The sequence below is a fragment of the Streptomyces sp. NPDC087263 genome, assembly GCF_044744645.1.
GTDB lineage: Bacteria > Actinomycetota > Actinomycetes > Streptomycetales > Streptomycetaceae > Streptomyces.
In genome coordinates this window covers 115,344-344,885 of the sequence record NZ_JBIUYT010000002.1, presented here as the reverse complement: position 1 = coordinate 344,885, position 229,542 = coordinate 115,344, and the positions used below count along the sequence as shown (strand labels likewise).

At 69.9% G+C, this 229,542-nt stretch carries 201 protein-coding genes, 5 tRNA genes, 6 pseudogenes and 1 riboswitch (2 of these 213 running past the window's edge); of the genes and pseudogenes, 149 read left to right on the top strand and 63 right to left on the bottom strand.

Going from position 1 to position 229,542, the window contains the following annotated elements:
* Positions 1 to 599, bottom strand: the start of a protein-coding gene (locus ACIPC1_RS06790) for an ABC transporter ATP-binding protein (protein WP_402513933.1). It extends 1,201 nt beyond the left edge of the window; 599 of the gene's 1,800 nt are visible here — the first part of the coding sequence; it begins with the start codon at positions 597 to 599; the stop codon falls past the left edge of the window.
* 205 nt (positions 600 to 804) lie between these two features.
* Here ACIPC1_RS06790 and ACIPC1_RS06785 point away from each other — a divergent pair, with 205 nt between their 5' ends.
* From ACIPC1_RS06785 to ACIPC1_RS06770, 4 genes are read left to right on the top strand one after another with little or no spacing between them, the layout of a single operon-like run.
* Positions 805 to 1,719 (top strand): ABC transporter ATP-binding protein, encoded by a 915-nt coding sequence (locus ACIPC1_RS06785; RefSeq protein WP_402513930.1) that lies wholly within the window; start codon positions 805 to 807, stop codon positions 1,717 to 1,719.
* On the top strand, positions 1,716 to 2,465 hold the full coding sequence (locus ACIPC1_RS06780) for an ABC transporter permease (RefSeq protein WP_402513928.1): 750 nt from the start codon (positions 1,716 to 1,718) through the stop codon (positions 2,463 to 2,465). The genes ACIPC1_RS06785 and ACIPC1_RS06780 overlap by 4 nt, the downstream gene beginning before the upstream one ends.
* A gap of 22 nt (positions 2,466 to 2,487) precedes the next feature.
* Entirely contained in the window at positions 2,488 to 3,753 is a 1,266-nt protein-coding gene (locus ACIPC1_RS06775) for a sensor histidine kinase (RefSeq protein WP_402513926.1), read from the top strand.
* Positions 3,743 to 4,402 (top strand): response regulator, encoded by a 660-nt coding sequence (locus ACIPC1_RS06770; protein WP_402513924.1) that lies wholly within the window; start codon positions 3,743 to 3,745, stop codon positions 4,400 to 4,402. The genes ACIPC1_RS06775 and ACIPC1_RS06770 overlap by 11 nt, the downstream gene beginning before the upstream one ends.
* A gap of 51 nt (positions 4,403 to 4,453) precedes the next feature.
* Here the strand turns inward: ACIPC1_RS06770 and ACIPC1_RS06765 are convergent.
* Positions 4,454 to 5,275 (bottom strand): annotated as a pseudogene (locus tag ACIPC1_RS06765) (sulfatase); the annotation flags it as partial.
* A gap of 9 nt (positions 5,276 to 5,284) precedes the next feature.
* Entirely contained in the window at positions 5,285 to 7,540 is a 2,256-nt protein-coding gene (gene glgX, locus ACIPC1_RS06760; protein ID WP_402513922.1) for a glycogen debranching protein GlgX, read from the bottom strand.
* A 153-nt stretch (positions 7,541 to 7,693) separates the two neighbouring features.
* Between glgX and ACIPC1_RS06755 the strand changes: the two genes are divergently transcribed.
* From ACIPC1_RS06755 to ACIPC1_RS06730, 6 genes are all read left to right on the top strand, one after another.
* Positions 7,694 to 8,926, top strand: coding sequence for an Ig-like domain-containing protein (locus tag ACIPC1_RS06755; protein ID WP_402513921.1), 1,233 nt, complete (start codon positions 7,694 to 7,696; stop codon positions 8,924 to 8,926).
* A 176-nt stretch (positions 8,927 to 9,102) separates the two neighbouring features.
* Positions 9,103 to 10,353: an Ig-like domain-containing protein gene (locus tag ACIPC1_RS06750; protein WP_402513920.1), complete on the top strand. Its 1,251-nt coding sequence runs from the start codon at positions 9,103 to 9,105 to the stop codon at positions 10,351 to 10,353.
* Between the two features lie 79 nt (positions 10,354 to 10,432).
* Positions 10,433 to 11,200, top strand: coding sequence for an enoyl-CoA hydratase/isomerase family protein (locus ACIPC1_RS06745; RefSeq protein ID WP_402513917.1), 768 nt, complete (start codon positions 10,433 to 10,435; stop codon positions 11,198 to 11,200).
* Positions 11,201 to 11,450: 250 nt separating this feature from the next.
* Positions 11,451 to 12,059 carry an ATP-binding protein gene (locus tag ACIPC1_RS06740; RefSeq protein WP_402514826.1) on the top strand — a complete coding sequence of 203 codons (609 nt, stop codon included), beginning with the start codon at positions 11,451 to 11,453 and terminating at the stop codon, positions 12,057 to 12,059.
* A 254-nt stretch (positions 12,060 to 12,313) separates the two neighbouring features.
* Positions 12,314 to 13,183, top strand: coding sequence for a polysaccharide deacetylase family protein (locus tag ACIPC1_RS06735; protein WP_402513915.1), 870 nt, complete (start codon positions 12,314 to 12,316; stop codon positions 13,181 to 13,183).
* On the top strand, positions 13,183 to 14,367 hold the full coding sequence (locus ACIPC1_RS06730) for a YncE family protein (protein ID WP_402513912.1): 1,185 nt from the start codon (positions 13,183 to 13,185) through the stop codon (positions 14,365 to 14,367). The genes ACIPC1_RS06735 and ACIPC1_RS06730 overlap by 1 nt, the downstream gene beginning before the upstream one ends.
* Positions 14,368 to 14,418: 51 nt before the next feature.
* Here the strand turns inward: ACIPC1_RS06730 and ACIPC1_RS06725 are convergent, their stop codons facing one another.
* Positions 14,419 to 15,057 (bottom strand): GNAT family N-acetyltransferase, encoded by a 639-nt coding sequence (locus tag ACIPC1_RS06725; RefSeq protein WP_402513911.1) that lies wholly within the window; start codon positions 15,055 to 15,057, stop codon positions 14,419 to 14,421.
* Between the two features lie 57 nt (positions 15,058 to 15,114).
* On the opposite strand from ACIPC1_RS06725, the gene ACIPC1_RS06720 reads away from it, so the two are divergent.
* The 3 genes from ACIPC1_RS06720 (at position 15,115) to ACIPC1_RS06710 (ending at position 17,118) form a co-directional block, all read left to right on the top strand.
* Entirely contained in the window at positions 15,115 to 16,029 is a 915-nt protein-coding gene (locus ACIPC1_RS06720) for a MerR family transcriptional regulator (RefSeq protein ID WP_402513909.1), read from the top strand.
* Positions 16,030 to 16,077: 48 nt separating this feature from the next.
* Positions 16,078 to 16,290 carry an EF-hand domain-containing protein gene (locus ACIPC1_RS06715; protein ID WP_384384411.1) on the top strand — a complete coding sequence of 71 codons (213 nt, stop codon included), beginning with the start codon at positions 16,078 to 16,080 and terminating at the stop codon, positions 16,288 to 16,290.
* 165 nt (positions 16,291 to 16,455) lie between these two features.
* Entirely contained in the window at positions 16,456 to 17,118 is a 663-nt protein-coding gene (locus ACIPC1_RS06710; protein ID WP_402513906.1) for an NADPH-dependent F420 reductase, read from the top strand.
* A 79-nt stretch (positions 17,119 to 17,197) separates the two neighbouring features.
* Here the strand turns inward: ACIPC1_RS06710 and ACIPC1_RS06705 are convergent, their stop codons facing one another.
* Both ACIPC1_RS06705 and ACIPC1_RS06700 read right to left on the bottom strand, forming a co-directional pair.
* Positions 17,198 to 17,755, bottom strand: coding sequence for a glycoside hydrolase family 25 protein (locus ACIPC1_RS06705; protein WP_402513904.1), 558 nt, complete (start codon positions 17,753 to 17,755; stop codon positions 17,198 to 17,200).
* 127 nt (positions 17,756 to 17,882) lie between these two features.
* Complete coding sequence (locus ACIPC1_RS06700; RefSeq protein ID WP_402513902.1) at positions 17,883 to 18,458, bottom strand: ALF repeat-containing protein; 576 nt, start codon at positions 18,456 to 18,458, stop codon at positions 17,883 to 17,885.
* 155 nt (positions 18,459 to 18,613) lie between these two features.
* On the opposite strand from ACIPC1_RS06700, the pseudogene ACIPC1_RS06695 reads away from it, so the two are divergent.
* Together ACIPC1_RS06695 and ACIPC1_RS06690 are read left to right on the top strand one after the other, a co-directional pair.
* Positions 18,614 to 18,870: pseudogene (locus ACIPC1_RS06695) on the top strand (transcriptional regulator); the annotation flags it as partial.
* Between the two features lie 324 nt (positions 18,871 to 19,194).
* Positions 19,195 to 19,983, top strand: coding sequence for a hypothetical protein (locus ACIPC1_RS06690; RefSeq protein ID WP_402513899.1), 789 nt, complete (start codon positions 19,195 to 19,197; stop codon positions 19,981 to 19,983).
* A 352-nt stretch (positions 19,984 to 20,335) separates the two neighbouring features.
* On the opposite strand, the gene ACIPC1_RS06685 is transcribed toward ACIPC1_RS06690, so the two are convergent.
* Together ACIPC1_RS06685 and ACIPC1_RS06680 are read right to left on the bottom strand one after the other, a co-directional pair.
* Complete coding sequence (locus tag ACIPC1_RS06685) at positions 20,336 to 21,073, bottom strand: polysaccharide deacetylase family protein (protein ID WP_402513897.1); 738 nt, start codon at positions 21,071 to 21,073, stop codon at positions 20,336 to 20,338.
* Positions 21,070 to 22,476, bottom strand: a complete 1,407-nt coding sequence (locus ACIPC1_RS06680; protein WP_402513895.1) for a glycosyltransferase — start codon at positions 22,474 to 22,476, stop codon at positions 21,070 to 21,072. The genes ACIPC1_RS06685 and ACIPC1_RS06680 overlap by 4 nt, the downstream gene beginning before the upstream one ends.
* A gap of 166 nt (positions 22,477 to 22,642) precedes the next feature.
* Here ACIPC1_RS06680 and ACIPC1_RS06675 point away from each other — a divergent pair, with 166 nt between their 5' ends.
* Entirely contained in the window at positions 22,643 to 23,047 is a 405-nt protein-coding gene (locus ACIPC1_RS06675; protein ID WP_402513893.1) for a BlaI/MecI/CopY family transcriptional regulator, read from the top strand.
* Positions 23,048 to 23,051: 4 nt separating this feature from the next.
* Entirely contained in the window at positions 23,052 to 24,047 is a 996-nt protein-coding gene (locus tag ACIPC1_RS06670) for a M56 family metallopeptidase (protein ID WP_402513890.1), read from the top strand.
* A 213-nt stretch (positions 24,048 to 24,260) separates the two neighbouring features.
* Here ACIPC1_RS06670 and ACIPC1_RS06665 read toward each other — a convergent pair whose 3' ends face one another.
* On the bottom strand, positions 24,261 to 25,466 hold the full coding sequence (locus ACIPC1_RS06665) for an AbrB family transcriptional regulator (RefSeq protein WP_402513887.1): 1,206 nt from the start codon (positions 25,464 to 25,466) through the stop codon (positions 24,261 to 24,263).
* Positions 25,467 to 25,675: 209 nt separating this feature from the next.
* On the opposite strand from ACIPC1_RS06665, the gene ACIPC1_RS06660 reads away from it, so the two are divergent.
* Both ACIPC1_RS06660 and ACIPC1_RS06655 read left to right on the top strand, forming a co-directional pair.
* Complete coding sequence (locus ACIPC1_RS06660; RefSeq protein ID WP_402514824.1) at positions 25,676 to 26,353, top strand: response regulator transcription factor; 678 nt, start codon at positions 25,676 to 25,678, stop codon at positions 26,351 to 26,353.
* Entirely contained in the window at positions 26,350 to 27,819 is a 1,470-nt protein-coding gene (locus ACIPC1_RS06655; RefSeq protein ID WP_402513884.1) for a sensor histidine kinase, read from the top strand. The genes ACIPC1_RS06660 and ACIPC1_RS06655 overlap by 4 nt, the downstream gene beginning before the upstream one ends.
* 134 nt (positions 27,820 to 27,953) lie before the next feature.
* On the opposite strand, the gene ACIPC1_RS06650 is transcribed toward ACIPC1_RS06655, so the two are convergent.
* The 7 genes from ACIPC1_RS06650 to gcvT form a co-directional block, all read right to left on the bottom strand.
* Positions 27,954 to 28,382: a VOC family protein gene (locus ACIPC1_RS06650; protein ID WP_402513881.1), complete on the bottom strand. Its 429-nt coding sequence runs from the start codon at positions 28,380 to 28,382 to the stop codon at positions 27,954 to 27,956.
* A 13-nt stretch (positions 28,383 to 28,395) separates the two neighbouring features.
* Positions 28,396 to 29,667 carry an MFS transporter gene (locus ACIPC1_RS06645; protein WP_402513879.1) on the bottom strand — a complete coding sequence of 424 codons (1,272 nt, stop codon included), beginning with the start codon at positions 29,665 to 29,667 and terminating at the stop codon, positions 28,396 to 28,398.
* Positions 29,664 to 30,170, bottom strand: a complete 507-nt coding sequence (locus ACIPC1_RS06640; RefSeq protein ID WP_402513876.1) for a cupin domain-containing protein — start codon at positions 30,168 to 30,170, stop codon at positions 29,664 to 29,666. The genes ACIPC1_RS06645 and ACIPC1_RS06640 overlap by 4 nt, the downstream gene beginning before the upstream one ends.
* 287 nt (positions 30,171 to 30,457) lie before the next feature.
* Positions 30,458 to 31,825: an L-serine ammonia-lyase gene (locus tag ACIPC1_RS06635; RefSeq protein WP_402513874.1), complete on the bottom strand. Its 1,368-nt coding sequence runs from the start codon at positions 31,823 to 31,825 to the stop codon at positions 30,458 to 30,460.
* Between the two features lie 151 nt (positions 31,826 to 31,976).
* Positions 31,977 to 33,263 (bottom strand): serine hydroxymethyltransferase, encoded by a 1,287-nt coding sequence (glyA, locus tag ACIPC1_RS06630; RefSeq protein WP_402513872.1) that lies wholly within the window; start codon positions 33,261 to 33,263, stop codon positions 31,977 to 31,979.
* A 14-nt stretch (positions 33,264 to 33,277) separates the two neighbouring features.
* Entirely contained in the window at positions 33,278 to 33,655 is a 378-nt protein-coding gene (gene gcvH, locus ACIPC1_RS06625; protein WP_384384346.1) for a glycine cleavage system protein GcvH, read from the bottom strand.
* 175 nt (positions 33,656 to 33,830) lie between these two features.
* On the bottom strand, positions 33,831 to 34,949 hold the full coding sequence (gene gcvT / locus ACIPC1_RS06620) for a glycine cleavage system aminomethyltransferase GcvT (protein WP_402513869.1): 1,119 nt from the start codon (positions 34,947 to 34,949) through the stop codon (positions 33,831 to 33,833).
* A 147-nt stretch (positions 34,950 to 35,096) separates the two neighbouring features.
* A riboswitch (glycine riboswitch) is annotated at positions 35,097 to 35,193 on the bottom strand.
* 222 nt (positions 35,194 to 35,415) lie between these two features.
* Here gcvT and ACIPC1_RS06615 point away from each other — a divergent pair.
* The 10 genes from ACIPC1_RS06615 to ACIPC1_RS06570 all read left to right on the top strand — a co-directional run bounded on the left by ACIPC1_RS06615 (position 35,416) and on the right by ACIPC1_RS06570 (position 46,368).
* Positions 35,416 to 36,102 (top strand): AAA family ATPase, encoded by a 687-nt coding sequence (locus ACIPC1_RS06615; protein WP_402513867.1) that lies wholly within the window; start codon positions 35,416 to 35,418, stop codon positions 36,100 to 36,102.
* A 120-nt stretch (positions 36,103 to 36,222) separates the two neighbouring features.
* Positions 36,223 to 37,026 carry an enhanced serine sensitivity protein SseB gene (locus tag ACIPC1_RS06610; RefSeq protein WP_402513864.1) on the top strand — a complete coding sequence of 268 codons (804 nt, stop codon included), beginning with the start codon at positions 36,223 to 36,225 and terminating at the stop codon, positions 37,024 to 37,026.
* 160 nt (positions 37,027 to 37,186) lie between these two features.
* A complete protein-coding gene (locus tag ACIPC1_RS06605; RefSeq protein ID WP_384384335.1) occupies positions 37,187 to 37,981 on the top strand; it encodes an enhanced serine sensitivity protein SseB C-terminal domain-containing protein in 795 nt (264 codons plus the stop codon).
* Between the two features lie 448 nt (positions 37,982 to 38,429).
* Complete coding sequence (locus ACIPC1_RS06600) at positions 38,430 to 39,428, top strand: ABC transporter permease (RefSeq protein WP_402513860.1); 999 nt, start codon at positions 38,430 to 38,432, stop codon at positions 39,426 to 39,428.
* Positions 39,429 to 39,485: 57 nt separating this feature from the next.
* Positions 39,486 to 41,234, top strand: a complete 1,749-nt coding sequence (locus tag ACIPC1_RS06595) for an ABC transporter substrate-binding protein (protein WP_402513858.1) — start codon at positions 39,486 to 39,488, stop codon at positions 41,232 to 41,234.
* 68 nt (positions 41,235 to 41,302) lie between these two features.
* Positions 41,303 to 42,310: an ABC transporter permease gene (locus tag ACIPC1_RS06590; protein ID WP_384384326.1), complete on the top strand. Its 1,008-nt coding sequence runs from the start codon at positions 41,303 to 41,305 to the stop codon at positions 42,308 to 42,310.
* Positions 42,307 to 43,404: an ABC transporter ATP-binding protein gene (locus ACIPC1_RS06585; RefSeq protein ID WP_384384323.1), complete on the top strand. Its 1,098-nt coding sequence runs from the start codon at positions 42,307 to 42,309 to the stop codon at positions 43,402 to 43,404. Before ACIPC1_RS06590 ends, ACIPC1_RS06585 begins: the two co-directional genes overlap by 4 nt.
* Complete coding sequence (locus ACIPC1_RS06580) at positions 43,401 to 44,678, top strand: ABC transporter ATP-binding protein (protein ID WP_402513854.1); 1,278 nt, start codon at positions 43,401 to 43,403, stop codon at positions 44,676 to 44,678. Before ACIPC1_RS06585 ends, ACIPC1_RS06580 begins: the two co-directional genes overlap by 4 nt.
* Positions 44,679 to 44,754: 76 nt before the next feature.
* Positions 44,755 to 45,420 carry a trimeric intracellular cation channel family protein gene (locus ACIPC1_RS06575; RefSeq protein WP_402513851.1) on the top strand — a complete coding sequence of 222 codons (666 nt, stop codon included), beginning with the start codon at positions 44,755 to 44,757 and terminating at the stop codon, positions 45,418 to 45,420.
* A gap of 87 nt (positions 45,421 to 45,507) precedes the next feature.
* On the top strand, positions 45,508 to 46,368 hold the full coding sequence (locus ACIPC1_RS06570) for a thioesterase family protein (RefSeq protein WP_402513848.1): 861 nt from the start codon (positions 45,508 to 45,510) through the stop codon (positions 46,366 to 46,368).
* 783 nt (positions 46,369 to 47,151) lie between these two features.
* Here the strand turns inward: ACIPC1_RS06570 and ACIPC1_RS06565 are convergent.
* Positions 47,152 to 47,778, bottom strand: coding sequence for a TetR family transcriptional regulator (locus ACIPC1_RS06565; protein WP_402513846.1), 627 nt, complete (start codon positions 47,776 to 47,778; stop codon positions 47,152 to 47,154).
* A 124-nt stretch (positions 47,779 to 47,902) separates the two neighbouring features.
* Between ACIPC1_RS06565 and ACIPC1_RS06560 the strand changes: the two genes are divergently transcribed.
* The 3 genes from ACIPC1_RS06560 to ACIPC1_RS06550 all read left to right on the top strand — a co-directional run bounded on the left by ACIPC1_RS06560 (position 47,903) and on the right by ACIPC1_RS06550 (position 49,704).
* Entirely contained in the window at positions 47,903 to 48,070 is a 168-nt protein-coding gene (locus tag ACIPC1_RS06560) for a hypothetical protein (RefSeq protein ID WP_402513843.1), read from the top strand.
* 172 nt (positions 48,071 to 48,242) lie between these two features.
* The gene (locus ACIPC1_RS06555; RefSeq protein WP_402514822.1) at positions 48,243 to 48,455 is read left to right on the top strand and encodes a DUF4190 domain-containing protein; all 213 of its coding nucleotides are present in this window, start codon (positions 48,243 to 48,245) and stop codon (positions 48,453 to 48,455) included.
* 79 nt (positions 48,456 to 48,534) lie between these two features.
* Positions 48,535 to 49,704, top strand: a complete 1,170-nt coding sequence (locus ACIPC1_RS06550) for a cysteine desulfurase family protein (RefSeq protein ID WP_402513840.1) — start codon at positions 48,535 to 48,537, stop codon at positions 49,702 to 49,704.
* Here the strand turns inward: ACIPC1_RS06550 and ACIPC1_RS06545 are convergent.
* Positions 49,697 to 50,431, bottom strand: coding sequence for an N-acetylmuramoyl-L-alanine amidase (locus ACIPC1_RS06545; RefSeq protein WP_402513838.1), 735 nt, complete (start codon positions 50,429 to 50,431; stop codon positions 49,697 to 49,699). The genes ACIPC1_RS06550 and ACIPC1_RS06545 overlap by 8 nt on opposite strands.
* A 60-nt stretch (positions 50,432 to 50,491) precedes the next feature.
* Here ACIPC1_RS06545 and mnmA point away from each other — a divergent pair, with 60 nt between their 5' ends.
* A complete protein-coding gene (gene mnmA, locus ACIPC1_RS06540; protein ID WP_402513835.1) occupies positions 50,492 to 51,619 on the top strand; it encodes a tRNA 2-thiouridine(34) synthase MnmA in 1,128 nt (375 codons plus the stop codon).
* A 29-nt stretch (positions 51,620 to 51,648) separates the two neighbouring features.
* Here the strand turns inward: mnmA and ACIPC1_RS06535 are convergent, their stop codons facing one another.
* Both ACIPC1_RS06535 and ACIPC1_RS06530 read right to left on the bottom strand, forming a co-directional pair.
* The gene (locus ACIPC1_RS06535; RefSeq protein ID WP_402513833.1) at positions 51,649 to 52,440 is read right to left on the bottom strand and encodes an alpha/beta fold hydrolase; all 792 of its coding nucleotides are present in this window, start codon (positions 52,438 to 52,440) and stop codon (positions 51,649 to 51,651) included.
* A 37-nt stretch (positions 52,441 to 52,477) separates the two neighbouring features.
* On the bottom strand, positions 52,478 to 52,801 hold the full coding sequence (locus ACIPC1_RS06530; protein WP_402513829.1) for a DUF427 domain-containing protein: 324 nt from the start codon (positions 52,799 to 52,801) through the stop codon (positions 52,478 to 52,480).
* Positions 52,802 to 52,851: 50 nt separating this feature from the next.
* Between ACIPC1_RS06530 and ACIPC1_RS06525 the strand changes: the two genes are divergently transcribed.
* The 15 genes and pseudogenes from ACIPC1_RS06525 to ACIPC1_RS06455 all read left to right on the top strand — a co-directional run bounded on the left by ACIPC1_RS06525 (position 52,852) and on the right by ACIPC1_RS06455 (position 69,314).
* The gene (locus ACIPC1_RS06525) at positions 52,852 to 53,391 is read left to right on the top strand and encodes a TIGR00730 family Rossman fold protein (RefSeq protein WP_384384293.1); all 540 of its coding nucleotides are present in this window, start codon (positions 52,852 to 52,854) and stop codon (positions 53,389 to 53,391) included.
* Between the two features lie 16 nt (positions 53,392 to 53,407).
* Positions 53,408 to 54,097: an SDR family oxidoreductase gene (locus ACIPC1_RS06520; protein WP_402513826.1), complete on the top strand. Its 690-nt coding sequence runs from the start codon at positions 53,408 to 53,410 to the stop codon at positions 54,095 to 54,097.
* Between the two features lie 31 nt (positions 54,098 to 54,128).
* Positions 54,129 to 55,136, top strand: coding sequence for a methionine synthase (locus ACIPC1_RS06515; RefSeq protein ID WP_402513824.1), 1,008 nt, complete (start codon positions 54,129 to 54,131; stop codon positions 55,134 to 55,136).
* 15 nt (positions 55,137 to 55,151) lie between these two features.
* Positions 55,152 to 57,344, top strand: a complete 2,193-nt coding sequence (gene ligA / locus ACIPC1_RS06510) for an NAD-dependent DNA ligase LigA (protein WP_402513821.1) — start codon at positions 55,152 to 55,154, stop codon at positions 57,342 to 57,344.
* A gap of 261 nt (positions 57,345 to 57,605) precedes the next feature.
* Positions 57,606 to 59,822 (top strand): putative bifunctional diguanylate cyclase/phosphodiesterase, encoded by a 2,217-nt coding sequence (locus ACIPC1_RS06505; RefSeq protein ID WP_402513820.1) that lies wholly within the window; start codon positions 57,606 to 57,608, stop codon positions 59,820 to 59,822.
* 356 nt (positions 59,823 to 60,178) lie between these two features.
* On the top strand, positions 60,179 to 60,475 hold the full coding sequence (gatC, locus tag ACIPC1_RS06500) for an Asp-tRNA(Asn)/Glu-tRNA(Gln) amidotransferase subunit GatC (protein WP_037622623.1): 297 nt from the start codon (positions 60,179 to 60,181) through the stop codon (positions 60,473 to 60,475).
* A 5-nt stretch (positions 60,476 to 60,480) separates the two neighbouring features.
* Positions 60,481 to 61,986 carry an Asp-tRNA(Asn)/Glu-tRNA(Gln) amidotransferase subunit GatA gene (gatA, locus tag ACIPC1_RS06495; protein WP_402513818.1) on the top strand — a complete coding sequence of 502 codons (1,506 nt, stop codon included), beginning with the start codon at positions 60,481 to 60,483 and terminating at the stop codon, positions 61,984 to 61,986.
* A 5-nt stretch (positions 61,987 to 61,991) separates the two neighbouring features.
* Complete coding sequence (locus ACIPC1_RS06490; RefSeq protein WP_384384477.1) at positions 61,992 to 62,225, top strand: hypothetical protein; 234 nt, start codon at positions 61,992 to 61,994, stop codon at positions 62,223 to 62,225.
* A 16-nt stretch (positions 62,226 to 62,241) separates the two neighbouring features.
* On the top strand, positions 62,242 to 63,759 hold the full coding sequence (gatB, locus tag ACIPC1_RS06485; RefSeq protein ID WP_384384276.1) for an Asp-tRNA(Asn)/Glu-tRNA(Gln) amidotransferase subunit GatB: 1,518 nt from the start codon (positions 62,242 to 62,244) through the stop codon (positions 63,757 to 63,759).
* A gap of 103 nt (positions 63,760 to 63,862) precedes the next feature.
* A pseudogene (locus ACIPC1_RS06480) lies at positions 63,863 to 64,042 on the top strand (hypothetical protein); the annotation flags it as partial.
* The gene (locus ACIPC1_RS06475) at positions 64,020 to 64,586 is read left to right on the top strand and encodes a GNAT family N-acetyltransferase (RefSeq protein WP_402513817.1); all 567 of its coding nucleotides are present in this window, start codon (positions 64,020 to 64,022) and stop codon (positions 64,584 to 64,586) included. The pseudogene ACIPC1_RS06480 and the gene ACIPC1_RS06475, both read left to right, overlap by 23 nt.
* Positions 64,587 to 64,650: 64 nt before the next feature.
* Positions 64,651 to 65,259, top strand: a complete 609-nt coding sequence (locus tag ACIPC1_RS06470) for a hypothetical protein (protein ID WP_402513815.1) — start codon at positions 64,651 to 64,653, stop codon at positions 65,257 to 65,259.
* A 190-nt stretch (positions 65,260 to 65,449) separates the two neighbouring features.
* Entirely contained in the window at positions 65,450 to 65,644 is a 195-nt protein-coding gene (locus tag ACIPC1_RS06465) for a hypothetical protein (protein WP_402513812.1), read from the top strand.
* 350 nt (positions 65,645 to 65,994) lie between these two features.
* The gene (locus ACIPC1_RS06460; RefSeq protein WP_402513809.1) at positions 65,995 to 69,048 is read left to right on the top strand and encodes an AAA family ATPase; all 3,054 of its coding nucleotides are present in this window, start codon (positions 65,995 to 65,997) and stop codon (positions 69,046 to 69,048) included.
* 47 nt (positions 69,049 to 69,095) lie between these two features.
* Positions 69,096 to 69,314, top strand: coding sequence for a DUF6191 domain-containing protein (locus ACIPC1_RS06455; RefSeq protein ID WP_402514818.1), 219 nt, complete (start codon positions 69,096 to 69,098; stop codon positions 69,312 to 69,314).
* A 172-nt stretch (positions 69,315 to 69,486) separates the two neighbouring features.
* Here ACIPC1_RS06455 and ACIPC1_RS06450 read toward each other — a convergent pair whose 3' ends face one another.
* Positions 69,487 to 70,671 (bottom strand): PQQ-dependent sugar dehydrogenase, encoded by a 1,185-nt coding sequence (locus tag ACIPC1_RS06450; protein ID WP_402513807.1) that lies wholly within the window; start codon positions 70,669 to 70,671, stop codon positions 69,487 to 69,489.
* A 153-nt stretch (positions 70,672 to 70,824) separates the two neighbouring features.
* A complete protein-coding gene (locus ACIPC1_RS06445; protein WP_402513805.1) occupies positions 70,825 to 71,832 on the bottom strand; it encodes an aldo/keto reductase in 1,008 nt (335 codons plus the stop codon).
* Positions 71,833 to 71,908: 76 nt separating this feature from the next.
* On the opposite strand from ACIPC1_RS06445, the gene ACIPC1_RS06440 reads away from it, so the two are divergent.
* The 6 genes from ACIPC1_RS06440 to serA all read left to right on the top strand — a co-directional run bounded on the left by ACIPC1_RS06440 (position 71,909) and on the right by serA (position 81,915).
* A complete protein-coding gene (locus ACIPC1_RS06440; RefSeq protein WP_402513803.1) occupies positions 71,909 to 72,859 on the top strand; it encodes a 2-hydroxyacid dehydrogenase in 951 nt (316 codons plus the stop codon).
* Positions 72,860 to 73,295: 436 nt separating this feature from the next.
* Positions 73,296 to 76,259 carry a putative bifunctional diguanylate cyclase/phosphodiesterase gene (locus tag ACIPC1_RS06435; RefSeq protein WP_402513800.1) on the top strand — a complete coding sequence of 988 codons (2,964 nt, stop codon included), beginning with the start codon at positions 73,296 to 73,298 and terminating at the stop codon, positions 76,257 to 76,259.
* A 234-nt stretch (positions 76,260 to 76,493) separates the two neighbouring features.
* Complete coding sequence (locus ACIPC1_RS06430) at positions 76,494 to 78,347, top strand: acetolactate synthase large subunit (RefSeq protein WP_402513798.1); 1,854 nt, start codon at positions 76,494 to 76,496, stop codon at positions 78,345 to 78,347.
* A gap of 20 nt (positions 78,348 to 78,367) precedes the next feature.
* Positions 78,368 to 78,895, top strand: coding sequence for an acetolactate synthase small subunit (gene ilvN / locus ACIPC1_RS06425; RefSeq protein WP_384384248.1), 528 nt, complete (start codon positions 78,368 to 78,370; stop codon positions 78,893 to 78,895).
* 115 nt (positions 78,896 to 79,010) lie between these two features.
* The gene (ilvC, locus tag ACIPC1_RS06420; RefSeq protein WP_402513797.1) at positions 79,011 to 80,012 is read left to right on the top strand and encodes a ketol-acid reductoisomerase; all 1,002 of its coding nucleotides are present in this window, start codon (positions 79,011 to 79,013) and stop codon (positions 80,010 to 80,012) included.
* 304 nt (positions 80,013 to 80,316) lie between these two features.
* A complete protein-coding gene (gene serA / locus ACIPC1_RS06415; protein WP_384384242.1) occupies positions 80,317 to 81,915 on the top strand; it encodes a phosphoglycerate dehydrogenase in 1,599 nt (532 codons plus the stop codon).
* An 82-nt stretch (positions 81,916 to 81,997) separates the two neighbouring features.
* On the opposite strand, the gene ACIPC1_RS06410 is transcribed toward serA, so the two are convergent.
* Complete coding sequence (locus ACIPC1_RS06410) at positions 81,998 to 84,985, bottom strand: ATP-binding protein (RefSeq protein ID WP_402513796.1); 2,988 nt, start codon at positions 84,983 to 84,985, stop codon at positions 81,998 to 82,000.
* Between the two features lie 208 nt (positions 84,986 to 85,193).
* Positions 85,194 to 86,726, bottom strand: a complete 1,533-nt coding sequence (locus ACIPC1_RS06405) for an MFS transporter (protein ID WP_402513795.1) — start codon at positions 86,724 to 86,726, stop codon at positions 85,194 to 85,196.
* Between the two features lie 96 nt (positions 86,727 to 86,822).
* Here ACIPC1_RS06405 and ACIPC1_RS06400 point away from each other — a divergent pair, with 96 nt between their 5' ends.
* Positions 86,823 to 87,413, top strand: coding sequence for a TetR/AcrR family transcriptional regulator (locus ACIPC1_RS06400; RefSeq protein WP_402513792.1), 591 nt, complete (start codon positions 86,823 to 86,825; stop codon positions 87,411 to 87,413).
* A 56-nt stretch (positions 87,414 to 87,469) separates the two neighbouring features.
* Here ACIPC1_RS06400 and ACIPC1_RS06395 read toward each other — a convergent pair whose 3' ends face one another.
* The 4 genes from ACIPC1_RS06395 to ACIPC1_RS06380 are packed head-to-tail and all read right to left on the bottom strand — an operon-like array spanning position 87,470 to position 90,451.
* Complete coding sequence (locus tag ACIPC1_RS06395) at positions 87,470 to 88,435, bottom strand: aldo/keto reductase (protein ID WP_402513790.1); 966 nt, start codon at positions 88,433 to 88,435, stop codon at positions 87,470 to 87,472.
* Positions 88,432 to 89,307 (bottom strand): amidohydrolase family protein, encoded by an 876-nt coding sequence (locus tag ACIPC1_RS06390; RefSeq protein ID WP_402513788.1) that lies wholly within the window; start codon positions 89,305 to 89,307, stop codon positions 88,432 to 88,434. Before ACIPC1_RS06390 ends, ACIPC1_RS06395 begins: the two co-directional genes overlap by 4 nt.
* A gap of 53 nt (positions 89,308 to 89,360) precedes the next feature.
* A complete protein-coding gene (locus tag ACIPC1_RS06385; RefSeq protein ID WP_384389394.1) occupies positions 89,361 to 89,690 on the bottom strand; it encodes an L-rhamnose mutarotase in 330 nt (109 codons plus the stop codon).
* Positions 89,690 to 90,451, bottom strand: coding sequence for an SDR family NAD(P)-dependent oxidoreductase (locus ACIPC1_RS06380; RefSeq protein WP_384389280.1), 762 nt, complete (start codon positions 90,449 to 90,451; stop codon positions 89,690 to 89,692). Before ACIPC1_RS06380 ends, ACIPC1_RS06385 begins: the two co-directional genes overlap by 1 nt.
* 274 nt (positions 90,452 to 90,725) lie before the next feature.
* On the opposite strand from ACIPC1_RS06380, the gene ACIPC1_RS06375 reads away from it, so the two are divergent.
* The 8 genes from ACIPC1_RS06375 to ACIPC1_RS06340 all read left to right on the top strand — a co-directional run bounded on the left by ACIPC1_RS06375 (position 90,726) and on the right by ACIPC1_RS06340 (position 100,089).
* Positions 90,726 to 91,574 carry a FadR/GntR family transcriptional regulator gene (locus ACIPC1_RS06375; RefSeq protein ID WP_402514816.1) on the top strand — a complete coding sequence of 283 codons (849 nt, stop codon included), beginning with the start codon at positions 90,726 to 90,728 and terminating at the stop codon, positions 91,572 to 91,574.
* A 93-nt stretch (positions 91,575 to 91,667) separates the two neighbouring features.
* A complete protein-coding gene (locus ACIPC1_RS06370; RefSeq protein WP_402513786.1) occupies positions 91,668 to 95,012 on the top strand; it encodes a discoidin domain-containing protein in 3,345 nt (1,114 codons plus the stop codon).
* A 55-nt stretch (positions 95,013 to 95,067) separates the two neighbouring features.
* Positions 95,068 to 96,165 (top strand): enolase C-terminal domain-like protein, encoded by a 1,098-nt coding sequence (locus ACIPC1_RS06365; RefSeq protein ID WP_402513785.1) that lies wholly within the window; start codon positions 95,068 to 95,070, stop codon positions 96,163 to 96,165.
* A 94-nt stretch (positions 96,166 to 96,259) separates the two neighbouring features.
* The gene (locus tag ACIPC1_RS06360; RefSeq protein WP_402513784.1) at positions 96,260 to 97,687 is read left to right on the top strand and encodes an extracellular solute-binding protein; all 1,428 of its coding nucleotides are present in this window, start codon (positions 96,260 to 96,262) and stop codon (positions 97,685 to 97,687) included.
* The gene (locus ACIPC1_RS06355) at positions 97,684 to 98,616 is read left to right on the top strand and encodes a carbohydrate ABC transporter permease (protein ID WP_384389293.1); all 933 of its coding nucleotides are present in this window, start codon (positions 97,684 to 97,686) and stop codon (positions 98,614 to 98,616) included. The genes ACIPC1_RS06360 and ACIPC1_RS06355 overlap by 4 nt, the downstream gene beginning before the upstream one ends.
* Positions 98,613 to 99,530 carry a carbohydrate ABC transporter permease gene (locus tag ACIPC1_RS06350; protein ID WP_402513780.1) on the top strand — a complete coding sequence of 306 codons (918 nt, stop codon included), beginning with the start codon at positions 98,613 to 98,615 and terminating at the stop codon, positions 99,528 to 99,530. Before ACIPC1_RS06355 ends, ACIPC1_RS06350 begins: the two co-directional genes overlap by 4 nt.
* 23 nt (positions 99,531 to 99,553) lie before the next feature.
* Positions 99,554 to 99,814 carry a hypothetical protein gene (locus tag ACIPC1_RS06345; RefSeq protein WP_402513778.1) on the top strand — a complete coding sequence of 87 codons (261 nt, stop codon included), beginning with the start codon at positions 99,554 to 99,556 and terminating at the stop codon, positions 99,812 to 99,814.
* On the top strand, positions 99,778 to 100,089 hold the full coding sequence (locus ACIPC1_RS06340) for a hypothetical protein (RefSeq protein WP_402514814.1): 312 nt from the start codon (positions 99,778 to 99,780) through the stop codon (positions 100,087 to 100,089). The genes ACIPC1_RS06345 and ACIPC1_RS06340 overlap by 37 nt, the downstream gene beginning before the upstream one ends.
* Positions 100,090 to 100,246: 157 nt before the next feature.
* Here ACIPC1_RS06340 and ACIPC1_RS06335 read toward each other — a convergent pair whose 3' ends face one another.
* Positions 100,247 to 101,176, bottom strand: coding sequence for an AraC family transcriptional regulator (locus tag ACIPC1_RS06335; protein ID WP_384389302.1), 930 nt, complete (start codon positions 101,174 to 101,176; stop codon positions 100,247 to 100,249).
* A 100-nt stretch (positions 101,177 to 101,276) separates the two neighbouring features.
* On the opposite strand from ACIPC1_RS06335, the gene ACIPC1_RS06330 reads away from it, so the two are divergent.
* A complete protein-coding gene (locus ACIPC1_RS06330) occupies positions 101,277 to 102,191 on the top strand; it encodes an MBL fold metallo-hydrolase (RefSeq protein WP_402513775.1) in 915 nt (304 codons plus the stop codon).
* A gap of 125 nt (positions 102,192 to 102,316) precedes the next feature.
* On the opposite strand, the gene ACIPC1_RS06325 is transcribed toward ACIPC1_RS06330, so the two are convergent.
* Positions 102,317 to 103,504 (bottom strand): PucR family transcriptional regulator, encoded by a 1,188-nt coding sequence (locus ACIPC1_RS06325; RefSeq protein ID WP_402513774.1) that lies wholly within the window; start codon positions 103,502 to 103,504, stop codon positions 102,317 to 102,319.
* Positions 103,505 to 103,668: 164 nt separating this feature from the next.
* Between ACIPC1_RS06325 and ACIPC1_RS06320 the strand changes: the two genes are divergently transcribed.
* The 3 genes from ACIPC1_RS06320 to ACIPC1_RS06310 all read left to right on the top strand — a co-directional run bounded on the left by ACIPC1_RS06320 (position 103,669) and on the right by ACIPC1_RS06310 (position 106,879).
* Positions 103,669 to 104,595: a proline dehydrogenase family protein gene (locus tag ACIPC1_RS06320; protein ID WP_402513772.1), complete on the top strand. Its 927-nt coding sequence runs from the start codon at positions 103,669 to 103,671 to the stop codon at positions 104,593 to 104,595.
* Between the two features lie 31 nt (positions 104,596 to 104,626).
* Positions 104,627 to 106,258: an L-glutamate gamma-semialdehyde dehydrogenase gene (pruA, locus tag ACIPC1_RS06315; RefSeq protein WP_402513770.1), complete on the top strand. Its 1,632-nt coding sequence runs from the start codon at positions 104,627 to 104,629 to the stop codon at positions 106,256 to 106,258.
* 84 nt (positions 106,259 to 106,342) lie between these two features.
* A complete protein-coding gene (locus tag ACIPC1_RS06310) occupies positions 106,343 to 106,879 on the top strand; it encodes a GNAT family N-acetyltransferase (RefSeq protein WP_402513768.1) in 537 nt (178 codons plus the stop codon).
* Positions 106,880 to 106,886: 7 nt separating this feature from the next.
* Here the strand turns inward: ACIPC1_RS06310 and ACIPC1_RS06305 are convergent, their stop codons facing one another.
* Positions 106,887 to 107,879: an NADP-dependent oxidoreductase gene (locus ACIPC1_RS06305; protein ID WP_402513767.1), complete on the bottom strand. Its 993-nt coding sequence runs from the start codon at positions 107,877 to 107,879 to the stop codon at positions 106,887 to 106,889.
* Between the two features lie 101 nt (positions 107,880 to 107,980).
* On the opposite strand from ACIPC1_RS06305, the gene ACIPC1_RS06300 reads away from it, so the two are divergent.
* Both ACIPC1_RS06300 and ACIPC1_RS06295 read left to right on the top strand, forming a co-directional pair.
* Positions 107,981 to 108,880, top strand: a complete 900-nt coding sequence (locus ACIPC1_RS06300; RefSeq protein WP_402513764.1) for a LysR family transcriptional regulator — start codon at positions 107,981 to 107,983, stop codon at positions 108,878 to 108,880.
* Between the two features lie 271 nt (positions 108,881 to 109,151).
* Positions 109,152 to 109,295, top strand: coding sequence for a hypothetical protein (locus tag ACIPC1_RS06295; RefSeq protein ID WP_384389324.1), 144 nt, complete (start codon positions 109,152 to 109,154; stop codon positions 109,293 to 109,295).
* Positions 109,296 to 109,463: 168 nt separating this feature from the next.
* On the opposite strand, the gene ACIPC1_RS06290 is transcribed toward ACIPC1_RS06295, so the two are convergent.
* The gene (locus tag ACIPC1_RS06290; protein ID WP_402513761.1) at positions 109,464 to 111,059 is read right to left on the bottom strand and encodes a purple acid phosphatase family protein; all 1,596 of its coding nucleotides are present in this window, start codon (positions 111,057 to 111,059) and stop codon (positions 109,464 to 109,466) included.
* Between the two features lie 154 nt (positions 111,060 to 111,213).
* Here ACIPC1_RS06290 and ACIPC1_RS06285 point away from each other — a divergent pair, with 154 nt between their 5' ends.
* Positions 111,214 to 112,257 carry a 3-isopropylmalate dehydrogenase gene (locus ACIPC1_RS06285; protein WP_402513758.1) on the top strand — a complete coding sequence of 348 codons (1,044 nt, stop codon included), beginning with the start codon at positions 111,214 to 111,216 and terminating at the stop codon, positions 112,255 to 112,257.
* 268 nt (positions 112,258 to 112,525) lie between these two features.
* On the top strand, positions 112,526 to 113,614 hold the full coding sequence (locus tag ACIPC1_RS06280) for a branched-chain amino acid aminotransferase (protein WP_402513756.1): 1,089 nt from the start codon (positions 112,526 to 112,528) through the stop codon (positions 113,612 to 113,614).
* 110 nt (positions 113,615 to 113,724) lie between these two features.
* On the opposite strand, the gene ACIPC1_RS06275 is transcribed toward ACIPC1_RS06280, so the two are convergent.
* A complete protein-coding gene (locus tag ACIPC1_RS06275) occupies positions 113,725 to 115,158 on the bottom strand; it encodes a cytosine permease (protein ID WP_402513755.1) in 1,434 nt (477 codons plus the stop codon).
* A 116-nt stretch (positions 115,159 to 115,274) separates the two neighbouring features.
* Here ACIPC1_RS06275 and ureA point away from each other — a divergent pair, with 116 nt between their 5' ends.
* The 7 genes from ureA to cimA all read left to right on the top strand — a co-directional run bounded on the left by ureA (position 115,275) and on the right by cimA (position 124,695).
* Complete coding sequence (ureA, locus tag ACIPC1_RS06270; protein WP_402513753.1) at positions 115,275 to 115,967, top strand: urease subunit gamma; 693 nt, start codon at positions 115,275 to 115,277, stop codon at positions 115,965 to 115,967.
* Positions 115,964 to 117,634, top strand: a complete 1,671-nt coding sequence (locus ACIPC1_RS06265; protein ID WP_402513751.1) for an urease subunit alpha — start codon at positions 115,964 to 115,966, stop codon at positions 117,632 to 117,634. The genes ureA and ACIPC1_RS06265 overlap by 4 nt, the downstream gene beginning before the upstream one ends.
* Positions 117,635 to 117,645: 11 nt before the next feature.
* Positions 117,646 to 118,686 carry an agmatine/peptidylarginine deiminase gene (locus ACIPC1_RS06260; RefSeq protein WP_402513748.1) on the top strand — a complete coding sequence of 347 codons (1,041 nt, stop codon included), beginning with the start codon at positions 117,646 to 117,648 and terminating at the stop codon, positions 118,684 to 118,686.
* Between the two features lie 11 nt (positions 118,687 to 118,697).
* On the top strand, positions 118,698 to 119,297 hold the full coding sequence (locus ACIPC1_RS06255; RefSeq protein WP_384389347.1) for a TetR/AcrR family transcriptional regulator: 600 nt from the start codon (positions 118,698 to 118,700) through the stop codon (positions 119,295 to 119,297).
* A gap of 233 nt (positions 119,298 to 119,530) precedes the next feature.
* Positions 119,531 to 121,495, top strand: a complete 1,965-nt coding sequence (locus tag ACIPC1_RS06250) for a TolB family protein (protein ID WP_402513744.1) — start codon at positions 119,531 to 119,533, stop codon at positions 121,493 to 121,495.
* Positions 121,496 to 121,521: 26 nt separating this feature from the next.
* The gene (locus ACIPC1_RS06245) at positions 121,522 to 122,790 is read left to right on the top strand and encodes a hypothetical protein (RefSeq protein ID WP_402513743.1); all 1,269 of its coding nucleotides are present in this window, start codon (positions 121,522 to 121,524) and stop codon (positions 122,788 to 122,790) included.
* A 300-nt stretch (positions 122,791 to 123,090) separates the two neighbouring features.
* Positions 123,091 to 124,695, top strand: coding sequence for a citramalate synthase (cimA, locus tag ACIPC1_RS06240; protein ID WP_402513740.1), 1,605 nt, complete (start codon positions 123,091 to 123,093; stop codon positions 124,693 to 124,695).
* A gap of 143 nt (positions 124,696 to 124,838) precedes the next feature.
* On the opposite strand, the gene ACIPC1_RS06235 is transcribed toward cimA, so the two are convergent.
* The gene (locus tag ACIPC1_RS06235) at positions 124,839 to 126,743 is read right to left on the bottom strand and encodes a ricin-type beta-trefoil lectin domain protein (RefSeq protein ID WP_402513738.1); all 1,905 of its coding nucleotides are present in this window, start codon (positions 126,741 to 126,743) and stop codon (positions 124,839 to 124,841) included.
* 322 nt (positions 126,744 to 127,065) lie between these two features.
* Between ACIPC1_RS06235 and ACIPC1_RS06230 the strand changes: the two genes are divergently transcribed.
* The gene (locus ACIPC1_RS06230) at positions 127,066 to 130,086 is read left to right on the top strand and encodes a glycoside hydrolase family 3 protein (RefSeq protein WP_402513736.1); all 3,021 of its coding nucleotides are present in this window, start codon (positions 127,066 to 127,068) and stop codon (positions 130,084 to 130,086) included.
* Positions 130,087 to 130,379: 293 nt separating this feature from the next.
* Complete coding sequence (locus ACIPC1_RS06225; RefSeq protein WP_402513735.1) at positions 130,380 to 131,738, top strand: hypothetical protein; 1,359 nt, start codon at positions 130,380 to 130,382, stop codon at positions 131,736 to 131,738.
* Positions 131,739 to 131,800: 62 nt separating this feature from the next.
* Here the strand turns inward: ACIPC1_RS06225 and ACIPC1_RS06220 are convergent, their stop codons facing one another.
* Positions 131,801 to 132,628, bottom strand: a complete 828-nt coding sequence (locus tag ACIPC1_RS06220; RefSeq protein ID WP_402513734.1) for an NAD(P)H-binding protein — start codon at positions 132,626 to 132,628, stop codon at positions 131,801 to 131,803.
* A 153-nt stretch (positions 132,629 to 132,781) separates the two neighbouring features.
* Here ACIPC1_RS06220 and ACIPC1_RS06215 point away from each other — a divergent pair, with 153 nt between their 5' ends.
* Together ACIPC1_RS06215 and ACIPC1_RS06210 are read left to right on the top strand one after the other, a co-directional pair.
* Positions 132,782 to 133,147: a winged helix-turn-helix transcriptional regulator gene (locus ACIPC1_RS06215; RefSeq protein WP_402514811.1), complete on the top strand. Its 366-nt coding sequence runs from the start codon at positions 132,782 to 132,784 to the stop codon at positions 133,145 to 133,147.
* A 73-nt stretch (positions 133,148 to 133,220) separates the two neighbouring features.
* Complete coding sequence (locus ACIPC1_RS06210) at positions 133,221 to 133,652, top strand: group II truncated hemoglobin (protein WP_402513732.1); 432 nt, start codon at positions 133,221 to 133,223, stop codon at positions 133,650 to 133,652.
* 207 nt (positions 133,653 to 133,859) lie between these two features.
* Here the strand turns inward: ACIPC1_RS06210 and ACIPC1_RS06205 are convergent.
* The 3 genes and pseudogenes from ACIPC1_RS06205 to ACIPC1_RS06195 all read right to left on the bottom strand — a co-directional run.
* Positions 133,860 to 134,309: pseudogene (locus ACIPC1_RS06205) on the bottom strand (LuxR C-terminal-related transcriptional regulator); the annotation flags it as partial.
* 285 nt (positions 134,310 to 134,594) lie between these two features.
* Positions 134,595 to 134,843 (bottom strand): annotated as a pseudogene (locus ACIPC1_RS06200) (response regulator transcription factor); the annotation flags it as partial.
* On the bottom strand, positions 134,840 to 136,105 hold the full coding sequence (locus ACIPC1_RS06195; RefSeq protein ID WP_402513730.1) for a sensor histidine kinase: 1,266 nt from the start codon (positions 136,103 to 136,105) through the stop codon (positions 134,840 to 134,842). The gene ACIPC1_RS06195 and the pseudogene ACIPC1_RS06200, both read right to left, overlap by 4 nt.
* 159 nt (positions 136,106 to 136,264) lie before the next feature.
* Between ACIPC1_RS06195 and ACIPC1_RS06190 the strand changes: the two genes are divergently transcribed.
* The 3 genes from ACIPC1_RS06190 to ACIPC1_RS06180 are packed head-to-tail and all read left to right on the top strand — an operon-like array spanning position 136,265 to position 139,547.
* Complete coding sequence (locus ACIPC1_RS06190) at positions 136,265 to 137,200, top strand: ABC transporter ATP-binding protein (protein ID WP_402513729.1); 936 nt, start codon at positions 136,265 to 136,267, stop codon at positions 137,198 to 137,200.
* The gene (locus ACIPC1_RS06185) at positions 137,197 to 138,762 is read left to right on the top strand and encodes an ABC transporter permease subunit (RefSeq protein WP_402513727.1); all 1,566 of its coding nucleotides are present in this window, start codon (positions 137,197 to 137,199) and stop codon (positions 138,760 to 138,762) included. Before ACIPC1_RS06190 ends, ACIPC1_RS06185 begins: the two co-directional genes overlap by 4 nt.
* Positions 138,759 to 139,547 (top strand): ABC transporter permease, encoded by a 789-nt coding sequence (locus tag ACIPC1_RS06180; protein ID WP_402513725.1) that lies wholly within the window; start codon positions 138,759 to 138,761, stop codon positions 139,545 to 139,547. The genes ACIPC1_RS06185 and ACIPC1_RS06180 overlap by 4 nt, the downstream gene beginning before the upstream one ends.
* A 92-nt stretch (positions 139,548 to 139,639) precedes the next feature.
* Here ACIPC1_RS06180 and ACIPC1_RS06175 read toward each other — a convergent pair whose 3' ends face one another.
* Both ACIPC1_RS06175 and ACIPC1_RS06170 read right to left on the bottom strand, forming a co-directional pair.
* Entirely contained in the window at positions 139,640 to 140,134 is a 495-nt protein-coding gene (locus ACIPC1_RS06175) for an N-acetyltransferase (protein WP_402513722.1), read from the bottom strand.
* Positions 140,135 to 140,409: 275 nt separating this feature from the next.
* A complete protein-coding gene (locus tag ACIPC1_RS06170) occupies positions 140,410 to 141,024 on the bottom strand; it encodes a YceI family protein (RefSeq protein WP_402513720.1) in 615 nt (204 codons plus the stop codon).
* 469 nt (positions 141,025 to 141,493) lie between these two features.
* Here ACIPC1_RS06170 and ACIPC1_RS06165 point away from each other — a divergent pair, with 469 nt between their 5' ends.
* Together ACIPC1_RS06165 and ACIPC1_RS06160 are read left to right on the top strand one after the other, a co-directional pair.
* Complete coding sequence (locus ACIPC1_RS06165) at positions 141,494 to 143,092, top strand: acyl-CoA carboxylase subunit beta (RefSeq protein ID WP_402513718.1); 1,599 nt, start codon at positions 141,494 to 141,496, stop codon at positions 143,090 to 143,092.
* Positions 143,093 to 143,148: 56 nt separating this feature from the next.
* Positions 143,149 to 143,343 carry an acyl-CoA carboxylase subunit epsilon gene (locus ACIPC1_RS06160; protein WP_402513717.1) on the top strand — a complete coding sequence of 65 codons (195 nt, stop codon included), beginning with the start codon at positions 143,149 to 143,151 and terminating at the stop codon, positions 143,341 to 143,343.
* Between the two features lie 150 nt (positions 143,344 to 143,493).
* Here ACIPC1_RS06160 and ACIPC1_RS06155 read toward each other — a convergent pair whose 3' ends face one another.
* From ACIPC1_RS06155 to ACIPC1_RS06120, 8 genes are all read right to left on the bottom strand, one after another.
* Complete coding sequence (locus ACIPC1_RS06155) at positions 143,494 to 144,075, bottom strand: ATP/GTP-binding protein (protein WP_103554950.1); 582 nt, start codon at positions 144,073 to 144,075, stop codon at positions 143,494 to 143,496.
* Complete coding sequence (locus ACIPC1_RS06150; RefSeq protein WP_384379042.1) at positions 144,056 to 144,649, bottom strand: DUF742 domain-containing protein; 594 nt, start codon at positions 144,647 to 144,649, stop codon at positions 144,056 to 144,058. The genes ACIPC1_RS06155 and ACIPC1_RS06150 overlap by 20 nt, the downstream gene beginning before the upstream one ends.
* A 93-nt stretch (positions 144,650 to 144,742) precedes the next feature.
* Positions 144,743 to 145,156, bottom strand: a complete 414-nt coding sequence (locus ACIPC1_RS06145) for a roadblock/LC7 domain-containing protein (RefSeq protein WP_384379066.1) — start codon at positions 145,154 to 145,156, stop codon at positions 144,743 to 144,745.
* A 10-nt stretch (positions 145,157 to 145,166) separates the two neighbouring features.
* Positions 145,167 to 148,451, bottom strand: a complete 3,285-nt coding sequence (locus ACIPC1_RS06140; protein ID WP_402513715.1) for a nitrate- and nitrite sensing domain-containing protein — start codon at positions 148,449 to 148,451, stop codon at positions 145,167 to 145,169.
* 391 nt (positions 148,452 to 148,842) lie between these two features.
* On the bottom strand, positions 148,843 to 149,418 hold the full coding sequence (locus tag ACIPC1_RS06135; protein WP_028802395.1) for an ATP/GTP-binding protein: 576 nt from the start codon (positions 149,416 to 149,418) through the stop codon (positions 148,843 to 148,845).
* Positions 149,399 to 149,797: a DUF742 domain-containing protein gene (locus ACIPC1_RS06130; RefSeq protein WP_384379036.1), complete on the bottom strand. Its 399-nt coding sequence runs from the start codon at positions 149,795 to 149,797 to the stop codon at positions 149,399 to 149,401. The genes ACIPC1_RS06135 and ACIPC1_RS06130 overlap by 20 nt, the downstream gene beginning before the upstream one ends.
* 113 nt (positions 149,798 to 149,910) lie before the next feature.
* On the bottom strand, positions 149,911 to 150,324 hold the full coding sequence (locus ACIPC1_RS06125) for a roadblock/LC7 domain-containing protein (RefSeq protein WP_355761633.1): 414 nt from the start codon (positions 150,322 to 150,324) through the stop codon (positions 149,911 to 149,913).
* Between the two features lie 9 nt (positions 150,325 to 150,333).
* Positions 150,334 to 154,068: a nitrate- and nitrite sensing domain-containing protein gene (locus ACIPC1_RS06120; protein ID WP_402513713.1), complete on the bottom strand. Its 3,735-nt coding sequence runs from the start codon at positions 154,066 to 154,068 to the stop codon at positions 150,334 to 150,336.
* Positions 154,069 to 154,668: 600 nt separating this feature from the next.
* Between ACIPC1_RS06120 and ACIPC1_RS06115 the strand changes: the two genes are divergently transcribed.
* From ACIPC1_RS06115 to ACIPC1_RS06075, 9 genes are all read left to right on the top strand, one after another.
* Entirely contained in the window at positions 154,669 to 154,857 is a 189-nt protein-coding gene (locus tag ACIPC1_RS06115) for a hypothetical protein (RefSeq protein ID WP_402513712.1), read from the top strand.
* 142 nt (positions 154,858 to 154,999) lie between these two features.
* Complete coding sequence (locus tag ACIPC1_RS06110; RefSeq protein ID WP_402513710.1) at positions 155,000 to 155,788, top strand: fumarylacetoacetate hydrolase family protein; 789 nt, start codon at positions 155,000 to 155,002, stop codon at positions 155,786 to 155,788.
* On the top strand, positions 155,781 to 157,250 hold the full coding sequence (gltX, locus tag ACIPC1_RS06105; protein WP_402513708.1) for a glutamate--tRNA ligase: 1,470 nt from the start codon (positions 155,781 to 155,783) through the stop codon (positions 157,248 to 157,250). The genes ACIPC1_RS06110 and gltX overlap by 8 nt, the downstream gene beginning before the upstream one ends.
* A 90-nt stretch (positions 157,251 to 157,340) precedes the next feature.
* Complete coding sequence (locus ACIPC1_RS06100) at positions 157,341 to 158,075, top strand: HAD family hydrolase (protein ID WP_402513706.1); 735 nt, start codon at positions 157,341 to 157,343, stop codon at positions 158,073 to 158,075.
* A 92-nt stretch (positions 158,076 to 158,167) separates the two neighbouring features.
* Positions 158,168 to 158,239 (top strand) — tRNA-Gln (locus ACIPC1_RS06095).
* A 42-nt stretch (positions 158,240 to 158,281) separates the two neighbouring features.
* Positions 158,282 to 158,354, top strand: a tRNA-Glu gene (locus ACIPC1_RS06090).
* A 62-nt stretch (positions 158,355 to 158,416) separates the two neighbouring features.
* A tRNA-Glu gene (locus ACIPC1_RS06085) sits at positions 158,417 to 158,489 on the top strand.
* Positions 158,490 to 158,517: 28 nt separating this feature from the next.
* Positions 158,518 to 158,589: transfer RNA gene (locus tag ACIPC1_RS06080), tRNA-Gln, on the top strand.
* 20 nt (positions 158,590 to 158,609) lie between these two features.
* Positions 158,610 to 158,682 (top strand) — tRNA-Glu (locus ACIPC1_RS06075).
* A 118-nt stretch (positions 158,683 to 158,800) separates the two neighbouring features.
* Here the strand turns inward: ACIPC1_RS06075 and ACIPC1_RS06070 are convergent.
* Positions 158,801 to 159,445 (bottom strand): MerR family transcriptional regulator, encoded by a 645-nt coding sequence (locus ACIPC1_RS06070; RefSeq protein ID WP_402513703.1) that lies wholly within the window; start codon positions 159,443 to 159,445, stop codon positions 158,801 to 158,803.
* A 109-nt stretch (positions 159,446 to 159,554) separates the two neighbouring features.
* Here ACIPC1_RS06070 and ACIPC1_RS06065 point away from each other — a divergent pair, with 109 nt between their 5' ends.
* Complete coding sequence (locus ACIPC1_RS06065; protein WP_402513701.1) at positions 159,555 to 160,046, top strand: DUF4188 domain-containing protein; 492 nt, start codon at positions 159,555 to 159,557, stop codon at positions 160,044 to 160,046.
* A gap of 129 nt (positions 160,047 to 160,175) precedes the next feature.
* On the opposite strand, the gene ndgR is transcribed toward ACIPC1_RS06065, so the two are convergent.
* Positions 160,176 to 160,892, bottom strand: a complete 717-nt coding sequence (gene ndgR, locus ACIPC1_RS06060) for an IclR family transcriptional regulator NdgR (RefSeq protein WP_006383662.1) — start codon at positions 160,890 to 160,892, stop codon at positions 160,176 to 160,178.
* A gap of 189 nt (positions 160,893 to 161,081) precedes the next feature.
* Between ndgR and leuC the strand changes: the two genes are divergently transcribed.
* The 4 genes from leuC (at position 161,082) to ACIPC1_RS06040 (ending at position 164,452) form a co-directional block, all read left to right on the top strand.
* Positions 161,082 to 162,506, top strand: a complete 1,425-nt coding sequence (gene leuC / locus ACIPC1_RS06055) for a 3-isopropylmalate dehydratase large subunit (RefSeq protein WP_402513697.1) — start codon at positions 161,082 to 161,084, stop codon at positions 162,504 to 162,506.
* 6 nt (positions 162,507 to 162,512) lie between these two features.
* Complete coding sequence (leuD, locus tag ACIPC1_RS06050) at positions 162,513 to 163,106, top strand: 3-isopropylmalate dehydratase small subunit (RefSeq protein ID WP_402513695.1); 594 nt, start codon at positions 162,513 to 162,515, stop codon at positions 163,104 to 163,106.
* A gap of 323 nt (positions 163,107 to 163,429) precedes the next feature.
* A complete protein-coding gene (locus ACIPC1_RS06045) occupies positions 163,430 to 163,660 on the top strand; it encodes a hypothetical protein (RefSeq protein WP_388681833.1) in 231 nt (76 codons plus the stop codon).
* A gap of 138 nt (positions 163,661 to 163,798) precedes the next feature.
* Positions 163,799 to 164,452, top strand: a complete 654-nt coding sequence (locus ACIPC1_RS06040) for an HU family DNA-binding protein (RefSeq protein WP_402513692.1) — start codon at positions 163,799 to 163,801, stop codon at positions 164,450 to 164,452.
* A gap of 147 nt (positions 164,453 to 164,599) precedes the next feature.
* Here ACIPC1_RS06040 and ACIPC1_RS06035 read toward each other — a convergent pair whose 3' ends face one another.
* Both ACIPC1_RS06035 and cofC read right to left on the bottom strand, forming a co-directional pair.
* Positions 164,600 to 164,803, bottom strand: coding sequence for a hypothetical protein (locus tag ACIPC1_RS06035; RefSeq protein WP_402513689.1), 204 nt, complete (start codon positions 164,801 to 164,803; stop codon positions 164,600 to 164,602).
* Between the two features lie 71 nt (positions 164,804 to 164,874).
* Positions 164,875 to 165,522: a 2-phospho-L-lactate guanylyltransferase gene (cofC, locus tag ACIPC1_RS06030; protein WP_402513688.1), complete on the bottom strand. Its 648-nt coding sequence runs from the start codon at positions 165,520 to 165,522 to the stop codon at positions 164,875 to 164,877.
* 144 nt (positions 165,523 to 165,666) lie between these two features.
* Here cofC and ACIPC1_RS06025 point away from each other — a divergent pair, with 144 nt between their 5' ends.
* From ACIPC1_RS06025 to ACIPC1_RS06015, 3 genes are read left to right on the top strand one after another with little or no spacing between them, the layout of a single operon-like run.
* Positions 165,667 to 166,518, top strand: a complete 852-nt coding sequence (locus ACIPC1_RS06025; protein WP_402513686.1) for a lysophospholipid acyltransferase family protein — start codon at positions 165,667 to 165,669, stop codon at positions 166,516 to 166,518.
* Positions 166,515 to 167,525, top strand: coding sequence for an NAD(P)H-dependent glycerol-3-phosphate dehydrogenase (locus tag ACIPC1_RS06020; protein ID WP_402513683.1), 1,011 nt, complete (start codon positions 166,515 to 166,517; stop codon positions 167,523 to 167,525). Before ACIPC1_RS06025 ends, ACIPC1_RS06020 begins: the two co-directional genes overlap by 4 nt.
* 58 nt (positions 167,526 to 167,583) lie before the next feature.
* Complete coding sequence (locus tag ACIPC1_RS06015) at positions 167,584 to 168,741, top strand: D-alanine--D-alanine ligase family protein (protein ID WP_402513680.1); 1,158 nt, start codon at positions 167,584 to 167,586, stop codon at positions 168,739 to 168,741.
* Between the two features lie 24 nt (positions 168,742 to 168,765).
* On the opposite strand, the gene ACIPC1_RS06010 is transcribed toward ACIPC1_RS06015, so the two are convergent.
* Positions 168,766 to 169,257, bottom strand: coding sequence for a DUF3515 domain-containing protein (locus tag ACIPC1_RS06010; protein WP_402513678.1), 492 nt, complete (start codon positions 169,255 to 169,257; stop codon positions 168,766 to 168,768).
* Positions 169,258 to 169,277: 20 nt separating this feature from the next.
* The gene (locus ACIPC1_RS06005; protein ID WP_003997603.1) at positions 169,278 to 169,511 is read right to left on the bottom strand and encodes an Lrp/AsnC family transcriptional regulator; all 234 of its coding nucleotides are present in this window, start codon (positions 169,509 to 169,511) and stop codon (positions 169,278 to 169,280) included.
* A gap of 272 nt (positions 169,512 to 169,783) precedes the next feature.
* On the opposite strand from ACIPC1_RS06005, the gene ACIPC1_RS06000 reads away from it, so the two are divergent.
* The gene (locus ACIPC1_RS06000; RefSeq protein WP_385731374.1) at positions 169,784 to 170,749 is read left to right on the top strand and encodes a thiamine-phosphate kinase; all 966 of its coding nucleotides are present in this window, start codon (positions 169,784 to 169,786) and stop codon (positions 170,747 to 170,749) included.
* Complete coding sequence (gene thiD, locus ACIPC1_RS05995) at positions 170,746 to 171,543, top strand: bifunctional hydroxymethylpyrimidine kinase/phosphomethylpyrimidine kinase (RefSeq protein WP_402513676.1); 798 nt, start codon at positions 170,746 to 170,748, stop codon at positions 171,541 to 171,543. Before ACIPC1_RS06000 ends, thiD begins: the two co-directional genes overlap by 4 nt.
* A gap of 147 nt (positions 171,544 to 171,690) precedes the next feature.
* On the opposite strand, the gene rpmB is transcribed toward thiD, so the two are convergent.
* Positions 171,691 to 171,876 (bottom strand): 50S ribosomal protein L28, encoded by a 186-nt coding sequence (rpmB, locus tag ACIPC1_RS05990; protein ID WP_266474652.1) that lies wholly within the window; start codon positions 171,874 to 171,876, stop codon positions 171,691 to 171,693.
* 258 nt (positions 171,877 to 172,134) lie between these two features.
* Between rpmB and ACIPC1_RS05985 the strand changes: the two genes are divergently transcribed.
* Positions 172,135 to 173,889, top strand: coding sequence for a DAK2 domain-containing protein (locus tag ACIPC1_RS05985; RefSeq protein WP_402513673.1), 1,755 nt, complete (start codon positions 172,135 to 172,137; stop codon positions 173,887 to 173,889).
* A 156-nt stretch (positions 173,890 to 174,045) separates the two neighbouring features.
* On the opposite strand, the gene ACIPC1_RS05980 is transcribed toward ACIPC1_RS05985, so the two are convergent.
* Entirely contained in the window at positions 174,046 to 177,009 is a 2,964-nt protein-coding gene (locus ACIPC1_RS05980; RefSeq protein ID WP_402513671.1) for a tetratricopeptide repeat protein, read from the bottom strand.
* Positions 177,006 to 178,844: an HSP90 family protein gene (locus ACIPC1_RS05975; RefSeq protein WP_402513670.1), complete on the bottom strand. Its 1,839-nt coding sequence runs from the start codon at positions 178,842 to 178,844 to the stop codon at positions 177,006 to 177,008. Before ACIPC1_RS05975 ends, ACIPC1_RS05980 begins: the two co-directional genes overlap by 4 nt.
* Before the next feature lie 163 nt (positions 178,845 to 179,007).
* On the opposite strand from ACIPC1_RS05975, the gene recG reads away from it, so the two are divergent.
* The 8 genes from recG to mutM all read left to right on the top strand — a co-directional run bounded on the left by recG (position 179,008) and on the right by mutM (position 186,593).
* On the top strand, positions 179,008 to 181,230 hold the full coding sequence (gene recG, locus ACIPC1_RS05970; RefSeq protein ID WP_402513669.1) for an ATP-dependent DNA helicase RecG: 2,223 nt from the start codon (positions 179,008 to 179,010) through the stop codon (positions 181,228 to 181,230).
* Between the two features lie 205 nt (positions 181,231 to 181,435).
* Positions 181,436 to 182,023, top strand: coding sequence for a 16S rRNA (guanine(966)-N(2))-methyltransferase RsmD (rsmD, locus tag ACIPC1_RS05965; protein WP_384378965.1), 588 nt, complete (start codon positions 181,436 to 181,438; stop codon positions 182,021 to 182,023).
* Between the two features lie 26 nt (positions 182,024 to 182,049).
* A complete protein-coding gene (gene coaD, locus ACIPC1_RS05960; RefSeq protein WP_384379060.1) occupies positions 182,050 to 182,529 on the top strand; it encodes a pantetheine-phosphate adenylyltransferase in 480 nt (159 codons plus the stop codon).
* Between the two features lie 135 nt (positions 182,530 to 182,664).
* Positions 182,665 to 183,747: an ATP synthase F0 subunit B gene (locus ACIPC1_RS05955; protein ID WP_402513666.1), complete on the top strand. Its 1,083-nt coding sequence runs from the start codon at positions 182,665 to 182,667 to the stop codon at positions 183,745 to 183,747.
* A gap of 126 nt (positions 183,748 to 183,873) precedes the next feature.
* A complete protein-coding gene (locus ACIPC1_RS05950) occupies positions 183,874 to 184,527 on the top strand; it encodes a YceD family protein (protein ID WP_402513665.1) in 654 nt (217 codons plus the stop codon).
* A 2-nt stretch (positions 184,528 to 184,529) separates the two neighbouring features.
* Positions 184,530 to 184,703 (top strand): 50S ribosomal protein L32, encoded by a 174-nt coding sequence (gene rpmF, locus ACIPC1_RS05945; RefSeq protein ID WP_402513663.1) that lies wholly within the window; start codon positions 184,530 to 184,532, stop codon positions 184,701 to 184,703.
* Between the two features lie 19 nt (positions 184,704 to 184,722).
* Positions 184,723 to 185,613, top strand: a complete 891-nt coding sequence (gene rnc, locus ACIPC1_RS05940; protein ID WP_402513660.1) for a ribonuclease III — start codon at positions 184,723 to 184,725, stop codon at positions 185,611 to 185,613.
* Positions 185,614 to 185,732: 119 nt separating this feature from the next.
* Positions 185,733 to 186,593, top strand: a complete 861-nt coding sequence (mutM, locus tag ACIPC1_RS05935) for a bifunctional DNA-formamidopyrimidine glycosylase/DNA-(apurinic or apyrimidinic site) lyase (RefSeq protein ID WP_402513659.1) — start codon at positions 185,733 to 185,735, stop codon at positions 186,591 to 186,593.
* Positions 186,594 to 186,616: 23 nt separating this feature from the next.
* Here mutM and ACIPC1_RS05930 read toward each other — a convergent pair whose 3' ends face one another.
* On the bottom strand, positions 186,617 to 187,030 hold the full coding sequence (locus ACIPC1_RS05930; protein ID WP_402513657.1) for a winged helix-turn-helix transcriptional regulator: 414 nt from the start codon (positions 187,028 to 187,030) through the stop codon (positions 186,617 to 186,619).
* Positions 187,031 to 187,133: 103 nt separating this feature from the next.
* Positions 187,134 to 188,093 carry a CAP domain-containing protein gene (locus tag ACIPC1_RS05925; RefSeq protein WP_402513654.1) on the bottom strand — a complete coding sequence of 320 codons (960 nt, stop codon included), beginning with the start codon at positions 188,091 to 188,093 and terminating at the stop codon, positions 187,134 to 187,136.
* A gap of 143 nt (positions 188,094 to 188,236) precedes the next feature.
* Here ACIPC1_RS05925 and ACIPC1_RS05920 point away from each other — a divergent pair, with 143 nt between their 5' ends.
* The 4 genes from ACIPC1_RS05920 to ACIPC1_RS05905 all read left to right on the top strand — a co-directional run bounded on the left by ACIPC1_RS05920 (position 188,237) and on the right by ACIPC1_RS05905 (position 194,562).
* Complete coding sequence (locus tag ACIPC1_RS05920; RefSeq protein ID WP_402513652.1) at positions 188,237 to 188,518, top strand: acylphosphatase; 282 nt, start codon at positions 188,237 to 188,239, stop codon at positions 188,516 to 188,518.
* Between the two features lie 385 nt (positions 188,519 to 188,903).
* A complete protein-coding gene (locus tag ACIPC1_RS05915; RefSeq protein ID WP_365428924.1) occupies positions 188,904 to 189,104 on the top strand; it encodes a hypothetical protein in 201 nt (66 codons plus the stop codon).
* 208 nt (positions 189,105 to 189,312) lie between these two features.
* Positions 189,313 to 192,894 carry a chromosome segregation protein SMC gene (smc, locus tag ACIPC1_RS05910; protein WP_402513649.1) on the top strand — a complete coding sequence of 1,194 codons (3,582 nt, stop codon included), beginning with the start codon at positions 189,313 to 189,315 and terminating at the stop codon, positions 192,892 to 192,894.
* Positions 192,895 to 193,146: 252 nt separating this feature from the next.
* Positions 193,147 to 194,562: a sugar porter family MFS transporter gene (locus ACIPC1_RS05905; RefSeq protein ID WP_402513647.1), complete on the top strand. Its 1,416-nt coding sequence runs from the start codon at positions 193,147 to 193,149 to the stop codon at positions 194,560 to 194,562.
* A gap of 141 nt (positions 194,563 to 194,703) precedes the next feature.
* Here the strand turns inward: ACIPC1_RS05905 and ACIPC1_RS05900 are convergent, their stop codons facing one another.
* On the bottom strand, positions 194,704 to 195,675 hold the full coding sequence (locus tag ACIPC1_RS05900) for an LLM class flavin-dependent oxidoreductase (RefSeq protein ID WP_402513644.1): 972 nt from the start codon (positions 195,673 to 195,675) through the stop codon (positions 194,704 to 194,706).
* A 192-nt stretch (positions 195,676 to 195,867) separates the two neighbouring features.
* Between ACIPC1_RS05900 and ftsY the strand changes: the two genes are divergently transcribed.
* A complete protein-coding gene (gene ftsY, locus ACIPC1_RS05895) occupies positions 195,868 to 197,073 on the top strand; it encodes a signal recognition particle-docking protein FtsY (protein WP_402513642.1) in 1,206 nt (401 codons plus the stop codon).
* Between the two features lie 108 nt (positions 197,074 to 197,181).
* Here the strand turns inward: ftsY and ACIPC1_RS05890 are convergent, their stop codons facing one another.
* Entirely contained in the window at positions 197,182 to 197,844 is a 663-nt protein-coding gene (locus ACIPC1_RS05890; RefSeq protein ID WP_402513639.1) for a bifunctional DNA primase/polymerase, read from the bottom strand.
* A gap of 447 nt (positions 197,845 to 198,291) precedes the next feature.
* On the opposite strand from ACIPC1_RS05890, the gene ACIPC1_RS05885 reads away from it, so the two are divergent.
* From ACIPC1_RS05885 to ftsH, 6 genes are all read left to right on the top strand, one after another.
* Positions 198,292 to 199,773, top strand: coding sequence for a hypothetical protein (locus ACIPC1_RS05885; protein WP_402513636.1), 1,482 nt, complete (start codon positions 198,292 to 198,294; stop codon positions 199,771 to 199,773).
* Positions 199,774 to 200,112: 339 nt separating this feature from the next.
* Positions 200,113 to 201,450: an ammonium transporter gene (locus tag ACIPC1_RS05880; protein ID WP_384378921.1), complete on the top strand. Its 1,338-nt coding sequence runs from the start codon at positions 200,113 to 200,115 to the stop codon at positions 201,448 to 201,450.
* Positions 201,447 to 201,785: a P-II family nitrogen regulator gene (locus ACIPC1_RS05875; RefSeq protein WP_164411711.1), complete on the top strand. Its 339-nt coding sequence runs from the start codon at positions 201,447 to 201,449 to the stop codon at positions 201,783 to 201,785. Before ACIPC1_RS05880 ends, ACIPC1_RS05875 begins: the two co-directional genes overlap by 4 nt.
* 28 nt (positions 201,786 to 201,813) lie before the next feature.
* The gene (locus tag ACIPC1_RS05870; RefSeq protein WP_402513632.1) at positions 201,814 to 204,276 is read left to right on the top strand and encodes a [protein-PII] uridylyltransferase; all 2,463 of its coding nucleotides are present in this window, start codon (positions 201,814 to 201,816) and stop codon (positions 204,274 to 204,276) included.
* A 216-nt stretch (positions 204,277 to 204,492) separates the two neighbouring features.
* Positions 204,493 to 206,043, top strand: coding sequence for a signal recognition particle protein (gene ffh, locus ACIPC1_RS05865; protein ID WP_384378914.1), 1,551 nt, complete (start codon positions 204,493 to 204,495; stop codon positions 206,041 to 206,043).
* 120 nt (positions 206,044 to 206,163) lie between these two features.
* On the top strand, positions 206,164 to 208,089 hold the full coding sequence (gene ftsH / locus ACIPC1_RS05860) for an ATP-dependent zinc metalloprotease FtsH (protein WP_402513629.1): 1,926 nt from the start codon (positions 206,164 to 206,166) through the stop codon (positions 208,087 to 208,089).
* Positions 208,090 to 208,269: 180 nt separating this feature from the next.
* Here the strand turns inward: ftsH and ACIPC1_RS05855 are convergent, their stop codons facing one another.
* Positions 208,270 to 209,127, bottom strand: coding sequence for an SAM-dependent methyltransferase (locus ACIPC1_RS05855; protein ID WP_402513627.1), 858 nt, complete (start codon positions 209,125 to 209,127; stop codon positions 208,270 to 208,272).
* Between the two features lie 199 nt (positions 209,128 to 209,326).
* Between ACIPC1_RS05855 and proS the strand changes: the two genes are divergently transcribed.
* The 18 genes and pseudogenes from proS (at position 209,327) to ACIPC1_RS05765 (ending at position 224,397) form a co-directional block, all read left to right on the top strand.
* Positions 209,327 to 210,742, top strand: a complete 1,416-nt coding sequence (gene proS / locus ACIPC1_RS05850; RefSeq protein ID WP_402513624.1) for a proline--tRNA ligase — start codon at positions 209,327 to 209,329, stop codon at positions 210,740 to 210,742.
* A 250-nt stretch (positions 210,743 to 210,992) separates the two neighbouring features.
* Positions 210,993 to 211,595 (top strand): hypothetical protein, encoded by a 603-nt coding sequence (locus ACIPC1_RS05845; RefSeq protein WP_384378902.1) that lies wholly within the window; start codon positions 210,993 to 210,995, stop codon positions 211,593 to 211,595.
* Positions 211,596 to 211,917: 322 nt separating this feature from the next.
* Entirely contained in the window at positions 211,918 to 212,337 is a 420-nt protein-coding gene (rpsP, locus tag ACIPC1_RS05840; RefSeq protein WP_402513622.1) for a 30S ribosomal protein S16, read from the top strand.
* 2 nt (positions 212,338 to 212,339) lie between these two features.
* A complete protein-coding gene (locus tag ACIPC1_RS05835; protein ID WP_005479813.1) occupies positions 212,340 to 212,579 on the top strand; it encodes an RNA-binding protein in 240 nt (79 codons plus the stop codon).
* An 84-nt stretch (positions 212,580 to 212,663) separates the two neighbouring features.
* A complete protein-coding gene (gene rimM, locus ACIPC1_RS05830; RefSeq protein WP_402513620.1) occupies positions 212,664 to 213,236 on the top strand; it encodes a ribosome maturation factor RimM in 573 nt (190 codons plus the stop codon).
* Positions 213,233 to 214,054 carry a tRNA (guanosine(37)-N1)-methyltransferase TrmD gene (gene trmD / locus ACIPC1_RS05825; RefSeq protein WP_402513618.1) on the top strand — a complete coding sequence of 274 codons (822 nt, stop codon included), beginning with the start codon at positions 213,233 to 213,235 and terminating at the stop codon, positions 214,052 to 214,054. The genes rimM and trmD overlap by 4 nt, the downstream gene beginning before the upstream one ends.
* Positions 214,055 to 214,186: 132 nt before the next feature.
* A complete protein-coding gene (rplS, locus tag ACIPC1_RS05820; protein WP_402513616.1) occupies positions 214,187 to 214,537 on the top strand; it encodes a 50S ribosomal protein L19 in 351 nt (116 codons plus the stop codon).
* Positions 214,538 to 214,582: 45 nt separating this feature from the next.
* Positions 214,583 to 215,299, top strand: coding sequence for a signal peptidase I (lepB, locus tag ACIPC1_RS05815; protein ID WP_402513614.1), 717 nt, complete (start codon positions 214,583 to 214,585; stop codon positions 215,297 to 215,299).
* Positions 215,292 to 216,377 (top strand): annotated as a pseudogene (gene lepB / locus ACIPC1_RS05810) (signal peptidase I); the annotation flags it as partial. The gene lepB (ACIPC1_RS05815) and the pseudogene lepB (ACIPC1_RS05810), both read left to right, overlap by 8 nt.
* Positions 216,268 to 217,203: a signal peptidase I gene (gene lepB, locus ACIPC1_RS05805; RefSeq protein ID WP_402513612.1), complete on the top strand. Its 936-nt coding sequence runs from the start codon at positions 216,268 to 216,270 to the stop codon at positions 217,201 to 217,203. The pseudogene lepB (ACIPC1_RS05810) and the gene lepB (ACIPC1_RS05805), both read left to right, overlap by 110 nt.
* A gap of 166 nt (positions 217,204 to 217,369) precedes the next feature.
* Positions 217,370 to 218,143 (top strand): signal peptidase I, encoded by a 774-nt coding sequence (gene lepB / locus ACIPC1_RS05800; protein WP_402513609.1) that lies wholly within the window; start codon positions 217,370 to 217,372, stop codon positions 218,141 to 218,143.
* A 1-nt stretch (position 218,144) separates the two neighbouring features.
* Positions 218,145 to 218,693: an NUDIX hydrolase gene (locus ACIPC1_RS05795; RefSeq protein ID WP_402514808.1), complete on the top strand. Its 549-nt coding sequence runs from the start codon at positions 218,145 to 218,147 to the stop codon at positions 218,691 to 218,693.
* A 55-nt stretch (positions 218,694 to 218,748) separates the two neighbouring features.
* Positions 218,749 to 219,057, top strand: a complete 309-nt coding sequence (locus tag ACIPC1_RS05790) for a DUF2469 domain-containing protein (RefSeq protein ID WP_003965949.1) — start codon at positions 218,749 to 218,751, stop codon at positions 219,055 to 219,057.
* Positions 219,058 to 219,208: 151 nt separating this feature from the next.
* Entirely contained in the window at positions 219,209 to 219,583 is a 375-nt protein-coding gene (locus tag ACIPC1_RS05785; RefSeq protein WP_402513608.1) for a YraN family protein, read from the top strand.
* The gene (locus ACIPC1_RS05780; protein WP_402513605.1) at positions 219,583 to 221,205 is read left to right on the top strand and encodes a YifB family Mg chelatase-like AAA ATPase; all 1,623 of its coding nucleotides are present in this window, start codon (positions 219,583 to 219,585) and stop codon (positions 221,203 to 221,205) included. Before ACIPC1_RS05785 ends, ACIPC1_RS05780 begins: the two co-directional genes overlap by 1 nt.
* Positions 221,205 to 222,350 carry a DNA-processing protein DprA gene (gene dprA / locus ACIPC1_RS05775; protein WP_402513603.1) on the top strand — a complete coding sequence of 382 codons (1,146 nt, stop codon included), beginning with the start codon at positions 221,205 to 221,207 and terminating at the stop codon, positions 222,348 to 222,350. Before ACIPC1_RS05780 ends, dprA begins: the two co-directional genes overlap by 1 nt.
* Before the next feature lie 271 nt (positions 222,351 to 222,621).
* Positions 222,622 to 223,464: an RNA polymerase sigma factor WhiG gene (gene whiG, locus ACIPC1_RS05770; protein WP_383681685.1), complete on the top strand. Its 843-nt coding sequence runs from the start codon at positions 222,622 to 222,624 to the stop codon at positions 223,462 to 223,464.
* Positions 223,465 to 223,839: 375 nt separating this feature from the next.
* Positions 223,840 to 224,397, top strand: a complete 558-nt coding sequence (locus ACIPC1_RS05765; RefSeq protein ID WP_402514806.1) for a TetR/AcrR family transcriptional regulator — start codon at positions 223,840 to 223,842, stop codon at positions 224,395 to 224,397.
* 371 nt (positions 224,398 to 224,768) lie between these two features.
* Here the strand turns inward: ACIPC1_RS05765 and ACIPC1_RS05760 are convergent, their stop codons facing one another.
* On the bottom strand, positions 224,769 to 225,419 hold the full coding sequence (locus ACIPC1_RS05760; protein WP_402513600.1) for a M23 family metallopeptidase: 651 nt from the start codon (positions 225,417 to 225,419) through the stop codon (positions 224,769 to 224,771).
* Between the two features lie 270 nt (positions 225,420 to 225,689).
* Here ACIPC1_RS05760 and rpsB point away from each other — a divergent pair, with 270 nt between their 5' ends.
* The 5 genes from rpsB to ACIPC1_RS05735 form a co-directional block, all read left to right on the top strand.
* The gene (gene rpsB, locus ACIPC1_RS05755) at positions 225,690 to 226,676 is read left to right on the top strand and encodes a 30S ribosomal protein S2 (protein WP_402513598.1); all 987 of its coding nucleotides are present in this window, start codon (positions 225,690 to 225,692) and stop codon (positions 226,674 to 226,676) included.
* Between the two features lie 95 nt (positions 226,677 to 226,771).
* Positions 226,772 to 227,608 (top strand): translation elongation factor Ts, encoded by an 837-nt coding sequence (gene tsf, locus ACIPC1_RS05750; RefSeq protein ID WP_402513595.1) that lies wholly within the window; start codon positions 226,772 to 226,774, stop codon positions 227,606 to 227,608.
* Positions 227,609 to 227,799: 191 nt separating this feature from the next.
* A complete protein-coding gene (pyrH, locus tag ACIPC1_RS05745) occupies positions 227,800 to 228,570 on the top strand; it encodes a UMP kinase (protein WP_385731298.1) in 771 nt (256 codons plus the stop codon).
* Positions 228,571 to 228,737: 167 nt separating this feature from the next.
* Complete coding sequence (gene frr / locus ACIPC1_RS05740) at positions 228,738 to 229,295, top strand: ribosome recycling factor (RefSeq protein WP_327432044.1); 558 nt, start codon at positions 228,738 to 228,740, stop codon at positions 229,293 to 229,295.
* On the top strand, positions 229,295 to 229,542 hold the 5' portion of the coding sequence (locus tag ACIPC1_RS05735; protein ID WP_402513593.1) for a phosphatidate cytidylyltransferase. The gene runs 883 nt beyond the window's last position; only the first 248 of its 1,131 coding nucleotides appear in the window; it begins with the start codon at positions 229,295 to 229,297; the stop codon falls past the right edge of the window. Before frr ends, ACIPC1_RS05735 begins: the two co-directional genes overlap by 1 nt.

Here is a 229,542-nt window from a genome sequence, read left to right as displayed (position 1 = left end):
GCGTACCGCCGCTCGAAGAGCCAGCAGACGATGATCACGGGGACGGCGGGCGCGAGCAGCACCAGTCCGAGCGTCCACTCCTGGGCCAGCATGATGGCCACGCCCGCCAGGATCGTCACGGAGTTGACCAGCAGGAAGGTCAGCGGGAAGGCCAGGAACATGCGCAGCAGCATCAGGTCCGTGGTGCCCCGGGACAGCAGCTGACCGGAGGCCCAGCGGTCGTGGAACGCGACCGGCAGCCGCTGTAGATGCCGGTACAGATCCGCCCGCATCGCCGCCTCGACCCCCGCCAGCGGCCGCGCCACCAGCCACCGCCGCAGCCCGAACAGCACGGCCTCGGCGATTCCGAGCAGCAACAGACACAGCGCGCCGAGCCAGACACCCCGCGTGTCGTGGCCGGCCACGGGACCGTCCACCATCCACTTCATGACGAGCGGGAACACCAGCCCCGTGAGGGACGCGAGGACCGCGACGAACGCGGCGGTGAACAGCCGCGCCCGCACCGGCCGTACGTACGGCCACAGCCGCAGCAGGCTGCGCACGGTCGAACGGCCGCCCGTCTTCGCAGGGTCCTTGGTGGCTACAGGTGTTGTCGGCATCAGCAGGGAGCCTACGGATCGGCACTGACAACGCCCACCGAGTTTTGGCCGTACCCGGATCGGCCGCCGGTCCTACGACCTGCGTGTGCGAGGAGCCGTCCGGCGAAGACCCGGGGGGTCGTACGAGGGCATCAACCGATCGGCTGATGCCGTTCGAGCGGGACGGCCGATGGCGGCGGGCCCGCTCCGCCGGGAGCCTTGAGACATGTCATCCACACCCGTCATCGAAGTGACCGACCTGCGAAAGTCCTACGGCGGCCGACCGGTCGTCGACGGTATCTCCTTCGCTGTGGAGGAGGGCGAGATCTTCGGCGTCCTCGGCCCGAACGGCGCCGGAAAGACCACCACCGTCGAGTGCGTCGAGGGACTGCGCGTCCCCGACGGGGGCCGGGTCCGGGTCACCGGCCTCGACCCCGTCGCCGACCACGCGCGCGTGGCGCGTGTGCTCGGCGCGCAGTTGCAGGAGAGCGAGCTCCAGGCCAAGCTCACCGTCCGCGAGGCCCTGGAGCTGTACGCCGCGTTCCACGAGAAGCCGGCCGACTGGCGGCCGCTGGCCGAGCGGCTCGGCCTGACCGACAGGCTGAACTCCCGGTTCGGCAAACTCTCCGGCGGCCAGAAGCAGCGCCTGTTCATCGCGCTCGCGCTGATCGGCAACCCCAGGGTCGTCGTCCTGGACGAGTTGACCACCGGCCTCGACCCGCGCGCCCGCCGGGACACCTGGGAGCTCATCGAGGACATCCGCGCGAACGGCGTCACCGTCCTGCTGGTGACCCACTTCATGGAGGAGGCCCAACGCCTGTGCGACCGGATCGCCGTGATCGACAAGGGGCGGGTGGCCGCCCTGGACACCCCCTCCGGCCTGATCCGGCGCTCGGCGGGCGCCACCGTCATCAGCTTCACGCCGTCCCGGCCGCTGGACGACGGTGACCTGAACGCGCTGCCCGCCCTCGCGTCGGTCGAGGACAAGGACGGTCTCATCACGCTCTCCGGCACCGACGAGACCGTGAACGCCGTCATCACCCTCCTCGCCCGGCACCACATCACGGCCCACCAACTCCGCGTCACCGACGCCACGCTGGACGACGCGTTCCTCGACCTCACGAAGGAGGCAGCGGCATGAGCACGGCCGTCGTCGACACCGCCGTACTGAAGACCGAGATCCGCCTCCTGGGGCGCGAACCGGGCAGTCTCTTCTGGACCCTGCTGTTCCCGACCCTGCTGCTGGTGATCCTGGGCTCCATCCCGTCCTTCCGCGAACCCGAGGCCGGTCTGGACGGGCTGCGGACCGTCGACGCCTACGTCCCGGTGGCCGTTCTGCTCGGCCTGATCGTCGGCGGAATCCAGGCGATGCCCCAGACCCTCACCGGCTACCGCGAGCGCGGCATCCTGCGCCGGATGTCCACGACACCGGTCCGGCCCGTCGCCCTGCTCTCCGCACAGATGCTGGTCTACGGCAGTGCCGCGCTGGCGTCCGCGCTGCTCGCCCTCGCGGTCGGCCGGCTCGCCTTCGACGTGACGCTGCCCGAGCAGCCCTTCGGATACGTCCTCGCGCTCGTCCTGACCGTCCTCGCCGTCCTCGCACTGGGCGCGGTGATCTCCGCGCTGTCCCGGACGACGAAGATCGCGGGTGCCGTCGGGTCCGCCGTGTTCTTCCCCGCGATGTTCTGCGCGGGGGTGTGGATGCCGGTGCAGGCCATGCCGGACGTGCTGGCCCGGATCGTCGGCTACACGCCGTTCGGCGCGGCGGCCCAGGCGCTGAACCAGGCGGCGGCGGGGGACTGGCCGGGCTGGGACCATCTCGGCGTGCTGGCGGCCTGGACCATCCTGCTCACGGCCGGCGCCGGGCGCTGGTTCCGCTGGGAGTAGGAGGGCCGTGCAGACTGGGTGCATGACCGCGGCGGACACGCAGATCGAACGGCGCTGGGAGCAGGTGCACACCTGGGGGCCGTACGGGCTGCTCGGCATCGGTGCCCTCCTCGCAGCCGTCAGCAGCGAACTGATCGGTGCCCCCGGCGAGTGGTACGCGGCCGGGGGCCTGGTCCTCGCCGCGATCGTGCTCCAGCTGTGGTGGAACGGCACCCGCTCCCGCAGGGCAGGGCACGGCCGGATCCCGTCCCGGGCCGGGACGGCGTACTACGTCGTCCGCTGGGCGATCGCCTTCGCGCTCACCTGGATCAACCCGTTCTTCGCGTTCTACGCGGCCACCGGCTACATGGACGCCGACGAGCTGCTCCCGGGCATGTGGCGGCGGCTCGGGCTGTTCGCCAGCGCGATCACCGTGGCCGGCGCGCAGTCCGGCGGGCTGCCGCCCAAGAGCGTGGCCCAGTGGATCGGGTTCGCCGGGCTCCTGGTTGCCAACTCCGCCCTCCAGACGGTGGTCGCCCATCTCACCGAGCAGGAGGAGCAGCGCTCCCACCAGCGGGCCGAGACCATCTCCGAACTCGAACGCGCCAACACGGCGCTCCAGCAGGCCCTCGACGAGAACGCCGCCCTGCACGCCCAACTCCTCGTCCAGGCAAGGGAGGCCGGGGTCGCCGACGAACGCCGCCGACTGGCCGCCGAGATCCACGACACCATCGCGCAGGGCCTGACCGGCATCATCGCCCAGCTCCAGGTCGTCGCGAACGCCCCCGACCTGGACATCGCGCGCACCCACCTGGACCGCGCCGCCGGCCTGGCCCGCCACAGTCTCGGCGAGGCCCGCCGCTCCGTGCAGAACCTCGCCCCCGTCGCGCTGGAGAACGACGGACTGCCCGACGCCCTGAAGAACACGGTCGCCGAATGGGGCGAACGCACCGGTGTTCGCGCCGAGTTCACCGTCGCCGGCCCGGCCGAGCAGCTCCACGACGAGGTCTCCGCGACCCTCCTGCGCATCGCCCAGGAAGCCCTGTCCAACACCGCCCGGCACGCCCGCGCCACCCGGGCCGGGGTCACCCTCACCTTCCTGGGCGACGAGGTCATCCTCGACATCCGCGACGACGGCCGCGGCTTCGACCCCCTCGCCGTCCGGGAGCGCACCGGAACCGGCGGCTTCGGCCTCGACGGGATGCGTGCCCGCGCCGAACGCATCGCGGGCCACCTCACCGTCGAGTCGGAGCCGGGCCACGGCACCGCCCTGTCGGCTCGCGTACCGTTGGTCCGCCATGACCCATGACGCATCGACCCATGACGCACCGATCTCCCTGCTGATCGTCGACGACCACCCCGTCGTACGGGACGGCCTGCGCGGCATGTTCGAGTCGGCACCCGGGTTCACCGTGCTCGGCGAGGCCGCCGACGGGGTCGAAGCACTCGAACTGGCCGCCTCCCTCGACCCCGACGTGATCCTGATGGACCTGCGGATGCCGGGCGGCGGCGGTGTCGAGGCGATCGCCCGGCTCACCCGCACCGGCGCCCGCGCCAAGGTCCTCGTCCTGACCACGTACGACACCGACTCCGACACCCTCCCGGCGATCGAGGCGGGCGCGACGGGCTATCTGCTGAAGGACGCGCCGCGCGACGAACTCTTCACCGCCGTCCGCGCGGCGGCGCAGGGCCGCACCGTCCTCTCCCCGGCCGTGGCCTCCCGCCTGGTCTCCGCGGTCCGTACTCCCAGGACACCCGGTAAGGAACCCCTCTCCGCGCGCGAGCGCGAAGTGCTGGTCCTGGTCGCCAAGGGCACCTCCAACCGCGAGATCGCCCGCGTCCTGTTCATCAGCGAGGCCACGGTTAAGACCCACCTCACCCACCTGTACGCCAAGCTCGGTGTCAAGGACCGGGCAGCCGCGGTGGCGGTGGCGTACGACCGGGGGATCCTCGGCTGAGGCCGGGGCGAGGCCGCCCTCCGGGTGACGACGGGAACTGTCAGACAGGCCCTAGGAAGCCGGGTAGGGCAGCAGCCCGGCAGCGGTCCTCTCCCAGGACGCCTTCAGTTCGGCGAGCAACTCCGGCTTGTCCGGGGCGAGATCGGCCTGCTCGCGGAGGTCGGCGCCGAGGTCGTAGAGGTGGTCCTTGCCGTCGGCGTCCTGGTAGTACTTCCAGTCGCCGCGTCGGAGCGCCCGGTTGGCCCGTACCCGCCAGAACAGGTCCCGCTCGGGCAGTGTCTCGCCCTTCAGCAGATAGCCCGCGAGGCTGGTGCCGTCCAGCGGGTAGGCCGGGTCGGGCCGGGCGCCGGCCAGCTCCAGCAGGGTCGCGGTCCAGTCGGGCGAGAAGTTCGGCTCGTGGCTGACCTGGTTGCCGTCGATCCGGTGCGGCCAGCGCACGATCGTCGGCACCCGGATGCCGCCCTCCTGGAGCACGAACTTCTCGCCGCTCAGCGGCCAGAGGTACGACCAGCGCTCGCCCCCGTTGTCGCTGGCGAAGTACACCACCGTGTTCTCCTCCTGCCCGGAACTGCGCAGCGCGGCCAGCACCTCGCCGACGGCCGCGTCGAGGCTCTCCACCATCTGCGTGTACTTCGCGACCGAGCCGCCGTCGTAGTGGTTGAGCGCGTTGCCCACCTCCGTCTGGCTCTTCGCGGCCCGGATCTTCGCGGCGATCTCGGCACCGGTCTCGGCGTCCTCCTCGCTCAGCCAAGGCCAGTGCGGGGTGGTGAAGTTGAGGTTCAGCAGCCACGGCTTGTGGTGGCTGCGGCCGACGTACTCCACGGCGCGCTCGGTCAGCACCTCCGTGTAGTAGCGCAGATCCTTGTACTCGGCGACCACGCCTCAGCCGACCACCTTCAGCAACAGCACGGCCCGCGCGGGCACCGTGATCGCGGCGCCCGCCCGGTGCACCACCCCGGGAGCCTCCGCCTGCGCCTCCCGTGAGGTGTCCACCACCACCTCGTACCGCGAGGCCCAGGGTGGGCCGGGCAGGACGAAGCTCACCGGCCGGTCCCCGGCGTGCAGCACGGCGAGGAAGCTGTCGTCCACGACGGGTGCCCCGCGCGCGTCCCGTCCGGGGATGTCACGCCCGGACAGATACATGCCCAGCGTCGCGGCGGGCGCGTACCAGTCCCGCTCCGTCATCTCGGTGCCCCGGGCGGTGAACCACGCCAGGTCGCGCAGGCCGTCCACGGAATGCGCCCGCCCGGAGAAGAACGCCCGCCGCCGCAGCACGGGGTGCTCGTGCCGCAACGCGATCAGCCGTGACGTCAGCTCGAACAGCGCCCGCCAGCCGGGATCCTCGAGGTTCGACCAGTCGACCCAGCTGACCTCGTTGTCCTGGCAGTAGGCGTTGTTGCTCCCCCGCTGGGTCCGCCCGAACTCGTCGCCGGCGACCAGCATCGGGACCCCGGTCGACAGCAGCAGGCTCGTCAGCAGGTTCCGCAACTGCCGTCGCCGCAGGGCTCGTACGCGCTCGTCGTCCGTCTCTCCCTCGACCCCGCAGTTCCAGGCCCGGTTGTCGTCCGTACCGTCCCGGTTCCCCTCGCCGTTCGCCTCGTTGTGCTTGCGCTCGTACGAGACGAGGTCGCGCAGCGTGAAACCGTCGTGCGCGGTCACGAAGTTCACCGAGGCGTACGGACGGCGCCCGCCCCAGGCATAGAGGTCGCTCGATCCCGAGAGCCGATACCCCAGATCCCGTACGTCGGGCAGCGCGCCCCGCCAGAAATCCCGTACGGCGTTGCGATAGCGGTCGTTCCACTCGGTCCACAGGGGCGGGAAGGCGCCCACCTGATACCCGCCGGAACCCACGTCCCAGGGCTCCGCGATCAGCTTCACCCGGCGCAGCACCGGATCCTGCGCGATGACCGCCAGGAAGGGCGACAGCATGTCGACGTCGTGCATGGACCGCGCGAGCGCCGCGGCGAGATCGAACCGGAAGCCGTCGACCCCCATCTCGGTCACCCAGTACCGCAGCGAGTCCGTGATCAGCCGCAGCACATGCGGCTGCACCACGTGCAGCGTGTTGCCGCAGCCCGTGTAGTCCGTGTAGCGCCGGGCGTCGGACTGCAACCGGTAGTACCCGCGGTTGTCGATACCGCGCAGCGACAGCATGGGCCCCAACTCGCCCGCTTCCGCCGTGTGGTTGTAGACGACGTCGAGGATCACCTCAATACCGGCGGTGTGCAGCGCCCGTACCATCCGCTTGAATTCGCCGACCTGCTGACCGGTGGTGCCGAAAGCGGCGTAGCCGGCGTGCGGCGCGAAATAGCCGATCGAGTTGTAGCCCCAGTAGTTCTTCAGGCCCTTCCGCAGCAGATGGTCCTCGTGCGCGAACTGGTGCACCGGCAGCAGTTCCACGGCCGTCACGCCAAGGCGTACCAGGTGGTCGATGGCGGCGGGGTGTGCCAGTCCGGCGTAGGTGCCGCGGAGTTCCTCCGGAATCCCCGGGTGCAGCCGGGTGAACCCGCGCACATGCAGCTCGTAGATCACCGAGTCCGCCCACGGGGTCTTGGGGCGGTGGTCGTCCGACCAGTCCTCGTCGTCGTGGACGACGACGCCCTTGGGGACGTACGGCGCGGAGTCCCGGTCGTCGCGCACCGTGTCCGCGACCTGCTGCTGAGGCCAGTCGCGGACATGCCCGTACACCTCGGGCGGCAGACTGAAGTCGCCGTCCACGGCGCGGGCGTACGGATCCAGGAGCAGCTTCGCCGGGTTCCAGCGGGCGCCGGTCCAGGGGTCCCAGCGGCCGTGCACGCGGAAGCCGTAGCGGCGGCCGGGGAGCACTCCGGGTACGAAGCCGTGCCAGATCTCGTGGGTGAGCTCGGTCAGCGGGGCCCGGATCTCGGCGCCCTCCTCGTCGAAGAGGCACAGCTCGACGGCCTCCGCGCCGCCCGCCCACAGCGCGAAGTTGGTGCCCGTGACGCCGTCCGGGCCGACGCGGAAGCGCGCACCCAGCGGGGTCGGGGCGCCGGGCCACACGGACACGGCGGGCGCCGCCTGCGCCGCGCCGTTCATCAGAGGGGCGGGCTGCGCGGGCACTACGCGGCCCGTGGCATGCCCCTCCTGTACTGCCTCCTGCTCGGGTGCGCTCGACACCGGTCAGCCTCCCGCGGCTCGATGGAACGCAGCGAAAAGGGGCGTGTGGCGTCCCGGCCACCGTCCCCCCGTCGTGTCGTCCTCCCCACTGTTCTGCCCAGCGCTTGGCTCGCACTCACGTTTCCCCGGAGGGGCGCAGTCGTTGGGCCCCCTGTGAAGCACGTACAGACACGCGCGCGGCGCGCAGTGGCCGCGCTGGCCGCCACACTGACCTGGGCCGGACTGCTGGCGGGAGCCTCCGCCTGCACGTCGAACGGGATGGACGAGGTCCTCGGCAAACCGCCGTCGCCCGAGGACGTCATCCGCGTCTCGCCCGACGACAACAGCAAAGCCGTCCGCCCCGACGAGACACTCCAGGTCCGGGTGCCCAGCGGGCGCCTGGAGTCGGTGCGGGTCGTCAAGGAGCAGGACGCGCAGGAGTCCTCGGTGCCGGGCCGCATCTCCGAGGACGGACTGCGCTGGCTGCCCCACGACGAGGGGCTCGCGCTCGCCGCCAGGTACACCGTCGACGTGGTGGCCATCGACGGGTACGGGCGGCGCTCGGCCCGGCACACGACGTTCACGACGTACGTCCCCGACGAGCGGTTCATCGGATACGTCACCCCGGAGAACCGCTCCACCGTCGGCACCGGAATGATCATCTCCCTGGAGTTCAACCGGGAGATCGAGAACCGGGCCGCCGTCGAGCGCGCGATCCAGGTGAACGCGAAGCCGGCGGTGGAGATCCGTCCGCACTGGTTCGGCAAGGACCGCCTGGACTTCCGGCCGGAGAGGTACTGGAAGCCGGGCACGGAGGTCACGGTCACCCTGGGGCTGCGGGACGTCGAGGCGGCCCCGGGCGTGTACGGGCTGCAGTACAAGACCTTCTCGTTCACGGTCGGCCGCAGCCAGGTCAGCCTCGTCGACGCCGCCGACCACACCATGGACGTACGCCGCGACGGCGAACTCCTCGCCACCGTGCCGATCACCGCGGGCGCCCCCAAGAGCACGACGTACAACGGGAAGATGGTGGTCACCGAGATGCTGGAGGTGACCCGGATGAACGGCGCCACGGTCGGCTTCAAGAAGGCCAACGGCAAGGGCGAGTACGACATCCCGGACGTCCCCCACGCGATGCGCCTCACGGACTCCGGGACCTTTCTGCACGGCAACTACTGGGCGGACGGCGTCTTCGGCAACACCAACGTCAGCCACGGCTGCGTGGGCCTGAAGGACGTGAAGGGCGGCAGTTCGGACACCCCGGCGGGCTGGTTCTTCGACCGCAGCCTCATCGGTGACGTCGTCGAGGTCGTCAACAGCAAGGACAAGATGGTCGCTCCCGACAACGGGCTCGGCGGGTGGAACGTGAACTGGAAGCAGTGGAAAGCGGGTGGCGCGGTGAAGTAGGACGACAAAGGGGTACGCGCACGGGCCCCGGCTCGCCCCCCCACACGGCCCAAGTTGGGACTGAACGGTGACACTCCGGGGGAGCCATCGCTTCCGGCCGTGTGATTAATTAGCGCGATACGCGGGGGACGCGCTGGGGTGCGGGCCTGACCAGGCCGTGCGAGGGGAGAACGAACGTGAACGGGCGACCGATATCGGGGCCGTCGGTTGGACCGCGGACACACAGACGCAAGGGGATCCTGGCACTGCTGCCGGTGGTGCTGTTGCTCGCCGTGACCGCGTGTGGCGGGGGAGGGGACTCGGACTCCGGGTCCGGGGACGGGAAGGGCAAGGAGACCGGGAGTTCGGCGACGGCGGACACCAAGATCTCGCAGGCTGTCGTGACCATCGCCCCGAAGGACGGTGCGGGCGACGTGGCCACCAGCGGCGCCCTCAAGGTGACCGCGGCCAAGGGCAAGCTGACCGAGGTCACCGTCGAGGACACCAAGGGCAAGGACGTCGAGGGCGAGATAACGGGCGGGGGCACCAGCTGGACGCCCTCGACGCATCTCGCCTCCGCCACCAAGTACAAGGTTCACGCGGTGGCCGAGGACTCCGGCGGTCGTAAGTCCGCCGAGGAGTCCGCGTTCACCACGCTGACCCCGAAGAACACCTTCGTCGGCATCTTCACGCCCGAGGACGGCTCCAAGGTCGGCGTGGGAATGCCCTTCTCGGTCAACTTCACGCGGGGCATCACGCACCCGGAGGACGTCGAGAAGGCGATCACCGTCAAGACCGAGCCGGCCGTCGACGTGGAAGGCCACTGGTTCGGCAACGACCGCCTCGACTTCCGTCCCGAGGAGTACTGGAAGGCCGGCACGAAGGTGACGGTCACGCTCAACCTCGACGGTGTCGAGGGGCGGCCCGGTGTCTACGGCGACCAGGCCAAGACCGTGTCCTTCACGATCGGCCGCAGCCAGGTCTCCACCGTCGACGTCAAGACCAAGACGATGACGGTCAAGCGGGACGGCAAGACCATCAAGACCATCCCGGTGACCACGGGCAAGCCCGGCTACGACACCTGGAACGGCCAGATGGTCATCACCGATCGCCTCGAAGTGACCCGTATGAACGGTGAGACGGTCGGCTACGCCGGCGAGTACGACATCAAGGACGTGCCGCACGCCCAGCGTCTGACCACGTCGGGCACCTTCATCCACGGCAACTACTGGGGCGGCGACGCCTTCGGCAACTACAACGCCAGCCACGGCTGCATCGGTCTGAAGGACGTCCGCGGCGGCTACGACGGTCAGGTGGCCGCGGCCTGGTTCTTCAACCAGTCGATGACCGGCGACGTGGTGGTCGTGAAGAACTCCAACGACCGGACCGTCGACCCGGACAACGGCCTCAACGGCTGGAACATGTCCTGGGAGAAGTGGAAGGCCTGAGTCCTGGTGACGGCGGGCCCGGTGTGCTGTGACTGAGCACACCGGGCCCGTTGTCGTTAACCGCCACTAACCTGCTCCCATGACTGTGCATCTTGAAGTTGCCGAGGGCGTCGGCACCATCCGGCTCGACCGTCCGCCGATGAACGCGCTGGACGTCGCCACACAGGACCGCCTCAAGGAGCTCGCCGAGGAGACCACGGCCCGGGACGACGTGCGCGCGGTGGTGCTGTACGGCGGGGAGAAGCTGTTCGCGGCGGGCGCGGACATCAAGGAGATGCAGGCCATGGACCATGCGGCGATGGTCGTACGGTCCAAGGCCCTACAGGACTCCTTCACCGCCGTCGCCCGCATCCCCAAGCCGGTCGTCGCGGCGGTCACCGGGTACGCGCTGGGCGGCGGCTGCGAGTTGGCGCTGTGCGCGGACTACCGTATCGCCGGCCAGAACGCGAAGCTCGGGCAGCCCGAGATCCTGCTCGGTGTGATCCCCGGCGCGGGCGGCACCCAGCGGCTGTCCCGGCTGATCGGCCCGTCGCGGGCGAAGGACCTCATCTTCACCGGGCGGATGGTGAAGGCCGACGAGGCGCTGTCGCTGGGCCTGGTGGACCGGGTGGTCCCTGCCGAGGAGGTGTACGCCCAGGCGCACGCGTGGGCCGCGCGGCTGGCGCAGGGACCCGCGATCGCGCTGCGTGCCGCGAAGGAGTCCATCGACGCGGGTCTCGAGACCGACATCGAGACCGGGCTCGCGATCGAACGCAACTGGTTCGCGGGGCTGTTCGCGACGGAGGACCGGGAGCGGGGGATGCGGAGCTTCGTGGAGGACGGGCCGGGGAAGGCGAAGTTCCGTTAGATCGGCCACCGTGCGGACGATGCAGCGGCCACCGTGCGGCCGCTGCATCGTCCGCCGCGAGGCCGGCGAAACTCGCACGACAAGTTCCGCTTATCCACTTGCAGTTGACGGGATGTCTTACCCGGCGTCCCCCGAAGGGCTGGATTATGCGAGCCTTAAGGCAACCTTAAGTCTGCTGCGTGGGGGAGGCTCGGGATTGCCCTCAAATGGGTAGTCCCAGCAGGTCAGATGGGCTGCGGCGTGGTCCGAACTGACTGTGGCATATGCCGATCAGATGCCGTGGAATGGGAGGTTCCGGGGGGCGTATTCCTGCGGAACGGCCCCGAAGGGGGCTCTGGGCGGCCATGATGGGGGCATGGCGGGGCTGGAAGGTATCGAACCGCCGCGGCGGCACGGGAGTGCGACCGCGGCGCGCTGGACGCCTGCGGTCGAGGACGAACAGGCGCTCAGGGCAGTCGAGTTGTTCGGCAATCCGGTCGAGGCGGAGGTGCCGCTGCCGTCCCGCCCGGAGTCCGCGGCCACCGCGCGGCGGCTCACCCAGGTCGTCGTCCTGCGGCACTGGGGACTCTCGCCGAAGATGACGGAAGACGCCGTCTTATTGGTCTCCGAACTCGTCGGCAATGCCGTACGGCACACCGGCGCCCGTGTCTTCGGGCTCCGTATGCGCCGCCGCCGGGGGTGGATCCGTATCGAGATCCGCGACCCCTCACGCGGCCTTCCCTGTCTGATGCCGGTCCACGAAATGGACCTGAGCGGCCGTGGCCTCTTCCTTGTCGACAAGCTCTCCGACCGCTGGGGCGTCGACCTTCTGCCCCGCGGCAAGACCACCTGGTTCGAAATGCGTGTCGCCGACCGCTGACCCCGCCCGTCCCGACTGTGCGAAAGCCCCGACCGCTCAGCGAGCGACCGGGGCTCCGGGGCGCCGCGGAACGAATTGGGGTGTGAACCGCGACACCGGCGACAACCAAAGCCCGGGTCAATGGGTGGAGGTCGCACCGCCGACTATCGCAGACGTGGGTGACCGATCCACAGGCGCCTCGCGCCCTCCGTGCCCTGCCCGCGACCCGCCCCCCAATAGACGCAATCGCCACTTTTAACCGCAAATCGCCTTAAATGGTGCGGGTGACCAAGGTCGATCGCCCTCGCCAGCAACCCTCAGAAGGACGCTCCGCACGCGCGGCGCCTGACCGGCGGGTGGTGCTGCGTTCGGGCATCGCGCTCGCGGCCGGGACGGTCGGGGCGGGGACACTCGCGGCCGGATGCTCCGCGAGCGGGGTCGGCGCCGTGGCGCACCCGGCGGCCCATACCCGCAGCACACCCCCGGCAGCCCCCGCCCGCAGCGCACCTGCGGCCGCCGCCCCCGCGCCCCGCCGCTTCCCGGAGCAGCCCGTGGAGATCGTCCACGGCCCCCGCGCCCACCCCCGAGTCGCCCTCACCTTCCATGGCCAGGGCGACCCCGCCATCGCCAGGGCGGTCCTCGACGAGGCCGAGAAGGGCGGTGCCCACGTCACCGTGCTCGCCGTGGGGAGCTGGCTCGACGAGCACCCCGACCTGGCGCGCCGCATCCTCGACGGCGGCCACGACCTCGGCAACCACACCCTCCGGCACCTCGACATCAACGCGCTGTCCGAGGCGGAGGCGGACGCGGAGATCCGGGGCTGCGCGGAGCGGCTGCGCCGCCTGACCGGCTCCATCGGCACCTGGTTCCGGCCGTCCCGTACCGCCCACGCCTCCCCGCTCGTCGCACGCCTCGCCCGCGGCGCGGGCTATCCGCACGTCCTCTCCTACGACGTCGACCCGCTCGACTTCACCTCACCGGGCGCCCCCGCCGTCACTCAAAGGATCACCGGCGAGATCCGCAACGGATCTGTGGTGAGCCTGCACTTCGGGTACGCGGACACCGTCGCCGCGCTGCCCGCCGTCCTGGAAGACCTGAACCGCCGCGGCCTGCGCGCGGTCACCACCACGGAGCTGCTGAGCTGATGCACCGGAACCTTACGAAGCGCGCCCTGGTCGCGGGCGCCGCCCTGGCCGTCCTCGCCGCCTGCGGCACCCAGTCCGGGGACCACGCGAACGAGGCCCTCGGCACCAAGCGTGCCGCCGAGCCGGCCCCGGCCAGGAAACCGCCGGTCGCCCGGGGCCTGCCCGGCATGCCTCCCGTGCTCGACCCGACGGACGTCTACGCGGCCGACCGCCCGGGCAAGCTGTCCCCGGCGGTCAAGGACTTCCCCTCCCGCGTCTACGTCCCCAACACCGGGTCCGACACCGTCTCGGTCATCGACCCGAAGACGTACAAGGTCATCGACACCCTCCACGTCGGCCGCCAGCCCCAACACGTCGTCCCCTCCTGGGACATGAAGACGCTCTGGGTCAACAACAACCGCGGCCACACGCTCACCCCCATCGACCCGAAGACGGGGAAGGCGGGCAAGGAGGTCGAGGTGCACGACCCGTACAACCTCTACTTCACGCCCAACGGCAAATACGCCATCGTCATGGCCTCCCTCGACCGCGAACTGGTCTTCCGCGACGCACACACCATGAAGCGCATCAAGACCGAACCGGTCGGCTGCTACGGCGTCAACCACGCCGACTTCTCGGCCGACGGCCGCTACTTCATCGTCTCCTGCGAGTTCAGCGGCGAACTGCTCAAGGTCGACACCGAGAAGATGAAGGTGACCGGGCAGCAGAAGCTTCCGTTCGACGGCGCGATGCCGCAGGACGTCAAGCTCTCCCCCGACGGCAAGAAGTTCTACATCGCCGACATGATGGCCGACGGCATGTGGGTCCTGGACGGCGACAAGTTCACCGAGCCCACCCTCCTCCCCACCGGCAAGGGCTGCCACGGCCTGTACGTCAGCCGCGACTCGCGCGAGATGTACGTCTCCAACCGAGGCGAGGGTTCCGTCTCCGTCTTCGACTTCACCCGGAACAAGCTGACCAAGAAGTGGCATCTGCCCGACGGCGGCAGCCCCGACATGGGCGGCGTCTCGGCCGACGGCAAGGTCCTGTGGCTGTCCGGGCGTTACAACGCCGAGGTGTACGCCATCGACACCCGCACCGGCGTCCAGCTCGCCCGCATCCCGGTCGGCAGCGGCCCGCACGGCCTCGCCGTGTACCCGCAGCCGGGCCGCTACTCGCTCGGCCACACCGGCATCTTCCGCTGACCGAACGGCAGCCGTACGTGGGCCCGGTGCCCGGTGATCCGACGCCGAGGTTCAGTGCGCCGTGAGCAGCGCCTCCGCACCCACCGGAACGTAACCGGCCGCCTGGAACGCCCGCAGACTGCGGGCGTTCCCCGGCGACAGCTGGGCCCACACCGGCTCGCCCCCGGCCAGCTGCCGCGCCGCCGCGGCCAGCGCACGCCCCAGCCCCCGATGCCGTACGGCCTCGTCCACCTCCACCGCGGCCTCCAGCCGCCCGGCGACCCCACGCCCCAGGATGAGCACCCCACCGTCGGCCGCCCACACCCGTACCTCGTCGCGATGCCTGAGCGCGCGGGCGACCCGGTGGTGCTCGGGATCACGGATCTCGGTCAGCGCGAGCGGCGGCTGCCCCGGGAGCGGCGTGGCGACGGCGAGCAGGTCGATCGTGTCGTTCGAGCGTGCCGTCCGGTCCATGAACGCGGCGAGGAACCGCGGATTCATCGTCGCGGCGAGCGCGTCACAGTCGATCCGGTCCAGGGTGTCGCGCACCCACTCCTCGTCCTCGTCGGTGAAGACGACGGAGTGCGCGGTGAAGGCGAGGACCCCGGCGTCACGGTGGGAGTGCTGGCGTACGACGGTCGTGCCGCCGTCGGCCGGCGGGAAGACGCCCCGCGCCGCCGCGTCCAGAATGTCCCGCAGCGTGTCAGCCATGACCCCCGGTACCTCTCACTTGAGTCTCCACCCACTGGAAGGCCAAGACTCCCAGACATGATCGAAGACGGCACCGGACTGTTCACCATCGGCGAGCTCGCCCGGAGCACGGGTCTGACGGTGCGCACCATCCGTTACTGGTCCGACGAGGGCGCCCTGCCCCCGGTGGCCCGTTCGGCGGGTGGCTACCGGCTGTACGAGGCGGCCTCCGTGGCCCGTCTCCAACTGATCCGGACGCTACGGGAGTTGGGCCTTGGACTGAACGAGGTACGGCGTGTCCTGACGGGCGAGACCACGGTCGCGGAGGTCGCGGCCACGCATGTTGCCGCCCTGGACGCGCAGATCCGATCGCTGAAGGTGACCCGGGCGGTGCTGTCGACCGTGGCGCGACGCGGCTCGACCGCGGAGGAGATGACCCTGATGAACAAGCTGGCGCGGCTGTCGGCCGCCGAACGGAGTCGGATCGCCGACGACTTCATGGAGGAGACCTTCGCGGGCCTCGACAACGCGGACCCCGACATCCGCACCCGGATGCGGTTCGGAATCGCCGAGCTGCCCGAGGACCCCACGCCCGCACAGGTGGACGCATGGGTGGAACTGGCCGAACTGATGCAGGACCTGGGCTTCCGTGCACGAATGCGGAAGATGATCGAGTTCAACGCGGCGGACCGGGGACCGGAGGAGCCGGCCGGTACCTCCCTGTGGTTCATGAGCCGGCTGGTGCAGCTCGCGGTCGAGGCGCGGGAACGGGGCCTCGCCCCCGAGTCGGCCGAGGCCGAGGAGGTGCTGGCCGCGCTGCTGGGCAACGCCGACCGAGCCGTCGTACTGGAACGCATGGAGTCTGCCGCGCAGGTGGAGGTGGCCCGCTTCCGGGAGCTGAACGCGCTGGTCCGTGGCACGGAGCCGCTGTCCGCGCACCGCGAGGAGTTCGCCTGGGTGGTCGCCGCACTCCGCGCTCGGGCCGCCCGTTAATCTGACCTCCGTACACATGGCGGTAATGCACTACGAAGGGGCGGACCGGTGGCGGACATCGAGGAAGCACGCAAGCATTTCGAGCGGATCGACACGGACGGGGACGGGTTCATCACCGCTGCCGAGTTCAAGAGCGCCCTCGCCCAGGGCGGGGACTGGAACGTCACCGAGGCGGTGGCAGAGGCCGTGATCGCCAGCCGCGACCTCAACGGCGACAAGCTCCTGTCGTTCGAGGAGTTCTGGGCCCACCTGAACAAGTGAGCCAGGCGGGAGGGGCGTCGCCGTGCCGCGGGGGCGCCCCTCTGCCATGGGCAGCCGACCCGGGTCACTCGCTCGCCGTAGTTCTCGGAGCTCGCGGAATAGCGGGTTCGGTGCCCGGGGTTGATGATCTGCATCAGGAGCATCCACCCCAGAAGGGTCTGTCTCATGAAGATCGGCATCATCGGCGCGGGCCACATCGGCGGCAACCTCACCCGGCGTCTCACCACCCTCGGACATGAAGTCTCCGTCGCGAACTCCCGCGGCCCGGAGACCCTCGCCGGCCTGGCGGAGGAGACCGGGGCGACAGCCGTCAAGGTCGAGGACGCGGCGCGCGGAGCCGAGATCGTCGTGATCACGATCCCCGTGAAGGCGGTGCCGAACCTGCCCTCCGGACTGCTCGACGAGGCGGCGGACGGGGTCACCGTCATCGACACCGGCAACTACTACCCGCAGCAGCGCGACGGCAGGATCGCCGCCATCGAGGACGACGGCCTCACCGAGAGCCGCTGGACGGCCCAGCAGATCGGCCACCCCGTCATCAAGGCCTTCAACGGCATCTACGCCCAGAACCTCCTGGACCTCCCGCGCCCGGCGGGCGCCCCCGACCGCATCGCCCTCCCGGTCGCCGGCGACGACGACACCGCCAAGCGCGTCGTCCGCGCCCTCATCGACGAGCTCGGCTTCGACACCGTGGATGCCGGCGGCCTCGACGACTCCTGGCGCCAGCAGCCCGGCACCCCCGTGTACGGCCTCGCGGAGGACACGGCCGCGGTGACGAAGGCCCTGGCCGACGCGCCACCGGAGCGTTCGGCGGACTTCCGCGCCTGACGTCGCTCGGCCGGCGCAGGGGAGGGGCCGCACTGACTTCCCGTACTGCGGTGCTGTGGGTGGGCCGGGGCCGCGGGGGTCAGCCGGCCTTGGCCCACGTCCGCAGTGCTGCCTTGCTGCTGAAGTCGGCGACGTTCCTGTCCAGCGGATCGTCGGTGTACTGGTGGAACCGCCACTTCGCCGTGATGCGCGGGTGCCCCGCAGTGACGTAGTCGGCGATCCACAGACCGTCGCCGGCGTACGAGGTGGTGTCGACGTTGAGCCAGTAGTTCCTGTTGGCATAGAGGAGCACCCGGTGGTTCGGGCGGAGTTCCTTCACCTTGTGGATGAAGCGGTCCTTCTCGGCGTTGCTCGCGTGGGTGCCGTCGCCGGTCGTCTCCCAGTCGACGACGAGCAGGTCGCCCGCTTTCTCCGGGGCCTTGCTGAGGAAGTACTCGGCCTGGGCGGTGATGTTGCCGGGCCACAGGAAGTGGTAGAAGCCGACGACGCAGTCCGCGTCACGGGCCGTCTTCACCTGGGCGGTGAGTTTGGGGTTGACGTACGAACGGCCCTCCGTCGCCTTGATGAAGACGAAGGAGAGGCCGTCGGTGTCGTACGCGGAGGACTGGTAGGCGCTGACGTCGATGCCTCGCAGCATGTGGGGTCTCCGGGCGGTGGGGGACTGGAGGGGTTGAACTCCAGCGTTCCCCCTGAGCAGCCCGTCACCCCTTTTCACGCCGTCGCCGGTCCGCCGACCGGTACGGCGTCAACCCATCGGTGAGGTCTTAGCCGTCCACTTCGTACTGCCCGACCTCCAGGAAGTAGCGCATCTCTTCCGGGGTGCCCTCCAGTGCCTGCCCCGCCGCCGCGCGCAGGGCATCGCTGATGCCGGGACGGGCGAGGATCGTCGCGATGGCGACGCGATCGTCCTCGGCCTGGGCAAGTCGACGGCCGGTCTCCAGGAAGTAGGTCCTGTCCGCGGCGGTGCCGTCGAGGGCCTTGCCGGCTTCCCTGCGTACGGCCTTGCCGGTGGCGGGGTCGGCCAGAATCGTGGCGATGGCGACGGTGTTGTCCTCGTCCTGGGCGATCCAGCGGCCGGTCTCCAGGAAGTAGGTCCTGTCCGCGGCGGTGCCGTCGAGGGCCTTGCCGGCTTCCCTGCGTACGGCCTTGCCGGTGGCGGGGTCGGCCAGGATCCTGGCGATGGCGACAGCGTTGTCCTCATCGGTCGGTTCCGTCGCGACCGACGTGGTGACGGGTGCGGATGCCGATGCGGTGGCCGTCGCGAAGGACGGCGTGGAGAGCAGCAGGGCCGGGGCCAGCGCGCCCGCGGCCACGACGAGCGCCGCACGGGTCAGTCTCATGTTCTTGTCCCCCCATGGATGATGACTCACTGACTCACTGACTGTTCCTCGTCAGCGACGAGATCATTTCATGGGCGTAGCCCGTGCGACAGGCCCGCCTTCCCCGCCGAACCGCAGCAGGTGACGCCCTCAGCGATCACCCCGGCCAGCACCGACGACGCCTGGTCGGCCACTTGCGCACGAACAATGACCGGTTCGCGGAACTGTGGGACTCCGGCGCCGTCGGCCGACACGGGGCTGCGCACAAGACCGCCGAGCACCCGCAGGTGGGCGTCTTGACGCTGGACCGCGATGTGCTCAGCGTGGAAGGCAGTGATCTGCGCACATGATCTACACGGCCGAACCCGGCACCCAGGACGCCGAACGCCTGGCCCTCCTGTCCGTAGTGGGGACACAGCCAATGGTCGGATGAGCACCCTGCCCGGGCCACGGGCAGGCCGCCACCGAACAGGTCCTGTGGCAGGTCGTCCTCCGGGTTGCGCAACCGGTTCGCCCCCACCACCGGTACTGACAGGCCGAGCCGCCCCAGGACCTCGTGAGTCCGGTCCGGTCCATGACGTGGACACCCCCGGATCGCCGATATCACTGTCCGCACGCCGCTGACCAGCCCATTGGCCACCGTGTTCAGGTTGTGTTCAGGCTCGGGCGAGCCTTGGGCAACTCGGGTACCGGAAGCGCCAAAACTCTGGCAAAGGGGTCTGGGGCAAGCACGGGGCCCCGTGCCATCGTGCCTGCCATGACGACTGATCACCTCACTCACGACCGGCCTCCGCGCTTCGCGCGACACGCGGCGAGCAAGGTGCCGGAGGTGACCGTCTACTTCTGGATCATCAAGGTGCTGACGACCGGCATGGGCGAGACGGCCTCCGACTGGCTGGCCCACCTGTTCGGCCCGATCCCCGCGGTCGGCCTCGGCGGCATCGCCCTGGTGGCCGCCCTGACGGTGCAGTTCGCCGTCCGGCGGTACGTGGCCTGGATCTACTGGACCGCGATCGTCATGGTCAGTGTGTTCGGCACGATGGCCGCCGACGTCCTGCACGTCGGCCTCGGCGTGCCCTATGCGCTCTCGACCCCCTTCTTCATGGCCGCGCTGGCTGCCGTCTTCGCCCTCTGGTTCCGCAGCGAGGGCACCCTGTCCATTCACAGCGTGCACACCCGGCGCCGCGAGATCTTCTACTGGGCCGCCGTTCTGGCCACGTTCGCGCTGGGCACCGCCGCGGGCGACCTGACCGCCACGATCGGCTTCGGTTACCTGGGTTCCGCCGTCCTGTTCGCCGCCGCGATCTCCGTTCCGGCCGTCGCTCACCGCTGGGGCAGCCTGAACGCGGTCGCCGCTTTCTGGGCGGCGTACGTCATCACCCGCCCGCTCGGTGCCTCCGTCGCGGACTGGATGGCCGTCGGCCATGACCGGGGCGGGCTCGGCCTGGGTCTGGGGCCGGTCACGCTGTCCTGGACGGTGGCCATCCTCGGCTTCGTCGGCTATCTGGCCGTCTCGCGCAAGGACATCGGCCGCGATATGTCGTGACGTCCGGTACCGCCGGCGGGGCTGTCCGCCGCCGGGATCCGCGCGTTGCCCGGGCGCGAAGAGCCGTGAGGCGAACGGGGGCGGATGCCGGCCCCCAGACGCGGGCCGTCGAACGTGACCCTCAAGTTGCCTGGTGCGTCCAGGAGTTCAGGTGACGTGAGGCAGCGCGGGCATGAGTTCGGCGGTGCCCGGAGCGGTGAGCATGCCGCCCCGGGCGTCGTCCCGGCGGGGTGTCGCAGATGGTGCGCATGGACTCGGCGGTGGCGGCGCTCGGTGCACGTCGTACGTCCGTACGTAGTCCCCGGCGATGGCGACGATGCGCGATCGGCGGGAGCGTGTCGACCTCGATGCGTCAGGCCGGGCGGGGCCATCCGTGGTCGCTCAACCGGCCTACCTCGTAGCCCCGTTGCTCACAGGTGTCGAGGATGCGGGGGAGCGCCCCCAGGGCGGAGCGCCAGGCGCCCGGGGCGGACGTGCAGTCGGAGTCGTGGAGCAGGATGGTGCCGCCGCTGTCCAGGTCGGAGGTGACCGTGTGATGGACGGATGCCGGTGTGGCGCGGGCGGTCCAGTCCTCACCCCAGCAGGTCCACAGCACGGGGGTGAGACGGAGGCGGTGGGCCCCGAGATGGGCGGCGGTCGACATGACGCCGTACGGGGGCCGGAACAGGGTGGGTCGCAGTCCGGTGATGTCGGCGACGGTGTCACGGGCGCGGGCGAGGTCGTCGTACGTGGCGCGTGGGCCGCGTAGCAGCAGCGGGCGGTGCAGCCAGCCGTGGATGCCGATTTCGTGTCCCGCCGCGGCGATCTCGTGGACCAGGCCGGGCGAGCGGTGCGCCTCGCGGCCCAGCAAGAAGAAGGTCGCCCGGATTCGGCGCGCGGCCAGGAGGCGCAGGAAGTGCGGGGTGGACAGCGGGTCGGGTCCGTCGTCGAAGGTCAGGGCGATGTGGTCCGGGCGGCCCCGGCCCGAGAGACGGGGCATGGTGCGGTTGCGCAGTGGCCCGAAGGTGGAGACGGCGGGTGCGCAATGGGCGGCTGCGAGGGCGGGCAGGGCGGCGAGAGCGGCGGTACGGAGCAGCCGTGCGGCGGTCACGAGTGATGGCCCTCGGTGTGGGAGGGGAGGCCCGGGGGCGGGTTGTCCGCGTCGTCCGGGTCGAGACTGTGCCCGATGGCGTGGATCATGCCGGAGCCGTCGTACGCGGTGGCGATCCCCGTGCCTACGGCGCAGGCCCACACCGCGCATGCCACGGCGGCTGTGGCGAGGAGCCGGCGTGCCCCGCGGCGCCGTCGTCGAGCGGCGGGCCGGGCGGGCAGCGGAGGCGTACCCGCGTGGTGAACGCGCGCTATCTCCGCGGCGGGTCCGCCGTCGGGCTCGGCGGCGAAGAGGGCGAGGCCGACCGCGCGTTGGCTCAGTCCGAGCGAGCCGTCGATCAGGTCGCACAGCACGGACTTGAGGTCGGCCGGGTCACGGATCCAGACGGCCGCGCCGGCTTCCTCCAGAGCGGCGGCGTTGGTCAGACCGTGGCCCGGTATGCACCGGTAGCTCGCCACGGGCAGACCGGTGGCGAACGCCTCCAGGGAGCTGAGCCCGCCGGCGTTCTGGACCAGCACGTCGGCGGCGTGCATCAGGGCGGGCATGTCGTCGACCCAGCCATAGGCGTGTTCGATGCCGTCCGCTCGAAGCCGCTCGGCCAGCGTCTCGTTGCGGCCGCAGACGACCACGGGGACGGCGGCGCCGCAGTCGCGCAGTTCCAGGGCGACCTGCCGGACGGGGCCGACCCCCCAGGAGCCGGCCACGAGCAGCGCCAGCGGAGCGTTCTCCGGCAGCCCGAAGCGTGCCCGGGCCGCGTCGCGCTCCCGCGCGCTGCCGGGACGGAACCGCGGATCCACCACCGGGCCCCCCACCCTGACGTTCCGCGCTCCGGCGGCCCGCGCCTGGGCGGCGGGTACGGCGTGTGCGGCGAGGTGGACGTCGACACCGTCGGCCACCCACAGCGGGTGGACGGAGAAGTCGGTGAGATACGTGAGGACGGGCGCGGCCAGCCGCCCGCGCAGCCGGAGGTTGCCCAGGACACGGCTGGCCCCCGGGTACGTGGAGACGACCGCACCGGTGTCGGGGTGCAGGGCGCCCAGCATGCGCTCCTCGGCGGTTCGCAGCAGGACCGCGGCCAACGGCCCGCCACCGCCTGCGCGTTCCGTACTGCGGTAGACCCGCTGGTAGGCCCAGGGTGCCTGGACGAGCATGCGGTGGTAGCCGTCCCGGACGAGCCGTCCCAGGCGGGCCGGCAGCAGGTCCAGCAGGTCGAACCGGTCCACGACGAGGCCGTGGGCCGTGAGCCGGCGGGCCAGTTCGGCGGCGGCGCCGTCGTGGCCGGCGCCGATGCTCGCCGAGACGATCGCGACGCGTTCGGCCCGTGCCGTGGCCGGCACCGGATCGGGGTGCAGGGTGGCGGCCGCCAGGGCGCGCGGGTGTGCCGAACTTCCGAGGTGGGGCATGGGCTCGTTCCTCCGCAGGTGGAGTGGGCGGCCAGACTCTACAACATGTAGTAGGTAAACTCGTACAAGATGTAGTAGTTCCCGTGGTGGAGATTCCCCCGGCGTCCTACATGCCGTAGTAGGTCCGCCGGTAGGCTGGGGTGCCGAACGGGAAGGCGGGTGAACGATGGGTGACCGGACGAGCGGCGGGGCGACCGGCAGAAGGGCACGCGGGGAACTGGAAAGCGGCGTCCTCGCAGCCCTGTGGGCCGCGCACGAGCCGCTGACCGCACGGCAGGTCCTGGAGCGGCTGACCGGAGATCTCGCCTACACGACGGTGCTGACGATCCTGTCGCGCCTGCACGACAAGGGCATGCTCCTGCGGCATCAAGCCGGTCGCGGATACGCGTACGCGCCGGTCCGGGACGAGGCGTCCGACACCGCCGTACGGATGCACGGCCTGCTGGAGCGCGGCTCGGACCGGGAGGCGGTGCTCACCCGCTTCGTCAATGAACTCTCCCAACAGGACGAGCAGTTGCTGCACCGCCTGCTGGGCGAGCAGGGCGCCGGACGCAGCGACGACGGGCCGTGAACCGGTGACGATCAGCGTCTACATCCCTCTCCTTGTCACCGTGGTCCTCGCCATGCTCGCCCCCCGGGCGGCCCGGCGGCCGGCACCGCGGCCCGCGGCCTGGTCCCTGGCGTGCGCGGCGCTCGTGACGGCGACCGGCTGGCTCGGCTCACTGGCCCTGCTGGCCTTCACCGGGTTCGCGCAGATACCCGAGGTCGCCGAGGAGGGCCACTGGTCGGTGGCCGCTCTGCGCACCCAGGACCCGGTCTCCCTGGCCGTCGCGGCCCTCAGCGCCCTGACCCTGACGGCGGGGCTCGTATCGCTGGGCGTGGCGGCCGTCCGGCAGGGCCGACACGTCCTGTGGGCCCGCCGTGAATGCCACCGGGTGCCCGGCGACACAGAACTTGTGGTGCTCGACGACGAGGTCCCGCAGGCGTTCGCGCTTCCCGGCGCCCCCGGACGGATCGTGGTGTCCCGGGGAATGCTGCGCTGCCTCGGTGACGCGGAGCGCGAGGCACTCCTGGCGCATGAGCGGGCCCATCTGCGAAGCCGTCACCATCTCTTCCAGGCCGTGTGGAGACTCACCGCGGCCGTCAACCCGCTCCTGCGACCGCTGGCCGAGGCAGGCGGGTTCGTACTGGAGCGCTGGGCCGACGAGGAAGCCGCCGCCCACGTGGGAAGCCGTACGGTCGTGGCCCGCGCGGTCGGTCGGGCGGCGCTTGCCTCCGCCGGGGCGGGGCGCCCCGCTGCCCTGGCCGCGACCGGTGGCGAGGTGCCGCAGCGCGTGCAGGCCCTGCTGGCACCGCCTCCCGCGCGCCGCGCCCTGCCCTTTGTGGCGGGCGCCCTTCTGCTGACCCTGTGCTGTGCCAGCCTGGCCAACGCCGCGTCGGACAGCGAGAGCCTGGTCGACAGCGCGGAGCGGGCCCAGTGCGCCGCGGACGCCGGGGCGTCGGGCGCGGGGCATCCCGCGCCGCGGCCGGATGCCTGCTGCGACCACCGCGGGGGCGACGGAGACGGATGACGCCGCGGGTAGCCGCGTAGGGGCGCTGGGGAGCTATGGCGACTGTCGCTTCGGGTGACCCTTTGGCAGGTATGGCGGCTGCCGCTTCGGGTGACACCTTGGCAGGTATGGCGGCTGCCGCTTCGGGTGACACCTTGGCAGGTATGGCGGCTGCCGCTTCGGGTGACACCTTGGCAGGTATGGCGGCTGCCGCTTCGGGTGACCCCTCGGCAGCTACGGCACATGCCGCTTCGGGTGGCCGCTCGGCACTACGAGCCGGATGACCCAGGGCATCGCCAGGACGACGATCAGCAGCCGCAGGCTCTGCACGGTGGAGACCAGCGCCACATCGGCGTGGGAGGTGACCGCGGTGGCCAGGACCGCGTTGATGCCACCCGGGGTGGTCGCGAGATAGGCGTCGACCACGGGTGAGCCGGTGGCTTTCGCGAACACCCAGGCCATCCCCGCACAACCGAGGCAGACGGCCGCCGTCGCCGCCACGAGCGACGGCAGCAGCGAGCGGACACGTACGACGGTCGCGCGGGTGAAACGGACTCCCACGTCCAGGCCCACCAGGACGAAGACACCGTTCTGGAGGACCCCCGTCGGCGCGAAGCCCGGCAGGAGCCCGCTCATCGTCGCTGCGAGCGCCACCATCATGGGGCCGATGAGCACCGGCGTCGGCAGGCGAAGCCGGCGACCGGCGTGGGCGCCGCACACCGCCACGAGCGCGAGGACGACCAGGCCCGCGTCCTGGTCCGAGCCGGCAACCAGTGGCAGCAGCCGCCCGACCGGGTTCCCGCCACCCGGCGCCGTGGCCCCCGCGTCCGCCGGGGGCGACGCCAGCCAGCGGGCGACGAGCGGGGCGGTGGACGCCACCAGCCCGACCCGCAGGTACTGGGTGAAGGCGACGAGCCGGACGTCGGCTCCCAGCTCGTCGGCGCAGGTGACGATCGCGGCCGAGCCGCCGGGCGCCATCCCGAGAACCGCACTGGGACGGGTGATCCGGCCACGGCAGGCCAGGCACCAGGCGACCGTCACACTCAGGACGAGGGTGGCCACGGTCACCACGGTCAGGGGCAGTGCCAACGGCGCCGCCGCTGCCAGCGCGGCCGGTGTCAGATAACTGCCCATCAGCGCACCGGCCACCGCCTGGGACGAGCGGTTCGCGGCCTCCGGCAACCGGTCCCTGACCAGACCCGACAGGCTCAGGGCGGCGCCCACCAGCAAAGCCGCCAACAGGTACGGGGAAGGGAGGCCCAAGGCCGAGGCGGTGGCGCCCGCCAGGTAGCCACCTAAGACGATTATGGCCCAGCGACCTGCCGAGGTCCGGGCCGCGGCTCTGCCCGCCGGTGTCCCGAGCCCGGTGGCCGGCGGTGCGGAAGGGCCTGACGGATCGTGCTCTCGCCGTTCTCGCTGCTGGACCGGGTGAGGAGTCATGTCGTCGGCGCCTCTCGTGGGGGGAAAGGACGCTGTCCGCAGGATCGACCGCTAGTACGGACGCGCTGTCGGTAACTGTGCCCGGGGGTGCCTGTGCTGCTCCTGAGAGCACCTGAGAGGCAGCTGAGAGCCCTCCGGTCCGCCGTCTAGACTCAGGACCGGTGCATCGGGTGACCGCGTGGAGCCCGGCCGAGCAGGAGGAGTCGCCGGTGCGCGTGCTGGTGGTCGAGGACGAACCGCACATCGCCGGCGCCGTCGAACGGGTGCTGCGTGCCGAGGGATTCGGTGTCGACGTCGCCGAGGACGGCAAGAAGGGCCTGCTGCTCGCCCGGCGCAACGAATACGCCGTCATCGTCCTGGACCTCATGCTTCCGCTGCGGAACGGCTATGACGTGTGCCGCGCGCTGCGCGCGGCCGAGATCACCACACCGGTGCTGGTCCTCACGGCCAAGGACGGCGAGTACGACGAGGCGGACGCGCTGGACCTGGGCGCCGACGACTACCTCACCAAACCGTTCTCGTTCGTCGTGCTGCTCGCCCGGATCCGCGCGCTGCTGCGCCGCACCGCTCCGCAGCGGCTGCCCGTCCTGACCGCGGGCGACCTGTGGCTGGACCCCGGCGCACACCGGTGCGGTCGGGGTGAGAAGGAACTGCCGCTGACGCCGCGGGAGTTCGGTCTACTGGAGTACCTCCTGCGGCACGCCGACACCGTGGCGAGCAAGAGCGAGCTGCTCTCCGAGGTGTGGGACGCCTGGTTCGAGGGGGACCCGAACATCGTCGAGGTCTACATCGGTTACCTGCGCAGAAAGGTCGACGTCCCCTTCGGCCGCTCCGCCATCGAGACGGTGCGCGGGGTCGGCTACCGCCTGGACGGGAGGGGCGGATGACGGTCCTTCAGGCACGGTACCGGCCGGCCCTCGGCCGGATCCGTGCGCGGCTTCCGCGAGGATCGGCGGCGTTCGGGAAACTGACCCTGCGGCTCCGCGTGGCCCTCGTCGCCACCGCGATCGTCGCCGCCTCCCTGGGACTGGCGGGCGTCGGGCTGCTCCTCTGGCTCGAGCACTCCATGGTGAGCGGGCTCGACTCGACGGCACGGCAGCACGTCGACGACGTTGTCTCGCTCGTCGAGCGGGACCAGCTCCACACCATCATTCCGTCGAACGGCGCGGACGTGGACGTGACGGAGGTCCTCGACTCCTCGGGCCGCACGCTGGCCAGTTCGTACGTCGGCAGCGACCCTTCGGTGGCCGGGCACTTCCCGCACCCGCTGCCCGCCCCCCTGCGCGCGGGACACGCGATGACGCTGGAGGACCTGAGTATCGGGGACGGCGGCGACTTCCGGGTCGCCGTCCGGACGGCGAGCCTGCGAGGAGACGAGGTCACCGTCATCGCCGCCGTGTCACTCGGTCAGGCGGAGCGCACCGAACACACACTGACGATGGGTCTGGTGATCGGCTACCCGGCGCTCATCGTGCTGGTGGCCTGGACGGTGTGGCACACCGCGGGACGTACGCTGCGGCCGGTGGAGACGCTGCGACGCCACGCCATGGACATCAGCGACACGGATCTCCACCGCCGCCTGGGTCTGCCGGCGTCCCGCGACGAGATCCACGCCCTCGCGGTCACACTCAACGAGATGCTGGCGCGCCTGGAGGCGGCGTCCGTGACGCAGCGTCGGTTCGTCGCCGATGCCGCCCATGAACTGCGCAGTCCGCTGACCGCGATCCGGGCCCAGTTGGAGGTTCTGGTCCACTATCCGGATCCGGCACGGGACCGCCCGGTCACCGCGGCGCTGCTGGACGACGTCGAGCGACTGCACGACCTTGTGGAAGGGCTGCTCGCCCTGGCCCGCAGCGAGAACCCCGCACCGCGGTGGTCCCACGACGTCGTGGACCTGGACGAGGTGGTGCTGGGAGAGGTCAGACGTCGGCACGCGCTGGCCGGCGCCGGTATCGACGCGAGTTCGGTGTCCGCCGGGCGGGTCCGCGGCGATGCCGACGCCCTGCGCCGCGTGGTGGTCAACCTGCTCGACAACGCCCGCCGGCACGCCGCCGGCCGGATCCGGATCGAACTGGGCCGCCGGGAGGGGGAGATCGAGCTGACGGTCAGTGACGACGGGGCGGGTATCCCGGCCGCCGACCGGGAGCGGGTGTTCGAACGCTTCACGCGGCTGGACGAGGCCCGTTCCCGCGACACCGGTGGTTCCGGGCTCGGGCTCGCCATCGTCAGCCACGTAGTGGCCCACCACGGCGGATCCGTCACCGCGCACGCGGACCAGCCCCCGGGCGAGGGCGGCCTCGGAGGCGCGAGGATCCGCGTCCTCCTGCCCTCCGCGGAGGGCAACATCGACTGACCGCGGCCCCGGGCCACGGCTGTCCGCTACCGGTTCGCGTCATCGGCGAACCGCTGGGCATTTCGTCGGCGGACCTCGGGCCGAGCAGCCGACCTGTGGATCCAGGTTCCGGGCGTGCTGGGCGACCGCGATGTTCAAGTTGCGGCTCCTGCCGTGTGCGTCGCCGCGCCGCGCTCGACAAGCTGGGACTGGATTCCCTGCGATGTGTCGGGCTGAGTGAAGGCGTTGAGGTTGCCGTCGATCGCTACGGGCTGGGGCGCGACGAACTCGACGCCGAGGCCGCGAATGGCCTTCATGATGGTTGAGATGTCGTCGTCGATCTCGACGGCGATGTGTTCGCTGCGGGCCCTGTTGCCTTCGCCGGGACGGCGCTCGCGAGCCTCCGCGGAGGTGGGTTCGATCAGCTCGATGCGGCCGTCGCCGCACCGGTAGAACGCGGCTTTCACACTGCGTTCGGGCACCTCGCGTTCGAGTTCGAGTGTCAGGCCGAGGCCTTCCAGGAACTTCTTGGCACGGAAGAGGCCGTCGTCGACGACGCCGATGTGGCCGATGCGCTTGAGCACGGGGGAGTGCCTGCTAGGGGGTGCGGCTGGCGAGCGCCTGGGTGCGGCGTAGCTGAAGGGCCGTCAGGACCAGGATCGCGACGAGGAAGAGCCAGCTGGTGCGGTAGCCGGCGGTGACGACGAGGAGGCCGAAGAGCGGGGGCATGGCGGCGGCGATGATCTGGTTCAGGGTGATCGCGAAACTGATCGTGGAGGCCACCGCGTGCCGGGGTGCGATGTCGGCGACCTGGACGAGGTAGAGCGGGTACCAGCCGACGCTGAGCAGGCCGAGGACGGTGCAGAGGGCGTACGCGAGGACGCGCGGCGAACCGGGGGTCAGCAGTGCGAGGGCGGCCACGGGCGGCGCGGAGACGAGAAGGATCCACTGCAGGGAGCGCATCCGCCTGCCCGGCCAGAAGTGGTCGCTGATCCAGGCCAGGCCGATCCGGCCGCCGATCCCGGCCGCCTGTGCCACGGAGTACATGAACCCGGCCGTGACGATCGGGATCCGCAGATGGTCACTGAGGAAGATCAGGATCTGCGCCGAGAACACGTACTGCAGGGCAGCCAGGGCGAGACCGCTGATCAGCAGTGACCTGACGAGGCGGTCGCGTATGAGGCCCGAGGCGAGGCGGCGGATGTTCACCGGTGCCTTGCGGCCGACCGCGGCGGTGTCGCCGGCGCGCCAGTAGAAGGCCCCGAACACCACGCCGCCGAGAACGCCGGCCACGCCCTGGACGACCACCGCGGCCGTCCATCCGTGGTGCAGCGCGAGCGCGGGCAGGACCGCGCCGGCGAGGGCCGCGCCGATCGGCAGCCCGCTCTGCCGGATACCGGTGGCCATGCCCTGCAGTCCGGGCTCGAACCAGCGGGTGATGGCCCGCTGCCCGCCCGGCAGGATGCTTCCGTAGAAGGCACCCATCACCAGGATGAACAGCAGCAGCATCGGGTAACTCGGTCCACTGGCCGCGGCGATGAAGGCCGTGATGCCCATGGCGATCATCGTGAGGGAGACGACCCAGCGCTCTCCGTAGCGGTCGATGGCCCGTCCGAGGACGAGCATGGAGGCGATCGGCCCGGCCTGGACCGCGGTGGCGGCGAGAGCGGCCGTCGCGGCGGACAGCTGGTAGGTGTCCTTCCAGAACGGCATCAGGACACTGACACCGGAGTAGACGACGGAGCCGGTGGTCAGGGCAGTGACGGCGAGCCCGAGCACGGTCCACTTGTACGAGTCCCCCACCTGCGCGGGTGCCTCGCCGGGGACCGCCTCGTCCGCCGTCGCCGTGGTGGGGTCGGACCCCGTCACGAGCCGGCCTCCTGCTGCTGCCCGGAGGCCAGGTTCCCCAGGTGCGCCAGCAGGGGGATGTTCATCAGGTTCAGCAGCACCAGGTCCTCGGCCGAGGGGTTGGTGAAGTGGTGCCGCGACCAGGCCGGCACGAGCACGATGTCCCCGGGGTCCAGGTCGGTCGTATCACGTGGCCTCGGCGTGTGGGCCAGGGAGCTGCTGACGGACCGGCAGCAGGCGGTCCTGCGCTCCACCCGGTTCATCAGCCACAATTCGACCGGCGCGGACGCGGAGTTCTCACCGAGGCGGGTCGGTCGCTCTTCCAGGCCATGGAAACCGACGGCAAGGACGTCGTCCTCACGCCGGGCGGTCTGGTACCGGTCAACAGGGGCGATGAGGAAGCCGCTGTGGATGTCGCGAGCGTGACAGGGCTCCTGGCAGTCGTCGGCACGACCGGCCGGGTGGACGCGGTGGTCGGCGGCGGGGGACTGCTCCTCCTCCCGGCGCTGCTCTGTGGTCGGCAAACAACTCCCCCTGTCGTGCATCACGTTCGCCATTGCAACTCTCTTCAACGTACATCGACATCCCCCGAGCGCTGGCGGCGTTCATGATCGCTGTCACACGTTCTTCATACGACAGATCGAATGGCGTCCGATCACCCGAACGGCATCGACGACTTCGCACCCCGGGGGTGGGCACCCCGGAGACGCCGCCGGGCCGTAAGGAGGTCGGCGTGCCGTGGGGGAGACCTGGTTCAGTGCCGTGGCTGCGGCTGCGAGGGAGACCTTGAGAGGGTCGGGGGCCTACTTCCCTAGCACTCGATGATGTTCACCGCGAGCCCGCCCCGCGCCGTCTCCTTGTACTTGACGCTCATGTCCGCGCCCGTCTCCTTCATGGTCTTGATGACCTTGTCGAGGGAGACCTTGTGGGAGCCGTCGCCGCGCATGGCCATTTTCGCGGCTGTGACGGCCTTGACCGCGGCCATGCCGTTGCGCTCGATGCAGGGGATCTGGACGAGGCCGCCGACCGGGTCGCAGGTGAGGCCGAGGTTGTGTTCCATGCCGATCTCGGCGGCGTTCTCGACCTGCTCGGGGCTGCCGCCGAGGACCTCGGCGAAGGCGCCGGCGGCCATCGAGCAGGCCGAGCCGACCTCGCCCTGGCAGCCGACCTCGGCGCCGGAGATGGACGCGTTCTCCTTGAAGAGCATGCCGATGGCTCCGGCCGCGAGCAGGAAACGTACGACTCCCTCCTCGTCGGCGCCGGGCACGAAGTTGATGTAGTAGTGCAGGACCGCCGGGATGATGCCGGCCGCGCCGTTCGTCGGGGCCGTGACGACCCGGCCGCCCGCCGCGTTCTCCTCGTTCACCGCCATCGCGTAGAGGGTGATCCACTCCATGGCGTGGGCCAATGGGTCGCCCTCGGCGCGGAGTTGGCGCGCGGACATGGCCGCGCGGCGGCGGACCTTGAGACCGCCGGGCAGGATGCCCTCTCGGGACATGCCGCGCGAGGTGCATGTCTGCATGACGCGCCAGATCGCGAGGAGGCCCTCGCGGATCTCCTCCTCCGTCCGCCAGGCCCGCTCGTTCTCCAGCATCAGCGCGGAGATCGACAGACCGGTCTCGCGGGTCAGCCGCAGCAGCTCGTCGCCCGTACGGAAGGGGTACTTGAGGACCGTGTCGTCCAGCTTGATGCGGTCCTCGCCCACCGCGTCATCGTCGACCACGAAGCCGCCGCCGACCGAGTAGTACGTCTTCTCCAGCACGGGTTCGCCCGAGGCGCCGTACGCGAAGACCGTCATGCCGTTCGCGTGGTACGGCAGCGTCTTGCGGCGGTGCAGGATCAGGTCGTCGGAGAAGGAGAAGTCGATCTCGTGCTCACCCAGCAGCTTCAGGCGGCCCGCCGACCTGATCTCCTCGACCCGGCCGTCGGCTCCCTCCACGTCCACCGTCCGCGGTGAGGCGCCCTCCAGACCGAGCAGCACCGCCTTGGGGGTGCCGTGCCCGTGGCCGGTCGCGCCCAGGGAGCCGTACAGCTCGGCGCGTATCGACACCACCGAGTCCAGCACGGCCTCGTTGCGCAGGCGCCGGGCGAACATGCGTGCCGCGCGCATCGGGCCCACCGTGTGGGAGCTGGACGGGCCGATGCCGATCGAGAACAGGTCGAAGACCGAGATGGCCACGGGAACTCCTCAAAGCAGGCAGAACAGGGGTGGTGCAAGGGGCGGGCGCCGCCCACAGCTGTCATCCAGTGTGCGCGGCGCCCCGAAGAAACGTACGTTCCAGGCGAATCCGATGACGAAACGCAGGAAACGCGTGAAGCCGTACGAACTTCTACAGGCCGGGATACAGCGGGTGCTTGTCCGCCAGCGCGGACACCCGGGTCCTCAGTGAGTCCGCGTCGGCCGCCCCGAAGGGAGAGGGCGCCTTGAGGGCTTCCGCGATGATGTCCGCGACCTCGGCGAAGTCCTCGGTCGTGAAGCCGCGGGTCGCCAGGGCCGGCGTACCGATACGGAGACCCGAGGTCACCATCGGCGGACGCGGGTCGTTCGGGACGGCGTTGCGGTTGACCGTGATGCCGACCTCGTGAAGACGGTCCTCGGCCTGCTGTCCGTCGAGCTCGGAGTTGCGCAGGTCGACCAGGACGAGGTGCACGTCCGTGCCGCCGGAGAGCACCGAGACACCGGCCGACGTCAAGTCGTCCTGGACCAGCCGCTCCGCCAGGATCCGCGCACCGTCAAGGGTCCGCTGCTGGCGCTCCTTGAACTCGTCCGTCGCGGCGACCTTGAAGGAGACGGCCTTGGCGGCGATCACATGCTCCAGCGGACCGCCCTGCTGGCCCGGGAAGACCGCCGAGTTGATCTTCTTGGCGAGCTCGGCCGTGGACAGGATCACGCCACCGCGCGGGCCGCCCAGCGTCTTGTGGGTGGTGGTCGTGACGACATGGGCGTGCGGTACGGGGTTGGGGTGCAGGCCCGCCGCCACCAGACCGGCGAAGTGCGCCATGTCGACCATCAGGTACGCGCCGACCTCGTCCGCGATCCGGCGGAACTCGGCGAAGTCGAGCTGACGCGGGTACGCCGACCAGCCGGCCACGATCAGCTTCGGCTGGGACTCCCTGGCGAGCTTCTCGACCTCGGCCATGTCGACCTGGCCGGTGGCGTCGTCCACGTGGTAGGCGACCACGTTGTAGAGCTTGCCGGAGAAGTTGATCTTCATGCCGTGGGTCAGGTGCCCGCCGTGCGCGAGGTTCAGACCCATGATCGTGTCGCCCGGCTTGATCAGCGCGAACATCGCGGCCGCGTTGGCCTGGGCGCCCGAGTGGGGCTGCACGTTGGCGTGCTCGGCACCGAAGAGCGCCTTGACGCGGTCGATGGCGATCTGCTCGATGACATCGACGTGCTCACAGCCGCCGTAGTAGCGGCGGCCGGGGTAGCCCTCGGCGTACTTGTTGGTCAGGACCGAGCCCTGGGCCTCCATGACCGCGACCGGAGCGAAGTTCTCCGAGGCGATCATCTCGAGGGTGGACTGCTGGCGGAGCAGCTCGGCGTCGACGGCGGCGGCGACGTCGGGGTCGAGTTCGTGGAGAGAGGTGTTCAGAAGCGACTTGGGTTCAGACATGGGGCTACGACTCCTCAGCCGGCGGTGAAAGCGGTGTACTCGTCGGCGGAGAGCAGGTCGTCCGGCTCGTCCGCGATGCGCACCTTGAACAGCCAGCCGCCGTCGAAGGGGGCCGAGTTGACCAGGGCGGGGTCGTCCACCACGTCCTGGTTGAACTCCACGATCTCGCCGGTGACCGGCGCGTACAGGTCGCTCACCGACTTGGTCGACTCCAGCTCACCGCAGGACTCGCCCGCGGTCACCGTGTCACCGACCTCCGGAAGCTGGGCGTAGACGACATCGCCGAGCGCGTTGGCCGCGAACTCGGTGATGCCGACCGTCGAGACGCCGTCCTCGGCGACCGACAGCCACTCGTGCTCCTTGCTGTAGCGCAGCTGCTGGGGGTTGCTCATGTCCTGAATTCTCCTGTACGCGGGGGAGTGCTGATGACGGGGGGAGGGGTGATGAGCTGGGCGGATGTGTGCCCGGTGGCACGTCCGGCGAGTACGGTCGGGCTGGATACCCGATATGTGCCCAGGTGTCGCTTCTGTCGACCGTGGAGCCCGAAGCCCGGCCCGTGGGCCAGTCTCACTTCTGGCGCTTGTAGAACGGCAGCGCCACGACCTCGTACGGCTCGTGGCTGCCCCGGATGTCCACACCGACTCCGGCGGTACCCGGAGCGGAGTGCGCGGCGTCGACGTAGGCCATCGCGATCGGCTTGCCCAGCGTCGGGGACGGGGCGCCCGAGGTGACCTCGCCGACGACCTTGCCGTCGGCGACGACGGCGTACCCGGCGCGCGGGACGCGACGGCCCTCGGCGATCAGACCGACGAGCACCCGCGGAGGGTTCTCGACAGCCGCCGCGGCGGCTTCGGAGAGCGCCTCGCGCCCCACGAAGTCGCCCTCCTTCTCGAACTTCACGACCCGGCCGAGGCCGGCGTCGAAGGGGGTGAGCGAGGTGCTCAGTTCATGCCCGTACAGCGGCATGCCCGCCTCCAGGCGCAGGGTGTCCCGGCAGGACAGACCGCACGGGATGAGCCCGTACGGGGCGCCCGCCTCGGTCAGCGCCTGCCACACCTGCTCGGCGTCGCCGGGGGAGACGAACAGCTCGAAGCCGTCCTCGCCGGTGTAGCCGGTGCGGGCGATGAGGGCGGGGACGCCCGCGACCGTGCCGGGCAGACCCGCGTAGTACTTCAGGCCGTCGAGGTCGGCGTCGGTGAGGGACTTGAGGATGCCGGGGGACTCCGGGCCCTGAACGGCGATCAGCGCGTACGCGTCACGGTCGTCCCGCACGACGGCGTCGAAGCCCGCCGAACGCTCCACGAGGGCGTCCAGCACGACCTGGGCGTTGGAGGCGTTGGCGACAACCATGTACTCGTGTTCCTGAAGGCGGTACACGATCAGGTCGTCGAGGATGCCACCGTCCGCCCGGCAGATCATCGTGTAGCGGGCGCGGCCGACACCGACCGAGGCGATGTTGCCGACCAGCGCGTGGTTGAGGAGAGCGGCGGCCTGGGGCCCGCTGACCGTGATCTCTCCCATATGCGAGAGGTCGAAGAGACCGGCCTTCGTACGGACGGCGAGGTGCTCGTCGCGTTCGGAGCCGTAGCGCAGGGGCATGTCCCAGCCCGCGAAGTCGGTCATCGTCGCGCCGAGCGAGCGATGCAGGGCATCGAGGGCGGTGTGACGGGGTGCGTTGCTGCTCATCGGTGGGGCTCCCAAGGCATGACGGCGAGGTCGTTCCTCCCCATCTGTCATCGGAACCTGAGAGGTTCATCACGACCCCGCGAAACGGAGGTCATGACTTGCACCTTGGGTGGGGCCACTGGTCGGCGGCCCGCTTTTCAGATGTGCCTCGCCCGCGCGGTACGGGGCCTGAGAGATTCAAGGGAGGGACTTGCTCCTTCGGCGCCCGGGGCGACGTGCCCCGGAACTCTCCCGCGCGGATTCAAGCGGCCGGTATGCAGTTGGCGCGCACATCATTGCACGCATCCCGGGGACACGGGAGGGGCACCTTCGAACGCCCCCGCACAGCGACCCACAGTGACTCGCGGCGCCTTACAGTGACATCCTGAAGCGACCTGTAACCAGCCTGTGGCAGTCCGATTACGGAAACAGGAAGCACCGCGCATTACCTTCTCTTTACACTCGGCGGGGATGGGTCTCCAGACCCATGGGGAGGACGGTCACGGTGAACAGGACCACGGCGTACGCGACGACGGCGGGCCTCGCGCTGCCCAAGCAGCCCGGTGCCCCGGCCCGGGAGGTGTGCCACCCGCTCCCGACGGCTGTCGTCCGCGACCTCAGGGACCGCGCGGGACACAGCCCGCACGGCCTGCACTTCGGCAGTTCCGACGTCGTCGTGGTCACCGGACTCCCCGGCAGCGGTAAGTCGACCCTGATGCGCCGCGCCGTCTCGGGCCCGCGCGTCGACTCGCAGGACACCCGCGACCGCTGGGACGGATGGACGTCCCGCTGGCTCCCGTACGCGGTCTACCGCCCCCTCGTCCGCCTCGCCCACTACACGGGCCTGCACCGCGCGTTGCGCTCCGGCGCCGGAGTCGTCGTACACGACTGCGGTACGCAGGCCTGGGTCCGCCGCTGGCTCGCGCGCGAGGCCCGCCGCCGCGGCGGCGCGCTGCACCTGCTGCTGCTCGACGTCACACCGGGCACGGCGCTCGACGGTCAGCGCGAGCGCGGCCGCGGCGTCTCGCGGTACGCGTTCACCCGCCACCGCGGCGCGATCGCCCGGCTGCTGCGCTCCGTCGAGAAGGGCGACCTGCCGGAGGGCTGTGGTTCCGCGGTGCTCGTCGACCGCGACGCGGCGGACGTGCTGCGCCGGATCGACTTCGGTGGCTGAGAGGGGCGGGGGGAGTGGCTGGGAACCGCCGAAGCGGCCGAGACTGCGTACAAGCCCACTAATCTAGCCAGCCGGAACACCCGAACACCGGAACAGTGGTTCACAGCAGGCGGTAGACAGATGGACTTCCCGCAATTCCCCGACATCCCCGGCCTCCCGGCGCAGGCCCACCCCCATCCGCACGGCGGATGGCCGGGCAACGAGCTGGAGGAGGTGCTCGCGGCGTCCCTCGGCGTGCCCGCGGGGCCCTCGTCGGGTGCCCGCATCGTCGAGGTCCTCGGCCGCAGCTTCGTCTGGGTCCCGCTGCCGAACGGCGGCGGCCCGCACAGCGGCCCGCTCGACCTGCCCACGCTGGAGATCGCGGGTCAGGCGTACGTCCCCGTCTTCAGCTCCGAGGAGCAGTTCCGCCAGGTCACCGGCGGGCACATGTCGTTCACGATCGCGCCCGCCGTCGAGTTCGCCCGCGGGCTGCCCCCGCAGGCCGGCATCGTGGTCAACCCGGACGGTGTGGTCGGCGTACCGCTGCCGCCCCTCGCGGTCGCCGAGCTGTGCCGCGCCGGGCATACGCCGCTGGACGGATCCGCGAGCGGCGGCCGGGTGCGGCTCTTCGAGCCCGACTGGCAGGACGACCCGGTGGACTTCCTGTCCGCCGCCTCCGCCGAGTTCGCCGGGACCGGCGTCGTGCTGACCGCCCGCCGCTGCCTGGCCGGCATCGAGGGCGGCTCGCCCGTGATGTTCATCGGCGTCGAACTCTCCCTGTGGGAGGGCGAGGCCCGCACGCTCCCCCTGGACGCGCTGGGCCGTGCGCTGGGCCGGGTCCCGGTCGACCGCCCCGTGAACCTCGTCCTCCTGGACATCACCCAGGACCCGGTGGGCGACTGGATGCGCGAGCGGGTGCGGCCCTTCTACCAGCACGGCCACTGAGGGCGCCCAAAAGAGGCGCGAGCGACCGCACCGCGGTCGCGGTACGGCAGCAAGTCCCCAGCTCTCATGCGGCATTCCAGCGGAGCGTCCCGCGCCGGTGTCAGGGTCGCCGCTTAAGCTGGTTTCATATCCGGGGCAACTTCGCGAAGGGGCGGTACAGGTGAGCGCCAGCGGCACCGCGGCCGGGCAGGTCGAGCACATGCTGCGCCAGGTGACGCCCGGGCGTTACGACGCCTACGAGGCGCTCCTTCGCGCGCTCGCGGCCCCGTCGGCAGGCCAGGTCTGGATGCTGCTCTGGCACGGCCAGTCCGGCTCCCCGGACGCGCAGTACGGAAACATGCAGGTGGACGGCTTCGGGTACGCACCCTGTGTGACCTCCGCCCAGGAGCTCTCGGCCAGCGGCTGGAACCGTTCGTACGAGGTGGTGGACGGCCTCGATGTCGCCCGCACCCTGTACCCCGACCAGTTCGGTCTCTGGCTGAACCCGCACGCCCCCGGCGGCGGCGTCGGCATCCCCTGGCTCGATCTGCGCCGTATCGCCACGGGCCTGGAGCGCCAGCCCGCGGGCCCGCTCAGGCTCTCCGAGCCGGGCATCGAGATCCCGCAGTTCTACGCCCTGCTCACACAGAACGCGCACCGCACGTCCGCCGTGCGCTCGCTGCGCCGCGCCTGGGTACAGCCCGCGCTCGGGGCGCCCTATCTGGCCATCGGCCTCGATGTGTACGACACCTCGCCGCCGGCCGTCGACTCGGTGCGGGCGATGATGCAGCAGTCGATCGGCGCTGTGCCGGACGGGCTGCCCGTCTCGACCGTCGCGATGTCCGACGAATACGACCCGGTGGCGATGTGGCTGCGGTCCCACGCGCGGCCCTTCTACGACCGTGAGGCGCACGCGGCTCCGGCGCAGGCACCGGTGGCCGGTGGCTACGGCTATCCGCAGTCCCGGTCATACTGATCCCTGTTCCACAGCGAAACCCGTCCTCGCCCCGCCATGTCCTGATCTCCGCATGTCGTGATCTTGCGTCTGACCTGCGGGTCGGCGGGCGTAAGGGTTGGATGTCCCCTTTGGGGCTGACACCGGCCGAAAGGGCGCCCCATGGCCCTTTCCACCCCAACTGCCCACTGTCCGCCCCGCGTTACCCACTGTTCGGATAACGGAATCCACTTAACCGCATCACGGTTGCGCATACTTTCGCCGTCAGACCTGGCACGTGATCGTGGCGGCCATGAAGACTCCCGTGTCAGACATGGGGTCCTCGATCCTGTGAGTGAGTGCAAGTCGTCGTAACAGCCCGGGTTTCCAGGCCGCACCATCTGCGGCCGCTCCCGGCATGCAAGTGAACCAAGCCGCAGACAGCGGCAGGCGTAGGCCGGTCACCACCGGTCAGAGGGGTCGGGTCATTGTGACCGCACCGATCGAGACCACCGGGTCGGAAACGGAAGTACAGCCGGAGGCTGTGCTTGCCGGTGTCGACAAGGGGCAGATCGAGGGCCGTTCCCTGGGGCAGATCGCCTGGACGCGCTTCAAGCGCGACAAGGTGGCGGTCGTCGGCGGTGTCATCGTCGTGCTGCTCATCCTGGTGGCGGCGCTCTCGCGCCCCATCCAGGCGGTGTTCGGACTCGACCCGAACGCCTTCAACCAGGACCTGATCGACCCCAACACCTCGCTGCCCCTGGGTGATTTCGGCGGGATGAGCTGGTCGCACCCGCTCGGCGTGGAGCCGAAGTTCGGGCGCGACATCGCCACCCGCATCCTGGAAGGCTCCTGGGTCTCGCTGGTCGTCGCCTTCGGCGCCACGATCCTCTCGAACGTGATCGGCACGATCCTCGGAGTGGTCGCCGGTTACTACGGCGGACGGGTCGACTCGATCATCAGCCGGCTGATGGACACCTTCCTGGCCTTCCCGCTGTTGCTCTTCGCCATCGCGATCTCCGCGACGCTGCAGGGCGGCGCGTTCGGCCTGGAAGGGCTACCGCTGCACATCAGCGTGCTGATCTTCATCATCGGCTTCTTCAACTGGCCCTACCTGGGACGCATCGTCCGCGGCCAGACCCTGGCCCTGCGGGAGCGCGAGTTCGTCGACGCCTCCCGAGGGATGGGCGCGAGGGGGCCGTACATCCTCTTCCGAGAGCTGCTCCCGAACTTGGTCGGCCCGATCATCGTCTACTCGACGCTGCTCATCCCGACCAACATCCTCTTCGAGGCCAGCCTGAGCTTCCTGGGCGTCGGCATCCAGCCCCCGCAGGCGTCATGGGGAGGCATGCTCAGCGAGGCCGTCACCTATTACGAGGTCGATCCGCAGTTCATGATCGTGCCCGGCCTCGCGATCTTCGTCACCGTGCTGGCGTTCAACCTGCTCGGCGACGGTCTCCGCGACGCTCTCGACCCGCGCAGCCGCTGACTTGCGGCAGCGGCGAGTGCCCAACAAGTTTCCGACAATGGAGGGGACCCGAACATCATGCGAAGGTCAGCGCTGGCCGCAGTTGCGGCCATCGGCAGTGTGAGTCTGCTACTCGCAGGCTGCAGCAAGGCCGATGACAACACGACCGACGACACGAACTCAGCTGGGGCCAACGCAGCGACCAAGGACGTCGTCAACGCCTCCACCCAGAAGGGTGGGACGGTCACGTACGAGTACTCCGACGTCCCGGACTCGTTCGACCCCGGCAACACGTACTACGCGTACATGTACAACCTCAGCCGGTTGTACGCCCGCCCGCTGATGACCTTCAAGCCCGGCGCGGGCGAGAAGGGCAACGAGCTGGTCCCGGACCTCGCCGCGAGCGCGGGTGTGCCGAGCGACGGCGGCAAGACCTGGACGTACAAGCTGCGTTCGGGCCTGAAGTACCAGGACGGCACGGCGATCACGTCGAAGGACGTGAAGTACGCCGTGGAGCGCTCCAACTTCGCGCGTGACGTACTCTCCCTCGGCCCGAACTACTTCCAGCAGTTCCTCGATGGCGGCGACAAGTACAAGGGTCCCTACAAGGACAAGAGCGCCGAGGGTCTGTCCTCGATCGAGACGCCGGACGACACCACGATCGTCTTCAAGCTCAACACGGCCTTCCAGGAGTTCGACTACCTGGTCGCCACGCCGCAGACGGCTCCGGTGCCGCAGGCCAAGGACACCGGCGTCGACTACGTCAAGAACATCGTGTCCTCGGGCTCGTACAAGTTCGAGAGCTACGAGGAGGGCAAGCAGGTCACCCTCGTCCGCAACGAGAACTGGGACGCGTCGACCGACCCGCTGCGCAAGCAGTACCCGGACAAGATCGTCGTCAAGCTGAAGGTCAACGCCGAGACGATCGACCAGGACGTCATGGCCGGTGAAGCCATCGACCTGGGCGGTACGGGTGTCCAGGCCGCGACGCAGGCGAAGGTGGTCAACTCCGCCGACCTGAAGGCCAACACCGACAACACCTACGGTGGCCGTCTCGTCTACATGGCGATCAACACCAAGCTCGCGCCGTTCGACAACGTCGCCTGCCGCAAGGCCGTCGAGTACGCGATCGACAAGGTCTCGGTGCAGACCGCCGAGGGCGGCCCGATCCGTGGTGACATCGCCACCACCGTCCTCCCGCCGGACATCCCCGGCTACGAGAAGTCGGACATCTACGCCTCCGCCGGCAACAAGGGTGACGTGGCCAAGGCCAAGGAGCAGCTGACGGCCTGCGGCAAGACGACGATCAACACGAACATCTCCGCGCGCAGCGACCGTCCGCAGGAGATCGACGCGGCCACCGCGATCATCAACTCGCTCAAGGCCGTCGGGATCAACGCCAGCCTGAAGCAGTACCCGTCGGGCAAGTACTTCACCGACAACGCGGGTGTCCCCGAGTTCGACAAGAAGAACAACATCGGTCTGATGATGATGCAGTGGGGTTCCGACTGGCCGTCCGGCTACGGCTTCCTGCAGCAGATCCTGAACGGCAAGGCGATCAGCCAGTCGGGTAACACCAACCTGTCGCAGCTCGACAACGCGGACATCGACGCGCTGCTGGTGAAGGCGATCGGCACGGAGGACAAGGCCGCTCGTGACGCCATGTACACCGAGGTCGACAAGAAGACCATGGAGGAGGCGGCCCTCGTTCCGCTGACCTACTTCAAGGTCCTGCTGTATCGCCCGGCCGGCTTCACCAACCTGGTCTCCACGGCCGCCTTCAGCGGTCAGTACGACTACCTCAACATCGGCACGACCAAGAAGTAGCCCCGGAAGGCAGGTGAAGGCATTGGTGCCCGCGGGCTTCGCAGCCCGCGGGCACCAGGCCGGTCCCCGTGATCTCGTACATCCTCCGTCGGACGGTCGCAGCGGTGATCCTGCTGCTGATCGTCACCGCGGTCACCTTCGGCATCTTCTTCGTGCTGCCGCGGTTCGCCGGTCAGACCGTCGACTCGTTGGCCCAGCAGTACATCGGGAAGAACCCGTCGGCGGCCGACATCGCCGCGGTCAAGCACAACCTCGGACTGGACCAGCCCCTCTACGTCCAGTTCTGGCACTTCATCAAGGGGATCGTGGTCGGAGCCACCTATGACCTCGGCCCCACCACGGCGCACTGCGACGCGCCCTGCTTCGGCTACTCCTTCAAGACCCACGTCGCGGTCTGGCCACAGCTCACCTCCCGCCTTCCAGTGACGATCTCGCTGGCCGTCGGAGCCGCCGTGCTCTGGCTGGTGTCCGGTGTCACGGCCGGTGTGGTCTCCGCACTCAAGCCGCGCTCGCTCCTCGACCGCACCTTCATGGGCATCGCCCTCGCCGGCGTCTCGCTGCCCATGTTCTTCACCGGCAACCTCGCGCTGCTGCTCTTCACCTTCCAGTGGCCGATCTTCGGCCGCACCTACGTCCCGTTCACCGAGAACCCCGCGCAGTGGGCCAACACCCTCTTCCCGGCGTGGTGCTCGCTCGCTCTCCTCTACTCCGCCATCTACGCGCGGCTCACGCGGTCCGGCATGCTGGAGACGATGAACGAGGACTACATCCGCACGGCACGCGCCAAGGGCCTGCGCGAGCGCAAGGTCGTGGTCCGGCACGGGCTGCGGGCCGCGCTGACACCGATCATCACCATCTTCGGCATGGACCTCGGTCTGCTGCTCGGTGGTGCGCTGATCACCGAGTACGTGTTCTCCCTGCACGGCATCGGTGAGTACGCGGTGAAGTCCATCCAGGACAACGACCTGCCCCCGATCCTCGGCGTGACCCTGCTCGCCGCCTTCTTCGTCGTGATCGCAAATCTTCTGGTGGACCTGCTCTACGCAGCCGCCGACCCGCGGGTGAGGCTCTCGTGACCGAACTGTCCAAGACCGGCGCCGCGGTAGGCGAACCCGTCACCGCGCGCTCCGACGCGCCGAGCGCCTTCCTCGAAGTACGCGACCTCAAGGTCCACTTCCCGACCGACGACGGCCTGGTCAAGTCCGTCGACGGGCTCAGCTTCTCGCTGGAGAAGGGCAAGACCCTCTCCATCGTGGGCGAGTCGGGCTCCGGGAAGTCCGTCACCTCGCTGGCGATCATGGGTCTGCACCGGTTGGGCGCAGGCGGCAAGAACGTCCGGATGTCCGGCGAGATCTGGCTCGACGGCAAGGAACTGGTCGGCGCCGACCCGGACGAGGTGCGCAAGCTCCGCGGCCGGGAGATGTCGATGATCTTCCAGGACCCGCTGTCCGCGATGCACCCGTACTACACGATCGGCAACCAGATCGTGGAGGCGTACCGCGTCCACCACAAGGTCAACAAGAAGACGGCACGCAGGCGGGCCATCGAGATGCTCGACCGGGTCGGCATCCCCGAGCCCGGCAAGCGCGTCGACAGCTACCCGCACGAGTTCTCCGGCGGTATGCGCCAGCGCGCGATGATCGCCATGGCGCTCGTCAACAACCCCGAACTGCTCATCGCGGACGAGCCGACGACCGCCCTGGACGTGACCGTCCAGGCGCAGATCCTCGACCTCATCCGCGATCTGCAGAAGGAGTTCGGCTCCGCCGTCGTCCTCATCACCCACGACCTGGGTGTGGTCGCCGAGATCGCCGACGACGTGCTGGTGATGTACGGCGGCCGGTGCGCGGAGCGCGGTCCGGTCGACACGATCTTCGAGCGGCCGCAGCACCCCTACACCTGGGGTCTGCTCGGCTCGATGCCGCGTATCGACCGGGAGACGTCCGAGCGGCTCATCCCCGTCAAGGGCCAGCCGCCGAGCCTCATCAACATCCCCTCGGGCTGCGCCTTCCACCCGCGCTGCCCGTACGCCGACCTCCCCAAGGGCGATGTCACCCGTACCGTGCGCCCCGAACTGCAACTGGTCGGCAGCGGGCACTACTCCGCCTGTCACCTCTCGCCGGAGGACCGCACGCGGATCTGGACCGAAGAGATTGCGCCGAAGCTGTGAGTGAGACGAAGAAGACGGACGCCGTCGACGCGCCGGTGACCCCGCCGCAGGCATCGGGTTCCGAGGACCGCGAGGTGCTGCTCAGGGTCCAGGGGCTGAAGAAGCACTTCCCCATCCGGAAGGGCTTCCTCCAGCGCCAGGTCGCGGCCGTCAAGGCGGTCGACGGCATCGACTTCGAGGTGCGCAAGGGCGAGACGCTGGGCGTGGTCGGCGAGTCCGGCTGCGGCAAGTCGACCATGGGCCGGGTCATCACCCGGCTCCAGGACCCGACCGCCGGCACCATCGAGTTCGAGGGCAAGGACATCACCCGGCTCGGCGCGGGAGGGATGCGCCCGCTGCGCCGGGACATCCAGATGATCTTCCAGGACCCGTACGGTTCGCTGAACCCGCGGCACACCATCGGCTCGATCGTCTCGGCGCCCTTCCGGCTCCAGGGCGTGGAGCCCGAGGGCGGTGTGAAGAAGGAGGTCCAGCGCCTTCTTGAACTGGTGGGCCTGAGCCCCGAGCACTTCAACCGCTACCCGCACGAGTTCTCCGGCGGCCAGCGCCAGCGCATCGGTATCGCCCGCGCGCTCGCCCTGAAGCCGAAGCTGGTCGTGGCGGACGAGCCGGTCTCGGCCCTCGACGTGTCGATCCAGGCGCAGGTCGTGAACCTGATGGACGACCTACAGACCGAGCTGGGCCTGACGTACGTGATCATCGCGCACGACCTCTCCGTCGTACGCCATGTCTCGGACCGCATCGCGGTGATGTACCTCGGCAAGATCGTCGAACTCGCCGACCGCACCTCGCTGTACGAGGCGCCGATGCACCCGTACACCAAGGCCCTGATGTCCGCGGTGCCGGTCCCGGACCCCAAGCGCCGGGGCACCAAGAGCGACCGCATCCTGCTCAAGGGTGACGTACCCTCGCCGATCTCGCCGCCGAGCGGCTGCCGCTTCCATACGCGGTGCTGGAAGGCCACGGAGATCTGCAGGACGACCGAGCCGCCGCTCCTGGAGCTGAAGCCCGGCCAGCAGGTGGCCTGCCACCACCCGGAGAACGCGGACGACCAGGCGCCGCAGGACACGGTGTTGCTGTCGGCGGCCAAGGCGGCCATGGAGACGGTTGAGCTGGTCCCCGCGGTGGATGCCGCCGAGGTGTCGGGGGAGGCTCCGGCGGAGGTGTCGGTCGAAGCCGAGACTGTTGCCGATGAGGCTGAGGCTGCGCCAGAGGCTTCCTCCGAGCCGAGCGTCTCCAAGGAGTCCACGGAGTCCAAAGACTCCAAGGACTAGGCGCCAGGCACGGCCGAACCACCGCGAACGGGAGAGCGCAGGCGCGCTCTCCCGTTCGCGTAGGTAAAAATGGCGGGTGCTCCAGGAACTGTTCACCCCCTCCGTCCAGCATGTCCTCGACCTCGTGGGGATCTTCGTCTTCGCGATCTCCGGCGCCCTGCTGGCCGTCCGCAAGAACTTCGACGTCTTCGGCATCGCCGTGCTCGCCGAGGTCACCGCGCTGGGCGGAGGACTGTTCCGCGACCTGATCATCGGAGCCGTGCCCCCGGCCGCGTTCACCGACCTCGGCTACTTCAGCACCCCGCTGCTCGCCGCCCTGCTCGTCTTCTTCCTCCACCCGGAGGTGGAGCGGACCCAGGTCGCCGTCAACGTCTTCGACGCGGCCGGGCTCGGCCTCTTCTGCGTCGCGGGCACCACGAAGGCGTACGAGTACGGGCTCGGTCTGACCCAGTCCGCGGCCCTCGGCCTCGCCACGGCGGTCGGCGGCGGCGTACTACGCGACGTCCTCGCCAATGAGGTGCCCTCGCTGCTGCGTTGGGACCGCGACCTGTACGCGGTACCGGCGATGGTCGGTGCCGCGATGGTCGTCGTGTGCATCCGCTACGACATGCTCACCACGTTCACCAGCGGGCTCGCGGTCGTCACCGCCTTTGTCCTGCGGCTGCTCGCGATGCGGTACCACTGGCGGGCGCCGCGCGCATGGAACCGCCGTTCGACGGCGAGCGAGCAGGAGGCTCCGTGATCCCTCTCCGACTCGCCAAGGGCGGACTTCATGCGAGCGAAATAGTAAAAGCTACCGCTTAGTAGCTACCTGTTATAGCGTTCGGGCATGCCAGATGCAGCTTCGGTACAGGCCGTACGGGCCACGATCGGCGACAGCGAGTTCGACCGCGACACGGCGGTCACCCTCCGCGAACCCGGCGTCTACGACATCGATCTGTCCGCCGGGTGGACGATCGTCAGCGCGGTCAACGGCGGCTATCTCCTTGCCGTCCTGGGCCGCGCCCTCGCGGACGCCCTGCCGCACCCCGACCCGTTCACGATCTCCGCGCACTACCTGACAGCGTCCCAGCCGGGACCGGCGGTCGTCCGCACGGAGGTCGCCCGCACCGGCCGGACCCTCTCCACCGGCCAGGCTTCCCTTTTCCAGTACGACGACGAGGGCCGCGAGGTCGAACGGATCCGCGTCCTCGCCTCGTACGGCGATCTCGACACCCTGCCCGACGACGTCCGTACGACGGCGAAGCCACCCGCGATGCCGCCCATGGACCAGTGCTTCGGCCCCGAGGACGCACCCGCTCCGGCGCCCGACAGCTCGGCGATCGTCGACCGGCTGATGCTCAGGCTCGACCCGGCGACCCTGGGCTGGGCTCTCGGAGCGCCCTCCGGGAAGGGTGAGATGCGGTCCTGGTTCGGCCTGGCCGACGGCCGTGACCCGGACTCCCTCTCGCTGCTCCTCGCCGTCGACGCGCTGCCTCCGACCGCCTTCGAGCTCGGCCTGTCCGGCTGGGTGCCGACCGTCGAGCTGACGGTGCACGTCCGCTCCCGCCCGGCCCCCGGCCCGCTCCGGGTGTCCATCACCACGCGTAACCTCGCCGGTGGCTTCCTGGAGGAGGACGCCGAGGTGTGGGACAGCGCGGACCGGCTGGTCGCGCAGTCCCGGCAGCTGGCACGGGCACGGATCAGCTGAACGGCCGGCTGCCCGGTCGGTCCGCCGTCCCGGGCGTCGAACTCGTCGACGCCCGGGAGGTGTTGCGCGCCGGGCGGCAGGTGGCGGAGTCGTCGGCGATCCCGACGTCACGGTTTGGGAACAGCGCTCCCACCTGGACCTGTCTTCTTTCCCAGGGCTTCAAGTGATCCACAGGAAGCCATAGCTTCGGCACAGCGCGGTCCTACCTGGATCTGGTGCTCTGGCCCCCACTCATCCCGTACTCATCCGGTACTCATAAACCGGGCTCGGGACTTGACTGGGAGTAAGCCTCATGAACCGTCGTACACGACTCGTTCCCGCCGTCGCACTGCTCGCCCTGGCGCCGCTGCTGGCGGCCTGCGGCTCGGGCGACTCATCGTCCTCGAACAGTGGCACCACCGGTCAGACGGAGTGTGCCCGGCCTTCGGGCATGCCGAGCGGCGGTCCGTCCGGGCGGCCCAGTGGGGCGGCGCCGTCCGACAGGCCTTCCGGCTTTCCGTCCGGGATGCCCTCGGGCGGGACTCGCTCGGGCCGGCCGTCCGGTATGCCGGGCGGTGGCGGTGGAGGCGGCTGTGGTGGCTTCGGCGGCGGGGGTGGGCAGGGGACTCAGGCGCAGCCGACGGGCTGACGGTTTACGTCCCTTCGGTCTGACGGCTCGGCGAGCGACGGATACCGGCTATGTGTCGGTCTGACGGCTTTGGGGGTGACGTACCCGGCGAACGGGGGCGTCACCCCAGCCAGTTGGGGCGGAGGTTTTCACCCCGGCCGGTTGCGGCGAGGCGTTCATCCCAGCCAGTTGCGGCGGCCGATGCTGATCAGCCGCATCTGGCGGGCCGCCACGCGAGCCACCCGGTCCCGCTCCTCCTCCGAGGCCTCCAGCGCCTCCAGGAGGAGCGACGCCGTCATCAGCATCTGGTCGACGTACAGGCCGGCGAGCATCAGCAGGTCGTCGTCGCTCCACCCCGCCGACTCGGGCTGCTTGGCCAGTTCGGTCTTCACTTCCTCCGCGAACCGGGCCAGTTGCTCGCGGATCTCCTCCCGCACCGGCTGTACGCCGCCGTGCCGCTCGCGCGCGATGAAGCGGACGTGCGCGGGGTGGGTCGCCACGTGGTGGGCGATCAGATCGACGGCGCGCGTGATGCGTTCGTCGCTGTCGTCGGCCGCGGACACGGTCTCCCCGATCATCGGGTGCAGGCTGCCCAGCGCCTCCTCGACCAGCACCACTCCGAGATCCGCCGTCGAGCGGAAGTGCCGGTAGAAGGCGGTCGGAGCGACACCGACGGCACGGGTGACCTCGCGCAGGCCCAGACTGCTCAGACTCTGCTCCTCCAGCAGCCCCAACGCCGCGTCCAGGAGAGCCTGTCGGGTCTTCTGCTTCTGCGCCTGCCGGATGCCGAGGGTGTGACTCATGCCATGCAGTTAACAACTGTTCTCCGTGATTGGAAAGCCGGGTGACGCGCTAGACTCAAGAGTCAGTGAACAAGTGTTACTACATCCGTTCACTGAGTTGTCGGACTTCCACGAGAGGCATCTCATGCTGTTCCTCGTCGCCGCCCTCCTGCTGATGGGCGTGGTCATGGGCTCCGTGGCCCATGCGCCGGTATCCGTCAGCCTCGTCGCCGCCGTCGTCATCGGCATCTGGCTGGCCGTCTTCGCGGTACGCGAGCGGAACGCACGCCGGCGCCACCCCTCTACCAACTGACCGAGCCACACCTCCACCAACTGAACGTTGGGAGCGGACTCACACCATGGAACTCACCGAACTCACCGAACGTACTGAACTCACCGAACGTACTGAGCGCGCCGACCGCGAGGTACCTGCCGAGCCCACCGTCACGCCGAAGGGCAGGACCGCCGGGCGGGACGCCGACGGTATGGCCGTAGCCTCCTTCATCCTCGGCCTCGTCGGCCTCCTGGTCCTCAACGTCTTCCTGGGCCCCATCGCCATCGTCCTCGCGTCGATCGCCCTGTACCGCGGCACCGCCCGCCGGGGCCGCGCGTTCCTGGGACTCGGCTTGGGCGTCGCCGACCTGGTCCTGCTGGTGGCACTCATGCAGTTCGACAGCACGGTCTCCTGGAGCTTCTAGGGCGCGATTCGACCCCCGGTGGCGGCTGGGCCGGGTGGGGGCGGAGGCGGCGGGGGTGGGCCCGTAGAATCGGGCCACCATGGCTTACCTCGACCACGCCGCGACCACCCCGATGCTTCCCGAGGCGGTAGAGGCACTGACCGCCCAGCTGAGCGTCACGGGCAATGCCTCCTCCCTCCATGCCGCCGGCCGCCGCGCCAGACGTACCGTCGAGGAAGCCCGCGAGACCCTGGCGGACGCCCTCGCCGCACGCCCCAGCGAGGTGGTCTTCACCTCCGGCGGCACCGAGGCCGACAACCTCGCGGTGAAGGGCCTGTACTGGGCCCGCCGCGACGCCGACCCGGCGCGCACCCGCATTCTCGCGAGCCCCGTCGAACACCACGCGGTGCTCGACGCCGTGCACTGGCTCGGCGAACACGAGGGCGCCACCGTCGAGTACCTCCCGGTGGACCCCTACGGCCGTGTGCACCCGGACGCCCTGCGCGAGGCCATCGCCCGCGACCCCGACGACGTCGCCCTCGCCACGGTCATGTGGGCCAACAACGAGATCGGCACCGTCATGCCGGTCCGCGAACTGGCCGACGCCGCCGCCGAGTTCGGCATCCCGCTGCACGCCGACGCCGTGCAGGCCTTCGGCCAGATCCCGGTCGACTTCGGCGCTTCGGGCCTGGCCGCCATGACGGTGTCCGGCCACAAGATCGGCGGCCCCTACGGCATCGGCGCGCTGCTCCTTGGCCGCGAGTACAGCCCCGTACCCGTCCTGCACGGCGGCGGTCAGGAACGCCATGTCCGCTCCGGCACCCTCGACGTGCCCGCGATCGCGTCGTTCGCCGTCGCCGGGCGGCTCGCCGCCGAGCAGCACGAGTGGTTCGCCCGGGAGATCGGCGCCCTGCGCGACGACCTGGTCGAGGCCGTACGCAAGGCCGTGCCCGAGGCGATCCTCGGCGGCGATCCCGCCGACGGGGGTCGGCTGCCGGCCAACGCGCACTTCACCTTCCCCGGCTGCGAAGGCGACTCCCTGCTCCTCCTCCTGGACGCGCAGGGCATCGAGTGCTCCACCGGCTCCGCGTGCACGGCGGGCGTGGCCCAGCCGAGCCACGTCCTCCTCGCCACCGGCACCGACCCCGACCTGGCCCGCGGCACCCTCCGCTTCTCCCTCGGCCACACCTCCACGGAGGCGGACGTCCAGGCGGTGGCCCGCGCGATCGGACCGGCGGTGGAACGGGCGCGCTCGGCGGGGCTCAGCTAGCGGACGCCTCGCCCGTCCCGGCCGCCTGGGTCTGTTCCTGGGCGGTCAGTGCCTGCTGTACGAGCGGTATGTACCGGTCCCAGTCCCAGTGCGGACCCGGGTCCGTGTGGTCCGTGCCCGGCACCTCGACGTGCCCGATGATGTGCTCCCGGTCGACGGGGATGTCGTACCGCCCGCATATCCGGGCCGTCAGCCGAGCCGAGGCCTCGTACATCGCGTCCGTGAAATCCTGCGGGCGGTCCACGAAGCCCTCGTGCTCGATGCCGACGCTCCGCTCGTTGTACTCCCGGTTCCCCGCGTGGTACGCCACGTCCAGCTCGCGGATCATCTGGGTGATGCGGCCGTCCTGGCCGACGATGTAGTGCGCGGCAGCTCCGTGTCCCGGGTCCTGGAAGACCTTCACCGCGCTGTCGAAGCTGCCCTGGGTGACATGGATGATCACCCGGTCTATGCCGTAGTCGTCGGGCCGGTCCGCCCGTCGCCAGTTCGCCGACGACGCCGCCACCCACCGGGCGCCCGCGAAGTCGACCTCGCCCTCCTTGCGCGGCTTCTCCACGCTCGGCAGCCGCCACCACAGGCGCCCGAGCTCGTCCCGCGCCAGCAGGACGCTCCCCACGGCCGCCGCCGCGCCGCCGATGAGCAGCGCCCGGCGCCCGATCCGCCGGTCGCCGTCCCTGCCCCGGTGGCCCTTTGCCCGGGCCTCCCCGCCCGCCTTTTTCTCCCCCATGCGATCTTCAACGGATACTCGCGGGCTTCGGTTCCCACGGCCCCGTACCCTGGAGGGGTTATGACTGAGACCTCGCAGCGCCCCCGCACCCTTCGCGTACTCGCCGCCATGTCGGGTGGCGTGGACTCCGCCGTAGCCGCCGCCCGCGCGGCGGAAGCCGGCCACGACGTGACGGGCGTGCACCTCGCGCTCTCCGCCAACCCGCAATCGTTCCGCACGGGCGCGCGTGGCTGTTGCACCATCGAGGACTCGCGCGACGCCCGCCGTGCCGCCGATGTCATCGGCATCCCCTTCTACGTGTGGGACCTCGCCGAGCGCTTCCGCGAGGACGTGGTCGAGGACTTCGTCGCCGAGTACGAGGCGGGGCGCACCCCGAACCCGTGCCTGCGCTGCAACGAGAAAATCAAGTTCGCCGCGCTGCTCGACAAGGCGCTCGCGCTCGGCTTCGACGCGGTCTGCACGGGCCACTACGCGAAGGTGATCGCCGGCGCGGACGGCACGCGCGAGCTGCACCGCGCCTCCGACATGGCCAAGGACCAGTCGTACGTCCTCGGGGTGCTCGACGACCGCCAGCTCGCGCACGCCCTGTTCCCGCTCGGCGACACCCTCACCACGAAGGACGAGATCCGCGCGGAGGCCGAACGCCGGGGCCTCGCCGTCGCCAAGAAGCCGGACTCCCACGACATCTGCTTCATCGCCGACGGCGACACCCAGGGCTTCCTGGCGAACCGTCTCGGCAAGGCGGAGGGCGACATCGTCGACGAGTCCGGCACCAAGCTGGGCACCCATGAGGGCGCGTACGGCTACACGATCGGCCAGCGCAAGGGTCTCCGCATCGGCACCCCGGCCCCCGACGGCAAGCCGCGCTACGTCCTGGACATCTCGCCCGTCGACAACAGGGTGACGGTCGGCCCGGCGGCCGCCCTGGACGTGAACGGCCTGACCGCCATCAAGCCCCGCTGGTGCGGCACCGCCCCGACGGGCCCCGGCACCTACACGGCCCAACTCCGCGCCCACGGCGGCGAGACGACGGTCACGGCGGAACTCGTCGACGGCACCCTCGAAGTCACCTTCACCGAGCCGGTCCGCGGGGTCGCCCCCGGCCAGGCGGTCGTCCTGTACGACGGCACGCGCGTGGTCGGCTCGGCGACGATCGCGACGACCACGCGCGCGACGGCGGCTGTCTAGACCGTCCGACGGGCGCTCGTCCGACCGGCTCAACGCCTACCGGCGCTCCCGAAGAACTCCGCCAGAACCGGCGCCAGCACCTGGGGATCCACCATGTGGGTCTGGCCGTCCAGCGTGCGGTAGGACCCGTCGGGCGCCGCGTCCGCCACGGCGCGTGCCGCCTCCCGCAGCCACTCGGGGCTCGCACCGCCCCCGACGGCCAGCACCGGGACCGTGAGCGAGGCCAGCCGGTCCCGGGGGACCAGGCCGTCGCCCATCGCGGCGTTGTCGTACGCCAGGGTGGGTGCGATCGCCTCCATGTCCGGCCACCCGGGGGAGCGGCGGGCGCCGGCGATCATCTGCGGCGGCGTACCGGCGATGGCCATGAACAGCTCGACAGCGTCTCCCCGCCGCCCCTGGCCGAGCAGCTCGGCCAGCCGCTCGGTGTACTCCAGGCGCTCCTTGCCGCCCCCTTCGTATACGGCGAACGGCGTCTCGTAGACGACGACTTGGCTGACGGGCAACCCACTCGCCGCGGCCTCCAGGGCCAGCGCGCCGCCCGATGAGATGCCGTAAAGCGCCGCGTGGCCGCCTGACGCCTCGATCAGCGCCGCGATGTCCTCGACCTCGCGGGCCACCGCGAAGGGGGCTGTGTCGCCGCTCTCGCCCCGGCCCCGGCGGTCGTAGGTGAGGGCGCCGAAACGGTCCGCGAGGGCCGCCGCCAGGGGCGCCAGCGTGGCGCCCGTGCACAGGGCTCCACCGACCAGAACAACCGTCGGGCCGTCACCGTGGCGTTCGTACGCGATAGGGGTTCCGTCGAGGGAAAGGGTCTTCTTGTCCATGCCGTGGAGACTGGCAGAAGACCCGGAACTCATCGGCTCAAAGCACTTCCACTTCGTAGAAGCACAAGTGGTCCTTGATCTGGGTGACTTCGGGGTTGGGGTCGGGGTACGCCCAGACCAGATCGGCCGCGTCGGGGAGGGACCAGTAGGACGCGGTGCCCTTGAAGGGGCAGAACGTGTGGGTCGGGGAAGCCGCCAGCAGATCGAGGCGGACATCCTCCGGGGGGATGTAGTAGCGCACGGGACAGCCCGTCTCGCGCAGCAACAGGGGGCGGTCGCTCTCCGCCAGGATCTGGTCGCCGTGCACGACGCGTACGCGCTCCGTGCCCTGCTCGATGGTGATCGTGTGTCCTTCAGCCATACCTGGAGAGCACCGGCAGGCCCGGAGTTCTTCCCCCGTACCGTGGACGCATGAATATCTGCGTCTTCCTCTCCGCCGCCGACCTCGACGACCGCTATACGCGCCCCGCGCGCGAGTTCGCCGAACTGCTCGGCAAGGGCGGCCACACGCTGGTGTGGGGCGGCTCTGACGTCGGTCTCATGAAGGTGGTCGCCGACGGAGTGCAGGAGGCGGGCGGGCGACTGCTGGGTGTATCCGTGGACTTCCTGGCGGACATGGTCCGGCCGAACGCCGACGAGATGGTCATCGCGCGTGACCTGGCCGAGCGCAAGGCGCTGCTCCTCGAGAAGGCCGACGCCGTGGTGATCATGGTCGGAGGGACGGGGACGCTGGACGAGGCGACCGAGATCCTGGAGCTGAAGAAGCACGGGAAGACCCAGAAGCCGGTGGTGCTGCTCAACACGGCGGGCTTCTACGACGGCCTCAAGGAGCAGTTCCGGCGCATGGAGGACGAGGGTTTCCTGCCGGTTCCCCTCACTGATCTGGTGTTCTTCGCCGAGGAGGCCGTGGGCGCCCTGGCCTACCTGGAGGAGAGCCAGGGCCAGCAGTGATGCGAGCATGGCGGGCATGGCTACCCATGTGATCACCGGGGCGGGCTCCGGTATCGGCGCGGCCGTCGCTCGCCGCCTCCACGCGCGCGAGGACGACATCGTGCTGCACGCGCGCGACGCGGGCCGCGCGAAGGAACTCGCCGCCGAGTACCCCGGAGCGAGGACCCTGGTCGGTGACCTCGCGGATCCGGACAAGCTGTCCTGGGCGTTCTCGCACCAGACGCTGCCCGACCGGATCGACTCGCTGCTGCACATCGCGGGCGTCGTCGACCTCGGCCCGGTCGGCGAGCTGACCCCCAGGTCCTGGCACCACCAGCTCAACGTCAACCTGATCGCCCCCGCGGAGCTGACCCGCCACTTCCTGCCCCAACTGCGCCTGTCCCACGGGCACGTGCTGTTCGTCAACTCCGGCGCCGGCCTCAATGCCCACGCCGACTGGTCCGCGTACGCCGCCTCCAAGCACGGTCTGAAGGCTCTGGCGGACTCCCTGCGCCACGAGGAGCGCGGGAACGGCGTCCGCGTCACCTCCGTCTACCCCGGCCGCACCGCCGGCCCCATGCAGGTCAAGGTCCACCAGCAGGAGGGCAAGGAGTACGACGCCTCGAAGTGGATCGACCCCGAGTCCGTCGCGACGACGATCCTGATGGCCCTCGACCTGCCGAGCGACGCGGAGGTCAGCAACCTGACGGTACGACCGGGCCGCTGACCTCGCGAGAGCCATTCCGTAGGCTTCCCGCGTGAGCGAAAACAGCAGGTTCAGGTTCGGTCCCGCAACCGGGGTCGGATCCATGCCCGGAGGGGACGCGCGGGAAGCCGCGAAGACCGTCACCGGGTCCGTCGATGAATTCCCGTATCTGCCCGAGTTGCCCGCGCGGGGGCCCGGCGCCGACATGATCGGGCGGACCGCCGGGATGCTTGTCGAGCTGTACGCGCGCGTGGAGCCCAGCGGGTGGCGGCTCGGTGACCGGCCGGGGCGGGACACCAGGAGGGCACGGTCGTGGCTGGGGGAGGACCTCGACGCGATCGAGGAGTTCCTGGAGGGGTTCGAAGGGCCGCTGAAGGTGCAGGCGGTGGGGCCCTGGACGCTGGCCGCCGCGCTGGAGCTGAGGAACGGCGAGGTGGCGCTGTCCGACCTCGGCGCCTGCCGGGATCTCGCCGGTTCGCTCGCCGAGGGACTGCGCGTCCACCTCGAAGACGTGCAGCGGCGCATTCCCGGAGCTCAGCTCGTCCTCCAGCTCGACGAACCTTCCCTCATCGCCGTACTGCGCGGGCATGTGAGGAGCGCGAGCGGCTACCGGACCCACCGGGCCGTGGACCGGCAGCTGATCGAGGCGACCCTGCGGGACGTCATCGGGGTGCACGGCGAAGGCCCGGTCGTGGTGCACTCGTGCGCACCCGACGTGCCGTTCGCACTGCTGCACAGGGCCGGCGCCGCGGCCGTCTCCTTCGACTTCTCACTCCTCACCGAGCGTGACGACGACGTGATCGGGGAAGCAGTGGAAGGCGGGACGCAGCTCCTCGCCGGTGTCGTCCCGGGCGTGGACGGTCCATTGTCGGACCCTGCCGGTAGCGTCATGGGTGTCAGGACGCTGTGGCGCAGGCTGGGGCTGCAACCGGGGCTTCTCGCGGAGGCGGTCACGGTCACTCCGTCGTGCGGGCTCGCGGGGGCTTCCCCCGACTACGCGCGCAGGGCGCTCGCCCACTGCGTCCGGGCGGCGAGATCCCTCGCGGACAACCCTGAGTAACGGGAGGACAACACGGTGGCCGGCGAAAAGCACGCAGAGCCCACATCGGTACCCGCCGAGGCGCGGGAGAAGCACGCGCTGCTCGCCGAGCAGATCGAGGAGCACCGCTTCCGGTACTACGTGAGGGACCAACCGGTCATCAGCGACGCGGACTTCGACAAACTCCTGCGCTCCGTGGAGGCACTGGAGGACGAGTATCCCGAGCTGCGCACACCCGACTCCCCGACCCAGAAGGTCGCGGGCGCGTACGAGACCGAGTTCACGTCGGTCCAGCACCGCGAGCGCATGCTCTCGCTCGACAACGCCTTCGACGACCTGGAGCTTGCCGCCTGGGCCGAGCGCGTCGCCAGGGACGTCGGCACGACCGACTACCACCTGCTGTGCGAGCTGAAGGTCGACGGCCTCGCGGTCAACCTGACGTACGAGCACGGCCGCCTCACGCGCGCGGCGACCCGCGGCGACGGCCGCACGGGAGAGGACATCACGCCCAACGTCCGTACGATCGCGGAGATCCCCGACCGGCTGAAGGGCGACCGCGTCCCGGACCTCGTGGAGATCCGCGGCGAGGTCTACTTCCCGATGGAGAAGTTCGAGGAGCTCAACGCCCGCCTGGTGGAGGCCGGTGACAAGCCCTTCGCCAACCCGCGCAACGCGGCGGCGGGTTCGCTGCGGCAGAAGGACCCGCGCGTCACCGCGAGCCGCCCGCTGCACATGGTGGTGCACGGCATCGGCGCCCGCGAGGGCTTCGACATCGATCGGCTCTCCCAGGCCTACGAGCTGCTCCACGAGTGGGGCCTGCCGACCACGCCGTACGCGAAGGTGGTCGACGACCTCGACGGCGTACGGGAGTTCATCGCGTACTACGGGGAGAACCGCCACTCCGTGCAGCACGAGATCGACGGCGTGGTCGTCAAGCTCGACGAGATCCGCCTCCAGGGCCGCCTCGGCTCCACGGCTCGCGCCCCGCGCTGGGCGATCGCCTGGAAGTACGCGCCCGAGGAGGTCAACACCAAGCTGATCAACATCCGGGTGGGCGTGGGACGTACGGGCCGTGTCACGCCGTACGCGCAGGTCGAACCGGTCACGGTGGCCGGCTCCGAGGTCGAGTTCGCGACCCTGCACAACCAGGACGTGGTCAAGGCCAAGGGCGTCCTCATCGGGGACACGGTGGTGCTGCGCAAGGCCGGTGACGTCATCCCGGAGATCCTCGGGCCGGTGGTCGACCTGCGCGACGGCAGCGAGCGGGAGTTCGTGATGCCCGCCGAGTGCCCGGAGTGCGGGACGCCACTGCGCCCGATGAAGGAAGGCGACATCGACCTGCGCTGCCCGAACGCCCGCACCTGCCCGGCCCAGTTGCGGGAGCGGCTCTTCTACCTGGCGGGCCGCAAGGCACTGGACATCGACCACTTCGGGTACGTCGCCGCCGCGGCGCTCACCAAGCCGCTGGAGCCCGCGGAGCCGCCGCTCATGGACGAGGGCGACCTCTTCGACCTCACCATCGAGCGACTGCTGCCCATCAAGGCGTACGTCCTCGACCAGGACAGCGGACTGCCCAAGCGCGACCCGAAGACGGGCGAGGAGAAGATCGCCACGGTCTTCGCCAACCAGCAGGGCGAGCCGAAGAAGAACGCGATCGCCATGCTGGACACCATCGCGGCGGCCAAGGAGCGCCCGCTCGCCCGTGTGCTGACGGGGCTGTCGATCCGTCATGTCGGGCCGGTCGCGGCCGAGGCGCTGGCCCGCGAGTTCCGCTCGATCGACCGGATCGAGGCGGCCACCGAGGAGGAGCTCGCCGCCACCGAGGGCGTCGGCGCGATCATCGCCACCTCCCTGAAGCAGTGGTTCGCGGAGGACTGGCATCGCGAGATCCTGCGCAAGTGGCGGGCGGCCGGGGTCCGTATGGAGGAGGAGAGCTCCGGCGAGGACGAGGGGCCGCGTCCGCTCGAAGGGCTCATCGTTGTGGTCACCGGAACGCTCGAACACCACACGCGGGATGGCGCGAAAGAGGCCCTCCAGAGCCGTGGAGCGAAAGTGACCGGTTCTGTTTCGAAGAAGACATCTTTCGTCGTTGTGGGAGACAATCCCGGTTCCAAGTACGACAAGGCCATGCAGCTGAAAGTTCCGGTTCTGGACGAGGACGGCTTCGCCGTCCTGCTCGAACAGGGATCGGACGCGGCAGCGGAAGTCGCACTTCCGATCGAGCAGTAGCGGTTGAAGGCCACCCGTTCGGCGCATATCAGATGCATACGGGTGGCCGGGTCGTATTCGGGCAACCGTCCACGACCGCTGCCCGTGGAAGCCTTCTGCGGCCTACTGTTGAGATGTGCGCCTGCCGTGCCCAGCTGCGGTTGGGGCATCCCCTGCTCCTCGGGAGTCCGGGGATTGGTTTTCAGACGCGGCGGCCGTGGCCAGTTGTCTTCGGGCCCGGGCCGCGTGGCGTGGGCACCGCCGGCTGTGAGAGGGACGGGAATGGAACCGACCGAGAGCGCCGCCCCTGACTCACGGCTGCGCCGGATGGCCGGCACCTGGCTCGGGGGCGGCCGCGGGGCAGCGCCGACCTCGGAGCGCCCCGGCGTCCCGCCCCGCACGGCCGGCGGCGGCGCGGGGGTCGGCGGTCTCGCTCCAGGCCCCGGCATGGCCGGGCACGAACCCGAACGGCCCATAACCTGGCCCGCGCTGCCCGCGGTGGCCATCGCGGCGTCCGCGTTCGTCCTGGGTGCCGGTTTCTTCCGGGCGTTCAGCGACGACCACGCGCTCTTCCCCTCCGGTGCCGTCGGCTGGTCGCTCGCCCTGCTGACCGGCATCATCGTCGGCCACCTCGTCGCCCTCGGCCGCTCCCGCTGGTGGGGCGGCACGGGCTCCGGCGCCGCCCTCACCCTCGCGGTCCTGCTGCTGTACGGCTGGGTGCCCGCCGGAATGGTCAGCCTGACCGTCGTCGTCCTGGTCGGCATCGCGCGCCGCAACCGGTGGCGCCAGGGCATCCTGCACGGCGCGGTCGACATCCTCGGCATCGGCGCCGGGGCGCTGGTCCTGGCCGCCTGGGGGCGGTTCCCGTCCGTCGAGACGCCCTGGAGCCCGGAGAGCTGGACCGTCTCCGCCGTACCCGAAGTGGTCCTGGTCGCCGCCGCGTACCTCGTGGCCACCCGGACCCTGCTCTGGTACGTCCACGCGCCAGGTACCGGCGGCCTGCCGACCGTCGCGCGTACGGCCCTGGTCAGACAGGGGCTCGTCGCGGTCGCGCTGCTCGGCATCACGCCGCTGATCTGCGTGGTCGCGATCGCGCAGCCGATGCTGCTGCCGCTGTTCTCGATCCCGCTGATCGCTCTCGACTCCACGCTGTGGATCGCCCGTGCGCGGGCGGAGGAGCAGTTGCGCGACCCGCTGACCGGGTTGCCCAACCGGCAGTGGCTACTTGAACGTACGTGGACGGCACTGGACGAAGCCGAACGCATCGGTGCGCGTTCTGCCCTGATGCTGATCGACCTCGACCGTTTCCGGTCGGTGAATGACACACTCGGGCATCTCGCCGGAGACCGGCTGCTCCTTCAGATTGCCGATCGGCTGCGGCTCAACCTGCCGCGCGGGGCGGAGGCCGCGCGGCTGGGCGGCGACGAGTTCGCCGTGCTGCTGCCCATTGCCGACTCCACGACCTCGGCCACGCGGGTCGCCCGCAATCTCGTCGCCGCGCTCGGTTCGTCCCTCGACCTGGACGGGCTCTCGCTCGTCCTGGAGGCCAGCGCCGGGCTCGCCGTCTTCCCCGACCACGCGCTCGACGCCGAGGGTTTGCTCCGGCGGGCGGACGTCGCCATGTACCAGGCGAAGCGCGACCGGACGGGGGTGGAGGTGTACGAGTCCAAGCGGGACTCGAACACACCGGACCGGCTGGGGCTGCTGGGGGATCTGCGCCGGGCCCTGGATGCCGGGGACGTCGAGCTGCACTACCAGCCGAAGGTCCGGTTCGACGGTCAGGTCGCCGGACTTGAGGCACTCGTGCGGTGGGTGCACCCCGAGCGGGGAAGGGTGGCGCCGGACGAGTTCATCGCCATCGCCGAGTCGTCCGGGCTGATGCCGCACCTCACCGAGTACGTCCTGGAGACGGCGCTCGCGCAGGTCGCACGCTGGCGGGCGCAGGGGCTGTACGTGCCGGTCGCGGTGAACGTCTCACCGCGCGACGTCCACACCCCCGGGTTCGCGGGCTCGGTGGCGGCGCGGCTCGCCCGGCACGGGGTTCCCGCGGGGTCGCTCCAGCTGGAGATTACCGAGCATGTGCTCCTTGAGGATCCGCAGCGGGCCGCGGACACCCTGGCTGCGCTGACCGCGCACGGGGTGAAGATGTCGCTGGACGACTTCGGTACCGGGTACTCCTCGCTCGTTCATCTGCGCCGACTGCCGGTCAGCGAGCTGAAGATCGACCGGTCCTTCGTCGCGCGGCTCGCCGTGGACAACGAGGACGCGGAGATCGTGCGCTGCACCATCGATCTCGCGCACTCGCTCGGACTGCTCGTCGTCGCCGAGGGTGTGGAGGACGACGAGACGTGGGAGCGGTTGCGCGATCTCGGGTGTGACGCGGTGCAGGGGTGGCTGGTCGCCGCCGCGATGCCGCCGGAGGACACCACGGCGTGGTTGCTGGCGCGGGGATCGCGTGGGTGGCAGCGACCGCGGGCCGCGTTGCCCGCGGCGGAGTAGTCCCGCCGGCCGGTGGGGGCGGTTTTCTCACCCGCCCGCGCACCGCTGGTGACGGTTCGCTGACAAGCGGGCCTCTCCTGTGCGGGTTCAGCACCGTCGGCGGCCGTCGGTCCGGGGGCCGCGCCATCGTTCGGAAGCTGCGGGTCGTCTGTGGCTGGGCGCGCAGTTCCCCGCGCCCCCGGTCGTCCCGTCCGCTGGGCGCTCAAACCCCCACAGGAGAGGCCCGCTTGTCGGGAGCCAGTCACGGGCGTGCGTGGGTGGGCAAAGGCCCCCGGAGGAAACCCGGGCGCAGGCACCGTCCCCCGACCCATAGGATTGGGCCAAACCACACACACTCACCCCCAGAGGAACGCCGCATGCCTGGCATCACGCGCGAGGAGGTCGCCCACCTCGCACGGCTGGCGCGTCTGGAGCTGAAGGGCGAAGAGCTCGACCACTTCGCCGGCCAGCTCGACGACATCATCGGCGCGGTCGCCCGCGTCAGCGAGGTCGCCGACCAAGACGTACCGCCGACCTCACATCCGCTGCCGCTGACGAATGTCATGCGCGTGGACGAGGTCCGTCCGTCGCTCACCCCCGAGCAGGCGCTCTCCGGCGCCCCGGCCCAGGAGCAGCAGCGTTTCAAGGTGCCGCAGATCCTGGGGGAGGACTAATCACCATGACGGACACCAACATCAACATCATCAGGCTGACGGCAGCGGAGACCGCTGCCAAGATCGCGTCCGGCGAACTCACCGCCGTCGAGGTCACCGAGGCACACCTCGCGCGGATCGAGGCCGTCGACGAGAAGGTGCACGCCTTCCTGTACGTCGACCGGGAGGGTGCGCTCGCCCAGGCTCGCGCCGTCGACGGGAAGCGGGAGCGCGGCGAGAAGCTCGGCCCGCTGGCCGGCGTACCGCTCGCGCTCAAGGACATCTTCACCACCAAGGGCATCCCCACCACCGTCGGGTCGAAGATCCTCGAAGGATGGATTCCGCCGTACGACGCGACCGTCACCAAGAGGCTGAAGGCCGCCGACGTCGTCATCCTCGGCAAGACCAACATGGACGAGTTCGCCATGGGGTCCAGCACCGAGAACAGCGCGTACGGGCCCACCGGCAACCCCTGGGACCTGTCCAGGATCCCCGGCGGCTCCGGCGGCGGTTCGAGCGCCGCGCTCGCCTCCTTCCAGGCCCCCCTCGCCATCGGCACCGACACCGGCGGCTCGATCCGCCAGCCCGCGGCCGTCACCGGCACGGTCGGCGTCAAGCCCACATACGGCGGCGTCTCCCGCTACGGCATGGTGGCGTTCTCGTCCTCCCTCGACCAGGGCGGCCCCTGCGCCCGTACGGTCCTGGACGCGGCACTCCTCCACGAGGTCATCGCCGGGCACGACCCGCTCGACTCGACCTCCGTCGACGTCCCGGTCCCGCCGGTCGTCGAGGCCGCCCGCAACGGCTCCGTCGCCGGAATGCGCGTCGGCGTCGTCAAGCAGTTCGCGGGCGAGGGCTACCAGGCCGGAGTCGTCCAGCGTTTCAACGAGTCCGTCGCCCTCCTCGAGGAGCTGGGCGCCGAGATCGTCGAGCTGGACTGCCCGTCCTTCGACCTGGCGCTCTCCGCGTACTACCTGATCGCGCCGTCCGAGTGTTCCTCGAACCTCGCCCGCTTCGACGCCATGCGCTACGGCCTGCGCGTCGGCGACGACGGCACGCACTCCGCCGAGCAGGTCACCGCCCTCACCCGTGAGGAGGGCTTCGGCGACGAGGTCAAGCGCCGCATCATGCTCGGCACGTACGCCCTGTCCAGCGGCTATTACGACGCGTACTACGGCAGCGCCCAGAAGGTCCGTACGCTCATCACGCGCGACTTCGAGAAGGCGTTCGAGCAGGTCGACGTGATCGTGTCGCCCACGACGCCGACCACCGCCTTCCCGATCGGCGAGCGCGCCGACGACCCGATGGCGATGTACCTCGCGGACCTGTGCACCATCCCGACCAACATGGCGGGCAACGCCGCCATGTCGCTGCCCTGCGGCCTCGCGCCGGAGGACAACCTTCCGGTCGGCCTCCAGATCATCGCCCCCGCGATGAAGGACGACCGGCTGTACAAGGTCGGCGCCGCCGTCGAGGCCGCCTTCGTGGAAAGGTGGGGTCACCCGCTGATCGAGGAGGCTCCGTCACTGTGAGTGCCATGGCAAAGAAGGCCAAGAACTTCAAGAAGTCCAAGACGGGCGTGTACGTGTCGCTCGCCAGCACCGCCTTCGGTGCGCTCAGCGTCGCCAAGCAGGCCAGGCTCGCCCGCGAGGACGGCGACTTCCTGCGGCTCGTCGACGCCGCCGTATCCGCCGCCGCCATCGTCACCGGCCTCGCCATCCTCTACCGGGAGCTCAAGCGCCTGGGCGACGACGACGTCCTGCTGGGCTGAGAGGGAAGTTTTCACCGTGACCACCACGACCGACGAACTGGTGTCGTACGAGGACGCCCTGGCGACGTACGACCCCGTCATGGGCCTCGAAGTCCATGTCGAACTCGGCACCAAGACCAAGATGTTCTGCGGGTGTTCCACCGAGCTGGGCGCCGCGCCCAACTCGCAGACCTGCCCGACCTGCCTCGGCATGCCCGGCGCGCTCCCGGTCGTCAACGCGATCGGCATCGAGTCCGCCATCAAGATCGGCCTCGCGCTGCACTGCGAGATCGCCGAGTGGTGCCGCTTCGCCCGGAAGAACTACTTCTATCCGGACATGCCGAAGAACTTCCAGACCTCCCAGTACGACGAGCCGATCGCCTTCAACGGCTATCTGGACGTCCAGATGGAGGACGGCGAGGTCTTCCGCGTGGAGATCGAGCGCGCCCACATGGAGGAGGACACCGGTAAGTCGCTGCACGTCGGCGGCGCCACCGGCCGTATCCACGGCGCCTCGCACTCGCTGCTCGACTACAACCGCGCCGGCATCCCGCTCATCGAGATCGTCACCAAGCCGATCGAGGGCGCGGGCGAGCGCGCACCCGAGGTCGCCAAGGCGTACGTCGCCGAGCTGCGCGAGCTCATCAAGGCGCTCGGTGTCTCCGAGGCCCGCATGGAGCAGGGCCAGATGCGCTGCGACGTGAACCTGTCGCTGCGCCCGTACGGCCGGGAGAAGTTCGGCACCCGGAGTGAGACCAAGAACGTCAACTCCCTTCGCTCCGTGGAGCGTGCGGCCCGCTTCGAGATCCAGCGGCATGCCGCCGTCCTCAACGCCGGCGGCACGATCATCCAGGAGACCCGCCACTTCCACGAGGACACCGGGTCCACCACCTCGGGCCGCGTGAAAGAGGAGGCCGAGGACTACCGGTACTTCCCGGAGCCCGACCTCGTCCCCATCGCGCCGTCCCGTGAGTGGGTCGAGGAGCTGCGCGCCGGTCTGCCCGAGCAGCCGCTGGCCCGCCGCAACCGGCTGCGTGAGGAGTGGGGCGTCGGCGCCCACGACATGCAGTCGATCCTCAACGCCGGTGCCATCGACCTGATCGTCGCCACCACCGAGGAGGGCGCCGACTCGGCGTCCGCCCGCAAGTGGTGGATGGGCGAGCTGGCGCGCAGCGCCAACGAGTCGGGCAAGGCCCTTGAGGACCTGCCCATCACCCCGGCGCAGGTCGCCCGCGTCACCGCCCTGGTGGCCGAGGGCTCCCTCAACGACAAGCTGGCCCGCCAGGTCATCGAAGGCGTCCTCGCGGGAGAAGGCACCCCGGACGAGGTCGTCGACAAGCGCGGTCTGAAGGTCGTCTCCGACGAGGGCGCGCTGACCGCCGCCGTCGACGAGGCCATCGCCGGCAACCCGGGCATCGCCGACAAGATCCGCGGCGGCAAGCTCCAGGCCGTCGGCGCGCTGGTCGGCGCGGTCATGAAGGCCACCCGTGGCCAGGCCGACGCGGCCCGCGTCAAGGAACTGATCCTGGAGAGGCTGGGCGTCAGCGAGGGCTGAGGTCCACGTTTTCCTACGCCTACGGGGGATCCATCGATTCCGATGCATCCCCCGTAGGCATGTCATCAGCGGCTGTTCCCGGTCAAGACATCTCATGGCCTTCGTGCTCGGCGGCGCCGACCGGTGGCTGCCCCGCCGGCTCGGCGAGCGTCTGCCGTGCATCGGCATCGAGCCGCCCGAGCGCCGCGCCGCCCATGAGAGGCTGGCCGGCGCGGCGGACGCAGAGGTGGCGGACGTACTGGAGAAGGAGCGGCGGCAGGATGTACGCGATATCCCTGGGTGACGACGGTGCGGAACTGCGGCCCCTGGAGCCCTGGCACGCCGGGGAGCTCCTGGCGCACATGGAGCGGGGACGCGAGTTCATCGGCCGGCACATCGCGCTGCCCGACGTGGTGAAGGACCTCCCGTCGACGCGGGCCTTCCTCCAGATGTACGCCGACAAGCGCGCCGCCGACGAAGGCCATCTGTACGGGATCTGGCTGGAGGGGAAGCTCGTCGGCGGGCTGCTCTTCAGGATCTTCGACACCGCGCAGGGGACCTGCGAGGCCGGGTGCTGGCTGGAACCGGCGGCCGCCGGGCATGGACTTGTCACCCGCGGAGTGCGGATCATCATCGACTGGGCGATCCAGGAGCGCGGCATGCACCGTGTCGAGTGGATCGCCTCACCCGCGAACGAACCGAGCCTGAACGTGGCACGGCGGCTGGGCATGACGCGGGAGGGCGTACTTCGCGAAAGCTACCTTTACCGGGGCGTACGGAGCGACATGGAGGTCTGGTCGGTGCTCGCTCCCGAGTGGCGGGCGGCACGCGCGCATCACGGTCGATAACGATCGACTTCCATTCCCGCGAACATTAAGAGACCTCTCAGACAGCATCCGTACGGTGCGAGGTATGGGAACCAAGACTGTTGACGAGGCCGGGGTCGAGACCGGCGCCGAGGCGAAGAGCGAAGAGGAGAAGGTGGACGTCACCAAGAGCGACGCCGCCGAGGCCGACAAGGCCACGGACACCGAGGGGGAGGCCACGGCCGGCACCCCGGACGAGGACGAGGACGGGTACGACGACGAGGAGCAGGCCGAGGCGGTCGCCGACAAGGTCCCCTCAGGGGTCGGCCTGGGTGCCGCCGCTGTGGTCTCGGCCGCACTGGGTGTCGTCTCGCTGACCGGCGGCTGGGTCGCTACCGTCGCCCAGGCGCGCGACTCGCTCTGGGGACAGCTGGAGACCGCGTCGACCGCCACCGTCAACGCGCAGGTCGAGCAGGTCTACGGCAACTCGTGGAACGCCAGCGCGCTGGTCGCGGGCATCTTCGCGCTGGTGGCTCTGATCGTCGGCGTCGTCGTGCTGGTCCGGCCGGCGTTCGGGGACCCCGACCGGGTGGTGCAGGCCCCGTGGGTCAAGTCCGTCGCCTGGGCGGGTGTCACGCTCGCGCTCATCGGCCTGCTGCTCGCCGTGCTGAAGTACACCGACCTCCTGCTGTCCACGCCGACCGTGAGCAGCTGATCACTGGTCGAGCCGTCCGAGCTCTCCCTGAGGGGCCTTAGGCCCGCCCTACGTCACGTACGGCGGCCCTAAGGCCCTTCGTGCGCTCAAGATGCGGAACTCTCCCGATGTGGCGCACCCACCTTGGAGACGAAGGTTGAGGCATCGCAACAAGCGAAGCCCGAAACCGACTCTTCACCAGGGGTACGACATGTTCGAGTACGAGCTCCAGCAGATCCGTTCCGCAGACCTGATCCGCGAGGCCCAGACCCACCGCCTGGTTCGCGAGGCCCTCCGCGGCCGCCGTGCCGCCCGCCGCGCCGCGCGCGAGTCGGCACAGAACGACCCGGAGGGGCAGGCGCAAAGCCGCCGCCATCGTCGGCACCGGTTCGCCCGCGCCGCGTGAATGCCGCCGGCGGGGCACGGGAGGACGGCCGCACGGGGGTCGGCCGTTCTCCCGGACCACGGTCCGCCGTCCCGGCAAGCGGGTCAACGGCGGCCGTGGCGAAACCCGGGTCAACGGCGGCTGTCGTGAAACCCGGGTCAACGGCGGCTGTCGTGGGAACTGGGTCAATGGCGGCCGTGGTGAAAACCGGGTCAACGGCGGCCGTCCCGGCAGGCGCGTCAACGGCCGCCGTCCCGGCAACCGGGTCGACGGCCGCCGTTGTCACCACCAGGTCGACGACGGCCGTCCCGGCAATCGGGTCAACCGCGGTCCTCCCGATATCCGGTGCCGCACGGTCAGACGCCTGTGCGATGCTCGGACCAATGGAGACCAGGTCCGTCAGCCCGGTGTTCGTCGGACGCGCCGAGGAGTTGGGCGTGCTGCACGAAGCGCTCGCCCGTGCCGCCGCGGGCGAGCCACAGGCGTTGCTGCTCGGCGGCGAGGCCGGGGTCGGAAAGACCCGCCTGATCGAGGAGTTCGCCACCTCGGCCGGACGCGAGGGCGCGATTGTCGCGTGCGGCGGCTGCGTCGAGATCGGCGCCGACGGACTGCCCTTCGCGCCCTTCTCCACGGCCCTGCGCGCCCTGCGCCGCCTCCTCCCGGACGAGCTCTCCGCCGCTGCCGCCGGACAGGAGGACGAACTGGCCCGGCTGCTGCCCGAGCTGGGCGAGGCCGGCCAGGGGCGACGGTACGAGGAGGAGGGCATGGCCCGTCTCTTCGAGCTCACCGCCCGTCTCCTGGAGCGCGTCGCCGCGAACCGCACGGTCGTCGTCGCCCTCGAAGACCTGCACTGGGCCGACGCCTCCACCCGTCACCTCCTCGCCTACCTCTTCCGCACCCTGCGCAGCGGCCGGCTCGTCGTCGTCGCCAGCTACCGCGCCGACGACATCCACCGCCGCCACCCGCTGCGCCCCCTGCTCGCCGAGCTGGACCGCCTCCGCACGGTCCGCCGTATCGAACTGGGCCGCTTCAGCCGAGCCGAGGTCGGCCGCCAGATCGCCGGGATCCTCGCCCACGAACCCGACCCGGCCCAGGTCGACGAGATCTTCGAACGCTCCGACGGCAACGCGTTCTTCGTGGAGGAGCTCGCCGTCGCCTCCGACCAGGGCTGCCGCACGGCGCTCACGGACACCCTCCGCGACCTGCTCCTCGTACGCGTCGAAGGCCTGCCCGAGAGCGCCCAGCGAGTCGCCCGGATCGCCGCCGAGGGCGGCTCCGCCGTCGAGTACCCACTGCTCGCCGCCGTGGCCGGGCTCGCTGAGGACGACCTGATCGAGGCGCTGAGGGCCGCCGTCGGCGCCAACATCCTGCTCGCCTCACCCGGCGGCGACGGCTACCGCTTCCGCCACTCCCTGGTCCGCGAGGCCGTCAGCGACGACCTGCTGCCCGGCGAGCGCTCCCGCTTCAACCGGCGCTACGCCGAAGCCCTGGAGGCCGACCCGACGCTCGTACCGGCCGACGAGCGCCTCACCCGGCTGGCCAGCTACTGGTATCACGCCCATGACGCGGCCAAGGCCCTCCCCGCCGTCCTCGACGCCTCCGTCGAGGCCCGCTGCCGCCACGCCCACTCCGAGCAACTGCGGCTCCTGGAGCGGGCGATGGAGCTGTGGGACGTGGCCTCCGAGGCCGTACGGGCCGAGCTGCGCCCCGTCGACTACGTGGAGGTCTACCCGCCCTGCGGCTGCGACTCGGCGACCACGCCGCTGCGCTATCTCGACCTGATGGCGGAGGCCGCCGTCGCGGGCCGGCTGTGCGGGGAGCGGGAGCGCGCCCTGAAGATCACCAAGCGGGCGCTGCACCTCCTGGAGGACGACGGCGATCCCCTGCGCGCCGCCTGGTTCTGGTGCCAGCGCTCCCGCCTGGTCCAGGCACAGGCCCGCGGCGACGGCTGGCAGGAACTGGACACCGCCCAGGAACTGGTCCGCGGCCTGCCCCCGTCGGAGGTGCACGCCGACGTCCTGTCGAACGTCGCCGCCTGGTGCATGCTGCACGAACCGGGACCCGGCGCCTTCTCCGCCGCCGAGCGCGCCGTGGAGTACGCACGCATGGTCGGCGCCCGGGACATCGAGCTGAACGCCCGGCTCACCCTCGGCGGCCTCATGGTCGACGCCGGCGACATCGAGGCGGGTCTCGCGGAGCTGTACGAGGTCAAGGACCAGGTGAACCTGCACGGCGCCTCCCTCGTCGTGGGCCGGATCCACATCAACCTGCCCTCCCATCTGGAGTCGCTCGGCCGCTCCCGCGAGGCGGTCTCGGTCCTGGGGGAGGGCGTCGAACTCGCCAAGAGAAAAGGCCTGTTGGACACCGAGGCCTATGTCTGGGGCAACTTCTCGGAGTCGCTCGACTCCCTCGGACAGTGGGACGAGGCCGTCGAGGCCGCCGGGAAGGCGCTGCGCATCGGGCTCAACGGCAAGGCCTCCGGTGTGGCCGGCATCCGTCTTTCCCAACTCGCGCTGGCCCGCGGTGATCTCGCCGACTCCGGACGCCAACTCGCAGCCGCCCGGGCCCACTTCGGCACCCACGATCCCATGCCCCAGCACGCCCTCCCGTTGCTGAGCAACGCGATCGGTATCGCCGCCGCCGAGGGTCGCCTCCTCGACGCCCGCGCCGCGCTGGCGGAGGCCCTGAGCGTGGGCTTCCCGCCCGGCACCCAGCGCTACGGCTGGCCCCTGCTGCTCGCCGCCGCCACCGCGGAGGCCGACGCCCGCGGGCTGCCCGTCGCCGAAGCGGGCCGCGCCGAGACGGTGGAACACCTCCGCTCCGCCGCCAAGTCCCTGGCAACCGGCGCGCCCCTCTGGCTCGCGTATGAGGAGTGGGTGCGCGCCGAACTCCGTCGCGCCGAGGGCGTGACCACCCCGAGCGACTGGTGCGAGGTGGTCACCGCCTTCGAACCCCTGGAGCGCCCCTACGATCTCGCCCGCGTCCGCCACCGCCTCGCCGACGCCCTGCTGGCCTCGGGCGCGGACGACGACGACCGTGCCCGCGCCACCGAACTCCTCCGCCTGGCCCGGGCCGCTGCCGACCACCTCGGCGCCCGCCCGCTCGGCGACACCGTCACACTGCTCGCCCAGCGGGCCCGCCTCGCCCTGGGCCGCGTCCCCGAAGCGGCCGCCCTGACCCCCGCCGACCCCGCGGTCGCCCTCGGCCTCACCAGCCGCGAGCGCGACGTCCTCCGCCTCGTCGCCGTCGGCCGCAGCAACCGCCAGATCGCCGAGGAGCTCTTCATCTCCCCCAAGACGGCCAGCGTCCATGTGTCGAACATCCTCGCCAAGCTCGGTGTCTCCGGCCGTGGCGAGGCGGCGGCCATGGCCCACCGCCTGCGGTTGTTCCCGCCCGAGACCCCCGCTGCCCAGGCAGTGGGCTGAGGTTTACGCTGTAGGAGACCCGGGCCGAGGGAGGCGCCGTGTTCAACATGTTCGAGGAGCTGTTCGCGCCAGGACGCAAGCACACCAACGACGAACGCAAGCGCCTGGAACTGAGCCGGGTGGACCTGAACGACGGTGACCCCGGCCGCGGCCCCATAGACCTGTCCTCGGGCAAGGTGATCGTCCGAGCACCGGCGTCCGAACCGGCGACTCCGCAGAGCCCGACCGCGGACGCGACGGAAACCGAGACGCCCGACGGGGACTGAAGAGCCAGCCCGACGGAGGTCGAGGCGTTCGAACGGGAGTGAAGAGCCCGACGGAGGTCGAGGCGCCCGAACGGGGCCGAAGAGCCCGACGGAGACCCGGGCGCCGGAACGGGGCCGAAGAGCCCGACGGGGATCGAGCAGTACACCTCGGCAGGCGCCCTCGGCGCCCCAATCACGTCACCTCCAGCTCCAGAATCCTGTCGTCTCCCTTCCCGGGGCTGCCCCGCCCGTCCGTCTCGCTCGTCACCAGCCAGAGCTTGTCGCCGCCCGCCGACACCACTGTCCGCAGACGGCCGTAGTCACCCTCCAGGAAGGCCTGCGGTTCCGCGGAGGCCTTGGTGCCGTTCAGGGGGATGCGCCACAGGCGTTCGCCCTTGAGGCCCGCCATCCAGATGGAGCCCTCCGCATAGGCGATGCCGCTCGGGGAGGCGTCGTCCGTGTGCCACTGGCCGACCGGGTTCAGATACTTGGAGTTGTCGCTCTCGCCCTCGACCACCGGCCAGCCGTAGTTCCCGCCCGGCCTGATCTGGTTCAGCTCGTCCCAGGTATCCTGGCCGAACTCGGCAGCCCACAGCCGCTGTTTGTCGTCCCAGGCGAGGCCCTGGACGTTGCGATGCCCGTACGAGTAGACGACCGAGTCGTCGAACGGATTGCCCGGCGCCGGCTCGCCCTCCGGAGTCATCCGCAGGATCTTGCCGCCCAGCGACTTGGTGTCCTGGGCCAGACCCGTCTGACCCGTCTCACCCGCCCCCGCGTACAGCATCTCGTCCGGGCCGAAGGCGATCCGGCCACCGTTGTGGATGTACCCCTTGGGAATGCCTCGGAAGATCGTGTCCGGCGAGCCCAGCTGCTCCCCGGACGGCTTGTTCTCGTCGTACAGCATGCGGACGATGCGGTTGTCCGACACCGTGGTGAAGTACGCGTAGACCAGATGGTCCGAGGCGTAGTCGGGGGAGAGCGCGATCCCCAGGAGGCCGCCCTCTCCCTCGGGGGCCACCCCGGGCACCTCGCCCAGCTCTGTCTTCTTGCCGCTCTCCCCGTCGACCCGTGTGATCGTCCCCTCGTCACGCGAGGACACCAGCAGGTCGCCCTCGGGCAGGGGTGCCAGGCCCCAGGGGGAGTCGAGGTCCTCGGTGACGGTGCGCACGACCTTCACCGAGCCCTTGGCGGGCGGTGTTACCTCGGCGGCCTGCCCGGAGGACGAGGCCCCCGGCTCCGTACCGCCGCCGTCGCTGCTGCTCGGCGACGTGCTCCCGCCGCCGTCCGCCGTCCCTCCGTCGTCGGAGGAACAGCCGGCCGTCACCAGAAGCGCGGCCGCGGCCAACACGGCCGTCACCACTCGTCGTTGCACGATCATGGGGTCCCTTCGACGCGGCGGTTCTACTGTTCATACACCGCTCGCGTCCCATGAGTTCCCGATCACGGACAAACAAATCCGGCCACGTGTCTCGTGGCCACGTACTGATCGCCAGGTACTCCGGCTGTTCGCCCGGTACCCCGGCAGCGCGGCCTACTCCCAGGATCCCTGCGCCCCCGGCAACCCCGCCACCTCCGCCAGATCCTCCGCCGTCAGTCCCAGCGCGGCCGCCTCCGCGTTCTCCGCGACCCACCGCTCCCGCTTGGCCCCCGGCACCGGCACCACCTGCGGCCCCTGCGCCAGCACCCAGGCCAGCGCCACCTGCGCGGGCGTGACGGCGTTCTCGTGGGACCCGTGCCGACGGGCGACGCGTCGCAGGCCTACCACGATCGGCTGGTTCGCGGCCATCATCTCGGCGGTGAAGCGGGGGTGCCGGGCACGTACGTCGTCGGGCTCGAAGCCCTCGCCGGGCGTCAGCGTGCCGGTCAGGAAGCCGTTGCCGAGCGGCATTGCCGCCAGGAAGCCCACCCCGTGGGCCGCGCACCACGGCAGCAGCGCGTCCAGCGCCTCCGTGGACCACACCGACAGCTCGGCCTCCACGGCGCTCACCGGGAAGACCTGCTGCACCCGCTCCAGCTGACTGATCGTTCCGTCGTGCAGCCGCGCCCCCGAGCGGCGGGCGGAGCGGGCACCCACCGCGCACAGCCCCAGCGAGCGCACCTTTCCGGCCGTCACCAGCTCCGCCATCGCACCCCAGGTCTCCTCGACGGGAACCTCGGGGTCCGCGCGGTGCAACTGATAGAGATCGATCACGTCCGTCTGGAGCCGGCGCAGTGACGCGTCGCACGCCCGCTTCACATAGCCCGGGCGGCCGTTGGCCACGATGTGCTGTTCGCCCACCAGCAGGCCGACCTTGGTCGACACGAAGGCCTCGGAGCGCCGCTCCTTCAGGACCCGCCCCAACAGGAGCTCGTTGGTGAAGGGGCCGTACATGTCGGCCGTGTCGAGCAGGGTCGAACCCCGGTCGAGCGCTCCGTGCACCGCACGGAGCGACTCCTCACCGCGCTGCCGCGAACCGGTGTACGCCCAGCTCATCGGCATGCACCCGAGCCCGACCGCTCCCACGCCGAGCGCCGCCGCCCCGACCGTCCTGCGCTCCACCTGGCCGTAACCCTCCCTCTTCCGGCTCCCCAACCTAACCTCTGTGCGTCCCGGCCCTTGACATAGCCTCTTGAGCATGACTTCAGACGTATGGCTTCCCTTTCGTGCCGAGGACATCGACGGGCTTCCAGCGGGTCTCAACTACCGCTACTGGAATGGTGACCAGGAGTTTCCCGCGGATCCGGCCGATTGCGAGTTCTATGTCGTGCCCTATATGAAGCCGCCCGCCGTCTCACGGCGGCCGATGTCCGCGATGACCTCGGTACGGGTCCTGCAGACGCTCTCCGCCGGTGTCGACCATGTCCTGCCGAGCCTCGAAGTCCTGCCCGCCGGCGTGCAGTTGTGCAACGCGCGAGGAGTGCACGAGGCGAGCACCGGCGAGCTGGCCCTCGCGCTGATCCTTGCCTCCCTGAGAGGCATCCCCGATTTCGTCCGAGCACAGGACAAGGGGGAGTGGAAGTCGGGGTTCCACCCGGCGCTGGCCGACAGGTCGGTCCTCATCGTGGGCTACGGGTCGATCGGGTCCGCCATCGAGGACCGGCTCACTCCCTTCGAGCTCGCGCGGGTGGCGCGCGTCGCGCGCTCCGCGCGCACCACGGAGCGCGGTCCGGTGCACGCCCTCGCCGAACTGCCCGCCCTGCTGCCCGAGGCCGACATCGTCATCCTGTCCACGCCCCTCGACGACACCACCCGCGGCCTGGTGAACGCGGACTTCCTCTCCCACGTGAAGGACGGCGCCCTCCTGGTGAACGTCGCCCGCGGCCCCGTCGTCGACACCAAGGCGCTCCTCGCCGAGCTGGAGAGCGGCCGTATCACCGCGGCCCTCGATGTCACCGACCCCGAACCGCTGCCCCAGGGGCACCCGTTGTGGCAGGCGCCCGGCATCCTCATCAGCCCGCACGTCGGCGGACCCACGTCCGCGTTCCTGCCGCGCGCCAAGCGGCTCCTGATCGCGCAGTTGAACCGTTTCGTGAACCGGGAGCCGCTGGGGAACGTGGTGCTTACGACGGGCGCGCGGGCCACGTGACGACGGGCGAACAGGCCGGCTCACCACGGGCGCGCGGGCCATGTCCCGTCCGCTCCCCGTCCGCTTTTGACACCCTCCGCAGTTCTCCGGATGCGGGCAGTGCCGACAAACTCCCTGGTCGTCACGGAGCGTAGAGGAACTATGTCCCTGAGTGACGAGACTGGTGTATCGTCCCGACTGGGGCTGCGCCGTGCACCGTTCGGCGCCGGGGATGGACATTCGGACAGCGAGGGGGGCGACGGGCGATGCACGGCCTATGGACCAACGATCCGACGAGGCGGGGTCGCTGTCGACGACTCTGGCGCGCGGCCAGGCGGAGACGCGGGCAGTGCGGCCACAGTTGCCAGAGTGGCCATCACCACCGCAGGCCCAGTGGCCGCCGGAGGCATGCGCGCGCGGACCAGCGGGATCCCGGGGCACGGACCGGGTGGGCCCGGTGAGTTCCCCCGGAGCGCTGCTGACCCGTCGGCCGGTGCTCGGTGGCGGGACAGGCCTGGTCTCACAACTCGTACTGGCCCTGGTGTGCGCGGGATACGCCGTCGGTTCCGCGCTCGGCTGGGGCTCCGCGAGCATCGCATTCTTCATGGGCGACTTCGGTCTGAGTGCCGCCGCGGGCGCCGCCGCGGTCTCCTGCTTCCGGTACGCCCAGAGTCGCCGCAGCCGTTTTCGACCCGCCTGGCTGCTGTTCGCACTCTCCTCCGCCATGGCGTGCCTGGGCAACGCCGTCTGGGGATGGTACGAGGTCGTCCTCGAACGCCCCATGCCCAGCCCCAGTTTCGCCGACGTGTTCTTCCTCTGCTTCGCGCCGCCCGCCATCGTGGGCCTGCTCGTGCTCGCCAAGAGGCCCATGACCAAGGCGGGTTGGGTCTGCCTGGCACTCGACTCCTGGCTGATCGGCGGCTCGTTGCTCACGCTGTCCTGGAGTCTCGCGCTCGCCCAGGCGGCGAAGTTCGACGGGCCGAGCGTCGCGCACACCGCGCTGTCACTGGCGTACCCGCTGCTGGACATCGCACTGGTCAGCATGGTGCTCGCGCTGCACTTCCGGCGCTCGTCGGTGAACCGTTCCGCGGTGAACACCGCGGTCGGTGCGCTCGCCCTGACCGTGATGTGCGACGCCCTGTTCACCTCACCCCTGCTGCACAACGACTACCGCTCGGGGCAGCTCCTCGACGCGGGCTGGTTCGCCGGCTCACTGCTCCTCGCGTACGCCCCCTGGGTCGCCCCCCGGCACGGTGAGCCGGGCGCCGACCGGCACGCGCGCGTGGTGCACGAACACATCCCGGGACAGCGGCAGGAGGGGCGGCCGGGACACATGGGAGGACAGGTGCACGTGCCTCTCCACGACGCAGTCCACAGCGCGGAGCACAGCCGATATCAGGCCACCCGCCCCATCGCCGGATCGCTGGCCGCCCTCACGCCCTACCTGGCCGCCGCCGTCTGCACCCTGGGGATCCTCTACAACGTCCTGAACGGTCGCAACGTCGACCGGGTGGTGCTCATCACCGCCGGTCTCGTCGTGCTCGCCCTCGTCGTCCGCCAGGGCATCATGCTCCTCGACAACATCACCCTCACCCAGGAACTGGCCCAGAAGGAGAACCACTTCCGCTCCCTGGTGCAGGGCTCCAGCGACGTCATCATGATCGCAGCCCCGAACGGCATTCTGAGATACGTCAGTCCGGCCGCCGCCGGGGTCTACGGACGGGACGCCGAGGACCTCGTGGGTTGCGAACTCGCCTCGCTCATCCACCCCGAGGACCTCGGATGTGTGGTCCACGAAGTGCGCCGCTTCCTGGCCGCGAGTCACATCGAGGAGCCCACCACCCGCATCGAATGCCGCTTCAGGTCGGGCGACGGCGGCTGGCTGAACGTGGAGTCCACGGTCAACCGGCACCACGGCGGCCTCATCTTCAACAGCCGTGATGTGACCGAACGGGTGCGCCTACAGGCGCAGTTACAGCACAACGCCGAGCACGACCCGCTCACCGACCTGCCCAACCGCGCCCTGTTCACCCGGCGCGTCCAGCAGGCGCTCTCCGGCCGTCGCTCCTCCGACCGCGGCACCGCCGTCCTGTTCATCGACCTGGACGGCTTCAAGGCGGTCAACGACACGATCGGGCACCAGGCCGGCGACGAACTCCTCGTCCACGCCGCCCGCAGACTCCAGGACTCCGTGCGGCACGGCGACACCGCCGCCCGCCTCGGCGGCGACGAGTTCGCGGCGCTCATCGTCGGCGACGGCACCCGCGACCGCACCGCCCGTGAGCACCAGATCCTCGAGCTCGCCGACCGCCTGAGGCTCACGCTCTCGCAGCCGTACACCATCGACGGCAACGATGTCCGAGTCGCCGCGTCCATCGGCGTCGGCTTCGCCGAACCCGGTCTGGGTGCGGGAGAGTTGCTGAGAAACGCCGACCTCGCCATGTACCGCGCCAAGGCGACGGGCAAGGGCCGCGTCGAGCTCTACGCACCCCAGATGCAGCAGGACGTCGTACGCAAGGCGGAGCTGGCGACAAGGCTGCGCTCCGCCCTGCAGGACGGCGAGTTCACGCTGCTGCACCAGCCCGTGGTCTCGCTCGACAACGGCCGGATCGTGTCAGTCACCGCCCAGGCGCGCTGGCGTTCCTCCCAGGGTGTGCTGTTCACGCCCGCGGAGTTCCTGCGCGTCGCCGAGGACAGCGACAGGACCGCCGAGCTGGGCCGCTGGATGTTGCAGGAGGCCGTCGAGCAGGCCGCCGAGCGCGCCGCCACCGGCGTCATGCTGCCCGTCGCCGTCAGGATGAACGCCCGGCGGCTGCTGGACCGCTCCGGGCCCCTCGGCTCCGTGGAGGCCCTGCTGACCCGGTACGGGCTCCCCTCCGGCGCCCTGATCATCGAGCTGGCCGACACCGACCCCCGGGTCTCCCTGGACGAGCTGGAGCGCCGGCTGAACGTGCTGCGGCGGCTCGGCGTCCGGATCGCCCTGGACGGCTTCGGCAGCGGCCATGCCGCCATCACGGCGCTGAGAAGGCTCCCCGTCGACGTACTGAAACTGGACAGGGACCTTGTCGAGGGCGTCGTCGAGTCCGCGCGGCTGCACAAGATCACCAGCGGGCTGCTGCGGATCGCCACCGACCTCGGGCTCCAGTCCGTGGCCGACGGCGTGGACCTTCCGGAGCAGGTCATCGCCCTGCGCGCGATGGGCTGCACCCATGGGCAGGGCATGGCGTTCTCCGCGCCGCTGGACGAATACCGGCTGCGCAGGGCGCTCTCCATGGGCCACTACCCGGTGCCGCACGGACCCGTCGAGCCGGTGTTCGCGGGCGGTGGCGGTGCGGGGGTCTACACCGGTGGTGTGCCCGCCGTCTACGGAGGTGGGACCGCCCTCCGCTCACATAATGAGACTCCCGTCCCACCCACTTGACAGTCGGTGCGTGCCGGGGGGAGGGTCAATGCCATGCGCATCCGAATTCTCGTACTTGGAAAGCGCGTCGGCTGAGCTGGGACCCACCGGATCGATTGAACCGGAATACCCAGCGATCGCACCGGCGCGCTCCCCTCGCTTGCCTCACGGCACGAGGGGTTTTTTGTTGCACAGACACCAGTCGTACACCGTACAAAATTCGCAAAAACCCTCAGCATCGAGAAGAGAATGCCGATGACCGAGCAGGCCACCGGGGCCCACCATCCGCAGCCGCGGCCCCGTTCCGGAGGACAGCCGCCCGCCCCCGTCGAGCACGTCACGGGTGCGAAGTCCCTCATTCGCTCGCTCGAGGAGGTCGGGGCCGACACCGTATTCGGTATCCCCGGCGGGACGATCCTTCCGGCGTACGACCCGATGATGGACTCGAGCCGGCTGCGTCACGTGCTCGTCCGTCATGAGCAGGGTGCGGGTCACGCGGCCACCGGTTACGCGCAGGCCACCGGCAAGGTCGGTGTCTGCATGGCCACGTCGGGCCCGGGTGCGACGAACCTGGTGACGCCGATCGCGGACGCCATGATGGACTCCGTCCCGCTGGTCGCCATCACCGGCCAGGTCGTCACCAAGGCGATCGGCACGGACGCCTTCCAGGAGGCGGACATCGTCGGCATCACGATGCCGATCACCAAGCACAGCTTCCTGGTCACCAAACCGGGGGACATCCCGAAGGCGATCGCCGAGGCGTTCCACATCGCCTCGACCGGCCGCCCGGGTCCGGTCCTCGTCGACATCCCGAAGGACGTGCTACAGGCCCAGACGACGTTCTCCTGGCCGCCGCAGAGCGACCTGCCGGGTTACCGCCCGGTGACCAAGCCGCACGCCAAGCAGATCCGTGAGGCCGCCAGGCTGCTCACCCAGGCGAAGCGGCCCGTGCTGTACGTCGGCGGAGGCGTCCTCAAGGCGCACGCCACCGCCGAGCTGAAGGTCCTCGCAGAACTCACCGGAGCGCCCGTCACCACCACACTGATGGCGCTCGGCGCATTCCCCGACAGCCACAAGCTGCACCTGGGAATGCCGGGCATGCACGGTGCGGTCACCGCCGTCACCGCGCTGCAGAAGGCCGACCTGATCGTCGCCCTCGGAGCCCGCTTCGACGACCGCGTCACCGGCAAGCTGGACAGCTTCGCCCCGTACGCCAAGATCGTCCACGCCGACATCGACCCCGCGGAGATCGGCAAGAACCGCGCCGCCGATGTGCCGATCGTCGGTGACGCCCGCGAGGTCATCGCCGACCTGATCCAGGCGGTGCAGAAGGAGTACAGCGAGGGCCACCAGGGCGACTACACCGCCTGGTGGAAGGACCTGAACCGCTGGCGCGAGACGTATCCGCTCGGCTACGAGCAGCCCGACAACGGCTCGCTCGCCCCGCAGCAGGTCATCGAGCGCATCGGTCAACTCGCCCCGGAGGGCACGATCTTCGCGGCGGGCGTCGGCCAGCACCAGATGTGGGCCGCGCACTACGTCCAGTACGAGAAGCCCGCGACCTGGCTGAACTCCGGTGGCGCCGGAACGATGGGCTACGCGGTCCCGGCCGCGATGGGCGCCAAGGCCGGCCGGCCGGACCGTACGGTCTGGGCGATCGACGGCGACGGCTGTTTCCAGATGACCAACCAGGAACTCACCACCTGCGCCCTGAACAACATCCCGATCAAGGTCGCCATCATCAACAACGGCGCCCTCGGGATGGTCCGCCAGTGGCAGACCCTCTTCTACAACCAGCGCTACTCCAACACCGTGCTGCACTCGGGCCCCGAGGCGAGCGGCAAGGAGCCGAGCGCCGGCACCCGCGTCCCCGACTTCGTGAAGCTGTCGGAGGCCATGGGCTGCTACGCGATCCGCTGCGAGTCCCCGGACGACCTCGACAAGTGCATCGAGGAGGCGAACTCGATCAACGACCGCCCGGTCGTGGTCGACTTCATCGTCCACGAGGACGCGATGGTGTGGCCGATGGTCGCCGCCGGCACGTCCAACGACGAGGTCATGTTCGCCCGGGACGTCCGCCCCGACTTCGGCGACAACGAAGACGACTGAGAGAGAGCCGAGTCAGACCCATGAGCAAGCACACCCTCTCCGTCCTCGTCGAGAACAAGCCCGGTGTCCTCGCCCGGATCACCGCCCTGTTCTCGCGCCGCGGCTTCAACATCGACTCGCTCGCCGTCGGCGTCACCGAGCACCCGGAGATCTCCCGCATCACGATCGTGGTGAACGTGATCGAGGCGCTGCCCCTCGAACAGGTCACCAAGCAACTCAACAAGCTCGTCAACGTCCTGAAGATCGTCGAGCTGGAGCCCGCCTCCGCCGTTGGGCGCGAACTCGTTCTGGTGAAGGTGCGTGCCGACAACGAGACGCGCTCCCAGATCGTCGAGATCGTCCAGCTGTTCCGCGCCAAGACCGTCGACGTCTCCCCGGAGGCCGTCACCATCGAGGCCACCGGCGGCAGCGACAAGCTGGAGGCCATGCTCAAGATGCTGGAGCCGTTCGGCATCAAGGAGCTCGTCCAGTCCGGCACGATCGCGATCGGCCGCGGCGCGCGGTCGATCACCGACCGGTCGCTGCGCGCCCTCGACCGGTCTGCCTGAGGCTTGAAACGGGCGGCCGGCAGTCGTCGGCCGCCCGTATACCGAGACCCGAAAACTTCTCTTCCCCCGCCCGCCGTACGGTGGGACGCGACACCGCACACCAAGGAGAACCCCAGTGGCCGAGCTGTTCTACGACGCCGACGCCGACCTGTCCATCATCCAGGGCCGCAAGGTCGCGGTCATCGGCTACGGCAGCCAGGGCCACGCCCATGCGCTGTCGCTGCGCGACTCGGGTGTCGACGTCCGCGTCGGTCTGCACGAGGGCTCCAAGTCCAAGGCCAAGGCCGAGGAGCAGGGCCTGCGCGTGGTGACTCCCGCCGAGGCCGCCGCCGAGGCCGACGTCATCATGATCCTGGTGCCGGACCCGATCCAGGCGCAGGTCTACGAGGAGTCCATCAAGGACAACCTCAAGGAGGGCGACGCGCTGTTCTTCGGCCACGGCCTGAACATCCGCTTCGACTTCATCAAGCCGCCGACCGGCATCGACGTCTGCATGGTCGCCCCGAAGGGCCCGGGCCACCTGGTCCGCCGCCAGTACGAGGAGGGCCGCGGCGTTCCGTGTATCGCGGCCGTCGAGCAGGACGCGACCGGCAAGGCCTTCCCGCTGACGCTGTCGTACGCGAAGGGCATCGGCGGCACCCGCGCCGGCGTCATCAAGACGACCTTCACCGAGGAAACCGAGACCGACCTGTTCGGTGAGCAGGCCGTCCTCTGCGGTGGCACCGCGGCGCTGGTCAAGGCGGGCTTCGAGACGCTGACCGAGGCCGGCTACCAGCCGGAGATCGCGTACTTCGAGTGCCTCCACGAGCTGAAGCTCATCGTCGACCTCATGTACGAGGGCGGCCTGGAGAAGATGCGCTGGTCCGTCTCCGAGACCGCCGAGTGGGGCGACTACGTCACCGGCCCGCGGATCATCACGGACGCCACCAAGGCCGAGATGAAGAAGATCCTCGCCGAGATCCAGGACGGGACCTTCGCCCGTGAGTGGATGGCCGAGTACCACGGCGGTCTGAAGAAGTACAACGAGTACAAGAGCCAGGACGAGAAGTCCCTCCTGGAGACCACCGGCAAGGAGCTCCGCAAGCTCATGTCGTGGGTCAGCGACGACGAGGCGTAAGCCGTACGCGCAAGGGTCGGAGCGGGCTGCTCCGACCCCTGCGCGAACCCCCGGTAACGCCTGGAAACACGGCCTTGTCCATCCCGTCCAGCCACGGACGGGTGATCCTTCCGCAGAGGCGTAAGGGGGCCCGGTCGGCGCCACTACACTGCTGCACATCAACAACGCGTCAGGCCCACAGCGTCGTGCGTCTTCCACGCGGCTAAGCGACGCCGGGGAAGTGCACTTTTCCGGATCCGCTGACCACCCTCCACCGCATGCGGCCGTCGGGACGGCCGTCCGCATTGGACCTGTGAGGACTCACGTGAGCACTGCGTCATCGAAACCCGTCGTACTCATCGCCGAAGAGCTGTCGCCCGCGACCGTCGACGCGCTGGGCCCCGACTTCGAGATCCGGCAGTGCAACGGTGCGGACCGCGCCGAGCTGCTGCCCGCCATCGCCGATGTCGACGCGATCCTGATCCGCTCGGCCACGAAGGTCGACGCGGAAGCCGTCGCCGCCGCGAAGAAGCTGAAGGTCGTCGCACGAGCCGGCGTCGGCCTGGACAACGTCGACGTCTCCGCCGCCACCAAGGCCGGCGTGATGGTCGTCAACGCCCCCACCTCGAACATCGTGACCGCCGCCGAGCTCGCCTGCGGTCTGCTCCTTGCCACCGCGCGCCACATTCCGCAGGCCAACACGGCGCTGAAGAACGGCGAGTGGAAGCGCAGCAAGTACACGGGTGTCGAGCTCGCCGAGAAGACCCTCGGTGTCGTCGGCCTCGGCCGGATCGGCGCCCTCGTCGCGCAGCGCATGTCGGCGTTCGGCATGAAGGTCGTCGCCTACGACCCCTACGTCCAGCCTGCCCGGGCCGCGCAGATGGGCGTGAAGGTCCTGACGCTGGACGAGCTCCTTGAAGTCTCCGACTTCATCACCGTGCACCTGCCCAAGACCCCCGAGACCCTCGGTCTCATCGGCGACGAGGCGCTGCACAAGGTCAAGCCGTCGGTGCGGATCGTCAACGCCGCCCGTGGCGGGATCGTCGACGAGGTCGCGCTGTACTCGGCGCTCAAGGAGGGCCGCGTCGCGGGCGCGGGCCTCGACGTGTACTCGAAGGAGCCCTGCACGGACTCCCCGCTCTTCGAGCTCGACGAGGTCGTCTGCACCCCGCACCTCGGTGCCTCCACCGACGAGGCGCAGGAGAAGGCCGGTGTCTCCGTCGCCCGCTCGGTGCGCCTCGCGCTCGCCGGTGAGCTGGTCCCGGACGCGGTGAACGTCCAGGGCGGTGTCATCGCCGAGGACGTCAAGCCGGGCCTGCCGCTCGCCGAGAACCTCGGCCGCATCTTCACCGCCCTCGCGGGCGAGGTCGCGGTCCGTCTCGACGTCGAGGTGTACGGCGAGATCACCCAGCACGACGTCAAGGTGCTCGAACTCAGCGCGCTGAAGGGCGTGTTCGAGGACGTCGTCGACGAGACCGTGTCGTACGTCAACGCCCCGCTGTTCGCGCAGGAGCGCGGTGTCGAGGTCCGGCTGACCACGAGCTCGGAGTCCCCGGACCACCGCAATGTCGTCACCGTGCGCGGCACGCTCAGCGACGGCCAGGAGGTCTCGGTCTCCGGCACGCTGGCCGGTCCCAAGAACCTGCAGAAGATCGTCGCCGTCGGTGAGTACGACGTGGACCTCGCGCTCGCCGACCACATGGTCGTGCTGGGCTACGAGGACCGTCCCGGTGTCGTCGGCACCGTCGGCCGGATCTTCGGCGAGGCGGGCATCAACATCGCCGGTATGCAGGTCGCGCGCGCGGTCGCCGGCGGGGAGGCCCTCGCGGTCCTCACCGTGGACGACACGGTCCCGCAGAACGTGCTGACCGAGGTGGCCGACGAGATCGGGGCGACGTCGGCTCGGTCGGTCAACCTCGTCTGAGGCTGCCCTTCCCTCCGGGGGCTGCCGTCCCCAGGCCCGTGCTTCGGCGCCTGGACGGCCTCGTCCTCAAACGCCGGACAGGCTAAAGACTCTTGGCCTGTCCGGCGTTCTGTGCGATCAGGCCCTCCCGGTAGGCGATTGCCACCGCCTCCGTGCGGCCGGCGGCGCCCAGCTTGGCGAGGATGTTCGAGACGTGGACGCTCGCCGTCTTGCCGCTGATGAACAGTTCCTCGCCGATCTGGCGGTTGGTGCGGCCGAGGGTGAGGAGGCGCAGGACGTCGCTCTCGCGGGCGGTCAGTACGGCGATGCGGTCGGCGGCGGACGGTGATTCGGCCAGCCGACCGCGCCGGATGAGGGTGTCCACCGCCTCGCGCAGCGGCACGGCACCGAGTTGGACCGCCGTTTCGCGGGCAGCGCGCGCGTGCTCGGCGGCTTCCTCGCGGCGATCCGCCGACAGCAGGGCCTCGGCGAGCCGCCGCTCGCAGCGGGCCAGTTCGTAAGGGTCGCCGTAGCCGAACGCGGCGACGGCCTTCTCCCACGCGGCGACGTCAGGACCGGAGTGCGCGCGCAGCCACTCCGCCTCGGCGCGCGCCAGCCACGCCAGCCCCTCGGGACCCTGCTCGGAGCCGTCCTCACCCTTCGCGGCCGTGGCCCTGGCCACCTCCACCAGCTCGGTGGCGGTGTCGGTCCAGCGGCGGGCCCCCGCCTCGTCGCCGGTGAGACGCAGCTCTACGGCTGCGTCCGCGACGGCGGACAGGGCCAGCGAGGTGAGCCGCACACCGATGTCGGGCCGCTCGGATCCCGAGCCGTCGGCGAGCCTGACGAGGTGGGTGCGCACACACGCGACGGCTTCCTCGGCGTCACCCCGCAGGGCCGCGGCATCGGTCAGCACGATGGCCGCGACGAGCGAGGCCATCCAGTCGAACGGTCCGTCGAGCAGGGCGCGGGCACGCTCGGTGGCGTGCTCCTCGCCGCGGGCGAGGGCGACGTACAGCGCGGGGCCGGTCGCGAACCCGCCCGCCGCGGGCAGTCGTTCGGAGTCGGCGGCGGCCGCTCGGGCGCACTCGTCCCAGCGGCCCAGGGTGTAGAGGATGAGTGACTGGAGGTAGCGCAGTTCCAGGGCGTACGGCGCGGAGGTGAGCCCGGAGCGGTTCGCGCGCTCCAGCCCCTCGGAGAGCCAGCCGAGGCACTCGTCCAGGTCACCGGATTCGTAGCAGCCGATGGCGAGGTTGAAATGCGCGCGCATCTCGATCGTGACGTGGCCCGCGCGCCGGGCGAGGTCCCGCGCCAGGCGCAGTCGGTCGCGGCCCTCGGCGGTGCGTCGGTTGTGCCCTTCCAGGCCGACCAGAGAGATGATCAAGTCGGCCTGTGCGTCGGACAGTTGCAGTTCCTCGGCCATGCGCAGCGCCTGGCGGCCGACCCGCTCGGCGTCCTGGTCCTGGCCCATGTACCGCGCCGCCATGACATGGGTGGCCGCCGCCCACACCCAGGTGTGCGACGGAGGCTCGGCGGGGATCATGGCGAGCGCCTCGCTGCTGTACGTGAACGCGGCCTTCAGACTGTCGACGCGCATCAGGTTGCCCGCCAGGGTGTAGCGGACGCGCGCGGCGAGTTCGGAATCCGCGTCCGAACCGGCCCTGGCGAGAGCGGAGCGGGTGAGGGAGACAGCGCGGTGCGACTCGCCGGCGTGCGCGGCGGCCGCGGAGGCGCGCAGGGTGAGGGTCACCGGGCCGGCCGCGGTCTCGGGGCGGGCGGCGGAGTCCACCGCCGGCCACAGTTCGAGCGCGGTCTCCAGATGGCGCAGCTCCTCGGCGGGCGCGCCGACGTGCTGGGCGTGATCGGCGGCTTCTAGCGAGGCGACGAGTGCGTCGGCGAGGTCGTGGCTCTCCCGTGAGTGATGGGCACGCTCCGCCGCGCTCTTGGCCGAATGGCCCTGCCCGGCAAGGAGTTTGGCGAACGTACGGTGCAGCCGGACCCGCTCGCCGGGCAGCAGGTCGGCGTACACCGCCTCGCGGGTCAGGGCATGCCGGAAGGAGTACGTGGCGTCCTCGCCGGGGACCAGCAGCTGCCGGCCGACGGCCTCGCGCAGCGCCGACTCCAGCTCGTCCTCCGGTAGTTGTACGGCGTCACGCAGCAGCTCGTGCTCGACGCGGCGCCCGGCGACGGCCGCCGTGCGCAGCACCTGCTGTGCGGTGTCGGAGAGTTGCTCGATACGGATCAGGAGCAGGTCGGCCAGGCCGCTCGGCATGGCGCCGGATGCCGGGCCGGTGTTGCCGGGGAGCGGGTCGGTGGTGGCGGCGAGCAGCTCCTCCGCGTAGAAGGCGTTTCCCTCTGCTCGGTCGACGATATGGCGGACCGTCGTGTCGGACAGCGGGTCCGTCCGCAGTCCCCGGACGAGCCGGGCCACGTCGGCGTCGGCCAGCGGTCGCAGTTCCAGCCGGTCGACGGCGGGCAGCCGGACCAGCTCGGCGAGCAGCGGACGCAGCGGGTGGCGGCGGTGCAGGTCGTCCGCGCGGTACGAGGCGAAGATCGCCAGGGGGTGCGGCGGGGCGCCGGAGGCCGGGCTCTGGAGGAGACCGCGGCTGAGCAGGAAGCGCAGCAGGTCGCGCGAGGACTGGTCGGCCCAGTGGAGGTCTTCGAGGATCAGCAGGAGGGGAGTGATGTCGGCGGCGTCGGAGAGCAGGGAGGCCATGCCCTCGAAGAGGCGGAGCCGGTTGCCGGTGTCGTGGGCGCCGTCGCCTCCGGTGCCCAGCAGGGGGTTGACCGCGGGGTGGGCCGCGAGCGCGCCGGTGAACCGGTCGTCCGCGGCCAGTACGCCGAGGATCTCCGTGAACGGAAGGTACGGCAGGCCGACGTCGCCGAGGTCCACGCAGTGGCCGGTGAGGACGGTCATGCCGGTGGCGGTGGCTTGGGTGGCGGCTTCTGTCACTGTGCGGGTTTTGCCGACGCCGGCGTCGCCCGCTACCAGTACGGCGTGAGGGGCGCCGTTCCTGGCGCGGGTCAGCACGTCGGTGAGCCGGGCGAGTTCGTCTGCCCGGCCGATGAACGGCGTACCGAATGTCTGAGCCACGGGACCATCCTGGCACGGGGGACTGACAGGGGCCGTTGGCTTTTCTTCGCCCCCTCCGCCCCTGCCCGTCCCTTGTTCCTGGGGGCTGCCGCCCCCAGACCCCCGCATCGGCCTGAACGGCCTCGTCCTCAAACGCCGGACGGGCTGAAAGATTCAGCACCTCCGGCGTTTGAGGAGCGGGGGTCCAGGGGGCGGAAAACGCATCACCTCAGACCAGCGCCTCCTCGGCCGCCCGTACCCGCACCCCCCGCAACGTCGCCGCGGCCAGCCCCGCCGCCCCCAGCAGCAGGACCGCTCCCGTGATCGCCGCCGCCTGCATGCCGCTGGTGAACGCATCCCGGGCGGCGGTCGCCAGGGCCTGGCCCGTGTCGCCCGGCAGGTGCCGGGCCACTGCCAGCGCGCCGCCCAGGGTCTCGTGGGCCGCGGCCGGTGCGTCGGAGGGGATCTCGTTGCGGTAGACCGCCGTGCCGATGGAGCCGAGGACCGCCATGCCCAGCGCGCCGCCGAATTCCGTGCCGGTCTCCAGGAGGGCGGAGGCGGCGCCCGCGTTGCCGACGGGGACGGTGCCGAGGGCGAGGTCCATCATCTGGGACATCACGGTGACGATCCCGGACGCGAGGACGCCGACGCCGGCGAGCACCAGCCACATCGAGTCGGTCCCGGCGAGGGCCAGCAGACCGTAACCGCACGCGGCGACGACGAAGCCCGAGGTGACGACGTAGGCACGGTCGACGCCCTTCTGCACGAGTTGGGTGGAGACCGGTGCCGCGACGCCGATGAGGACGGAGGGGAGCAGGGCCCAGAGCGCGGCTTCCAGCGCGCTCTTGTCGAGCACCGACTGGATGTACTGGGTCGTGAAGTACGCCGATCCCATCACCCCGAACGCCGAGACGAGGTTGAGGACGACAGCGGGCGTGAATCCGTGCCCGCGGAACAGCGCCGGGGAGATCAGCGGGGACTTCGCGGTGCGCTGGCGCTGGACGAAGAGGTAGGCGAAGAACAGGCCGACGGTGATCGAGAGGACGTACTCGGTGTGCCAGCCCTCGGCCGTGAGCTCCTTCAGACCGTAGATCACGGGCAGTACGGCGGCCATCGAGAGGGGGACGCTGAGGAGGTCGAAGCGGCCCGGCTGCGGGTTCCTGGATTCGGGCAGCAGGATCGGGCCGAGGACCAGAAGCAGCGCCATCGCGGGCAGGTTGACGAGGAAGACCGAGCCCCACCAGAAGTACTCGACGAGGACGCCGCTCATCACCGAGCCGAGCGCGATACCGCCGGTCATGACGCCGGACCACAGGCCGACCGCCTTCGCCCGCTGGCCGGGGTGCGTGAACATCGTGCGGACCAGCGCCATCGTGGACGGCATCAGCGTCGCGCCGCCGATACCGAGAACCGCGCGTGCCGCGATCAGGGTCTCGGCACTGTTCGCGTACGCGGCCACGAGCGAGGCCGTGCCGAAGGCGGCGGCGCCGAACAGCAGAAGCCTGCGGCTGCCGATGCGGTCGCCGAGCGAGCCCATGGTCATCAGCAGACCGGCCAGTACGAACGCGTAGATGTCGAAGATCCACAGTTGCTGGGTGCCGCTCGGCTCCAGGTCCGCGCTGATCGAGGGGATCGCGAAGTAGAGGACCGAGACGTCCATCGAGACCAGGAGCAGCGGCAGCATCAGCACGCAGAGGGCGGTCCATTCGCGGCGCCCGGCAAGGGAAGGCGGCGTGTTGGTCGTGCACGTCGGGTTCGTCATGGCAGGGACTGTACGAGCGTCTTAAACGCTTGTCTAGTACGGATGTGTAAGACGTAGGTATGGGACGTATGTATGGATCGGGGTAGGCTGGCCCGCATGGGACACCGTGAGGATCTGCTCGAAGGCGCCAAGCGCTGCCTGCTGGAGAAGGGCTTCGTGCGCACGACCGCGCGCGACATCGTGAAGGAGTCGGGGACGAACCTCGCCTCGATCGGCTACCACTACGGATCGAAGGACAAGCTCCTCGCGGACGCGTACGTCTCCCTGGTGGAGGGCCTGTCCGACGCCTTCGACCCCGGCGAGGGCGTCAGCAGCGGTGCCGCGCCGGGCTCCCTCGAACGGTTCCAGGAGGTCTGGTCGAACATCATCAGCACCATGCGTGAGCCCCACTCGATGTGGCGGCTGAGTATGGAGATCGTCGCCATGGGCGACCAACTGCCCGAAGTCCGCGACCACTTGGCGCGCGCCCAGCGTGAGGGTTCACGCGGGTTCGTCCCGCTGTTCCTGGGCGGCCGGGAGGAGGACGTCAGCGAGGAGGAGGTCGACACGGTCGGGCAGTTCTATACGACCCTGATGATGGGGCTCATCGCGCAGTGGACCTTCGACCCCGAGACGGCCACCGATGCCGAGCGGCTGACCACGGGGCTGCGCCGCGTCATCGAGGCGTCGGCGAAGTCCGCGGACTGAGCGGGTACTTGGGGCGCGTCAGGAACGTGCCTCGTGTTCAGCCAATGACCGAGTAGTCAGCCGATGACCGCGTCGAGGTCCCGCCACGCGGCCTCGGTCAGGTCCGTGGCGGCCCACCGCGCGGCGGACGCGACCTCCGCGGGGGAGCGGAAGCCCGCCACCACACCGGCCACGACGGGGTCGCGGAGCGGGAAGCGGACGGCGGCGTGCGGGAGGACCGTGCCGTGGCGGGTGCAGACCTCGGCGAGCTGCCTGGCGCGGCGCAGCATCGCCTCCGGGGCGGGGCCGTAGTCGAAGAAGGCGTCGTCGGGCGGGCTCGGGCGGCTGAGCAGCCCGGAGTTGAACGGCGCCGCGGCGACCACCGAGACCCCGCGCTCCGCACACGCGTCCAGCAGCGGGCGGGCGGTGCGGTCGACCAGCGTCCACCGGCCGGCCACCATCACGGCGTCCACATCCGCCTCGGTGACGACCTGCAGCAGCGGCGCGACCGCGTTCATGCCGACGCCGACCGCGCCGATGACGCCCTGGTCGCGCAGGGCGGCCAGGGCGGGCAGCGCCTGGCCGAGGGCGGCGTCCACGTGGTCGTCGGGGTCATGGACGTACACGATGTCCACCCGGTCGAGGCCGAGCCGGGTCAGGCTGCTCTCCAGGCTGCGCAGTACGCCGTCGCGTGAGTAGTCGGGGCGGCGGATCAGAGTGTCCGGTACGGCGAAGCCCCCGGCGGTGAGGTCGGAACCGGTGGGCGCCGGGTGCGGTTCCAGGAGGCGGCCGACCTTGGTGGAGACGGTGAACTCCGCGCGCGGCCGGTGGGCGAGAGCCGCGCCGAGCCGTCGTTCGGAGAGTCCGAGGCCGTAGTGCGGGGCGGTGTCGTAGTAGCGCAGGCCGGCGTCCCAGGCGGCGTCGACCGTGGCCAGTGCCTGGTTCTCGTCGAGGGGGGTGTAGAGGTTGCCGAGGGGGGCGGCGCCGAAACCCAGCGGGCTGACGCGGACACGCGTACGACCGAGTCGGCGGGCGGCCGTCATGCCGTGGTCCCGGCCGGGGTTTCGCTGTTTGCCCCGGCCCCGGTCTCGATTCCGTACCAGCGCGCGGCGGTCGTGCCGAAGACAGACTCCCGTTCGGCGGCGCTCAGTTGGTCCGTCAGTGTCTCGGCGACGGCCAGGACGTCGTCGTAGCCGGCCGCGAGCAGGCAGACCGGCCAGTCCGAGCCGTACATGAGGTGATGGGGGCCGATGGTGGCGAGCAGGACGTCCGCGTAGGGGCGCAGGTCGTCGGCGGGAGTGGGGCCGGTACGGGTGACCAGGCCCGACAGTTTCACGGCGACGTTCGGGCAGTCGGCCAGCTCGGTCAGCAGGGCGGTCCACGGCTCCAGGGTGTCCGTGCCGATGACCGGGTTGCCGGCGTGGTCGAGGACGAAGCGGACGTCGGGCAGTTCGCGTACGGTCCGGACGGCCGCGGCGAGTTGGTCCGGGCGTACCAGCAGGTCGTACACCAGGCCCGCGGCGCCGACCGCCGCGATGCCGCGACGGACCTCGGGACGCGCCGCCCAGTCCGGGTCGGCCTCGTCCTGGATGCCGTGCCGGATGCCGACGAGCGAGGAGCCGCCGGGCCCCTCGCGCAGTTCCGCGAGACGGTCGGCGACACCCGGGTCGGTGAGGCTCGTCCAGCCGACGACCGCCCGGATGTGCGGGTCCTGCGCTGCCAGGGCGAGGAGTTCCGGTGTCTCCTCCGGTACGGCGATGGTCTGTACGACGACCGTGGCGTCGACGGCGTTCCGGTCGAGAGCGGGTCGCAGGTCCGCGGCGGTGAAGGACCGGCGCAGGGTGGGCAGGTCCCGGGTCCAGGGCTGGTCGCGTACCGCGAGGTCCCACAGGTGGTGATGGGCGTCGATGCGCACCGTTCGGTTCCTTGGGTCGGTGGACGGGCGGAGGGTGACTTGGGCCTGGGCCGTCAGTCGAGGTGGAAGATCTCCTCGGCCGGGGCCCACAACTGCCCCTCGGCCGCGCTGTCCAGCGGCTGTTGGCACGGGTCGGTCCGCGTCCACCACTCGCGGGTGACCGGGTCGGCGGCGATCGGCGCGGTGTCGGCGGCGTAGTCGGTCCCCGTGTACTCCAGGTAGCTGAACAGCAGGCCGTCGCGCAGAAAGATGGAGTAGTTGCCGATGTTGGCCGCCTTGAGGGCCGCGAGTACGCCGGGCCACGCGGCGGCGTGCAGGGCGCGGTACTCGGACTCCTTCTCGGGCCGCAGGCGGACCACGGCGGCGAAGCGCTGCACGGCGATCAGTTCTCCTTCCGCGGCCGGAGCCGCAGTCCGTCCATTCCGCCGTCCACGGCCAGCGAGGCGCCCGTGGTGGAGCCGGCCGCCGGGGAGGCCAAGTAGGCCACGGCGGCGGCGACTTCGTCGGCGCTGACCAGGCGGCCGTGCGGCTGTCTGGCCGCGAGCGCCGCGTGTTCGGCCTCGGGGTCCTCCGCCCGGTCCAGCAGCCGGTTGACCCAGGGTGTGTCGGCGGTGCCGGGGTTGACGGCGTTGACCCGGATGCCTTCCGGCAGCAGGTCGGCGGCCATCGCCCGGGTCAGCGAGAGCACCGCGCCCTTGCTCGCCGTGTACAGGGCCCGTTGGGGCAGGCCGGCGGTCGCCGCGATCGAGCTGATGTTGACGATCGACGCGTGGTCGGACGCGCGCAGGGCGGGCAGCGCGGCCCGGGTGACCCGCACCAGTCCGAGGACGTTGATGTCCAGCACGCGGTGCCACTCGTCGTCGGTGTTGTCCTCGATGCCGCCCTGCGCGCCGATCCCGGCGTTGTTGACCAGCACGTCGAGACCGCCGAGGGCCGCGACGGCCGCCGCGACGGCGGCCACGACCGACGCGTCGTCGCCGATGTCGGCCCGGACGTGAGCGTCGAAGCGGGGCTTCGCCTCGGTCAGGTCGAGTACGGCCACCCGCGCGCCCTCGGCGGCGAGCAGTCGGGCGGTGGCCAGGCCGATGCCGGAGGCACCGCCGGTGACCAGGGCACCGAGTCCTGCGAAAGCGCCCAGTCTCATCGTGACCTCTCGTGCTGTACGTGAAGAGGGATCCCCGTAAAGAAGGACCCCCGTAAGGAAGGATCTGCTTCATCTGGCATCCAGGACCATAAGGATCTGATCCCTTGTTACGCAATAGTTCCAAAGAGATGCGGCAATTAGTGCGTTACGTCCGCTTTGTTTAGGACGATTGAACGAACTTCTTCCTCGCTCTTCTCAACGCGTAACACCGATGTCATAGTTGCCCCCACCGATGAACCTGATTAATCCGACCGTGCTGGAGGGGGACAAGGCAGTGGGAGTTCCAACGCAGTTGCCTGGTGGCGGGAATGACGATTCGTCAGGCCGCTACCGGCCCGGTTACGAACTGGTCGCCGAGCAGCTGCTGAACTACATCGCCGAGCAGAACCTGCGCTCCGGGGACCGGCTGCCCACCGAACAGGGCCTGGCGCAGATCCTGGGCGCCACCCGCAATGTCACCCGCGAAGCGGTGAAGGTTCTGGCCGCCATCGGTCGGCTGAGTGTCCGCCGTGGCGCCGGAATCTTCGTCGCCGACTCGGGCGGCGGGCTGGTGGACGACCAGCTCTCGCACTTCCGGCCGACGAGCATGGAAGACGTCCTGATGCTCCTGGACTACCGGACGGTGATCGAGTCGGAGACGGCGCGCCGTGCCGCCTCCCTCGCCACGCCGATCGAGGTCAGGACCATCCGGGAGTGCGCCGAGAAGTCGATGGTGGCGGGCAAGGCCAACGACGGTTACGCCTTCGCCGAGGCCGACACCGCCTTCCATGACGCGGTGGGCGCCGCCGCGCACAACGTGTTCCTGAGGTCGAGCGTCGCCGGCGTACGGCGCCTCGCCTCACAGTCCGACGTCCTGCTGTTCCACGGCGACGCCCCAGGGTCGCTGGAAGTGGCGGCAGGGCAGCACCTCGCCATAACTGAGGCGGTCGCCGCGGGGGAGGCCGATCTCGCGGCGGAGCTGATGGTGGCGCACATTGCCACCACGCAGAGCCAGTTCGAAAGAAAGATCCGCGACCGGCTGTTCAACCTGGACAGTCGAGGCGCTTCCGGCACGCCGGTGCAGCCGTCGAGGAGTACCGGTACCGCGGAAGAACCGCGGTCGCCGGACGCATCCGCGTCGTAAGGCCGCATCACGCCGTCACGGCCCGTGAACGGGGCGACCCGCTCTCGCGAGCCGCCAACGCCGGAGGAACCCGGAGGACGACCGGGTCCCCAGATGTCATGTCATTCAGGCGATTGGATTTCCGTGTCTGCACCGTCTGCACTGCCCGGGCAGCCTTCACCGGCTGCCCGCGGAAGAATAATCGTGCCGCTCCGAAGAGTGCTGGTAGCCGCCCTGTCCCTGGCCACGATCACGGCGCCGCTGGCCGCCGGGTCGGCCCAGGCAGCCCCTTCGAAGGGCCTGAACGTCTATGTCTCGCCGACGGGCAAGGACTCCGGAACCGGCACCTCCGCGCACCCGTTCAAGACGCTGGAATACGCTCGGGACTATGTGCGTGAGGCCAAGAAGAAGGTCAGCGGCGATGTCCATGTGCTGCTGAAGTCCGGCACCTACCAGCTGAGCCGCACCTTCAGCCTCACCGCCCAGGACTCGGGCAAGGACGGCTCCCGGGTGATCTACGAGGCCGCCCCCGGCGCCACGCCCGTGATCAGCGGAGGCAAGCAGATCAGCGGCTGGACCCCGGTCGACTCGACCGGCAAGGTCTACAAGGCCAAGGTGGGGGACCTCGACACCCGCCAGCTGTATGTGAACGGGGAGTTGGAGACCCGGGCGCGCAGCACGAAGGACCCGTCGGGCTTCAGCAAGACGTCCACCGGCTACACGTTCACCGACAGTGCCATCAGCGCCTACAAGCAGCCCAAGGACCTGGAGGTCGTGAGCAGCTGGGGCTGGAAACTGCAGCGCTGCGGTGTGGAGTCGATCTCCGGCAACACGATGACGATGGAACAGCCCTGCTGGCACAACGCCAACCTTCAGCAGGGCCAGGAGATCCAGAACCCCACCTGGCTGGAGAACGCCCGCGAGCTGCTTGACACCCCGGGTGAGTGGTACCTGGACCAGAGCCAGGACGAGATCTACTACATGCCCAAGGACGGCCAGAACCTGTCCACGGCGACCGTCACGGTCCCGGTCGTACAGGACCTGGTCGACCTGAACGGCACCAGGGCCGAGCCCGTCACCGACGTGTCCTTCGAAGGCATCACCTTCTCCTACTCGACCTGGCTCGCGCCGAGTTCGTCCGACGGCCTCATCGAGGGCCAGGCGGGCTTCCGGATGGTCGGCGAGGGCAACCCCGACTTCAACTCCACCCGCCTGAAGTGGCAGAAGACGCCCGGAGCCGTCAACGTGAGCTACGGCCACGGCGTCAGCTTCGAGGGCAACACCTTCACCCACCTCGGCGCGGTCGGCCTGAACCTGAACACCGGCACCCAGGGCACCGACATCACGGGCAACGTCTTCCGCCAGATCGCCGCCACCGGCATCCAGATCGGCGGAGTCGAGGTGATCGACGCCCACCCCGACGACTCGCGGGACATCACCAAGGACACCCTGGTGGACAACAACGTCGTCACCAAGGTCGCCGACCAGTACAACGGCTCCCTCGGCATCCTGGCCGGCTACACCGACCACACGGTGATCACCCACAACAAGGTCTACGACCTGCCCTACAGCGGAATCTCCGTGGGCTGGGGCTGGGGCCTGACCGACGCGGGCGGCGACACCAACTACCCGGACGACAACCTGGGCGTACCGGTCTGGGACACCCCGACGACCAGCCGGGACAACATCGTCACCGACAACGAGATCTACGACATCATGAAGTCGCAGGCCGACGGTGGCGCCATCTACACCCTCAGCTCCAACCCCGGCGGCACGGTGTCCGGCAACTACATCCACGGCGTTCCGACGCACGCCTACGGTGCCGTCTACCACGACGAGGGCAGCCGCTACTGGCAGAACACGGGCAACGCCTTCTGCGACGTGTCGTACCAGTGGCTGCTGTTGAACCACGGCATCGACATCAACGCCACCGGCAACTTCACCACCCAGCCCAACTACAGCGCCCAGTTCAACAGCACGAACAGCAACATCAGCGGCAATGTCACCGTCGACTCCTGCGCCCAGCTGCCGGCCTCGATCGTGAACAACGCCGGTCTCCAGCCGGCCTACCGTCACCTCGACCCGGGCCCGGCCGTCACCGACACCAAGGCGCCCACCGCTCCCGGCACCCCGGCCGCGACCACCGACTTCCCGACGGTGGCGGACCTCAGCTGGACGGCGTCCACCGACAACACGGGCGTCACCGGCTACTCCGTCTACCGCGACGGCAAGCTCGTCAGCGCCACCGGCAAGACCTCGGTGCGGCTCTCCGGCCTGACCGCAGGACAGATCTACAGCTTCAAGATCACCGCCCGTGACGCGGTCGGCAACGAGTCCGCGAAGAGCACGGAACTGAAGGTCACCATGCCTTCCGGCAGCGACCTGGCGCTGAAGCAGCCGGTCACCGCCTCGTCGGACTCGGAGCAGAACTTCCCCGCGAAGGCGGTGGACGGTGACCTGTCCACCCGCTGGGCGCAGGGTCTCGGCCTGCCCGACCCGTCCTGGATCCAGGTGGACCTCGGCGCCCAGTACGCCGTGAACGGCGCGATCACCACCTTCGAGAAGGCCGGCGGCTACAAGTACCGCATCGAGGTCTCCTCGGACGAGGTCAACTGGAAGACGCTGGAGGACCACACCGCCGCGAACACCACGGCGTCGACCAACTACTCCCACACCGGCGAGCCGGTCACCGGCCGCTTCGTGCGACTGACGGTCACCGGGACCAGCGGCAACGGCGGCAGCGTCTACGACTTCCAGGTCTACGGCACGCCGGCCGCCAGCTCGGACCACACGGCCCCCGCCGCCCCCGGACAGCCCGACGTCACGCCGGTGCTACCCACCGTGGTGGACCTCAACTGGCCGGCTGCGACCGATGACACCGGTGTGACCAGTTACGTCGTCTACCAGGACGGCGAGCGGATCGCCGTCACCGGTGACACCACCCTGCGGGTCTCCGGCCTGACCGCGGAGAAGGAGTACTCCTTCACCGTGGTGGCCCGTGACGCCGTACTCAACGCCTCGGAGCCCAGTGAGGCGGCCGTCTTCACCACTCCGGCCGCAAACAACCTGGCGCTGAACAAGGCGGTCACCGCTTCGTCGGACTCGGAGCAGAACTTCCCCGCGAAGGCGGTGGACGGTGACCTGTCCACCCGCTGGGCGCAGGGTCTCGGCCTGCCCGACCCCTCCTGGATCCAGGTGGACCTGGGCAAGGACACCAGCGTCTCCGGCGTGGTGACCACCTTCGAGTTGCCCCGCGGCTACAAGTACCGCCTGGAGTACTCGACCGACGGCACCACATGGTCGACGCTCGACGACCACACCTCCGAGAACACCGTCTCGGCGACCAACTACTCGCTCCCCGACCAGCCCGTCACCGCCCGCTACCTGCGGCTGACCGTCACCGGATCCAGCGGCAACGGCGGCTCCCTCTACGAGATCCAGGCGTACGGCGAGTTCTGACCGTACGAGCCCCCCTCCCCGGGATTTCACGCTCCCACAGAAAACGAAAGCCACGATGAAGATCACCCATGTCGAAGTACACCGGATCGACGTTCCGGCGGCCAGCCCTCCCTTCAAGTGGCGGGACGGACTGAGCGGAAGCGCTCCGGTGGGCGACGGCGCGGTCCTGCACATCGGCACCGACGAGGGAGCCGAGGGGGTGGCCGTGTTCCAGCGGCCAGGGGCCTTCAACACCCTGCGGAACCTGGTGGATCTCGTCTTCCGCGACGAACTGGTCGGAGCCGACCCGTTCCAGCGGGAGTGGCTGTGGCACCGGGTGTGGGAGCTGGACCGTATCCACGAACTCCCGCTCCCCACCCTGGGCCTCATCGACACCGCTCTGTGGGACCTCGCCGGCCGGTACTACGGCCAGCCGGTCTGGCAACTGCTCGGCGGCTTCCGGGAGGCGATCCCGGCGTACGCCTCCACCTCGACGTTCTCCAGCATCGCGGAGTTCCTCGACGTGGCGGACCAGTGCCTGGAACTGGGTTACGTCGGCATCAAACTGCACGCCTGGGGCGACGCCCGCCGTGACGCCGAGCTGTGCCTGGCTTTGCGCGACCACGTCGGTCCCTCGATCCCCCTCATGTACGACGGGTCGGCCGGATTCGACCTGCCCGACGCGATCCGCCTGGGGCGGGCGCTCTCGGAAGCCGACTACCTCTGGTACGAGGAGCCGATGCGCGAGTTCAGCATCTCCGCGTACCAGGCACTGGCGGCGGCCGTGGACGTACCGCTGCTGGTGGCCGAGACCTCCGACGGAGCCCATATGAACTCCGCGGACTTCATCAAGGCCGGTGCCGCCACCTTCGGCGTACGGGCCGGTACCACCCTCCGGGGAGGTATCACCGGTGCCATGCGCACCGCACACCTCGCCGACGCCTACCGGCTGCGGGCCGAGGTGCACGGTTCGGACATCCCGAACCACCACCTGTGCATGGCCATCTCCAACACCACCTACTACGAGTCCCTGGTGACCGCGACGACCGTCGTCCGCGAGCGCCATGTGGATGATCAGGGCCTGGTGCACGCCCCCACGGGGCCCGGCATAGCCCTCCCGCTCGACTTCGGCTACGGCAGCGAACTGCTGCCCTTCGTCGAGCAGCCGCGCTGACCGGGAGGTGGCGGTCCGCAAGGCCGCCACCGCACCCGGCGCCCCCCATGAGGCGCGTTACCTGTCCCATGCAAGAAACCAGAAAGGCAAGACAATGAGGTCTTCCGGATCTCCGAGAGTCGGCTCTTCGACAGCCGCCGCTTCGGTAGTCGGTTCCACAGCCGGCCGTCGCCGCACCGTGCTGCGCACCGCCGCCGCCGTGCTCTCCCTGGCCACCGCGGCCGTCCTGACCGGCTGCGCGAGCGCCGACACGTCCACCGGTTCCTCCCCTTCTGCCTCGGCGTTCAAGCCGGCCACGCAGAAGGAGGGTTCGCAGATCACGGTGTGGGCCGACTCGACCCGACTGCCGTCGGTGGAGGCGTACCAGAAGGCGCACCCGGACGTGAAGATGGACATCGTCACGTACGACGGCGGCGCCGACGGCTCCACGTACCTCCAGTCGAAGGTGCAGCTCTTCGACCGGACCGGCAGCGGCTGGCCGGACGTGGTGTTCGGCTCACCCACCGACGTGACCTGGGCGTCCGAGCCCACGACCGCCGACGCGCAGCCGTTCGCCGCGCCCCTGGACAGCGACCTCGTCCCGCAGAGCACGCTGGACGGCTTCGCCAAGGGCTCGCTCAGCCCCTGCCAGTTCAACGACCACACCTACTGCCTGCGCAACGACATCGCACAGGTCGTCCTCTGGTACAACAAGGACCTCATGGACAAGTGGGGTTACGACGTCCCCACCACCTGGGAGCAGTACGAGGCCCTCGGCAAGCAGGTCGCCAAGGACCACCCCGGCTACCTCGTCGGCTCGGTCGGCGACACCAACTCCCATGAGTCGTACTTCTGGTCCGGCCAGTGCCCGGCGTTCGAGCTGACGAAGCCCGACACCCTGCGCACCGACCTCCAGGACCCGAACTGCACCAAGATGGCGAGCCTGCTCGACGGCCTGATCGACGCCAAGGCCGTCACCACCAAGGGCTTCTTCAGCCAGGGCTTCGCCAAGGACAGCGGCAGCAAGGTCCTGATGGCGTACGGACCGTCCTGGTACGGCCAGTACCTGTTCAAGACCGCCTTCGAGGCCCCGGCCAAGCAGATCGCCGCGGCGCCCCCGCTGAAGTGGGAGGGCGAGACCACGGCCGCGACCGGCAACGTCGGCGGCGGCGTGTGGATGGTGTCCTCGCACAGCGCCAACCTCAAGGCGTCCACGGATCTGGCCACCTGGCTGACCACCTCCGACGAGAACCAGGCGTCCGCGCCCACCTACCCGGCCTACACCAAGGCCGCCGACGCCTGGCTGGCCAACCCGACCAACAGCGAGTACTTCGCCAACGACGTGAGCGTGCCCTTCAAGGAGGCCGCGAACGACGTGTGGACCGGCTGGTCGAACACCAAGTTCTCGGACGCCACCGCCTGGTCCAGCGTCGTCCTGCCGGCCCTGACCGCCGGCAAGAGCCTGACCGAGACCCTGGCGGCCTGGCAGAAGGAGATCAGCAATGAGGCGAAGGCCCAGGGATACAAGGTGACCAACCAATGACCTTGCTGGAGACCGAGCGTGTAGCCGTCTCCCCCCTCCGCCGCGGCGCCAAGCCGCGGCGGAGGGGCCCCGGCCTCACGGGCTACTTCTTCGTCGCCGGTTACGCGATCCTGCTGCTCGCCTTCGGGGTCTTCCCGACCGGCTACTCGTTCTACCTGGCGCTCACCAACGACCAGGGCCAGTTCACCGGCCTCAACCAGTTCGTCAAGGTCGCCCAGGACTACCGCTTCGTGCCGGCCTTCACGCACATGCTGATCTACCTGGTGATGTGGCTGGTGGTTCTCGTCGTGCTGGTCGTGCTGGTCGCGGTGGTGCTGCGCAGCCGGGTGCGGCCGGGTACGTCGGCGCTCTTCCGCTTCCTCTACTACATCCCCGGCGCCCTCGCCGGGGTCGCCAGCGTGCTGGTCTGGCTGTTCATGCTCGACCCGGACGTCAGCCCGGTGTCCTGGCTGCTCAACAGCATGGGCATGCACACCTTCGCGGCCGTGCTCACGCCCGGCAACCTGCCGCTGATCCTCATGCTGATCGCCTTCTGGACCGGCGCAGGCGGCTGGATGGTCGTGATGTACGGGGCGCTCAACAACATCCCCGACGAGGTGCTGGAAGCCGCCCGGATGGACGGCGCGGGGCCCTGGCGCACCGCCTGGCACATCCAGATCCCGATGATCCGGCAGTGGATCGTCTACATGACCATCATGGCGTTCGCGACCGGCACCCAGCTGTTCGTCGAGCCCCAGCTGCTCCAGACCGCCAGCCTCGGCCGGGTGAGCCCCACCTGGTCGCCCAACCAGCTGGCCTACGTCTACGCCTTCCAGCAGGGCGACTTCAACGGCGCCGCCGCCATCTCCGTCTTCCTGCTGGCGCTGGGGCTCCTGGCCGCCGGACTGCTGGTCGCCCGCTCGAACCTGTTCAAGTTGGATGAGAAATGACGCAACCCACTCTCGCCTCGCCGACAGCGGCGGGCCGACGCCTTCAGCCCTCCCGGGTCCTCTCCTTCCTGATCGTGGGCGTCCTGCTGGCCCTGCTGCTGGTGTTCTTCGTGCTGCCGGTGATCTGGCTGCTGCTCGCGCCGTCCAAGACCGCGGGCCAGGTGGTGCAGGACAACCCGCTCTCCTTCGGGTCGTTCCAGCAGATCGGCGCCGCCTGGCAGCACCTGTTCTCCTTCCAGGACGGCGCGATGCTCACCTGGCTGCGCAACTCGGCGATCTACTCCGGGGGTTCGCTGATCCTGACGCTGGCCGTCAGCATCCCGGCCGGTTACGCGCTGGCCCTGACGAAGTTCCGGGGACGCAAGACACTGCTGACCGTCACCCTGGTCACGATGATCATGCCGCAGGCCACCCTGGTTCTGCCGGTCTTCCTGGAGCTCAACAAGTTCCATCTGATCGGCACCATCTGGTCGGTGATCCTGCCCTTCTCCTTCTATCCGTTCGGTGTGTACCTGGTCTACATCTACTTCGGCAGCAGCCTGCCCAAGGACCTGCTGTCGGCCGCGCGGATCGACGGCTGCAACGAATGGCAGCTCTTCACCCGCATCGCGCTGCCGCTGGCCAAGCCGGTGGTCGGTCTGGTCGCGTTCTTCAGCTTCGTGGGCAACTGGAACAACTTCTTCCTGCCCTACCTCGTGCTGCCGAAGAGCGAGCAGTTCCCGATCCAGGTCGGCCTGAACCAACTGCTCACCTCCACCCCTTCGTTCAACCCGGTGGCCGGTGCGGGCCTGAACATCACCATCCCGGAACTGGCCCTGGCGATCGTGGTCGCGATCCTGCCCGTCCTGGTGCTCTTCCTCTTCTCCCAGCGCACGCTGGTCTCCGGGATGCTCGCCGGCGCGACCAAGGAGTGAACCCGACGACGCCTGGAGCAGCGTTGACACCCGGACCCGGCCGCATCACCTGGCCGCCGCCCGAGCTCGCCGTACCACCGGTCCAACTGCCGCCGACCGCTCCCGTCACCGGGGCCGACGACGTCCGCCGGTACGACGGGCTGAGTTACGCCACCAACTCCGGTTACCGGGCGCGGCTGTTGGACCTCCTGGTGCCCCGGCGGCCGAACGTCCCGCCGTGGTGGTGTGGATTCACGGCGGCGCCTGGATGGAGGGGGACCGGCGTCACCCACCGCCGACCGTGAGCGCGGACGTCCTCTTCGGCTCCCTGCCGCGAGCCGGCCCGGCCGTCGCCACCATCGACTACCGCCACGCCCGCGAGGCCCCGTTCCCCGCCCAGCCGCACGACGTCAAGGCGGCCATCCGCCACCTGCGCGCCACAACGCGGGGCCGCTCGGAATCGACGGCACGCGGATCGGCGTGTGGGGCGAGTCGGCCGGCGGCCACCTCGCCGCGCGACGGGGCTGACCGGCGCGGCTCCCCCCTCCCTCGACGGAACACCGGATTCCGCGTGGAGTGAGCACTGTAGGTGTCGGTCCATCATGCGCTATCGGTGCCCTCGGAACCCTGTTCCTGTCACTGCAAGTGCCAGTCGGCCCACCGGCCGATCACCGAACCAACGCGCAATCTGACGTGGTTTTCTGCGAGTACCAAGGCCGATGGTTCATCAAGGACTCTCACGTGGACGCCGATCGCCCCGCTGTCTCTGCCCGGAACTGCCCCGGGGTGGTACCGAATTCCCGACTGAAGGCATGTGAGAGGGCGTACGGGGTGCCGTAGCCGACGCGGCGAGCGATGGTGGCCAGCGGGTCCAGGGTGTCGCGGAGCAAAGTGGCGGCCAGCGTCAGGCGCCACCAGGTGAGGTACGCCATCGGCGGGCGGCCGACGAGGGTGGTGAATCGGCGGGCCAGAGTGGCGCGGGACACGCCTGCCTCGGCGGCCAGCCGGTCGTTGGTCCAGAGGGCGGCCGGGTCCGAGTGCAGCGCCCGCAGGGCTGCGGCGGCCACTGGGTCGCCCAGTACGCCCGGCCAGCTGCCGCTCGTGCCCTGGGCCGCCCAGGAGCGGATCATGTAGACGAGGAGGAGGTCGAGCAGGCTGGGCACCGCGAGGCAGGCGCCGGGCCCCGAGGTGCTCAACTCGTGGCCCAGCAGGTCAACGGCGGCGCGCAGTTCGGGGTGGGTGCCCACGCGGTTCGGCAGGTGGACGACTGTCGGCAGTTCCGCCATGAGCGGGTGTAGGCGACTGCGGTCGAGCCGGTACTTCCCGCACAGCATCTGTACCTCGCCGGAGGTGGCTCGGGGCCGACTCGGCCCCCGCCCGTCGAGCCATCGCTCGAACGGTACCGACTGTTCCACGGTCCTCGCGTCGGCTGGGGCGTCGGCGATCACGTGTCCCGTGCCGTGCGGCAGCAGCACCACGTCACCCGCGCCGAGGGAGACCGGAGAGCCACCATCGGGCAGCAGCCAGCAGCTGCCCTCCAGCACCACATGGAAGCCCGCACCGTCGTACGGGGCGAGCCGCGTGCACCAGCTCCCGCTCACCCGCACCCGGTTCGAGGAAGGACGCCCGATGCGTACCGCCGAGACCGCGTCGCTCACCACATCCATCGGACCAGATTACCCATAGTGTCAATGGTGAGACAGATGCGTATCTGAATGAGCAGAACAGGCATTGGAAAGCTCATCTGTCGTACCTAGAGTCGAGGTCATGAAGAGCGAGAGCAGGCAGAGCATCGTGCTCGGCGATGTCGAGGTCATCCGAGTCGTCGAGTGGCAGGGGGCGTTCGCGCCCGCCCGCCAACTGGTGCCGGAGTCCGGCGCCGAGGTGTGGAAGGGCAACGAGGACTGGCTGGCGCCGGATCACTGGGAACCGGACGGCGACAGCGCGGTGATGGCGCTTCAGACCTGGATACTGCGCAGCTCCGGACGGACCGTCCTGGTCGACACGGGGGTGGGGAACGGGCGCGAGCGGCCCGGCTACGCGCACTTCCATCACCGGCAGGGCGACTTCCTGGGAAGGCTGGCCCGGGTCGGAGTCCGGCCGGAGGACGTCGACGTCGTCGTCAACACCCACGTCCACGCTGATCACGTCGGTGGGAACACCGTCGGTGTGGACGGCGGGTGGGAGCCGGCGTTCCCCAACGCCCAGTACCTCATCCCGGCCGCGGACGACTTCCACTTCGGCCCGGACAACGCGTACGGGAACGGCCGCCAGGAGGATGACCGGCTGACCTACGAAGACAGCATCGCGCCCGTCCACCGGGCCGGACAGACTGTCCTGTGGGACGGCACCCACCGCATCGATGAACACCTCACCCTGGAGTCCGCGCCGGGCCACACGCCCGGCTCATCCGTACTGCGGCTCGCGTCCGGGAGTGATCGGGCGGTCTTCGTCGGCGATCTTCTGCACAGCCCGGTGCAGATCCTCGCGCCCTCCTGCAACAGCGGCTTCTGCCTGGATGCGGAACAAGCAGTGGCCAGCCGCGGTCGGATTCTCGAACGAGCAGCCACCGAGAGGGAGTTGGTCGTCCCTGCACATTTCGGCGGGGCGGGCGCCGTGGAAGTCCGGCAAGAGGGCGGCGGGTTCACCCTCGGACGGTGGGCGGCCTACGGTACGGAGTAGGTCGGGTCAGCCGTAGCGACACCCGTCTCATCCTCGGCGCGAGGAGGGGAAGAGGGTGACCATCAGGAGCCGGTGCGCACTGAACCTCGGAATTGCGCATCCATCGCGCAACTCACAGCACGGCGTCAGAGCCGCGCGCCCTTCAACGCCATGTGCAGCAACAGCCGGTCCTCGCCGTCGTCGAGGTCGAGGCCGGTGAGCTGTTCGACGCGGGACAGGCGGTAGTAGAGCGTCTGGCGGTGGATGCCCAACTCGGCTGCCGTGCGGCTTGCCTGGCCCGCGCAGTCGAGGAAGACCTCGGCGGTGCGGGCGAGTTCGCGGTGGGCGGGCTCCAACAGGGTCCGTACGACGGGATCGTGGGCCGCGTCCGGAGGAAGGGACGTCAGGAGCCGGAAGGGTCCGATCGACGCCCACTCGGCGACCGGGCCGAGGCGGGGCTCGGCCAGTACGGCACGTGCGGCGGCCGACGCCTCCTGCCAGGCGGCTCCCAGCTCGGCCAGACCGGTGCGGGCTCCGGCGACACCGGCCGCCGCGTCCGCCGCGGCCTCCCGCACGAACCGCGAGGCCGCCGTCAGCGCCGGAGTCATCACCTCGGGCGACCGGAGCCGTACGAGCAGCGCCAGACTCTGCCCCGCCGCGCCCCACGGCACCGTGCACAACGCGGTCGCCCCCGGCACCGTACGCACGGATGGGGCCTCGTCCGGGTCCGCGGAGGGCCAGGGGGCCACGCACACCACCGTGTGCAGGCCGTCGCCGCGTGCGCCGAGGGCCGTCCGCAGTTCGGCGACGGCCATGTCGCGCTGCCAGCCGCGCTCGGCGGTGAGGACGGCGCGGAGTTCGCGGGTGAGGTCGGCGCCGGCCTGTGCCTCGTCAGTGAGCAGGGCGCCGATGCGGGAGGCGACCTCCATGGCGGCGGTCAGCTGGTCCGCCGTCGGTCCCGGGTCGTCGTCGAGCAGCCAGACGTAGCCACGGACGACACCCCGATGGCGTACGGGAAGACAGATCCGGCCCCGGTACACCCCCGCCTCCGGGGTGCGTGGAATGCGGACCGGGGCGGTGGCCCGGGTGATGCCGAAGCCCTCGAACCAGGTGCGCACCGCCGTGGTGGAGCGGCGCGTGAGGATCGAGCGGGCGCGCACGGGGTCGAGGGCGGAGGGGTCGAGCTCGCCCTCGCTGTCATACGCGGCGAAGGCGATCAGCTCGAAGTCCCGGTTCTCCAGTGTCGCGGGCATGCCGAGGAGCGCCGAGATCTCGTCGACCAGCTCCTGGTAGTCACTCCTGTATTCGGCCGTCACCCGGGCATTCTCCCGCATTTCCACAAGGGCTTCATACATCTGTCTGAGATCCGGGGCACGGATGCGTGACAGCTGTCGATGGCAGACGATCGGAGGGATCCTTAGGTTTCACGGTGGTTGCCCGTGCCGTACCCGCATCGTCGGGATTCGGCCTCCTGCTGGCTTTGTTGTGGAGGTGCCCCGTGCTGGGTCCCGTGATTCTCGCCGCGTCGCGCAGCGACAGGATGCGCCGCTTCGTGTCGGCGGCCCCCGGCACCAAACAGGTGGTCGCCCGCTTCATCGCCGGCGAGTCGGTCGACCAGGTCGTACCGGTCGTACAGGACGCCTGCGCGAAGGGCCTCGCGGTCACCCTCGATGTCGTCGGCGAGGACATCACCACGCGTGAGCAGGCGTATGCCGCCCGGGACGCGTACCTGGAGCTCGTCGAGCACCTCAAGGCGCTGGACCTCGGCACCCGGGCCGAGATGTCGATCAAGCTGTCGATGTTCGGGCAGGCGCTGGAGGACGGGCACGAGCTGGCCCTCGCCAATGTCCGCCCGGTCGTCGAGGCCGCCGCCGCCATCGGCACCACCGTCACGCTGGACGCCGAGGATCACACCACCCTCGACTCGATGTTCGCCATCCACGAGGAGCTGCGGAAGGACTTCCCGCAGACCGGCTGCGTCATCCAGGCCTACCTGTTCCGCACCGAGGCCGACGCCCACCGCCTCGCGGAGAGCGGCAGCCGGGTACGGCTCGTGAAGGGCGCCTACAAGGAGCCCGCCGAGGTCGCCTACCAGCAGAAGGCCGAGGTCGACAAGGCGTACGTCCGCGTCCTGCGCATCCTGATGGAGGGCGACGGGTACCCGATGATCGGGTCCCACGACCCGCGCCTCATCTCCATCGCCCAGGAGCTGGCCCGCAGGGCCGGCCGCAAGCTCGACGAGTACGAGTTCCAGATGCTGTACGGCATCCGCGGCGAGGAGCACCTGCGGCTTGCCGCCGAGGGCCACCGGATGCGTGTGTACACCGCGTACGGCACCGACTGGTACGGCTACTTCATGCGCCGCCTCGCGGAGAAGCCGGCCAACCTCCTCTTCTTCGCACGCTCGATCCTCACCAAGGGCTGACCCACCGCTCAGTTAAGGAGTCACGGACACCATGGACGCTGTAACCCAGGTCCCCACCCCCGTCAACGAGCCGGTGCACGGCTACGCCCCCGGTTCGCCCGAGCGCTCCCGACTGGAGGCCAAGCTCAAGGAGCTGGCCGAGAACCCCATCGACCTCCCGATGACCATCGGCGGCGAGAAGCGCCTCGGCGGCGGCGAGGCCTTCCAGGTCGTCCAGCCGCACAACCACAAGGCCGTTCTCGGCACCGGCCGGGGCGCCACGCAGGCCGACGCCCAGGACGCGATCGACGCGGCCCTCGCCGCCGCGCCGGCCTGGCGCGCGATGTCCTTCGACGACCGCGCCGCGATCATCCTGCGCGCCGCCGAACTGCTGTCGGGCCCCTGGCGCGAGACGCTCGCCGCCTCCACCATGCTCGGTCAGTCCAAGACCGCCCAGCAGGCCGAGATCGACTGTCCCTGCGAACTGGTCGACTTCTGGCGCTTCAACGTCAAGTACGCCCGTGACCTGCTCGCCGAGCAGCCCCCGGCGAACTCCCCGGGTGTCTGGAACCGCCTCGACCACCGCCCGCTCGAAGGCTTCGTCTACGCGATCACGCCGTTCAACTTCTCGGCGATCGCGGGCAACCTGCCCACCGCGCCCGCGCTCATGGGCAACGTCGTCCTCTGGAAGCCGTCGCCGACCCAGACGCACGCGGCCGTACTGCTGATGCAGCTCCTGGAGGAGGCCGGTCTCCCCAAGGGCGTCATCAACCTCGTCACCGGTGACGGCATCGCGGTCTCCGAGGTCGCCCTCAACCACCGCGACCTCGCCGGCATCCACTTCACCGGCTCCACGAAGACCTTCCAGCACCTGTGGAAGACGGTCGGCGAGAACATCGCGAACTACCGCACGTATCCGCGGCTGGTCGGCGAGACGGGTGGCAAGGACTTCCTGGTCGCGCACCCGTCGGCGGACCGCGCGGTGCTCAAGACCGCGCTGACCCGGGGTGCCTTCGAGTACCAGGGCCAGAAGTGCTCCGCGACCTCCCGCGCCTACATCCCGGCCTCCATCTGGAACTCCGGCTTCAAGGAGGAGTTCGCGGCCGAGGTCGACTACCTGACCATGGGTGACGTCACCGACCTGGCGAACTTCGTCGGCGCGGTCATCGACGAGCGCGCCTTCGCCAAGAACAAGGCCGCCATCGACCGCGCCAAGGCGGACCCGACCTGCACGATCGTCGCGGGCGGCTCCTACGACGACTCGGTCGGCTACTTCGTGCGCCCCACCGTCGTCGAGTGTTCGGACCCCGAGAACGAGGTCTTCAAGACGGAGTACTTCGGCCCGTTCCTGGGCGTGCACGTCTACGAGGACGACCATTACGACGAGATGCTCACGCAGATGGAGTCGGCGTCCGACTACGCGCTCACCGGCGCGGTCGTCTCCAACGACCGCGCGGCAGCCGCGTACACGATGGAGAAGCTCCGCTACGCGGCCGGCAACTTCTACGTCAACGACAAGTCCACCGGCGCCGTCGTCGGCCAGCAGCCCTTCGGCGGCGGCCGCGCCTCCGGCACCAATGACAAGGCCGGCGCTCCGCAGAACCTCCAGCGCTGGACTCTGACCCGCGCCATCAAGGAGACCCTGGTCGCGCCGACCGACTACGGGTACCCGCACATGGGCTGACGCCCAGGGATGCGGTTTCCGGGCCGGGCAGCCGCCGTTCAGGGTGGCCGTCCGGCCCGCGTGCGTGCTGGGAATACTGAGCCCATGACCCCCAGACTGCGCACCGCCCACACCGCGGACCTCACATCCGCCGAACTCCATGCCGTTCGCGCGCTCCTGGACGACGCCTTCGAGGGGAACTTCAGCGACGAGGACTGGGATCACGGCCTCGGCGGCGTCCACGCGCTGGTGCGGGACGAACGGGGACTCGCCGCGCACGGCTCGGTGATCCAGCGCCGGGTGCTGCACCGGGGGCGCTCGCTGCGGGTCGGGTACGTGGAGGCCGTGGGGGTCCGGGTCGACGTGCGCCGTATGGGGCTGGGCGGCCTGGTCATGGCGGAGCTGGAGCGGGTGGTCGACGGCGCGTACGGGCTGGGCGCGCTGTCCGCGAGCGAGGACGGCGCGGGCCTCTACGCCGCTCGCGGCTGGCGGCGCTGGCCCGGCCACGTCTGTGCCCTGGGGCCGGACGGCGTCGTTCAGCTGCCCGACGAGGAGGGCTCGACCTTCGTACGACCCGTCACCGCCACCCTCGATCCCGCGTACGAGCTGGTCTTCGACTGGCGTGACGGAGACCTGCTCTGACGGTTCGTCATACAGCTCGCACGATCGTCTTTCCGGTGTTACCGCCCCGCAGCATCAACAGGAATGCCTCCACGATCCGCTCGAAGCCGTCGATGACGGTCTCGTCGAGAGCGAGCCGGCCGCTGAGCAGATGCGGCACGGCGAACCCGTACAACTCCTCCTGTACGTCGACGTGGTTGCGCACCAGGAAGCCCTCGATGCGCAGGCTCTTCTCCACGACGTCGGCGTGGTTGAAGTGGGCGGGCGGCGCGACAGGGGTGTTGTACTGGCCGATCGTGCCGACCCGTACGACCCGGCCGCGTTCGCGCAGCGCGCCGATCGCGGCGCCGAGATGGTCGCCGCCGACGTTGTCGAGGAACACGTCGATGCCGTCCGGGGCGGCCTTGGCCAGGAGGTCGCTCACGGGGCCCGAGTGGTAGTCGAACGCCTCGTCGTAGCCGACCTGTTCCTTCAGGTACGCCACCTTCGCCGCCGTGCCCGCGCTGCCCACGAGCCGTCCGGCGCCCAGCAGTCGCGCGAACCGTCCGGTGGCCGTGCCCACCCCGCCGGCGGCCCCGGAGACGAACAGGTCGTCGCCTTGCCGGAGTTGGGCGATCCGCGTGAGTCCGACGTACGCCGTCAGGCCGGTGCCGCCGAGGACGCTCAGGTGTGCGGAGAGCGGCACCCCCTCGTGGTGCGGGAGGCGTCTGGTCTCCTCGGGGCGGACGACGGAGTGGGTGCGCCAGCCGCGCCGGTGGAAGACGATCTCGCCCTCGGGGAGCGCCGGGTCCCGGGAGTCGATCACGCGGCCGATGGTGCGGCCCTCCAGCGGGGAGCCGAGCTCGAAGTCGCCGTCCATCATCTCGCGGTGGTAGGGGTCGACGGACCAGTAGAGGTTCTCGACGAGGGCTGTGCCGGGCGCGGGATCGGGGACGGGTGACTCGGCGAAACGGAAGTGCTCCGGGGTGGGGAAACCGGTCGGGCGGGAGATCTGCTGCACGGTGAGCGCGATGTCGTTCATGAAGGGGACCGTAGGGAGGAATGCGGCCATCGGGCAGAGGGTTGCGCTCATGGAACGGCCGCTTCCATGAGCCGTTCTCATGGAAGCAGGTGGGACCCCTGATGACTGGCGAAGACCTTGCCCCGCAGGAGCTGCGGACCCTCGTGGCCATCGCCCATGAGGGTGGCTTCTCGGCGGCGGCCGGCACGCTCGGCATGACACAGTCCGCGGTCTCGCACGCGGTGCGCGGCATCGAACGCAAGGTGGGCGTCGTGCTGTTCGAACGCGGGCGGCATGGGGCGCGCCCCACGTCCGCGGGGGAGCGGGCGGTGGCGCACGCGCGGCGGGTGCTGCGGATGCTGGACACGCTGGTCGCGGAGGCGCGGGGCGCGGGCGCCGGGCCCGGCGGCGCCGACACCGTCGCCGGGCCGCTGCGTATCGCCGCCTTCCGCAGTGCGGCACTGCACCTGCTGCCGCCCGCGCTGCAGCGGCTGGCGGCCCGGCATCCCGGTATCGAACCGACCGTGCGGGTGGTACGGGAGGTGGGGCCGGGCACGGCGGGTGAGGTGGTCGCGGGCCGGGCGGACGTCGGGATCGCCACGCTCGGCACGAGTGCCCCCGTACCGCCGGAGCTGATCGGTGACGTACTCCTTGAGGAGTCGTACGCCCTGGTGCACCCGGCCGGTCATCCGGACCCGCGCTCGCTGCCGCTGGTCGACTGGACCGAGAACTGCTCCTCCTACACCCGGACCTGGTGGGCCGCTCAGGACTGGATCCCGTGCGCGACGGTCCACGCCGAGGACGACGGAGCAGTGCTCTCGATGGTGAGCAGTGGTCTCGGAATGGCCATCATGCCCGCGCTCTCGCTCACGAGTGCACCGCTCACAACCGAGATCACCGATCTCGGTCCGGAGCGCCCGACACGTTCGGTCGGGTACGTCACCACGTCGGAGCTTGCCACGACGGTCGCCGTTCGCGCGCTGATCAGGGAACTGCGGGCGTTGCATCCCCGGCGGGCGTGACCTCGGCCGGACTGTTTCCCCAGGTCAGAGCCGTGTGGCGCAATCCGCCGTCTCAGATAGTAGGAAGTCCGAGTAATTGTAGAGACAGATGCGCGCTCCTCGCCTAGCTTTGTAGGAGCCGAACGTCTCGCTCGACCAAGCGAATGGCGGTCGTGAGCCGGAGCCTTTGGCAGGCAACCCCTGCGGCACCGCTCCCCGCCCCTTCCGGCGTCTCGAAACCCCACACCGCACTTCCGGCCGCCCGCGTCCGGAGGCAAGGAGTCGATTCATCATGGCCGAGACGACCGTCCGCCGAGTCCGTCGTGTGTCCCGTACGAGCGTCTCTCGTACGAGCGAGTCCGACCGCAAGAACGCAGCCGCCGCTCTCCAGCGTGCCCTCGACCGCAGGGACAACGGCGGCGCGACGGGCCACTGAGGCCCGCCACTCATACCGGGAGCCGTGCCCGAACGGGGTGCGGTGCGGGGCCTGTGCCCCGCGCCGCATCCCGGAGTACTTCGCGCCGCACCCCGGAGTACTTCGCGCCGCACCCCGGAGTACTTCGCGCCGCATCCCGGAGTGCCTACGCCCCGCACTCCGGAGTGCCTACGCCCCGCGCCGCACCTCGAAGTAGTCGACGCGCCTGCCGCTCTGCGCCAGCGCCGACACCTTGAGCCGGGGCGCCGCGCCCGACTCCGCCTCCACCGAGAGGAAGGAGTAGCCGGTGTACCGCACGCGCGACCACTCCACCGTCTCGGCCTGCCGGTCCTGTGACTTCGTCCAGTGGAAGGTGTCCACCGACTCACGGTCGGCGACCTTCCCCTCGTAGCTGTCCTTGACCCCGGCGGGGAAGCTGTAGAGGCTCTGGCCCGCCCCGCCCGCCGTGACGTACACGATCCCGTCGCGCGTCGGATCCGTGGACCCGCCGACCGGCACCGGCCTGCCGACCTTGCCGCCCTTGATGGCGTCGGTCCGCTCGTACACGTGGTTGTGCCCGTTGATCACCAGGTCCACCTGGTGCTTGGTGAACAGCGGCAGCCAGGCGTCCCGTACGCCCCCGTCGGAGGCGTGGGAGGACGTCGAGTACGTGCAGTGGTGGAAGAAGACCACGACGAAGTCGACGCTCTTGCGCAGGTCCCCGAGTCGCTTGTCGAGCCAGGCGGTCTGCCTGCCGCTGCTGTAGCCCTTGTTGGCGGGGATCTCGTACGAGACGTCGTTCGCGTCCAGCGCGACGATCCCGACGTTGCCGTAGGTGAAGGAGTAGGCGCCCGGCGCGTTCCGGGCGTCGAAGCCGTTGCCGGGGAGCGTCCAGCGGGCCGACTGTCCGCCGTAGCCGTTCGGCGAGTACCAGGCCTCCATGTCGTGGTTGCCGGTCGTCACCATCCACGGCACCGACTTCGCCACCGACTCGGTCTGTTTCAGGAACAGGTCCCAGGCGCCGGGGTCGTAGGAGTCCGACTTCTCGCCGTGGCCGGTGACGTCCGCGTAGCAGATGTCACCCGCGTGCAGATGGAAGGCCGGGCGGCGGCCGAGGATCAGCTTGTCGTTGGCGAGCGCGTCGGGGGTGACGCCCTGGTCGCCGAAGGCGGTGAACACGAACCTGTCGGGGCTGGTGGCAGGCGCCGTGCGGAAGGAACCGACCGCGGAACGGCGCTCCTTGCCGGCGGGGTCGAGCCCCTCGTGGCCGACGCCGTAGTAGTACGTCGTGCCGGGGCGCAGGCCGTCGAGCGCCGCGTGCAGGTAGTACTGGTCCAGCGCGAGCCGTACGCCGGTCAGCCCCGGGGTGTGCAGGTCGCGGAGCTCGGCGTCGATCTTCCTGCTCAGGTCCCAGGGCGCCAGGCCCACGCGGATGTACGGCTTCCTGACCGCGAGCGGCACCTGCCAGGAGATCCGCATCTGGGTCTTCGGGTCCGCGCCGAAGGCGAGATGACGGCCGAAGGGGGTGATGGCGGAACCGTGCACCAGCCCGGTGGCCGTGGCCGAGGGGCTCTTGGTGTCCGACGTGGTGCCCGACGCGCAGCCGGCCAGCAGTCCGCCGCCCGCCAGCGCACCCGCGGTCACCAGCGCGCGGCGCCGGGTGAGCTTCGTCCGCAGGTACTCGTGCTGCTCCGCCATCGTCATACGGCGGGCGAGCCGCGGCGGAATGCCGAAGTCGGGAAGGTGCGGGCCGGAGTCCATGCCGCGGTCCCTACCGGAGTCCATGCTGGGGTCCATGGTGGTGAACTTCCCATCAAGCCCCAACACCCGGCAAACCTAGGGGTGAACGGAGGTCGACGGATCGGTGCGGCACGGGGGGCGATGTCCGTATGGTGGACATGGCGTGTCATCCCATGGGACGAAGGAGTACGGTGCCGTCATGTCTCGCAGCATCAATCTCGCAGTGATTCCCGGTGACGGCATCGGCCAGGAGGTCGTGGTCCAGGGCCTCAAGGTCCTCTCCGCCGTCCTTCCGCAGGATGTGAAACTGGAGACGAAGGAGTTCGACTTCGGCGCCAAGCGTTACCACGCGACCGGTGAGACCCTCACCGATGCCGATGCCGAGGCCCTCAAGCAGCACGACGCGATCCTGCTCGGCGCGATCGGTGACCCGTCGGTTCCGTCCGGCGTCCTGGAGCGCGGCTTCCTGCTGAAGCTCCGCTTCCTCTTCGACCACCACGTCAACCTGCGTCCGTCGAAGCTCCTTCCGGGCGTGGCCACCCCGCTCGCCGGACAGCCGGAGATCGACTTCGTCGTGGTCCGTGAGGGCACCGAGGGCCCGTACACCGGAAACGGCGGCACCATCCGCAAGGGCACCCCGCACGAGGTCGCCACCGAGGTCTCCGTGAACACGGCCTTCGGCGTCGAGCGCGTCGTCCGCGACGCCTTCGCCCGCGCCCAGGCACGCCCGCGCAAGAAGCTGACGCTGGTCCACAAGAACAACGTGCTGACCTTCGCGGGCCACCTCTGGACGAACGTCTTCAACAAGGTGGCCGAGGAGTTCCCCGAGGTCACCACGGACTACATCCACGTGGACGCCGCGACGATCTACCTCGTCACGGACCCCGCCCGCTTCGACGTGATCGTCACCGACAACCTCTTCGGCGACATCATCACCGACCTCGCCGCGGCCGTCTCCGGCGGTATCGGCGTCGCCGCGAGCGGGAACATCAACCCGTCCGGCGAGTTCCCCTCGATGTTCGAGCCCGTGCACGGCTCGGCGCCCGACATCGCGGGCCAGGGCAAGGCCGACCCCAGCGCCACGGTTCTCTCCGTCGCCCTCCTGCTGCGTCACCTCGGCTACGAGACCGAGGCCGCCCGCATCGAGGACGCCGTCGCCACCGACCTCGCCGAGCGCGTGGGCAAGCCCGCCCGCTCCACCGAGGAAATCGGCGACGCACTCTCCGTACGAGTAGCCGGCTGACCCCCCGCGCCACTTACGTTTCGTAGTAGCCGCCGGGTCGCATCCGCACCCGGCGGCTTTCGCTATGCCCTCGCCGGGTGTCACCATCTATCCCTGGGCAATCCCCTGGGCCGCATTCACACCGTTTTCGTCCACGGCTCCACTCTTGCGATACTCGAACGCGGAGCCGCGGAATGAGGGAATGCTCGGACGTCCTAGCACTGGCCACTGGCAGTACTGGCGTGAGCGCGGCCCGTCACACACATCATCCGGTGAAGGACATCCACTCATGACGACGCCCACGATCGAGCTCAAGCCCTCTTCGCAGCCCCGCTCCGCCGCGGAGCGCGAGGCGATCCTTGCCAGCCCCGGGTTCGGCCGCTACTTCACCGACCACATGGTGACCATCAAGTGGACCGAGGGCCGCGGCTGGCACGACGGCCAGCTCGTCCCGTACGGCCCGCTCTCCCTCGACCCGGCGAACATGACCCTGCACTACGCGCAGGAGATCTTCGAGGGCCTGAAGGCGTACCGGCAGCCGGACGGCTCCGTCGCCACCTTCCGCCCCGACATGAACGCCAAGCGCTTCCAGTCCTCGGCCCGCCGCCTGGGCATGCCGGAGCTGCCGGTCGAGACGTTCATCGAAGCGTGCGACGTGCTCGTCCAGCAGGACAGGGCCTGGGTCCCGGCGCACGGCGGGGAGGAGTCCCTCTACCTCCGCCCGTTCATGATCGCGACCGAGGTCGGCCTGGGTGTGAAGCCCGCCAACGAGTACCTCTTCCTCGTCATCGCGTCCCCCGCGGGCGCGTACTTCCCGGGCGGCGTGCAGCCCGTGTCCATCTGGCTCTCCGAGGACCGCGTGCGCGCCGTCCCGGGTGGCGTGGGCGACGCCAAGACCGGCGGCAACTACGCCGCCTCCCTGCTCGCCCAGGCCGAGGCCGCCGCCAAGGGCTGCGCCCAGGTCGCCTACCTCGACGCCGTCGAGCACAAGTGGGTCGAGGAACTCGGCGGCATGAACCTGTACTTCGTGTACGGCGACAAGATCGTCACCCCCGAGCTGACCGGCTCGCTCCTCGCCGGCGTCACCCGCGACTCGCTCCTCACCGTCGCCCGCGACCTGGGCTACGCGTCCGAAGAGGGCCGTATCTCCATCGAACAGTGGCAGCGCGACTCCGAGAACGGCACTCTCACGGAGGTCTTCGCCTGCGGTACCGCCGCCGTCATCACCCCCGTCGGCACGGTCAAGCGCACCGGTGCGCAGTGGCAGCAGTCGGGCGGCGAGCCCGGCCCCGTCACCCTGAAGCTGCGCGAGGCACTCCTCGACATCCAGCGCGGTGTCAGCGAGGACGCGCACGGCTGGATGCACCTTCTCGGCTGACGGTGTTGTCCTGAACCCGGCCCCTCGAAAGGGGGCCGGGAAGCGCCCCAGCGGGGTGCGGGGAACTGCGCGCCCAGCCACGACGGACCCGCCGGCAACGCACCGGCCGCTCAGCGCCCACCTTCGGCGCGGGCCAGTTCCTGCCCGGCCGTCCCCCGCTGCGCCACCCGCTTCGGCGACAGCGCGAGGTACACCACACCGCCGACGCTCCCCGACAGCAGGAAGCCGCAGTCCACTCCGCCCGTCAGGGCGAGCAGCGGCCCCTCGTACGAGGGAAGCGACACGGCCAGGAGTCCGACAACCGCGCCGAGCGCCCACGCCACCACGGCCTGGACGTTCCAGCCGCGCCGGTACCAGTAGATCCCGCCCCGCGAGCGGCGGTTGAAGACCTGGAGGGCGTCCGGGTCGTACACACCGCGGCAGCGGGCGAAGCCGATGAGGGTGATGACGGCCCACGGGGTGCCGATGGCGGTGAGGAGCAGGACGAAGGAGGTCATCGCGTCCTGCGCGCTGGAGGCGTAGTGCCCGGCGAAGACACACGCCGTGGCGACGGCGGCGACCGCGAGTGTGGCGTGGGCACGCGAGGCCCGCGGGAGGATCGCGTCCAGGTCGAGGCCCATCGAGTAGAGCATCAGGCCCGCGTTGCCGACCGAGCCCGCGGAGGCGGCAAGCAGCAGCGGGACCAGGTACCAGGTGGGGGAGGCCGTCACGAGCGGTCCCGCGTAGTCGAGGGCCGCGCGGGCCGCGTACGCCGTGAAGGTGCCGAAGAGCTGGGGGACCAGGAGTCCGACGGTCAGGCCCAGCCAGGTGGCGTGCAGGACCTTGCGGGAGGAGTGGCGGGACGGGGAGATGTAGCGCGTGTAGTCGCCGAGGAGGGTGATGAACGCGATGGGGCCCGACAGGCCCGCCGCCACCGCCGCGAGCAACCAGGTCGGCCAGAAGGAGCCGAGCAGATAGCCGCCGGCCTCCGGGAGCGCGGCGGTCGTGAACTGCGGGGCGTACGCGATCACGCCCACGACCAGCAGGGCCGTCATGCCGATCGCCAGGACGCGGGACATGGCGAGCAGCACGCGGTAGCCGTACACCGCGCCCGCCACTGTCGCCGCTGCGAGCAGCCCGTAGATCACGCCGTACGAGATGCCGTTGGCCGGCAGTCCGAACAGCCGGTTGAGCACGCCCGCCAGCACGTCGCCGCCGATCCAGACGGTCAGCGTGGTGTAGCCGAGGGCGAGCAGCAGGCCGACGACCGAGCCGACCAGCCGTCCGCGCACGCCGAACTGGGCGCCGGAGGACGTGGAGAGGTTCGTCGCGGTGCGCAGGGAGACCAGGGCGAGCGGAGCGGTGATCGCCGTGCCGACGACCGTGCCCGCCACGATCGAGCCGACCGAGGCCCACCAGCCGAGCCCGAAGGAGGCCGGCAGCCAGCCGAAGATGATCACGCCGAGACAGAGGTTGGAGCCGAGCAGGATCGACACGAGGTCGCGAGGGCCGCTGGTGCGCTCCTCGTCGGGGATGGTGTCGACGCCGCGCTGTTCCACCGGCATGGTGGGCCTCCCGTTCTTAGAGTGACGCTCAATGTGAACCTGGAATGGCCGACGCGTCAACCCTTCCGGAGATGGGTTTTGCGGTTTAGAGTGGTGCTCTAAGAGAGGGATGTGAGATGAGGCTGACCCCGACGGAACGTGACCGGTTGCTGCTGTTCTCGGCAGCCGAACTGGCCCGGGCCCGCAAGGCTCGGGGTCTGAAGCTCAATGTGCCGGAGGCCACCGCGCTCATCGCGGACACCGTCTGCGAGGCCGCCCGGGACGGGAGGCGGCTGGCCGAGGCCATCGAGTGCGCCCGCTCCGTACTCGGCCCGGGCGACGTGCTGCCGGGCGTCGCCGACGTCGTCACCGAGGTGCACGTCGAGGCGGTCTTCGACGACGGTTCGCGTCTTGCGGTCGTCAGCGACCCCATCGGCGGCGGCCTCGGGGATCAGGCTCCGGGCGCGCTGCTGCCCGGGCCGACGCACGCCGAACCGGCCGCCGTGCTGCGGCTGCTCGTCACGAACACCGCGACCGTGCCCGTCTCCGTCACCTCCCACTTCCACTTCTTCGAGGTCAACCCGCGCCTCGACTTCCCACGAGCGGCGGCCTACGGGATGCGGTTGTCCGTCCCGGCCGGATCGTCCGTGCGGTTCGGCCCCGGCGAGAGCGTCGAGGTAGGGCTGCTGCCCATCGGCGGCGAGCGGATCGCGATCGGGTTCGCCGGTCTGGTCGACGGGCCGCTGGACGCGCCGGGGGCGAAGGAAGAGGCGCTGCGCAGGGCCGCCGCCTGCGGGTATCTCGGAACCGATGGAGCTGGGCAACGATGAATCCGTACGAGTACGCCGCCACCCACGGCCCGCGCGCGGGCGACCGCGTTCGCCTGGGTGACTCGGGGCTCACGATCCGCGTCGAGTCCGACGCCCAGAAGTACGGTGACGAGTTCCTCGCCGGCTTCGGCAAGACCGCCCGCGACGGGCTGCACCTCAAGGCCGCCGCCGTTCGTGACACCTGCGACGTCGTGATCAGCAACGTGGTGGTGATCGACGCGGCGCAGGGGATCCGGAAGGTCTCCATCGGCATCCGCGAGGGACGGATCTGCTCCATCGGACGGGCCGGTAACCCCGACACCCTCGACGGCGTCGACGTCGTGGTCGGCACGGGGACGTCCATCGTGTCCGGCGAAGGACTCATCGCCACCGCCGGCGCCGTCGACACGCACGTCCACCTGCTGTCGCCGCGCATCATGGAGGCCTCGCTCGCCTCCGGGGTGACCACGATCATCGGCCAGGAGTTCGGCCCGGTGTGGGGCGTCGGCGTCAACTCGCCCTGGGCGCTGCGGCACGCCTTCAACGCCTTCGACGCCTGGCCGGTCAACATCGGCTTCCTGGGCCGGGGTTCGTCGTCCTCGGACGCCCCGCTGATCGAGGCACTGGCCGAAGGCGGCGCGTCCGGCTTCAAGGTCCACGAGGACATGGGCGCCCACACCCGCGCGCTGGACACGGCCTTGCGTGTCGCCGAGGAGTACGACGTCCAAGTCGCCCTGCACAGCGACGGGCTGAACGAATGCCTGTCGGTCGAGGACACCCTCCGCGTGCTCGAAGGACGCACCATCCACGCCTTCCACATCGAGGGATGCGGCGGCGGACACGTGCCGAATGTGCTGAAAATGGCGGGAGTCGCGAACGTCATCGGCTCCTCCACCAACCCCACCCTGCCCTTCGGCCGGGACGCGGTCGCCGAGCACTACGGAATGATCGTCTCCGTCCACGACCTGAAGACCGACCTGCCCGGCGACGCCGCCATGGCCCGCGACCGGATCCGGGCCGGCACGATGGGCGCCGAGGACGTGCTGCACGACCTGGGCGCGATCGGCATCACCTCCTCGGACGCGCAGGGCATGGGCCGGGCGGGCGAGACCGTACGCCGGACGTTCGCGATGGCCGGGAAGATGAAGGCCGAGTTCGGTGCTCCCGGGGATCACGACAACGAGCGCGTGCTGCGTTACATCGCCAAGCTGACGATCAACCCCGCCATCGCGCACGGCCTTTCGCACGAGATCGGCTCCCTGGAGGTCGGCAAGCTCGCCGACATCGTGCTCTGGCGGCCCGAGTACTTCGGCGCCAAACCGCAGCTCGTCCTGAAGTCCGGCTTCCCGGCGTACGGCGTCGTCGGCGATCCGAACGCGGCCACCGACACCTGCGAACCCCTCGTCCTGGGACCGCAGTTCGGGGCGCACGGCTCGACCCCCGCCGACATCTCGGTGGCCTTCGTCGCACAGGCGGCGCTCGACCAGGGCAACGACCTGATGCCCACCCGCCGCCGACGCGTCGCCGTCCGTGGCACGCGCGGCATCGGCCCGGCCGACCTGCGCCTCAACTCCCGTACCGGAGCCGTCGACGTCGACCAGCGCACCGGCCTGGTCACCCTCGACGGCGACCCGATCCGCTCCGAGCCCGCCGACTCGGTCTCCCTCAACCGCCTGTACTTCCTGTGAGGACCTCCCCCATGAACACGCCTGCCGACGACGGCTTCCGGATGCCCGCCGAGTGGACCCCGCACGAGCGCACCTGGATGGCGTGGCCGGGTCCCAACCCCACCTTCGAAGACCCCGGCGACCTCGCCGAGTCGCGTGCGGCATGGGCGGCGGTGGCCCGGGCGATCCGCCGCTTCGAACCGGTGACCGTGGTGTGCGGCCCCGGGCAGTCCGCGGCGGCCCGCGAGCTCCTCGGCCCGGGCATCGACACCGTCGAACGCGACCTCGACGACGCCTGGATGCGTGACATCGGCCCCACCTTCCTCAGCAACGGGAAGGGCGAACTCGCCGCCGTGGACTGGACGTTCAACGGCTGGGGCGCCCAGCACTGGGCCCGCTGGGAGCACGACGCGAAGATCGGCGCGTACGTCTCGGACCTCGCGGGGGCACGGACGTACGCCTCGAAGCTCGTCAACGAGGGCGGCGCGATCCATGTCGACGGCGAGGGGACCGTCCTGCTCACCGAGACCGTGCAGCTCGGCCCCGAGCGCAACCCGGACTGGACCCGCGAGCAGGTCGAGGCGGAGATCCACGCCCATCTCGGCACCCGCAAGGCGATCTGGCTGCCGCGCGGACTGACCGGCGACTATCCGCCGTACGGCTTCGGCACGCTCGGCCATGTCGACATCGTCGCGGCGTTCGCGCGCCCGGGTGTCGTCGTCGCGCACTCCCAGCCGGACCCGGCGCACCCCGACCACGAGGTCAGCAAGGAGATCGTCGGCCTGCTCAAGGGGCAGACCGACGCGCGGGGCCGCAGGCTGGAGGTCGTCGAGGTCCCCGCCCCGACGGTCCTGGAAGCGGACGGACACTGGGCCGACTACTCCTACATCAACCACTACCTCTGCAACGGCGGCGTGGTCCTCTGCGGCTTCGACGACCCGCGTGACGAGATCGCGGCCGGCATCTTCCGCCGACTGTTCCCCGAACGGACGGTCACGCTGGTGGACGCACGTACGATCTTTGCCGGGGGCGGAGGCATCCACTGCATCACCCAGCAGCAGCCGAAGATCTAGGGAGGCGGGCGATGGCCGGTGCGCGCAGGAACGCGCCCCCGCGTGAGGACGTGCTCGCCGCGGCCATGGACATGATCGCCGAGCGCGGTCTGGAGAAGCTCACCATGGCGGCGCTCGGCCGCGAGGTCGGCATGAGCAGCGGCCACCTCCTCTACTACTTCCGCTCCAAGGACGAACTGCTGCTGCGGACCCTGGAGTGGAGCGAGGGCCGCCTAGGCGCCGAGCGAAGCCGACTGCTGGCCGCACGCGGAACCGCCCGCGAACGCCTCGACGCATACGTCGACCTGTACGTCCCCGGCGGCCACCGCGACCCGCACTGGACCCTCTGGCTCGAGGTCTGGAACCGCTCGCAGAACGCCGACGACGACGCCCGTGAACGGCAGGTCGCCATCGAGAGCGCCTGGCACCGGGACCTGGTGGCCCTGCTCGCCGAAGGCGTCTCGCACGGCGAGTTCCGCCCCGTCGACCCGGACCGCTTCGCCGCCCGACTGCGCGCCCTCCTCGACGGCTTCTCCATCCATGTGGCGATCGGCCTGCGCGGTACCGACCGGGGGCAGATTCTCGGCCACGTACGGGAGTTCCTGGACGAGGGACTCCTCCCGGACGCCTGATCAACCGCCCGGGTTGTACGCAATACGGGGGATTGACCCGGTAGTGGGTGGTGCGTTTGCATCCAGGTGTGCCCTTGGCACGGGGCCGGGGGGCGACACGATTCCAGGGGGAAATCATGTGGAGAGCCGCAGGTGTGTCGGGCGTTGGCTTAGGGGTGACGCTGCTCCTCGCACTCACCGCGCCGACCGCGTCCGCCACACCGCATGCACCTCATACGCCCACGGTGGAGAGGGTGAGCACGGCCGCCGACGGCAGCCAGGCCGACGGAGAGTCGAACGGCGCCGCGATCAGCGCCGACGGTCGCCACATCGCGTTCACGTCCACCGCGCCGAGCTTCGGCTGCGCGGATTTCTCCATGTGCCTGCTCACGAAGGACCTGACCGACGGCGAGGTCACCACGATCGACAGCGGCAGCGGCTACACATATGGCTCGCCCGTGCCGAGCGCCGACGGGAGCCGAATCGGCTACACCGCGGGCACCCGGTTCCTGGCCCCGTACCTGTACGACCGAGCCACCGGCAGTTCGGAGAAGCTGTGGCCCGAGAACCCGCCCGGTTTCAACGAGTTGGGTCGCGTGCAGTCGATCAGTCCGGACGGCACGCACGTCGCGTACACCATCGGCAACCGCAACGGCTCGGAGAACTTCAGGCTGTTGTACGTCCGCGACACGGCCACCGGCGCCGACGAGCTGATCTCACCGGCCGAGGAAGGCGACAAGGCCGGGGCCTCGGTGAGTGGCGACGGCGAGCGGGTCGCGTACGCCGTCCGCAGCGACTCCGAGGAGGACCCGGTCGACGTCTTCGTCGAGGACCGGGCGACGGGCGAGCGGACCCAGGTCGACAAGGATCTCGGCGTCGCCGACCTGGTCCGCATCACCGCAGACGGCCGCCGTGTTCTCCTCAACGCCGAGGGCGGTGTGTACATCCACGACCTCCGCACGGGCGAATCGCGGCGCGTTGCCGAGGGGACCGGCTTCTCGGCCACGGCGGACGGCCGGTACGCCGTAGTCGCGGGCGAGGACGGCGAGCGGGTGCGGGACCTGCGGACGGGGCTGCGCGGGGCCGCCCTCCCGCCGAGCGCCCAGTCAACAGACGACGTGCTGACCGCCAACGGGCGTGCGGTGGCGTTCAGTTCGACGGCGTCCCACTTGGTGCCGGGTGACACCAACAGGGAGTGGGACGTGTTCGTCTTCTCGGGCGCGCTCCGGGAGAACCCGGAACCGATGCCCTCCGTCACCGAACGGATCAGTGTGACGCCGGACGGGCGGCAGCTGCCCGGGGCGTCCTACGACCCGGCGATGGGGGAGGGCAAGGTCGTCGCCTTCACCTCGCAGGGGGCCGACGACCCGAAGGACACGAACGTGTTCGTCCTGGCGGGCGGCGCGGTCTCCTCGGTCAACTCCAGTGCACAGGGCCCGTCCCACGAGGGCACGCCCTGCTACAGCGGACGCATGGTCGGCTACGTGGCCCCGCTCGAATCCGACGGTGCCCCCGGCGTCCACATACGCAACCGCTCGGTCGGCAAGCTGACCGGCCTGGGCTCCTACCAGGGCGTCCGCTTCACCTGGATGGGACAGCCCAGCGTGGACCCCAGCTGCCAGTGGATCACCTACGCCGCCACGCTGCCCGCCACCGACGCCGACCCGCACCCGCAACCCCGCGTCTACCGTTTCAGGTTCAACGGCGGCACCACCGACGTGGTCAGCGCGCCCACGGGCGAGGCGGCGGGCAACCCGTCGATCAACGAAGGCGGCCGGTACATCGCCTTCGAGCAGGGCGGCAGCATTTACGTCCGCGACCTGGACACCGGTGAATTGGAGAAGGTCAGCAGCAGCTCCTCGGCTCCCTCGATCAGCGCGGACGGACGCAAGGTCGCCTTCCAGCAGGGCCGGAACGTCTACGTCCATGACCTCGACGCCGGGACCACGACCGGGGTCAAAGGCGCGGAGCCCTCGCTTTCCGGGGACGGCGCGCAGGTCGCGTACACCTCGGGCCGTTCCGTGTATCTGCTCGAACTCGCCACCGGTAAAAGTCAGTTGATCAGTGTCGACCGTTGGGGCGGTCGCAATGACCTACCGGCAAGGCACCCATCCGTCAACGCCGACGGCACCGTCGTCGCGTTCGAGTCGGCATCACCCGATCTGGTGGAAGGGGACACCAACGGGGTGCCGGACGTCTTCCTGAGGACAGTGCAGTGACAACGACCAACCACGGGGGATTGACCATGCACAGCAGCACAACGCACCGCCGCGTCGCTCTGGCGGCCACCGTCGTCGCGCTCGCCGCCACAACGGCGCTCACCGGACCCACGGCGAGCGCCGCACCCGGCGCTCCGCGCACCGAGAAGGCGAGCGTGGCCCCGGACGGCACGGACGGCAACGCCCCCTCCGGTGGGGGGAGCATCAGCGCGGACGGCCGCTACCTGGCCTTCGTCTCCTCCGCCGACAACCTTGTCGCGGGCGACACCAACGGGCTGGCCGACGCCTTCGTACGCGACCTGAAGACCGGCACCACCCGCCTGGCGAGCAACAGGGCGGACGGCAGCCCTGGGGACGGCCACGTCCTGGACGTCTCTTTGAGCGCCGACGGCCGGTATCTGGCGTTCACCTCCAATCCCACCTACGACACCGCCGACAACCATGTCTGGGTGAAGGACCTGAAGACCGGCGCCCTCCAGCGGGTCGACGACACCGTCGCCCCGGGCTACAGCGCGGCGAGCAGCCCGGCCCTCAGCGCCGATGGCCGCTATCTCGCCTTCCTCGCCCTGAACACGGGTGAGGCGCCGGCCGGAGACAACTCCAACCGGGCCTACCGCGTCGACCTCGTCACCGGCAAGACCGTCCGGATCAGCCAGGTGCCCGGTGTGGGCGTCTGGAAGTCCGCCGCCGCCTATCCCTCCATCAGCGCGGACGGCAGCCGGGTCGGCTACATGTTCTTCGTCCCGCACCCCTTCCCGGGCGACTGGAGCGACGCCTACGTCCGTGATGTGCGAAGCGGCGAGCTGTTCCAGATCGACAAGGCGCCGGACGGCAGGGTGTCCGACGCGCAGACCGAGTCACCGCAGGTCAGCGCCGACGGGCGGTACGCGGTGTTCAACTCGCTGGACTCGCAGCTGACGCCGGGCGACACCAACAACGCCCACAACGTCTTCATCCGAGACCTGAAGACGGGAGAACTGCGCAGCATCGACGCCGCCGACCCGGCCGCCAGCTCCGGCGCCGCGTCGCTCAGTGCCGACAGCCGGTACCTCGCCTACCTTTCCACCGACCTGCGTGATCCCGACCGCACCGGGCAGGTGTACGTGCGCGATCTGCGGACCGGGCACACGGTTGTGGTGAACCCCAACACCCAAGGCGGAAACAGCCAGGCGGCGGTGTTCGACCTGGCGATCGACCGGCACGGCCGCCAGGTCGCCTTCAGCAGCTGGGGCACCGACCTCGTGCCCGGTGACACCTACGACACCACCCACGTCTACGTCCGTCACCTGAGGTGATCGACCGCATCCTGAGACAACGGTGAGCGAGGCGCGGGGGCTGTGCCAGACTGCCCCCGTGCTCTCGTTCGCCACGATTATTGGCAGCAGGCGCGCCGGTCCGCAGTGACCGCCACGTACCACCACGTACGGGCGGGCACCGTCGTCTTCGACCCGCGCGCAGACCTCTCGCACCCGCGAGGGGTTTTTCGTTTTCCTGGCCCACCCCAAGCCGGGAAAGGAGCGCGAGGGATCATTGGAGGACGGTGGATCCGGTCATTCCGGTACAGACCGAGATCCAAACCTCAGGAGCCAGACACCATGACGGACACCAGCGAACTCGACGATTCGTTCCACGTCTTCGACACGACCCTGCGCGACGGCGCGCAGCGCGAGGGCATCAACCTCACCGTGGCGGACAAGCTGGCCATCACCCGGCACCTGGACGACTTCGGGGTGGGCTTCATCGAGGGCGGCTGGCCCGGTGCCAACCCGCGTGACACCGAGTTCTTCGCCCGCGCCCAGCAGGAGATCGACTTCAAGCACGCCCAGCTGGTCGCCTTCGGCGCGACCCGCCGCGCCGGAGCCAAGGCTTCCGAGGACCCACAGGTCAAGGCGCTCCTCGACTCCGGCGCCCAGGTGATCACCCTGGTCGCGAAGTCCCACGACCGCCATGTCGAGCTCGCGCTCCGCACCACCCTCGACGAGAACCTGGAGATGGTCCGCGACACGGTCTCCCACCTGCGCTCCCAGGGCCGCCGCGTCTTCGTCGACTGCGAGCACTTCTTCGACGGCTACCGCGCGAACCCCGAGTACGCCAAGGCCGTCGTCCGCGCCGCCTGGGAGGCGGGCGCCGACGTGGTCGTCCTCTGCGACACCAACGGCGGCATGCTCCCGGCCCAGGTCCAGGCGGTCGTCGCCACCGTCCTCGCCGACACCGGCGCCCGGCTCGGCATGCACGCCCAGGACGACACGGGCTGCGCGGTCGCCAACACGCTGGCCGCCGTCGACGCGGGCGCCACGCACGTCCAGTGCACGGCGAACGGCTACGGCGAGCGGGTCGGCAACTCCAACCTGTTCCCGGTCGTGGCGGCCCTGGAGCTGAAGTACGGCAAGAAGGTGCTCCCGGAAGGCGCCCTGCGCGAGATGACGCGCATCTCCCACGCCATCGCCGAGGTGGTGAACCTGACCCCCTCCACGCACCAGCCGTACGTCGGTGTCTCCGCCTTCGCCCACAAGGCCGGCCTGCACGCCTCCGCGATCAAGGTCGACCCGGACCTGTACCAGCACATCGACCCCGAGCTGGTCGGCAACACCATGCGGATGCTGGTCTCCGACATGGCGGGCCGCGCCTCCATCGAACTCAAGGGCAAGGAGCTCGGCGTCGACATCAGCGGCGACCGCGAGCTGGTCGGCCGGGTCGTCGCCCGCGTCAAGGAGCGCGAGCTCCAGGGCTACACCTACGAGGCGGCCGACGCGTCCTTCGAGCTGCTGCTCCGTGAGGAGGCCGAGGGCCGCGCCCGCAAGTACTTCCGCGTCGAGTCCTGGCGCGCCATCGTCGAGGACCGCCCCGACGGCAGCCACGCCAACGAGGCCACGGTCAAGCTCTTCGCCAAGGGCGAGCGCATCGTCGCCACCGCCGAGGGCAACGGCCCGGTCAACGCCCTCGACCGCGCCCTACGCGTAGCCCTCGAAAAGCTCTACCCCCAACTCGCCAAGCTGGAGCTCGTCGACTACAAGGTCCGCATCCTGGAGGGAAAACACGGCACCCAGTCCACCACCCGCGTCCTCATCTCCACCTCCGACGGTGCGGGGGAGTGGTCGACGGTCGGCGTCGGGGAGAACGTGATCGCGGCGTCCTGGCAGGCACTGGAGGACGCGTGCACGTACGGTCTGCTGCGGGCGGGGGTCGAGCCGGCGGAGTAGACATTCTCAGCCCGTCCGGCGTTTGAGGACGAGGCCGTTCAGGCCGATGCGGGGGTCTGGGGGCGGTAGCCCCCAGGGGTAAGGGACGGGCAGGGGCGGAGGGGGCGAAAAACCCACCCCCGCCCCTGCGGGGCCCGCACCCCCTACTGCAGATGCCACTTCTGGTTGGCAGCCCCCGTGCAGGTCCAGATCTGCGCCCGAGCCCCGTTCGCCGACGAATTCCCGGTCACATCAATGCACTTGTTGGCCGCGGTATTGACGACATCCCCGGTGGTGGAGTTGTACGTCCACCGCTGAGCCCCCGTACCGTTGCAGTCGTAGAGCTGAAGCTGCGCCCCATCAGCAGTGGACGCCGACACCACGTCAAGGCACTTCCCGAGCGCCTGAACCGACCCGTCGGCCTTGACCGTCCAGGTCTGCGCGGTCGACCCGTTGCAGTCGTAGAGCTGCACGGCGGACCCGTTGGCCGACGAACCACCGGCCACATCAAGGCACTTACCGGCAAGTCCCACAAAGGCCCCGCTCTGGTCGCCGCCACCGGCCTGCGTCCCGGACCAGGTGAACGTCGCCGAGGTCTTGCCGGGCAGCGAGTAAGTCGCGTGCTGTCCACCCCAGTTGATGGTCACCGTCTTCGCGGTGGACGCGTCGTTGTACGCGATCAGCGCCTTCGACCCGTCCGGGTTGCGCCACGCGACGTTGGGCACGGACGTACTCGCCGTGGAGGCGATCCGCTGCGCGCCCGGCTTCACGAACTTCGTGAGGTGCCCCATCGTGTAGTACTCGATGGTGTAGTCGACCTGCCCGCTCTGTGCGTCGCCGTTGTGGACGGTGACAAGCCCGGTGCAGGTGCCGCAACCACCGTTGTGCGGCCCCATGTTCTGGTCCACGGCCAGCGACCACTTCGTCACCGACTTCGCCCAGTTCCGGGTGTAGTCGACGATGTTGAGCATGTCCTCACGCTGCTGGTTGGCGATCCAGGTACCACCGGAGTGCTCGGTTCCGAAGGCGTCGAGCGTGGGGTACTGGTTGTGGACGGTGGTCTGCTTGGTGACGTCGCCGCCATAGCCGTGCCAGGCGACCCCGCCGAAGTTCGGATGCGTGCGGACCGCCGCGTCGTCGACCGTCGAGGCGGCGTACGAGTCGTACACGTCCCAGTTCCAGTCATGCGCGAGCACCTTGGTCGACAGCCCCGCCGCCTGGAGCTTCGGCAGCAGCTCGCTCTTGGTGAAGTAGGCGAGCCCGGAGGCGTTCCAGCTCATCGAGGGGTACCCGGAACAACACGTCGGCTCGTTCTGCACGGTGACGTACGAGACGGGCACACCCTGAGCCTGGTACGCCTGGAGGTACTTCACGAAGTACGAGGCGTACGCCGCGTAGGAATCCGACTTCAGCCAGCCGCCGTTGAGCGACCCGCTGTCCTTCATCCAGGCGGGCGCCGTCCACGGCGAGGCCATCACGGTCAGTGACGGATTGAGCTGACGTGCCTGCTTGGTCAACGGTACGACGTCCGCCAGGTCGTGTGCGATGGAGAACTGGGCGAGCGTCGGGTCCGTCTGCCCGGCCGGCACGTCGTCGTAGGAGTACCCGTACCGCGCGAGGTCCGAGGCACCCATCGGATTGCGTACGAACGACAGCCCGATCCCGTCCGTCGGCGAGAACAGCTTCGTCATCGCGGCGTCACGCTGGGCCTGCGTCAGCGCCCCGCTGCTGTTCATCAGCCAGGCGGCGGTGTCGGTGAAGGAAGCACCGCCGCCGGTGAACGTCTGGTAGCGGGTGTTCTCGTCCACGGTGATGTTGTCGCCGGTTCCGCCACTGCCGGCCGTGAAGGCGAAGGGAGTTTGCGGCTGCAATCCGCGTGTGACATGGCGGCCGCCGGTGTCGTCCGTGGTGGTCAGGTAGGCGGTGACCTGCTCGCCCGCCGCGTGGGCGGGCACGGTGCCCACGGCGCCGAGTCCGGCCGTCGTCAGCAGCCCGGCGAGGAGCAGCCGGGCCGTCCGGCCGGTTCGCCTCAGGCTCCTCGGGGATCTGGTCGTGCTGGTGGTGCTCATCGGCGCGCAGCCCTTCTGGGGGTGGGGGATGGGGGCGTGCGAGGCGTGAGTAAATGACGGCAGCGGGCGCGAGTCAAGGGGTTGCGCGTTCAAAGATTGAAGGAACAACTCTCCTGATCCAGCCGGGTATTACCCGTGTACCGGTTCTGACGTGAAGTCTTGACGGCCTGCCGGGACGCCAGTTAACTCACGGCGTGATCTAAGTCGTAAGAGTACTGAAGAGCACTGAAGAGAGCACTGAAGAGCACCGACGAGTACTCAGTACACCGAAGAGGGTTTGACACACGAACCAAGAGGATCAACGAGAGTCGAGGGAAGGTCCATGCGAAGAACCGCCCTGCTCGTTTCCGCCGCCTTGCTCACCGGGCTGCTGCCCCTGGCCTCCGCGTCAGCCGCCGCTCAGGCCGACGACCCGTCTCCTGTCCCCGTCGACACCTTCGAGGGCGAGGTCCCGTTCGCGAATCCGCCCGTCGAAGGCCTCTTCACATGGGGCGGCGACACCGACGATCCGCCCCAACTGGCCCTGACCGCCCGGGCCGACGCCCCCGAGGGCGCCAAGGTCCTCACCGGCACCTACGACATCAGCGGCTACGGCGGTTACAGCCACGACTTCGCCTCCGGACAGCCGGCCCATGACTGGTCCGCGCACAAGGGCATCCGCTTCTGGTGGGACGGCCAGAACAACGGCAAGAAGATCCCCTTCGAGATCAAGGACGGCGGCGCGAACGGCGCGGCCTCCGAATTGTGGACGACATCCTTCACGGACGACTTCACCGGCTGGAAACAGATCGAGATCCCCTTCGCGGACTTCGCCTATCGCACGGACTATCAGCCAGTGGGCGGCATCGACCACATCCTCGGCCTCACCGAGATGTGGGGCTACTCCCTCACCCTCCCCGTCGGCCTCAAGGCCCAGTTCGCCATCGACGGCGTGGAGTTGTACGGCACCGCCGACCAGTCACTGCGCGCGAGCGTCCTCACCGACTCCACGGTCTACCCGGTCAAGGAGGGCGGCAGGGCCGACGTCAAGGTCTCCGTCGCCACCACCGGCGCCGTCCCGCTCGACGAGCCGGTGACCGTCGCCTACGAGACGGCCGGCGGCACCGCCGACTCCGGCAAGGACTACAAGCCCGTCAAGGGCTCGGTCACCTTCCCGGCGGGCACGGCCTCAGGCGCCTCGCGCACCGTCTCCGTGACCACCGTCAAGGACAGGTCCGGGGAATCCGCCGAGACGATCCCCCTGAATCTGACGGTCACCGGAGCCAAGGCCCCGGTCGGGACCCCGCAGGTTGTCATCGACGCCCACGGACTTCCGTACCTGGACCCGAAGTTGTCCGTGAACAAGCGCGTCGCCGACCTCGTCTCCCGGCTGTCCCTGGAGGAGAAGGCCGGGCAGATGACCCAGGCCGAGCGCAACGCGCTCACCTCGCAGAGCGACATCGCGACGTACGACCTCGGCTCGCTCCTCTCCGGCGGCGGCTCGACCCCCACGCCCAACACCGCAGAGGCGTGGGCGAAGATGATCGACTCCTTCCAACTCCAGGCGCAGGCAACGCGGTTCCAGATCCCGCTGATCTACGGCGTGGACGCGGTGCACGGCCACAACAACCTCGTCGGCGCGACGGTCATGCCGCACAACATCGGCATCGGCGCCACCCGTGATCCCCAACTCGCCGAGGAGACGGGCGAGGTGACCGCCGCCGAGGTCCGTGCCACCGGCATTCCGTGGACCTTCGCGCCCTGCCTGTGCGTGACCCGCGACGAACGCTGGGGCCGTAGCTACGAGTCCTTCGGTGAGGACCCGGCCCTCGTCGAGTCCCTGGAGACGATCATCCAGGGTCTCCAGGGCCGCGCCAACGGCAAGGACCTGAGCGACAGCGACAGGGTCCTCGCCACCGCCAAGCACTTCGTGGGCGACGGCGGCACCGAGTACGGCTCGTCCACCTCGGGCTCGTACACCATCGACCAGGGCATCACCAAGGTCACGGAGCAGGAGCTGGAGGCGGTGCACCTCGCGCCGTACCAGGATGCCGTGGACCGTGGCGTGGGCTCGGTCATGCCTTCCTACTCGTCGGTCGACATCGTCGGCGACGACGCGGGCCCGGTGAAGATGCACGCCAACGCGGCGCTGATCAACGGGGTGTTGAAGGACGAGATGGGCTTCGACGGCTTCGTCATCAGTGACTGGGACGGCATCAACCAGATCCCGGGTGACTACGCCTCCGACGTCCGCACGTCCATCAACGCGGGCCTCGACATGATCATGGTTCCGTACGCGTACAAGGACTTCCACACCACGCTCATCAGCGAGGTGAACGCGGGCCGGATCAGCGAGGCGCGCGTGGACGACGCCGTATCGCGCATCCTCACGCAGAAGTTCAAGCTCGGCCTCTTCGAGCAGCCGTACGCCGACACCAGCGGCGCCTCCGACATCGGCTCGCCCGAACACCGGGCCGTGGCCCGCGAGGCGGCGGCCGAGTCGCAGGTCCTCCTCAAGAACGCGGGCAGCGTCCTGCCCCTCAAGAAGTCCCAGAAGGTCTACGTCGCCGGGTCCAACGCCGACGACATCGGCAACCAGACCGGCGGCTGGACCATCACCTGGCAGGGCTCCTCCGGCGCGATCACGGAGGGCACGACCATCCTGGAGGGACTGCGGCAGGCCGGCGGCAACGTCACCTACTCCAAGGACGCGTCGGCTTCGACCGCCGGTTACGACGTCGGTGTGGTCGTCGTCGGCGAGACCCCGTACGCCGAGGGTGTCGGCGACGTGGGCAACGGCAACGACCTCGAACTGACCGCCGCGGACAAGGCCGCCGTCGACAAGGTCTGCGGCGCCATCAAGTGCGTGGTCCTGACCGTCTCCGGACGGCCGCAGCTCGTCGGCGACCGCCTCGGTGACATCGACGCCCTCGTCGCCTCCTGGCTGCCGGGCACCGAGGGCTCCGGCGTCGCGGACGTCCTCTACGGCAAGCGTCCCTTCACCGGCCAACTCCCCGTCACCTGGCCCAAGTCCGAGTCCCAGCTGCCGATCAACGTCGGCGACACGTCGTACGATCCGCAGTTCCCGTACGGCTGGGGCCTCACGACCCTCACCAGGACACCGGAGGGTGGCACGGCGGCCCTGAAGGCCCTCGCCCTGGCCGCCAAGGCCGCCGAGCGGACGGGCTCGACCAAGGCAGGCCAGGCCGCCGTCACCAAGGCCCGCCTCCTGGTCCAGCAGAAGATCGGCACCACCATCACAGCCGCCGTCTCCAAGCCCTTCGCCGACGCCGACCACCTCCTCCTGACAGGCCGGTACGCGGACGCGGTGGCGAAACTGAGGGAGGCGTACGCGGCGACGTAGGCACTGCCATGCGCCGGACGGGACCGACAGCCCGTCCGGCGTGTGAGGACGACGGTCTGCCATCTCGATCCCCCACCCACCCGTGGAGGCGGTGCTTTTCAGCCCCGGGCGGGGGAGAGATCTTCAGCCCGTCCGGCGTGTGAGGACGAGCGCGTTCAGCGCGACAGCGGGGGTCTGGTGGGCGGCAGCCCCCAGGAACAAGGGACGGGCAGGGCGGAGGGGGCGAAAAACCCCACCCACCCCCGCCCCACCCGCACAGCCACTTCCCGTCACTGTCAGGTACCGTCGAAGTCATGAGGGCCGCACGCGCAAGAAGGCTCCCCGGACTGCTGAGCGTACTGACGCTCGCCGCCCTGGCACTCCTCACCGCCCAGGCCCCCACGGCCCACGCGGCCACCGACGTGGGCACGGTAGCCGCAGCCCTCCGCGAGTCCCCGGTGTACGTCGACCCCGCCGCCTCCGCCCAGCTCTCCACCGCGGAAGCCGACACCCTCGCGAAGAAGATCAAGACCGCGGACAAGCCCGTCTTCGTCGCGGTACTTCCCGCGGACTTCCCCACCCAGAACCTCTTCCAGAACCTCCGCACCGCCACCGGCATCACCGGCCTGTACGCGATCAGGCTCGGCGACCGCTTCGACGCCCGAGCCGACTCCGCGGTGATGTCCACCACCGCCGTACAGAACCTCCTCACCAGCGTCCAGAACAACGAGAACACCAACACCCAGCTGGACGACTTCACGGACCGCGCCCTCGCCAACATCGGCGGCGCGGCCCCCGCGAGCTGGGACTCCGGCAGCGCCGACGGCGCCGGCGTCTCCACAACCGCCCTGATCACGGTCGGCGCGGTGGCGGTACTCGGCGGCGCGGGCGCATACACGGTCGTACGACGGAACAAGCGCCGCAAGGCGGAGGAGCAGCGGGCGGCCCTCGACAAGCTCCGCGTGGTGGTGGACGAGGACATCACGGCGTTCGGCGAGGAACTGGACCGCCTCGACTTCCACCCCGCGGAAGCGGGCGCGGACGACTCGATGCGCGCGGACTACGAGCGCGCCCTGGACGCGTACGAGCAGGCGAAGTCGTCCATGGCCGCCGCCCAGCACCCACAAGACGTACGCGCCGTCACCAAGGCCCTGGAGGACGGCCGCTTCTCCCTCGCCGAGCTTGCCGCACGCCGCGAGGGCCGCCCGGTCCCCGAGCGCCGTGCCCCCTGCTTCTTCGACCCGCGGCACGGCCCCTCGGTCGCCGACGCGACCTGGACCCCGGCCGGCGGCGCGACCCGCGAGGTCCCGGTCTGCGCGGCGGACCGGGCCCGCCTGGCGGACGGCGCCGACCCGGCGATCCGCGAGGTGGACACCGAGTACGGCCGCCGCCCCTACTGGGACGCGGGCCCGGCCTACGGCCCCTGGGCGGGCGGCTACTTCGGCGGCGGCCTGCTGCCCGGCCTCCTCGTCGGCACGATGCTCGGCAGCATGATGGCCAGTCCCGCGTACGCGGCCGACTACGGCTCCGGTTACGGCGACTTCGGCTCCGCCGGATACGAAGGCGGCGATGTATCGGGCGCCGACTTCGACTCCGGCGACTTCAGCGGCGGATTCGGCGGTGGAGGCGGTGACTTCGGCGGCGGTGGAGGGGACTTCGGCGGCGGCTTCTGACGATGAGGCGGCCGCCGAAGTACCGAAGTACCGAAGTACCGAAGGGCCTCAGGCCGTTCCTGTCACTTGAACGCGGCGAGGTTACGCTCCGCCCACTGAGCGAACGTACGCCCCGGACGTCCGAGAATCCGCTCCATATCCGGGCTGACCCGCTGTTCCTCCGCAGTGGGTGTCCCCAGGATCCCGAGCGTGGCTTCCACGACCGGCTCGGGCATGAACGCGAGCATCTGCTCCCGTGCCTCGTCACGTGTCTGCTCGACGAACCGCACCGGCTCGCCCAGCGCGTCCCCGATCGCCGCGACCTGCTGCCGGGGCGAGACAGGCGCAGGCCCGGTCAGTGTGTACGTGCTGCCGCCGTGACCGGACTCCCGCAGCGTGACGGCGGCGACCTCGGCGATGTCGGCCGGGTCGATGGTCGGCAGCGCGACGTCACCGAACGGCGCGGCGGCCACCCGCCGCGCGCGAACCGGCTCGGCCCACGCGAACGCGTTGGAGTCGAAACCCCCCGGCCGAAGCACGGTCCACTCCAGCCCCGACCGCTTGATCGCCTCCTCCAGCTCCGGCGGATGCCGTAGCGTCCCGACGCCCTGAGACGAAAGAAAGACGATCCGTCGTACGCCCCCGACCCGAGCCGCGTCGAGGATCCCGCTCGGATCCCCGACAGTCGCGAACCATTCGCCGGAGATCAGCAGGAACAGCGCCTCGGCGCCGTCGAGCGCGGGCTCAAGGCTCTTGGGTTCACTCAGATCGGCCTGGATGTGGCGTACCCCCGTCGGCACGTCCGCCGCTGAAGCCCCGCGCGAGACGGCTGTCACCTGCTCGCCCGCCGCGGCCAGCGCCCGCACGAGCGGCCGCCCGACATTCCCCGTCGCTCCCGTTACCACGATCATGTTCACTCCCCAGTGACCCGTTTGACCTGCAGTGACCTGCCGGCCCAGCCCCTTGTGGGGCCTGATGAGAAGCTACTGGCGATGGCATAGTAGGTACCTAGAGGAAAGTAATGGGGAGAGGGGTCGATTGTGACCGACAGCACATGGCGGGCGATGGCGACGGACATGTCGATCGACCCGGAGGTGGCCTGTCCCATCGCCCCGGTCGTCGACATCGTCTTCAGCCGCTGGACGACCCCGATCCTGTGGTCGCTCAACGAATACGGGCGACATCGCTTCGTGGAGCTGGAACGCCGCATCACCAAGATCACGCCCAAGGTGCTGACCCAACGCCTGCGCCAGTTGGAACGAGATGGTCTCGTCGTGCGCACCTACCACCCCGAGGTCCCGCCCCGCGTCGAGTACGAGATCAGCCAACTGGGCCGCAGCCTGGCCCCACTCTTCGCCACGCTCGCCGACTGGGCCTCCGTCCACCTCGACAAGGTCGAGGACGCCCGCCAGGACTACGACGCCCGCTGAGTTCATGAGTTCATGAGTTCATGTGGCCCCGCAGGGCTTGGCGGAACCTGTGCCACCGCCCCACGATGAGAGCGTGACGAGTCTCTACGAACACGCGGGCGGCGACGATGCCTTGCACCGCCTGGAGGAGATCTTCTACGCGAAGGCGCTCGCGGACCCTGTCCTGCGCGAGGTGTTCCCACGCCGCGAACCGCATCACGTCGACCATCTGACCTGGTTCACCGCCGAGTCGTTCGGCGGCCCGGACCGCTTCACCCAGGAACTCGGCTTCGCGCACATCATCAACGTGCATCGGGGCCTGCGGATCACCGACGAACAGCGCGACCGCTTCGTGCAGGTCTATCTGGAGTCGCTCGACGAGGCGGACCTGCCCGACGACGAACTCTTCCGCACCGCCGTCCGCTCCCATGTCGAGTTCGGCTCGCGCGTCGCCCAGCAGAACTCCCTGGCCGAGACGGACCAGGAACTCCACCCACTCCGCGAAGTCCCGCACTGGGACTGGTAGTTCACCTAGGTCAGTCCTGTCGTCACATTCCCGTCGTCGCCCGGAGGGCGGCCTCGCGCCCGCTGCGGCAGCAGCCTGTGTCGCAGTAGGTGCGTGCTCTCGGTGTGCCGGGCGTGGGCTCTCGTACTGGACGTACTTGGGTCTGCGCCGGTGCGGCGAGAGTGCGTGCATGGCGTCGCGAGGCAGACGGGAATGTGACGACAGGACCTAGGGCGCCCCCAACGGCTCGCCGCCCGTACGCGGCACGACCAGCCCACTCTCGTACGCCGTCACCACCGCCTGTGTACGGTCACGCAGACCGAGCTTGGACAGAATGCGGCTGACGTGTGTCTTCACGGTCTCCTCGCCCACGTGCAGCCGCCGGGCGATCTCGGGGTTGGACAGGCCCTCCGCGATCAGCCGCAGCACCTCCGTCTCGCGTGGCGTCAACGCTCCGAGTGTCTTCCGTGCGGGCGTCCGGGGCTTCAGCCGGGCGAACTCGGCGATCAGACGGCGGGTGATGGCGGGCGCGAGCAGGGCCTCCCCGGCGGCGACGACCCGTACCGCCTCGAAAAGCCGCTCCGCGGTGACGTCCTTGAGGAGAAACCCGCTCGCCCCGGCAGCGAGAGCGTCGTACACGTGCTCGTCGAGGTCGAAGGTGGTGAGGATGAGCACCCGGGGAGGGCCCTGAGCGGCAGCCTCGCCAAGGCGTTCGCCAAGGCCCTCGCCGAGGCGCTCGGGAAGGCGCTCGGGAAGGCGCTCGCCAAGGCCCTCGGGAAGGCCCTCGAGCTCGCCCCCGCCCCCGCCCGTGAGCTTGCCCCGGTCCGTGAACTCACCCCCGCCCGTGGGGTCGTCCCGGCCCTTTTGCGCGTCAGAGCCCGCGCGCTCGGCGGTCGTCGCCTGTGCGGGCGTCGCCCGTGGGGCCATTTCCCGTGCAGCCGTTGCCTCGGGCGCCATCAGTTCGGCGGTCGCCTGGATCCCGTCCATGACCGGCATACGGACGTCCATGAGAACCACGTCGGGTCGCTCCGCCCGGCAGATCCGCACCGCCTCGGCGCCGTCGCGCGCGGTGCCGACGACCTTGAAGTCTGCCTGGGTGGCAAGGAGTCCGGCATATCCCGCACGCACGACCTCATGGTCATCGGCGACGACGATACGGATCGGCGCGGTGGCTTCGGCCCGAGTGGGGGTGCTCGTATGGGTCTCGGTCATACAAGGGCCTCCGCCCGTACGGGAAGCCGCGCCTCGACGAGGAACCCGCCGCCGGGTGCCGGGCCGGTACGGAGGGTGCCGCCGACCGTGGCGGCACGTTCGCGCATGCCGAGGAGCCCGTGGCCGGCGTCCGAGGTAGGGGAGACGTCCGAGGAATGGGAGACGTCTGAGCCCTGCGAAACGCCCGAGGCCTCCGAGTTGCTGGTGCCGATGGGCGGCCCCGGCCCGTTGTCTCGGACGCGGATCGCCAAGTCCTCGTCCGAATAATGGAGCTCGACATCGACGGCGGCACCCCGCGCATGCCGGCGGGCGTTCGTCAGGGCCTCCTGGACGATGCGGAACGCGGTGACCTCGATGCCCGGTTCGAGCGCGGCGACAGGGCCGCTGACGATCAACCGGGTACGGGAGCCGGAGGCGTCCCGGGAGTCGTCGATCAGCTCCATGAGCTGGCGCAGCCCGGGCTGCGGGCGCCGGGTGACACCCACGTCGGCGTCCTCCCGCAGCACCCCCAGCAGCCGCCGCATCTCCGTCAGCGCGCTCCGGGCGGTGTCCCCGATGGCGAGCAGCCGGGTGGCGCCGTCCGCGGGGAGCCCTGCCGTGGTCAGCCGGGCGGTCTCGGCCTGGACGGCGATCATCGAGATGTGGTGGGCGACGACGTCGTGCAACTCCCGCGCGATCCGTGCCCGTTCGCCGCGCGCGGCATGTGCGAGCAGGGTGTCCGCGAAGGCCCGCTCCGTCGCGCTGTGCGCGAGTGCGGCACTGCGGACGTGATGGGCGATGCCCGTCGCGGCCGCGGCGGAGGCGAGCGTGGTCACGAGCACGGCCATCACCCGGGTGGTGAGGTCGTCCTGGCTGGCGAGGGCCAGGACGACGTACGGCAGGACGAGCGCTCCGCTGAGCCGGGGTGCCCCGGCTCTCCCGAGCCAGTACACAGAAGCCAGTTGGGCCACTACCCCCGCCAGGGTCAGCGCCCGGAACGGCGTCAGCGCGAGCACTCCCGCGGAGGTCACCGCGACAGCGGCCCCGGCCCGCACCGCCACGGCACGGTCGGCCCCGAGCACGAAGGTGAGCGGAAGAGTGGTGCAGACCCCGAGCAGCAGGGCGAGCGCCAGATTCTCGCGCAGGCTTCCGACTCGGAGGAGAACCTCTGCGCAGGCGAGGAGAGCGAGGGCAACCGGGTACGTCACGGGGGCCGGGAAGCGCCGTAGCCGCTCCCACACCCCCGCGACTCCATCGCCGCGTCGCGCAGTGTCCTCGCTCATGCACGCCATTGTGCCGTCGGCGGCGCCGCAGCGCGTCACCCTGGGGTTTCTCCCCCGCACGGGGGACCCGGCAGGCGATCCGTCCCTCACGCCAGGGGCGCCGAAAACGGCTCCCTGGCGGGACGACTCGAAGCCCGCCGATCCCTAATCTCGCTGAGCATGAGTGACGCAACGATCGAAATCCAAGACCTGCGCAAGCGGTTCGGCCGGACCATCGCGGTGGACGGGCTGTCCTTCACGGTCGAGCCGGGGCAGATCACCGGTTTCGTAGGGCCGAACGGGGCGGGCAAGTCCACCACGATGCGGGCCGTGCTCGGCCTGGACGCCCCCGACGAGGGGCGCGCGCTCATCGGCGGCCGCCCGTACCACGCCCTGCGCTCCCCTCTGTTGGAGGTGGGCGCCCTGCTCGACGCGGCCGCGCTACACCCGAGCCGCCGCGGCCGCGACCATCTGCGCTGGCTCGCGCACTCGCACGGCCTGTCCCTGCGCCGCGTGGACGAGGTCCTCGAACAGGTCGGAATGGCCCAGGCCGCCCGACGCCGCGCAGGCGGCTACTCACTCGGCATGCGTCAACGTCTGGGTATAGCTGCCGCGTTGCTGGGCGACCCGCCGGTCCTCCTCCTCGACGAACCGGTCAACGGGCTCGACCCCGAGGGCATCCAGTGGATCCGCGGTTTCCTGCGCCGTCTGGCCGCCGAGGGCCGAGCCGTCCTGGTCTCCAGCCATCTCATGAGCGAACTGGAGGACACCGCCGACCACCTGGTCGTCATCGGCCGCGGCCGGCTCATCGCCGACACCGCCGTCGCCACCCTGCTCGCGGTCGCGTCCGGCGACCGGGTAGCCCTGCGTACGACCGCGCGCACCGAGGCGATGGAGCTGCTCGCCCGCGCGGGCGGCACGGTGGCCGTCACAGGCGCCGACACACTGACGGTCACCGGCCTGCCCGCGGAGCGGATCGTGGAGCTGCTCGGCGCGGCCCGGATCCCCTTCGCCGAAGTAGGCGCCCACCGGGCGACGTTGGAAGAGGCGTACATGGAGCTCACGCGACACGCGACCGAGTTCACCTCGGCCCCCGAGGGCGAGGTCACCCGATGACCTCTCCTTCTCCGACCATGGCCCCTTACCGCTCACAACTCCCGCCCACCCGCGAAGGATTCGGACGGCTGCTGCGCGCGGAGTGGTCCAAGTTCTGGACGGTGCGTGTCTGGGTGCTGGTGCTCGTCGTCGCGGCGGCGGTCACGGTCCTGATCTCGCAGCTCGCCGCGAGCGGCTCGTCGGTCGGTTCCGGCGGGGCGCCCGTCACCCTTGCCCCGGACGGCGCCCAGGTCACCGACAGCTTCCGCTTCGTCCATCAGCCCTTGACCGGTGACGGCAGCGTCACGGTCCGGGTGTCCGACCTGAAGGGGCTCGGCGGACGCGATCCGGAGCCCTGGGCGAAGGCCGGGATCATCATCAAGCAGAGCACGGAGGTCGGCAGCCAGTACACGGCCCTGATGGTGACCCCGGACCACGGCGTCCGCATGCAATGGAACTTCACCCAGGACAAGGCGGGCAGCGGCGCCTCCGGTGATCCGCGCTGGCTCCGTCTGACACGGACGGGGACGCAGTTGACGGGATATGAGTCCGCCGACGGCTCCGACTGGACGAAGGTGGGTTCGGTCACGCTGCCCGATCTGGCGGGGACGACCCAGGCAGGCCTGTTCGTCGCCACCCCGCTCCACAACAACCTGCGCCGTTCCTTCGGCGGCACCTCGGAGACGGCCGGCAGTACGAACATCACGGCGAGCTTCGACCACCTCGCCCTGGACGGCGGCACCAAGGGAGCGGCCTGGACCAGTACGGACGTGGGCGCCCCCGCCCCGAATGCCTCCGATCCGAACGCCTCCGGCGCCCCGCAGTCCGGCCCGGCGCACCGGGAGCCCGGCACCACCCAGGTATCGGCCGCCGGCCTCTACATCGTCGCCGGCACGGGCGACATCGCCCCGGAGCAGACCGGTCCCGACGTCATCCAGATGAGCTTCCAGGGCGTTTTCGTGGCCGTGGTGTTCATGGTGGCGCTGGGAGCCCTCTTCATCACGACCGAGTACAAACGCGGCATGATCCGTACGACGTTCACGGCGACCCCGCGCCGCACCCGCGTCCTGACGGCCAAGGCCCTGGTGATCGGCGGCGTCACGTTCGCCGTCAGCCTGGTGGCAACGGCCATCACCTTTCCGCTGGCCCAGAGCACCATGCGCTCCAACGGGTTCAAGCCCCCCGTGTATCCCGACCTCTCCCTCCTGGACAGCACGGCCCTGCGAGCGATCGTCGGCAGCGCTGCACTCCTGTCCCTGGTGGCGGTCCTCGCGCTCGCTGCCGGGGCGATACTCCGCAACAGCGCGGCCGCGATCACGGTCGTCGTGGTCCTCGTGATCCTCCCGCAGATCCTCGCCTTCGCCCTCCCTCTCCCGGTCGGGCAATGGCTGCTCAAGCTGACCCCGGCGGCAGCGTTCGCCGTCCAGCAGGGAGCGACGTACTACCCGCAGGTGGATCACAACTGCCTTCCGGAGAGCGGCTGTTACCCCCTCACTCCCTGGAACGGCCTCGCGGTCCTGTGCGCATACGTGGTCGTGGCTCTGGCGCTGGCCGCCTGGCGCCTGCGCAGGAGGGACGTATGACCTGGTCGTTCCACGCGGAGTGGACAAAACTCCGCACACTGCCCAGTAGTTGGCTTCTGCTGGCCGCGACCGTCGTCCTGACGGTCGCGGTGGGTACGGCCTCGGTGTCGGCGGTCACCACCCGGGACTGCCTCACGGCGGCCGCGTGCCACGAGGACACCGTGAAGCTCAGCCTCACGGGAGTCTGGCTCGGCCAGGCGACGATCCTGATCCTCGGAGCCCTGTCGATGGGAGCGGAGTACGGCACGGGCACGATCCGGGCGACGCTGACGGCGACACCCGGCCGTTCACGAGTCCTGGCGTCAAAGGCGGCCGTACTGGCCACGGCAACAGCGGCAGCAGGTGCTCTGGCCATCACCGCTTCCCTCTACGCGGCCCGCCTGATCCTCCCTGGCAACGGCTTCACTCCCGCCGAGGGCTACCCCCTCCTCACCCTCACCGACCCGACCACACTCCGCGCCGCCGTCGGCTCAGTGCTCTGCCTGATCCTCATAGCCGTCCTGGGCCTGGGCCTGGCAGTCCTCCTACGGGACACCGCGGGCGCGATCACGCTGGGCCTCGGCCTCCTGTACGTCGTGCCGCTCCTGGCCGACCTGCTCGGCTCCGCCACCTGGAAGGACCGCGTCGAGCGCTGGGCCCCCATGCCGGCCGGCATGGCCATCCAGGTAACCCGGGACCTCGCCCGACTCCCGATAGGCCCGTGGCCAGGGTTGGGCGTGCTGGCGGCGTACGCGCTGGGGCTACTACTGGTCGGCGCCGCGATATTCAGATGGCGCGACGCTTAAGGACACGTCCGACTGCTCATGCCGACGAGATAACGCCGCTTTCCGGCGACTTGACCGGCCGGACAGGCCCTAAGCCGCGCTCCGTCTGAGAATCAGCCCGCGTCCGGCAGCGCCAGCCACTCCTTCCAGGACAGGTCCCGGCCGATGAACCGAGGCTGCTCGAAGGGCCAGTCCCCGGCGATCCACCGAGGCACGAGCGAGTCCAGGTCCCGCTCCAACTCACTGCCCACGCGCTCATCCACGACCCACCAGGAGATCTCGGCATCGGCGCCGGCCTTCTCCGGAGGATCGATGTAGACACACCCGAATTCCTCGGTGCCCGCGTCATTGAGCAGCACGTAGTTGAAGGACTCATGGGCGGTGATCTCGGCCGCGTGCCGCTCCAGGTCCTTCTTGTTCGCCTCGTACGACATGGTTTCGGCGGGCCACCCCCACGCCTCGCCGAAAATGGACCACAGCCGCTCGCGCGAACCCATCACGGTCGGGTAGTCGATGTCCGCATCCGCCCCGCTGATGGGACGCAGGTGATACCCGCCCGGCAACTCGACGCGCAGGGGATGGACGAAGTCAGTGGGCAGCCAAGTCATGGACGGAGGCTAACTGCCACCCCAGGTCGACCGCACCGGGTTATTCCCCGGGACCGAGGAACCGCAGTCGGAACCGACGTTGCGGGTCGCGGGGGAGCGGGACCCCTGCAAGTGGGTGCTCCTTGGCGGCGGAGCCGGGAAATGCACACGCGTGCGAGCGATGGTCGCGAGGGTGGGCGCCCAGACATGGCACAGCGCCCGTCCTCTGGTTACCGGGGTATGAGAGGACGGGCGCTTCGAGGGTGCCGCAGGTGCGGGAGGCGTCGGCCGCGGAATCAGGCGGCGTTCTTGATCGCCGAGATGTCGAAGACCAGCTTGATCTTGTCAGAGACGAGGACGCCGCCGGTCTCCAGGGCCGCGTTCCAGCTGAGGCCCCACTCGGAGCGCAGGATCTCGGCCTTGCCCTCGAAGCCGACGCGCTGGTTGCCGAACGGGTCCGTGGCGGAGCCGTTGAACTCAAGCTCGATGGTGAGCGGTTTGGTGGTGCCGAGGATCGACAGCTCACCGGTGATCCGGTAGTCGTCGCCGCCCAGGGCCTCCGCCTCGGTGGAGCGGAAGGTCATCGTCGGGAACTCGTCCGTCTTGAAGAAGTCGGCGCTCTTCAGGTGGCCGTCGCGGTCCGCGGAGCCGGTCTCGACGCTCTCCATCTTGACGTCGATCGAGGCGGTCGACTTGGACGGGTCGGAGCCGTCCAGATGCAGTGTGCCCTCGAAGTCCTTGAAGCTGCCCTTGACGTTGGTCACCATCGCGTGGCGGGCGACGAAGCCGATCGTCGTGTGCGACGGGTCGAGCGTGTAGTCGCCGGTCAGCGCGGCCAGTTCGGGGTTCACCGCGACAGGGGTCGTGTCCGTGCCGGCGGCGGTGTCGGTCTTGCGGCCGAAGATGCTCATGGTGTGCTCCTTGGGGGACGGGTCGCGGTTTCGTCCGGAAGCCGCGACGCGAGGTGGTCGAGCGAGGCTGTTTAATCTTCAACGATGCCAACAAGGGGGAAGGTAGACCTATTCCATTCAAGTTTCAACATCATTCACCACGTGTTCGCAACGTTACGTTGCGTCACATCACCGCGCTCCGCAAGCGACTCCCCAGGGGTGTTCCAGAAGTGCCCCAGGGGTGCCCCTGGGGCAGCTGCAAGGTCGCCGCCCAGGTGGCTGTTCACTCCGGGGATGGCATGTGCTCCTCATGAATGTGAGGTGGCTCTCAGTTGGCGGGTTTGTCCGACCTCTACAAGGAAGAGGCCCCCTGAGCAGTCAGATCGCCTGCCTGAAGCAGTGGTTCTGTTGGGGGGTACCAGGAAAACGGCCCGGAGACTGTACGGAGTCGACGGCCCCCTTTCCTCGGTGGGCTTCGTAAGGTCGCTACATGACCGTTTTGGATGAGGCCGAATCCTCAGGATCCTCAGGCGAGCCCACGGATGCACGCGGGCGCGTGGCCGAGCTGCACGCGATCCGTGCGGAGGCGCTGCGGGGCCCCAGCGAGAAGGCGACCGCCGCGCAGAAGGCCAAGGGCAAGCTGACGGCGCGGGAGCGCATCGACCTGCTGGTCGATGCGGGTTCGTTCCAGGAGGTCGAGCAGTTGCGTCGGCACCGGGCGACGGGGTTCGGCCTGGAGGCCAAGAGGCCGTACACGGACGGTGTGATCACCGGCTGGGGCACGGTCGAGGGCCGGACGGTCTTCGTGTACGCGCATGACTTCCGTATCTTCGGCGGTGCGCTGGGTGAGGCGCACGCCACGAAGATCCACAAGATCATGGACATGGCCATCGCGGCCGGGGCGCCGCTGGTCTCCCTGAACGACGGCGCGGGAGCCCGTATCCAGGAGGGCGTCTCCGCGCTCGCCGGCTACGGCGGCATCTTCCAGCGCAACACCAGGGCCTCCGGGGTCATCCCGCAGATCAGCGTGATGCTGGGCCCCTGCGCGGGCGGCGCGGCCTACAGTCCCGCTCTGACCGACTTCGTGTTCATGGTCCGCGAGACCTCGCAGATGTTCATCACGGGCCCGGACGTCGTCAAGGCGGTGACGGGCGAGGAGATCACCCAGAACGGTCTGGGCGGCGCGGATGTCCACGCCGAGACCTCCGGTGTCGCGCACTTCGCCTACGACGACGAGGAGACCTGCATCGCGGAGGTCCGCTACCTCCTGTCGATGCTGCCGCAGAACAACCGCGAGAACCCCCCGGGTGTCGCGTCCGAGGACCCCACCGAGCGCCGCTCGGACGTTCTGCTCGACCTGGTTCCGGCGGACGGCAACCGTCCGTACGACATGACGAAGGTGATCGAGGAGCTCGTCGACGACGGCGACTACCTTGAGGTGCACGAGCGTTGGGCCCGCAACATCATCTGTGCGCTGGCCCGTCTCGGCGGCCAGGTCGTCGGCATCGTGGCCAACCAGCCGCAGTCCCTCGCGGGTGTGCTGGACATCGAGGCCTCCGAAAAAGCTGCGCGCTTCGTCCAGATGTGTGACGCTTTTAACATCCCGATCGTCACTCTCCTGGATGTCCCCGGGTTCCTGCCCGGTGTCGACCAGGAGCACGGCGGAATCATCCGGCACGGCGCGAAGCTGCTGTACGCGTACTGCAACGCGACGGTGCCGAGGATCTCGCTGATCCTGCGCAAGGCGTACGGAGGTGCGTACATCGTCATGGACAGCCAGTCCATCGGCGCGGACCTCACGTTCGCCTGGCCGACGAACGAGATCGCCGTGATGGGCGCGGAAGGCGCGGCCAACGTCATCTTCCGTCGCCAGATCGCCGAGGCTGAGGACCCCGAGGCGATGCGCGTGCGCATGGTCAAGGAGTACAAGGCAGAGCTGATGCACCCCTACTACGCGGCCGAGCGGGGTCTTGTCGACGACGTCATCGACCCCGCCGAGACCCGGGAAGTGCTCATCAGGTCCCTTGCGATGCTGCACTCCAAGCACGCGGACCTGCCCTCCCGCAAGCACGGCAACCCCCCGCAGTAACCCTGCGGATCCTCCGCGGCAGCGCCGCGGAAACCTCTCTCACGGAGACTGAACCCATGAACAACTCTGACATCCGCGTCGAGAAGGGCCACGCCGAGCCCGAGGAAGTCGCCGCCATCACGGCCATCCTGCTGGTTCGCGCGGCGGCTGCGCCCGCTTCCGCCACGTCTCACAACGCCGCCCGCCCCAAGGCCGGCTGGCGCCGCCTGGAGCGCGAGCCCGGCTTCCGGGCACCGCACAGCTGGCACTGACCCCTTCAGCGCGCACACGGCCCCGCTCTCCCTCCGGAGAGCGGGGCCGTGGCTGTTGGCGGGCGGTCCGGCCGCCTGGGGAGCCCACGACAACGGCCCCCGCTTCTCCGTACGGAGAAGCGGGGGCCGTTGTCCACTACCTGCCGTCCGCTACCGCAGACGGGCCATGAGCGCGTGCTCGACGAGCGTGATGAGCGCGCTCTTCGCGTCCGCGCGGTGGCGGGCGTCCGTCGTGATGATCGGAGCGTCCGGACCGATCTGGAGGGCCTCGCGGACCTCTTCCGGGTTGTACGGCTGGTTGCCGTCGAAGCCGTTGAGGGCGATGACGAACGGAAGTCCCGAGTTCTCGAAGTAGTCGACCGCGGGGAAGCAGTCGGCGAGACGACGGGTGTCCACGAGCACGATCGCGCCGATGGCGCCGCGGACCAGGTCGTCCCACATGAACCAGAAACGGTCCTGGCCCGGCGTACCGAACAGGTACAGGATCAGGTCCTGGTCCAAGGTGATGCGTCCGAAGTCCATGGCGACGGTGGTCGTCGTCTTGTCTCCGGTGTGCGTGAGGTCGTCGATGCCCGCGGACGCGGACGTCATGACGGCCTCGGTACGCAGCGGGTTGATCTCCGAGACGGCCCCGACGAACGTGGTCTTGCCCACGCCGAAGCCGCCCGCCACCACGATCTTCGCGGACGTGGTGGAGCGGGAAGGCCCTCCGCTAGAGCTTGCGAAGTCCACTGAGCACCCTTTCGAGCAAAGTCACGTCTGGCTGACCGCCGGCGTTCTCGTCACCGCCGGGCTGATGGATGGCGACCAGGCCCGCCTCTGCCAAGTCGGCGACGAGAATCCTGGCCACACCGAGAGGGATCGTCAGCAGCGCCGAGATTTCGGCCACCGACTTGATCTCCCGGCAGAGGTTGCAGATCCGCTGATGCTCGGGCAACTGGCCCTGCATCTGGTGCGGTTGTGCGGTGGTGTGCACCAGCGCCTCGATGGCGAGCTGGTAGCGGGGCCTGGTACGGCCGCCCGTCATGGCATACGGGCGTACCAGAGGGTTGTGCGTGGACCCGGCCGGTGACGGCTCGGGGTTGCGGCGCTGCGGCTGCACGGGCTGGATGCGCGGCGCCGACGGCTGGTCGTACGGAGAAGGCCCGGGACCCTGGGGTGCGTACGGCTGCTGGTGCCGGGGGGTCGGTGCGGAGGGGAAGTTGTACCGGTTCGGGTTCTGTGAACCATCGCCCTGGCCGCCCTGCCCCTGGCCGGGGCCGTACGACCAGTTGCCCGAAGACGAACCGTCTGGGGGTGTTGCCACTTTCTCCTCCTCCGACTGTGCCGGGCCCCATCACTGTGGGACCGCGTCCCGAAACCTTATGGCCTCGGGACACCAAGACGCACCGTCTGTCTGTTAGTTGAGAAGGCTCCCCTGGAGCTCTGCTCGAAGGTCGGGAGTCAGGACCGTACCGGCACGGTCCACCAGAAGTGCCATCTCGTACCCGACGAGACCGATGTCCGCCTCGGGGTGGGAGAGTACGGCGAGGGACGAACCATCGGAAACGGACATGATGAAGAGGAATCCCCGCTCCATCTCCACGACCGTCTGGTTCACATGGCCGCCCTCGAAGATGCGGGAGGCTCCTGCGGTCAACGAGGTCAGACCTGATGCGACGGCCGCCAACTGGTCGGCGCGGTCACGGGGAAAGCCTTCGGACATCGCCAGAAGGAGTCCGTCGGCGGAGACCACCACGGTGTGGGACACCCCAGGGGTGTTGTCCACGAAGTTGGTGATCAACCAGTTCAGGTTCTGCGCCGCCTGGCTCATCGGGCTCACACTAACGCTCCTGGTTGTAGGTGCTGTCAGGACCGAAGCCCTGGCCGTTCGTGTTCGTGTCACTACCTGCGTTGCGTCCCTGCTGTACGCCGCGGCGCAGGTTGCTCAGCCGGCCCCGGATGTCCTCCGGGGCGCGGGAGACCTGAGGGCCGCCCTGCGGGGTCGATTCGGCGGTTCCCTCGACCAGGTTGGCCTTCGGTACCCGCCGTGGCAGACCTGACGGGGTGACCCCGCCGGCCTTGGGCTTCTTGAGCTGCTCGGCGCGCTGCCACCGGTCGTCGTTGGACGAGCGCCAGTCGTCGGGGCCCTCCGTCGTGGTCGCCGGCGGAGTCTGGTCCTTCCGTTCCACGGCCCGCTGGCCGTTGCCTGTCGCGGCGGCACCGCGACGCGGGAGACCGGCGTCGGTCAAGGCGTGCGGGGCGGAAGGGGCAGGCCCCGGTCGGCCAAAGCCTACGCGGTCCTGCTCACCCGCGTCAGCGGTCTTCGAGGATTCCGCTTCCGGAGCGTACGCGGACCGGTACGCGTTCTGCTGCGCGTTCTGCTGCGGCCACTCCTCCTGGTAGGACGGCTCCGCGAAGGCCGAGAACGTCGCCGGGGCGGCGCTCCCGTTCCCCGTGTGTTCGTCCTGGACCGGCTCCGCATACGCGGGCTCCGGGTAGCCGCCGTTCGCCGGGAAATACGTCTCGTCGTACGACCCCTGCTGCGGCTCCTCGTACGCCGCCTGCTGGCCGTACGTCGCCTGCTGCTCCTCGTACGGGGCCTGCCCGTTCTCGTAGGGCGCCTGCCCGTTGTCGTACGAGGTCTGGCCGTTGTTGTACTGAGCCTGGCCGTTGTCATAGACGGCCTGCCCGTTGTCGTACGCGGGCTGCTGGGCCTCGAAGCCCTCCTGGTAGCTCGGAGCCTCCAGAGCCTCCGGCTGGCCCCCTGCCTGGGCCTCCAGGGCCGCACGGCGCTCCTCGCGCATCAGCGAGCGGCCCACGGGGTCCAACTCGCGTATGTCGTCCGGCACTTCGTAGCGGCTGTCGTCGAAGCCGAGCTCGGCGGCCGTCAGGGGCTGCTGGGCCTGGAACGGCTCGCCCTGGAAGGCCGGCGGCTGCGGCTGCAGCTGCTCCGGCATGATCTGCGAGACCGTGAACTCGTCGCGCTGGAGCTGCTGTTCGCCGCCGCCACCACCGTGGGTGATCGCGTCGGGAAGCATGACCAGGGAGGTCGTACCGGCCTGCTCGCCCGAGGGGCGGAGCTGGACGCGGATGCCGTGCCGATCGGACAGCCGGCCGACCACGAACAGACCCATGCGCTGCGAGATCGCGGCGTCCACGGTCGGCGGGTTGGCCAGCTTGTGGTTGATGTCCGCGAAGTCCTCGGCGGTGAGGCCGATGCCCTTGTCGTGGATCTCGACCATGATGCGGCCGTCCGGGAGACGGGTCGCGGTGACACGGACCTTGGTCTGCGGGGAGGAGAACGTCGTGGCGTTCTCCAGGAGCTCGGCGAGCAGGTGCACGAGGTCGGTCACGGCGCGGCCGTGGATCTCGGCCTCCGGGACGCCGGAGAGCTCGACGCGCTCGTACTGCTCCACCTCGGAGGAGGCGGCGCGCAGGACGTCCACGAGGGGCACCGGCTGGTCCCAGCGGCGACCCGGCTCTTCGCCGGCGAGGACCAGGAGGTTCTCGCCGTTGCGGCGCATACGGGTCGCGAGGTGATCCAGGCGGAAGAGGTTCTCCAGCTGGTCCGGGTCGGCCTCGTTGTTCTCCAGGTCGGTGATCAGGGTCAGCTGGCCCTCGATCAGGGACTGGTTGCGGCGCGACAGGTTGGTGAAGATCGCGTTGATGTTGCCTCGCAGGAGGGCCTGCTCGGCGGCCAGTCGTACGGCCTCACGGTGGACCTGGTCGAAGGCGCGGGCGACTTCGCCGATCTCGTCCGTGGTGGTGATCGGGATGGGCTGTACGCGGGTGTCGACGCGTCCCGGGTCGGTGCGCGAGAGCTGGTCGACCAGCATCGGCAGGCGCTGCTCGGCCACGTTGAAGGCCGCGTTGCGCAGCTGGCGCATCGCGCGGCTCATCTGGCGGGCGACCATGCCGGCCAGGATGAACGCGGCGAGCAGGGCGATCACGACGGCGGCACCGGTGATGATGGCGTCGCGCTTGGCGCTGTCGGAGATGTCGGAGGCCTCGGCCACGGCCTTGTCGGTCAGATCCGACTCGATCGTGCGGTAGGCGTTGTACTTGCCGGTGTTGACCGCCCAGTAGTTGTCCGCGGTGATGCCCTGCGAGGCGAGCGCGTCGCGGGCGCTCTGGTCCGTGGACGAGAGCGTCGCGAGGGCCGCGACCATCGCGGTGTCCCCGGACGGCGGGGGCACATAGGTCTGGCCCTGGGCCGCTGCGGCCTCGGCGGCGGCCTTGGCCTGGACCGCACCGTCGGCCTTGAGCTTCGTCTGGGCGGCATCGAGCTTGGCCGCGTCGGCCTCGGTGCCGCCGCCGATGTACTCCTCGACACAGATGCCCTCGAGGTAGGCGTACGAGGAGAGGGCGACGCGCTGCTTGGCGAGGTCGGTCGCGGTGGGGCCGGGTTTGATCAGCATGTGCATGCCGATGGACCGCTGTAGTGACGCGGACGCCTTGGCGAGCGAGATCGCGTAGACCGTACGGCCGTAGCTGGTGATGTTTCCGGTGCCCAGACCGAGTTCGTTGGAGAACTCCAACAGCGGGTGCTGGATCTGGGTGTAGCCCTCTTCGGTCTGTACGCCGGTGAGGGCGGAGGTGTACGCGGCCTTGCGCAGGGTGGCGAGGCCGGGCTCGACCTTGCGGAAGATCTCGAGGCGGCGCTGTAGGCCGGCCGTCTGCGGCATGTTCTGGGCGGCCTCGTCGAAGGCGTCGGCCGCCGCGTCCGTGGCCGCACGGGCCTTCACGACGGTCGCGTCCTTCTCGCCCTTGCCGGTCAGCAGCGGCACGGCGCTCACATCGCGCTCGACGTACAGCTTGTCGCCGTAGGTCAGTGCGGCCTGCACCAGACGTGCCGTCTTCTCGGCGTTCTCGGCCTCCTGCCAGGTGTCGATCGAGCTCCTCACCTGGAAGCCGCCCATGACCAGGCCGACCACCACAGGGATGAGCAGAATCGCGTTCAGCCTGGTCGGCACGCGCCAGTTGCGCGGGGAGAAACGACTGCCGCTCGGCGCGGGTACCGGCGTGGGCTCCTGGGAGCCGGGCATTTGTGCGGACGCCGCGACACGCGGCGGCGGGGTGAAGTTGCCCCGTGCCGACGGCTCGGGACCGTTCTTGCTTCGCCTCACTCGACCAAAACCTCTCGGCGTCGGCACCTACGTTGTGCCGCGGTGTCTCCGGCGCCCTTGACTACTGGGCAGGTCAGCGCATTCCAGCACGTCACTCGGCGCCCTTCCAAACACTCGGAACCCATGATTCCAGGTGAGGTAAGCCCCAGATAAAACGGTCATAAAGAACGAGCCCCGCCAAAAGGCGGGGCCTTTGTGAGCACAGCGGTACCGGGTGAACGCGATGCGTGTCGGTGCCCGTGAAATTCTCTGTCGAAACGTTATGAACACTGTCGCCGACCGTGTCAAACGACACAGCCGGCTCCAGAGCGTCTACGACAACTGCCCTATGGAACTGTCGACTTGTGGACCGGGACAAGCGCACCATCCGTTGCCCCGGACCTGTTGTCCGCTACCGCAGCCGCGCCATCAGCGCGTGCTCCACGAGAGTGATCAGCGCAGACTTGGCGTCCGCGCGGTGGCGGGCGTCCGTCGTGATGATCGGAGCGTCCGGACCGATCTGGAGGGCCTCGCGGACCTCCTCGGGGTTGTACGGCTGGTGCCCGTCGAAGCCGTTGAGGGCGATGACGAACGGGAGACCCGAGTTCTCGAAGTAGTCGACCGCGGGGAAGCAGTCGGCGAGCCGCCGGGTGTCGACCAGTACCACCGCGCCGATGGCGCCGCGGACCAGGTCGTCCCACATGAACCAGAAACGGTCCTGACCCGGCGTACCGAACAGGTACAGGATCAGGTCCTGGTCCAGGGTGATGCGTCCGAAGTCCATGGCCACCGTGGTGGTGGTCTTGTCCCCGGTGTGGGTGAGGTCGTCGATGCCCGCGGACGCGGACGTCATGACGGCCTCCGTGCGCAGCGGGTTGATCTCCGAGACGGCGCCCACGAACGTGGTCTTGCCGACGCCGAAGCCACCCGCCACCACGATCTTCGCGGAGGTGGTCGCCCGGCCTCCGTCAGAGCTTGCGAAGTCCACTGAGCACCCTTTCGAGCAAAGTCACGTCCGGCGCGCCGCCGTTGCTCTCGTCGCCGCCCGGCTGATGGATGGCGACGAGTCCGGCCTCGGCGAGGTCCGCGACAAGGATCCGTGCCACACCCAGTGGCATGGACAGAAGTGCCGATACCTCGGCGACGGACTTCACCTCACGGCACAGGTGGCAGATCCGCTGGTGCTCGGGGAGCAGCCCCATCAGCTGCGCCGGGTCGGCCGTGGTGCTGATCAGTGCCTCGATGGCGAGCTGGTAGCGCGGCCGCGTCCGGCCGCCGGTCATCGCGTAGGGACGTACCAGCGGCTGGTCGCCCTCGTCCTCGTACGTATGTGCGTACGGATCATGAGAGGCGTTGGGCGGGGTCATGAATCCTCCGGGCGGGACAGCAGGTGAGTCAGTCGTGCCGTCTGTTGAGGCCGGTGGGGGGAGATCGTGTCGGCCGGACGGTGATTTCGTGCTGTGGGTGGAACCCAGGGCGATTAGTGGAGCAGACTTCCCTGTAGTTCGGCGCGCAGGTCCGGCGTGAGCACTGCGCCCGCGCGGTCGACGAGCAGCGCCATCTCGTAGCCGACAAGGCCGATGTCGCAGTCCGGGTGGGAGAGAACCGCCAGGGACGATCCATCCGAAACGGACATCAGGAAAAGAAACCCGCGCTCCATCTCCACGACTGTCTGAGCCACCGAACCGCCCTCGAAGATCCGGGATGCCCCGGCCGTCAGCGAGGTGAGCCCGGACGCGACCGCCGCGAGCTGGTCGGCGCGGTCGCGCGGGAAGCCTTCGGACATCGCCAGAAGGAGACCGTCGGCGGACACGACGACGGTGTGGGACACCCCCGGGGTGTTGTCCACGAAGTTGGTGATCAACCAGTTCAGGTTCTGTGCGGCCTGGCTCATCTGACTCAACTAGTGCTCCTGCTGGTGAGTGGGGCTGGGGAAGCTACCGGTCTGGCCGGTGCCGGCCTGGCGACCCTGCTGAATGCCCCGACGGAGATTGGTCAGCCGGCCGCGTACGTCATCGGGCGCACGCGAGACCTGCGGACCGGTTTGGTGCGTTTGCTGCTGTGCCGTACCCGCGACGAGGTTGGCTCGCGGGACGCGGCGCGGCAGGCCTGAGGTGGTGACTCCGCCAGCCGACGGCTGACGGACGCGTTCTGCCTGCCGGACGAGGTCGTCGTTCGGCGAGGTGCGCCAGGACGCCGGGGAGGCGGCCGGCGCGGCGGCGGGCCGCGGCGGAACCACGGGTGCCGCCTGCGCCTGCGGCTGCGGGGCCGGGGGCGGCACCTGCGAGCCGTTGGTCTGGTTCTGGGCTGCTGCCGCCGCGGCCTGCTGACCGTGGAACCAGTTGGTCTCCAGCGTGTCGTACAGCGGAGTACGTCCGTCACCGGGGCCCGCCGGCGGCAGGGCCTCGGGCTCCGCCGGCGGCACGGGCCGCTGCGGAGGCGCCGCCGACCGCGGCGGTACCTGCGGCCGCTCGAACTGGCCGGTGGACGAAGGGCCCTGGCCGTTGCCGTACCCGGGAGTCGCGAACTGGCCGGTGGACGACGGGTCCTGGGGGGAGCCGTAGCCCGGGGTGGCGAACTGGCCCGTGGCGGACGGCGGGTTCTGACCCGCGGAACCGAAGACATCCGGGCGGACGAACTGACCGGAGTTCTGTACGGGGTTCTGACCCGAGTACTGCCCGGGGTTCTGCGTCGGAACGGCACCGGGGCGCGGAGCGTCGAAGTCGGGGCGGGCGAACCCCGAGGTGGCGGCGGGACCTTGACGGTCGTCGATCCGCGGAAACTCCGAGGTGGCAGCAGTGGCAGCCGGGCTCTGACGGTCGTCGTAGCGCGGCATGCGCGAGGTGGAGTCGGGATCCTCGTGGCCACGCGGGGTGTCGAGGGATGCGCGCGGTACGGGCGGCTGGGCGTTGTCGTCGCTCCAGCTCGGCCGCGACTGCGTGTTGCCACCGGGGAGTTCGGCGCGTGCGCCACCACGGCCCGGCAGCTGCGGCCTGCGACGGCTGCCCTTGCCGGCCGACGGCTGCTGCGGTGGTGCGGTCGGGGGGCCGCTCTGCCGTGCGCCCGGCGCGTCGCCGAAACCGCTCTGCCGGTTGCCGGACGCGTCACCGAACCCGCCCTGACGGGCGCCGGATCCGTCGCCGAAGCCCTGTGTGCCGGTTCCCGCGGCCTGTAGGCCCTGCGGTGCACCCGGCGCGCTCTGCCCGAAGGCGTTGACACCGGCACCGGCCGGAGCGGGCCTGCCCTGCGGCGGATTGCCCGGACCCTGCGGTCCACGCGGTGCGCCCGGGCGACCGCCCTGGCTGCCGGGGAGTGCGGCACGCGGACCCTGGCCCGCGCCGACCTGCCCACGCTGCGGCGGGGCACCGACACGACCGGGGTTGCCGCCGCCACCGAGGGCCGGACCGCCGTTGCCGCGGCGGGCCGCGGCGACACCGGCGGAGGCCTGCGAGGCGGCCGGACCGGCGCCCTGACCCGGCTTGTTCGGAACCTTCTTGCCGCCCTGGGCGACATCGACGGGAAGCATGACGAGGGCGGTCGTGCCGCCGGAGTCGGACGGGCGCAGCTGGATACGGATGCCGTGGCGCTGGGACAGACGACCGACCACGAACAGACCCATGCGGCGCGACACCGAGACGTCCACGGTGGGCGGCGAGGCGAGCCGCTCGTTGATCGCCGCGAGGTCCTCGGGGGAGAGGCCGATACCGGTGTCGTGGATCTCGATCAGCACGCGGCCGTCGGGCAGCGCGTGACCGGTGACCTTGACCTTGGTCTGCGGGGAGGAGAACGAGGTGGCGTTCTCCAGCAGCTCGGCGAGCAGGTGCACGAGGTCGTTGACCACACGGCCGGCCACTTCGGTGGTCGGCACGGAGGACAGCTCAATGCGCTCGTACTGCTCCACCTCGGAGGCGGCGGCGCGGAGCACGTCGACCAGCGGGACCGGGCGGGTCCAGCGACGGCCGGGCTCTTCACCGGCGAGCACCAGCAGGTTCTCACCGTTACGGCGCATGCGGGTCGCGAGGTGGTCGAGCTTGAAGAGCGAGGACAGCTGGTCCGGGTCGGCCTCGCGGGACTCCAGTTCGGAGATGAGCGAGAGCTGACGCTGGATGAGGCCCTGCGAGCGGCGCGAGAGGTTGGTGAACATCGCGTTGACGTTGCCTCGTAGGAGGGCCTGCTCGGCGGCCAGTCGTACGGCCTCGCGGTGCACGTCGTCGAAGGCCGCGGCGACCTGGCCGATCTCGTCCCGGGAGTGCACACCGACCGACTCGACGGAGGTGTCGACGTCCTGCGGGTCGGACTCGGAGAGCTGCTTGACCAGCTCGGGCAGCCGCTCCTGGGCGACCTTGGTCGCGGTGTCCTGGAGCCGGCGCAGCGAGCGGATCATGGACCGGGCCACGACGAAGGCGCCGACCAGCGAGACACCGAGGACGAGGAGGATCAGCGCACCCGAGATGATCGCTTCACTCTCGGCCGCGTTGCGCAGCTCACGGGCCTTCTGCTCCATCTCGCCGAGCAGCGTGGTCTCGATGTTGGACATCTGCCCGAGCTTGGTCGAGTCGTCGTCGACCCAGTCCAGATATGAGCGCTTGTCCCGCGTCGCCAGACCGTTCTTGCTGGCCAGCACACGCCTGGCGTAGTCGTCGGCCGCCTCGATGGTCGGGTTGCCGCTCTCGATGGGCTTGAGGAGCTCCGCGGAACCTTCTCCGTAGATGCTCTCGAAGCTGCTGAGGTCGGACTCCTGGCTCTGCTGCGCCGAGAGCGCGTACTGCCGGTCGTTCTCGGACAGGTTGCCGAAGGTCGTGTTGCTCTCGGGCAGCGCGGCGGCGATGACCGCGCGCTGGACGGAGGCGTACTCCTTGGCCGAGGAGAAGGCCGCCAGCGCACGCGTGCGCTGGATCATCTCCGGGTTGCTGGTGGCCTCGGCCATGTCCTGCGAGAGGTCGAGGAGCTGGGTGATGACGCGGTGGTACGCCTCGACCGTCTGCGTGGAGTTGTTGGGCTCGTCGTAGGCGTCGCTGCGGATGCTGGTGAGCTTCTGCAGTTCGCGCGTCAGGCCGACGAGGCTGTCCCGAACGCCGGTGAGCTGGCTGTCCGCGCTGGAGTCGTCGATCTCCTGGACGCCCTCGAGGAAGTTCTTCTTCGCGATGTCGGTGGCGTCGCGGACGCCCTTGACCGTGGGGGAGGTGGCCGGGGTGCCGTGCACCAGCGGCCCCGCCGTCGTGTCGCGCTCCTTCTGGAGCGCGGCCGAGAGCTCGGTCGCCTGCTTGGTGATGTCGGTGAGCAGCTTCATGTTGTCGAGCTGCTGGATGTCGTCCATCGACTGGTTGATGCGCAGTGCGCCGAGCGAGGTCGCGGCGACCACGGGGAGCGCGAGCAGCGAGACCAGACGTGTGGAGATGCGCCAGTTGCGCAGGGCTATTCGCGAGCCGGTGCCCGTCGGGCCCTTCGGATTCCTCGCGGCCGGTTTGGCGGGAGCCGTCGCGCCGGGGCGCGCGGAACGCTCACCGCTGCCGCCGACCTGTGCCGGTCCCGGGTTCTGGGCGTGCTGGGGCGAGGAACTGCCTTTAGTGGGGCCAGTCCCGCCGTGCGGCTCCGGCTCCGCCGGAGCGCTGCCATCCCTCTTGAATCGTCCCTGCACTAGCGTCGCAACCTCTGGACCAGGCGCCCCTCCGTGAAAACGGTGGGACGGTGTCGGCGTCGTTCAGGGGCGCAGATGCGCCCCCTGGTGGTCGTCAGTGACCGGCGCTGGATCCCCTTTCCCGCCGCCACTCGGCGCTGCGTTGCGCCCCCTGCGCGCCGGTTCGATCCCGCGGCGGTCCGTGGAATTCCAGCACAGTGCCGGATCTCCAACAAGGGCCGAGTACCAGGCTGTGACCTCCGTGACAGCTTGTGAGGGCTGCGTCACGAGACGTAGAAAGTGATCCCGTACATAACGGACTTATGCCTACGAGGTGTTGGAGTGCTCCGGGTGTCCCAGTCGACATGATCGGGAGCGGAATGTCGGCTTCCGTGGAGCAATGTCTGTTTCGCCGGGTCGGACCCGCGGCCTGAATTGACCGCTTTGCCTGTTAGTAAGTGAGGAAACTCACACCACGATCATGGCGTCCCCGCGGCTTCGCCCGGGAATTGCATGTTTAGCCTGACGCTTTACAGGGATGGCGAATCCGACAACCCGCGCCTGCACGGGGCCTCTTGAAGCCCGCGCCCGGCGCCCACGACGACAAGGTCGACTACAACAGTGAAGACGACGATGATGTTCCGCAACATAGCCAACCCGCGACGCACCACGCTGGCCCACCTCCAGGACGCCGACGAGCTGCGCACGCCGGAGCAGCCGGAGCACTCGGTCGACCTCCCCGCCCAGACCGCCAACCCCCGCCGCACCATCCTCATGGAAGCGCCGGTCGCCGCCGCGACCGCGGAGTAGCGCGCCCGTCGGCGGCCCGCTGCCCGAGCCGCCGGCGTACGGATGCCGGGCGCCCGCCGATTATGCGCGCGGCGCCCGGCCCTTCCCGCGTTAGCCTGGAGCGTCCTACTCCAGCCAGCTCAGTGAGGGGCGCAACGATCCCGTGCGCATCGCCAGGTTCTCCATCGACGGCAACGTCGCCTTCGGCGCGGTCGAGGGCGACAAGCCGGACGAGCTCGTCCTCGACATCATCAAGGGCATCCCGTTCGCGGACTTCGAGCTCTCCGGCACGAAGGTCCCCCTGAGCAAGGTGCGGCTGCTGCCCCCGGTGCTCCCCAACAAGGTCGTGGCCTTCGGCCGCAACTACGCCGAGCACGCCCGGGAACTCGGCAACGAAGTACCCGATGCCCCGTTCGCCTTCTTCAAGCCGTCGACCTCCGTGATCGGCTCCGGCGACGAGATCCAGTACCCGACCTTCTCGAACGACCTGCACCACGAGGCCGAGCTGGCCGTGGTCATCGGCCGGATGTGCCGCGAGGTCCCGCGCGAGCGCGTCAAGGACGTCATCCTCGGCTACACCTGCGCCAACGACGTCACCGCACGCGACGTCCAGAAGCGCGAGAAGCAGTGGGCCAGGGCCAAGGGCTTCGACGGCGCCTGCCCGCTCGGCCCCTGGGTGGAGACGGACGTGGACCTCGCCGCGATCGCCGAGGGCATCACCATCCAGTGCACGGTCAACGGCCGGCAACGCCAGCTCGGCAGCACCAGCGAGATGATCCACTCCATCGAGGATCTGATCGTGAACATCACCGAGGCCATGACGCTGCTCCCCGGCGACGTGATCCTCACGGGTACCCCCTCGGGGGTCGGCCCCCTGAACGTCGGCGACGAGGTCGCCGTCACCATCGAAGGCATCGGCACTCTCACCAACAAGGTGATCAAGCGTGGCTAACGGATCCGTCCGCGTACGTTTCTGTCCCTCCCCGACCGGCAACCCCCACGTGGGCCTGGTCCGCACCGCCCTGTTCAACTGGGCGTTCGCCCGGCACAACGAAGGCACTCTGGTCTTCCGCATCGAGGACACCGACGCGGCCCGCGACTCCGAGGAGTCCTACGACCAGCTGCTCGACTCGATGCGCTGGCTGGGCTTCGACTGGGACGAGGGCCCCGAGATCGGCGGCCCGCACGCGCCGTACCGCCAGTCCCAGCGGATGGACCTCTACAAGGACGTCGCCCAGAAACTCCTGGACGCGGGCCACGCGTACCACTGCTACTGCTCGACCGAGGAGCTGGACGCCCGCCGCGACGCCGCCCGCGCCGCCGGCAAGCCCTCCGGCTACGACGGCCACTGCCGCGCGCTCACCGCCGAACAGGTCGAGGCGTACAAGGCGGAGGGCCGCACGCCCATCGTCCGCTTCCGCATGCCCGACGAGACGATCACCTTCACGGACCTGGTCCGCGGCGAGATCACCTACCTCGCGGAGAACGTCCCGGACTTCGGGATCGTACGAGCCAACGGTGCGCCCCTGTACACGCTCGTCAACCCGGTCGACGACGCCCTGATGGAGATCACCCACGTCCTGCGCGGCGAGGACCTGCTCTCCTCCACCCCGCGCCAGATCGCCCTCTACAAGGCGCTGATCGAGCTGGGCATCGCCAAGGAGACCCCGGCCTTCGGCCACCTCCCGTACGTCATGGGCGAGGGCAACAAGAAGCTCTCCAAGCGTGACCCGGAGTCGTCGCTGAACCTCTACAGGGAGCGCGGGTTCCTCCCCGAGGGCCTGCTCAACTACCTCTCCCTGCTCGGCTGGTCGCTGTCGGCGGACCGTGACATCTTCTCGATCGAGGAGATGGTCGCCGCCTTCGACATCGTGGACGTGAACCCCAACCCGGCCCGCTTCGACCTCAAGAAGTGCGAAGCGATCAACGGCGACCACATCCGCCTGCTCGACGTGAAGGACTTCACCGAGCGCTGCGCCCCCTGGCTGAAGGCCCCGTTCGCCCCGTGGGCGCCGGAGGACTTCGACGAGGCGAAGTGGCAGGCGATCGCCCCGCACGCACAGACCCGCCTCAAGGTCCTCTCCGAGATCACGAACAACGTCGACTTCCTGTTCCTTCCGGAGCCGGCCTTCGACGAGGCGTCCTGGACGAAGGCCATGAAGGAGGGCAGCGACGCGCTGCTGCGTACGGCACGCGAGAAGCTCTCCGGCGCGGACTGGTCGGACGCCGAGGCCCTGAAGAACGCCGTCCTGGCCGCCGGTGAGGAGCACGGCCTCAAGCTCGGCAAGGCCCAGGCCCCGGTCCGCGTCGCCGTCACCGGGCGCACCGTCGGCCTGCCGCTCTTCGAGTCCCTGGAGATCCTGGGCAAGGAGAAGACGCTCGCACGCATCGACGCGGCGCTGGCGAAGCTTTAGCCGACAGGGGGGCGGCGTCCGGTCCGGGCGCCGCCCCCTTTGTGCGCTGAGCGACAGACACGCGCCCCCACCCGGAGTTACCGTCGGATCATGAGCATCAAGGCCTTGGTCTGGGACGTGGACGACACGCTCTTCGACTACACGGGCGCCGACCGGGCCGGGATGCGCGGGCACTTGGCGGCCGAGGGCCTGCTCGACGCCTACGAGTCCGTCGAGCAGGCCCTCGCACGCTGGCGGGAGATCACCGACGCCCAGTGGGCGAGGTTCGCGGCAGGGGAGTCGGACTGGCAGGGCCAGCGCCGGGACCGGGTCAGGGTGTTCCTGGGTGAGCCCCTCGATGACGCCGAGGCCGACGACTGGTTCGGGCGGTACGTCGGCCACTACGAAGCCGCCTGGGCCCTCTTCCCGGACACCCTGCCCGCGCTGGACGCCCTCGCCGCCAGTCACCGGCACGCGGTCCTGTCCAACTCCAGCTTCCACAACCAGGACCGCAAACTCCGCGTCCTGGGCGTACGCGACCGCTTCGAGACCGTCCTGTGCGCGGCCGAACTGGGCGTCTCCAAGCCCGCCGCGGCAGCCTTCCACGCCGCCTGCGACGCCCTCGGGCTGCCTCCGCACCAGGTCGCGTACGTCGGCGACCACCCGGAGATCGACGGACGCGGCGCCTTCGAGGCGGGGATGCTCTCGATCTGGATCGACCGTGGCGATGCTCACACCGTCCCGGAGAGCGGTCCGACGGGCCCGCACCGGATCGCCTCGCTGGCCGAACTCCCCGTGATCCTCGGCGCTGATACCCGTTTTGGAGCGCCGTCCACCTTCAGGTAATGTTCTTCCTGCGCCGCCGGAGAGCGGGCCGGAAGGTCTGGAAACCGGAGGCGCTAGCTAGAACGGAATCCCCGTCGGGGGTTGTGTTTCAGTGGCCTATGGTGTAATTGGCAGCACGACGGTTTCTGGTTCCGTTAGTCTAGGTTCGAGTCCTGGTAGGCCAGCTCGCAGAGCTTATCTGCAACAGCAGAGATCAACTCTGCAAGGCCCCCGTTGTGTAGCGGCCTAGCACGCTGCCCTCTCACGGCAGTAGCGCCGGTTCGAATCCGGTCGGGGGTACAGATCCTTCTCAGGGAGGCAGTTCGGGTCGCACCCGCTGACTCTCATGCAGGATCGCTAGGGCCCCCGTTGTGTAGCGGCCTAGCACGCTGCCCTCTCACGGCAGTAGCGCCGGTTCGAATCCGGTCGGGGGTACGTGGACGGTCTGGTCTAGACCACCCATTGGGCTATGGTGTAATTGGCAACACGACGGTTTCTGGTTCCGTTGTTCTAGGTTCGAGTCCTGGTAGCCCAGCTGGATCACTTGTGGTCCTTGCCCCCGTTGTGTAGCGGCCTAGCACGCTGCCCTCTCACGGCAGTAGCGCCGGTTCGAATCCGGTCGGGGGTACGCAATTCGATGGCCCTCCACTTCGGTGGGGGGCCATCGGCGTTCCCGGCCCGCCGCGACGTCGTACGCCCGCACACCGAACGTCGTACGCCCGCATGCCGTGACGCCGTACGCCCGCTCACTCGATGCCGTACCGTCGCGCCGACTCCTCCTCCTGGGCCAGCCGGTGCAGGGCCTTGAGCACCGGCTCGAAGAGAACCGCCCCCACGACCGCCGCCTCCACCTGTTCCTTCTCGGACGGGTACGTCTCCATGGAGTCCAGGTCCCGCACGGCCGCGCGGTGCATCAACTCGGCGTACGGCTCCATGAGTTCGGCATCCACGGGATAGCCGAGCCGGATGAGCGTGGCCACCGCCACCACCAGCGAACGGTGGAGGGGGGAGAGGGTGCTCAACTCCCGTGCGGTTTCCCAGCCCAGTGCTTCCAGTACGCGGTCCACCTCGCGGCGCGCGGCCCGCACCGCCGGGTCGTCCTTGTCCGGCTCGGGCTCCTGCGGCAGCGCCCACAGGGCCGCGCCGAGGCGGATGGTGCGGCCCAGGGAGTCGTTGTCGATGTGCCCGAGGACCTCCCGGGCCGTCGTCACCGGGACCCGGCCCTCCTGGATCAGCGCACGCACCAGGCGCAGTCGGCGCAGATGGTCCTCGCCGTACTCGGCGGTGGTCGCGCCGATCCGGCGGCCCGGCGCCAACAGCCCCTCGCGCAGGTAGTACTTGATCGTCGCGATGGACACACCGCTGCGCTCGCTCAGTTCCGTCAGTCGCACCGCTCGCACCCTTCCTTGGATATAGGCACTATCCAATCATCGCGCGCTTGGATAGTGTCGTTATCCAACGGAGTCGGTCCAACGGGACCGGTCCAACAAGGGGGCCGCCATGTTCGCCAAGCCCAACAGGGGCCGTACCACCGCTGCTGCCGAGGGAGACGTGGTCGTGCTGCTGATCGGGATGCGCGTCAACCACTTCTGGGCGGTGCACCAGTGGGTGCCGGCGTTCCTGGCCATGCTGCGCATGCTCCGAGAGCTGGGCAAGGACAGCAGCCGCGGCCTGCTCGGCCACATCCTGCTCACCGCCTCGCCGCGGACGTACTACGTCGTCCAGTACTGGGAGTCCAGGGAGAAGCTCTACGCGTACGCGGCGGCGCCCGACATGTTCCACCACAGGGTGTGGGCGATCCTCAACCGCAAGGAGCGCGCCGGAAAGGTGCGCGGGCATGTGGGGATCTGGCACGAGACCTATATCGCACCCAAGGGGTCGTACGAGTCGATCTACCTGGACATGCCGCCCTTCGGGCTGGCGGCGGCCACCGGTGTGCTGCCCATCGAGGACCGCGGTCGCAGCGCCGCGGAGAGGCTGGCGCATCGCTGAAGGGAGGTGAGGGGAGGGGTGGGGGCTTTGTACACCCCGTACGCATGGCTCGCGCGTCGACTGTCGTCCGTCCCGGGGAGTGCCTGCCGCGGCGTTGAGGCCGGCTCTTTCCCGGGGTGCGGGTGTGGGTCAGCCGGTGCGGCGGAGGGCTTCGGAGAGGCGGCCCGCGGCGTCGATGACGGCCTGGGCGTGCATCCGGCCGGGGTGGCGGGTCAGGCGCTCGATCGGTCCCGAGACCGAGACGGCGGCGACCACGCGGTTCGAGGGACCGCGGACGGGAGCGGAGACGGACGCGACGCCCGGCTCGCGCTCACCGATCGACTGGGCCCAGCCCCGGCGTCGTACGCCGGAGAGGGCCGTCGCGGTGAAGCGGGCGCCCTGCAGGCCCCGGTGCAGGCGCTCCGGCTCCTCCCAGGCCATCAGGATCTGGGCCGAGGAGCCCGCCTTCATGGTGAGCGTGGAGCCGACCGGGACCGTGTCCCTGAGGCCGGAGAGGCGCTCGGCCGCGGCGACGCAGATGCGCATGTCGCCCTGGCGGCGGTAGAGCTGCGCGCTCTCGCCAGTGAGGTCCCGCAGATGCGTGAGCACCGGGCCCGCCGTCGCGAGGAGGCGGTCCTCGCCGGCGGCCGCGGCCAGCTCGGCGAGGCGGGGGCCGAGAATGAAACGGCCCTGCATGTCACGCGCCACCATGCGGTGGTGTTCGAGTGCCACGGCCAGGCGATGTGCCGTGGGTCGTGCCAGTCCGGTCGCCGCGACCAGTCCCGCAAGGGTGGCCGGACCGGACTCCAGAGCGCTCAGGACAAGGGCTGCCTTGTCCAGAACGCCGACGCCGCTACTGTTGTCCATGAAACGATACTCGCGTCTCACTCTGTGAAACGCAAGTTCAATTTTCCGTGGAACGCGCCACCCTTGTAGGCATGTGGCCCGCGGACCAACGGGCCCGGCGGAAGACGTCCGATACGAGGGATACGAGCGTCGCCGCACCGGAAATCTCTAGTTGGGCCGGCGCCACACAGGCCGGCCGGAGGGAAAGCGATGGGTAGGACACTCGCGGAGAAGGTCTGGGACGACCATGTCGTCCGGCGCGCCGAGGGCGAGCCCGACCTCCTCTTCATCGATCTGCACCTGCTGCACGAGGTGACCAGCCCGCAGGCCTTCGACGGCCTCCGCCAGGCCGGGCGACCCGTGCGCCGCCTCGACCTCACCATCGCCACCGAGGATCACAACACCCCGACCCTCGACATCGACAAGCCCATCGCGGACCCGGTCTCCCGGATCCAGCTGGAGACGCTGCGGAAGAACGCCGCCGAGTTCGGGGTGCGCCTGCACTCGCTCGGTGACGTCGAGCAGGGCGTCGTCCATGTCGTGGGACCGCAGCTGGGCCTGACCCAGCCGGGCACCACCGTGGTCTGCGGCGACTCGCACACCTCCACGCACGGCGCGTTCGGCGCGCTGGCCTTCGGTATCGGCACCTCGCAGGTCGAGCACGTGCTGGCCACCCAGACGCTGCCGCTGGCCCGCCCCAAGACCATGGCCATCACCGTCGACGGCGAACTGCCCGACGACGTCACGGCCAAGGACCTGATCCTGGCGATCATCACGAAGATCGGCACGGGCGGCGGCCAGGGCTACATCCTGGAATACCGTGGCTCCGCCATCGAGAAGCTCTCGATGGAAGCCCGCATGACCATCTGCAACATGTCGATCGAGGCCGGCGCCCGTGCGGGCATGATCGCCCCCGACGAGACCACCTTCGCCTATCTCAAGGGCCGCGCCCACGCGCCCGAGGGTGAGGAGTGGGACGCCGCCGTCGCGTACTGGAAGACGCTGAAGACGGACGAGGACGCGGAATTCGACGAGGAGGTCGTCATCGACGCCGCCTCCCTCGCGCCGTTCGTCACCTGGGGTACCAACCCCGGCCAGGGAGCGCCGCTTTCGGCGTCCGTCCCCGATCCCGCTTCGTACGAAGACGCTTCGGAGCGACTGGCCGCCGAAAAGGCCCTGGAATACATGGGGTTGACCGCCGGACAGCCGCTGCGCGACATCAAGGTCGACACCGTCTTCGTAGGTTCCTGCACCAACGGCCGTATCGAGGACCTGCGTGCGGCCGCCGCGCTCGTCGAGGGCCGCAAAGTCGCCGACGGCGTAAGGATGCTGGTGGTCCCCGGCTCCGCACGGGTCGGTCTGCAGGCCGTGTCCGAGGGTCTGGACGTGGTCTTCAAGGAGGCCGGCGCCGAATGGCGGCACGCGGGCTGCTCGATGTGTCTGGGCATGAACCCCGACCAGCTGGCCCCGGGTGAGCGCTCCGCGTCCACCTCCAACCGCAACTTCGAGGGCAGGCAGGGCAAGGGCGGCCGTACGCACCTGGTCTCGCCGCAGGTCGCCGCCGCCACCGCCGTGCTGGGCCACCTGGCCTCCCCGGCCGACCTGTCCGACGCCCGTACGCCCGCTGGAGTCTGAGAAGTCATGGAAGCATTCACCACGCACACCGGCCGGGCCGTCCCGCTGCGCCGCGGCAACGTCGACACGGACCAGATCATCCCTGCTCACTGGCTCAAGAAGGTGACCAGGGACGGTTTTGAGGACGGGCTCTTCGAGGCCTGGCGCAAGGACCCGTCCTTCATCCTCAACCAGCCCGAGCGGGTGGGCGCCACGGTACTGGTCGCCGGTCCCGACTTCGGTACGGGTTCCTCGCGCGAGCACGCCGTCTGGGCGCTGCAGAACTACGGCTTCAAGGCCGTCATCTCCTCCCGCTTCGCCGACATCTTCCGTGGCAACTCGCTCAAGAACGGCCTGCTCACAGTGGTTCTGGAGCAGAAAATCGTGAACGCGCTGCAGGAGCTCACGGAGAACGACCCCGAGGCCGAGGTAACGGTCGACCTGGAGGCCCGCGAGGTGCGCGCCGAGGGCATCACCGCCTCCTTCGAGCTGGACGAGAACGCCCGCTGGCGGCTGCTGAACGGTCTGGACGACATCTCCATCACCCTCCAGAACGAGGGCGACATCTCCGCGTACGAGGCCAAGCGGCCCTCGCACAAGCCGAAGACGGTCCAGGTCTGACACGCGGGCCGGATGCACGGTCGGCCCATAGGCCGATTCACCGCTGACCCGGGTCTGATGCACTGCCGACCCGGGTCGGATTTCAGCCACCGCAACACCCCTCTGTACCCCCAATCGTGGACGGTTGGGGGTACAGCTGTGTCTGTCTCCGGACGGCCTTCGGATGCCTTGCCTGAAGGGCCCAACTCCCCTAGTTACAAAGGCCGTTGCCGGGGTAGACGACCCATGGTGCGGGGTGCCGCCGAGGTGCTCAGGAACCCCTCCGGGGACGGCAGTTACCCCCTGAGCAGGCGACAACTCGCCCCAGATGGCACAATCTGTGCATGGGACACGACGGCCAACTCGAGCTCTATGCGGCAGTCGCGGCCCAACTCAAGGAAGCGCACACAAGAGTGCGTGCACTGCAAGTCCCGGAGGGCGTACGGATGGCGCTGACCCGGAAGCTGCTGGTCATTACGGCCGCGGCCAAGCACGATCTCGCCGATGCGACAAGGCGTCTGGAGCGGTTCACCGCCGACCTCGACGAGGGTCGATTCCTCGAAGAGGAACGCTGAGTTACTCCACGACAGTCCGAGTTCGTTGCGGCACAAGGGTGATTAGCCCGTTTCGTGTTTGATTTGCGGTATATATCTGCCTAACGTGCGAAAAAGCTTGAACGCATTCGTTCTGGCAATGTCTCCGAAGGGGAAGACGTGAACAAGGCGCAGCTCGTAGAAGCGATTGCCGACAAGGTCGGCGGCCGTCAGCAGGCCGCCGACGCGGTCGACGCCGTACTGGACGCCATCGTCCGCGCGGTTGTCGGCGGGGACCGGGTCTCGGTCACCGGCTTCGGTTCCTTCGAGAAGGTTGACCGTCCGGCCCGCTACGCCCGCAACCCGCAGACCGGGGAGCGCGTTCGGGTCAAGAAGACCTCTGTGCCGCGCTTCCGCGCGGGCCAGGGCTTCAAGGACCTGGTGAGCGGCTCGAAGAAGCTCCCGAAGAACGACGTCGCGGTCAAGAAGGCCCCGAAGGGCAGCCTCTCCGGCGGCGCTTCGGCCACGGTGAAGAAGGCCGCGGCCAAGAGGGCCACCACCGCCAAGAGGGCGACGGCCAAGAAGACCACGGCCGCCACCGCGAAGAAGGCGGTCGCGAAGAAGACCACGGCCGCCGCCAAGAAGACCACGGCCAAGAAGGCGACCGCCAAGAAGACCACGGCGACCGCCAAGAAGGTCGCGGCCAAGAAGACCACCGCCAAGAAGGCGACGGCCAAGAAGGCCCCGGCGAAGAAGGCGACGGCCAAGAAGGCCCCCGCCAAGAAGTCGGCGGCGCGCAAGACCACCGCCAAGAAGGCCACCGCCCGCTCGTAGCGAGGGCACGGAGGCAACTCACGCGCCGGGCCGGGCTCCCCACGGGAGCCCGGCCCGCGGCGTGTCCGGGGTCTGTCAGGGCCTGTCGTCACGTTCCCGCCGTCGCCGCGAGGCAGACGGGAATGTGACGACAGGCCCTAGGGGCGCCTAGAAGGTCTGGAGGGTGATCAGCGTGATCCGGCGTGCCGCGCCGTCCCCCTCGGTCTCGACGCGCACGCGCTGACCGGGACGCAGCAGCCGCAGCCCGCCGGCGTCGAACGCCGGGCCGTCGAAGGGCACCGGGGTGCCGTCGTCGAGCAGCACCTGGCCGCTACGGGTTTCGGGGTCGTACGTGTACGCGGTCGCCTGCATGGCGGAAGCCTATCCAGGGGCGGGGTCCAAGTCGGCCGGTGAGGGGCGCGAGGTGGCGCGGGGAATGGTGTTCAGCCGCCCGGTTGGCCGGGGATGAGCAGGTGGGCGGCCATTGCCGCGGTGCGTGGGCCGACGCCAAGTGCCAGTGCGGCTCGCAGATCGTCGCCGGTGTCCACGTCCTGTCGTACGGAATCCACGCCGTTGAGGCGGAGTTCCATGGCGCCCGAGGCCCGATGGCGGGCGCGGGAATCGGTGCCGAAAGTCGGGAGCAATTCCCGGCCCGGGGCCGCGGCCAGCAGAGTGGTACCGATTGCTGCCGCATCGGGGAGAAAAGCGCGGGCAAATTCGGCGGCGGCTTCGAGTACCCGGGCCAATTCCTGCGGCCGCAACGCGGGCAGATCGGCGTTCAGGGCAGCCACGGCGCTTTCGGGAGTTCGGGAGCGTACGGCGGAGCTGCCGTGTGCCAGGGCGGCGTTGAGGCCGCCGGCCGGCTCGCCCGTGACGATGTGGGCGCCCAGCGCGGCAAGTTCCCGCCCGGCCAGGGTGTCATCCGTGACTACCGCCACATCGCGGACCGCGGCGCAGGCCAGCGCCGCTGCCACGGTGTCCTGTGCGAACGCGAGGGCGAGCCCGGGGCGCAGGCCTTCGGCGGCGGTGTCCGCCAGCCTGCTCTTGGCCCGTGCCAGAGGTTTGAGCGGTATCACCAGGATCCATTGCACGAGCGCCCCGTCTCTCCCTTGTCGCGCCCATTGTCACCCGGGTGCCCTGGCGGTCCGCACGCCGGGGCGTACGGTGTTCTCGACAGACAGGCGGCCTGGGGCGACACTTGTGCGGCCCCCCAGGCCTTGGAGGAAGGTGTTCGCGTGCCCCGCCGCAGAATCGGCTTCTGGTACCGCTTTGCAGCGGTCCTCTGCAAACCGCCGCTGGTGGTTCTGATCAAGCGGGACTGGCGCGGGATCGAGAACATTCCGGCCGAGGGCGGATTTATCACCGCGGTGAACCACAATTCGCATGTGGACCCGTTCATGTACGGGCACTATCAGTACAACACCGGGCGGGTTCCGCGGTTCCTGGCGAAGAGCAGTCTTTTCAGGAAGGGGTTCGTGGGCGCCGCGATGCGCGGCACCGGACAGATCCCGGTGTACCGCGAGACCACGGACGCGCTGAGTGCTTTCCGCGCCGCGATCGACGCCGTTGAGCGCGGAGAGTGCGTCGCGTTCTATCCCGAGGGCACCATCACCCGCGATCCCGGCCAGTGGCCGATGACCGGCAAGACGGGTGCCGCCCGCGTCGCCCTGCAGACCAAGTGCCCGGTGATTCCGGTCGCCCAGTGGGGCGCGAACGAACTCCTGCCGCCGTACGCCAAGAAGCTCCACGTACTTCCGCGCAAGACCCACCACGTCCTCGCCGGCCCCCCGGTGGACCTGTCGCGCTTCTACGACAAGGAGATGTCCCCGGACGTCCTCAAGGAGGCGACCGAGGCCATCATGGCGGCCATCACCTTGCAGCTGGAGCAGATCCGCGGGGAGAAGGCACCCCGGGCGCCCTACGACCCGCGCCAGGAGCGGATCGAGCAGCGGCGGCGGACCGCGGCCCAGGAAAGGGCCGCCCGGCAGATCGCCGCGCAGGAGCAGGACCTCCAGGAGAACGCGCAGGCCCTGCACCAGGCGCAGGCGCGGCACGAAGCACAGCAGGAAGAGGGGCAGGGCACGTGAGCAAGCCGGTCAAGGTGGCTGTCTTCGGGACCGGATCGTGGGGTACGGCCTTCGGCATGGTGCTCGCCGACGCGGGATGCGACGTCACCCTGTGGGCACGCCGCGCCGCCCTCGCCGAAGCGGTCAACTCCACGCGCATGAACCCGGACTACCTGCCGGGCGTCGAACTCCCGGTGAACCTGCGGGCCACCGCGGACGCCGCCGAGGCCGCGCACGAGGCCGACTTCACGGTGCTCGCCATTCCCTCGCAGACACTGCGCGGGAACCTCGCGCAGTGGGCGCCGCTGCTCGCGCCCGACACCGTCCTCGTCTCGCTCATGAAGGGCGTCGAACTCGGCTCCACCATGCGGATGAGCGAGGTGATCGAGGACGTCGCCAAGGTCGGCCCGGACCGCATCGCCGTGGTCACCGGACCCAACCTCGCACGGGAGATCGCCGCGCGGATGCCGGCCGCCGCCGTGGTCGCCTGCCGCTCCGAAGAGGTCGCCCAGCGTCTCCAGGCCGCCTGCCACACGCCGTACTTCCGCCCGTACACCAACACCGACGTGGTGGGCTGCGAACTCGGCGGCGCCGTCAAGAACGTGATCGGTCTCGCCGTCGGCATCGCGGACGGCATGGGACTCGGCGACAACGCCAAGGGCTCGCTCATCACGCGCGGGCTCGCGGAGACCTCGCGCCTCGGTCTCGCGATGGGCGCCGACCCGATGACGTTCGCCGGACTCGCGGGCCTGGGCGACCTGGTGGCCACCTGCTCCTCGCCGCTGTCGCGCAACCACACCTTCGGCATCAACCTCGGCAAGGGCATGACCCTCCAGGAGACCATCGCGATCACCAGGCAGACCGCCGAGGGCGTCAAGTCCTGTGAGTCGGTGCTGGATCTGGCCCGCGGGCACGGTGTCGACATGCCCCTCACGGAAACGGTCGTCGGCATCGTCCACGAGGGCAAGCCGCCCGTCGTCGCCCTCAAAGAGATGATGTCGCGCAGCGCCAAGGCGGAACGACGCTGAGCGACAGGGTCAACAGGCGCTGACTGAGGCGGGTACCAGCGGGTACTCTCAACGCGATATGAGCACTGAGAACCTCCCCCAGAACCCTGAGCAGCCGCCTCGCAAGCCGCGCGTGGCCGTCGTCTTCGGTGGCCGCAGCTCCGAACACGGGATCTCCGTGGTCACGGCCGGTGCGGTCCTGCGGGCGATCGACCGGACGAAGTACGACGTCCTGCCGATCGGCATCACCCAGGACGGCCGTTGGGCGCTCACCGCCGACGAGCCGGACCGCATGGCCATCGTCGACCGGCAGCAGCCGAGCGTGGACCGCCTCGCCGAGTCCACCGAGGGCGGCGTGATCCTCTCCGTCGACCCGGCCAACCGTGAAGTCGTCTACAGCGAACCGGGTTCCGTCCCCAAGGCCCTCGGCGATGTGGACGTCGTCTTCCCCGTGCTGCACGGCCCCTACGGCGAGGACGGCACCCTGCAGGGTCTCCTGGAGCTCTCCGGAGTCCCGTATGTCGGTGCGGGTGTGCTCGCCTCGGCCGTCGGCCAGGACAAGGAGTACATGAAGCGCGTGTTCACCTCGTTCGGGCTGCCCGTCGGCCCGTACCTGGTGATCCGTCCGCGCGAGTGGACCCGCGACGAGCAGGGGGCCCGCGAGCGCATCGCCGGCTTCGCGGGCGAGCACGGCTGGCCGCTGTTCATCAAGCCCGCGCGCGCGGGGTCCTCGATCGGCATCACCAAGGTCGACTCCTTCGAGGGCCTCGACGAGGCGATCGCGGAGGCACAGCGCCACGACCCGAAGATCATCGTGGAGGCGCTGCTGCGTGGCCGCGAGATCGAGTGCGGGGTCCTGGAGTTCGAGGACGGACCGCGCGCCAGCGTGCCCGCCGAGATCCCGCCCGTGCAGGCGCACGCCTACTACGACTTCGAGGCGAAGTACATCGACTCGACGCCCGGCCTGGTACCGGCTCCGTTGACGCCCGAGCAGACCGCGGAGGTCCAGCGGCTGGCGGTCGAGGCGTTCGAGGCGGCCTCCTGCGAGGGCCTGGTGCGCGCGGACTTCTTCCTCACCGAGGACGGCGAGTTCGTGATCAACGAGATCAACACCATGCCGGGTTTCACGCCCATCTCGATGTACCCGAAGATGTGGGAGGCGAGCGGCGTGAGCTACCCGGAGCTGGTGGACCGCCTGGTGCAGGCGGCGCTGAGCCGTTCCACCGGGCTTCGCTGAGAGCCCTCCTGGCACCCCTGTACGTCAGTCGGCGATCCCTTCGGGGATCGCCTTCTTGACGGGCTCGGCGAAGGCCGTGAGCGGTCCCGCGCCCAGGTCGGCCCGCTCCTCGGGGAGCCTCACCTCGACGTATGCCGTGCGCAGGCTCGTGGTGAAGACGTACGACCCGTCGTCCTGCTTCTCGACCAGCCAGCCGACCCCGTTCACTTCGGCGTCGTCGGCGTTCGGGTCGTTCATCTTGGCGGGCCGTTCGACACCGCAGCGCAGTATGATCGCCGGGCTTCCCCAGCCCGCGGTCAGCGCGGACCGGGGCTCGGGATCGTTCCGGTCGAGGTCGGTGACTTTCTCCGGCAGCTCCTTGTCCAGGTTCTCGCACAGCTTCGTGACTTTCGCGTCCGGGCTGGGAACCACGGTCGAGGCGTCGTCGTCTGCCGAGGTGCAGCCCGTGGCGGCCATCAGCAGAGCGAGAACGGGCAGCCCGAAGGCAGCGGCGTGCCGGTGACGGAAGAAGCTCATCGGCCAAGGTTAGACGGGGGCTAGAGGTGTACGACCGGGCAGGTCAGGGTGCGGGTGATGCCGTCCACTTGCTGGACTTTGGCAACCACCATGCGACCGAGGTCGTCGACCGTGTCGGCCTGGGCACGCACGATCACGTCGTACGGTCCTGTCACGTCCTCGGCCTGGATCACCCCCGGGATCTTGCTGATCGTCTCGGCGACGGTCGACGCTTTGCCGACCTCCGTCTGGATCAGGATGTACGCCTGTACCACGGAACCTCCAGGGCGGCCACGAGGATCATGTGGGGAAAAGGAACGCCACGGTATCGCGTCGCCGCTCGCCGCGGGGAGACCCGCGGTGACTGGGGCTTGCGCGCCGGGGCGCACAGACTGCACAAGTTGACGGCCGATTCGACCGTACCGAGGACGGAGACGGCACGCGACCGCACCGAGGACGGTTCGCGTGGCACGGCGCAGGCGGCACGCGAAGCGGTTCGCACGAGACGTACCGTGGCGCAGACAGGAAGAGAAGGGGCAGTACGACTATGAAGGGCACCGTGGGCGAGTTGGGGGAGTTCGGGCTCATCAAGGAGCTCACCTCGCGTCTCACCACCACCCCGGCGGTCCGGGTCGGCCCCGGCGACGACGCCGCGGTGGTGGCCGCGCCCGACCGCAGGGTGGTGGCGAGCACCGACATCCTCCTGGAGGGTCGGCACTTCCGCCGTGACTGGTCGACGGCGTACGACGTGGGGCGCAAGGCCGCCGCGCAGAACCTCGCGGACATCGCCGCGATGGGCGCCGTACCGACCGCGCTGCTGCTCGGCCTGGTCGTGCCGGCCGAACTCCCGGCCACCTGGCCGTCCGAGCTGATGGACGGGCTGCGGGACGAATGCCAGGTCGCGGGCGCCTCGGTGGTCGGCGGCGATGTCGTACGCGGGGATACCATCATGGTCTCGATCACCGCGCTCGGCGATCTGCGCAACCACGAGCCGGTGACCCGGGGCGGGGCCCAGCCCGGTGACGTGGTCGCCGTGACGGGCTGGCTGGGCTGGTCGGCGGCCGGGTTCGCGGTGCTCTCCCGGGGCTTCCGCTCGCCGCGCGCCTTCGTGGAGGCGCACCGGCGTCCGGAGCCGCCGTATCACGCCGGTCCCGCGGCGGCCGGGCTCGGCGCCACCTCGATGACGGACGTCAGTGACGGGCTGATCGCCGACCTCGGGCACATCGCCGAGGCGAGCAAGGTGCGCATCGACATCCGTTCCGGCGCCATCGACATCCCGACCCAGATGAACGACATCGGGCAGGCCGTCGGCGTCGACCCCATCCAGTGGGTGCTCACCGGCGGCGAGGACCATGCGATCGTCGCCACTTTCCCGCCGGATGTGAAACTGCCGGCCCGCTGGAAGATCATCGGCGAGGTCCTCAACCCGTCCGCCCTGCCGCAGGTCACGGTCGACGGCGCGCCCTGGACGAGCAAGGGCGGCTGGGACCACTTCGGAGAGATCGAGTCGTGAGTGCCCCGCCGCGGGTGCTGACGGTCGCGGGTTCCGACTCCGGTGGCGGGGCCGGGATCCAGGCCGACCTGAAGACGATGCTCGCGCTCGGCGTGCACGGCATGAGTGTGATCACGGCTGTCACCGCGCAGAACTCCCTCGGCGTGCAAGGCGCTTGGGAGCTGCCGGTGGAGGCCGTGCGCGCCCAGTACCGCAGCGTTGTCGACGACATCGGCGTCCAGGCGGTCAAGACCGGCATGCTCGCCTCCGCCGAACTCGTCGAGGCCGTCGCCGAGTTGCTCGCCGGCACGGACGCCCCGGCGGTCGTCGACCCGGTCGGCGTCTCCAAGCACGGCGACTCCCTGCTGGCCGCTTCCGCGCTGGATTCGGTCCGTACGAAGCTGCTGCCGGTCGCTGCTGTGGCGACGCCGAATCTCGACGAGGTCGCCCAGTTGACGGGTGTGCTGGTCGAGTCCGAGGCGCAGTTGCGCGACGCGGCGGCGGCTGTGCTGGCGTACGGGCCGAAGTGGGTGCTGATCAAGGGCGGCCATCTGCCCGGAGACGCCGTCGATCTGCTGACGGACGGATCCGAGGAGCACTGGCTGCGCGCCCGCCGTTACGACAACCGGCACACGCATGGCACGGGCTGCACGCTCGCCTCGGCCATCGCCTGCGGGCTGGCGAAGGGGCAGACCGTGCCGGAGGCCGTCGCGGCTGCCAAGGAGTACGTCACCGGGGCGATCGCTGCCGGGTTCGCGCTGGGGGGCGGGATCGGGCCGGTGGATCATGGGTGGCGGTTCAGGGCCGGCGGGTAGGTGGGTGCTTGGATGCGGCGCGTAAACGCTTACGTAAGCGTTTACGTGTGCTGTTTCGCCTCACCGGGGCGCAGCAAAAAACCGGCCCACCGTGAGGTGGACCGGTTCAGTGCAAGCGAACCAGCAGTGGCCGCGCGCTAGCGGTTGTCAGCGCGTGACCTTGCCGGCCTTGATGCACGAGGTGCAAGCGTTCACGCGCTTCGGCGTCCCGCCCACCACGGTACGAACGCGCTGGATGTTGGGATTCCAGCGACGGGGCGTACGGCGGTGCGAGTGCGAGATGCTGTTGCCGAAGCCCGGCCCCTTGCCGCAGACGTCGCAGTTGGCAGCCACGGGCTCACTCCAAAAACTTCAGATGCACTTACGGTGGATCCCGGCATGCCGGGATCAAGATCTAGGATCTGAGTGGCGGTGCCAGGAGGAAGGCCCGATCGGATCGGGCAACCGGAGCAGCATACAACGACTGCGTCCAGACAACGAAACTACCATGGCTGCTCAGGGCCACGCCCCGGCCCTGTGTAGACCCCCTACCGACAGTAACCCCTTCTGGGTCTACGCTGCGTCCACGTCCAGCTGCTCAAGGAGGCGCAGGTGCCGCAGGTGCCGCAGACGTTCGATGCTCTCGCGGTGCGCACCTGGTGCGGTCTCTCGCTGGAGGCGCTGGGGCGGGCCCGCGAGGAGATAGACGCGATCAACGTCTACCCGGTGGCCGACGGGGACACCGGCACCAACCTGTATCTGACGCTGGAATCGGCGACCGCGGCGGTCGAGGCGGTCTTCGCGGGGCACGAGGTCGGTGCGGGGTACGACGCCGGCGGGGGGCGCGAGGCCGGCGGGGGCAGGCCGACGCTCGCGGACGCGGTACGGGCGATGGCGCACGGCGCGCTGATAGGCGCCCGGGGCAACTCCGGGACGATCCTCGCGCAGCTGTTTCGCGGCATGGCCCAGGTGCTCGCCGCCGACAGCGAGACCGCTCACACCGACGGACCGGGCCTGCGGCTGGCCCTTCGACAGGCCGCCGACTCCGCCCGCCAGGCCGTCGCCCACCCTGTCGAGGGCACGGTCCTGACGGTCGCCTCGGCCGCCGCCGACGCGGCCACCGGCACCGAGGGGGACTGCGGCACGGTCGCCCGCGCGGCATACGAGGGAGCGCGGGCAGCCCTTGCCGCGACGCCCGGGCAACTGGCCGCACTGGAACGCGCAGGCGTCGTCGACGCGGGTGGACGGGGGCTGGTGGCCGTGCTGGCGGCGCTGGTCGAGACGTTCACGGGGGAGAGGCCGAGGGCGTTCGCCGGAGCGGCGGAGGTCCACGCGCGTGTGGCGGGTGCTTCGACCGACGCCGACGCCTACGTCGACATCGTCGGTGTCGGCATCGGGGGGGTGCACTCCGATGTGTGCGCGGACGCGGTACCGGAAGAAGGTGGCCCCGCCTTCGAGGTGATCTACCTCTTGGAGGCGGGGGACGGGGCCGTGGCCCGGTTGCGGAAGCGGCTCGACCAGCTGGGCAACTCGCTCGTCGTCGTCGGCGGGGACGGGCTGTGGAACGTCCATGTGCACGTGGACGACGCGGGTGCCGCCGTAGAAGCGGGCGTCGAGGCCGGACGGCCCTACCGGATCAGGATCACCCACTTCGGACTCGGGGACGTCCACACCGGGGGCCCGGGGAGGCCGCCCCGGGAGCGCGCACAGCGTGCCGTAGTGGCTGTCGTGCCCGGGGAAGGACTGGCCGGTCTGTACGCGGAGGCCGGGGCGACCACCGTGCTCGCGCGGCCGGGGGAGCCGCCCGCGAGCGGAGAACTCGTCGAGGCCGTACGGCGTGCCCACGCGCGCGAGGTGGTGCTTCTGCCCAATGACGCCGAACTGCGCCACACCGCGGCCGCGGCCGCCGAGCAGGCGCGCGCGGACGGTGTTCGCGTCGCGCTGATCCCGACCCGCTCCGCGGTCCAGGGCATCGCCGCCCTCGCCGTCCACGAGCCGGAACGCCGCTTCGACGAGGACGTGGTCGCCATGACCTCCGCGGCCGGCGCCACCCGCTACGCCGAGGTCGCCGTCGCCGAGCGGCAGTCCTGGACGATGGCCGGGATCTGCCAGGCCGGTGACGTCCTCGGCCTCATCGACGGCGATGTCGCCGTCATCGGCTCCGACATCGCCCTCACGGCCGAAGCCGTCCTGGACCGCATGCTCTCCGCCGGCGGCGAAATGGTCACCCTCGTCCTTGGCGACGAGGCACCCGAGACCATCGCGGATCGCCTTGAATCCCGGGTACGGGAAGGGTATTTGGCGGTGGACACGGTGGTGTACCGGGGTGGGCGGCAGGGAGCGTTGTTGTTGATCGGGGTGGAGTAGGCCGGGGGGTGGGTGGGATTTATTCGCCCCCTCCGCCCCTACCCGGCGTCCCGTACCTGGGGGCTCCGCCCCCCCCAGACGCCCGTATCGCGCTGAACGCGCTCGGCCTCGAACGCCGGACGGGCTGACACGGGCCGTAGTCCCGGAAGGATGGGGTCAGCCCTCCGAATTCGCCTCCATCAGCTTCAGCAGGTTCTCCGCCTCCGCGCACCGCGTCTCCGCGGTGTCGCCGTCCAGCCCCGCGTACGCGGCGAGCACCGCACGCGCGCGTGCCGCAGCCGCGGTGGGTCGGCGAAGGTCTGCCTCCAGCCGGCCGGCGCCGAGTTCGGCGGCGGTGCGGACGTCGAGGAGCTCGTCCCCGAGGGAAGCGAACACGGAGATCGCTTGGGTGAGGTGGCCCAGAGCCTCCTCGAAGGAGGGCCTCACCGCAGCCTCCTCCGCGTCGTCCGGCACGGAACGCGCCACCAGGTCACCGAACTGACGGTGGGTGTGCCCGAGTTCGGCGACGAGACGCAGACGCGCGTCCTCGCTCTCGCCCCCGTCCACTTCCGCGGCTGATGCGGAGTCGCCCGGCGAGTTCCGGATCGCGTCCTCGCACTCCCGCACCGCCGCCGCCATCAACTCCCGCGCCCCGTCGAGCCCCGCGTCCGTATGGACGGCCGCCCAGGCGCGGGCCCGCAGGGAGCGGACCAGCCCGTGGACGTTTCCGAGATCGCGCCAGAGTTCGCCGGCGCGCGCGTACGCCTGGTCCGCCTGGGCGGGAAGTCCGGCGTTCCCGAGGGCCTCGGCGGCGAGATGGGCGAGCATCGCGTGGTCGCGCTGCTCGGGCCAGTGGCGGGCGATGTCGGCGGCCTGCAACCAGCGGTCGGCGGCCTCGCGGTGGTCGCCGAGTTCGGTGAGACAGTCTCCGAGCCACCACTGGGTCTGCACGATCGCACCGTCGCCGTGCATGTCGGTGGTCAGATCGGGCAGCGCCGACTCCAGAATCTCGGCGGCCTCGGCCCACCGCCCCTGGCGGACCAGGAATCCACCGAGCTGATGCCGGGCCCAGGCACCGAGCGTGGCACTCTGGCCCGCTTCGTCGGCCCAGTGCGCGGCCTCCAGGGCGTGGTCGGCGGCGGGCCCGAACTGCCCGGTGCCGCCGAGGATTTCGGCGAGCTGAAGGTGCAGCTGAGCATGGCCCGGCGCCTCCAGGTGGGGCCCGCCGTGCTCCAGTGCCGCGCGCGCCGCCCGCTCCGCCGCTTCGATGTCGCCCCGGTGCAGAGCGATCCCGGCGAGCCGCGCCTCGTGCTCCACGGCGAACCACGGCAGCCCGGCCGACACGTACGTCTCGACGGCCCGGCCGAGCAGCTCCGCGGCCTTCTCGGTGTCCTCCGCACGCGCGGCGAGCTCCCCGAGCATCGCTTGCGCCTCCGCAGCCCGTGACGCCAGCCGCGCGTCCTCGACGTGCGGCTCGGCAAGGGCCAGCAACTCCCGGGCCGCCGTTTCTGCAGCCTCTGGCCGCAGGGCGACGCCCGCGTCGCTGTCCAGCCGGTGCATCAGGATCCGCGCCCGCCCCACCAGCACGGACGCCGCCTGAGACGCCCCCGTGCCGCCCTCCGCGAAGAGCGCGAGCACCCCGTCGTACAGCTCCGATACGACCGCCAGGGCCTCCTCGGTGCCGCCGGTCAGGGCGAGTACGTAGGCGGCGCGGGCGCGGGCGGCGAGGGCCTCGCCGGGGTCGTCGGCCTCGGCGTAGAGCTCTGCCGCGCGGTGGAAGAGTTCGATGCCCTCGGGGCCGCGCTCCATCGCCGCGTGGTCGGCGATCTCCGCGCGGTCGCGGACGTCCAGCTCGTGCCCCTCGGCGGCACGCGAGACAGCTGCCCAGGCCTCGACGGCGTCCGGGTTCCGGGAGTCCGACAGGCGGCGGGCCTCGGCGAGCAGCGCGGGCAGGCCGGGCTCGGCGGCAGGTTCCGTGCCGGCGTGCGGGCGGGGTGCGTGCACTGTGGGTGCGGGGCGCGTGGAGCGCACGCCAAGAGGCAGGCGGTCGACGAGCGTCGGCTGGTTCATACGCGCGCGGGCACGCGTGCTGACGTACGACGTGCCGTTGCGCGCGTCGAAGCGCGCCGCAAGCGAAAGTGCCTGCCCGCGCGCGTGGGCGGCGAGGTCGCTCGCTGTCCACGCGCGGCCGACCGGCCCGGGAACCGTCCGGTCGCCGAACCCGAGGGAGGTCAGGCGGTCCATCAGGAGGGCCACCACCGCCATGAAGTTCAGCTTGCTGCGCGGGTCCCCGGAGTCGGTGAAGTACGCGGGGCGCTCGGCGAGCAGCTCCAGGGCGCGCGCCTCGTTTCCGGAGAGGGCGCAGAACTCCACATGGTCCGCGTACGCGCCACGCATGCTCTCCATGGCGCGGACGAGCCGGAAGCCCCGCAGATGGTGGGCGCGCGCCTCGTCGAGGCGCCCCAGGCGCAGCAGGGGGACCAGGGAGGACGCGAGGACGGTGTGCGGCTCGTGGGCGCACGAGTACTCGCCCTCCAGGACCGGGCCCCACAGCTCCACCGCCTCCGCGTCGGAGCCGCGCAGCGCCTGCCACCATCCCTGGCCGTGCAGTTCGCACGCGTGGCAGTCGGCCATGGTGTCCCGGTCGGCGGCCAGCCAGGCGGCGTACGCCCGCTCGGCGCGCTCCAGGTCTCCGAGGTGGGCGGACACACTGAACTCGGCGCTGCGCACGGCCCGTTCGGAGTGCCCGGCCAGCCGGTAGCGGTACTCCATCTCGCCGAGCCACTTCTCTATGGAGGCGAGCGGAATGTGCGGCTGGTCCAGCATTCCGGCCGACAACCACTTGAAGACCCAGTGCAGCGAGTGGACCTCGTACTCGTCGAAGTCCTCGGGGCTTTCGTCCCACATGCGCAGCAGGCGCGCGAAGGGGACGAACATCTTGTCCTTCTCGGAGCTGTAGTTGTAGACCTTCAGCTGGTGCGCGAGTGCCTCGATCACCGCGAGGGGGATGCCGAGCTTCTCCGCCTCGGCCAGCAGGAGCTCCGCGCGCGCGTTGCGGGCGGGTCCCTCCGGCTGCTCGAAGTTGTCCGCCATCGCCTGGCGGAGAGAGTCGAAGTCCGTGATGGGGTCGATCCCGCTCATCGGTGGCCGTCCTCCCCGGAGTTGGTGTGTGTGGCCCACTCGAGCAGGCCGATGAACGCGCGGTTCAGGAGCGCCGAGTCCGCCGGCCGCAGTGGGCGCTGGGCCATCAGCAGGGCCTGCCCGTAGAGGGACTCCGTGGCGGTGCCGATCAGCTCCGGGTCCTTGAGCGAACTGATCCTGCGGATCAGCGGGTTGAGGTGGTTGAGCACCAGACGCGCGCGTGGAGCGCTGCCCCGCAGCGAGCCGAGGATGCCCGCCCACAGGTCGTCGGCCTGGTTCTCGGCCTCCGCGCGGGCCTGTTCGTGGCGGGCCGCCCGGTCGTCCAGATGCAGCGCCGGGACCGAGAGCGGGTGGAAGGCGCGCAGCACCACATCGCAGCCCAGGGGGTCGAGTCTGGCCCGCGCGGCCCCCAGGAAGGCCGACAGTGCCAGCTCCTCCGCCGGGTCGACCGAGTCCAGGTGCGCCGTCACGGTGTCGGCGTCCAGCTCCGAGACGACCGTCCCGGGGCGCACGGACGGCAGCGCCTCGACCAGCTCGCTGTCGTACGTGTAGCCGCCGTTGACGACTCCGATGCCCTGTGCGGAGGCGATCGGCGCGACCTGCCGGTACTCCTCCACGGTCCGCGTGAAGTGCACCATCGGGTGCCGCTGGGCGAACTCCTCCAGGGAGAGCCGCCCGTCGGTCGTCTCGAAGGGCAGCCACGGCAGCATCGTGCGCAGCATCTCGGTGTCGTGCCGGGCCAGGGACTTCACGCCCAGGTGGTGAACCGAGAGGAAGGCCGCCAGCCGCTCCGGGTCGCCTGCCGCAAGCCCGGTCAGCCAGGACCGGATCCGCTCGCCCAGCGCCTCGCGTACGGCGGCGAGGGTCTCGTCCTCGTACAGCGACTCGCGCGACGCGGTGGGCCGCAGACTGTCGGTGTCCAGGACACAGCGCACGAAGAACGCCCAGTCGGGCAGCAGCTGTTCGGCCCGCTCGGTGAGCAGCATGCCCTTCAGGTGCACGCGATGGCTCGCGCGCTGGGCCGGACTGACCGAGGACGGCAGGACGTACGCGACACCCCGGATGCCGGCGAGCGGCACATCCAGGTCGATCGAGTCCAACGGCGTGAACCCGAACAGGTCGTGGCAGTGCCGCGCCAGGGCCACCCTTCGGGTCGCGGGGCTCGGGTACGTGCGGTTCCAGGGCGCCGGGAGGTCCGTGATCGCCTCGTCGCCCACGCGAACGTCGTACGGCAGCAGCGCGCCGAAGTCCCGCGCCAACGACCGGACCTTCTCCTCCGTGAGCCACTCGCCCGCCCCGGCGCGCGCCACCAGGTGCACGGTGGTGCCCGGTTCGGTGCGGGCCTCGTGCGGCAGGGTGCGCACGGTGTACGAGCCGTCGTCGGCCGCCGTCCATTCCACGGGCGCCGCCTCGGGCGTACGCGCGCTTCGGCTGACGACCCGGATCCGCTCGGCGACCACGAAACATGCCAGCAACCCGATGCCGAACTGGCCCAGGAAGTCGGAACGCGCCGATTCCAGACCGTCGTTGCGCTTGGAACTGCGGCCGATGGTCGCCAACAGGTTGTGCACATCGGCTTCGGTGAGGCCGATCCCGGAGTCCTCCACGCGCAGCGTGCCGCCCTCGGCGTACAGGCGCACGGTGGCCGGAGCCTCCGGCTGTTCGGCACGCCGGGCGGTGATCGCGTCCACGGCGTTCTGCAGCAACTCGCGCAGATAGACCTTGGGACTGGAGTAGAGGTGATGGGAGAGGAGGTCCACCAAACCACGCAGGTCGACCTGGAAGGTATGAGGTGGCTGGGATGCCTGAGAGGGCTGTGAGGTCTGGGAGTCCATCGTCGCAGCGCCGGTGGGGGGACGGGCGACGGCGCGGGGTCGGGCGGTCCCGCAGGACGGTGACCGCGAAGAGGGCCGGAGCGGGTCATCCTAGGCCCGGAACCACCCGCCTGACCAGCGGATTTCCAGGACGTATACGGCGATGTCAGTGCGGTGGTGTGCAATGGATCTCGTGTCCGTGCTCGAAGAACCACTGAAGAAGGCGCTCGGCCCCGCCACCGCGAAGGTGATGGCCGAGCATCTCGGCCTGCACACCGTGGGCGACCTGCTGCACCACTATCCCCGCAGATACGAGGAGCGCGGTCAGCTCACGCACCTCGCCGACCTGCCCATGGACGAGCACGTGACCGTGGTCGCCCAGGTCGCCGACGCCCGCCTGCACACCTTCGCCTCGGCGAGGGCCCCCCGCGGAAAAGGCCAGCGCCTCGAAGTGACCATCACGGACGGCAGCGGCCGCCTCCAGCTGGTCTTCTTCGGCCACGGCGTGCACAAGCCCCACAAGGACCTCCTGCCCGGCACGCGCGCGATGTTCTCCGGCAAGGTCTCCGTCTTCAACCACCGCCTCCAGCTGGCCCACCCGGCGTACGAGCTGCTGAGTGGCGACGAGGAGGCGACCGAGACCGTCGGCTCCTGGGCCGGTGCCCTCATCCCGCTCTACCCGGCCACCGCCAAGCTGGAGTCCTGGAAGATCGCCAAGTCCGTGCAGATGGTGCTGCCGCACGCGCAGGAGGCCGTCGACCCGCTCCCGGACTCACTGAGGGACGGCCGCGGTCTCCTCGCCCTCCCCGAGGCACTCCTGAAGATCCACCGCCCGCACACCAGGGCGGACGTCGACGACGCCCGCGCCCGTCTCAAGTGGGACGAGGCCTTCGTCCTCCAGGTCGCCCTGGCCCGCCGCCGGTACGCCGACGCCCAACTCCCCGCCGTGGCCCGGGTACCCAAGCCGGCCGGCCTGCTCACCGCCTTCGACGCCATGCTCCCCTTCACCCTCACCGAAGGCCAGCAGAAGGTCTCCAAGGAGATCTTCGACGACCTGGCGACCGAGCATCCGATGCACCGACTGCTCCAGGGAGAGGTCGGTAGCGGTAAGACGATGGTCGCCCTGCGCGCCATGCTCACCGTCGTCGACGCGGGAGGGCAGGCCGCGATGCTCGCGCCCACCGAGGTGCTCGCCCAGCAGCACCACCGTTCCATCACGGAGATGATGGGGGAGCTGGCCGAGGGCGGGATGCTCTCAGGGGTCGAGCACTCCACGAAGATCGTGCTGCTCACCGGGTCCATGGGGGCCGCCGGGCGGCGGCAGGCGCTCCTTGACCTCGTCACCGGTGAGGCCGGGATCGTCATCGGCACGCATGCGCTGATCGAGGACAAGGTGCAGTTCCACGACCTGGGCCTGGTCGTGGTCGACGAGCAGCACCGTTTCGGTGTGGAGCAGCGCGACGCCCTGCGCGGCAAGGGCAAGCAGCCCCCGCACCTGCTCGTCATGACTGCCACGCCCATCCCGCGCACCGTCGCGATGACCGTCTTCGGTGACCTGGAGACCTCGGTCCTCGACCAACTCCCCGCCGGGCGCTCGCCGATCGCCAGCCATGTCGTCCCCGCCGCCGACAAGCCGCACTTCCTGGCGCGCGCGTGGGAGCGCGTGCGCGAGGAAGTGGAGAACGGCCATCAGGCGTACGTCGTCTGCCCCCGCATCGGCGACGACGAGGACGACCCGAGCAAGGCCAAGAACAAGAAGAAGTCATCCGATGCCGATGCCGAGGCCGAGAAGCGTCCGCCGCTCGCCGTCCTGGACATCGCCGACCACCTCGCCAACGGCCCTCTCCAGGGGCTCAAGGTCGAAGTCCTGCACGGCAGGATGCAGCCCGACGACAAGGACGCCGTCATGCGCCGCTTCGCCGCGGGCGAGACCGACGTCCTGGTCGCGACGACCGTGATCGAGGTCGGGGTGAACGTGCCGAACGCCACCGCGATGGTGATCATGGACGCCGACCGGTTCGGCGTATCGCAGCTCCACCAGCTGCGCGGCCGCGTCGGCCGTGGTTCGGCCCCCGGCCTGTGCCTCCTGGTCACCGAGATGCCGGAGGCGAGCCCGGCCCGCCAGCGGCTGAACGCGGTGGCGTCCACCCTCGACGGTTTCGAGCTCTCCCGCATCGACCTCGAACAGCGCCGCGAGGGCGACGTCCTCGGCCAGGCCCAGTCCGGCGTCCGCTCCTCGCTGCGCATGTTGGCCGTCATCGAGGACGAGGAGATCATCGCCGAGGCCCGCGAGGAGGCCGCCGCGGTCGTCGCCGCCGACCCGGAGCTCGCCGGCCTCCCCGGCCTGCGTACGGCCCTCCAGGCGCTCCTGGACGAGGAGCGGGAGCAGTACTTGGACAAGGGCTGAGAGGACACGGAAGGGCGGGGGCTGGGAGGACAGCGAGGGACAAGGGAGGACAGTGAGGGACAAGGGCCTGAGAGAGCGGGGAAGGGCGGAGGCCGGCCGGGCAGGAACAGAAATGCGCGGAGGCTGAGAGGCGGTGCGCGGACAGCGGCTGAGAGACTGGGAGCCGACAGACCCGCCGCCTTCCTCACCAGCGCAAAGGACCCTCATGACCCGCGTGATCGCCGGCCGGGCCGGCGGACGCCGTCTGGCCGTCCCGCCGGGCACCCGCACCCGGCCCACCTCCGACCGGGCGCGCGAGGGCCTCTTCTCCACCTGGCAGTCCCTGCTCGGCGGCCCTCTGGCGGGCGAGCGCGTCCTCGACCTGTACGCCGGGTCGGGCGCCGTCGGCCTGGAGGCGCTCAGCCGCGGCGCCGGACACGCCCTGCTCGTCGAGGCCGACGCCCGCGCGGCCCGCGTCATCCGCGAGAACGTGAAGGCACTGGGCCTCCCCGGCGCCGAGGTCAGGCCGGGCAAAGCGGAACAAATCGTCCAGACGCCGGCGCCGTCGGACCCGTACGACCTCGTCTTCCTCGACCCCCCGTACGCCGTCTCGGACGACGATCTTCGCGAGATTCTGCTCACACTCCGGACGGGGGGCTGGCTCGCGGCCGAAGCCCTCGTCACCGTGGAGCGCAGCACCAGAGGCGGCGAATTCGGGTGGCCGGTCGGTTTCGACGCGATCAGGGCCCGTCGTTACGGCGAGGGGACGTTTTGGTACGGTCGCGCCGCCGCTACGTGCGAAGACGCACGATGACCGGACTGGAGAGCGAGGGACCTCAGTTGCGCCGCGCCGTCTGTCCCGGGTCGTTCGACCCGATCACCAACGGACATCTCGACATCATTGCCAGAGCCTCCAAGCTGTACGACGTCGTGCACGTCGCGGTGATGATCAACCAGTCGAAGAAGGGCCTCTTCGAGATCGACGAGCGGATCGACCTGATCCGCGAGGTCACCGCCGAGTTCGGAAACGTCGAGGTCGAGGCGTTCCACGGCCTTCTCGTCGACTTCTGCAAGCAGCGCGACATCCCCGCGATCGTCAAGGGACTGCGCGCCGTCAGCGACTTCGACTACGAGCTGCAGATGGCCCAGATGAACATCGGCCTGTCGGGCGTGGAGACCCTCTTCGTCCCCACCAACCCCACCTACAGCTTCCTGTCCTCCTCGCTCGTCAAGGAGGTCGCGACCTGGGGCGGCGACGTCTCCCACCTGGTGCCGCCCGTGGTCCTGGACGCGCTCAAGGAGCGTCTCGGCAAGGACTGAGCCCGTTCCCGGGACAAGGACCGAGCCCGCCCCACAGAACTGACAGTCCGTCATCCGGTGTCGGGCGGGGAGGCAGTGGTCGTACAGTCGACCCGTCCGTCTCCATCAACACCTGTAGAGAGTGGCGAGCACAGAGTGGACGTGCAGAAGAAGCTCGATGAGATCGTCGCGTCGGTCGGCAGCGCCCGTTCCATGCCCATGTCGGCCTCGTGCGTGGTCAACCGCGCCGAGCTGCTCGCCATGCTCGAAGAGGTGCGCCAGGCGCTGCCCGGCTCCCTCGCCCAGGCCGAGGAGCTGATCGGCGGCCGTGAGCAGCTGGTCGAGCACGCCCGCCAGGAGGCCGAGCGGATCATCGAGACCGCGCACGCCGAGCGCGGCTCGCTGATCTCCGACACGGAGGTCGCCCGGCGCTCCCAGGCCGAGGCCGAACGCATCCTCGCCGAGGCCCGCCAGGAGGCCGAGGAGGTCCGCGCGGAGGCCGACGACTACGTCGACTCCAAGCTCGCCAACTTCGAGGTCGTCCTCACCAAGACCCTCGGCTCCGTCGGCCGCGGCCGCGAGAAGCTGCTGGGCACCGGCCCGGGCACCGACGAGCAGGGGTACGAGGACGAGGACGCCCCCGAGCGCAGCCACGACCCGGAGACACTGCGCCGGAGCGCCGACGAGTACGTCGACGTCAAGCTCGGCGCCTTCGAGGCCGTCCTCGCCAAGACCCTGGACGCCGTCGGCCGCGGCCGGCAGAAGCTGCTCGGCCGCATCGCCAGCGACGACCTCGGCCTCCTCACGGACGAGGACGGGACGCCCGCGCACCACACGAACGACTCCGACTACCTGGCGGGCCTCGCGGGAATCACGGAGGCCCCGGAGCAGCCCGTGGTGCCCCAGGCTCCGGACATCCCGGCCCAGCAGCAGGTGTACGCGCAGCAGGACGCGTACGCCTATCAGCAGCAGGCCCCGGATCCGTACGGATACCAGCAGCAGTACGTCCAGCAGGATCCGTACGCCTACCAGCAGCAGACCGCCGACCCTTACGCCGCCTACCCGCAGCAGCAGGGCTACGACCAGCAGCCGGCGTACGACCAGAGCCAGCAGCAGGCCTACGCGCAGCCCCAGGCGCACGCCATGGACGCGCAGCAGCATGTCCTCGACGAGACCAGCCTCTTCGACACGAGCATGATCAGTGCGGAGCAGCTGCGGGCGTACGAACAGGGGCGCTGACACCGGATTGGGCCGAGAGCAAAAGGTCCAGTATCCTGGCTCTTCGGTCGCGTGTACGTCCGCGATCACCGCTGCCCGGAACGTCGCGGGCAGCATCCTCGTGAGCTTCGAAGATCGAAAGCAGGAATGGCTCTGAACGCCCGCCTCGACCACCGCAACCCGCTCGTGTTCGACACACGCGAGCTGGGGCGGCGTCCTGGCGCGCTCCAGCGGCTGTCCCGCACGGTCGACGCTCCCAAGGATCTCGGGATCCAGGGAGTCATCGGAGTGCCGGAAGGCGCCCCGGTGGAGCTCGACCTCCGGCTTGAGTCGGTCATGGAAGGTGTGCTTGTCACAGGCACCGCCCGTGCACTGGCCAAGGGGGAGTGCGTAAGGTGTCTGGAGCCGCTTGAGCTGGAGCTCGAAGCGGAGTTCCAGGAGATGTTTTCGTACCCTGACGCCGACGACCGGGGCCGCCCCAAAGCGGAGCCGGCCGACGACGCCGAGGACGACGAGGACACGCTCCCTCTCGAGGACGGCCTGTTCGACCTCGAACCCGTGCTGCGTGATGCGGTGGTGCTCGCACTGCCGATGCAGCCGGTGTGCCAGGACGACTGCCCCGGCCTGTGCTCCGAATGCGGAGCGCGGCTCGCGGACGCCCCGGACCACCACCACGAGGCCGTCGACATCCGTTGGGCGGCACTGCAGGGACTCGCCGGTTCACTTGAAGATGGCGAGAAGGACGAGTTGGGCGACGGCGCGCTTCCATCAGCGCACGTCGACGAGAAGCAGGAGAAGTAGCCGTGGCTGTTCCGAAGCGGAAGATGTCGCGCAGCAACACGCGCCACCGCCGGTCGCAGTGGAAGGCTGCGGTCCCCAACCTGGTTGCGTGCGAGCGCTGCCACGAGCCCAAGCTGCAGCACATCGCGTGCCCCGCTTGCGGCACTTACAACAACCGCCAGGTCCTCGAGGTCTGAGCGGCTGGTGAGAGGTCTGATGTCTGACGCCAAGGCGGATTCAAACGCCAAGAAAAAGGCGGACAACACAGCCTCGTCCCACACGCTTCTGGAAGGGCGGCTCGGCTACAAGCTCGAGTCCGCCCTTCTGGTGCGTGCACTGACCCACCGTTCGTACGCGTACGAGAACGGCGGTCTGCCGACCAACGAACGCCTGGAGTTCCTCGGGGACTCCGTGCTCGGCCTCGTGGTCACGGACACGCTGTACCGCACTCACCCCGACCTCCCAGAAGGCCAACTGGCCAAGCTGCGGGCCGCGGTGGTCAACTCGCGTGCGTTGGCGGAGGTGGGTCGTGGCCTCGAACTCGGCTCCTTCATCCGGCTTGGCCGGGGTGAAGAAGGCACGGGTGGCCGGGACAAGGCGTCCATCCTCGCCGACACCCTTGAAGCGGTGATCGGCGCGGTCTATCTCGACCAGGGTCTGGAATCGGCGGGCGAACTCGTTCACCGGCTCTTCGACCCGCTCATTGAGAAGTCCTCGAATCTCGGGGCCGGCCTGGACTGGAAGACCAGTCTCCAGGAGCTCACCGCGACCGAAGGGCTCGGGGTTCCCGAGTACCTGGTCTCGGAGACCGGCCCTGACCATGAGAAGACCTTTACTGCTGCCGCCCGCGTCGGAGGCGTCTCGTACGGCACCGGCACCGGCCGCAGCAAGAAGGAAGCGGAACAGCAGGCCGCGGAATCCGCGTGGCGTGCGATCCGTTCCGACGCGGACGAACGCGTGAAGTCGGCCAGGGCGGCCGCCGCTGAACAAGCAGAACAAGCGGAACAAGCGGAACAAGCGGAACAAGCGGAACAAGCGGCAGCCCAGGTCGCCGAGGGGAACGCCGACACCCCCTCGGCTCCGACAAGCGATTCGGCCACGGCCTGATTCCTTCACAACTGAAGCACCTGCAGCACCCGTGGTAAGTGATGTACCCGCAGTATCCGAACCCCGTCGCAGCGTTCGCGCAGCGGCGGGGTTCGTATCGCATTCTCCCAAGGAGCGCCGTGCCCGAGTTGCCCGAGGTCGAAGTCGTGCGGCGCGGTCTTGAGCGCTGGGTCAGCGGGCGGGTCGTACAGGCGGTGGAGGTCCGGCATCCGCGAGCCGTACGGCGGCACCTGGCCGGGCCCGAGGCCTTCGCGAAGGCGCTCGCAGGCCTTCGCGTGGGAGAGGCCAGGCGTCGCGGCAAGTACCTGTGGCTGCCCCTCGCCGACTCCCCGTACTCCGTGCTCGCGCACCTCGGCATGAGCGGTCAGCTCCTGGTGCAGCCCGAGGACGCCCCGGACGAGAAGCACCTGCGCGTCCGTATCCGCTTCGAGGACGGTCAGGGCACCGAACTGCGCTTCGTCGACCAGCGCACCTTCGGCGGCCTCTCCCTGCACGAGAACACCGCGGACGGCCTCCCGGACGTCATCGCACACATCGCCCGCGACCCGCTCGACCCCCTCTTCGACGACGCCGCGTTCCACACGGCGCTGCGCGGCCGCCGTACGACGATCAAGCGCGCCCTGCTCGACCAGTCGCTGATCAGCGGGGTCGGCAACATCTACGCGGACGAGGCGCTCTGGCGCTCCAGGCTGCACTACGAACGCGCCACGGGAACCTTCACCAGGCCGCGCAGCACCGAGCTGCTCGGCCACATCCGCGACGTCATGAACGACGCCCTCGCCGCCGGCGGCACCAGCTTCGACAGCCTGTACGTCAACGTCAACGGGGAGTCGGGCTACTTCGACCGCTCGCTCGACGCGTACGGGCGCGAGGGCGAACCCTGCGGGCGGTGCGGGACGCCGATGATGCGGCGCGCGTGGATGAACCGGTCCAGTTACTTCTGCCCGCGCTGTCAGCGGGCGCCGCGCGCGACCGCGTAGCCGCAGCGGGGAGCCTTGGCCGGCTAGCTCTTGCGGCGCGCCTCGTCGTAGCGCCCGCGGGACTCCAGTACGTCGTCCATGCGGCCCTCCACGAAGTGGATGAGGGTCAGGAGATGCTGGGCGACCTCGCGGCCGAGCGGTGTGAGCGTGTAGTCGACGCGTGGGGGATTGGTCGGCTGGGCGTCGCGGTGCACCAGGCCGTCGCGCTCCAGCGCCTGAAGGGTCTGGGAGAGCATCTTCTCGCTGACGCCGTCGACACGGCGCCGCAGCTCGTTGAAGCGGAAGGTGCCGTCGTGCAGGGCTCCCAGGGTGAGTGCGCCCCAGCGTCCGGTGATGTGCTCCAGTGTGCCGCGGGACGGACAGTCCCGGCCGAACACGCTGTACGCGAGATCCTGACACTCACCGCCGGCGACGGCGGACTGCACGGCTGGCTCCATGCTTTGAGGGTACTTCGGCACAGCGCTCACCGTGGGGTCGCGCTGACTCATCGATAGTGCGCGCCGGGTCGGGTGCCGGTCGTCGACCGGTACCCGGGGCCGGTCAGTAGCCGAAGTCCTGTGTCCACCAAGGGCCGCCCTCGCCGAGGTGCACACCCACGCCCAGGGTCTTGAAGTCGCAGTTCAGTATGTTGGCGCGGTGGCCGGGACTGTTCATCCAGGCTTCCATCACGGCCTCGGCGGTGGCCTGGCCGCGGGCTATGTTCTCGCCGCCCAGGTTGCTGATCCCGGCGGTCGCCGCGCGGTCCCAGGGGGTCGCGCCATCAGGGTCGGTGTGATCGAAGAAGGCGCGCGCGGCCATGTCCGCGCTGAAGGTGGAGGCCAGCTCGGTCAGGGAGCTGTTCGCCGCCACCGGGCTGCAACCCGCGCCGGCCCGCTCCACGTTGACCAGTGCGAGCACGGTGGCCTCGGCCGCGGTCTCCGCGGACACCGTCACCGGGGCGGTGGTCTCCGGAGTCTTGGTGGGCTCCTCCGCGGGCTTCGACGGCGTGGCCGTCTCGGTGGGCTCGGCCGTGGGCTTCTTCGAGGGTGTCGTCACCGGCGGGGCTGTGGAGGTGGAGGGGGCGGCCGAGGGTGTGGCCTCGCGCTCGGCGCCACGGCTCGTCCCCGTGTCGTCGCGGTTATCCTCCGCGCTGCCCGAGGTACCGCCCTGCGGGGTCTCCACGCTGGACGGGGAGCCGGCGGCCTGCACGTTGTCGGCGTTGCCGCCGCCGAGGGAGTAGTTCTCAGCGCCGGGCATCACACCGGCCGCGACGGCGACGGTGCCGAGGGCCACGGCGGCGGAGACGCCCAGCAGTCCCGTACGTACGGGGGTCGCGGCCTTCCTCTTACGGTGCGAGCGGGCTACGGCACCGCTCGGGAAGTCGGCGACAGCCGCGTAGCCGTACAGGTTCTCCGGCCCGTAGGGACCGTTGGTGCCCGTGCGGTCCGTGCGGGTGTCCGTGCCCCCGGTGGCGCGACCTGTGGCGGCGCGGCCGGCGGCTGAGCGTCGGTGGCGTCCCATCTATGTGGCCTTCCTCGATCTTGCAGTCAGCGAACCTCACCCGAAAGAGTGAGTTTCATATGAGACTCATTGGGTCGGGACGGTACCGCATGGCGCAAGGGGAGGATGTGTCCCGAGAGACATTGTCCGGTTAGCGTGCACCCATGAACGAGGTTGTACGGGTGGTCGTCTGGGTGCGCGGAAGGGTTCAGGGCGTGGGTTTCCGCTGGTTCACGCGGGCCAAGGCGCTGGAGATCGGAGGGCTGAGTGGTTTTGCTCTCAATCTCGACGACGGACGGGTCCAAGTGGTCGCGGAAGGCCCTCGGACCGGCTGCCAGACTCTGCTCGACTGGCTCCAGGGGGACGACACACCCGGGCGCGTGGACGGAGTCACTGAGATCTGGGACACGCCCCGAGGGATCTATGACGGCTTCGCCATCCGCTGACGAAGCGGCGGCGACCGGCCGGGCCGGAGCGGCGGGGCATGCCACCAGCACCTGCCGGAAGTGGAAAGGCCCAGGTGGTTGCCAAGAACAGCCGGTCGTGGCAGTCTCCGCCGATACGGATGATCTCCACGCCCCCAGTGTCCGCGGGAGTCGCAGCGCCGCCCTTGGAGGGCCGCGTACCCCGGCGTAGCCCGCCATTGCGGGCGTGATCGTGTTGACCGTCAAACTTTTTGGTGAGACGCTGAAAACCCCGCGCACCTTAGCTGTTTGGCATGTGGAACAGCAGTAAGAACTTAAAAGTGTCAAGCATCGCGGGTGCGATTCCCTCACGACCCATCGACCCACACCGTTTCGGTCGGTCACTCAGTGTGGAGGACCATCCATCATGGCAAAGGCGCTTCTCGGTTACGTCGGCGGTTCCGACCCGCGACTCATTGCCGAGATGCGACGGCTCCAGCAGCGCGTACAGGACCTCGAATCCGAGCTCGGACGGATCCAGGCCGAGAACGACGCGCTCGCGGCTGCCGCTTCTCACGACTCGCTTCTTGATCTCGACGTACCCCAGGCGGAGCCTGCGCTCACCTGATCACTGCATCGCACCACGACAGCAGTGGTTGGGCAGCCCACATCAACCGCTAAGTTGTCAGAATTGCAAGGGACGCCTCTTCGGCGTCCCTTCTTCTTTCCCCCGCGTGCTTTTCCCCTGCCTTCAACGTCTGGTGTGCCCTGCACCTTCATGGGTGAAACCGCGTGTTCATGGAGTGATACCGGCCCGAAAGGTAGAGTCCAGCGGCGTGCACCTCAAGGCCCTGACCCTGCGCGGGTTCAAATCGTTCGCCTCGGCGACCACACTGCGGTTCGAGCCGGGCATCACCTGTGTCGTGGGCCCCAATGGTTCGGGCAAGTCCAATGTCGTGGACGCGCTGAGCTGGGTCATGGGCGAGCAGGGTGCCAAGTCGCTGCGCGGCGGCAAGATGGAGGACGTCATCTTCGCCGGCACCACCGGGCGTCCGCCGCTCGGCCGTGCCGAGGTGTCGCTCACCATCGACAACTCCGACGGCGCACTGCCCATCGAGTACGCCGAAGTCACCATCACGCGGATCATGTTCCGCAACGGCGGCAGCGAGTACCAGCTCAATGGCGACACGTGTCGACTGCTGGACATCCAGGAACTGCTGAGTGACTCCGGCATCGGCCGTGAGATGCACGTCATCGTCGGGCAGGGCCAGCTCGACTCCGTACTCCACGCCGATCCGATGGGCCGCCGCGCCTTCATCGAGGAGGCCGCGGGCGTTCTCAAGCACCGCAAGCGCAAGGAGAAGGCGCTGCGGAAACTGGACGCGATGCAGGCCAACCTGGCCCGTGTCCAGGACCTGACGGACGAGCTGCGCCGGCAGTTGAAGCCGCTGGGCCGGCAGGCCGCGGTCGCGCGCCGCGCCGCCGTCATCCAGGCCGACCTGCGCGACGCCCGGCTCCGTCTCCTTGCCGACGATCTCGTACGACTGCGCCAGGCGCTCCAGAGCGAGATCGCCGACGAGGCCGCGCTGAAGGAACGCAAGGAGACTGCCGAGGCCGAGCTGAAGAAGGCGCAGCAGCGCGAAGCGCTCCTGGAGGACGAGGTCCGCCGGCTGGCTCCCCGCCTGCAGAGTGCCCAGCAGACCTGGTACGAGCTGTCGCAGCTCGCCGAGCGGGTGCGCGGCACGATCTCGCTGGCCGACGCGCGCGTGAAGAGCGCGACGTCCACACCGCCCGAGGAGCGGCGCGGGCGCGACCCCGAGGACATGGAGCGCGAGGCCGCGCGGATCCGTGAGCAGGAGGCCGAGCTCGAAGCGGCCCTGGAGGCTGCCGAGCACGCCCTTGAGGACACCGTCGCGCACCGGGCCGAGCTGGAGCGCGAGCTCGCTGTCGAGGAACGCCGCCTCAAGGACGTCGCCCGCGCCATCGCCGACCGCCGCGAGGGACTCGCCCGGCTGGGCGGCCAGGTCAACGCCGCCCGTTCGCGGGCCGCCTCCGCGCAGGCCGAGATCGACCGTCTGGCCGCGTCCCGCGACGAGGCCCAGGAGCGCGCGGTCGCGGCCCAGGAGGAGTACGAGCAGCTGAAGGCCGAGGTCGACGGCCTCGACGCGGGCGATGCCTCGCTGACGGAGCAGCACGAGGCGGCCAAGCGGGCGCTGAGCGACGCGGAGGCCGCGCTGACAGCGGCCCGCGAAGCGGCCACGGCGGCGGAACGCAGGCGCGCCGCGACCCAGGCCCGTCGCGAGGCTCTCGCTCTCGGGCTGCGCCGCAAGGACGGCACAGGGGCGCTGCTCGGCGCGAAGGACCGCCTCACCGGCCTCCTGGGACCCGCGGCCGAGCTCCTCACGGTCACCCCCGGCTTCGAGATCCCCCTGGCCGCCGCCTTCGGTGCCGCGGCCGACGCGATCGCGGTCACCACCCCCGCCTCGGCGGCGGACGCCATCCGCATGCTCCGCAAGCAGGACGCGGGGCGGGCGGCGCTGTTGCTGGCGGGCGCGCCGGAGGAGCGGAGCACGAACGCGGCGGAGGGCGGCGTACCCCGTCAGGAACGGAACGACGGGCCGCCGCACGCGGCCGAGCTGGTCCGCGGGCCCGCCGAGCTCATGCCCGCCGTACGGCGGCTGCTGCGCGGGATCGTCGTGGTCGGCACGCTTGAGGACGCCGAGGAACTCGTCTACGGGCGGCCGGAGTTGACGGCCGTCACCGCTGAAGGCGACCTGCTGGGGGCGCACTTCGCGCATGGCGGGTCGGCCGGGGCGCCGAGTCTGCTGGAGGTGCAGGCGTCCGTCGACGAGGCGGCGGCGGAGCTCGAGGAGCTGGCCGTGCGGTGTGAGGGACTCGGCGAGGCGCAGCACGAGGCCACGGCGCGGCGGAAGGAATGTGCCGCGCTCGTCGAGGAGGTGGGCGAGCGGCGGCGGACCGCCGAGCGCGAGAAGTCGGCCGTGGCGCAGCAGTTGGGGCGGCTTGCCGGGCAGGCGCGGGGCGCGGTGGGGGAGGCGGAGCGGAGTACCGCCGCCGCGGCGCGGGCGCAGGACGCGCTGGACCGTGCCGTGGAGGAGGCGGAGGAGCTGGCCGAGCGGCTCGCCGTCGCCGAGGAGATGCCGGTGGAGGAGGAGCCCGACACCGGCGTACGGGATCGGCTGGCCGCCGACGGTGCCAACGCGCGGCAGACCGAGATGGAGGCCCGGCTCCAGGTGCGTACGCACGAGGAGCGGGTGAAGGGGCTCGCCGGGCGCGCCGACGGTCTCGACCGGGCCGCGCGGGCCGAACGTGAAGCACGCGCGCGTGCCGAGCAGCGCCGGGCCCGGCTGCGGTACGAGGCCGAGGTCGCCGAGGCCGTTGCCTCCGGGGCGCGGCAACTGCTCACGCACGTCGCGGTCTCGCTGACCAGAGCCGATGAGGAGCGGGCCGCCGCCGAGAGCGCCAAGGCCCACCGGGAGCAGGCTCTCGGCGTCGCCCGTGGAGAAGGACGTGACCTCAAGGGCGAGCTCGACAAACTCACGGATTCGGTTCACCGCGGCGAGGTACTCGGTGCCGAGAAGCGGATGCGTATCGAGCAGCTGGAGTCGAAGGCGTTGGAGGAACTCGGTGTCGAACCGGCGGGGCTGGTGGCGGACTACGGCCCGCAGCAGCTCGTGCCGCCCTCGCTCGCCGCCGAGGGCGAGGAACTGCCCGAGGACCCCGAGCACCCGCGCAACCAGCCTCGGCCGTTCCACCGCGCCGAGCAGGAGAGGCGGCTCAAGTCGGCCGAGCGGGCGTACCAGCAGCTCGGCAAGGTCAACCCGCTCGCGCTGGAGGAGTTCGCCGCTTTGGAGGAGCGCCACAAGTTCCTCAGTGAGCAGCTGGAGGACCTCAAGAAGACGCGTACCGACCTGCTTCAAGTGGTGAAGGAGGTCGACGAGCGCGTCGAGCAGGTCTTCACCGAGGCGTACCGGGACACGGCCCTGCAGTTCGAGGGCGTCTTCAGCCGGCTGTTCCCGGGAGGGGAGGGGCGGCTGATCCTGACCGATCCCGACAACATGCTCACCACGGGTGTGGACGTGGAGGCCCGCCCTCCGGGCAAGAGGGTCAAGCGGCTGAGTCTGCTCTCCGGTGGCGAGCGGTCCCTGACCGCCGTGGCGTTGCTCGTGTCGATCTTCAAGGCACGGCCCAGCCCGTTCTATGTGATGGACGAGGTCGAGGCGGCGCTCGACGACACCAACCTCCAGCGGCTGATCGGGATCATGCGGGAGCTGCAGGAGGCTTCGCAGCTGATCGTGATCACGCACCAGAAGCGCACGATGGAGGTCGCCGACGCGCTGTACGGCGTCTCCATGCAGGGTGACGGTGTGTCGAAGGTCATCAGTCAGCGCCTCCGCTAGATGCGTGTAGCTCACACGGGTCTTGACCTGGGCCTTTCTCCTGAGTTCAAGTCTTGAACATTTAGCGGCTTCTCTCTACCGAAAATTCACAGCAGACCCCCCTGTTGACTTCGAAACTTGAAGGAATAGTCTCTGCAACGTTGCTTTTACCTTCAGGTGGTGGGTGGCGCCGAGTTATGCGCCACTTGTATGACCACTTGAAGGGCTCGCCCCCACCCCCGGCAGTGAGGCCGGTGGCCCGAGGAGTTACACGTGACCAGCACAGTGCCCCCGAACGCAGGCGCCCGAGCGGCTCATCCCGAGCATCTCGGCCATGTCATCTTCATCGCGGCGGCTGCCGCGATGGGCGGGTTCCTCTTCGGCTACGACAGCGCCGTGATCAACGGCGCCGTCGAAGCCATCCGAAGCCGGTACGACATCGGCTCGGCGGCGCTGGCCCAGGTCATCGCCATCGCACTGATCGGCTGCGCCATCGGCGCGGCGACCGCGGGACGCATCGCCGACCGCATCGGCCGCATCCGCTGCATGCAGATCTCCTCCGTCCTCTTCACCATCAGCGCCGTCGGCTCCGCGCTGCCCTTCTCCCTCTACGACCTGGCCTTCTGGCGGGTCATCGGCGGCTTCGCCATCGGCATGGCCTCCGTGATCGGCCCCGCCTACATCGCCGAGGTCGCCCCGCCCGCGTACCGCGGCCGCCTCGGCGCCTTCCAGCAGGCCGCGATCGTCATCGGCATCGCCATCTCGCAGCTGGTCAACTGGGGCATCCTGAACGCCGCCGACGGCGACCAGCGCGGCACGGTCATGGGCCTGGAGGCCTGGCAGGTCATGCTCGGCGTGATGGTCATCCCGGCCGTCCTCTACGGCTTGCTCTCCTTCGCGATCCCCGAGTCGCCGCGCTTCCTGATCTCCGCGGGCCGGGACGCGCACGCCCGTGAGGTGCTCAAGGAGGTCGAGGGCGACAAGATCGACCTCGACGCCCGTGTCGCCGAGATCGAGCACGCCATGAAGAGCGAGCACAAGTCGACCTTCAAGGACCTGCTCGGCGGCAGCGTCTTCTTCAAGCCGATCGTCTGGGTCGGTATCGGTCTCTCGGTCTTCCAGCAGTTCGTCGGCATCAACGTCGCGTTCTACTACTCCTCGACGCTGTGGCAGTCGGTCGGCGTCGACCCGACGGAGTCGTTCTTCTATTCGTTCACGACGTCGATCGTCAACATCATCGGCACCGTGATCGCCATCATCTTCGTCGACCGCATCGGCCGCAGGCCGCTCGCTCTCATCGGTTCCGTGGGCATGGTCGTGGGTCTCGCCCTCGAAGCCTGGGCCTTCTCCTTCGACCTGGTGAACGGCAAGCTGCCGGCGGCCCAGGGCTGGGTCGCCCTGATCGCCGCCCACGTCTTCGTTCTCTTCTTCGCCCTCTCCTGGGGTGTCGTCGTCTGGGTCTTCCTGGGCGAGATGTTCCCGAACAGGATCCGCGCCGCCGCGCTCGGCGTCGCCGCCTCCGCGCAGTGGATCGCCAACTGGGCCATCACCGCGAGCTTCCCGTCCCTGGCCGACTGGAACCTCTCCGCGACCTACGTGATCTACACGGTCTTCGCCGCGCTCTCCATCCCCTTCGTGCTCAAGTACGTGAAGGAGACCAAGGGCAAGACGTTGGAGGAGATGGGCTAGGTCCGTCGTACGGCCCCCCGAACTCGGGGAGACGGGCCACATCCCCGCTGCCCGTCTCCCCGTACTCGTCACAAGAAGACGTACGGCCCCGGCTCGGCCTTCGAGGTCTTGAGCCGGGGCCGTACGCCTTGCTCCGTCCCGTCAGTCCTTGAGGCGGGGCAGGACGTTCTCGCAGAACAGGCGCAGACTGCGCCAGCCCTCGTCGACGGGCATTCCGCCGGACAGTGGGTGCAGGACGTAGTTGTCGAGGCCGTGTGCCACGCACTCGTCGGGCGTGAGGATCCGGTAGACGCCCTCGGCGCGCAGTTCGTCCACCGTCGTGGCTGCCGACTTCACCGCCGAGCGGATGTCCCCGGACTGCCAGGAGGCGTACGTCCGTGCCTCGTGCAGGAAGTGCCTGCCGTACTCGGCCCAGGCCCGGTCCGGGTCCTCGGCGATGTGCAGCAGCGGGGTCTCCGCCGACGGCATCATGGTCCAGCCCTCGGTGCCGTACTCGATGAGCCGCTCCTTGTAGTACGCCTCCAGGTCGGGAAGGTGGGCGCTGGGGAAGAACGGCAGGCCCAGACGTGCCGCCCGGCGGGCCGCCGCCTTCGAGGAGCCGCCGACCAGCAGCAGGGGATGCGGGTCCGAGAACGGCCGCGGAGTAACCCGTACGGTCCTGCCCCGGTACTCGAAATCCTCGCCGGTCCACGCCTTCAGGACCGTCTCCAGCAGCTCGTCCTGGAGTTTGCCGCGCCGTTTCCAGTCGACGTCGAAGAGGGCGTACTCCTCGGGCCGGTAGCCGATCCCGGCGACCGTGATGAGGCGTCCGCCGCTGAGCAGATCGAGTACGGCGATGTCCTCGGCGAGGCGCAGCGGATCGTGCAGCGGTCCGATGACCGCCGACACGGTGACCGCGATGTGCCGGGTCGCGCCGAACACCGCGCCCGCGAAGGCGAACGGCGACGGCAGCCAGTTGTTGGCCACGCCGTGGTGCTCCTCGGTCTGCACGGTGGTGATGCCGCGGTCGTCGGCGTACGCGGCCATCTCAACTGCCGCTTTGTAGCGGGCGCTCAACGACGCGGGGGTGGCGTCGGGCTCGACGAGGTTGAAACGTACGACGGTTACGGGCATGGGGAGCCCCCTTCGTGTGTGGAGGGGGACGGTAGCTGACGGTGCATCAGGTCGCCAGAGCGGCGGGCTCGGGTTCGCAGGGTGCGCGGCGTTCCGCGCGGATGAAGCCCTCTCTTTGGAGGAAGCTACAAATGCCTTGCTCGGGAGGAGTTCTCCCTCCCGAGCAAGGGATGGCCGATACTGGGTGACGTTATGGAAATCGTCATCCTTGCTGTAGTCATCGCCGTGGTCGTGATCGGCGCGCTCGGTGGGCTCGTCGTCGGCAGTCGTAAGCGGAAGCTGCCTCCGCCGCCCCCGGCCGCCCCCGACATCACCGCCCCCCCGGCCGAGCCGCATGTCGGCGACGAGGCCGAGACACCGCGCGACGAACCGCGCCGCACGATCGAGGAGGTGGATCTCCCGGGCCCCGACGCCTCGGCTCCGGCCCCCATCGCCGTCGAGGAACCGCCGGCGCCCCCCGCGATCGAGGTCCCGGAGCCCGCCGCGGGGCGCCTGGTGCGGCTGCGCGCCCGGCTCTCGCGTTCGCAGAGCGCGCTCGGCCAGGGCCTGCTCACGCTGCTCTCGCGCGAGCACCTCGACGAAGACACCTGGGAGGAGATCGAGGACACGCTGCTCACCGCCGACGTCGGTGTGCAGCCCACCCAGGAGCTGGTCGACCGGCTGCGGGAGCGCGTGAAGGTGCTCGGCACCCGTACGCCCGTCGAACTGCGCGCGCTGCTGCGCGAGGAGCTGCTCCAGCTGCTCGTCCCCGAGTTCGACCGCGAGGTCAAGACGGACTCGAACCTCGACACCCCGGGCATCGTGCTGGTCGTCGGGGTCAATGGCACCGGCAAGACCACCACGACCGGCAAGCTCGCGCGCGTGCTGGTCGCCGACGGCAAGCACGTCCTCCTGGGCGCCGCGGACACCTTCCGTGCCGCCGCCGCCGACCAGCTACAGACCTGGGGTGAGCGCGTGGGCGCCCGCACCGTGCGCGGTCCCGAGGGCGGTGACCCCGCCTCGATCGCGTTCGACGCGGTCAAGGAGGGCATCGAGGAGGGCGCCGACGTCGTCCTCATCGACACCGCGGGCCGGCTGCACACCAAGACCGGGCTCATGGATGAGCTCGGCAAGGTCAAGCGCGTCGTCGAGAAGCACGCCCCGCTGGACGAGATCCTGCTCGTCCTCGACGCCACCACCGGGCAGAACGGCCTGGTCCAGGCCCGGGTCTTCGCCGAGGTCGTCGACATCACCGGCATCGTGCTCACCAAGCTCGACGGCACGGCCAAGGGCGGCATCGTGATCGCGGTGCAGCGCGAGCTGGGTGTGCCGGTCAAGCTGGTGGGACTGGGGGAGGGAGCGGACGATCTGGCGCCGTTCGAGCCGGAGGCGTTCGTGGATGCCCTTATCGGAGAGTAGGCGCACACCGAATTCAGGCAGAGTCACCAGGTGCTCGGAGAAGCGCCCGCCCCCAAGGTGCAGTGGGAGGCGGGCGCTCGGTCATGTGAGCCCACGGTTCGCGAACGGCTACGCCCGCGACCGATGTGCCACGTAGGCCAGCGTCCCCAACAGCAGCCGTGCCTGGGGTGGTTTCGTCGCCGAGTCCAGGGCGGGGGAGCGCAGCCAGCGGACCGGGCCGAGGCCCGCGCGGTCGGAGGGCGGGGCCGTGATGTGCGTACCCGAGCCCAGGCCGTGCAGGTCGAGGGAGGCGTCGTCCCAGCCCATTCGGTAGAGCAGCTCGGGTAGTTCGGGCGCGGAGCCGGGCGTGACGAAGAACTGGGCGCGGCCGTCAGGGGTTGCCGTCACGGGTCCGAGGGGGAGCCCCATGCGTTCGAGTCGGACGAGCGCGCGGCGCCCGGCGGCCTCGGCGACCTCGATCACGTCGAACGCGCGGCCGACCGGCAGCATCATGGCGGCACCCGGGAAGTCGGCCCAGGCCTCGGTCACTTCGTCGAGCGTGGCGCCGGCCGGGATCGTCGGTGCGAAGTCGAGCGGGTGCGCACCCGGCGCGGGACAGTCGGCCCTGCCGCAGGAGCACGCGCCCGCGGCAGCCCGGGCGCCGGGGACCACGTCCCAGCCCCAGAGTCCGGTGAACTCCGCCACCGCGGTGCACTCCGACGAGCGGCCGCGGCGCCGTGAGCCGGGCCGGAGCTCGCGCGTGCCCCGACTACTGCCGATCGTGAAGCCCATGCCCCCTCCAACGGGTCCGATCCACCGGTGGTTACGTGCTGGAACGGGAACGTGACCCTGTGTTCCCGACTTCCCCTGTGTCGCCCGGTCCAGACGGCGCCCAGTAGCGCTCTGGGTGGTGCGCTCGGCATCGTGCGCCCCGGCGCACACCGCTCCGTCCACTCCCGGCCGTCCTATGTCAAGTGAATCGCGCGTGGGCGATGCGGAGTTCATTCGAAGGGGTGGCGAATGGTGGCGTTTCCAGGATCGCCATGGCTGGAGGCGTGATCGTAGGATTACTTTGAGTACACGAGTCCTGGGGACGTGTGCACTCGTGGGTATGCCAAGGGCAAGTCGACTTCCCGTTCGAAGGGTGAGAAGTGCCGGACGGGCGGCCGTATTTACCGGCATTCTGATAGGGCTTGGCGCACGCAGCGTACAAGTGGTCTCAGGGATGGGGGCGTTCCAGTGGGCGGCAACGGCGGAGGCGGGACGACCGCGACCGGCACGGACAAGCGCCCCAACGAGCTGCTCGGCTCGTGGTTCGTGCGCAGCGGCTGGTCCAAGGGTGAGCTCGCACGTCAAGTGAACCGCAGGGCCCGCCAGTTGGGGGCCAGCCACATCTCCACGGACACCTCGCGGGTACGTCGCTGGCTGGACGGCGAGAACCCGCGCGAGCCGATCCCGCGGATCCTGTCCGAGCTGTTCTCCGAGCGGTTCGGCTGTGTCGTCGCCGTCGAGGACCTCGGCCTGCGCGCCGCCCACCAGTCACCGTCCGTGTCCGGCGTCGACCTGCCCTGGACGGGCCCGCAGACCGTGGCGCTGATCAGCGAGTACTCACGCAGCGACCTGATGCTGGCGCGGCGCGGCTTCCTCGGCAGCTCGCTCGCCCTCGCCGCGGGTCCGGCCCTCATCGAACCCATGCAGCGCTGGCTCGTGCCCTCGTCCGCAGCGCTCCGCGAGGAGCCCGAGCCCGCCACCTCGGTGCGCCGCGGACAGCTCTCCAAGCCGGAGCTGGACCTCCTGGAATCCACCACGATGATGTTCCGGCAGTGGGACGCCCAGTGCGGCGGCGGCCTGCGCCGCAAAGCGGTCGTCGGACAGCTGCACGAGGTGACGGACCTGCTCCAGGAGCCCCAGCCCGCCGCGACGAACCGGCGCCTGTTCAAGGTCGCCGCCGAACTGGCCGAGCTGGCGGGCTGGATGAGCTACGACGTGGGGCTCCAGCCCACCGCGCAGAAGTACTTCGTCCTCGCCCTGCACGCCGCCAAGGAAGCGGGCGACAAACCGCTCGGCTCGTACGTCCTCTCCAGCATGAGCCGCCAGATGATCCACCTGGGCCGGCCCGACGACGCACTGGAACTCATCCACCTCGCGCAGTACGGAAGCCGCGACTGCGCGAGCCCGCGCACCCAGGCCATGCTGTATGCGATGGAGGCGCGCGCGTACGCCAACATGGGCCAGCCCGGAAAGTGCAAGCGCGCCGTCCGGATGGCCGAGGACACCTTCGCCGACGTGCACGAATGGGACGACCCGGACCCCGACTGGATCCGCTTCTTCTCCGAGGCCGAGCTGTACGGCGAGAACTCGCACTCCTACCGTGACCTCGCCTATGTCGCCGGACGCAGCCCCACCTACGCCTCCATGGCCGAGCCCCTGATGCAGCAGGCCGTCGAGCTCTTCGCCAAGGACGCCGAACACCAGCGCTCGTACGCACTGAACCTGATCGGCATGGCCACCGTGCACCTCCTCCAGCGGGAGCCCGAGCAGAGTGCGGCCAGGGCCAAGCAGGCCATGTCGTACGCGAGGAAAGTGCGCTCGGAGCGCGTCAACACTCGTATCCGAAAGACAGTCGACACGGCGGCCCGGGACTTCGGGGATCTCGCCGAGATCGTCGACCTCACCGACCAGCTCGCCGTCGACCTGCCCGAGACCGCGGAGGCGGTCTGACCGGGGCCGCGCAAGCGGCTACTCCCCAGTACCCCGGCCGTGGCCGGCCGTCCCGAACTGCCCGACTCGGCTCCCCCATGCCAGGTCATCGGACGGCCCGCCGCGGCCGGCCTGTCTCCCCCTCGGGGAAGGTTGCGCCACGATAACGATCGGTCGGTCCGGTCTCAGGCAGTTCATCGAGGCGTAACACGTGAGATGTCTTCGTCACTTCGGTGAAACATCGAGGGGTGCCGACCGAAACCGCGCTGCGCCAATCTCATGGCGCATAACCGGCCCACCCCTCACGCCCACTTCAGGCTTCGCCCGCACGGGGCCGTACCAACCGACGAGGAGACGCCGATGGCACCAGCCATCACCCTTGCCGCAGATGCACCCACGCTGTCTGCTGCCAACACAGGGTTCATGCTCATCTGTTCCGCCCTGGTGCTGATCATGACGCCCGGCCTGGCCTTCTTCTACGGAGGCATGGTCCGCGTAAAGAGCACCTTGAACATGCTGATGATGAGCTTCATCAGCATGGGCATAGTCACCATCCTGTGGGTGGTGTACGGCTTCTCCCTCGCCTTCGGTACGGACAAGGGCTCGCTCATCGGCTGGACCTCCGACTACGTCGGGTTCGGCGGTGTCGGCATCACGGACCTCTGGGACGGCTACACCATCCCGATCACGGTCTTCGCCGCGTTCCAGCTGATGTTCGCCATCATCACACCGGCTCTGATCAGCGGCGCTCTTGCGGACCGCGTGAAGTTCACCGCATGGTCCCTCTTCATCGCCCTGTGGGTCACGGTCGTGTACTTCCCGGTCGCGCACTGGGTGTGGGGCACCGGCGGCTGGGCGTTCGAACTCGGCGTGATCGACTTCGCGGGTGGTACGGCGGTTCACATCAACGCCGGTGCGGCGGCGCTCGGCGTGATCCTCGTCATCGGTAAGCGTGTGGGCTTCAAGAAGGACCCGATGCGCCCGCACAGCCTCCCGCTGGTCATGCTCGGCGCCGGTCTGCTGTGGTTCGGCTGGTTCGGATTCAACGCCGGTTCGTGGCTCGGCAACGACGACGGTGTCGGCGCGCTGATGTTCCTCAACACGCAGATCGCCACCGCCGCTGCGATGCTCGCCTGGCTCGCCTACGAGAAGATCCGGCACGGCGCGTTCACCACGCTGGGTGCCGCCTCCGGTGCGGTCGCCGGTCTGGTCGCGATCACCCCGTCCGGCGGTGCGGTCTCCCCGCTCGGCGCGATCGCCGTCGGCGCCATCGCCGGTGTGCTGTGCGCCATGGCCGTCGGCCTGAAGTACAAGTTCGGCTACGACGACTCGCTCGACGTCGTCGGTGTCCACCTCGTCGGCGGTGTCGCCGGCTCCCTGCTCATCGGCTTCTTCGCCTCCGGCAAGGGCCAGTCCGATGTCGAGGGCCTCTTCTACGGCGGCGGCCTGACCCAGTTCTGGAAGCAGTGCGCCGGTGTCGGCGCCGTCCTCGCCTACTCCCTCATCGCCTCCGCGATCCTCGCCTTCCTGATCGACAAGACGATCGGGATGCGGGTCAGCGAGGACGAGGAGGTCGCGGGCATCGACCAGGCCGAGCACGCCGAGACCGCATACGACTTCAGCGGCACCGGTGGTGGTGCGGGCTTCACCTCCACCCCGACCCCCGCTGCGGGCACGGCCAAGAAGGTGGACGCATGAAGCTCATCACCGCCGTCGTGAAGCCGCACCGGCTCGACGAGATCAAGGAGGCCCTCCAGGCCTTCGGAGTACACGGCCTGACGGTCACCGAGGCCAGCGGCTACGGTCGGCAGCGGGGACACACCGAGGTCTACCGTGGTGCCGAGTACACGGTCGACCTGGTCCCCAAGATCCGCATCGAGGTGCTGGCCGAGGACGACGACGCCGAAGGCCTGATCGACGTCATCGTCAAGGCGGCCCGCACCGGCAAGATCGGTGACGGCAAGGTCTGGTCGATCCCGGTCGAGACCGCCGTCCGGGTCAGGACCGGCGAGCGCGGCCCGGACGCGCTCTAAAGAGACAAAGAAAGACAGGAGTCGCTGGGTGACGAGTACGGGCACGCGTTCGGAAGCAGAGGACTCGGGACCCAGCGGCTATGCGGCGGCCCGGCTGCGCCTCCTCCAGGGGGAGGCGCAGTCCGGGCCGCCGCGTCGTGCTGCCCTGGCCGAACTCACCGACGACTGGCTCACCGGCCTCTTCGACGCCGGCGCCGAGGCGCTGCGCGGCGTCTCCCTCGTCGCCGTCGGCGGCTACGGCCGCGGTGAGCTCTCCCCGCGCAGCGACCTCGACCTGCTCCTCCTGCACGACGGCAGCGACTCCGGCGCCGTGGCCGCCCTGGCCGACCGCATCTGGTACCCCGTCTGGGACCTCGGCCTCGCCCTCGACCACTCCGTCCGTACGCCCACCGAGGCCCGCAAGACCGCGAGCGAGGACCTCAAGGTCCAGCTGGGCCTGCTCGACGCCCGGCACATCGTGGGCGACCTCGGCCTCACCGCCTCACTGCGTACGGCCGTCCTCGCCGACTGGCGCAACCAGGCGCCGAAACGTCTCCCCGAGCTCCAGGAGCTCTGCGCCGAACGGGCCGAGCGCCAGGGCGAGTTGCAGTACCTGCTGGAGCCGGACCTGAAAGAGGCGCGCGGCGGACTGCGCGATGCCACCGCCCTGCGCGCCGTGGCCGCCTCCTGGCTCGCCGACGCGCCCCGCGAAGGCCTCAGCGACGCACGAAGGCGTCTCCTGGACGTCCGCGACGCACTCCACCTCACCACCGGCCGCGCCACCGACCGCCTCGCACTCCAGGAACAGGACCAGGTCGCCGCGGAACTGGGACTCCTCGACGCCGACACACTGCTGCGCCAGGTGTACGAGGCGGCGCGCGTCGTTTCGTATGCGAGCGATGTGACCTGGCGCGAAGTGGGGCGCGTACTGCGGTCGCGCGCCGTGCGTCCGCGTCTGCGCGCCATGCTCGGCGGTGGCGCCAAGCCCGCCACGGAACGCTCACCGCTCGCCGAGGGCGTGGTCGAGCAGGACGGCGAGGTGGTGCTCGCACGCGCCGCGCGCCCCGAGCGCGACCCCGTACTCCCCTTGCGTGCGGCGGCCGCGGCGGCGCAGTCGGGACTTCCGCTCTCCCTGCACGCGGTACGGCGCATGGCGGCAACCGCGCGCCCGCTGCCCACGCCCTGGCCCGCCGAGGCGCGCGAACAACTCGTCACACTCCTCGGCTCCGGCCGCCCGACCATCGAGGTCTGGGAGGCGCTGGAGGCGGAGGGCCTGATCACCAGACTGCTGCCCGACTGGGAGCGCGTGCGTTGCCGGCCGCAGCGCAACGCCGTCCACATCTGGACCGTCGACCGCCACCTCATCGAGACGGCCGTCCGCGCCTCCGAACTCGCCCGCCGCGTGGGCCGCCCCGACCTGCTCCTCGTCGCCTCCCTGCTGCACGACATCGGCAAGGGCTGGCCCGGCGACCACTCCGTGGCGGGCGAGATCATCGCCCGGGACGTGGCCGCCCGGATCGGCTTCGACCGCGCGGACGTGGCGGTGCTCGCCACCCTCGTACGCCACCATCTGCTGCTCATCGAGACCGCGACCCGGCGCGACCTGGAGGACCCGGCCACTGTGCGCTCGGTCGCCGAGGCGGTCGGCTCGCAGGGCACGCTCGAACTGCTGCACGCGCTCACCGAGGCGGACGCCCTGGCCACCGGGCCCGCCGCCTGGTCCTCGTGGCGCAGCTCCCTGGTCACCGACCTGGTGAAGCGGGTCTCGGCGTCGCTCTCCGGGGATGCCCCCGAGGAACCCGAGGCCGCCGCCCCCACGGCCGAACAGGAACGGCTCTCCATCGAGTCGTTCCGCACGGGCGGGCCCGTACTCTCGCTGCGCGCCCAGACCGAACCGGTCGACTCCGAGGCCGCAGCCACCTCCGCGTCGCACGACCCGGAACCGCTGGGCGTGGAACTCCTCATCGCCGTACCCGACCAGCCCGGAGTGCTCCCCGCCGTCGCGGGCGTCCTCGCCATGCACCGGCTGACCGTCCGCACGGCCGGACTGCGCGCCCTCGACCTGCCCGACGGCGTCCAGGGCTCGGTCCTGCTGCTCAACTGGCGGGTCGCCGCCGAGTACGGCTCCCTGCCCCAGGCCGCCCGTCTGCGCGCCGATCTCGTACGCGCACTGGACGGCTCCCTGGACATCGCGGCCCGTCTCGCCGAGCGGGACGCCGCCTACCCCCGGCGCCGGGGCACGGTCGCGCCGCCGCCCCGGGTCACGGTCGCGCCCGCGGCATCACGTCATGCCACCGTCATCGAGGTCCGCGCCCATGACGCCCCCGGCCTGCTGCACCGCATCGGACGGGCGCTGGAGGAGGCGAACGTACGGGTGCGGAGCATGCATGTGTCGACGCTGGGCGCGAACGCCGTGGACGCCTTCTATGTGACGGGGGCGAAGGGCGCGCCCCTGCCGGGGGAAGAGGCGGCCGCGGTGGCGCGGGGGCTGGAAGAGATGCTGCGGGGGTGAGCGCGTGAGGGCGAGCCCGCGTACGGGGGACGCCTGAGCGCGTGAGGGCGAGCCCGCGTACGGGGGATGCCGTCAGGGGCGTACGAACGCGGCGTGAGTCCGAATACGGGGGTGCCCTCAGCCTCGTACCAACGCGGTGGAGTCCCTTCCGCGCGCGGCCAGATACCCTGGAGGGCGATTCCCATCGCCCCCGACCCCTGAGGACAGACGAGCGCCGTGTTCGATACTCTCTCCGATCGCCTCTCAGCGACGTTCAAGAACCTGCGGGGCAAGGGCCGGCTGTCCGAAGCTGACATCGACGCCACCGCACGCGAGATCCGTATCGCGCTCCTCGAAGCCGACGTCGCCCTGCCGGTCGTGCGGACCTTCATCAAGAACGTCAAGGAACGCGCCCTCGGCGCCGAGGTCTCCAAGGCGCTGAACCCTGCCCAGCAGGTCCTGAAGGTCGTGAACGAGGAACTCGTCACGATCCTCGGCGGCGAGACCCGCCGGCTCCGGTTCGCCAAGAACCCGCCCACCGTCATCATGCTGGCGGGTCTACAGGGTGCCGGTAAGACCACGCTCGCGGGCAAGCTCGGCAAGTGGCTGAAGGACCAGGGCCACTCGCCGCTCCTCGTCGCCGCCGACCTCCAGCGTCCGAACGCCGTGACCCAGCTCAGCGTCGTCGCCGAGCGCGCGGGCGTCGCCGTCTACGCGCCCGAGCCGGGCAACGGCGTCGGTGACCCGGTCAAGGTCGCCAAGGACTCCATCGAGTTCGCCAAGCAGAAGGTCCACGACATCGTGATCGTGGACACGGCGGGCCGCCTGGGCATCGACCAGGAACTGATGCGGCAGGCCGCGGACATCAGGGATGCCGTCAGCCCGGACGAGATCCTCTTCGTCGTCGACGCGATGATCGGCCAGGACGCGGTCAACACCGCGGAGTCCTTCCGTGACGGTGTCGGCTTCGACGGTGTGGTGCTCTCCAAGCTCGACGGCGACGCCCGGGGCGGCGCGGCCCTCTCCATCGCGTCGGTCACCGGCAAGCCGATCATGTTCGCGTCGAACGGCGAGAAGCTCGACGACTTCGACGCGTTCCACCCGGACCGGATGGCCTCCCGCATCCTCGACATGGGTGACCTGCTCACCCTGATCGAGCAGGCGGAGAAGACGTTCAGCCAAGAAGAGGCCCAGGAGATGGCCTCGAAGCTGGCGTCCAAGAAGGGCCAGGACTTCACGCTCGACGACTTCCTCGCCCAGATGGAACAGGTCCGGAAGATGGGCAGCATCAGCAAGCTGCTCGGCATGCTCCCGGGCATGGGCCAGATCAAGGACCAGATCGCCAACCTCGACGAGCGCGATGTCGACCGCACGGCCGCGATCATCAAGTCGATGACCCCGGGCGAGCGCCACGAGCCGACGATCATCAACGGCTCGCGCCGTGCCCGTATCGCCAAGGGCTCCGGCGTCGACGTCAGCGCGGTCAAGGGCCTGGTCGAGCGCTTCTTCGAGGCACGCAAGATGATGTCCCGCATGGCCCAGGGCGGCGGAATGCCGGGCATGCCCGGGGTGCCGGGCATGGGTGGTGGTCCGGGCCGCACCAAGAAGAAGCAGAAGCAGGCCAAGGGCAAGCAGCGCTCCGGCAACCCGATGAAGCGCAAGCAGGAGGAGGCGGAGGCTGCGGCCCGCCGCGAGGCCGGCGCCCAGCCGGGCGGCGCCCTCGGACTGCCCCAGCAGGCGCCCCAGGACTTCGAGCTGCCGGACGAGTTCAAGAAGTTCATGGGCTGACGGTTCCTCGCGTGCGGGATTCTTTTCTCGTGCGACTCTGGGGGCGCCCTCCTGTTCGGGGGCGCCCCCAGTGCGTTCCCTGCGGGTGCTGGCGCCCTTTTCCTGTCGTAACGTCCGGATATGAGCAACCCTGTGCCGCCACGCAAGACCCATGACCAGCCGTGGCGTACCGAGGGCACTCCGCCCGAGCCGACGCCGCCGCCTTCCGGCAGGAGGAAGATGCCCGGCGGCTGGGGCGGTCTGATCCTCACCGCCCTGGTCGTGTACCTGATCGCCAACCTGGTGCTGTCCTTCTTCAACGACGGTGACGAGCCGACGATCTCGTACACCGAGTTCAGCAAGCAGGTCGACGACGGCAACGTCACCAAGATCTACTCCACGGGCGACGCGATCCAGGGCCAGCTCAAGAACGCCCTGGACAACCCGGAGGGCGACGGGAAGTACACCAAGTTCAAGACCCAGCGGCCGTCCTTCGCGGACGACCAGCTCTGGGAGAACCTGGACAAGCACAACGTCACGGTGACCGCCGAGCCGGTGGTCCAGCAGCGCAGCTTCCTGTCCAACCTGCTGATCTCGCTCGCGCCGATGCTGCTGCTCGTCGTCCTGTGGATCTTCATCGCCCGGCGGATGAGAGCCGGCATGGGCGGCGCGGGCGGCATGCTCGGCCGCAAGGCACCGCCGAAACCGGTCGAGCTGCAGCCCGGGGCCCAGCGCACGACGTTCGCCGACGTGGCCGGGATCGACGAGGTCGAGGGCGAACTGAACGACGTCGTGGACTTCCTCAAGAACCCCGACGAGTACCGGAAGATGGGCGCCAAGATGCCCCGTGGGGTGCTGCTGGCCGGCCCTCCCGGCACCGGCAAGACGCTGCTCGCGCGGGCGGTCGCGGGGGAGGCGGGTGTGCCGTTCTTCTCGGCCTCGGCGTCCGAGTTCATCGAGATGATCGTGGGCGTGGGCGCGTCCCGGGTCCGCGAACTGTTCGGGGAGGCCCGCAAGGTGGCCCCCTCCATCATCTTTATCGACGAGATCGACACGATCGGGCGGGCGCGGGCCGGCGGTTCGGGCATGGGCGGCCACGACGAGCGCGAGCAGACACTGAACCAGATCCTGACCGAGATGGACGGCTTCTCGGGCTCGGAGGGCGTCATCGTCATCGCGGCGACGAACCGCGCGGACATTCTGGACCCGGCGCTCACCCGCCCCGGCCGCTTCGACCGCGTCGTCAACGTCTCGCCACCCGACCGTGGCGGCCGCGAGGCCATCCTGGAGATCCACACCCGGGGGATTCCGCTGGCCCCGGACGTGGATCTGGCCCAGGTGGCCCGTTCGACCCCGGGCATGACCGGCGCCGATCTGGCCAACCTCGCCAACGAGGCCGCGCTCCTCGCCGTCAAGCGGAAGCAGGACCAGGTCACGCGGGCGGACCTCTCCGAAGCGCTCGAAAAGGTGCAACTGGGCGCCGAACGGCCCCTGGTGATGCCCGCCGAGGAACGCCGCCGGACCGCCTATCACGAGAGCGGCCATGCCCTCCTCGGCATGCTCCAGCCCGGCGCCGACCCCGTCCGCAAGATCACCATCGTCCCGCGCGGGCGCGCTCTCGGCGTCACGCTCTCCACCCCGGACGCGGACCGGTACGCGTACACGGAGGAGTATCTGCGCGGTCGCATCATCGGCGCCCTGGGAGGCATGGCCGCCGAACACGTCGTCTACGGAGTCGTCACGACGGGTTCGGAGAACGACCTGGAGCAGGTCACGAACCTCGCGCGCGGCATGGTCGCTCGCTGGGGCATGAGTGAACGCGTGGGCCGGCTCTCCGCCCTCCCGAACGACGCCCAGCAGGCCTACGGCCTCTCCGCCGCCCCGGCGACCCTCGACTCGATCGACCACGAGATGCGCCGCATCGTCGACGAGTGCTACGAGGAGGCGTGCCAGAAGCTCCGCGATCACCGGGGGCAGCTGGACGCCCTGGCCGAGGCGTTGCTGGCGAACGAGACGCTGGAGGAGGCGGACGCGTACCGGATCGCGGGGGTGAAGCGGCTGGCGTAGGTGGGGTTTGTTCGCCCCCTCCGCCCCTGCCCGTCCCGTACTTCCGGGATGCCGCCCCGCTTCAGCCCGTCCGGCGTTTGAGGACGAGCGCGTTCAGCGCGACCAGCGGGGGTCTGGGGGCGGTAGCCCCCAGGAACAAGGGACGGGCAGGGGCGGAGGGGGCGAAAAACGTCTGTCACCTCACCTCGTACGGGCGATCAGGTATCGGAAGACGTTCGGCATCCACACCGCTCCGTCCCGTCGTCGATGGGGATGCAGCGCCTCCCGGAGCTCCTTGTCGACTTGCGCCTCGTCCGTCGCCCCGACCGCCGCGTCGAACAGCCCGGTCGACAACAACCCCCGCACCGCGCTGTCCACATCGGCATACCCGAACGGACAGGCGACCCGCCCCGACCCGTCCGGCCTGAGCCCGGCCCGCTGGGCGACCTCCTCGAGGTCGTCACGACGGGCGGCCCGCCAACTGCCCGCCGTCCGCAGGGGGTCGGCCAGCTTGGTGGCGACCCGCAGCACGGACGAGGTGGCGCACCGTTCCGGCGGCCCCCACCCGGCGAGCACCACGGGCGTCCCCCGTTCGGCGAGTGGTGTCGCCGAGTCCAGGAGTTCGGCGAGTCCTTCGGAGTCGCCGGCCGCACACCCGATGGGCTCGAGGGCGGTGATCAGGTTGAACGGAGGTACCGCCGCGTCGGCCACGTCTTCGGGGATGCCGTCGACGAGGCGGGTGTCCGCACGCACGCGCGTGCCCCACGTCCGGGGCAGTAACCGCTCCCGCGCGAGGGCCACTCGTTGGGGCGAACCGAAGTCGACACCGGTGACCGCGGCGCCCCGCGAGGCCGCCATCAGAAGGGCGAGCCCGGAGCCACAGCGCAGGCCGAGCAGCCGCGTTCCGCTGCCCACTTCGAGTCGCTCGTAGACGGCCTCATGGAGCGGCACCAGCATGCGCTCCTGGATCTCGGCCCAGTCACGCGCGCGGGCACACGGGTCCACCCGGGGCACCGGCCCCGCGTGAGGTAGGTCCTGCCGCACGAGCGTAGGTGTCATAGAAAGCGCCCCAATCCGCCGAGAGTTGTCGCTGCGCCCCGTTACCCCGACCCCCGTGACAGTGCGCCGCACTCCCCCCGTATGCCAGGAAACTCCGCACTCGACGTGCCGTCCAGGGGTTGAGGCGCCCGGTTTGGGCGTCAGGTGTGCGCTCGGTAAGAATTCACATCCCGGCAACGTGGGCCCGTACCATCGCGCCATGGCCAAGGCACCCGTTCTCACGCCCCAGGCGGACGATTTCCCGCGCTGGTACCAGGATCTGATCAACAAGGCCGAGCTGGCCGACAACGGTCCGGTGCGTGGAACCATGGTCATCCGACCGTACGGATACGGGCTGTGGGAGCGGATGCAGCAGGAGATGGACGCCCGTATCAAGGAAGCGGGTGCCCAGAACGCGTACTTCCCGCTCTTCATCCCGCAGTCGTACCTGACGAGGGAGGCCGAGCACGTCGAGGGCTTCGCCCCGGAGCTCGCGGTCGTCACGCACGGCGGCGGCAAGGAGCTGGAGGAGCCGCTCGTCGTCCGCCCCACCTCCGAGACGATCATCAACGAATACTTCTCCAAGTGGGTGCAGAGCTACCGTGACCTGCCGCTGCTGATCAACCAGTGGGCGAACGTGGTCCGTTGGGAGATGCGCCCGCGCGTGTTCCTCCGTACGACCGAGTTCCTGTGGCAGGAAGGGCACACCGCCCACGCCACGTACGAGGAGGCCAGGGACTACGCCGCGTACATCCACGAGAAGGTGTACGCCGACTTCATGGTCAACGTCCTCGGGATCGATGTCGTCCTCGGGCGCAAGACGGCGAGCGAGCGGTTCGCCGGAGCCATCAACACCCTCACGCTCGAAGCGATGATGGCCGACGGCAAGGCCCTTCAGATGGGCACCAGTCACGAGCTCGGGCAGAACTTCGCGAAGGCCTTCCACACCCGGTTCCTGTCCAGGGACGGCCGGCAGGAGCTCGTCTGGCAGACCTCCTGGGGGTCGTCGACCCGCATGGTGGGCGGCCTGATCATGTCGCACGGTGATGACAACGGGTTGCGGGTGCCGCCACGGCTCGCCGCCGTGCAGGCCGTCGTCCTCGCGATCAAGGGCGACGATGCGGTTCTGGCCAAGGTCCGCGAAATCGGCGATCAGTTGAAGGCGGCAGGCGTGCGGGTGCACGTGGACGACCGCACGGACACGCCTTTCGGGCGCCGCGCCGTCGACTGGGAGCTCAAGGGAGTGCCCGTACGCATCGAGCTCGGACCCCGTGACCTGGAGAACGGCACCGTGATGCTGGTCCGTCGTATCCGCGGCGGCAAGGAGCCGGTGTCGATCGACAGCCTCGCCACCCTGCTTCCCGCCGCCCTCGAAGAGGACCAGGCGTTGCTTCTCGAGCAGTCGCGCGCGCGGCGTGAGTCCCGGACGGCGGAGGTGTCGACGGTCGAGGAGGCCGTCGAGGCGGCGGTGGCCGGCGGCTGGGCGCGCATTCCGTGGGCCGACCTCGGCGAAGAGGGCGAGGCCAGGCTGGCCGAACACTCCGTGACCGTACGGTGTCTGATCGCCGCGGACGGGTCGGTGCCCGACTCCGACGATTCACCCGGTAACGTCGCCGTCGTGGCGCGCGCGTACTAGGTTTGCCCAACTGCGACCGAAACGCCTCTTGCGCATCTGATGACCACAGGTGCCCCGTGGCGCGGACCTCGTCTACGCGCAGGGGCGTACGGGTGTCTACGTACCGGCTAGGTATGAACTGTGAGGCTTCTCCGCAGATCAGCGCACCCGCCCTCGTCCGGACGCATCAGCGGCAACTGACGGGTACGTGCAAATTATTTGAGATGCCCCGGAATAGGAACACGGCGGTACCCCCGCTCGTTGTCATTACGTGAGCACGACACAGACACCACCTGTTCTCGCCGCAGAGCTGGCAGAGGCGTGGGCCGAGATTCAGCGGTACCACCCCGAGTTGCCGGACCTTGCCGCGCCAGAGTCCCTGATCGGGGAGTCGTCGTCCGCCTGCGGGCACGAGCTCTCCTTCGAGCGACTGCTTCATGAGGCAGTCCATGGCATCGCAGCCGCGCGCGGAGTCCGCGACACCTCGCGCGCCGGCCGCTACCACAACCGCAGATTCCTCGCGATCGCCGAGGAGTTGGGCCTGGACCACCCGGAGGAGCCACACCCCAGCAGTGGCTTCTCGCTGGTCATGCTCAACCCCGAGGCGAAACGACGCTACCGCCCGACCATCGAGCGGTTGCAGCGCTCCCTCAAGGCGCACACCGTCGCGACCGCCGCGGACACGGCCCGCAGTTTCCGGGGCCCGGCCGCCAGACACGGCTCCTCCGGAGGAGGCGTGCGAGTGAAGGCGGTGTGCGACTGCGGCCGCAACGTACGAGTCGTTCCGTCGGTGCTGGCACAGGCGCCGATCGTGTGCGGAGGGTGCGGCAAACCGTTCCGGATCCCTGAGGTGGTCGGCGCGGCGGCCGGCTGAGGCGGTATCCCGTAGGCGCCGGGTGCGCGGTGGGCCCGGTGGTTTCAGTCGGTTTCGACGGTGAGCGGCGGCACCTCGTGGGTGCCGGAACACACGGTCGTGATCCGGCTCGTCCCGGCGCCGGGAGCCGTCGTGCCCAGGTAAGGGCGTCACCGGGGTCCGGTCGCCCGCCAGGGTGTGGCAGAATGGCCAGCTGTACTCGACAGCCGCATAGGACCCCTCTCTCCTCCGGCTGACGCGTCCATCGGGCACTCGGGTACCGCAACCCCACGCGGCCATCTCGCCGTGCCCAACCACGTCAAGACCAGGAGAGACCACTCCCGTGGCAGTCAAGATCAAGCTGAAGCGTCTGGGCAAGATCCGTTCGCCTCACTACCGCATCGTCGTCGCCGACTCCCGTACCCGCCGTGACGGCAGGGCCATCGAGGAGATCGGCCTGTACCACCCGGTGCAGAACCCCTCGCGCATCGAGGTCGACACCGAGCGTGCGCAGTACTGGCTGGGTGTCGGCGCGCAGCCGACCGAGCCGGTTCTCGCCATTCTCAAGCTGACCGGCGACTGGCAGAAGTTCAAGGGCCTGCCCGCCCCGGCTCCGCTGCTCGTGGCCGAGCCGAAGGCCGCGCGCCCGCTGTTCGAAGCCCTCGGTGGCGAAGAGGCGGGCAAGGGTGAGGCCATCACCCAGAAGAAGAAGGCTGAGAAGAAGGACGAGGCTCCGGCCGCGTCCGAGTCGACCGAGGCCTGAGCATGCTCGAGGAGGCTCTCGAGCACCTCGTGAAGGGCATTGTCGACAACCCCGACGATGTGCAGGTCGCCTCGCGTGACCTGCGCCGTGGGCGCGTTCTCGAGGTCCGGGTCCACCCCGACGACCTCGGCAAGGTGATCGGCCGCAACGGCCGCACCGCACGCGCTCTGCGTACCGTCGTGGGTGCTATCGGCGGCCGCGGTGTCCGCGTCGACCTTGTCGACGTGGATCACGTCCGCTGACGTACACGCAGCACCGGCTCGGGCCGGGGAGGGCCTTTCGGGCCGTCCCCGGCCCGTAGTCGTACTGACAGGAGATCAAGCACAGTGCAGCTGGTAGTCGCTCGCGTCGGCCGTGCCCATGGCATCAAGGGCGAGGTCACCGTGGAGGTACGTACGGACGAGCCGGAACGCAGGCTCGGGCCCGGCGCCGTCCTGCTCACCGACCCGGCCTCCGCCGGACCGCTGACCATCGAGACGGGCCGCGTCCACAGCGGCCGTCTCCTGCTGCGCTTCGAAGGCGTCCGCGACCGGACCGCCGCCGAGGCGCTGCGCAACACCCTGCTCATCGCCGAGGTCGACCCGGACGACAAGCCCGAGGACCCGGAGGAGTACTACGACCACCAGCTGATGGACCTGGATGTCGTCACGGTCGACGGCACCGAGGTCGGGCGGATCACCGAGATCTCCCATCTGCCGTCACAGGACCTCTTCGTGGTCGAGCGGCCGGACGGGACCGAGGTGCTGATCCCGTTCGTCGAGGAGATCGTCACCGAGATCGACCTGGCGGAGCAGCGGGCGGTCATCGACCCGCCGCCGGGGCTCATCGACGACCCGGCCGCCAGCGACGAAGTCGCTGATGGACACGGCGCCGCCTCGTCGGAGGACGAAACCGGATGAGGCTCGACGTCGTCACGATCTTCCCCGAGTACCTGGAGCCCCTGAACGTCTCGCTGGTCGGCAAGGCACGCGCGCGTGGACAGCTGAAGGTGCACGTGCATGATCTTCGGGAGTGGGCGTACGACCGCCACAACACGGTCGACGACACCCCCTACGGCGGCGGCCCCGGCATGGTCATGAAGACCGATCCCTGGGGCGACGCCCTGGACTCCGTACTCGCTGAGGGCTACGAGACGGGCTCGCACGGGCCCGTGCTGGTCGTGCCCACCCCCAGTGGACGCCCCTTCACCCAGGAGCTCGCCGTCGAGCTCTCCGAGCGTCCCTGGCTCGTCTTCACGCCCGCCCGCTACGAGGGCATCGACCGCCGGGTCGTCGACGAGTACGCGACGCGGATGCCCGTCTACGAGGTGTCCATCGGGGACTACGTACTGGCCGGCGGTGAAGCGGCCGTACTCGTCGTTACGGAGGCCGTGGCCCGGCTGCTGCCGGGTGTCCTCGGCAACGCGGAGTCGCACCGGGACGACTCCTTCGCGCCCGGGGCCATGGCCGACCTCCTGGAGGGGCCGATCTACACCAAGCCTCCTCAGTGGCGCGGCCGCGGGATCCCCGAGGTGCTCCTCAGCGGTCACCACGGGAAGATCGCCCGCTGGCGCCGGGACGAGGCGCTGCGGCGTACGACGGCCAACCGGCCCGACCTCATCGAGCGCTGCGATCCCTCGGCCTTCGACAAGAAGGACCGCGAAATGCTCTCGATCCTGGGCTGGGAGCCCGGGCCCGACGGCCGATTTTGGCGCAGGCCAGAGGCCGTGGAACAATAGGGGGCTGTTGTGCGTCGTCCGGCGTGCGCCCCTGCCACAGGGGGACACGACGCCCGCCCCGGCGAAGACAGCACCTCTTTTGGAAACGACTTCCGTTGATGACCTGTGGCATCAGCGAAGAAAGCAGACAAAATGACTCACCTGCTCGACTCCGTCGACAGCGCGTCGCTGCGCACCGACATCCCGGCCTTCCGCCCGGGTGACACCGTCAACGTCCACGTCCGCGTCATCGAGGGCAACCGCTCTCGTGTGCAGCAGTTCAAGGGCGTAGTCATCCGCCGCCAGGGCGCCGGTGTCCGTGAGACCTTCACGGTTCGCAAGGTCTCCTTCTCCGTGGGCGTCGAGCGCACCTTCCCGGTGCACACTCCGATCGTCGAGAAGATCGAGCTCGTCTCCCGCGGTGCCGTGCGTCGCGCCAAGCTGTACTACCTGCGCGACCTGCGCGGCAAGGCCGCGAAGATCAAGGAGAAGCGCGACAACTGAGCTCGCGGGAGTGTTCATATCGGGGCCGGATAGCATCTGGCTCCGATGAACACCGAAGCACAGCACACGGAGCGCGACCGCTCCTCCCGTCCTGGTGTGTCCGAGGAGATCTCGGACACAGAGGGGCCGGAGGGACGGTCGCGTTTCGCTTTGGTGGCCCGTGTCGCGGACTGGCTCCCAGGTGGGCGGATTACTCTCACCGCGCTGGCCTGCCTGCTCTTTCTGCTCTTTTTCAGCACCTTTGTGATGCAGCCCTTCCAGATTCCCAGCGGCTCCATGGAGCTCGGATTGAGGGTTGGCGACCGCGTTCTCGTAAATAAGTTGGCGTACCGTTTCGGTGCCGAGCCGCAGCGGGGTGACGTCGTTGTGTTCGACGGAACCGGGTACTTCGGAAACGCCGACTACATCAAGCGCGTTGTCGGTGTGGGGGGAGACCATGTGGTCTGCTGCGACAAGGAGGGGAGGGTCGAGGTGAACGGCCGGTCGGTCGACGAGTCGACGTTTCTGTACCCGGGGGACAGTCCGTCCGACGTGCCCTTCGACGTCGTCGTGCCCGACGGAACCCTCTTCCTCCTCGGCGACCATCGCAGCAACTCCCGCGATTCCCGCGACCATCTGGGGTCACCGGGAGGCGGCATGATCCCTGTCGGTGACGTCATCGGCAGAGCGGACTGGATCGCCTGGCCCGCGGACCACTGGACCCGGCTGACGCGCCCCGGTGCCTACGCGCGCGTGCCCGCCGGGGACGGTGCCCATGGGTAACCGCGGTAAGCAGCGCGGAGTTTCCAGCCATCCCGCCGACAACCTGCTGCCTACCGGGACCCGGCGCGCGTCCGGTGGTGCGGCCCGCCCCAGCCGTGTCGAGCGGCGCAAGCTGGCCCGCAAGATCAAGCGGCGCAGGCGGCGTTCGTCGGTCAAGGAGATACCCCTCCTCGTCGGCGTCGCGGTGCTCATAGCCCTGGTCCTGAAGACCTTCCTGGTCCAGGCGTTCGTGATCCCGTCGGGCTCCATGGAGAACACGATCCAGATCGGCGACCGGGTTCTGGTCGACAAGTTCACCCCGTGGTTCGGCTCCAAGCCCCAGCGCGGCGACGTCGTCGTCTTCCAGGACCCGGGCGGCTGGCTCACCGCGGAGGAGACCAAGAAGGCGGACGACCCCGTCGTCGTCAAGCAGCTCAAGCAAGGGCTCACCTTCATCGGGCTGCTGCCGTCCGACAACGAGCAGGACCTCATCAAACGGGTCGTCGGGGTCGGCGGCGACACGGTCAAGTGCTGTGACGCGCAAGGGCGGGTGACCGTCAACGGAACGCCGCTGAGCGAGCCGTACATCCTCGCCGGCGACAAACCCTCCGACTTCGCGTTCGAGGTGAAGGTGCCCGAAGGGCGCCTGTGGGTCATGGGCGATCACCGGTCCAACTCCGCGGACTCCCGTTACCACCGCACCGACCAGTACGGCGGCACCGTCTCCGAGGACTCCGTCGTCGGCCGGGCCATGATCATCGCCTGGCCCATCGGGCACTGGACACGTCTGGAGGAGCCGGGGACCTACGCCTCGGTGGCCGACGGGCCCGGAGATGCGAACTCCGCTCTTCTCGCGTCGCATAGGGTGGCCCCTGCGGATCTAGACGGATTGATCCCGCTCCCGAGCCCTGCGGAACTCCCGCTCGTTATGGGAGTGGTGGGCCTGCGACGAATCCGACGCGGGCTGCGGCACGGAGTGAGGAGTGGATGTGGGGGATGTGGCGGTCGGCGCACGGTCCGGACACGAAGGTCCCGAAGGGCGGCCGGAGCGGCCCGACGACTCGGCTGCCCCAGCTGTAGACGCCGAAATCTCCGAGAGCGGGTCCGTGGACGACAACGCGGAGCAGGAGCGCGCGGAGCAGGACGAGCAGGCGAGGAAACAGAAGCAGCGCTCCTTCTGGAAGGAGCTGCCGATCCTGATCGGCATCGCCCTGGTGCTCGCGCTGCTCATCAAGACCTTCCTGGTCCAGGCGTTCTCGATCCCCTCGGACTCGATGCAGAACACCCTCCAGCAGGGTGACCGCGTTCTCGTCGACAAGCTGACCCCATGGTTCGGTTCCGAGCCGGAGCGCGGCGAGGTCGTCGTCTTCCACGATCCCGACGCCTGGCTGGCCGGCGAGCCCGCGGCCAACCCGAACGCCCTGCAGACGGTTCTCAGCTGGATCGGTCTCATGCCGTCCGCCGAGGAGAAGGACCTCATCAAGCGGGGCATCGGGGTCGGCGGCGACACCATCGAGTGCAAGGGCACCGGACCGCTGACGGTCAACGGCAAAGCGTTGAACGAGCCGTACGTGTACCCCGGGAACACCCCGTGCAGCGTCGATGAGGAGGGCGGCCAGTTCAAGGTCACCGTTCCCACCGGCAAAATCTGGGTAATGGGCGACCACCGTCAGAACTCACGGGACTCGCGCTACAACCAGACGGACAAGAACCACGGCATGGTCCCGGTGAACGAGGTCGTCGGGCGCGCCATCGTGAGGGCGTGGCCCATCAACCGCTGGGGCACCCTCCCGGTTCCGGACACCTTCGACCAGTCCGGCATCAACACCAAGGCGGCGGCCGCCATCACCTCGCCGGGCGCCGTGGCGCTCGTAGGGGCTGTGCCGCTGGTCGTGGTGCGGCGCCGGCGCAAGGCGTCGCAGTAGCGCACAGGAGTTCCTCCTGGGGCCGGTGTGCTCGGATTCGTCCGGGCGCACCGGCCCTGCCGTTTGTACGGGGGTCCTGCGCGCCGTGAGGAGTCGGTGGGGCCCGTGTGCGTGATCCGGACCATGGGCTGACCTCCGCCCGTACCCCCGGGTAAGGTGCCGATCCATGGGTGGCGAGAGCTCGACAGGTACGGCCGCGCGTGGCGGCACACGCAACACCTCGGCAGGTGGCCGGACCGGAGAGGTGCTGTCCGGGGTCGCCGTCGCGCTGGGCCTGGTGCTGTTCCTCGGCGGGTTCGTCTGGGGGGCGGTGGTCTACCGGCCGTACACCGTGCCCACGAGGTCGATGACGCCGACGATCGACGCGGGGGATCGCGTGCTGGCACAGCGCGTCGACGGCGCGGACGTCCGGCGCGGCGATGTCGTCGTCTTCAAAGAGGCCAGCTGGGGCGACGTGCCGATGGTCAAGCGGGTGGTCGCCGTCGGCGGCGACGAGGTCGCCTGCTGCACGAACGGGAAGCTGACCGTCAACGGAAAGCAGATCGAAGAACCGTATCTCCCCAAGGGCTCGGCGGCCGAGGTCACGAGCATCCCGACCGTGAAGGTTCCGGACGGCAACCTGTTCCTGCTCGGTGACGAGCGCAGCGGCTCCCTGGACTCCACCGCCCATCTGACCGATGCCGCCAGCGGAACCGTGCCGCGCAGCGCCGTCGAGGGGCGGGTCGACGCCGTGGCCTGGCCCGTGAACGGCATGCTCGCGCGACCGACCGGCTTCGAGACGCTGGGCGGCCTCTCCGAGCCGGGACCGCTGCGGCTGATGGTCGGTGCGGTGGTGGCGGGCGCGGTGCTGGTCCTGGGCGGTGCCGCGTACGGGCCGCTCGCCAAGAAGCGCGCGGCTCGGCGCGGCCGGGCTCGGACGGAGCTCGCCGGTGTCCGCTGAGGTGTCGTACGGCGGGGGTCCGCACGACGAGGGGACCGCGGCCCCCGACGAGTACGAGGGCGGACTGCGCCGGGTCGCCCGGGTGGTGCTGCTCGACCCAGACGAGCGGATTCTGCTGCTCCACGGGCATGAGCCGGACGACCCCTCGGACGACTGGTGGTTCACGCCCGGCGGCGGCCTGGAGGGTGACGAGACACGCGCGGAGGCCGCACTGCGGGAGCTCGCCGAGGAGACCGGAATCACCGAGGTCGAGCTGGGCCCGGTGCTGTGGCGGCGGAAGTGCTCCTTCCCGTTCGCGGGGCGCCGCTGGGACCAGGACGAGTGGTACTACCTGGCCCGTACGGCCGGTACGGCCCACACGACGCCGGTTGCCGCCGGGCTGACGGAGCTGGAACGGCGCAGTGTCGCCGGAGCGCGTTGGTGGACGTGCCAGGAACTTCACCAGGCACATGAGACGGTGTATCCGACCAGACTCGCCGAGCTGCTGCGCAGGGTGCTCGACGAGGGTCCCCCGGCCACACCCGAGGTCCTCGACACCGAAATCGTCTAGGGGCTCCCGGGGCTGGCGCACAATAGGGGGACGCACGGCTGAAGGGGAACATGCCATGAGCGCCGAGGACCTCGAGAAGTACGAGACCGAGATGGAGCTGAAGCTCTATCGGGAGTATCGCGATGTCGTCGGTCTGTTCAAATATGTGATCGAGACCGAACGGCGCTTCTACCTCACCAATGACTACGAGATGCAGGTGCACTCGGTCCAGGGTGAGGTGTTTTTCGAGGTATCCATGGCGGATGCCTGGGTGTGGGACATGTACAGGCCCGCTCGCTTCGTGAAGCAGGTAAGGGTACTCACGTTCAAGGACGTGAATATCGAGGAGCTGAACAAGAGCGATCTGGAGCTGCCGGGCGGTTGATGACGCGGGGTGGCTGCTCGTCGGGCGTCCGTTCGTGGGGCGGGCGCCCGCTCGTGTGGGTGACGGAGTTTTCCACAGTCGGCCACCCGTCCACCAAGATCCAATAGCGAGCTGAAGTGGCCGCAATGTTGGCGCCGGAGGTGGTGCCGACATGAACACACGCAACGCACAACGCAGCGCACTCGGCAGGTACGGCGAGGATCTGGCCGCACGGCGGCTGACCGAGACCGGGATGACGGTCCTGGCGCGCAACTGGCGCGCCGGCAGGACCGGCGAGATCGACATCGTGGCCCGCGACGGCGACGCACTGGTCGTCTGCGAGGTCAAGACCCGCAAGGCGGGGACCTTCGAGCACCCGATGGCGGCCGTCACGACGGCCAAGGCGCAACGCCTGCGGAGCCTGGCCGAACGCTGGCTACAGGAACACGGCGGAGCCCCACCGGGCGGCGTCCGCATCGATCTGATCGGCGTCGTCCTCCCCGACCGCGGTGCGCCCGTGGTCGAGCATGCGCGGGGGGTGGCCTGATGGGGTTCGCGCGTACCTGCTCAGTGGCTCTGGTCGGTGTCGAGGGCGTCGTCGTGGAGGTCCAGGCGGACCTGGAACCCGGCGTCGCGGCGTTCACCCTGGTGGGGCTGCCGGACAAGAGCCTGACGGAGAGCAAGGACCGGGTCCGGGCGGCCGTGGTGAATTCCGGGGCCCCGTGGCCGCAGAAGAAGCTGACGGTGGGGCTGAGCCCGGCGTCGGTGCCGAAGAGCGGCAGCGGGTTTGATCTTGCTGTGGCGTCGGCGGTGCTCGGGGCTTCCGAGCGGATCGACCCACGCGTGCTCTCCGACATCGTGATGATCGGGGAGCTCGGCCTGGACGGGCGGGTCCGGCCGGTACGCGGAGTCCTGCCGGCGGTCCTGGCCGCCGCGAATGCGGGATACGAACAGGTCGTGGTGCCGGAGTGCGCGGCAGCGGAAGCCTCATTGGTGCCGGGGATCTCCGTACTCGGCGTCCGCAGCCTGCGCCAGCTGATCGCCGTGCTCACGGACGAACCGGTGCCCGAGGAGGATCCGGACGAGCAGGGGCGGCCGGATCCGCTGCTGGCCGGACTGCGGATGCCGGGCACGGGCGAAGCGACCGGCCTGTGCGGCATGGCTGTGCCGGAACACGACCAGGGACACGACCTCGCCGACGTCGTCGGCCAGATGTCGGCGCGCACCGCCATGGAGGTCGCGGCCGCCGGAGGACACCACGTCTTTCTCCAAGGGCCGCCCGGCGCGGGCAAGACCATGCTCGCCGAGCGGATGCCTTCCCTCCTGCCTCGCCTCAGCAGGCAGGAATCCCTGGAGGTGACGGCGATCCACTCGGTGGCGGGACTACTGCCACCGGGCAAGCCGATGGTGGAGATCCCGCCGTACTGCGCGCCGCACCATTCGGCGACGATGCAGTCCCTCGTCGGTGGCGGCAAGGGCCTTGCCCGGCCCGGCGCGGTGTCTCTCTCGCACAGGGGTGTTCTTTTTCTGGATGAAGCACCCGAGTTCAGCAGTTTTGTTCTCGATGCCCTGCGGCAGCCCTTGGAGGCGGGCCATGTCGTGATCGCGCGCAGCGCCGGTGTCGTGCGGTTTCCGGCGAAGTTCCTGATGGTCCTCGCGGCCAACCCCTGCCCCTGCGGGCGGTTCAGCGTGGCGAACGACATCTGCGAGTGCCCGCCCTCCTCCGTCCGCCGGTACCAGTCCAGGCTCTCCGGCCCGCTGATCGACCGGATCGATCTGCGGGTCGAGGTCGAGCCGGTCACCCGGTCCGAACTGACGGCGGCCGGCGCGCTGGGCGAGTCGACACGGACGGTGGCCGACCGGGTGAGTGCCGCTCGCGAGCGTTCCGGCGCACGGCTGACCGGCACTCCGTGGCACACGAACAGCGAGATGCCGGGGCGTGAACTGCGCAGCCGCTGGCAGGCACTGCCCGGAGCGATGGACGAGGCCGAGCGTGGACTGGAGCGAGGTGTGCTGACCGCACGCGGTCTGGACCGTGTTCTCCGGGTCGCCTGGACCGTGGCCGACCTCGCGGGCCACGACCGACCTGACGCCGGGGACGTGGCACTGGCCCTGCAACTGCGCACCGGGGTCCCCCGCGGGGTGCCGATGATGATCGGCTCACGGTGATGACGTACGACGAACGTATGGCCCGCGTCGCCCTCGCGCGGGTCTTCGAACCCGGCGACGAGCTCGGCGGGCGGTGGCTGCGGGAGCTCGGAGCGGTGGAGGTGGCGCGGCGGCTCGTGGAGGGATGGGAGCCGCTGCCCGGGGCTAGCGCGCAGCGCTGGGAGGGGCTGCGGGGGCGGGTCTCGCGGATGCAGCCCGAGCGGGACCTGGCCCAGGCGCAGGACGCGGGCGCGAGATTCATCTGCCCCGGAGAGCCACAGTGGCCCGTGCAGCTCGACGATCTGGGCGACGCCAGGCCCACCGGACTCTGGGTCCGAGGGCAGCCCAGTCTGCGGATATGGGCACTGCGCTCCGTCGCCGTCGTCGGAGCCCGGGCGTGCACCGAGTACGGCGCGCATATGGCGGCCAGGCTGGGCGCGGGGCTCGCGGAGCGGGGCTGGGTCGTCGTGTCGGGCGGCGCGTACGGCGTGGACGGCGCCGCGCACCGGGGTGCCCTCGGGGCGGGCGGCGCCACCGTCGCGGTGCTGGCCTGCGGCGTCGACAAGCCCTACCCGCGCGGGCACACCGAGTTGATCAACAGAATCGCCGAACAAGGGTTGGTGGTGGGGGAGTTGCCACCCGGGGATCACCCCACGCCGAGCAGATTCATCCTGCGGAACAGGGTCATCGCCGCGCTCACCCGGGGGACCGTGGTCGTCGAGGCTGCCTACCGCAGCGGCGCGCTGGTCACGGCTCGCGCGGCGGCGCGGCTCGGGCGGTTCACGATAGGGGTGCCGGGGCCCGTCACCAGCGGGTTGTCGGCCGGGGTGCACGAGTTGTTGCGCGGGGACGCGGTCCTGGTCTCCGACGCCGCGGAAGTCGCCGAGCTGGTGGGCGACATAGGAGACCTGGCTCCCGACCGGCGAGGGCCCGTGCTTCCGCGCGATCTGCTCGACCCGGGCGCGGGGCGGGTGCTGGCCGCGCTGCCGGCCCGCGGCCTGGTGGGGGCCGAGGAGGTCGCCCGTGGCGCGGGGACCACGACGGACGAGGCGGTCGGGAGACTGTACGAACTCCGAGCACTTGGTTTCGTCGAACGACACGGCGACGGCTGGAAGTTGACACGCCAGGCAATGATCTCTGTCCGCGGTGCTCGAGGCGGCTGCTGACCGAGCGTGTTCGGCCGTCCGGGCGAACGCCGACAGCCTTGGCAATTCCCGCAGTTGGCGGCTCCCGGTGATCACACAGGGCGATCACCGGGGGCGAGGGCGGTGCCCACCAGAACGCATCTGCGTAGGGGTGATCACCCGGCCTTCGCGCACTGCGACGCTTCAGTCACGCTACGCTCACGGGGTTTCCGGCGTAGACAGGCAACTCGACATCAGACCGACAGCTCACCCAGGCATCCCCAGTTCACAGCAGAACGGCACAAGGCGACGAATGCCCCAGCACACCTCCGGGTCCGACCGGGCGGCGATCCCCCCGGCCGCCCGTGACGGCCGCAGCGTGCGCCCGCCCGCTCCCTCGACGCTCGACGAGCTGTGGCGGTCGTACAAGTCGACGGGCGACGAGCGGCTGCGGGAGCAGTTGATCCTGCACTACTCGCCGTTGGTGAAGTACGTCGCCGGGCGGGTGAGTGTCGGCCTGCCGGCCAATGTCGAACAGGCCGACTTCGTCTCCTCGGGGGTGTTCGGGCTGATCGACGCGATCGAGAAGTTCGACATCGAGCGGGAGATCAAGTTCGAGACGTACGCGATCACGCGGATCCGGGGCGCGATGATCGACGAACTGCGGGCGCTGGACTGGATTCCGCGGTCCGTACGGCAGAAGGCGCGCAATGTGGAGCGGGCCTACGCGACGCTGGAGGCGCGGCTGCGGCGTACCCCGTCCGAGGGCGAGGTGGCCTCCGAGATGGGGATCGGCGTGGACGAACTCCACGCGGTCTTCAGTCAGTTGTCGCTGGCGAACGTGGTGGCTCTGGAGGAGTTGCTGCACGTCGGAGGCGAGGGCGGTGACCGGCTGAGTCTGATGGACACCCTTGAGGACACCGCGGCCGACAATCCGGTGGAGGTCGCGGAGGACCGGGAGCTGCGGAGGTTTCTGGCGCGGGCGATCAATACGCTGCCGGACCGCGAGAAGACCGTGGTCACGCTGTACTACTACGAGGGGCTCACGCTCGCGGAGATCGGCAATGTGCTGGGGGTGACCGAGAGCCGGGTGAGTCAGATTCACACGAAGTCGGTGCTTCAGCTGCGGGCGAAGCTGGCCAGTTTCGGGCGCTGATCACGATGGGGCAGGGAGCTGAATCGTCTCTGCCGCGCTTGTCCCGTACCGGGGCTCGTAGTGGGGCCTGTACTGGGGTTCCCGCGCCTTGTCCCGTATTGAGGCCTGTAGTGGGTCCCGCGCTTTGTCCCGTATCGAGGCCTGTAGTGGGTCCCGCGCTTTGTCCCGTATCGAGGCCCGTACTGGGTCCCGTGCCTTGTCCCGTACTGGGTCCCGCCCTTCGCGGGGGCTTTCCCTGTGCTTGCCTCGGCTGTGGCCCGCTGTCGTCTTGTCCCTGTTTGGCGACGCTTCGCATGGTCGGGTGATCGGGGTGGGTGCCGTTCGGGGCGGTCCGTCCGTAAAGTGGTGGCCGTGCCAAGGATTCGAGCGGCCTCCGTGGCCGAGCACCGGTCGATGCAGCGAGCCGCCCTGCTGGACGCGGCTCGGTCCCTCCTGTCCGAGGGCGGGACGGAGGCGCTGACCTTCCCGGCTCTCGCCGAGCGCACCGGGCTTGCGCGGTCTTCCGTCTATGAGTACTTCCGGTCGCGGGCTGCCGTCGTCGAAGAGCTGTGCGAGGTCGACTTCCCGGTCTGGGCAGCGGAGGTGTCCGACGCGATGCAGCGGGCCTCGACCTCGGAGGCCAAGGTCGAGGCCTGTGTCCGACAGCAGCTGGCCCTCGTCGGGGACCGGCGGCACCGGGCCGTGGTGGCCATCTCCGCGAGTGAGCTCGATGCCGGGGCTCGGGAGAAGATCCGTGCGGCTCATGGCGGCCTTGTGGCGATGATCGTTGAGGCGCTCGGGGAGCTGGGGCACACAGAGCCGCGGTTGGCGGCGATGCTTCTTCAGGGTGTGGTGGACGCCGCCGTGCGCCGGATCGAGCTGGGGGCGGCCGAGGATCCCACCGCCATCACCGACGCGGCGGTCGCCATGGCTCTGCGGGGCGTTCGGGGCTGAGGCTCGGTGTTCTGCGCACCCGGCGTGGGGCTGAGGTTGGGGTGGGTTGCGCAGCCCGGCGGTTGAGGTGTGCCGCCCTCGTCGGGACGGGAGCTGCCCCTGGCGGCGCGCATGCCCACAGCTATGACGGTTGCGGAGCGGCCGCATGTCCACAGCGCGGACTGTTGCGGAGCAGCACATAGGCCGATGGTGAAGGCGGGGGCCGCGCGTCAGGTGTGCCGATGGTGAAGGCGGGGCCGCGCGTCAGGTGGGCACATGGCGAAGGCGGTGGCAGAGCCGCTGGTGTGCCGATGGTGAAGGCGGGGCAGAGCGGCTGGTGTGCCGATGGTGAAGGCGGGGCAGAGCGTCAGGTGGGCCCATGGTGAAGGCGGTTATCGCTTTGCCCCAGTCAGCGGTAGCAGGCGCGACGGGCCCCTGCTGAGTAGCCAAGGTGGGAGCAGTGACAGTGGGTCCAGGTATGTCCTGCCTCTGAGCAGGCCCCAGTGCAGGCACGACGTCGGGCAGTGGGAGCTGCCTGGTTCCACGGTGCCCAGGACCTCGCCGGCCGCGACCTCGGCGCCCTTGTCCACCGACGCCCGTACCGGACCGTACGTCGTGCGCAGGGGCGGCGTACCCGTGCCGGTCAGTTCCACCGAGACCACTCCGTGCCCCGCGACCCGGCCGGCGAAGGACACCCGGCCCGCTGCGACGGCCCGTACCGGTGTGCCCGGGGCCGCCGCGAGGTCCACGCCCCGGTGACCGCGGCCGTATGCCGTCGCCGGGGGATCCCAGCCTCGTACGACCGTGGGACGTACGCCCAAGGGCCAGGCGCGGGCGACGGCCGGGACCGTCGGATCGGCCGCCGCGGTCGGTCCCGGGGACCGTGCCCCTGAAGACCCCGGCGAACCAGGGGATCCCGGCGGCACCGGTGGCGCCGGATCGGTCGTCCGGGCCAGGGCGGACGGGGCCAGGGATCCCAGGACGGTCACCGTCAGTCCCAGCAGCACACCCAGCCACGTACGCAGACATCGTTTCGCTCGCATGCGAGAACCGTCCCGCATCGGGCCGATCATGGCCGGGATCTGTGGAGTACCGGCCGGTTGTGGAAAGCGGCGTCACCCGGTGCCTCTCAGGTCCCGTACACTTCTGGTGGCGATCCGGGCGACCGGGTCGACTTCGCACGCCCCGACACGAGGCCGTCAAACAGCCGGTGTCAGCGCCCCTCGGTCCCTAGTGGCAAGGCGCAAGCGGGCGTCAGGCGCGGGTGCCGTCCGGCACGCGCGGCACAACCGAGAACACCAAGGAGAACGGCCATGGCCGTCGTCACGATGCGGGAGCTGCTGGAAAGCGGCGTCCACTTCGGTCACCAGACCCGTCGTTGGAACCCGAAGATGAAGCGCTTCATCTTCACGGAGCGCAACGGCATCTACATCATCGACCTGCTCCAGTCGCTGTCGTACATCGACCGCGCCTACGAGTTCGTCAAGGAGACCGTTGCCCACGGCGGCACGGTCATGTTCGTCGGCACGAAGAAGCAGGCGCAGGAGGCCATCGCCGAGCAGGCCACCCGCGTCGGCATGCCCTACGTCAACCAGCGCTGGCTGGGCGGCATGCTCACCAACTTCTCGACCGTCTACAAGCGTCTGCAGCGCCTCAAGGAGCTTGAGCAGATCGACTTCGAGGACGTCGCCGCGTCCGGTCTGACCAAGAAGGAGCTTCTCGTGCTCTCGCGCGAGAAGGCCAAGCTGGAGAAGACCCTCGGTGGTATCCGCGAGATGTCCAAGGTGCCCAGCGCCGTCTGGATCGTGGACACCAAGAAGGAGCACATCGCCGTTGGTGAGGCCCGGAAGCTCCACATTCCGGTCGTCGCGATCCTCGACACCAACTGCGACCCCGACGAGGTCGACTACAAGATCCCGGGCAACGACGACGCGATCCGCTCCGTCACCCTGCTCACCCGCGTGATCGCCGACGCCGTCGCCGAGGGCCTCATCTCCCGCTCCGGTGCGGGCAAGGCCGCCGAGGGCGACAAGGCTGCGGGCGAGCCGCTCGCCGCTTGGGAGCGCGACCTGCTCGAGGGCGAGAAGAAGGCCGACCCCGAGGACGCTGCCGAGGCTCCGGTCGCCGAGGTCCAGACCTCCGCCGAGACGGAGAAGGTCGCCGACGCCGAGCAGGCCGAGGTTGTCGCTGAGGCTCCGGCCGCTGAGGTTCCGGTCGCTGAGGCTCCGGCCGCCGAGGCGCCCGCCGCCGACGCTCCGGTCGCCGCCGAGGCCCCCGCCGCGGACGCCGAGCAGGCCTGACCCCTCACCCCTTCGGGTTCTGAACGGCGGGGGCGCACCAAGCCCCCGCCGTTCGGCCCGTAGATCTTCAGACTTCGAGAGAGATTCCAGGAATCATGGCGAACTACACCGCCGCCGACGTCAAGAAGCTCCGTGAGCTCACCGGCGCCGGCATGATGGACTGTAAGAAGGCGCTGGACGAGTCCGACGGCAACGTCGACAAGGCCGTCGAGGCGCTGCGGATCAAGGGTCAGAAGGGCGTCGCCAAGCGCGAGGGCCGCTCCGCCGAGAACGGCGCCGTGGTCTCGATCATCGCCGACGACAACTCCTCCGGTGTCCTGGTCGAGCTGAAGTGCGAGACGGACTTCGTCGCCAAGGGCGCGAAGTTCCAGGCCGTCGCCAACCAGATCGCCGAGCACCTCGCCGCGTCCTCCCCGGCCGACCTCGACGCCCTCCTCGGCTCCGAGATCGAGCCCGGCAAGACGGTTCAGGCGTTCGTCGACGAGGCCAACGCGAGCCTGGGCGAGAAGATCGTCCTGGACCGCTTCGCCCAGTTCTCCGGCGCCTACGTCGCCGCGTACATGCACCGCACCATGCCCGACCTGCCCCCGCAGATCGGTGTCCTGGTCGAGCTGGACAAGCCGAACGCCGAGCTTGCCAAGGGCATCGCGCAGCACATCGCCGCCTTCGCGCCGAAGTACCTCTCCCGTGAGGACGTTCCGGCCGAGGTCGTCGAGTCCGAGCGCCGCGTAGCCGAGGAGACCACGCGCGCCGAGGGCAAGCCGGAGGCCGCGCTTCCGAAGATCGTCGAGGGTCGCGTCAACGGCTTCTTCAAGGAGGCCACCCTCCTCGGCCAGCCGTACGCGCTCGACAACAAGAAGTCCGTCCAGAAGATTCTGGACGAGGCCGGTGTCACCCTGAAGCGCTTCGTGCGTATCAAGGTCGGCATCTGAGTCCGTACCGCGATCGACGCCCGACCCCGCTAGGGTCGACAGCAGTCGTCCGCGTATGTGGGCACGCGCGCGTGCGTGCCGGACGACAGCAGATCTGACGAGGAGGCCATTGCCAAGCATGGGATGCGAACAACACCCCAGCGGCAATGGCCTTCTTCGTATGTGTGACACGTAAAAGAGGCGAGAGATCCATGACCACCACCCAGGCCGGCAAGGGCGAGAAGACCGACGACGGCAAAGGCGCGGGACGCTTCATGCTGAAGCTTTCCGGCGAGGCGTTCGCCGGCGGCGGCGGACTGGGCGTCGACCCCGACGTGGTGCACAAGATCGCACGTGAGATCGCGGCCGTCGTGCGCGGCGGAGCCCAGATCGCGGTCGTCATCGGCGGCGGCAACTTCTTCCGCGGCGCGGAACTCCAGCAGCGCGGCATGGACCGGGCGCGCTCCGACTACATGGGCATGCTCGGCACGGTCATGAACTGCCTGGCCCTCCAGGACTTCCTGGAGAAGGAAGGCATCGACAGCCGGGTCCAGACCGCCATCACCATGGGACAGGTGGCCGAGCCGTACATCCCGCTGCGCGCCGTACGGCACCTGGAGAAGGGCCGTGTGGTCATCTTCGGCGCCGGTATGGGCATGCCGTACTTCTCCACCGACACCACCGCCGCCCAGCGTGCCCTGGAGATCGACGCCGAGGCCCTGCTGATGGGCAAGAACGGTGTCGACGGTGTGTACGACTCCGACCCGAAGACCAACCCCGAGGCGGTCAAGTTCGACTCGCTCAGCTACGCCGAGGTCATCACCCGCGACCTCAAGGTCGCCGACATGACCGCCATCACGCTGTGCCGGGACAACAAGCTGCCCATCCTGGTCTTCGAGCTCCTGGCGGAGGGCAATATCGCGCGGGCGGTCAAGGGTGAGAAGATCGGCACACTCGTGGGTGAACACAGCAGCCGGGCCTGACGGGACCGGCCCCGACCGGGGTCGAACCCTGACCGGGCACGGACCCCGACCGGGGGATGGACAATGTCCTGCCGGTCCGGAACCGTGCAGGAACAAGACGCGACGCAGCCGGCTGCCACCCCTACGAGGAACAGCTGCCGGGCCTACTCAAGACGCAGGAGCAAGTGGTGATCGAAGAGACCCTCCTCGAGGCCGAGGAGAAGATGGAGAAGGCCGTCGTGGTCGCCAAGGAGGACTTCGCCGCGATCCGCACCGGTCGTGCGCACCCGGCGATGTTCAACAAGATCGTGGCGGACTACTACGGTGCACTGACGCCGATCAACCAGCTGGCCTCGTTCTCGGTGCCCGAGCCGCGCATGGCGGTGGTGACCCCGTTCGACAAGAGCGCGATGCGCAACATCGAGCAGGCGATCCGCGACTCCGACCTCGGCGTCAACCCGAGCAACGACGGCAACATCATCCGGGTGGTGTTCCCGGAGCTGACCCAGGAGCGCCGCAAGGAGTTCATCAAGGTCGCCAAGACCAAGGGTGAGGACGCCAAGATCTCGATTCGCTCCGTCCGCCGCAAGGCGAAGGAGACCATCGACAAGCTGATCAAGGACGGCGAGGTCGGCGAGGACGAGGGCCGCCGTGCGGAGAAGGAACTCGACGACACCACGGCGAAGTACGCCGCTCAGGTGGACGAGCTCCTGAAGCACAAGGAAGCGGAGCTGCTCGAGGTCTGATGAACGACTCTTCCTGGGCGCCGCCGCCACAAGCCGGGTACTGGGGGCCGTCCGAGCAGGGGCCTGTCCAGGGGGCTGCCCCGGCGGGTCCCCCATACGATGCGTATGACGCGCAGCACACTCGCCCCATGCCCATCGTGCCCGACGTACCCGAACATGGCGGAGACCAGGATGACGACCGGGGGGCCGCTCGGCTGAGCGGTCCCCTGTTCCGCGACGACACACCGGCGACGGCGCCGCCCTACGG

Coding starts and splice junctions, on each gene's coding strand:
- ACIPC1_RS06340 (WP_402514814.1), top strand. CDS start 99,778: ATGGAGGGGGACCGGCGTCACCCACCGCCGACCGTGAGCGCGGACGTC.
- cimA (WP_402513740.1), top strand. CDS start 123,091: ATGACGGACACCAGCGAACTCGACGATTCGTTCCACGTCTTCGACACG.
- rnc (WP_402513660.1), top strand. CDS start 184,723: ATGTCTGACGCCAAGGCGGATTCAAACGCCAAGAAAAAGGCGGACAAC.
- ACIPC1_RS06365 (WP_402513785.1), top strand. CDS start 95,068: ATGAAGATCACCCATGTCGAAGTACACCGGATCGACGTTCCGGCGGCC.
- ACIPC1_RS05855 (WP_402513627.1), bottom strand. CDS start 209,127: ATGACACCTACGCTCGTGCGGCAGGACCTACCTCACGCGGGGCCGGTG.
- ACIPC1_RS06610 (WP_402513864.1), top strand. CDS start 36,223: ATGGACTTCCCGCAATTCCCCGACATCCCCGGCCTCCCGGCGCAGGCC.
- ACIPC1_RS06260 (WP_402513748.1), top strand. CDS start 117,646: ATGAACACGCCTGCCGACGACGGCTTCCGGATGCCCGCCGAGTGGACC.
- ACIPC1_RS06185 (WP_402513727.1), top strand. CDS start 137,197: ATGACCTCTCCTTCTCCGACCATGGCCCCTTACCGCTCACAACTCCCG.
- ACIPC1_RS06405 (WP_402513795.1), bottom strand. CDS start 86,726: ATGACGAACCCGACGTGCACGACCAACACGCCGCCTTCCCTTGCCGGG.
- ACIPC1_RS06710 (WP_402513906.1), top strand. CDS start 16,456: ATGAAGATCGGCATCATCGGCGCGGGCCACATCGGCGGCAACCTCACC.
- ACIPC1_RS05925 (WP_402513654.1), bottom strand. CDS start 188,093: ATGGGACGCCACCGACGCTCAGCCGCCGGCCGCGCCGCCACAGGTCGC.
- ACIPC1_RS06555 (WP_402514822.1), top strand. CDS start 48,243: ATGGCCGTAGCCTCCTTCATCCTCGGCCTCGTCGGCCTCCTGGTCCTC.
- ACIPC1_RS06215 (WP_402514811.1), top strand. CDS start 132,782: ATGGCGACGGACATGTCGATCGACCCGGAGGTGGCCTGTCCCATCGCC.
- ACIPC1_RS06395 (WP_402513790.1), bottom strand. CDS start 88,435: ATGACGGCCGCCCGCCGACTCGGTCGTACGCGTGTCCGCGTCAGCCCG.
- ACIPC1_RS06245 (WP_402513743.1), top strand. CDS start 121,522: ATGCACAGCAGCACAACGCACCGCCGCGTCGCTCTGGCGGCCACCGTC.
- ACIPC1_RS06230 (WP_402513736.1), top strand. CDS start 127,066: ATGCGAAGAACCGCCCTGCTCGTTTCCGCCGCCTTGCTCACCGGGCTG.
- ACIPC1_RS05780 (WP_402513605.1), top strand. CDS start 219,583: ATGGGGTTCGCGCGTACCTGCTCAGTGGCTCTGGTCGGTGTCGAGGGC.
- ACIPC1_RS06770 (WP_402513924.1), top strand. CDS start 3,743: ATGACCCATGACGCATCGACCCATGACGCACCGATCTCCCTGCTGATC.
- trmD (WP_402513618.1), top strand. CDS start 213,233: ATGAGGCTCGACGTCGTCACGATCTTCCCCGAGTACCTGGAGCCCCTG.
- ACIPC1_RS06360 (WP_402513784.1), top strand. CDS start 96,260: ATGAGGTCTTCCGGATCTCCGAGAGTCGGCTCTTCGACAGCCGCCGCT.
- dprA (WP_402513603.1), top strand. CDS start 221,205: ATGACGTACGACGAACGTATGGCCCGCGTCGCCCTCGCGCGGGTCTTC.
- ACIPC1_RS06180 (WP_402513725.1), top strand. CDS start 138,759: ATGACCTGGTCGTTCCACGCGGAGTGGACAAAACTCCGCACACTGCCC.
- ACIPC1_RS06160 (WP_402513717.1), top strand. CDS start 143,149: ATGAACAACTCTGACATCCGCGTCGAGAAGGGCCACGCCGAGCCCGAG.
- ACIPC1_RS06780 (WP_402513928.1), top strand. CDS start 1,716: ATGAGCACGGCCGTCGTCGACACCGCCGTACTGAAGACCGAGATCCGC.
- ACIPC1_RS06285 (WP_402513758.1), top strand. CDS start 111,214: ATGTCTCGCAGCATCAATCTCGCAGTGATTCCCGGTGACGGCATCGGC.
- ftsH (WP_402513629.1), top strand. CDS start 206,164: ATGAGCAACCCTGTGCCGCCACGCAAGACCCATGACCAGCCGTGGCGT.
- ACIPC1_RS06550 (WP_402513840.1), top strand. CDS start 48,535: ATGGCTTACCTCGACCACGCCGCGACCACCCCGATGCTTCCCGAGGCG.
- rpsB (WP_402513598.1), top strand. CDS start 225,690: ATGGCCGTCGTCACGATGCGGGAGCTGCTGGAAAGCGGCGTCCACTTC.
- ACIPC1_RS06675 (WP_402513893.1), top strand. CDS start 22,643: ATGGGTGACCGGACGAGCGGCGGGGCGACCGGCAGAAGGGCACGCGGG.
- ACIPC1_RS06720 (WP_402513909.1), top strand. CDS start 15,115: ATGATCGAAGACGGCACCGGACTGTTCACCATCGGCGAGCTCGCCCGG.
- ACIPC1_RS06305 (WP_402513767.1), bottom strand. CDS start 107,879: ATGAACGACATCGCGCTCACCGTGCAGCAGATCTCCCGCCCGACCGGT.
- ACIPC1_RS06000 (WP_385731374.1), top strand. CDS start 169,784: ATGAAGGGCACCGTGGGCGAGTTGGGGGAGTTCGGGCTCATCAAGGAG.
- lepB (WP_402513614.1), top strand. CDS start 214,583: ATGAACACCGAAGCACAGCACACGGAGCGCGACCGCTCCTCCCGTCCT.
- ACIPC1_RS06455 (WP_402514818.1), top strand. CDS start 69,096: ATGTTCGAGGAGCTGTTCGCGCCAGGACGCAAGCACACCAACGACGAA.
- ftsY (WP_402513642.1), top strand. CDS start 195,868: ATGGAAATCGTCATCCTTGCTGTAGTCATCGCCGTGGTCGTGATCGGC.
- ACIPC1_RS05875 (WP_164411711.1), top strand. CDS start 201,447: ATGAAGCTCATCACCGCCGTCGTGAAGCCGCACCGGCTCGACGAGATC.
- ACIPC1_RS06175 (WP_402513722.1), bottom strand. CDS start 140,134: ATGACTTGGCTGCCCACTGACTTCGTCCATCCCCTGCGCGTCGAGTTG.
- ACIPC1_RS06530 (WP_402513829.1), bottom strand. CDS start 52,801: ATGGCTGAAGGACACACGATCACCATCGAGCAGGGCACGGAGCGCGTA.
- leuD (WP_402513695.1), top strand. CDS start 162,513: ATGGAAGCATTCACCACGCACACCGGCCGGGCCGTCCCGCTGCGCCGC.
- ACIPC1_RS06595 (WP_402513858.1), top strand. CDS start 39,486: ATGCGAAGGTCAGCGCTGGCCGCAGTTGCGGCCATCGGCAGTGTGAGT.
- recG (WP_402513669.1), top strand. CDS start 179,008: ATGGATCTCGTGTCCGTGCTCGAAGAACCACTGAAGAAGGCGCTCGGC.
- ACIPC1_RS06745 (WP_402513917.1), top strand. CDS start 10,433: ATGACTGTGCATCTTGAAGTTGCCGAGGGCGTCGGCACCATCCGGCTC.
- rsmD (WP_384378965.1), top strand. CDS start 181,436: ATGACCCGCGTGATCGCCGGCCGGGCCGGCGGACGCCGTCTGGCCGTC.
- ACIPC1_RS06290 (WP_402513761.1), bottom strand. CDS start 111,059: ATGGACTCCGGTAGGGACCGCGGCATGGACTCCGGCCCGCACCTTCCC.
- ACIPC1_RS05835 (WP_005479813.1), top strand. CDS start 212,340: ATGCTCGAGGAGGCTCTCGAGCACCTCGTGAAGGGCATTGTCGACAAC.
- gcvT (WP_402513869.1), bottom strand. CDS start 34,949: ATGAGCAGCAACGCACCCCGTCACACCGCCCTCGATGCCCTGCATCGC.
- ACIPC1_RS06195 (WP_402513730.1), bottom strand. CDS start 136,105: ATGAGCGAGGACACTGCGCGACGCGGCGATGGAGTCGCGGGGGTGTGG.
- ACIPC1_RS06035 (WP_402513689.1), bottom strand. CDS start 164,803: ATGCAGGCGACCGCGTACACGTACGACCCCGAAACCCGTAGCGGCCAG.
- ACIPC1_RS06430 (WP_402513798.1), top strand. CDS start 76,494: ATGACCGAGCAGGCCACCGGGGCCCACCATCCGCAGCCGCGGCCCCGT.
- ACIPC1_RS06725 (WP_402513911.1), bottom strand. CDS start 15,057: ATGGCTGACACGCTGCGGGACATTCTGGACGCGGCGGCGCGGGGCGTC.
- ACIPC1_RS06490 (WP_384384477.1), top strand. CDS start 61,992: ATGGCAAAGAAGGCCAAGAACTTCAAGAAGTCCAAGACGGGCGTGTAC.
- ACIPC1_RS05950 (WP_402513665.1), top strand. CDS start 183,874: ATGGCTCTGAACGCCCGCCTCGACCACCGCAACCCGCTCGTGTTCGAC.
- ACIPC1_RS06655 (WP_402513884.1), top strand. CDS start 26,350: ATGACGGTCCTTCAGGCACGGTACCGGCCGGCCCTCGGCCGGATCCGT.
- ACIPC1_RS06705 (WP_402513904.1), bottom strand. CDS start 17,755: ATGCTGCGAGGCATCGACGTCAGCGCCTACCAGTCCTCCGCGTACGAC.
- ACIPC1_RS06190 (WP_402513729.1), top strand. CDS start 136,265: ATGAGTGACGCAACGATCGAAATCCAAGACCTGCGCAAGCGGTTCGGC.
- tsf (WP_402513595.1), top strand. CDS start 226,772: ATGGCGAACTACACCGCCGCCGACGTCAAGAAGCTCCGTGAGCTCACC.
- ACIPC1_RS06265 (WP_402513751.1), top strand. CDS start 115,964: ATGAATCCGTACGAGTACGCCGCCACCCACGGCCCGCGCGCGGGCGAC.
- ureA (WP_402513753.1), top strand. CDS start 115,275: ATGAGGCTGACCCCGACGGAACGTGACCGGTTGCTGCTGTTCTCGGCA.
- ACIPC1_RS05915 (WP_365428924.1), top strand. CDS start 188,904: ATGGCAAAGGCGCTTCTCGGTTACGTCGGCGGTTCCGACCCGCGACTC.
- rplS (WP_402513616.1), top strand. CDS start 214,187: ATGACTCACCTGCTCGACTCCGTCGACAGCGCGTCGCTGCGCACCGAC.
- ACIPC1_RS05880 (WP_384378921.1), top strand. CDS start 200,113: ATGGCACCAGCCATCACCCTTGCCGCAGATGCACCCACGCTGTCTGCT.
- ACIPC1_RS06545 (WP_402513838.1), bottom strand. CDS start 50,431: ATGGGGGAGAAAAAGGCGGGCGGGGAGGCCCGGGCAAAGGGCCACCGG.
- ACIPC1_RS05785 (WP_402513608.1), top strand. CDS start 219,209: ATGAACACACGCAACGCACAACGCAGCGCACTCGGCAGGTACGGCGAG.
- ACIPC1_RS06225 (WP_402513735.1), top strand. CDS start 130,380: ATGAGGGCCGCACGCGCAAGAAGGCTCCCCGGACTGCTGAGCGTACTG.
- ACIPC1_RS06775 (WP_402513926.1), top strand. CDS start 2,488: ATGACCGCGGCGGACACGCAGATCGAACGGCGCTGGGAGCAGGTGCAC.
- ACIPC1_RS06690 (WP_402513899.1), top strand. CDS start 19,195: ATGACGACTGATCACCTCACTCACGACCGGCCTCCGCGCTTCGCGCGA.
- ACIPC1_RS06325 (WP_402513774.1), bottom strand. CDS start 103,504: ATGCGGGAGAATGCCCGGGTGACGGCCGAATACAGGAGTGACTACCAG.
- leuC (WP_402513697.1), top strand. CDS start 161,082: ATGGGTAGGACACTCGCGGAGAAGGTCTGGGACGACCATGTCGTCCGG.
- ACIPC1_RS06450 (WP_402513807.1), bottom strand. CDS start 70,671: ATGATCGTGCAACGACGAGTGGTGACGGCCGTGTTGGCCGCGGCCGCG.
- gatC (WP_037622623.1), top strand. CDS start 60,179: ATGCCTGGCATCACGCGCGAGGAGGTCGCCCACCTCGCACGGCTGGCG.
- ACIPC1_RS06400 (WP_402513792.1), top strand. CDS start 86,823: ATGGGACACCGTGAGGATCTGCTCGAAGGCGCCAAGCGCTGCCTGCTG.
- ACIPC1_RS06615 (WP_402513867.1), top strand. CDS start 35,416: ATGGGGAGGACGGTCACGGTGAACAGGACCACGGCGTACGCGACGACG.
- ACIPC1_RS06015 (WP_402513680.1), top strand. CDS start 167,584: ATGAGCACTGAGAACCTCCCCCAGAACCCTGAGCAGCCGCCTCGCAAG.
- ACIPC1_RS06565 (WP_402513846.1), bottom strand. CDS start 47,778: ATGAGTCACACCCTCGGCATCCGGCAGGCGCAGAAGCAGAAGACCCGA.
- ACIPC1_RS06165 (WP_402513718.1), top strand. CDS start 141,494: ATGACCGTTTTGGATGAGGCCGAATCCTCAGGATCCTCAGGCGAGCCC.
- ACIPC1_RS06665 (WP_402513887.1), bottom strand. CDS start 25,466: ATGACTCCTCACCCGGTCCAGCAGCGAGAACGGCGAGAGCACGATCCG.
- ACIPC1_RS06100 (WP_402513706.1), top strand. CDS start 157,341: ATGAGCATCAAGGCCTTGGTCTGGGACGTGGACGACACGCTCTTCGAC.
- whiG (WP_383681685.1), top strand. CDS start 222,622: ATGCCCCAGCACACCTCCGGGTCCGACCGGGCGGCGATCCCCCCGGCC.
- ACIPC1_RS06045 (WP_388681833.1), top strand. CDS start 163,430: ATGGGACACGACGGCCAACTCGAGCTCTATGCGGCAGTCGCGGCCCAA.
- ACIPC1_RS05920 (WP_402513652.1), top strand. CDS start 188,237: ATGAACGAGGTTGTACGGGTGGTCGTCTGGGTGCGCGGAAGGGTTCAG.
- ACIPC1_RS06310 (WP_402513768.1), top strand. CDS start 106,343: ATGACCCCCAGACTGCGCACCGCCCACACCGCGGACCTCACATCCGCC.
- ACIPC1_RS05980 (WP_402513671.1), bottom strand. CDS start 177,009: ATGAGCGGGATCGACCCCATCACGGACTTCGACTCTCTCCGCCAGGCG.
- pyrH (WP_385731298.1), top strand. CDS start 227,800: ATGACCACCACCCAGGCCGGCAAGGGCGAGAAGACCGACGACGGCAAA.
- ACIPC1_RS06300 (WP_402513764.1), top strand. CDS start 107,981: ATGACTGGCGAAGACCTTGCCCCGCAGGAGCTGCGGACCCTCGTGGCC.
- ACIPC1_RS06335 (WP_384389302.1), bottom strand. CDS start 101,176: ATGGATGTGGTGAGCGACGCGGTCTCGGCGGTACGCATCGGGCGTCCT.
- ACIPC1_RS06350 (WP_402513780.1), top strand. CDS start 98,613: ATGACGCAACCCACTCTCGCCTCGCCGACAGCGGCGGGCCGACGCCTT.
- ilvN (WP_384384248.1), top strand. CDS start 78,368: ATGAGCAAGCACACCCTCTCCGTCCTCGTCGAGAACAAGCCCGGTGTC.
- ACIPC1_RS06560 (WP_402513843.1), top strand. CDS start 47,903: ATGCTGTTCCTCGTCGCCGCCCTCCTGCTGATGGGCGTGGTCATGGGC.
- ACIPC1_RS06525 (WP_384384293.1), top strand. CDS start 52,852: ATGAATATCTGCGTCTTCCTCTCCGCCGCCGACCTCGACGACCGCTAT.
- ACIPC1_RS06370 (WP_402513786.1), top strand. CDS start 91,668: ATGTCATGTCATTCAGGCGATTGGATTTCCGTGTCTGCACCGTCTGCA.
- ACIPC1_RS05930 (WP_402513657.1), bottom strand. CDS start 187,030: ATGGAGCCAGCCGTGCAGTCCGCCGTCGCCGGCGGTGAGTGTCAGGAT.
- mnmA (WP_402513835.1), top strand. CDS start 50,492: ATGACTGAGACCTCGCAGCGCCCCCGCACCCTTCGCGTACTCGCCGCC.
- ACIPC1_RS06735 (WP_402513915.1), top strand. CDS start 12,314: ATGGTGCGGGTGACCAAGGTCGATCGCCCTCGCCAGCAACCCTCAGAA.
- lepB (WP_402513609.1), top strand. CDS start 217,370: ATGGGTGGCGAGAGCTCGACAGGTACGGCCGCGCGTGGCGGCACACGC.
- ACIPC1_RS06440 (WP_402513803.1), top strand. CDS start 71,909: ATGACTTCAGACGTATGGCTTCCCTTTCGTGCCGAGGACATCGACGGG.
- ACIPC1_RS06785 (WP_402513930.1), top strand. CDS start 805: ATGTCATCCACACCCGTCATCGAAGTGACCGACCTGCGAAAGTCCTAC.
- ACIPC1_RS06355 (WP_384389293.1), top strand. CDS start 97,684: ATGACCTTGCTGGAGACCGAGCGTGTAGCCGTCTCCCCCCTCCGCCGC.
- ACIPC1_RS06380 (WP_384389280.1), bottom strand. CDS start 90,451: ATGAGACTGGGCGCTTTCGCAGGACTCGGTGCCCTGGTCACCGGCGGT.
- ACIPC1_RS06460 (WP_402513809.1), top strand. CDS start 65,995: ATGCTCGGACCAATGGAGACCAGGTCCGTCAGCCCGGTGTTCGTCGGA.
- ACIPC1_RS06145 (WP_384379066.1), bottom strand. CDS start 145,156: ATGAGCCAGGCGGCGCAGAACCTGAACTGGTTGATCACCAACTTCGTG.
- ACIPC1_RS06730 (WP_402513912.1), top strand. CDS start 13,183: ATGCACCGGAACCTTACGAAGCGCGCCCTGGTCGCGGGCGCCGCCCTG.
- pruA (WP_402513770.1), top strand. CDS start 104,627: ATGGACGCTGTAACCCAGGTCCCCACCCCCGTCAACGAGCCGGTGCAC.
- gatA (WP_402513818.1), top strand. CDS start 60,481: ATGACGGACACCAACATCAACATCATCAGGCTGACGGCAGCGGAGACC.
- ACIPC1_RS06465 (WP_402513812.1), top strand. CDS start 65,450: ATGTTCGAGTACGAGCTCCAGCAGATCCGTTCCGCAGACCTGATCCGC.
- ACIPC1_RS06170 (WP_402513720.1), bottom strand. CDS start 141,024: ATGAGCATCTTCGGCCGCAAGACCGACACCGCCGCCGGCACGGACACG.
- ACIPC1_RS05760 (WP_402513600.1), bottom strand. CDS start 225,419: ATGCGAGCGAAACGATGTCTGCGTACGTGGCTGGGTGTGCTGCTGGGA.
- ACIPC1_RS06520 (WP_402513826.1), top strand. CDS start 53,408: ATGGCTACCCATGTGATCACCGGGGCGGGCTCCGGTATCGGCGCGGCC.
- ACIPC1_RS06680 (WP_402513895.1), bottom strand. CDS start 22,476: ATGCCCCACCTCGGAAGTTCGGCACACCCGCGCGCCCTGGCGGCCGCC.
- ACIPC1_RS06235 (WP_402513738.1), bottom strand. CDS start 126,743: ATGAGCACCACCAGCACGACCAGATCCCCGAGGAGCCTGAGGCGAACC.
- ACIPC1_RS05890 (WP_402513639.1), bottom strand. CDS start 197,844: ATGGGCTTCACGATCGGCAGTAGTCGGGGCACGCGCGAGCTCCGGCCC.
- ACIPC1_RS06065 (WP_402513701.1), top strand. CDS start 159,555: ATGTTCGCCAAGCCCAACAGGGGCCGTACCACCGCTGCTGCCGAGGGA.
- ACIPC1_RS06570 (WP_402513848.1), top strand. CDS start 45,508: ATGCCAGATGCAGCTTCGGTACAGGCCGTACGGGCCACGATCGGCGAC.
- ACIPC1_RS06130 (WP_384379036.1), bottom strand. CDS start 149,797: ATGACCCCGCCCAACGCCTCTCATGATCCGTACGCACATACGTACGAG.
- ACIPC1_RS06010 (WP_402513678.1), bottom strand. CDS start 169,257: ATGAGCTTCTTCCGTCACCGGCACGCCGCTGCCTTCGGGCTGCCCGTT.
- ACIPC1_RS06280 (WP_402513756.1), top strand. CDS start 112,526: ATGACGACGCCCACGATCGAGCTCAAGCCCTCTTCGCAGCCCCGCTCC.
- ACIPC1_RS06700 (WP_402513902.1), bottom strand. CDS start 18,458: ATGAGACTGACCCGTGCGGCGCTCGTCGTGGCCGCGGGCGCGCTGGCC.
- gcvH (WP_384384346.1), bottom strand. CDS start 33,655: ATGAGCAACCCCCAGCAGCTGCGCTACAGCAAGGAGCACGAGTGGCTG.
- glyA (WP_402513872.1), bottom strand. CDS start 33,263: ATGTCTGAACCCAAGTCGCTTCTGAACACCTCTCTCCACGAACTCGAC.
- ndgR (WP_006383662.1), bottom strand. CDS start 160,892: ATGGACAACAGTAGCGGCGTCGGCGTTCTGGACAAGGCAGCCCTTGTC.
- ACIPC1_RS06330 (WP_402513775.1), top strand. CDS start 101,277: ATGAAGAGCGAGAGCAGGCAGAGCATCGTGCTCGGCGATGTCGAGGTC.
- ACIPC1_RS05790 (WP_003965949.1), top strand. CDS start 218,749: ATGAGCGCCGAGGACCTCGAGAAGTACGAGACCGAGATGGAGCTGAAG.
- ACIPC1_RS06505 (WP_402513820.1), top strand. CDS start 57,606: ATGGAACCGACCGAGAGCGCCGCCCCTGACTCACGGCTGCGCCGGATG.
- ACIPC1_RS05975 (WP_402513670.1), bottom strand. CDS start 178,844: ATGGACTCCCAGACCTCACAGCCCTCTCAGGCATCCCAGCCACCTCAT.
- ACIPC1_RS05900 (WP_402513644.1), bottom strand. CDS start 195,675: ATGCCCGTAACCGTCGTACGTTTCAACCTCGTCGAGCCCGACGCCACC.
- ACIPC1_RS06535 (WP_402513833.1), bottom strand. CDS start 52,440: ATGGACAAGAAGACCCTTTCCCTCGACGGAACCCCTATCGCGTACGAA.
- ACIPC1_RS06475 (WP_402513817.1), top strand. CDS start 64,020: ATGTACGCGATATCCCTGGGTGACGACGGTGCGGAACTGCGGCCCCTG.
- ACIPC1_RS06295 (WP_384389324.1), top strand. CDS start 109,152: ATGGCCGAGACGACCGTCCGCCGAGTCCGTCGTGTGTCCCGTACGAGC.
- ACIPC1_RS06255 (WP_384389347.1), top strand. CDS start 118,698: ATGGCCGGTGCGCGCAGGAACGCGCCCCCGCGTGAGGACGTGCTCGCC.
- ACIPC1_RS06470 (WP_402513815.1), top strand. CDS start 64,651: ATGGGAACCAAGACTGTTGACGAGGCCGGGGTCGAGACCGGCGCCGAG.
- ACIPC1_RS06125 (WP_355761633.1), bottom strand. CDS start 150,324: ATGAGCCAGGCCGCACAGAACCTGAACTGGTTGATCACCAACTTCGTG.
- proS (WP_402513624.1), top strand. CDS start 209,327: ATGGCCAAGGCACCCGTTCTCACGCCCCAGGCGGACGATTTCCCGCGC.
- ACIPC1_RS06220 (WP_402513734.1), bottom strand. CDS start 132,628: ATGATCGTGGTAACGGGAGCGACGGGGAATGTCGGGCGGCCGCTCGTG.
- ACIPC1_RS06275 (WP_402513755.1), bottom strand. CDS start 115,158: ATGCCGGTGGAACAGCGCGGCGTCGACACCATCCCCGACGAGGAGCGC.